Annotated in this window: 205 protein-coding genes and 1 tRNA gene (1 of these 206 cut by a window edge); 144 read left to right on the top strand and 62 right to left on the bottom strand. The window is 37.3% G+C overall.

All coding sequences use genetic code 11. The annotated features are described in order from the left end of the window. The 4 genes from V8G61_RS01030 to V8G61_RS01015 all read left to right on the top strand — a co-directional run. Positions 1 to 66, top strand: the 3' end of a protein-coding gene (locus V8G61_RS01030; RefSeq protein ID WP_394873566.1) for a hypothetical protein. 591 nt of this gene lie to the left of the window's left edge; the window shows 66 of its 657 coding nt (coding positions 592-657); the start codon falls outside the window, past its left edge; it ends in the stop codon at positions 64 to 66. 52 nt (positions 67 to 118) lie between these two features. Next, entirely contained in the window at positions 119 to 901 is a 783-nt protein-coding gene (locus V8G61_RS01025) for an alpha/beta fold hydrolase (RefSeq protein ID WP_394873565.1), read from the top strand. Positions 902 to 963: 62 nt separating this feature from the next. Then, positions 964 to 1,230, top strand: a complete 267-nt coding sequence (locus V8G61_RS01020) for a hypothetical protein (RefSeq protein WP_394873564.1) — start codon at positions 964 to 966, stop codon at positions 1,228 to 1,230. 82 nt (positions 1,231 to 1,312) lie between these two features. Further along, a complete protein-coding gene (locus tag V8G61_RS01015) occupies positions 1,313 to 1,567 on the top strand; it encodes a DUF1660 family phage protein (RefSeq protein ID WP_394873563.1) in 255 nt (84 codons plus the stop codon). On the opposite strand, the gene thiL is transcribed toward V8G61_RS01015, so the two are convergent. Further along, a complete protein-coding gene (thiL, locus tag V8G61_RS01010; protein WP_394873562.1) occupies positions 1,557 to 2,603 on the bottom strand; it encodes a thiamine-phosphate kinase in 1,047 nt (348 codons plus the stop codon). The two genes, V8G61_RS01015 and thiL, sit on opposite strands and share 11 nt — an antisense overlap. Before the next feature lie 195 nt (positions 2,604 to 2,798). Between thiL and V8G61_RS01005 the strand changes: the two genes are divergently transcribed. From V8G61_RS01005 to V8G61_RS00910, 20 genes are all read left to right on the top strand, one after another. After that, positions 2,799 to 4,052 (top strand): choice-of-anchor B family protein, encoded by a 1,254-nt coding sequence (locus V8G61_RS01005; RefSeq protein WP_394873561.1) that lies wholly within the window; start codon positions 2,799 to 2,801, stop codon positions 4,050 to 4,052. An 18-nt stretch (positions 4,053 to 4,070) separates the two neighbouring features. Beyond that, positions 4,071 to 5,411, top strand: coding sequence for a hypothetical protein (locus V8G61_RS01000; protein ID WP_394873560.1), 1,341 nt, complete (start codon positions 4,071 to 4,073; stop codon positions 5,409 to 5,411). A gap of 265 nt (positions 5,412 to 5,676) precedes the next feature. After that, positions 5,677 to 5,862 carry a hypothetical protein gene (locus tag V8G61_RS00995; protein ID WP_394873559.1) on the top strand — a complete coding sequence of 62 codons (186 nt, stop codon included), beginning with the start codon at positions 5,677 to 5,679 and terminating at the stop codon, positions 5,860 to 5,862. Positions 5,863 to 6,014: 152 nt separating this feature from the next. Further along, on the top strand, positions 6,015 to 6,344 hold the full coding sequence (locus tag V8G61_RS00990) for a HesB/IscA family protein (protein ID WP_394873558.1): 330 nt from the start codon (positions 6,015 to 6,017) through the stop codon (positions 6,342 to 6,344). A 16-nt stretch (positions 6,345 to 6,360) separates the two neighbouring features. Continuing rightward, positions 6,361 to 7,809 (top strand): Fe-S cluster assembly protein SufB, encoded by a 1,449-nt coding sequence (gene sufB, locus V8G61_RS00985; RefSeq protein WP_394873557.1) that lies wholly within the window; start codon positions 6,361 to 6,363, stop codon positions 7,807 to 7,809. Positions 7,810 to 7,866: 57 nt separating this feature from the next. Further along, positions 7,867 to 8,619 (top strand): Fe-S cluster assembly ATPase SufC, encoded by a 753-nt coding sequence (gene sufC, locus V8G61_RS00980; protein WP_394873556.1) that lies wholly within the window; start codon positions 7,867 to 7,869, stop codon positions 8,617 to 8,619. Between the two features lie 11 nt (positions 8,620 to 8,630). Further along, positions 8,631 to 9,944: a Fe-S cluster assembly protein SufD gene (sufD, locus tag V8G61_RS00975; protein ID WP_394873555.1), complete on the top strand. Its 1,314-nt coding sequence runs from the start codon at positions 8,631 to 8,633 to the stop codon at positions 9,942 to 9,944. Between the two features lie 95 nt (positions 9,945 to 10,039). Then, positions 10,040 to 11,254 carry an aminotransferase class V-fold PLP-dependent enzyme gene (locus V8G61_RS00970; RefSeq protein WP_394873554.1) on the top strand — a complete coding sequence of 405 codons (1,215 nt, stop codon included), beginning with the start codon at positions 10,040 to 10,042 and terminating at the stop codon, positions 11,252 to 11,254. A 169-nt stretch (positions 11,255 to 11,423) separates the two neighbouring features. Beyond that, a complete protein-coding gene (locus V8G61_RS00965; protein ID WP_394873553.1) occupies positions 11,424 to 12,479 on the top strand; it encodes a zinc metalloprotease in 1,056 nt (351 codons plus the stop codon). Between the two features lie 86 nt (positions 12,480 to 12,565). After that, positions 12,566 to 12,997 (top strand): hypothetical protein, encoded by a 432-nt coding sequence (locus V8G61_RS00960; protein ID WP_394873552.1) that lies wholly within the window; start codon positions 12,566 to 12,568, stop codon positions 12,995 to 12,997. A gap of 40 nt (positions 12,998 to 13,037) precedes the next feature. Then, the gene (locus V8G61_RS00955; protein ID WP_394873551.1) at positions 13,038 to 13,463 is read left to right on the top strand and encodes a SufE family protein; all 426 of its coding nucleotides are present in this window, start codon (positions 13,038 to 13,040) and stop codon (positions 13,461 to 13,463) included. A gap of 25 nt (positions 13,464 to 13,488) precedes the next feature. Further along, positions 13,489 to 13,812, top strand: a complete 324-nt coding sequence (locus V8G61_RS00950; RefSeq protein WP_394873550.1) for a DUF59 domain-containing protein — start codon at positions 13,489 to 13,491, stop codon at positions 13,810 to 13,812. A 45-nt stretch (positions 13,813 to 13,857) separates the two neighbouring features. Continuing rightward, complete coding sequence (locus V8G61_RS00945) at positions 13,858 to 14,364, top strand: DUF2480 family protein (RefSeq protein ID WP_394873549.1); 507 nt, start codon at positions 13,858 to 13,860, stop codon at positions 14,362 to 14,364. 14 nt (positions 14,365 to 14,378) lie between these two features. Beyond that, positions 14,379 to 15,317 carry a DUF3078 domain-containing protein gene (locus tag V8G61_RS00940; protein ID WP_394873548.1) on the top strand — a complete coding sequence of 313 codons (939 nt, stop codon included), beginning with the start codon at positions 14,379 to 14,381 and terminating at the stop codon, positions 15,315 to 15,317. Positions 15,318 to 15,495: 178 nt separating this feature from the next. Beyond that, complete coding sequence (locus tag V8G61_RS00935) at positions 15,496 to 15,861, top strand: response regulator transcription factor (protein ID WP_394873547.1); 366 nt, start codon at positions 15,496 to 15,498, stop codon at positions 15,859 to 15,861. 17 nt (positions 15,862 to 15,878) lie between these two features. Beyond that, positions 15,879 to 16,985, top strand: coding sequence for a HEAT repeat domain-containing protein (locus V8G61_RS00930; protein WP_394873546.1), 1,107 nt, complete (start codon positions 15,879 to 15,881; stop codon positions 16,983 to 16,985). Positions 16,986 to 16,987: 2 nt separating this feature from the next. After that, positions 16,988 to 18,418: a glycosyltransferase gene (locus V8G61_RS00925; protein WP_394873545.1), complete on the top strand. Its 1,431-nt coding sequence runs from the start codon at positions 16,988 to 16,990 to the stop codon at positions 18,416 to 18,418. Between the two features lie 11 nt (positions 18,419 to 18,429). Next, a complete protein-coding gene (locus tag V8G61_RS00920; RefSeq protein WP_394873544.1) occupies positions 18,430 to 20,856 on the top strand; it encodes a sulfatase-like hydrolase/transferase in 2,427 nt (808 codons plus the stop codon). Positions 20,857 to 20,861: 5 nt separating this feature from the next. After that, complete coding sequence (locus V8G61_RS00915) at positions 20,862 to 22,115, top strand: YaiO family outer membrane beta-barrel protein (protein WP_394873543.1); 1,254 nt, start codon at positions 20,862 to 20,864, stop codon at positions 22,113 to 22,115. 18 nt (positions 22,116 to 22,133) lie between these two features. Continuing rightward, the gene (locus tag V8G61_RS00910) at positions 22,134 to 22,685 is read left to right on the top strand and encodes a class I SAM-dependent methyltransferase (protein ID WP_394873542.1); all 552 of its coding nucleotides are present in this window, start codon (positions 22,134 to 22,136) and stop codon (positions 22,683 to 22,685) included. Between the two features lie 4 nt (positions 22,686 to 22,689). On the opposite strand, the gene hflX is transcribed toward V8G61_RS00910, so the two are convergent. Further along, the gene (hflX, locus tag V8G61_RS00905; RefSeq protein ID WP_394873541.1) at positions 22,690 to 23,907 is read right to left on the bottom strand and encodes a GTPase HflX; all 1,218 of its coding nucleotides are present in this window, start codon (positions 23,905 to 23,907) and stop codon (positions 22,690 to 22,692) included. 50 nt (positions 23,908 to 23,957) lie between these two features. Between hflX and V8G61_RS00900 the strand changes: the two genes are divergently transcribed. Beyond that, on the top strand, positions 23,958 to 24,926 hold the full coding sequence (locus V8G61_RS00900) for an endonuclease (protein WP_394873540.1): 969 nt from the start codon (positions 23,958 to 23,960) through the stop codon (positions 24,924 to 24,926). A 1-nt stretch (position 24,927) separates the two neighbouring features. Here the strand turns inward: V8G61_RS00900 and V8G61_RS00895 are convergent, their stop codons facing one another. After that, complete coding sequence (locus V8G61_RS00895; protein WP_394873539.1) at positions 24,928 to 26,361, bottom strand: DUF5689 domain-containing protein; 1,434 nt, start codon at positions 26,359 to 26,361, stop codon at positions 24,928 to 24,930. An 11-nt stretch (positions 26,362 to 26,372) separates the two neighbouring features. Then, positions 26,373 to 29,177, bottom strand: a complete 2,805-nt coding sequence (locus V8G61_RS00890; RefSeq protein ID WP_394873538.1) for a TonB-dependent receptor — start codon at positions 29,175 to 29,177, stop codon at positions 26,373 to 26,375. Positions 29,178 to 29,288: 111 nt separating this feature from the next. On the opposite strand from V8G61_RS00890, the gene V8G61_RS00885 reads away from it, so the two are divergent. Next, positions 29,289 to 30,350, top strand: coding sequence for an endonuclease/exonuclease/phosphatase family protein (locus V8G61_RS00885; protein WP_394873537.1), 1,062 nt, complete (start codon positions 29,289 to 29,291; stop codon positions 30,348 to 30,350). Here the strand turns inward: V8G61_RS00885 and V8G61_RS00880 are convergent. From V8G61_RS00880 to uvrC, 11 genes are all read right to left on the bottom strand, one after another. Then, positions 30,347 to 30,787, bottom strand: coding sequence for a hypothetical protein (locus V8G61_RS00880; RefSeq protein ID WP_394873536.1), 441 nt, complete (start codon positions 30,785 to 30,787; stop codon positions 30,347 to 30,349). The genes V8G61_RS00885 and V8G61_RS00880 overlap by 4 nt on opposite strands. Positions 30,788 to 30,884: 97 nt before the next feature. Next, on the bottom strand, positions 30,885 to 31,946 hold the full coding sequence (locus V8G61_RS00875) for an endonuclease (protein ID WP_394873535.1): 1,062 nt from the start codon (positions 31,944 to 31,946) through the stop codon (positions 30,885 to 30,887). A gap of 123 nt (positions 31,947 to 32,069) precedes the next feature. Beyond that, positions 32,070 to 35,312: a carboxypeptidase regulatory-like domain-containing protein gene (locus V8G61_RS00870; RefSeq protein WP_394873534.1), complete on the bottom strand. Its 3,243-nt coding sequence runs from the start codon at positions 35,310 to 35,312 to the stop codon at positions 32,070 to 32,072. Positions 35,313 to 35,472: 160 nt separating this feature from the next. Continuing rightward, positions 35,473 to 37,092, bottom strand: coding sequence for a glucose-6-phosphate isomerase (gene pgi, locus V8G61_RS00865; protein ID WP_394873533.1), 1,620 nt, complete (start codon positions 37,090 to 37,092; stop codon positions 35,473 to 35,475). Positions 37,093 to 37,095: 3 nt separating this feature from the next. Continuing rightward, entirely contained in the window at positions 37,096 to 38,442 is a 1,347-nt protein-coding gene (locus V8G61_RS00860; RefSeq protein ID WP_394873532.1) for a peptidoglycan DD-metalloendopeptidase family protein, read from the bottom strand. Beyond that, a complete protein-coding gene (locus tag V8G61_RS00855; protein ID WP_394873531.1) occupies positions 38,400 to 39,317 on the bottom strand; it encodes a tryptophan 2,3-dioxygenase family protein in 918 nt (305 codons plus the stop codon). The genes V8G61_RS00860 and V8G61_RS00855 overlap by 43 nt, the downstream gene beginning before the upstream one ends. Positions 39,318 to 39,324: 7 nt before the next feature. Beyond that, on the bottom strand, positions 39,325 to 40,104 hold the full coding sequence (locus V8G61_RS00850; RefSeq protein ID WP_394873530.1) for a DUF3108 domain-containing protein: 780 nt from the start codon (positions 40,102 to 40,104) through the stop codon (positions 39,325 to 39,327). Positions 40,105 to 40,419: 315 nt separating this feature from the next. Next, a complete protein-coding gene (gene hppD, locus V8G61_RS00845; protein WP_394873529.1) occupies positions 40,420 to 41,580 on the bottom strand; it encodes a 4-hydroxyphenylpyruvate dioxygenase in 1,161 nt (386 codons plus the stop codon). 124 nt (positions 41,581 to 41,704) lie between these two features. Next, the gene (locus V8G61_RS00840; protein WP_394873528.1) at positions 41,705 to 42,862 is read right to left on the bottom strand and encodes a homogentisate 1,2-dioxygenase; all 1,158 of its coding nucleotides are present in this window, start codon (positions 42,860 to 42,862) and stop codon (positions 41,705 to 41,707) included. Positions 42,863 to 43,157: 295 nt separating this feature from the next. Continuing rightward, positions 43,158 to 45,389, bottom strand: a complete 2,232-nt coding sequence (locus V8G61_RS00835; RefSeq protein WP_394873527.1) for a patatin-like phospholipase family protein — start codon at positions 45,387 to 45,389, stop codon at positions 43,158 to 43,160. A 76-nt stretch (positions 45,390 to 45,465) separates the two neighbouring features. Beyond that, positions 45,466 to 47,259 carry an excinuclease ABC subunit UvrC gene (uvrC, locus tag V8G61_RS00830; protein ID WP_394873526.1) on the bottom strand — a complete coding sequence of 598 codons (1,794 nt, stop codon included), beginning with the start codon at positions 47,257 to 47,259 and terminating at the stop codon, positions 45,466 to 45,468. A gap of 98 nt (positions 47,260 to 47,357) precedes the next feature. Here uvrC and V8G61_RS00825 point away from each other — a divergent pair, with 98 nt between their 5' ends. From V8G61_RS00825 to V8G61_RS00805, 5 genes are all read left to right on the top strand, one after another. Further along, positions 47,358 to 47,813 carry a VOC family protein gene (locus V8G61_RS00825; protein WP_394873525.1) on the top strand — a complete coding sequence of 152 codons (456 nt, stop codon included), beginning with the start codon at positions 47,358 to 47,360 and terminating at the stop codon, positions 47,811 to 47,813. Positions 47,814 to 47,876: 63 nt separating this feature from the next. Next, a complete protein-coding gene (locus V8G61_RS00820) occupies positions 47,877 to 48,302 on the top strand; it encodes an ATP-dependent zinc protease (protein ID WP_394873524.1) in 426 nt (141 codons plus the stop codon). Then, positions 48,299 to 49,177, top strand: a complete 879-nt coding sequence (gene rimK / locus V8G61_RS00815) for a 30S ribosomal protein S6--L-glutamate ligase (protein WP_394873523.1) — start codon at positions 48,299 to 48,301, stop codon at positions 49,175 to 49,177. Before V8G61_RS00820 ends, rimK begins: the two co-directional genes overlap by 4 nt. A 23-nt stretch (positions 49,178 to 49,200) precedes the next feature. Further along, a complete protein-coding gene (locus tag V8G61_RS00810; RefSeq protein ID WP_394873522.1) occupies positions 49,201 to 50,178 on the top strand; it encodes a succinylglutamate desuccinylase/aspartoacylase family protein in 978 nt (325 codons plus the stop codon). Continuing rightward, entirely contained in the window at positions 50,175 to 50,738 is a 564-nt protein-coding gene (locus tag V8G61_RS00805; RefSeq protein ID WP_394873521.1) for a 5-formyltetrahydrofolate cyclo-ligase, read from the top strand. The genes V8G61_RS00810 and V8G61_RS00805 overlap by 4 nt, the downstream gene beginning before the upstream one ends. Here the strand turns inward: V8G61_RS00805 and V8G61_RS00800 are convergent. The 9 genes from V8G61_RS00800 to panC form a co-directional block, all read right to left on the bottom strand. Then, entirely contained in the window at positions 50,726 to 52,621 is a 1,896-nt protein-coding gene (locus tag V8G61_RS00800) for a hypothetical protein (protein WP_394873520.1), read from the bottom strand. The two genes, V8G61_RS00805 and V8G61_RS00800, sit on opposite strands and share 13 nt — an antisense overlap. Positions 52,622 to 52,714: 93 nt before the next feature. Beyond that, positions 52,715 to 53,335 carry a lipoprotein signal peptidase gene (locus V8G61_RS00795; protein ID WP_394873519.1) on the bottom strand — a complete coding sequence of 207 codons (621 nt, stop codon included), beginning with the start codon at positions 53,333 to 53,335 and terminating at the stop codon, positions 52,715 to 52,717. A gap of 87 nt (positions 53,336 to 53,422) precedes the next feature. Continuing rightward, the gene (locus tag V8G61_RS00790) at positions 53,423 to 53,806 is read right to left on the bottom strand and encodes a TraR/DksA family transcriptional regulator (RefSeq protein ID WP_394873518.1); all 384 of its coding nucleotides are present in this window, start codon (positions 53,804 to 53,806) and stop codon (positions 53,423 to 53,425) included. A 4-nt stretch (positions 53,807 to 53,810) separates the two neighbouring features. Continuing rightward, the gene (ileS, locus tag V8G61_RS00785; RefSeq protein ID WP_394873516.1) at positions 53,811 to 57,215 is read right to left on the bottom strand and encodes an isoleucine--tRNA ligase; all 3,405 of its coding nucleotides are present in this window, start codon (positions 57,213 to 57,215) and stop codon (positions 53,811 to 53,813) included. Between the two features lie 128 nt (positions 57,216 to 57,343). Then, a complete protein-coding gene (gene radA, locus V8G61_RS00780) occupies positions 57,344 to 58,699 on the bottom strand; it encodes a DNA repair protein RadA (RefSeq protein ID WP_394873515.1) in 1,356 nt (451 codons plus the stop codon). Next, complete coding sequence (locus tag V8G61_RS00775; protein WP_394873514.1) at positions 58,699 to 59,850, bottom strand: alpha/beta hydrolase; 1,152 nt, start codon at positions 59,848 to 59,850, stop codon at positions 58,699 to 58,701. The genes radA and V8G61_RS00775 overlap by 1 nt, the downstream gene beginning before the upstream one ends. 73 nt (positions 59,851 to 59,923) lie before the next feature. Continuing rightward, positions 59,924 to 60,892 (bottom strand): YbhN family protein, encoded by a 969-nt coding sequence (locus V8G61_RS00770; RefSeq protein ID WP_394873513.1) that lies wholly within the window; start codon positions 60,890 to 60,892, stop codon positions 59,924 to 59,926. 4 nt (positions 60,893 to 60,896) lie between these two features. After that, on the bottom strand, positions 60,897 to 61,247 hold the full coding sequence (gene panD / locus V8G61_RS00765) for an aspartate 1-decarboxylase (RefSeq protein WP_394873512.1): 351 nt from the start codon (positions 61,245 to 61,247) through the stop codon (positions 60,897 to 60,899). A 13-nt stretch (positions 61,248 to 61,260) separates the two neighbouring features. After that, complete coding sequence (panC, locus tag V8G61_RS00760) at positions 61,261 to 62,112, bottom strand: pantoate--beta-alanine ligase (protein ID WP_394873511.1); 852 nt, start codon at positions 62,110 to 62,112, stop codon at positions 61,261 to 61,263. A gap of 197 nt (positions 62,113 to 62,309) precedes the next feature. Between panC and V8G61_RS00755 the strand changes: the two genes are divergently transcribed. From V8G61_RS00755 to V8G61_RS00725, 7 genes are all read left to right on the top strand, one after another. Then, positions 62,310 to 63,119, top strand: a complete 810-nt coding sequence (locus V8G61_RS00755; RefSeq protein WP_394873510.1) for a glycogen/starch synthase — start codon at positions 62,310 to 62,312, stop codon at positions 63,117 to 63,119. 25 nt (positions 63,120 to 63,144) lie between these two features. Further along, positions 63,145 to 64,860: a DUF4270 domain-containing protein gene (locus V8G61_RS00750; RefSeq protein ID WP_394873509.1), complete on the top strand. Its 1,716-nt coding sequence runs from the start codon at positions 63,145 to 63,147 to the stop codon at positions 64,858 to 64,860. 171 nt (positions 64,861 to 65,031) lie between these two features. Beyond that, positions 65,032 to 66,885 carry a glutamine--fructose-6-phosphate transaminase (isomerizing) gene (gene glmS / locus V8G61_RS00745; RefSeq protein WP_394873508.1) on the top strand — a complete coding sequence of 618 codons (1,854 nt, stop codon included), beginning with the start codon at positions 65,032 to 65,034 and terminating at the stop codon, positions 66,883 to 66,885. 201 nt (positions 66,886 to 67,086) lie between these two features. Continuing rightward, on the top strand, positions 67,087 to 69,846 hold the full coding sequence (locus V8G61_RS00740) for a TonB-dependent receptor (protein WP_394873507.1): 2,760 nt from the start codon (positions 67,087 to 67,089) through the stop codon (positions 69,844 to 69,846). Positions 69,847 to 69,851: 5 nt separating this feature from the next. Next, a complete protein-coding gene (locus V8G61_RS00735; protein ID WP_394873506.1) occupies positions 69,852 to 71,456 on the top strand; it encodes a G-D-S-L family lipolytic protein in 1,605 nt (534 codons plus the stop codon). Between the two features lie 167 nt (positions 71,457 to 71,623). Next, positions 71,624 to 73,132: a F0F1 ATP synthase subunit beta gene (atpD, locus tag V8G61_RS00730; RefSeq protein WP_394873505.1), complete on the top strand. Its 1,509-nt coding sequence runs from the start codon at positions 71,624 to 71,626 to the stop codon at positions 73,130 to 73,132. 20 nt (positions 73,133 to 73,152) lie between these two features. Continuing rightward, complete coding sequence (locus V8G61_RS00725; protein WP_394873504.1) at positions 73,153 to 73,431, top strand: FoF1 ATP synthase subunit delta/epsilon; 279 nt, start codon at positions 73,153 to 73,155, stop codon at positions 73,429 to 73,431. 46 nt (positions 73,432 to 73,477) lie between these two features. Here the strand turns inward: V8G61_RS00725 and V8G61_RS00720 are convergent, their stop codons facing one another. From V8G61_RS00720 to V8G61_RS00700, 5 genes are all read right to left on the bottom strand, one after another. Continuing rightward, positions 73,478 to 75,208: a sodium:solute symporter family protein gene (locus tag V8G61_RS00720; protein ID WP_394873503.1), complete on the bottom strand. Its 1,731-nt coding sequence runs from the start codon at positions 75,206 to 75,208 to the stop codon at positions 73,478 to 73,480. A gap of 3 nt (positions 75,209 to 75,211) precedes the next feature. After that, positions 75,212 to 75,769, bottom strand: coding sequence for a GNAT family N-acetyltransferase (locus tag V8G61_RS00715; protein ID WP_394873502.1), 558 nt, complete (start codon positions 75,767 to 75,769; stop codon positions 75,212 to 75,214). Positions 75,770 to 75,775: 6 nt separating this feature from the next. Next, positions 75,776 to 76,216, bottom strand: a complete 441-nt coding sequence (locus V8G61_RS00710) for a LexA family protein (protein WP_394873501.1) — start codon at positions 76,214 to 76,216, stop codon at positions 75,776 to 75,778. A gap of 158 nt (positions 76,217 to 76,374) precedes the next feature. Next, positions 76,375 to 76,827, bottom strand: a complete 453-nt coding sequence (locus V8G61_RS00705) for a DUF3157 family protein (RefSeq protein WP_394873500.1) — start codon at positions 76,825 to 76,827, stop codon at positions 76,375 to 76,377. Between the two features lie 15 nt (positions 76,828 to 76,842). After that, positions 76,843 to 78,636 carry a M61 family metallopeptidase gene (locus tag V8G61_RS00700; RefSeq protein WP_394873499.1) on the bottom strand — a complete coding sequence of 598 codons (1,794 nt, stop codon included), beginning with the start codon at positions 78,634 to 78,636 and terminating at the stop codon, positions 76,843 to 76,845. A gap of 39 nt (positions 78,637 to 78,675) precedes the next feature. On the opposite strand from V8G61_RS00700, the gene V8G61_RS00695 reads away from it, so the two are divergent. The 7 genes from V8G61_RS00695 to V8G61_RS00665 all read left to right on the top strand — a co-directional run bounded on the left by V8G61_RS00695 (position 78,676) and on the right by V8G61_RS00665 (position 85,471). Continuing rightward, positions 78,676 to 79,815: an aminotransferase class I/II-fold pyridoxal phosphate-dependent enzyme gene (locus V8G61_RS00695; RefSeq protein ID WP_394873498.1), complete on the top strand. Its 1,140-nt coding sequence runs from the start codon at positions 78,676 to 78,678 to the stop codon at positions 79,813 to 79,815. Then, entirely contained in the window at positions 79,812 to 80,225 is a 414-nt protein-coding gene (locus V8G61_RS00690) for a DUF2007 domain-containing protein (RefSeq protein ID WP_394873496.1), read from the top strand. Before V8G61_RS00695 ends, V8G61_RS00690 begins: the two co-directional genes overlap by 4 nt. Continuing rightward, positions 80,222 to 80,830, top strand: a complete 609-nt coding sequence (gene bioD / locus V8G61_RS00685; RefSeq protein ID WP_394873495.1) for a dethiobiotin synthase — start codon at positions 80,222 to 80,224, stop codon at positions 80,828 to 80,830. Before V8G61_RS00690 ends, bioD begins: the two co-directional genes overlap by 4 nt. Further along, positions 80,827 to 82,092, top strand: a complete 1,266-nt coding sequence (bioA, locus tag V8G61_RS00680; protein ID WP_394873494.1) for an adenosylmethionine--8-amino-7-oxononanoate transaminase — start codon at positions 80,827 to 80,829, stop codon at positions 82,090 to 82,092. Before bioD ends, bioA begins: the two co-directional genes overlap by 4 nt. Positions 82,093 to 82,114: 22 nt before the next feature. Continuing rightward, positions 82,115 to 83,269, top strand: a complete 1,155-nt coding sequence (locus V8G61_RS00675; RefSeq protein WP_394873493.1) for a beta-ketoacyl synthase N-terminal-like domain-containing protein — start codon at positions 82,115 to 82,117, stop codon at positions 83,267 to 83,269. Between the two features lie 49 nt (positions 83,270 to 83,318). After that, positions 83,319 to 84,416, top strand: a complete 1,098-nt coding sequence (bioB, locus tag V8G61_RS00670) for a biotin synthase BioB (protein WP_394873492.1) — start codon at positions 83,319 to 83,321, stop codon at positions 84,414 to 84,416. Between the two features lie 182 nt (positions 84,417 to 84,598). Next, complete coding sequence (locus V8G61_RS00665) at positions 84,599 to 85,471, top strand: cupin-like domain-containing protein (protein ID WP_394873491.1); 873 nt, start codon at positions 84,599 to 84,601, stop codon at positions 85,469 to 85,471. Here the strand turns inward: V8G61_RS00665 and V8G61_RS00660 are convergent. From V8G61_RS00660 to V8G61_RS00635, 6 genes are all read right to left on the bottom strand, one after another. After that, the gene (locus V8G61_RS00660) at positions 85,461 to 85,934 is read right to left on the bottom strand and encodes a regulatory protein RecX (RefSeq protein WP_394873490.1); all 474 of its coding nucleotides are present in this window, start codon (positions 85,932 to 85,934) and stop codon (positions 85,461 to 85,463) included. The genes V8G61_RS00665 and V8G61_RS00660 overlap by 11 nt on opposite strands. Positions 85,935 to 85,951: 17 nt before the next feature. Further along, on the bottom strand, positions 85,952 to 86,671 hold the full coding sequence (recO, locus tag V8G61_RS00655; protein ID WP_394873489.1) for a DNA repair protein RecO: 720 nt from the start codon (positions 86,669 to 86,671) through the stop codon (positions 85,952 to 85,954). Between the two features lie 3 nt (positions 86,672 to 86,674). Then, entirely contained in the window at positions 86,675 to 89,023 is a 2,349-nt protein-coding gene (locus tag V8G61_RS00650) for a two-component regulator propeller domain-containing protein (RefSeq protein WP_394873488.1), read from the bottom strand. Positions 89,024 to 89,143: 120 nt separating this feature from the next. Then, positions 89,144 to 90,487, bottom strand: a complete 1,344-nt coding sequence (gdhA, locus tag V8G61_RS00645; protein ID WP_394873487.1) for an NADP-specific glutamate dehydrogenase — start codon at positions 90,485 to 90,487, stop codon at positions 89,144 to 89,146. A 124-nt stretch (positions 90,488 to 90,611) separates the two neighbouring features. Continuing rightward, complete coding sequence (locus V8G61_RS00640; RefSeq protein ID WP_394873486.1) at positions 90,612 to 91,754, bottom strand: cystathionine gamma-synthase; 1,143 nt, start codon at positions 91,752 to 91,754, stop codon at positions 90,612 to 90,614. A gap of 9 nt (positions 91,755 to 91,763) precedes the next feature. Beyond that, positions 91,764 to 92,228 carry a DinB family protein gene (locus V8G61_RS00635; RefSeq protein WP_394873485.1) on the bottom strand — a complete coding sequence of 155 codons (465 nt, stop codon included), beginning with the start codon at positions 92,226 to 92,228 and terminating at the stop codon, positions 91,764 to 91,766. A gap of 74 nt (positions 92,229 to 92,302) precedes the next feature. Here V8G61_RS00635 and V8G61_RS00630 point away from each other — a divergent pair, with 74 nt between their 5' ends. From V8G61_RS00630 to V8G61_RS00585, 10 genes are all read left to right on the top strand, one after another. After that, positions 92,303 to 92,650 (top strand): arsenate reductase family protein, encoded by a 348-nt coding sequence (locus tag V8G61_RS00630; RefSeq protein ID WP_394873483.1) that lies wholly within the window; start codon positions 92,303 to 92,305, stop codon positions 92,648 to 92,650. Positions 92,651 to 92,741: 91 nt separating this feature from the next. After that, positions 92,742 to 94,268 (top strand): GNAT family N-acetyltransferase, encoded by a 1,527-nt coding sequence (locus tag V8G61_RS00625; protein ID WP_394873482.1) that lies wholly within the window; start codon positions 92,742 to 92,744, stop codon positions 94,266 to 94,268. 170 nt (positions 94,269 to 94,438) lie between these two features. Next, positions 94,439 to 95,038: a DinB family protein gene (locus V8G61_RS00620; protein WP_394873481.1), complete on the top strand. Its 600-nt coding sequence runs from the start codon at positions 94,439 to 94,441 to the stop codon at positions 95,036 to 95,038. Between the two features lie 42 nt (positions 95,039 to 95,080). After that, positions 95,081 to 95,566, top strand: coding sequence for a hypothetical protein (locus V8G61_RS00615; protein WP_394873480.1), 486 nt, complete (start codon positions 95,081 to 95,083; stop codon positions 95,564 to 95,566). A gap of 386 nt (positions 95,567 to 95,952) precedes the next feature. Next, entirely contained in the window at positions 95,953 to 97,485 is a 1,533-nt protein-coding gene (locus tag V8G61_RS00610; RefSeq protein WP_394873479.1) for an amidase, read from the top strand. Between the two features lie 10 nt (positions 97,486 to 97,495). Next, the gene (locus V8G61_RS00605; RefSeq protein WP_394873478.1) at positions 97,496 to 99,085 is read left to right on the top strand and encodes a M1 family metallopeptidase; all 1,590 of its coding nucleotides are present in this window, start codon (positions 97,496 to 97,498) and stop codon (positions 99,083 to 99,085) included. Positions 99,086 to 99,219: 134 nt separating this feature from the next. Further along, positions 99,220 to 99,942: an SIMPL domain-containing protein gene (locus tag V8G61_RS00600; protein WP_394873477.1), complete on the top strand. Its 723-nt coding sequence runs from the start codon at positions 99,220 to 99,222 to the stop codon at positions 99,940 to 99,942. 104 nt (positions 99,943 to 100,046) lie between these two features. Beyond that, the gene (locus V8G61_RS00595; RefSeq protein WP_394873475.1) at positions 100,047 to 101,039 is read left to right on the top strand and encodes a 2-hydroxyacid dehydrogenase; all 993 of its coding nucleotides are present in this window, start codon (positions 100,047 to 100,049) and stop codon (positions 101,037 to 101,039) included. Positions 101,040 to 101,242: 203 nt separating this feature from the next. After that, on the top strand, positions 101,243 to 102,895 hold the full coding sequence (locus V8G61_RS00590; RefSeq protein WP_394873473.1) for a tetratricopeptide repeat protein: 1,653 nt from the start codon (positions 101,243 to 101,245) through the stop codon (positions 102,893 to 102,895). 2 nt (positions 102,896 to 102,897) lie between these two features. After that, on the top strand, positions 102,898 to 103,563 hold the full coding sequence (locus tag V8G61_RS00585) for a response regulator transcription factor (RefSeq protein ID WP_394873472.1): 666 nt from the start codon (positions 102,898 to 102,900) through the stop codon (positions 103,561 to 103,563). A gap of 295 nt (positions 103,564 to 103,858) precedes the next feature. Here the strand turns inward: V8G61_RS00585 and V8G61_RS00580 are convergent, their stop codons facing one another. Then, on the bottom strand, positions 103,859 to 104,044 hold the full coding sequence (locus V8G61_RS00580) for a CsbD family protein (RefSeq protein ID WP_394874476.1): 186 nt from the start codon (positions 104,042 to 104,044) through the stop codon (positions 103,859 to 103,861). Between the two features lie 194 nt (positions 104,045 to 104,238). Between V8G61_RS00580 and V8G61_RS00575 the strand changes: the two genes are divergently transcribed. Continuing rightward, the gene (locus V8G61_RS00575; RefSeq protein WP_394873471.1) at positions 104,239 to 105,129 is read left to right on the top strand and encodes a mechanosensitive ion channel family protein; all 891 of its coding nucleotides are present in this window, start codon (positions 104,239 to 104,241) and stop codon (positions 105,127 to 105,129) included. A gap of 7 nt (positions 105,130 to 105,136) precedes the next feature. Here the strand turns inward: V8G61_RS00575 and V8G61_RS00570 are convergent, their stop codons facing one another. The 5 genes from V8G61_RS00570 to V8G61_RS00550 form a co-directional block, all read right to left on the bottom strand. Next, positions 105,137 to 105,631: an arsenate reductase family protein gene (locus V8G61_RS00570; RefSeq protein WP_394873469.1), complete on the bottom strand. Its 495-nt coding sequence runs from the start codon at positions 105,629 to 105,631 to the stop codon at positions 105,137 to 105,139. Then, positions 105,621 to 107,000 carry an NAD-dependent succinate-semialdehyde dehydrogenase gene (locus V8G61_RS00565; RefSeq protein ID WP_394873467.1) on the bottom strand — a complete coding sequence of 460 codons (1,380 nt, stop codon included), beginning with the start codon at positions 106,998 to 107,000 and terminating at the stop codon, positions 105,621 to 105,623. Before V8G61_RS00565 ends, V8G61_RS00570 begins: the two co-directional genes overlap by 11 nt. A 127-nt stretch (positions 107,001 to 107,127) precedes the next feature. Next, a complete protein-coding gene (locus V8G61_RS00560) occupies positions 107,128 to 108,168 on the bottom strand; it encodes a helix-turn-helix domain-containing protein (RefSeq protein WP_394873466.1) in 1,041 nt (346 codons plus the stop codon). A 4-nt stretch (positions 108,169 to 108,172) separates the two neighbouring features. Continuing rightward, positions 108,173 to 109,672 (bottom strand): right-handed parallel beta-helix repeat-containing protein, encoded by a 1,500-nt coding sequence (locus V8G61_RS00555; RefSeq protein ID WP_394873465.1) that lies wholly within the window; start codon positions 109,670 to 109,672, stop codon positions 108,173 to 108,175. 5 nt (positions 109,673 to 109,677) lie between these two features. Next, on the bottom strand, positions 109,678 to 110,802 hold the full coding sequence (locus V8G61_RS00550) for a formylglycine-generating enzyme family protein (RefSeq protein WP_394873464.1): 1,125 nt from the start codon (positions 110,800 to 110,802) through the stop codon (positions 109,678 to 109,680). Positions 110,803 to 110,942: 140 nt separating this feature from the next. Here V8G61_RS00550 and V8G61_RS00545 point away from each other — a divergent pair, with 140 nt between their 5' ends. From V8G61_RS00545 to nadD, 3 genes are read left to right on the top strand one after another with little or no spacing between them, the layout of a single operon-like run. Next, positions 110,943 to 111,800 (top strand): YicC/YloC family endoribonuclease, encoded by an 858-nt coding sequence (locus V8G61_RS00545; protein WP_394873463.1) that lies wholly within the window; start codon positions 110,943 to 110,945, stop codon positions 111,798 to 111,800. A 13-nt stretch (positions 111,801 to 111,813) separates the two neighbouring features. Continuing rightward, the gene (gmk, locus tag V8G61_RS00540) at positions 111,814 to 112,404 is read left to right on the top strand and encodes a guanylate kinase (RefSeq protein WP_394873462.1); all 591 of its coding nucleotides are present in this window, start codon (positions 111,814 to 111,816) and stop codon (positions 112,402 to 112,404) included. A 34-nt stretch (positions 112,405 to 112,438) separates the two neighbouring features. Beyond that, positions 112,439 to 113,017, top strand: coding sequence for a nicotinate (nicotinamide) nucleotide adenylyltransferase (gene nadD, locus V8G61_RS00535; RefSeq protein WP_394873461.1), 579 nt, complete (start codon positions 112,439 to 112,441; stop codon positions 113,015 to 113,017). A gap of 122 nt (positions 113,018 to 113,139) precedes the next feature. Here nadD and V8G61_RS00530 read toward each other — a convergent pair whose 3' ends face one another. Next, complete coding sequence (locus V8G61_RS00530) at positions 113,140 to 114,084, bottom strand: nicotinic acid mononucleotide adenyltransferase (RefSeq protein WP_394873460.1); 945 nt, start codon at positions 114,082 to 114,084, stop codon at positions 113,140 to 113,142. 173 nt (positions 114,085 to 114,257) lie between these two features. On the opposite strand from V8G61_RS00530, the gene V8G61_RS00525 reads away from it, so the two are divergent. Beyond that, positions 114,258 to 115,259, top strand: coding sequence for an NAD(P)H-dependent glycerol-3-phosphate dehydrogenase (locus V8G61_RS00525; RefSeq protein ID WP_394873459.1), 1,002 nt, complete (start codon positions 114,258 to 114,260; stop codon positions 115,257 to 115,259). 33 nt (positions 115,260 to 115,292) lie between these two features. Here V8G61_RS00525 and V8G61_RS00520 read toward each other — a convergent pair whose 3' ends face one another. After that, positions 115,293 to 116,627 (bottom strand): ATP-binding protein, encoded by a 1,335-nt coding sequence (locus V8G61_RS00520; protein WP_394873458.1) that lies wholly within the window; start codon positions 116,625 to 116,627, stop codon positions 115,293 to 115,295. A 448-nt stretch (positions 116,628 to 117,075) separates the two neighbouring features. Beyond that, positions 117,076 to 118,101: a hypothetical protein gene (locus V8G61_RS00515; RefSeq protein WP_394873456.1), complete on the bottom strand. Its 1,026-nt coding sequence runs from the start codon at positions 118,099 to 118,101 to the stop codon at positions 117,076 to 117,078. Positions 118,102 to 118,464: 363 nt separating this feature from the next. Here V8G61_RS00515 and V8G61_RS00510 point away from each other — a divergent pair. After that, a tRNA-Ala gene (locus V8G61_RS00510) sits at positions 118,465 to 118,541 on the top strand. Between the two features lie 44 nt (positions 118,542 to 118,585). Here the strand turns inward: V8G61_RS00510 and V8G61_RS00505 are convergent. The 6 genes from V8G61_RS00505 to V8G61_RS00480 all read right to left on the bottom strand — a co-directional run bounded on the left by V8G61_RS00505 (position 118,586) and on the right by V8G61_RS00480 (position 128,985). Next, on the bottom strand, positions 118,586 to 119,305 hold the full coding sequence (locus V8G61_RS00505) for an NUDIX domain-containing protein (RefSeq protein WP_394873455.1): 720 nt from the start codon (positions 119,303 to 119,305) through the stop codon (positions 118,586 to 118,588). A gap of 87 nt (positions 119,306 to 119,392) precedes the next feature. Then, positions 119,393 to 120,244, bottom strand: coding sequence for an alpha/beta hydrolase family protein (locus tag V8G61_RS00500; protein WP_394873454.1), 852 nt, complete (start codon positions 120,242 to 120,244; stop codon positions 119,393 to 119,395). Continuing rightward, on the bottom strand, positions 120,245 to 123,007 hold the full coding sequence (locus tag V8G61_RS00495; protein ID WP_394873453.1) for a PD-(D/E)XK nuclease family protein: 2,763 nt from the start codon (positions 123,005 to 123,007) through the stop codon (positions 120,245 to 120,247). It lies immediately after the preceding gene. Positions 123,008 to 123,145: 138 nt separating this feature from the next. After that, positions 123,146 to 124,507 carry an OmpA family protein gene (locus V8G61_RS00490; protein ID WP_394873452.1) on the bottom strand — a complete coding sequence of 454 codons (1,362 nt, stop codon included), beginning with the start codon at positions 124,505 to 124,507 and terminating at the stop codon, positions 123,146 to 123,148. Between the two features lie 123 nt (positions 124,508 to 124,630). Further along, positions 124,631 to 125,824, bottom strand: coding sequence for a glycine C-acetyltransferase (gene kbl, locus V8G61_RS00485; RefSeq protein ID WP_394873451.1), 1,194 nt, complete (start codon positions 125,822 to 125,824; stop codon positions 124,631 to 124,633). A 20-nt stretch (positions 125,825 to 125,844) separates the two neighbouring features. Next, the gene (locus tag V8G61_RS00480; protein ID WP_394873450.1) at positions 125,845 to 128,985 is read right to left on the bottom strand and encodes a UvrD-helicase domain-containing protein; all 3,141 of its coding nucleotides are present in this window, start codon (positions 128,983 to 128,985) and stop codon (positions 125,845 to 125,847) included. 132 nt (positions 128,986 to 129,117) lie between these two features. Here V8G61_RS00480 and V8G61_RS00475 point away from each other — a divergent pair, with 132 nt between their 5' ends. Beyond that, on the top strand, positions 129,118 to 129,726 hold the full coding sequence (locus V8G61_RS00475; RefSeq protein ID WP_394873448.1) for a superoxide dismutase: 609 nt from the start codon (positions 129,118 to 129,120) through the stop codon (positions 129,724 to 129,726). A 479-nt stretch (positions 129,727 to 130,205) separates the two neighbouring features. Here V8G61_RS00475 and V8G61_RS00470 read toward each other — a convergent pair whose 3' ends face one another. The 4 genes from V8G61_RS00470 to purN all read right to left on the bottom strand — a co-directional run bounded on the left by V8G61_RS00470 (position 130,206) and on the right by purN (position 134,669). Further along, entirely contained in the window at positions 130,206 to 132,104 is a 1,899-nt protein-coding gene (locus V8G61_RS00470) for an amidophosphoribosyltransferase (RefSeq protein WP_394873447.1), read from the bottom strand. A 124-nt stretch (positions 132,105 to 132,228) separates the two neighbouring features. Further along, the gene (locus V8G61_RS00465; RefSeq protein WP_394873446.1) at positions 132,229 to 133,155 is read right to left on the bottom strand and encodes a PfkB family carbohydrate kinase; all 927 of its coding nucleotides are present in this window, start codon (positions 133,153 to 133,155) and stop codon (positions 132,229 to 132,231) included. An 81-nt stretch (positions 133,156 to 133,236) separates the two neighbouring features. Beyond that, a complete protein-coding gene (locus V8G61_RS00460; RefSeq protein ID WP_394873445.1) occupies positions 133,237 to 133,878 on the bottom strand; it encodes a viroplasmin family protein in 642 nt (213 codons plus the stop codon). Positions 133,879 to 134,102: 224 nt separating this feature from the next. Further along, on the bottom strand, positions 134,103 to 134,669 hold the full coding sequence (gene purN, locus V8G61_RS00455; RefSeq protein WP_394873444.1) for a phosphoribosylglycinamide formyltransferase: 567 nt from the start codon (positions 134,667 to 134,669) through the stop codon (positions 134,103 to 134,105). A 257-nt stretch (positions 134,670 to 134,926) separates the two neighbouring features. Between purN and V8G61_RS00450 the strand changes: the two genes are divergently transcribed. The 5 genes from V8G61_RS00450 to pyk all read left to right on the top strand — a co-directional run bounded on the left by V8G61_RS00450 (position 134,927) and on the right by pyk (position 139,309). Further along, positions 134,927 to 135,160 carry an acyl carrier protein gene (locus V8G61_RS00450; protein ID WP_009778413.1) on the top strand — a complete coding sequence of 78 codons (234 nt, stop codon included), beginning with the start codon at positions 134,927 to 134,929 and terminating at the stop codon, positions 135,158 to 135,160. Positions 135,161 to 135,178: 18 nt separating this feature from the next. Continuing rightward, positions 135,179 to 136,429 carry a beta-ketoacyl-ACP synthase II gene (gene fabF, locus V8G61_RS00445; RefSeq protein ID WP_394873442.1) on the top strand — a complete coding sequence of 417 codons (1,251 nt, stop codon included), beginning with the start codon at positions 135,179 to 135,181 and terminating at the stop codon, positions 136,427 to 136,429. A 97-nt stretch (positions 136,430 to 136,526) separates the two neighbouring features. Then, entirely contained in the window at positions 136,527 to 137,267 is a 741-nt protein-coding gene (rnc, locus tag V8G61_RS00440; protein WP_394873441.1) for a ribonuclease III, read from the top strand. A gap of 114 nt (positions 137,268 to 137,381) precedes the next feature. Beyond that, the gene (locus V8G61_RS00435) at positions 137,382 to 137,864 is read left to right on the top strand and encodes an IPExxxVDY family protein (RefSeq protein ID WP_394873439.1); all 483 of its coding nucleotides are present in this window, start codon (positions 137,382 to 137,384) and stop codon (positions 137,862 to 137,864) included. Continuing rightward, on the top strand, positions 137,864 to 139,309 hold the full coding sequence (gene pyk / locus V8G61_RS00430; RefSeq protein WP_394873438.1) for a pyruvate kinase: 1,446 nt from the start codon (positions 137,864 to 137,866) through the stop codon (positions 139,307 to 139,309). Before V8G61_RS00435 ends, pyk begins: the two co-directional genes overlap by 1 nt. A gap of 89 nt (positions 139,310 to 139,398) precedes the next feature. Here the strand turns inward: pyk and dinB are convergent, their stop codons facing one another. After that, entirely contained in the window at positions 139,399 to 140,496 is a 1,098-nt protein-coding gene (gene dinB, locus V8G61_RS00425; RefSeq protein WP_394873437.1) for a DNA polymerase IV, read from the bottom strand. 63 nt (positions 140,497 to 140,559) lie between these two features. Between dinB and V8G61_RS00420 the strand changes: the two genes are divergently transcribed. From V8G61_RS00420 to V8G61_RS00405, 4 genes are all read left to right on the top strand, one after another. Next, positions 140,560 to 141,051, top strand: a complete 492-nt coding sequence (locus V8G61_RS00420) for a CYTH domain-containing protein (protein ID WP_394873436.1) — start codon at positions 140,560 to 140,562, stop codon at positions 141,049 to 141,051. Positions 141,052 to 141,055: 4 nt separating this feature from the next. Then, a complete protein-coding gene (locus V8G61_RS00415) occupies positions 141,056 to 141,610 on the top strand; it encodes a YciI family protein (protein ID WP_394873435.1) in 555 nt (184 codons plus the stop codon). Beyond that, positions 141,611 to 142,486 (top strand): endonuclease/exonuclease/phosphatase family protein, encoded by an 876-nt coding sequence (locus tag V8G61_RS00410; RefSeq protein ID WP_394873434.1) that lies wholly within the window; start codon positions 141,611 to 141,613, stop codon positions 142,484 to 142,486. 168 nt (positions 142,487 to 142,654) lie between these two features. Beyond that, positions 142,655 to 144,478 carry a T9SS type B sorting domain-containing protein gene (locus V8G61_RS00405; RefSeq protein ID WP_394873432.1) on the top strand — a complete coding sequence of 608 codons (1,824 nt, stop codon included), beginning with the start codon at positions 142,655 to 142,657 and terminating at the stop codon, positions 144,476 to 144,478. A 14-nt stretch (positions 144,479 to 144,492) separates the two neighbouring features. Here V8G61_RS00405 and V8G61_RS00400 read toward each other — a convergent pair whose 3' ends face one another. Both V8G61_RS00400 and V8G61_RS00395 read right to left on the bottom strand, forming a co-directional pair. Next, on the bottom strand, positions 144,493 to 144,951 hold the full coding sequence (locus V8G61_RS00400; protein ID WP_394873431.1) for a hypothetical protein: 459 nt from the start codon (positions 144,949 to 144,951) through the stop codon (positions 144,493 to 144,495). 62 nt (positions 144,952 to 145,013) lie between these two features. Continuing rightward, complete coding sequence (locus V8G61_RS00395) at positions 145,014 to 146,099, bottom strand: isoaspartyl peptidase/L-asparaginase family protein (RefSeq protein ID WP_394873430.1); 1,086 nt, start codon at positions 146,097 to 146,099, stop codon at positions 145,014 to 145,016. Positions 146,100 to 146,218: 119 nt separating this feature from the next. On the opposite strand from V8G61_RS00395, the gene V8G61_RS00390 reads away from it, so the two are divergent. From V8G61_RS00390 to V8G61_RS00380, 3 genes are all read left to right on the top strand, one after another. After that, complete coding sequence (locus tag V8G61_RS00390) at positions 146,219 to 147,772, top strand: aldehyde dehydrogenase family protein (protein WP_394873428.1); 1,554 nt, start codon at positions 146,219 to 146,221, stop codon at positions 147,770 to 147,772. Between the two features lie 122 nt (positions 147,773 to 147,894). Beyond that, positions 147,895 to 149,274, top strand: a complete 1,380-nt coding sequence (locus V8G61_RS00385) for a DUF1800 family protein (RefSeq protein WP_394873426.1) — start codon at positions 147,895 to 147,897, stop codon at positions 149,272 to 149,274. A gap of 2 nt (positions 149,275 to 149,276) precedes the next feature. Continuing rightward, on the top strand, positions 149,277 to 150,467 hold the full coding sequence (locus V8G61_RS00380) for a DUF1501 domain-containing protein (RefSeq protein ID WP_394873425.1): 1,191 nt from the start codon (positions 149,277 to 149,279) through the stop codon (positions 150,465 to 150,467). A gap of 148 nt (positions 150,468 to 150,615) precedes the next feature. Here V8G61_RS00380 and V8G61_RS00375 read toward each other — a convergent pair whose 3' ends face one another. Beyond that, a complete protein-coding gene (locus V8G61_RS00375) occupies positions 150,616 to 151,749 on the bottom strand; it encodes an ATP-binding protein (RefSeq protein ID WP_394873424.1) in 1,134 nt (377 codons plus the stop codon). Between the two features lie 27 nt (positions 151,750 to 151,776). Then, positions 151,777 to 152,529, bottom strand: a complete 753-nt coding sequence (locus tag V8G61_RS00370; RefSeq protein ID WP_394873422.1) for an SDR family NAD(P)-dependent oxidoreductase — start codon at positions 152,527 to 152,529, stop codon at positions 151,777 to 151,779. Positions 152,530 to 152,955: 426 nt separating this feature from the next. On the opposite strand from V8G61_RS00370, the gene V8G61_RS00365 reads away from it, so the two are divergent. The 17 genes from V8G61_RS00365 (at position 152,956) to V8G61_RS00285 (ending at position 171,810) form a co-directional block, all read left to right on the top strand. Next, positions 152,956 to 154,056 (top strand): DUF4382 domain-containing protein, encoded by a 1,101-nt coding sequence (locus tag V8G61_RS00365; RefSeq protein ID WP_394873420.1) that lies wholly within the window; start codon positions 152,956 to 152,958, stop codon positions 154,054 to 154,056. Between the two features lie 190 nt (positions 154,057 to 154,246). Next, on the top strand, positions 154,247 to 155,248 hold the full coding sequence (locus V8G61_RS00360) for an AAA family ATPase (RefSeq protein ID WP_394873418.1): 1,002 nt from the start codon (positions 154,247 to 154,249) through the stop codon (positions 155,246 to 155,248). An 87-nt stretch (positions 155,249 to 155,335) separates the two neighbouring features. Continuing rightward, a complete protein-coding gene (locus V8G61_RS00355; protein ID WP_394873417.1) occupies positions 155,336 to 156,202 on the top strand; it encodes a DUF58 domain-containing protein in 867 nt (288 codons plus the stop codon). A 4-nt stretch (positions 156,203 to 156,206) separates the two neighbouring features. After that, positions 156,207 to 157,883, top strand: a complete 1,677-nt coding sequence (locus V8G61_RS00350) for a hypothetical protein (protein ID WP_394873415.1) — start codon at positions 156,207 to 156,209, stop codon at positions 157,881 to 157,883. Further along, positions 157,880 to 158,887, top strand: a complete 1,008-nt coding sequence (locus V8G61_RS00345) for a vWA domain-containing protein (protein WP_394873414.1) — start codon at positions 157,880 to 157,882, stop codon at positions 158,885 to 158,887. Before V8G61_RS00350 ends, V8G61_RS00345 begins: the two co-directional genes overlap by 4 nt. Before the next feature lie 25 nt (positions 158,888 to 158,912). After that, positions 158,913 to 159,947: a VWA domain-containing protein gene (locus V8G61_RS00340; protein WP_394873413.1), complete on the top strand. Its 1,035-nt coding sequence runs from the start codon at positions 158,913 to 158,915 to the stop codon at positions 159,945 to 159,947. A gap of 30 nt (positions 159,948 to 159,977) precedes the next feature. Beyond that, a complete protein-coding gene (locus tag V8G61_RS00335; protein WP_394873412.1) occupies positions 159,978 to 160,916 on the top strand; it encodes a tetratricopeptide repeat protein in 939 nt (312 codons plus the stop codon). A gap of 34 nt (positions 160,917 to 160,950) precedes the next feature. After that, positions 160,951 to 162,723, top strand: a complete 1,773-nt coding sequence (locus tag V8G61_RS00330) for a BatD family protein (protein ID WP_394873411.1) — start codon at positions 160,951 to 160,953, stop codon at positions 162,721 to 162,723. Between the two features lies 1 nt (position 162,724). Beyond that, positions 162,725 to 163,483: a tetratricopeptide repeat protein gene (locus V8G61_RS00325; RefSeq protein WP_394873410.1), complete on the top strand. Its 759-nt coding sequence runs from the start codon at positions 162,725 to 162,727 to the stop codon at positions 163,481 to 163,483. Between the two features lie 161 nt (positions 163,484 to 163,644). Further along, positions 163,645 to 164,526: a carbon-nitrogen hydrolase gene (locus V8G61_RS00320; RefSeq protein ID WP_394873409.1), complete on the top strand. Its 882-nt coding sequence runs from the start codon at positions 163,645 to 163,647 to the stop codon at positions 164,524 to 164,526. Beyond that, the gene (locus V8G61_RS00315; protein WP_394873408.1) at positions 164,526 to 165,554 is read left to right on the top strand and encodes an agmatine/peptidylarginine deiminase; all 1,029 of its coding nucleotides are present in this window, start codon (positions 164,526 to 164,528) and stop codon (positions 165,552 to 165,554) included. The genes V8G61_RS00320 and V8G61_RS00315 overlap by 1 nt, the downstream gene beginning before the upstream one ends. A gap of 155 nt (positions 165,555 to 165,709) precedes the next feature. Next, on the top strand, positions 165,710 to 166,015 hold the full coding sequence (locus V8G61_RS00310) for a hypothetical protein (protein WP_394873407.1): 306 nt from the start codon (positions 165,710 to 165,712) through the stop codon (positions 166,013 to 166,015). Positions 166,016 to 166,105: 90 nt separating this feature from the next. Then, positions 166,106 to 167,698 carry a SulP family inorganic anion transporter gene (locus V8G61_RS00305; RefSeq protein WP_394873405.1) on the top strand — a complete coding sequence of 531 codons (1,593 nt, stop codon included), beginning with the start codon at positions 166,106 to 166,108 and terminating at the stop codon, positions 167,696 to 167,698. A gap of 6 nt (positions 167,699 to 167,704) precedes the next feature. Further along, entirely contained in the window at positions 167,705 to 168,514 is an 810-nt protein-coding gene (locus tag V8G61_RS00300) for a universal stress protein (protein ID WP_394873403.1), read from the top strand. 25 nt (positions 168,515 to 168,539) lie between these two features. Next, positions 168,540 to 169,169 carry a carbonic anhydrase family protein gene (locus V8G61_RS00295; protein WP_394873402.1) on the top strand — a complete coding sequence of 210 codons (630 nt, stop codon included), beginning with the start codon at positions 168,540 to 168,542 and terminating at the stop codon, positions 169,167 to 169,169. 5 nt (positions 169,170 to 169,174) lie between these two features. Continuing rightward, a complete protein-coding gene (locus V8G61_RS00290) occupies positions 169,175 to 169,858 on the top strand; it encodes a DUF2490 domain-containing protein (RefSeq protein WP_394873401.1) in 684 nt (227 codons plus the stop codon). Positions 169,859 to 169,953: 95 nt separating this feature from the next. Further along, complete coding sequence (locus V8G61_RS00285; protein ID WP_394873399.1) at positions 169,954 to 171,810, top strand: SulP family inorganic anion transporter; 1,857 nt, start codon at positions 169,954 to 169,956, stop codon at positions 171,808 to 171,810. A 56-nt stretch (positions 171,811 to 171,866) separates the two neighbouring features. On the opposite strand, the gene V8G61_RS00280 is transcribed toward V8G61_RS00285, so the two are convergent. Then, positions 171,867 to 172,409 carry a CvpA family protein gene (locus tag V8G61_RS00280; RefSeq protein ID WP_394873398.1) on the bottom strand — a complete coding sequence of 181 codons (543 nt, stop codon included), beginning with the start codon at positions 172,407 to 172,409 and terminating at the stop codon, positions 171,867 to 171,869. A gap of 73 nt (positions 172,410 to 172,482) precedes the next feature. Here V8G61_RS00280 and V8G61_RS00275 point away from each other — a divergent pair, with 73 nt between their 5' ends. The 36 genes from V8G61_RS00275 (at position 172,483) to V8G61_RS00100 (ending at position 211,817) form a co-directional block, all read left to right on the top strand. Continuing rightward, complete coding sequence (locus tag V8G61_RS00275; RefSeq protein WP_394873397.1) at positions 172,483 to 172,839, top strand: hypothetical protein; 357 nt, start codon at positions 172,483 to 172,485, stop codon at positions 172,837 to 172,839. Between the two features lie 214 nt (positions 172,840 to 173,053). Beyond that, the gene (gene pheS, locus V8G61_RS00270) at positions 173,054 to 174,073 is read left to right on the top strand and encodes a phenylalanine--tRNA ligase subunit alpha (RefSeq protein ID WP_394873395.1); all 1,020 of its coding nucleotides are present in this window, start codon (positions 173,054 to 173,056) and stop codon (positions 174,071 to 174,073) included. Positions 174,074 to 174,203: 130 nt separating this feature from the next. Further along, the gene (locus V8G61_RS00265; RefSeq protein ID WP_394873394.1) at positions 174,204 to 174,707 is read left to right on the top strand and encodes a GbsR/MarR family transcriptional regulator; all 504 of its coding nucleotides are present in this window, start codon (positions 174,204 to 174,206) and stop codon (positions 174,705 to 174,707) included. Positions 174,708 to 174,712: 5 nt separating this feature from the next. Continuing rightward, positions 174,713 to 175,846: an efflux RND transporter periplasmic adaptor subunit gene (locus V8G61_RS00260; RefSeq protein WP_394873392.1), complete on the top strand. Its 1,134-nt coding sequence runs from the start codon at positions 174,713 to 174,715 to the stop codon at positions 175,844 to 175,846. Between the two features lie 13 nt (positions 175,847 to 175,859). Beyond that, positions 175,860 to 178,997: an efflux RND transporter permease subunit gene (locus tag V8G61_RS00255; protein ID WP_394873391.1), complete on the top strand. Its 3,138-nt coding sequence runs from the start codon at positions 175,860 to 175,862 to the stop codon at positions 178,995 to 178,997. A 5-nt stretch (positions 178,998 to 179,002) separates the two neighbouring features. Then, on the top strand, positions 179,003 to 180,418 hold the full coding sequence (locus V8G61_RS00250; protein ID WP_394873389.1) for an efflux transporter outer membrane subunit: 1,416 nt from the start codon (positions 179,003 to 179,005) through the stop codon (positions 180,416 to 180,418). Between the two features lie 20 nt (positions 180,419 to 180,438). After that, positions 180,439 to 180,834, top strand: coding sequence for a hypothetical protein (locus V8G61_RS00245; protein ID WP_394873387.1), 396 nt, complete (start codon positions 180,439 to 180,441; stop codon positions 180,832 to 180,834). A gap of 136 nt (positions 180,835 to 180,970) precedes the next feature. Continuing rightward, the gene (gene xerA / locus V8G61_RS00240; protein ID WP_394873386.1) at positions 180,971 to 182,101 is read left to right on the top strand and encodes a site-specific tyrosine recombinase/integron integrase; all 1,131 of its coding nucleotides are present in this window, start codon (positions 180,971 to 180,973) and stop codon (positions 182,099 to 182,101) included. 164 nt (positions 182,102 to 182,265) lie between these two features. Next, complete coding sequence (locus V8G61_RS00235; RefSeq protein ID WP_394873385.1) at positions 182,266 to 182,733, top strand: hypothetical protein; 468 nt, start codon at positions 182,266 to 182,268, stop codon at positions 182,731 to 182,733. 166 nt (positions 182,734 to 182,899) lie between these two features. After that, positions 182,900 to 183,667: a DUF6090 family protein gene (locus V8G61_RS00230; protein WP_394873384.1), complete on the top strand. Its 768-nt coding sequence runs from the start codon at positions 182,900 to 182,902 to the stop codon at positions 183,665 to 183,667. Positions 183,668 to 183,847: 180 nt separating this feature from the next. After that, positions 183,848 to 184,615: a hypothetical protein gene (locus V8G61_RS00225; RefSeq protein WP_394873383.1), complete on the top strand. Its 768-nt coding sequence runs from the start codon at positions 183,848 to 183,850 to the stop codon at positions 184,613 to 184,615. Positions 184,616 to 184,823: 208 nt separating this feature from the next. Continuing rightward, entirely contained in the window at positions 184,824 to 185,573 is a 750-nt protein-coding gene (locus V8G61_RS00220; protein ID WP_394873382.1) for a DUF6090 family protein, read from the top strand. A gap of 153 nt (positions 185,574 to 185,726) precedes the next feature. Further along, positions 185,727 to 186,941, top strand: a complete 1,215-nt coding sequence (locus V8G61_RS00215) for a C45 family autoproteolytic acyltransferase/hydolase (protein WP_394873381.1) — start codon at positions 185,727 to 185,729, stop codon at positions 186,939 to 186,941. Between the two features lie 219 nt (positions 186,942 to 187,160). Further along, positions 187,161 to 187,886: a DUF6090 family protein gene (locus V8G61_RS00210; RefSeq protein WP_394873380.1), complete on the top strand. Its 726-nt coding sequence runs from the start codon at positions 187,161 to 187,163 to the stop codon at positions 187,884 to 187,886. A 760-nt stretch (positions 187,887 to 188,646) separates the two neighbouring features. Further along, positions 188,647 to 189,660: a peptidyl-alpha-hydroxyglycine alpha-amidating lyase family protein gene (locus V8G61_RS00205; protein ID WP_394873379.1), complete on the top strand. Its 1,014-nt coding sequence runs from the start codon at positions 188,647 to 188,649 to the stop codon at positions 189,658 to 189,660. A 176-nt stretch (positions 189,661 to 189,836) separates the two neighbouring features. Next, a complete protein-coding gene (locus V8G61_RS00200; protein ID WP_394873377.1) occupies positions 189,837 to 190,328 on the top strand; it encodes a nuclear transport factor 2 family protein in 492 nt (163 codons plus the stop codon). A 67-nt stretch (positions 190,329 to 190,395) separates the two neighbouring features. After that, the gene (locus tag V8G61_RS00195) at positions 190,396 to 191,505 is read left to right on the top strand and encodes a hypothetical protein (protein WP_394873376.1); all 1,110 of its coding nucleotides are present in this window, start codon (positions 190,396 to 190,398) and stop codon (positions 191,503 to 191,505) included. Positions 191,506 to 191,586: 81 nt separating this feature from the next. Next, the gene (locus V8G61_RS00190; protein ID WP_394873374.1) at positions 191,587 to 192,375 is read left to right on the top strand and encodes a DUF6090 family protein; all 789 of its coding nucleotides are present in this window, start codon (positions 191,587 to 191,589) and stop codon (positions 192,373 to 192,375) included. A 161-nt stretch (positions 192,376 to 192,536) separates the two neighbouring features. Further along, positions 192,537 to 193,301 carry a DUF6090 family protein gene (locus tag V8G61_RS00185; protein WP_394873373.1) on the top strand — a complete coding sequence of 255 codons (765 nt, stop codon included), beginning with the start codon at positions 192,537 to 192,539 and terminating at the stop codon, positions 193,299 to 193,301. Then, a complete protein-coding gene (locus tag V8G61_RS00180; protein ID WP_394873371.1) occupies positions 193,298 to 194,062 on the top strand; it encodes a DUF6090 family protein in 765 nt (254 codons plus the stop codon). The genes V8G61_RS00185 and V8G61_RS00180 overlap by 4 nt, the downstream gene beginning before the upstream one ends. Before the next feature lie 174 nt (positions 194,063 to 194,236). After that, positions 194,237 to 195,136: an MBL fold metallo-hydrolase gene (locus V8G61_RS00175; RefSeq protein WP_394873369.1), complete on the top strand. Its 900-nt coding sequence runs from the start codon at positions 194,237 to 194,239 to the stop codon at positions 195,134 to 195,136. A 228-nt stretch (positions 195,137 to 195,364) separates the two neighbouring features. Further along, entirely contained in the window at positions 195,365 to 196,309 is a 945-nt protein-coding gene (locus V8G61_RS00170) for an alpha/beta fold hydrolase (RefSeq protein ID WP_394873367.1), read from the top strand. A gap of 283 nt (positions 196,310 to 196,592) precedes the next feature. After that, positions 196,593 to 197,606, top strand: a complete 1,014-nt coding sequence (locus V8G61_RS00165; RefSeq protein ID WP_394873365.1) for an alpha/beta hydrolase — start codon at positions 196,593 to 196,595, stop codon at positions 197,604 to 197,606. 515 nt (positions 197,607 to 198,121) lie between these two features. Then, a complete protein-coding gene (locus V8G61_RS00160) occupies positions 198,122 to 198,856 on the top strand; it encodes a hypothetical protein (protein ID WP_394873363.1) in 735 nt (244 codons plus the stop codon). A 42-nt stretch (positions 198,857 to 198,898) separates the two neighbouring features. After that, entirely contained in the window at positions 198,899 to 199,654 is a 756-nt protein-coding gene (locus tag V8G61_RS00155) for a DUF6090 family protein (protein WP_394873361.1), read from the top strand. Positions 199,655 to 199,834: 180 nt separating this feature from the next. Beyond that, positions 199,835 to 200,596: a DUF6090 family protein gene (locus V8G61_RS00150; protein ID WP_394873359.1), complete on the top strand. Its 762-nt coding sequence runs from the start codon at positions 199,835 to 199,837 to the stop codon at positions 200,594 to 200,596. Positions 200,597 to 200,791: 195 nt separating this feature from the next. Then, positions 200,792 to 202,480, top strand: coding sequence for a T9SS type B sorting domain-containing protein (locus tag V8G61_RS00145; RefSeq protein WP_394873357.1), 1,689 nt, complete (start codon positions 200,792 to 200,794; stop codon positions 202,478 to 202,480). A gap of 133 nt (positions 202,481 to 202,613) precedes the next feature. Then, complete coding sequence (locus tag V8G61_RS00140; protein WP_394873356.1) at positions 202,614 to 203,663, top strand: alpha/beta fold hydrolase; 1,050 nt, start codon at positions 202,614 to 202,616, stop codon at positions 203,661 to 203,663. Between the two features lie 12 nt (positions 203,664 to 203,675). Continuing rightward, positions 203,676 to 204,122 (top strand): hypothetical protein, encoded by a 447-nt coding sequence (locus V8G61_RS00135; RefSeq protein ID WP_394873354.1) that lies wholly within the window; start codon positions 203,676 to 203,678, stop codon positions 204,120 to 204,122. Positions 204,123 to 204,256: 134 nt separating this feature from the next. Beyond that, positions 204,257 to 205,186 (top strand): hypothetical protein, encoded by a 930-nt coding sequence (locus V8G61_RS00130; protein ID WP_394873353.1) that lies wholly within the window; start codon positions 204,257 to 204,259, stop codon positions 205,184 to 205,186. A 162-nt stretch (positions 205,187 to 205,348) separates the two neighbouring features. Then, complete coding sequence (locus V8G61_RS00125; RefSeq protein ID WP_394873352.1) at positions 205,349 to 206,101, top strand: DUF6090 family protein; 753 nt, start codon at positions 205,349 to 205,351, stop codon at positions 206,099 to 206,101. A gap of 186 nt (positions 206,102 to 206,287) precedes the next feature. After that, the gene (locus V8G61_RS00120; RefSeq protein WP_394873351.1) at positions 206,288 to 207,061 is read left to right on the top strand and encodes a DUF6090 family protein; all 774 of its coding nucleotides are present in this window, start codon (positions 206,288 to 206,290) and stop codon (positions 207,059 to 207,061) included. Positions 207,062 to 207,202: 141 nt separating this feature from the next. After that, on the top strand, positions 207,203 to 208,342 hold the full coding sequence (locus tag V8G61_RS00115; RefSeq protein WP_394873349.1) for an FG-GAP repeat domain-containing protein: 1,140 nt from the start codon (positions 207,203 to 207,205) through the stop codon (positions 208,340 to 208,342). A 121-nt stretch (positions 208,343 to 208,463) separates the two neighbouring features. Beyond that, positions 208,464 to 208,979, top strand: a complete 516-nt coding sequence (locus tag V8G61_RS00110) for a hypothetical protein (protein ID WP_394873347.1) — start codon at positions 208,464 to 208,466, stop codon at positions 208,977 to 208,979. Between the two features lie 28 nt (positions 208,980 to 209,007). Continuing rightward, the gene (locus tag V8G61_RS00105) at positions 209,008 to 210,996 is read left to right on the top strand and encodes a CehA/McbA family metallohydrolase (protein WP_394873346.1); all 1,989 of its coding nucleotides are present in this window, start codon (positions 209,008 to 209,010) and stop codon (positions 210,994 to 210,996) included. Continuing rightward, positions 210,993 to 211,817, top strand: coding sequence for a M23 family metallopeptidase (locus V8G61_RS00100; protein WP_394873344.1), 825 nt, complete (start codon positions 210,993 to 210,995; stop codon positions 211,815 to 211,817). The genes V8G61_RS00105 and V8G61_RS00100 overlap by 4 nt, the downstream gene beginning before the upstream one ends. Before the next feature lie 205 nt (positions 211,818 to 212,022). Here the strand turns inward: V8G61_RS00100 and V8G61_RS00095 are convergent, their stop codons facing one another. Beyond that, positions 212,023 to 212,658, bottom strand: coding sequence for a CPBP family intramembrane glutamic endopeptidase (locus tag V8G61_RS00095; RefSeq protein WP_394873342.1), 636 nt, complete (start codon positions 212,656 to 212,658; stop codon positions 212,023 to 212,025). A 6-nt stretch (positions 212,659 to 212,664) separates the two neighbouring features. Next, on the bottom strand, positions 212,665 to 214,017 hold the full coding sequence (locus V8G61_RS00090; protein ID WP_394873340.1) for a hypothetical protein: 1,353 nt from the start codon (positions 214,015 to 214,017) through the stop codon (positions 212,665 to 212,667). A gap of 477 nt (positions 214,018 to 214,494) precedes the next feature. Here V8G61_RS00090 and V8G61_RS00085 point away from each other — a divergent pair, with 477 nt between their 5' ends. The 17 genes from V8G61_RS00085 to V8G61_RS00005 all read left to right on the top strand — a co-directional run bounded on the left by V8G61_RS00085 (position 214,495) and on the right by V8G61_RS00005 (position 230,585). Continuing rightward, a complete protein-coding gene (locus tag V8G61_RS00085) occupies positions 214,495 to 215,148 on the top strand; it encodes a DinB family protein (RefSeq protein WP_394873339.1) in 654 nt (217 codons plus the stop codon). A gap of 97 nt (positions 215,149 to 215,245) precedes the next feature. After that, on the top strand, positions 215,246 to 215,614 hold the full coding sequence (locus tag V8G61_RS00080) for a DUF6090 family protein (protein ID WP_394873337.1): 369 nt from the start codon (positions 215,246 to 215,248) through the stop codon (positions 215,612 to 215,614). Between the two features lie 211 nt (positions 215,615 to 215,825). Next, complete coding sequence (locus tag V8G61_RS00075) at positions 215,826 to 216,953, top strand: alpha/beta hydrolase-fold protein (RefSeq protein WP_394873335.1); 1,128 nt, start codon at positions 215,826 to 215,828, stop codon at positions 216,951 to 216,953. 6 nt (positions 216,954 to 216,959) lie between these two features. Then, positions 216,960 to 217,658, top strand: a complete 699-nt coding sequence (locus V8G61_RS00070; RefSeq protein WP_394873334.1) for a hypothetical protein — start codon at positions 216,960 to 216,962, stop codon at positions 217,656 to 217,658. 41 nt (positions 217,659 to 217,699) lie between these two features. Further along, positions 217,700 to 218,554, top strand: coding sequence for a hypothetical protein (locus tag V8G61_RS00065; RefSeq protein ID WP_394873332.1), 855 nt, complete (start codon positions 217,700 to 217,702; stop codon positions 218,552 to 218,554). A 179-nt stretch (positions 218,555 to 218,733) separates the two neighbouring features. Beyond that, positions 218,734 to 220,071 (top strand): fibronectin type III domain-containing protein, encoded by a 1,338-nt coding sequence (locus tag V8G61_RS00060; protein ID WP_394873331.1) that lies wholly within the window; start codon positions 218,734 to 218,736, stop codon positions 220,069 to 220,071. Positions 220,072 to 220,421: 350 nt separating this feature from the next. Next, on the top strand, positions 220,422 to 220,739 hold the full coding sequence (locus V8G61_RS00055) for a hypothetical protein (protein WP_394873329.1): 318 nt from the start codon (positions 220,422 to 220,424) through the stop codon (positions 220,737 to 220,739). Positions 220,740 to 220,897: 158 nt separating this feature from the next. Continuing rightward, on the top strand, positions 220,898 to 221,299 hold the full coding sequence (locus V8G61_RS00050) for a hypothetical protein (protein WP_344741648.1): 402 nt from the start codon (positions 220,898 to 220,900) through the stop codon (positions 221,297 to 221,299). 149 nt (positions 221,300 to 221,448) lie between these two features. Beyond that, positions 221,449 to 222,138 (top strand): hypothetical protein, encoded by a 690-nt coding sequence (locus tag V8G61_RS00045; protein ID WP_394873327.1) that lies wholly within the window; start codon positions 221,449 to 221,451, stop codon positions 222,136 to 222,138. Between the two features lie 158 nt (positions 222,139 to 222,296). Continuing rightward, the gene (locus V8G61_RS00040; RefSeq protein ID WP_394873325.1) at positions 222,297 to 222,740 is read left to right on the top strand and encodes a hypothetical protein; all 444 of its coding nucleotides are present in this window, start codon (positions 222,297 to 222,299) and stop codon (positions 222,738 to 222,740) included. 168 nt (positions 222,741 to 222,908) lie between these two features. Beyond that, complete coding sequence (locus V8G61_RS00035; RefSeq protein ID WP_394873323.1) at positions 222,909 to 223,811, top strand: abortive infection family protein; 903 nt, start codon at positions 222,909 to 222,911, stop codon at positions 223,809 to 223,811. A 187-nt stretch (positions 223,812 to 223,998) separates the two neighbouring features. Then, entirely contained in the window at positions 223,999 to 225,177 is a 1,179-nt protein-coding gene (locus tag V8G61_RS00030; RefSeq protein ID WP_394873322.1) for a DUF1624 domain-containing protein, read from the top strand. A gap of 235 nt (positions 225,178 to 225,412) precedes the next feature. Then, positions 225,413 to 226,978: a serine hydrolase domain-containing protein gene (locus V8G61_RS00025; protein ID WP_394873321.1), complete on the top strand. Its 1,566-nt coding sequence runs from the start codon at positions 225,413 to 225,415 to the stop codon at positions 226,976 to 226,978. A 151-nt stretch (positions 226,979 to 227,129) separates the two neighbouring features. After that, positions 227,130 to 228,056, top strand: coding sequence for a hypothetical protein (locus tag V8G61_RS00020; RefSeq protein WP_394873319.1), 927 nt, complete (start codon positions 227,130 to 227,132; stop codon positions 228,054 to 228,056). A 176-nt stretch (positions 228,057 to 228,232) separates the two neighbouring features. Then, positions 228,233 to 228,739, top strand: coding sequence for a hypothetical protein (locus tag V8G61_RS00015; protein ID WP_394873317.1), 507 nt, complete (start codon positions 228,233 to 228,235; stop codon positions 228,737 to 228,739). 149 nt (positions 228,740 to 228,888) lie between these two features. Further along, on the top strand, positions 228,889 to 229,944 hold the full coding sequence (locus tag V8G61_RS00010) for an alpha/beta hydrolase family protein (RefSeq protein ID WP_394873315.1): 1,056 nt from the start codon (positions 228,889 to 228,891) through the stop codon (positions 229,942 to 229,944). A gap of 86 nt (positions 229,945 to 230,030) precedes the next feature. After that, complete coding sequence (locus V8G61_RS00005) at positions 230,031 to 230,585, top strand: toxin-antitoxin system YwqK family antitoxin (protein WP_394873312.1); 555 nt, start codon at positions 230,031 to 230,033, stop codon at positions 230,583 to 230,585. Positions 230,586 to 230,686 lie beyond the last annotated feature (101 nt).

The raw sequence follows: 230,686 nt of genomic DNA, 5'->3' as shown, positions 1-230,686 counted from the left end.
ACAATTTTAGTCGAGGAGGAATATGTTGATAAAGCTTTCAGTGCTATCAAAAAAGTAAAATCTTAAATAGGTTATTATTTTAAAATTCTTATTCAAGAGCCCTATCTTTGTAGACGCTATGAATAATCAAAGCTTTGTATATAAGGGTATTAACATTTCCTACACAGACGATGGTACTGGTGAGGTTTTAGTATTACTTCATGGGTTTTTGGAAACCAAAAATATATGGGAACCTTTCATTTCTGATTTTACCAAATCCCACCGCCTGATCACCATCGATTTACTCGGTCATGGTGAAACAGGATGCTTAGGTTACATACATACTATGGAGCAGATGGCTGATCCCGTTATCGCACTTCTTGAAAACCTTGGTATTAAAAAATGTATCATTTTAGGACATTCTATGGGCGGATACGTTGCCTTGGCTTTCGCCGAAAAGCGTCCCGACTTTGTTGTTAAATTAGGCTTGATCAATTCTACTTCCCAAGAAGACTCCATGGAACGGAAACAGAACAGGGATCGTGCTATTTTGGCTGTTAAAGACAACCCGAAGCGTTTTATTCGTATGGGTATTCCTAATTTATTTTCACCGGACAATATTGAGGTATACTCAAAAGCTATTGCACACATTACAGAAGAGGCCCTTAAAACACCCGTACAAGGAATTATTGCGGCTTTGGAAGGAATGAAGATTCGTCCGGAGCGCTCATCCTTCCTCACAAATTTAAACCGACCAAAACTGATGATAGCCAGCAAAAAAGATCCGGTTTTAGATTTTAAAGCTTTGAAAAAAGAAGCTGAAGAAGCCAAGATGAATCTGGTTGTTTTTCCTGACGGGCACATGAGTTTCGTAGAAAATAAAATCAAATTCCTACATCAAATTGTGCATTTCATCGAATAAATTATACTTTTTATCGTTTTTTTGGATTTTTTTACTAGCTTTAGACACTAAAATCTGCCAAAATGAGAAAACATGCCCACCACACCCCGTTTTTTCCAAAAATGTATTGCTCCGTTTTTGGACATAATTATCAGGTTTCAAAAAAAGTAACCTACCATGTTAAAGAGTATACCTGCTGCAACTGCAAAAAACAGCTAACCACAAACAGTAATGGCAACCTCACTGAGTTAACACCTAAGTTCAAGGAGATTAATGCGATCCTGGAACGTATTCACCACAACCGTGCATTACGTTCAAAGGAAAAAACGATCGCTTCATCGATTTATTAATGTTGCCGTTCATCGATTATAAATGTTTTTTATACTTTTAAGTTCCTCTCCTTAAAGTTGAACTAATAAATTAAGAAAGTACATGGGAAACATTAATTGCAAGATGTTCGGGCATCAGTTTAAAGTAACTCGAGAAGTCACCTATCATGTTAAAGAATATACTTGTAAACGTTGTAAAAAACAATATACCACAAACAGCAACGGCAACCTTACAGAGCTTACTCCAAAATTTAGAGAAATTAACGACGTTCTAGAACGCATCCATCAGAATCGTGCTGCGAATCGCATTAGAGCTAAAGCTAAAGCACCCCAGGAGCTCCTTGTGTTTAGTCATTAAAGTTTTTCCAACCCTGAGCCTTAATAGGAATTTTTGTTTCGGCTCGTGTTATAAGGTTTATGCCTTCTCTTTCCTCTTCCATATAACCAATCACAGAAAGATTAGGGTTCCCTTTGATTTTATCGTAATCCTCCTGAGACATCGTAAATAACAATTCGTAATCCTCACCACCGTTCAAGGCCACTGTGGTACTATCAATATCAAATTCTTCACAGGTTGAAATAAGTGCCGGATCTATCGGAATTTTAGTCTCATAAAGCACACACCCCACCTTACTTTGGGTACATAAATGAATAATCTCTGAAGATAAGCCATCACTAATATCGATCATGGATGTAGGTTTTACTCCCAATTTTTCAAGTAGTTCTACGATGTCCTTTCGGGCTTCCGGTTTTAATTGTCGTTCTATTAAATAGGTGTACGGACTTAAATCAGGTTGGTTCTGTGGATTTACTTTAAACACTTCTTTTTCACGCTCGAGAACTTGCAGGCCCATATACGCAGCACCTAAATCGCCGCTAACGACAAGTAAATCTTTTGGTTTTGCCTGATTTCGGTAAACAACTTTTTTCGCATCGGCTTTACCTAAAGCCGTGATCGAAATGAGAAGGCCCTTGGTTGACGAGGTAGTATCACCACCAACAACATCAATGTTATAAACCTTAGCAGCTGTTTCAATACCTGCATAAAGTTCCTCCAAGGCTTCTAGAGGAAAACGGTTGGAGACTGCAATGGAGACCGTAACTTGAGTCGCCATAGCATTCATGGCATAAACATCTGACAAATTAACAACTACAGCTTTATATCCTAAGTGTTTTAAAGGCACGTAGCTCAGGTCAAAATGCACACCTTCAACCATAAGATCGGTTGTTACTACGACTTGTTCATTTTTAAAATCCAATACAGCTGCATCATCGCCAATACCTTTTACAGTTGTAGAATGCTTCACTTTAAGATTTTTGGTCAGGTGGTCTATAAGTCCAAATTCACCCAATTCACTCAGCGAGGTCCGTTGTTGATTTTTATCTTCTATCATGCTGCAAAAATAATAAGCTTATTTGGTTTAAAAGCCTACTTTTTAATAAAATAGCCGTTTCGTTTTTTATTAATCATCGTTAAACATCACAATATCATTAGAGATACTGAGGTTATTTATGTTTCATACTAATTGTTATTAAAATTCGTTTTAAATTACCACTTAATATGAAACCTCTTTATTGAATATTTTGACATGCTGACATATAGAAATTCCCAGTTTTTACCCAATAAAATTCAAACCATCCTTTTTGTTTTCGCCCTGATGTTAAGTCAGTCCTGTTCTAATGAATCTGTACCTCCAGTAGAACCTGCAGTCGATACTCCGGGTACGCCTTGTATAAATGGCTTTGCAGACATTTATCCTTGTGGTGGTTATGATCTTATGGGACGAGTGCCGCTAAGCGAACTTAATGCAACGTCGGGAAATGATTGCTGGGGCTGGACAGATCCTGCGACCGGCAAAGAATATGCCTTGATGGGAACAGATGCTAATACATCTTTTGTGGATATTTCAATACCAGACCAACCCCTTGTTTTGGGAATGCTGCCAACAGCAACAGCTTCCAGCTCATGGCGTGATATAAAAGTGTATAATAATTATGCCTTTATTGTAAGTGAAGCCAATGTGCATGGAATGCAGGTTTTCGATCTCACCCGCCTTCGGGATGTGAGCAACCCACCTGAAAATTTTATTGCCGATTTTCATTTTACAGGATTTGGAAGTGCTCATAATATAGTTATTAATGAAACATCCGGCTACGCTTACCCGGTAGGACAAAATCGCAGCACCACCTATGCAGGAGGACCTCTTTTCATCAATATTCAGGATCCTTTGAACCCTCTTTCGGAAGGTGGCTTCGGAGATGGAGGCTACTCACATGACGCAGAAGTAGTAACCTACAATGGACCGGATTCTGATTATACCGGCCAGGAAATTTTTGTTGGCAGCAATGAAAATGAGGTGGTGGTTATTAATGTTACAGATAAACAAAATCCAACAATCATATCCAGAATTACTTATAATAATGTACGCTATACCCATCAAGGTTCGTTCACGGAAGATATGCGCTATTTTATAGTAGGCGATGAATTGGATGAATTTAGACTAGGTAATCCAACTAAAACCATAGTCCTAGATTTCACCGATCTGGACAATCCGATTTTCCATTTTAATTATTTCGGAAACGCTCCAGCTATAGACCACAATGGCTATATAAAAGACAACTTGTTCTATCTGGCGAATTATCGAGCGGGTGTGCGGATCATTGACATCTCACAAATAGATAATAAATTGTTTACTGAAGTTGGATTTTTCGACACCTATCCCGCGAATGACAGTGCAGAATTTAATGGAGTCTGGAATGTATATCCATTTTTCTCCAGCGGAAATATTATTCTGAGTGATATTGAAAAAGGCTTGTTCATCATTCGAAAAAGTGGCTCATAAAACCCATTTGAAAAGGCGATGATTAAAAGAAAATATTACATTATTTTATTATTTGGCGCGTTTATATTTTTACTTCAATCGTGCAGTAAAGAAACTACAGGCACCCCGAACGAACTAGCAAAAAATACAGATGTTAAAACCTTCGGTGGATCCCTAAATGAAAGTGCTCAATCCATAACAGCCACTCAAGATGGTGGCTTTGCCGTTTTAGGTTTGACACAAAGTAACGACGGTGATGTTGTTGGAAAAAATGACACCTCATTTGATTATTGGTTATTAAAATTTGATGTTGAAAATCAGTTAGAATGGCAAAAAACATATGGAGGAACTTTGGATGACCGGGGGCAATCTATCATCCAAACTAATGATGGTGGTTTTGCCATAATAGGATATAGTAAAAGTTCGGATGGTAATTTATCCGTGAATCAAGGTTTCGATGATTTCTGGATGGTGAAAACTTCAGCAAGTGGTGATATACAATGGGAAAAATCATTTGGTTTTTCCGGCGAAGACAATGGATACTCCTTGATACAAACAAACGATGGCGGTTTTTTATTATGTGGCACTTTGGATGTTTCCGCTTCTGCAGGCCAAGGAAATAGTAAAATGATAACAGCTAAAAATCATTCTGGCGGCTATTATTGGCTTATTAAATTAAATGCTTTAGGAGAAAAACAATGGAGCCATTATTACGGCGGTACATTTACAGATATCGCTTATGGTGCAGCAGAAACCTTAGATGGTAGTTTAATTGTGGTAGGATCGTCGGACAGTGAAGATCTTGATATCACCAATAATAAAGGTAACTATGATTTTTGGATCATCAAGGTTTCGGCGACCGGGACGTTAATCTGGGAAAAGAATTTCGGCGGTAGTAATACCGATGAAGCCCGCGCTATAGTATCATCAGACGATGGCAATTTTATAGTTGTTGGTGAAACCAGAAGTAACGATATTGACGTTACCAATAATCACGGTGCTGCTGATATCTGGGCGATCAAGATTAACGCTTCCGGCGATCTCATCTGGGAGGAAACCTATGGAGGCAGCGGTTTTGATTCAGGGCGCTCCATAAAAAAGACACCAGATAATAACTATATTATTGCGGGAAATTCGCGTAGTTCAGATGGCGACCTTAGTATTAATTACGGGGAAAATGATACCTGGGTCATTAAAATTGATAACAAAGGAAATCTTATAGCACAAAACACATTCGGAGGCGTGGATTTAGATCTGGCTTTTGATGCCATTCAACTTTCTAATAATACAGTAATCACAGTTGGAGAATCATCAAGTAGTGATGATGACATTATTGAAAATAAGGGATTAAGTGATCTATTAATTTTGATTACTGAATAGTTCCAAAAAAAACTCTTATCCTCTCATTTCATTGATAGAACTCGTCTTTAAACAACTGAACTAAATAGCTTCAGTTGTTTAATCAATTCTCAAAAAACATGAATTTTTGTTTTCTCCAATCCTGTATTTCACAATTAAAAATCCTTGAAATACACAAAAACATCGACGAAATGCATTTTTTTGTGTTTTTCATCGAAAAGTTAATTTGAGAAAATCGCAAAACTAAAATTGTTTTCTACATTACACGCACCCTAAACCTACCGACATGAATAGACGAAACGCTAACAACCCGTTCTGCATGATTTTTGGCCATAATTACTTTGTTGAAGACCAGCAAAGTCATTCATCCAAACTGCGCTGTAAATGTTGCCGAAAAGAATTTACTCTTGACGACAAAGGCAATTTAATGGATGTAGCTCAAAATCAATTGGATTCGCTATTTTTCTCCTAACGACCTTTCTTAATTTTTCCTTAATTTTTTCTGCTGTTCAGTCTATAGTCAAAACCTATAAAACTATATGCTAATATAATGTTAGGTTTCGCTGTATTCCGTGACTTATGTTGTATATTTGTGCACTATTTAGATGAAATCTAATTAAGACTATGATAAAAGTTTCTGAAACAGCTAAAAAGAAAGTCATCGAACTAATGACCGATGGCGGCTATAACCCAAGCACTGACTACATTAGAGTGGGTGTTAAAAGCGGGGGTTGTTCCGGATTGTCTTACGATTTGAAGTTTGATAATAACGCTGCTGAAGACGATAAGGTTTTTGAGGATAACGATATCAAAATCATCGTAGACAAAAAGAGTTTCCTGTATCTCATTGGAACAACATTGGAATATTCAGGCGGGTTAAACGGCACCGGGTTCGTTTTCAATAACCCGAACGCCAACCGTACCTGTGGTTGTGGCGAATCATTTTCATTATAAAAATCAAGAAAGAATTATGTCGAAGTATACAGAAGATGATTTAAGGGAAGAACTTAAAACCAAAGAATACGAATACGGTTTTTATACCGATATTGAGTCCGATACATTTCCAAAAGGATTGAATGAGGACGTTGTTCGTGCCCTTTCAAAAAAGAAAGAAGAACCGGAATGGATGACCGAATGGCGTTTGGAAGCCTTTCGTTCTTGGGAAAAAATGACTGAACCTAACTGGGCGAATGTGCATTACAAAAAACCTAACTTTCAGGACATCTCCTATTATTCCGCGCCAAACAAAAAGCCGAAATATGAAAGTTTAGACGAAGTAGATCCTGAATTGCTGGAAACCTTCAGTAAGTTGGGAATTTCACTAGACGAACAAAAAAAGCTGGCCGGTGTTGCTATGGATGTTGTAGTAGACTCTGTTTCTGTAGCCACAACATTTAAAAAAACACTCGCCAAGAAAGGTATTATTTTTATGAGTATCTCGGAAGCTATTCAAAAATATCCGGATCTGGTAAAGAAATATCTTGGTACTGTTGTCCCGAAAAAAGACAACTATTATGCGGCATTAAATTCCGCAGTATTTAGTGATGGTTCTTTTTGCTACATCCCGAAAGGGGTAAGATGCCCGATGGAATTATCAACGTATTTCCGTATCAATCAAGCTGGTACAGGACAATTTGAGCGCACTCTGGTGATCGCAGATGAAGGGAGTTACGTAAGTTACCTGGAAGGCTGTACAGCACCAAGTCGTGACGAAAACCAATTACACGCAGCCGTTGTGGAATTGATCGCCATGGACAATGCTGAAATTAAATACTCTACAGTACAAAACTGGTTCCCTGGAGATGCTTCAGGTAAAGGTGGCGTTTATAATTTTGTAACTAAACGTGGTTTATGCGAAAAGAACGCCAAAATTTCCTGGACGCAAGTGGAAACAGGTTCTGCAGTAACCTGGAAATACCCAAGCTGTATATTAAAGGGTGATAACTCAGTAGGTGAGTTTTATTCGATCGCTGTAACAAATAATTATCAGCAGGCCGATACCGGTACCAAGATGATCCATTTAGGCAAAAACACAAGATCAACGATCATATCTAAAGGTATTTCCGCAGGGAAATCCCAAAATAGTTATCGTGGATTAGTACAGATAAGCCCCAGAGCTGAAAACGCCCGTAACTTTTCACAGTGCGATAGTTTATTAATGGGCAACGAATGTGGTGCACATACCTTCCCCTATATTGAAGCAAAAAATAAAACTGCAAAAATAGAGCACGAGGCTACAACCAGTAAAATTGGTGAAGACCAAATATTCTATTGTAACCAACGCGGTATTGATACCGAGAAGGCTATCGCCTTAATTGTCAACGGTTTTAGTAAAGAGGTTTTAAATAAACTACCGATGGAATTTGCTGTTGAAGCACAAAAATTACTGGAAATAAGTTTAGAAGGCAGTGTTGGATAAGCCACTAAACAAAAGAAAATTAAAAAAGAATACGATTAAAATAGAGAGCAAATAACGATGTTAAAGATTCAAAATTTACACGCAAGCGTAGAAGATAAAAGCATACTGAAAGGTATTAATCTGGAAATTAAACCTGGAGAAGTTCATGCGATCATGGGCCCTAATGGCTCAGGTAAAAGCACTCTAGCCTCTGTAATTGCAGGAAAAGAAGAATACGAAGTTACCAAAGGTGAAATTCTTTTTGAGAACGAAGATATCGAGGAGCTGGCTCCTGACGAGCGCGCTCACAAAGGCATCTTTTTATCATTTCAATATCCGGTAGAGATTCCAGGTGTAAGCGTTACTAATTTCATGAGAACTGCCATCAACGAAACACGAAAGGCTCAAGGCTTAGATGATATGCCAGCTAAGGATATGTTAAAACTCATCCGTGAGAAATCAGAGCTTTTAGAGATCGACCGTAAATTCTTATCGCGCTCAATAAATGAAGGCTTTTCCGGTGGTGAAAAAAAACGTAACGAGATTTTCCAAATGGCCATGCTAGATCCGAAATTAGCGATTTTGGATGAAACCGATTCCGGTTTGGATATTGATGCTTTGCGCATTGTAGCTAACGGAGTAAACAAATTAAAAAGTAAAGACAATGCTGTGCTTGTTATAACACACTATCAGCGATTGTTAGATTATATCGTTCCAGATTTTGTTCACGTATTAGTGAATGGGAAAATTGTGAAATCGGGTACTAAAGAACTGGCACACCAGTTAGAAGAAAAAGGATACGATTGGATTAAAGAAGAAGTGAACGCTTAAGAATGGAGCAAATGGATTTAAAGGAAAAATTAATAACATCATTTATGGTTTTTGAAGACCGCGTGGATGTCGATAATTACGTGCACGATCTGCGTTCTGAAGCTATAAAAATATTCGAGGAAAAAGGATTTCCTTCCAAAAAGGATGAAGAGTGGAAATACACCTCACTCAAGTCTATTTTGAAAGAAGATTATACTGTATTTCCAAAAGATGAAAATGCGTTGGATTATAATGCAGTAAGAAAATATTTCATTCACGATATCGATAGCTATAAGATCGTATTTATCGATGGAAAATATTCCTCACATCTATCGCAAACCACTCACGACGGGATGGATATTTGCCTGATGTCTGCGGCGATCGCCAAGCCAAAATACCGCCTGGTTATCGAAAATTATTTCAATAAAGCATCAGGCAAAGATAGCCTTTCGTCTTTAAATACGGCATTTTCTTGCGAAGGAGCATTCATTCATATTCCAAAAAATAAACTGGTTGAAAAACCCATTCAAATAGTACATTTCTCAACCGGAAATGAATCTGCAATTATGTTACAACCTCGTAATTTAATTGTGGTAGATGAAAACTCGCATGTACAAATCATAGAGCGTCATCAAAGTTTGAATAATAATCCGGTTTTAACTAATAGTGTTACCGAAATTTTTACCAATAAACGCGCCATAGTTGATTACTACAAAATCCAGAACGACACGCAAAACGCCTCGCTTATAGATAACACGTTTATCAAGCAAGAGCAAGAAAGTGTAGCCTCCGTGCACACCTTTTCTTTCGGTGGAAAACTCACCCGAAATAACCTGAACTTTTACCAAAACGGCGAGCGTATTGATTCAACGCTTAAGGGCGTTACCATTATAGGCGATAAACAACACGTGGACCACAACACCATGGTACATCACGCTCAACCAAATTGCGAAAGTCACCAAGATTATAAAGGCATTTTCGGCGATAGTTCTACAGGTGTATTCAACGGCAAAGTTTTGGTTGAAAAAGAAGCTCAAAAAACCAATGCCTTTCAGGCCAACAACAATATTTTACTAAGCGATAAAGCCACGATAAACACCAAACCACAGCTTGAAATTTTTGCAGACGATGTAAAATGTTCCCACGGCTGTACCATTGGCCAGCTTGATGAAAGTGCGATGTTCTACATGCAAAGTCGCGGTATTCCGCACAAAGAGGCCCGCGCCCTGCTTATGTATGCCTTTAGCAACAACGTGCTCAGCTCGGTAAAAATTCCCGAGATCAAACACCGCATCACTAAGCTTATCGCAAACAAATTAGGCGTTCGTATAGGCTTCGATCTTTAGTCTTTTACGAAGCTATTTCCCGCTATCCGCTGTATCTTTTTTGGGTTAAAACCACAAAAAAGGATGCCGCTGCTATCGGGGCTAAAACAAAATTTATGTTCGACGTTAATACCATACGAAACGATTTTCCAATACTTTCAAGAAAAGTACACGGTAAACCGCTCGTATATTTTGACAATGCCGCAACCTCACAAACACCGCAACAGGTTATCGATGTCATTGTTGACTATTACAGTAATTACAATGCCAATATCCATCGTGGAGTACACTCTCTGAGTCAGGAAGCCACCGATCTTTACGAACAAGCCCGAAAAAAAATCCAGGCCCATTTCAATGCGAAGAAGTCGCACGAAATTATTTTCACTTCAGGAACAACACACAGTATCAATTTAGTGGCTCACGGCTTTAGTAGTCTTCTAACAAAAACCGATGAGATCCTGGTTTCTGCTCTGGAGCATCATAGTAATATTGTGCCGTGGCAAATGCTGTGCGAGCGTACCGGTGCAAAATTAAAGGTGATTCCCATGAATGATAATGGAGAGCTTGTACTTTCAGACTTCGACGCCTTATTATCTAAGAATACCAAACTGGTTTTTGTGAACCATGTATCAAATGCATTAGGAACCGTAAATCCCATCGAATACATTATTGGAAAAGCGCATGAAGTAGGAGCAGCTGTTCTTATCGACGGCGCCCAATCTTGCCCACATATCAAACCTGATGTACAAGAACTGGATGTCGATTTTTACGTAGCCTCAGCACACAAACTTTGTGGTCCAACCGGGGTAGGAATGCTTTATGGTAAAGAAGAATGGTTAAAAAAACTACCGCCCTACCAAGGTGGAGGTGAAATGATTTCCGAAGTGACATTCGAAAAAACCACCTATGCCGACCTACCACATAAATTTGAAGCAGGTACACCAAACATTTGTGGTGGAATTGCCTTTGGTGCAGCCCTGGACTATATGAATGCTATTGGCTTTGAGGCTATTGCTGCCTACGAAAAGGAATTATTAGATTACGCTACAAAACAACTATTAGCCATCGAAGGTCTTAAGATCTATGGAACCTCTGAACATAAAACAGCTGTGATCTCTTTTAATTTGGAAGGCATTCATCCGTATGATGTCGGAACTATTTTAAACCAGCAAGGCATCGCTGTTCGCACGGGTCATCATTGTGCGCAACCCATCATGGACTACTACAATATTCCCGGAACAATACGGGCGTCCTTTTCCTTTTACAATACCAAAGAAGAAATTGATGCTTTAGTCGACGGGGTAAAGAAAGCCCAAAGAATGTTATCATAGAAGTAGTAATCCCCTCACATAATAATTCTTAAGCAATATTTCAATTTTATGGGAAAGTTTTTTCATTTTTGTTAAATTCTCTTACTTTTCGGCGAAAAAATAACGAAAACTTTGAAAATTCTGCATTAGTTTCTATCTTCATTGACGACTAATAAAAACTATCAAATAAATGAAAAAATTATTTTTAGGTATGGCAACCCTAGCCCTACTGTTATCGTCCTGCGACAACGACAAATCAACCATTAATCCTAGTCAGGATATTGACATGAGCGATTTTACTGTTTACACGCCCGAAGCCGAGCTCACGGCTAAGACAGCCGATGGTAAAAGCAACAAGAAAGCTTGCTACACCATGAACGTTTTAAACAGACAACTTCAGGAAAACCCTGGTCTGGAACAAAAAATGTATGCTATTGAGTATCAAACCAGAAAATTTATTGCCTCCAAAAAACCCGAAGGCGCGGGTAATGGCGGTGGAGGAAATGGTGAAACAGATGTGGATGTACTACCCATTGATGATAATTTAGGAACCATCAATATTCCTGTATATATACACATTGTGTATCCAGATGCTTCAACTATTACAGATGATCAAGTAACTACTCAGATGGCAACTTTAAATGACGATTTTGTAAATCCACATATCGATCAACTTCCCGAAGGAACCACTTTTGCGAATGATGCCACAAACGCCGGATTTAGTTTCAGCGTAGCCGGTGTATTCAGATACAACGATCCAACCTCCTCATGGGGAACTAACGACGCTGTAAAAGCAGCTTATCCGCCTATTACACCGGAAACCCATATGAATATTTGGGTTTGCAATATCGGTGGTGGAATCTTAGGATATGCGCAATTCCCGGGTGGTAATCCTTCTACTGATGGTATTGTTCTCGGCGGTGCTTATTTCGGAACTACAAGCGGTGCGTATGGTTTAGGAAGAACTGCTACGCATGAGGTAGGTCACTACCTGAATTTACGTCACATCTGGGGTGATGGTCCTTGCCGTTTCGATGACTTTGTAGAGGATACTCCTGCTGCAGGAAGTTCAAATGGTGGATGCCCAACATTCCCTTCCGTGAGCTGTAAAAGTGCTGACATGACCATGAACTATATGGATTACACCTTCGATGCATGTATGTATATTTTCACCGATGGTCAACGCAACAGAATGCGTGCACTCTTTCAATCAGGTGGTGCAAGAGCTACTTTTGTTAGTAATTAAAAATAGTAATACCATAATAAAATTTAAAAAGACGCCAAAAATGGCGTCTTTTTTGTATCATTAAACAGAATAAACCTGCATTCATTATGAAATTTGTTTTCATCTTTTTATCCCTTTTAGTAACAGAAAACCGTTGCTGTAATTCCTCAAAGATCAATCAGGAAGCATTAACATTTCAATATACTGCGGTTTCAAGGGGACTCTTTCAAAATATCACTATAGATAAAAAGCAAATCAAAATAATTTCCGCCAGAGGCGAAAAAGCCGTTGAAAAACCCTGTCCTGATAAAATCTGGCAAACACTATTAAACACTTTGGACTCCATAGATGTTAAATCTTTAGAAAACCTTAAAGCACCGTCAGAAAGCCGTTTTTATGATGCTGCAGCACATGCCAGCTTAAGCATTATTTATGAAGGAAAAACCTATAAAACACCATCCTTCGACCATGGTAACCCCCCTGAACCTATCGCTAATCTGGTAAAAGCCATTCAATCTGTTTCAGAAAATATTGAATAGCTAACTTTGTTATTGTATTTTTGCATAAAAATTTGTGATTGTGACTATTGAAGAGATACAAAATGAGATTATTGACGAATTTTCAATGTTTGAAGATTGGGAAGAACGTTATCAATATATGATAGATCTTGGGAAAGATTTACCTTTGATTGACGACCAATACAAAACGGATGATCATATTATAAAAGGATGCCAAAGTAAGGTTTGGGTTCATGCTGAATTAAAAGAGGATAAAGTTCATTTTACCGCCGATAGTGATGCTATTATTACTAAAGGCATCATCGCTATTTTAATTCGAACGTTTTCAGACCATCGTCCTGAAGATATCATTAGTGCTAATACCGATTTTATCGATAAGATCGGTTTAAAAGATCACTTGTCGCCAACCAGAGCGAATGGTTTGGTAAGTATGATCAAACAATTAAAGATGTACGCTGTAGCTTTTAATGCACAGTTAAATGCCTGATCGGATAAATTAAAAAAAGAAAATTATGAATGACACTATAGATACTGCTGAATTAGGAGAAAAAATAGTAAATGTTTTAAAGACCATTTACGATCCTGAAATCCCTGTGGATATTTACGAACTCGGACTTATTTACGACGTTCTGGTAAATGAAGATCATGAGGTGAAGATCTTAATGACCTTGACCACACCAAATTGTCCTGTCGCTGAAACCTTACCTTTAGAGGTTGAGGAAAAAGTGAAATCTCTAAACATGGTAAAAGATGCTGAAGTAGAAATCACCTTCGACCCACCTTGGACTCAGGATTTAATGAGCGAAGAGGCGAAACTGGAATTGGGTATTTTGTAATATCCTTTTTAGCCTTCTATTTCAATCTAAAACTATATATACCGTATGCAGGAAGAGATTATTAACCGCGTCGCGAACAGTAAACTGGTTACCTTAAACCTTGAGGACTATTACCCTGAGGGCAAACGCGTGCTGTTTGATATTAAAGATTGGTTGTATGAAGGTTTTGTCTTGCGTGAAAAAGAGTTCAGACAGCAGGTGGCTGAATACGACTGGTCTGAGTATACGGATTGCTACGTTGCTCTAACCTGCACCTCGGATGCTATTATTCCGGGTTGGGCTTATTTGTTTTTAAGTTTACAACTGGCAGACATCGCAAAAAAAGTGATCATCGGAGATTTAGAAGCCCTTGAAACATCGATCTATCAGGATGTTATTCAAAGCCTTGATGTTTCAGATTACAAAGATAAACCTGTTATTATTAAAGGTTGTTCAAAAAAACCAGTACCGGAAAACGCCTATATCATGTTGGCGACAAAATTAAAACCCATATCTAAATCTATTATGTATGGTGAAGCATGTTCTTCAGTTCCTTTATTCAAAAGAAAATAAACCCCTTTTTTGATATGAAAAAAATATTACTATTTACTTTTATCGCACTGCAGGTTGCATCTTTAGCAGCTCAAACCAAAGAAGAATTAAAAGCTCAAAAGGCAGAAAAACAAACTGAAGTGAAAGTGGCTCAAGGCGAGCTGAATGCAATTCAGGCAAAAATTGATGCCCTACCAGGCTGGCGTCTAAAAGCATTCGGTGTTATTGGAGGCAGTTTATCAGAGTTTAATAATTGGTACGCACAAGGCGCGCCGAATAACAGTTCGGGAAACATCGGTATAACGGTGAATGCATATGCTAATTTAATTCAGCCAAAATATTTTTGGCGTAATAATTTAAATACCAATTTAAAATGGGTAAAACTGGATAATAAGGATATTGCAACAGATGATTCAACCTTTAATCCAACTACTGATGTGTTTAATATTTCATCTCTGTATGGTAGAAATCTAACAAACAGTTTCGCCCTCTCAGGCATGATGGAATACCGAACCACACTTCTTAACAATTTTAATGATCCAGGCTATCTGGATGTTGGTGTTGGTGGCACATGGACCCCCATTGCCAATTTAGTTGTAACCATGAATCCTTTAAACTACAATTTTGTATTTAGTAAAAATTCGACTGTATTTGAATCATCGCTAGGTGCAAAAATTGTTGCAGATTATACCAGAGAAATTGGGGCTATTAATTTCAAAACAAATTTTTCAACCTTTCAAAGCTATAAGTCTAGTGATCTTTCCAATTGGACCTGGATCAATACCTTTAGTTATACCTTATGGGAAATGATTGGTGTAGGATTCGATTTTGGATTGCGTAGTAATAAACAAGAAGCTTTAAACTACCTACAAAATTTACCAATCACACTTGGAGGTGATCCTAATGCTACTTTTGATAGTGTTGATAATAAACTACAAACCTACTATACGATCGGTTTAAGTTATAATTTCTAATAAAATACCTCTCCTGTTGTAAAATATAAGAAGTCGCCAAGTGCGACTTTTTTTACGTCTTATCCTGAAATTTAATAATATTTGATAATGAAATACATTTAATCCTATTTTTTTGTATTTCGTCGGTTAATTTTACTATCTTGCTCACCTGTTTCATTGTAATAATAATTCATGCCCCATGAGTAAGAAAAAAATCGTTTTAGCTGAGGACAACTCTACGTTAACAATGCTTTTAAAGTTTAGATTAGAAAAAGAAGGCTACGAATTATTTCCTAGTGTTGATGGAAAAGAAGCTTTAGAGTCGATAGAAGCCAATCAACCGGATCTGATTATAACAGATATTATGATGCCTTTTATAAGTGGTTTAGAAGTGATAAGCCATGTACGGAATAAACTAAATTCTCAAGTTCCTATAATTGTATTCTCGTCAGCTGGCCAGGAAGAAATGGTATTAAAAGCCTTTGATCTTGGCGCAAATGATTTTATGGGAAAACCTTTCAGTCCCAACGAATTGGTCATCCGGGTCAAAAAACTGATAACGTAAAAAGATCGTAAGTAACTATGATGGAGCCCCAAAACATTCTTACTACTTATAATAATCTCCCCTACTTCATTCAAATAGCATGGGTAACAAGTGCTTTGATACTAATTGCCATCGTTTTTCTCACCATCTACTTGAAAATCTGGAGAGCTTCAAATCGAAAAAAAGAAACCCAAAATCAAAAGGGTAAAACCGAGTTGGAAAGTTTATTAGTAGAATATCTTTACACCCAGCACGACAACCCAAATTACTTATCTGAACGGCAATGGGAAATTATAGGTGAATTGATCGATCCGATCAAAGTAAGTTGGAAACGACGAATCATTATAAAAACCCTATATAACTTACTGGATGAGGTTTCTGGAGAAATGTCGGATATCATTAAAAAATTATATTTCCGAACCGGCCTTTATAAATATGCCGTTGCCAAACTTCAGGCTAAAAAATGGCATGTTATAGGGAAAGGTATCGAGGAATTGACACGATTTAAAGTCATCGAGGCGAGTGAACGTATTAAACCCTTTACAGCGCATCCTAGAGACGAGGTTCGAAAGGAAGCACATATTTATATGGTGAGCTTGTTTAGTTTCGAAGGACTTTCCTTTTTGGACAATATTAAAGAACCTATATCGGAATGGGCTCAAATAGAAATTTTAGAAACCTTGCATCACATTGAAGATCAAAATATTTGTGACATCAAACCCTGGTTAAAATCAGAGAATCGTTATGTGGTTTTATTCGCTTTGAAATTAGCGAAGGTCTATAATCAATATGAGGTCAATGAAACCCTAGTAGAACTTTTATCGCACGAAGATAAAGAAATCAGAATCCAGACTATAGAAGTTTTAACACAATTATATGGTATTGAGGCCAAAGAACTCTTGAAGGCCAACTTTAATGCGTTAAGCCTGGAAGAACAAATTAGTTTCTTCGAACTGCTGGAAAAATTAGTGATGCCAAATGATGAACCGTTCGTTGAAAAACACCTATTCCATAAAAATTTCGAAATTCAACTTTTAGCCCTTAAAATCCTAAAATCTATCAACCTAGACAAATTCTTGAATATCAAAGAAGAAACTACTACAAATAGTAATCCAGATATTCTTGCATTCGTGAACAACCTATAATTATGGATACCAGTACCGTAAAAATTATATTAAACATATTACACTTTTTGTTCTTTGGATTTGCTTTTTTGTCTATACTATCCTATATCGTTTTATCCTTTATATCAGCGCGAGAGACTATAGAATATGCCAAGAAAAATAGCTTCGTGAATTACAAGGATATTTTATCCTCTCCCATGGCACCGACCATAACCATAATAGCCCCTGCCTACAACGAAAGCCTGAATATCGTAGAAAATGTAAGGTCCTTATTATCTAATCATTATTCAAATTACGAGGTTATAATAGTAAACGATGGCAGTAAGGACGACAGTCTGCAAAAATTAATAGAAGCTTACAATCTTGAAAAAGTGGAGTTTATAATTAATCAAAAAATAGAGACCAAATCATTACGAGCAGGCGTTTTTAAATCTAAAAATCCCGCCTTCGAAAAATTATTAGTAGTAGATAAAGAGAATGGCGGCAAAGCAGATGCCTTGAATATGGGGTTGAATATTAGCAAAAGTAAATATGTAGCTTGTATCGATGTTGATTGTTTGCTTCTTGAAGACGCCCTACAAAAAATGATAAAACCATTTCTGGAAGAAACCAAAAAAAGGGTTATTGCCACCGGGGGTGTCATAAGAATTGCCAATTCGTGTAAGATTAAAGGCGGACGTCTATTGGATATTAATTTACCAAAAAACTTATTAGTACAATCCCAAATTTTAGAATATTTAAGAGCCTTTTTATTGGGTAGAATGGCCTGGAGCCGACTGAATGGTCTATTGGTTATTTCTGGCGCCTTTGGCATTTTCGACAAAGAGATCGCTATTAAAGTTGGAGGTTATGACACCAATACCGTTGGTGAGGATATGGAAATTATTGTTCGTATGAGACGCTATATGGAAGAGCAAAAACAACCCTACAAAGTCTCTTATATTCCGGACCCCTTGTGTTGGACAGAAGCTCCTGATAATGTAAAAACCTTTGTGTCGCAAAGAAACCGATGGACCAGAGGCACTATTGAAACCCTGAGAAAACACCGAAAAATTGCTTTTAACAAGAATTACGGTTCCTTTGGGTTACTTAGTTATCCTTACTGGCTGATTTTTGAGCGATTATCACCGATAATCGAAGTTGTTGGATTAGTGTATTTCATGGTTCTCGTAGCCCTAAACGAAGTGCGTTGGGAATATGCTATTTCATTCTTGGTGCTAGCCTATACGTTTTCTGTTCTATTTTCAATAATAGCGATCTATTCTGAAGAATTTACATTTCATCAATATAAGAAAAAAGGCAACGGAATTAAGCTCGTGTTATTAACGGCCTTGGAACCTATTATTTTACATCCCATAATATTATATGCCGCTATTAAAGGTAATTACGATTACTATTTTAATAAAACTAAAAAATGGGGAACCATGACCAGAAAAGGACTAGCCTCAAGTTAAAATAACCAACAATGACCCTTACATTACCTAAAGAAAATCTTATAAAATATGCCTTTGCTATATTAGCTCTAACCACGGTTTTTTGGCTTATTAGTATCACTGAAGTCATATTATCCGATACCTATCAGAGCAATTACTTAAGTAGTATCGCATATAAACTTTCCAATGATTTTTGGACCGGTTTAATCATTGGGTTCATTCTTTTTCCTGTATTCTATTTGTTAAATGTTCTGGCAAAAAGAAAAGCCGTTCCTATTATAATAGGCTTATTAGTTGTCATAGCCCTTCTTCAATTTTCTTTAGTTGAATATAGCTTAACAACTAAAGTGAATTTAGGTGCTGATATCCTAGGGTACTCCTTTGATGATGCTTTTATGACAGTCTCGAAATCCGAGTCCTTTTCCTTAAGTTACTTTATTCCATTTATCGTATTTCCATTAGCCTTAATCCTTTTTTACAGGCTTTATCAAAAACGTATATTGGATAAGACTTTGGGAGCGATTGGTCTTGTTATGATCATCATTTTCGGTTGTATTAAACTTGTTTTTTCTGACACTTCAAATGACCGTAATGAAAATAAGACGGCCTTTTTATTCAGTGATGTTATCGAATATCAAAATGAACAACGTCGCTTGAACGGATACGGCTTTGCAGACCGAACGGATTATCCGCTTTTAAGGGATTTCAGTTCAAATACTGATGTGTTATCATCATTTTTTGATCTAAAAACAAAAAAACCAAACTTTGTTTTTATTGTGGTAGAAGGTCTGGGCGGCGAGTTTGTCGATAACAATATTTACAGTGGCTTTACTCCATATATCGATTCGCTAATTCCACAGTCACTATACTGGAAGAATTTTGTGAGTAATACTGGACGTTCATTTGGAATTTTACCGGCACTATTTGGCTCGCTTCCTTATGGCGACAAAGGCTTTCTGGAGAAGAGTCCAATTCCGTCACATCTTTCTCTTATTAGTATCCTTAAGGCCAATAATTATCAAACCAATTATTTTTCGGGTGGGCCATCAGAATTCGATAGAAAAGTCAATTTCCTAGATTATAACGGTGTTGATAATATTGTTGATGTTCACAAGTACGAGCCTGAATACAAAAAAACAGATAGCGACGACCAGGGCTTTTCATGGGGGTACCCGGATAGTGCTATTTTCCAAAAAACACTGAATACCTTAGACCCTGAAAAGGAACCACGCCTGGATATTGTTATGACCATTTCGTCTCACGAACCTTTCATTTATCCAGATCAGGAAAAATACATGCACGAGGTAGATTTAAAATTAAATACCTTACAGAAATCTGATGAGATCAAAACCTTAATAGAAAATAATAAATCTATTTTCGGATGTCTCTTATACACTGATGCATCCTTAAAATCATTCATGGAGGCTTACAAAAAACGCCCTGAATACGAAAACACCATATTTGTAATAACCGGAGACCACAGGCTTATTCCTATTAATCAAAAAGATAAATTGTGTCGTTTTCATGTTCCTTTTTTAATTTACAGCCCTCTATTAAAGGCACCGCAGGCCTTTAATTCAATCTCGTCGCATTTAGATGTAACCCCAAGTTTTTTACAATTACTTTATGCGAATTATAACATGAATCCGCTTGAAAAAGTAGCCTGGCTTGGAAAAGGTTTAGATACCACCAAAGCCTTTGTGAATCATAAAAAAATTCCATTGATGCGTTATAAAGGCAGTATCAATGATTTTATTTATGATGATTATTTTTATTCAGATGGTGAATTGTATAAAATTAAGTCCGACTTTGGATCCTATAAAGTGAATGAGGAATTACTTCATGAATCAGTGAGAGATTCATTAGACGCATTCAAAAAAATGAATGCCTACATTACTAGTCACAACAAAATATACCCTGAAAACCTTAATGTTTATGCCACTCCTAATACGCAGTTTACAGAAGCTCAGATAGCCAAAATCAAGTCGCTTTCTGAAGGAAAGACCTTTGATGAACTTATGGTCATTTCACGGGATCTAGCCATTGATAAAAAATATAAAACAGCCCGTTTACTTTGCGATTATATTATTAATGAGCACCCCAATTATACGGATGCCCGTGTTTTAAAGGGCAGAACACTCGCCTGGGAAAAGCTTTATAATGAGTCTGAAGCAGTTTTATTACGAACCTTGAAACGTTCTCCAAATTACGAGGACACCTATGCTGCTTTATTAGACCTTTATTGGTGGTCAGACCAAGAGAAAAAATCAGATTCCATTTATAAAAAAGCATTAGAAAATAAGATTAAAAGCCCTCAATTGGATTTCAAAATAGCCAAAGCTTATAAGCGATTACAAGAAACTGAAAAAGCAAAAATCATCATGGATCGTTTAATAGCTCTTTATCCGGAAGTTTCAGATTATAAGGCTTTTGGAAACACTCTAAATCAACCGCAATAAAACCCATGAAAAATATAGTTTTCATTATATTAATATTAGCCGGCGGTTCTTTCGCCTACTGCCAAACGCAGGAATTCAAGGGCGATCCTGACCGTGCTTTTGAGGTTGCTCGAGAGTTGGCCTTCAATAAAAAACGAAAACAGGCACAGGACACCTTGCTATTGATCCTCACAAAATACCCCGATTACCATGACATTCGGTCCTTTTTGGGCACTACCTATTCATGGGATGGTGACTATAAAAAAGCGCGTAAAGCTTTTGATTATGTTTTAGAGCGAAGTCCTGAACGATTGGATACCTGGATGGCAACCATTAAAAATGAACTTTGGACCGGAGCTCCAGCAGAGGCCATTCAAAAGGTAAATACGGCTTTAGACTATTTTCCGGAAAATGTTGAATTGATATATTTGAAAGCATCAGCACAAGAAGCCGCCAACAACCCTGAAGATGCACTGCGTACTATAGAATCAAATTTGGAACGTTATCCAGATCACGAAAAATCTCAAATTTATCAAACCAACCTTAAAACCAGATTAAGTTTAAATACTATAGGACTACGATCGGCCGTCGATTTGTACTCAGAGCGGTTTGATCCTATGCAGTATTACACACTACGCTACGGAAAAGCGACCAAATATGGAAGTATTCAGGCGAGACTGAATTTCAATCGTAGGTTCGCCTCGAACGGTCTTCAATTTGAAGTAGATCTTTACCCCAGAATCACTACAGGACTATATGCATATGCCAATTTTGGATATTCTGAATCTTTCCTGTTTCCGGATATCCGGTATGGTGCGGAATTGTATAAATCACTTCCAAAAAGTTTTGAAATCTCGGCAGGTTTTAGAGCCTTGCAATTTCAAACAACTACAACTATTTATACCGGTTCCATAGGTTGGTACAACAAGAATGACTATTGGGCATTACGCGGTTATCTTACTCCCGGAGAGCCGAAAGCCAGTATGTCGGGAATCCTTACATTCAGACATTATCGCTCTGATGTGAATAATTATTTTAGTATTGATGTAGGCGCCGGATTTTCACCTGAAGAAAACCGATTTAATTTTAACAACAACCAAAATGCCATTGTAAAATTACAATCGCAAAAATTGAATTTGGGATACTATTTTTCTTCAAAAAACAAAAAAAATTTATGGGGCACCCAAGCCGGTATTACACGTCAGGAAAATAATTTAAATTACGGTTCATACTTTTGGATTTATTCATTTTCATTATCTTGGGATTTAATGTTCAAATAAAAACACCAAAGACCTACAATGAATCAAAAACTGAAGACGGCATTCGCCTTCGCGAAAAATATATTTGAAACCGGAGCTATAACCGAAACCAGCAGGGAAGTTGAAATTGATATTTGCAAACATCTTTCAAATGCAAAAGGGAAGGTTTTTGTTGAATTTGGAATTGGCCATGGAAATATTACTCAAGAAATTCTGAATAGTATTTCTCACACATCCAAATTGTACGCCTTTGAGGTGAATAAAGAGTTCTGCGAACATGTTAGGGAAACTATTACAGACGAACGCTTAATCGTTATAAATGATGGTGCTGAACAAGTAAAAAAGTATGTGAAGGGACCTGTAAGTGGTGTGGTCTCATCCATCCCATTTTCATTTTTTAGTAATGAAAAAGCCAAAATTATTTTAGAAAATGCTTACGAATTGCTGGAAAATGAATCCTATTTTAGTCAGGTACTTTATACCAAATTCAATTTCAAGAAATTTCAAATGGTATTTGATGAATGCAAATTAACCTCCAATAAAAAACTACTTACCGAGTACATTTATCACTGTAAAAAAATAACAGTCTAAAGGCCTAATTCATTTCCTCGTAGTTGTAATCCGGATATAAAAAATTATTATATGGGAAACGTGTTACATGAATAGCTCGCACCTCATCGTACACGCGTTTTTTAAATTCTTCCAGATTTTCTTTCTTGATAGCAGAAATAAATAAGGCATTTTCACCAATTTTATTCATCCAGGTACTTTGCCATTCTTCAAGGGTATAGTGCCTCGAGGTTTTTTCGGTCTCCAGATCGTCCTGATCTAATGGCTCAGCTTCATAGGCGTCAATTTTATTGAACACCATAATCGTAGGCTTATCACTGCTATCAATTTCACCAAGCACCTTGTTTACCGATTCGATATGTTCTTCAAAATTAGGATGTGAAATATCAACGACATGCAGCAACAGGTCGGCTTCACGAACCTCATCTAGCGTACTTTTAAAACTATCTACAAGTTGTGTAGGCAGCTTTCGAATAAATCCTACTGTATCACTCAATAAAAACGGTAAATTTTGAATTACCACTTTACGAACTGTGGTATCGAGCGTTGCGAATAGTTTGTTTTCGGCGAATACATCACTTTTACTAATCACATTCATCAAGGTCGATTTTCCTACATTCGTATATCCAACCAAAGCAACCCGGACCATTTTACCACGGTTCCCGCGCTGCACGGCCATTTGTTTATCAATTGTTTTAATGCGCTCTTTTAAAAGGGCAATCTTATCACGTACGATACGGCGGTCGGTCTCGATCTCGGTTTCACCGGGTCCACGCATTCCAATACCCCCTTTTTGGCGCTCAAGGTGCGTCCACATACCTCTCAACCGGGGCAATAAATATTCGCATTGGGCTAGTTCTACCTGTGTTCGGGCATAACTTGTTTTGGCACGTTGTGCGAAAATATCGAGAATCAGATTGGTTCGGTCTAAAACCTTTACATTCAGTATTTTACTAATATTCCGTTCCTGTGCAGCCGATAATTCATCATCAAAAATGGCAGTTGTAATATCGTTTTCTTCGATATACTCGCGAACCTCATCCATTTTACCCGACCCAATAAAGGTCTTCGGGTTGGGCATATCCATCTTCTGGGTAAAACGTTTTACCGCATAACCCCCTGCTGTAAAAGTTAAAAATTCCAGTTCATCCAAATACTCTTTCAATTTGGTCTCATCTTGATCGTTTGTAACGATCCCTATTAATACTGCTTTTTCTAAAGCGATATCTTTCTTTTCTATCATACGGCAAAGTTAATCAATTATAGCTATTTTAGTTTTTATATTTTTGAATTATGTCTGACCCAACCGACGAACCCTCCGTGCAACATAACATGCAGACCATTGGATTCTACAATCTAGAAAACCTTTTTGATCTAAAGAATAACCCGAATACGAACGACGATGATTTTCTTCCTATGTCATCAAGACGGTGGACCCCTAAACGATATAACAATAAACTTAGAAAATTGGGTTTTGCAATAGCTAATATTGGCCGCGCAGAAACAGGAAAACATCCTGCTCTGGTTGGTTTAGCCGAAGTTGAAAACGCCAAAGTGCTGAAAGATTTACTTGATTCAGAATATCTAGCGACCTATTCCTACGATTTTGTTCATTTTGACTCTTTAGATGAGCGCGGTATTGATGTCGCATTAATTTACGATACCAATATTTTTGATATTTTACATACGGAAACCTTTGGTGTTTTACTTACCGATGAGGACGGAACTCCCGATTTTACCCGAGATATATTATTAGTCTCCGGTTTATTAGATGGCGAAAAAATACATCTCATTATAAATCATTGGTCATCACGACGTGAAGGTCTAGAACAAACGGCTCCTAAGAGAATGGCCTCAGCAGAAAGGGTGGGGTATATCATTTCACAAATTCGTAATAGTGATGAAGATGCTAAAATTTTGGTTTTAGGCGATTTTAATGATGAACCCAAAAGCGAAAGTATTCGATACCTAGTTAATAATTACCAACTTTACAACCCGATGGAAAATTTACGCTCCTTTAAAAGAGGTACGGTACATTTTAAACGCCAATGGTTTTTATTTGATCAGATTTTAGTTAGCACCCCGTTCTTTAAGCCTTCCAGAACGCAATTCGAATTTAGTAAAGCCGACATTTTTGACGAAGATTTTCTGAAACTCTTCAAGGGGCCATTCAAAGGCTCGCCATTTAGAACCTATGTGGGTGCCAAATATAAAGGTGGTTATAGCGACCACTTTCCGGTATATACCATCTTAAAAAAATAGGTTATTCCCGATAATTTATACTGACTTCGTCCAATTCGTACACTCCGTCAAAACTCTCCAGACCGCCACCAGTATATTTAAAAGCGATATAAATGACTCCGGATAAACAGCTTAAATTAACCGCACCAGAATTGAACCAAGGGGCAAAAGCGTCAGTGTCTTTTACAATATAGGCATCCTGAAGATTCTTCCATGTTGCGTCACTTATGGTTTCTTGACGGCCATCCCAGTCTGAGGAACAAAGCACCTCCATAAAACTGCTATCTGCTCTACTATTTGAGGTTTTAAACCGAAGGGTAACACCATTGTAAAGATCAAGATCCACCGATGGTGTAATGAGCCATCCAATATTACTAACATCTCCCGAACTTGAAGCATCAAATCGCGCCGAACGCCCCAAAGAAGCATTTGACGAACTGGAAGAAAAGGCTTTCCAACCAACACTTCCCTCTTCTATATAATTAATCCACCCCTGTCCTTGAATTAAATCGTTGTTTTTTTGCGATTCAAAATCATCAAAAAATAAAATGCCCGAACCAATAGTTTCTGCTAAACCACAGGAAATCGTTTCCCGATCGCAGCGCTCTGAGGTTTCATTTGTGATAGCCGCTATACTATTTATAGAAAGAACATAAAAATCATCTCTGAAATCCCGACTGAAAACACCTTGAATATCAAAGGTTCCCTGAGGGACTAATCGAGCTTTAAAATCGGCAAAAGTGCTGGTCTGCAAAATACTCGTAACGCCTGATTCGCAGCTTTCCAATCGGCGTAAACCATCAAACTCATCAAACGATTCCGCCGCAAAACTCACGCCTAATTCTGTTTGGTTTAATTGCACCTCACTTAGAGCGATCAAGGTATTTTCATCGGCTTCGGTTAAGTTTTGCCAGGCGGAAGTTTTAGCTTTAATAGGAACAATTTCTGAACTTCGCAAAACAACAGACTTGAATGTAGCAGACTGAATTGGTTCTACAGTAGCGTCACCTCCTTTTCCCAAGGTCAAAACACCTTGAGTTTCGCCTATGGTAAGATCATTTAATTTCACATAAACTTTCTGGCCGAAGGAATAAATATCCGATAAGCTAGGGACATTAATAGCCAGTTTGATACCAAGTCTGGGGTCATTTTCGGGATCAGAAGCATCGGTTTTGTTTTGGATAATTAATTCCTTAAAAAAATTACCAGAACGATCTGATGAGATCACATAACCTTCAATATAGAGATCTACATCGCTTTCTATTATAACTGTTTCTTTTCCTGAAGTTTCCGCCTGTTCGTATAAAGACTTTACAACTTTAAAGGTTGTGAGTTGTTCCTTTGGAATATCTGGGTCATTAACAGATCCCTCAGGAATGATGAAGGGACCGTCCTGAACACAGGACATTAAACAAAAACTTAAAAAAATAATCAATAAGTAAAATATGACTTTCATCGAAATCGTTTTTAAAATCTAAGACTTACATTTAAAAAATAGCTGGTACCACGACCATACCAATATTTGGGTCCGAAAATGGGTTTGTCCAGAGCCTGATCGTCTCGCAACTGCCGGTAGTTGGCATTTCTTGCTTGTTCAAAACCTCCTGATTTAAAAATTTGATTCAAAACATTATTTATACTAGCAAAAAAACTCAAGTACTTATCGCCTATTTTATACGATTTTCCGGCAATCATATTTACAAGCATATAACCTTCAAACTGTTCTTGTTCTAAAAGTTGTTTCGCCAAATTTTCATCATAATCGTTAAACACCCGACCGTCAAAATCGGTGTTGAAATTTGAAGAGCGGGTTAGCGGACTCACATTGATATAAGCATGCGACAGCCAATTCGCAGTGGCACCTACAAACCAATATTCCGGATCACGGTACTCAAATCCTAAACTAAAGGCGCGTTGCGGACCAACAGCAAGCTTATAACCCTTCAAATATGAGTTTCCAAAATCTTTAAAACCATCCACAAAACCTGCCTCCTCGGCGTTTTGATTTGCTTCGGTAGTTAGGTATAAATGTGGGTTGTTGGCATAGGAGAAATCGCCCAAGGCCGCAACCCCCTTCAAACTTAAAGTACTTGTAATTTGGGTTTGAAGACCCAGTTCCAGACCAAACCGATTTGTATTAATGCCTTGTAAGATTTCTTGAACAAAGGCTGTGTTATCTCCTCCAATACCATCAGCAAAAAAAAATGATATATGGTTTTCATTTCTGGTTGAAATATAATACCCTGTTAATCGTGCTTTTAAAAGTGAGGAACGAAAAATATAGCTCAGATCGGTCGCTAAAATTTTTTCTGGGCTGATAACAGGTACCGTATTATTATTTTCCCTGGCATTTGTATAAGTGTTTTGAAGCGAGGGAGCGCGTGACATTAACCCCGCATTCATATTAAAAATGTGTTTTCCGGATAATTTGTAATTTCCACCGGCTTTAACACCAAAACCAAGAAACTTTAATTTGTTACCCGGACCTAAAGAGTTCTCCGGAAATCCACCATTCTGATAAAACCCGGTTCTTTGATACTGCGTGAAACTAATTTGACCGGAGGTATAAAAATCAACTTTAGAAAACTTGAATTCAGTTTTGACAAATGCATCCCAGGTTTCAGCGTTTAACTTATAATGATAATTAAACCGATCACCCTCTTGTACCAAACGATTTGGATTTAGGAGGTCATTTTGAGCTTCATTAATCGTACTTGCGAAACCATCAATATCCAAAAAGGATGAACCGCCCAAAAGATCTAGAATTTGAGCATAATTTTGGGAGTCCAACTGGCGGTAATTGATTGCCGCATTTAAGCTGATGTGTGTGTTTATTTCTGTTTTTAAAATACTGTTTATGGTAAGCTGTTTATCGTTAACTACGTCGGCGTATAAAGCATAAATCGAATTTCCACCTGACGCTGAGTTGGCTATATTGGCTTCATAAAGGCGATTCCAATCCAATTGACCATCATCTAAAAAGGCTTCCAAAACAAGGTAGGCATTCCCCAGGTTTTCAGGATCATTACGTTCAAAATAACTGGGTAGTTTTTGGTAATATGTCGGACTTGGATTCGTGCCACCACCCTCAGGAAATCCATTCACTAAATCAGTACCCTGATAATTCAATCGACTGTTAGAAAAAGTTCCAAACTGGTAGCCTACATTGGTGTTTAAGTGTGTTTTAGCATTTATATCCCAGTAATGATTTAACATAAGCACCGGCTCTTCGACACTCTTAATTCTGGCATTTCTTTTTTCACCATTTTGATACCCCAAATAGGCATTGTATTTAATCCCTTTTAAATCGTAAACTTCCTGTGTATTAGGAGCGGATTTTCCTCGATTATTAGGGGCATAAATCCCGGTAAAATTCAAACTATGTTTAGGATTTAGTTTTTTTTCTAGAGCTACAAAAAATGAATTAGCATCATAAAGGGTTCCTTCCTGAAAACCACTATTTCCCCAGCGTCTACCAAGTGCTAATGTATAGGCCCAGCCTTTTGGTAACATCCCTGAGGCATGGCTTGCCATAAGTCGATTACTATAACTTCTATTAGAACTGGAATAGGTAAAATTATTTCCAGAGCGAGCCTCTGATGCCCTAACATTAATATGAGTAGTGCCAATAATGCCTCCAAAATTGTAATCAGCAGGCACTAAGCCTGGATTTAATTCCTGATTTCTGAGGACCGGATTGAGTCCACCCCAATTACTCCATTGCGGCTTTCCGTTGAACTGTTTATTCATTTCAATACCGTTGATAAGCACTTTTGAATTTTCAGAAGACATGCCCCGCAAACTAAAAAAGGCCTGGCTAAAATCGAAGGCCGCGGTGCGTTGAAACACATCCTGAGAGGCTAGAAGTAATCCTGAAATATTATCAGCACCACCCACAGCCTCATCCAACTCATCGTCCGTAAGGGTAATTATGAAATCATCTTGACTATTTTCAAAATCCCGATCCAATGTCATATCGTTTATCATCAGAATTTTATCCTCTTGAATCACAATAGGAAATCGCTTGGGGTAATATCCTGATTTAAAAACTTTAACTATGTGCTCACCCAAGGGAAGATATCCTTCAAATTGGAAGGTTCCCAGAACAGTGGTAAACTGAGACAAGCCTGTTCCTTCAATAGAAACAGTAACACCGGGTAAAGGTTTAAAAGAAGCAGCATCTCTAACACTCCCAGAAACTTGTGTGGTTTGGGAAGCAAGTAATAGAGGGCATAGTCCAATGGTTAATATAAGCAGGATTTTGTACATCATCTGTTTGGGGCTAACAGCAATAATTCCTTTTTAACTGTCAAAATGTACAGCATTTATCAGAATAATGTAACTTTGGTTGTTGTTTTTCGCAATAATCCCAAATCTTTTGTCATGAACCTACGACGAACTACCATTTTATGGCTCTTTTTGAGCATATTGGCCACCGCTTCTGCGCAAAGCAACCCGTATAAAATCCGAACCATCGCATTTTATAATCTCGAAAATTTATTTGATACCATTAACAACCCCAACACTTTGGACGAGTACAGCCCCATGATGGAAATGAAGGCGAGTAGATCCGAAGCTTACTGGAAAAAAATAAACAACATGGCCCAGGTTTTATCCGATATTGGCCGTGATGAAAGTCATGATTCTCCAGCCATTATTGGCATTTCTGAGGTAGAAAATAAAACTGTTGTGCAGGATCTGGCAAACGATTCCTTACTCTTGGGCAAAAATTATGGAATCTTGCACTACGATTCACCTGATCTTAGAGGTATTGATGTAGCCCTACTTTATCAAAAACGTTTATTTGTTCCTATATCAAGCCAGAGTTATGAACTTAAAATTTCTGATAATAAAACAGGAAAACGCGAATTTACCCGAGACCAACTGGTGGTTAGTGGTCAGTTGGATGGCGAAGTCATCCATCTCATTGTGAATCACTGGCCATCTCGTCGTGGTGGCGAAAAACAGTCAGGATACAAACGATTGGCAGCGGCTAAACTCACCAAGAGAATTACAGATTCTCTATTGATAAAAGACCCCTATGCTAAAATCATTATCATGGGTGACCTTAACGATGATCCTACGAGTTATAGTTTAAAGAAAGGTTTACAATCGAAAGGAAAAACGAGTCGTTTGGGGCTAAGTAGTATCTATAATCCGTACGAGAAATTTTTTCGCCAGGGCCTGGGAACTACGGCCTATCGCGATGCCTGGAGTTTATTCGATCAAATTTTAATGTCCCGTTCTTTAGTGGATAAAAATTATAAAGGTTTCCAGTTTTATAAGGCTGGTATATATAACAAACGTTATATAGTAACCCCCGACGGGCGTTACAAAGGATATCCCCTACGTAGTTGGGGCAATAGGGGGTTTACCGATGGATTTAGCGATCATTTCCCGGTGTATATTTATTTGATAAAGAAACTAAAAACGGTTTCGCCTTAAGATAACCAGGCATCCCAGGGAATTCTGGACAATAAAAAAATCAATCCCAAACTATAAAAAATAGCTATTTTTTTGAGCTTAGCAGTTGAAGTTAATTTCTTTTTATGCTTCGAATACCCTATCGTTATAAGTACTATCGCGATTATATTTACCAGAGGGTGCTCTACAAGGTACAAACGATTTATAGAGTCTTTCATAACAGCTCCCATTCCTAACTCACTAAATAACTGTAGCCTTGGCGACACAAAATATAATAATAAACCAATGAGTAACTGGATATGTGAGACAATTAAAGTGAATAATGATAACCTAAAATCTTTGGCTTTATACTCCTTTCCGGTTGCCGATTTGTAAATAGCATTAATACTGGCAAAGATTAGCATAACAAGCACAAGATAGGCCCAATATGAGTGTAGTAGTTGAATGGTTTCGTACATGGGTAGAATCTATATATTAGTTTTAACAAATGTACTAATTAATCATTTAATAAATCATTTGCATAAAAGGTGCTTTTTCATTTTTGACCATTAGTATTTATTCCCAGGTATTTTCGGCTGGTGTGCCACCCCAGATCATAGTAGCCAGATATGGATTATCAATAAAAGGATTTCGATTGCCTTGTGCTCCATAAATTACGGCATTACGTTGAAGCTCAAAAGGAGAAACGGGGTCTTCAACATGCCATTTTAAAAGTAATTCGATTCCCCCTACTTTATCAAAGGTTTCACCATAGCGAATGTTGAGATACATTACCATGCGCGCCACATCGCCTTTCCAACTATCGCCGGGATACCATCCCTTATTAGCCAACCTTTCATAAGATCCACTGCCCTCAGCAAACGGATAATTACTACGACTGCTATTTACTCCGGCATCGCAGGTTCTTAAATGATGCAAATCGGTAACGGCATCATTGGCTTGCAATAAGGATTGTGGATAAATATGTTCGGTGTTAAAAGTTTGCGGTGAATAGGGATTGTTTCCCGAGGTATATTCTTTCCAATAACGGCTTTCGCCGGAATACATCAAGATCACATTATCCGGATTAGCCAGATCGGCATCAGCATTGTAAAGATAATTATGGCGCTGTCCGTAGGATAAAATGGTTGTGTGTTTTTCGATGGAAAGGTTCTTTAAAACTTTGAAGGTGTAATCAGTATTATCAGCAAATACCACAGAATCGTAATAGTCTGCAACCTGGGAAGGGATATTAAATTTAATAACCGGAGCAACCGCAATAGTTACCTTTGCCTGAGAACAATCGGAGGGCTGGCTATTATCACATAGCGTATAAGTGAAGGCATCATCACCAATAAAATTTACAGGCGGCGTGTAGGTATAGCTTCCATCATTATTATGAAGCACAGTTCCACCTTCTAATGTGGTTTTATCAAAATCAGAAATAACCGCTGAATCCACCAGAATATCGTTGGTTAATAAAGTTTCCATAACTAATGGCCGGCCGGCAGCTGTATTGTAAAAATCGTCATTTGCTTCCGGGGGACCTGTATCTATCGGGTTGGCATTTCCGCTACTACCAGAGTTGCAATTAAGAGATAATAAAAAACAAAAAAGACCTAAAAGATAATGGTTCATGATTTAAATTTGGGCAAATAAAAGTAACTGATTTATTCAGTATTTAAAAGAAAAATGAACTAATACATCATAAAAAAACCACTTCATTAAGAAGTGGTTTTAAATATTAATAAAAACAAACCTTTAGTTAAAAGTATATCTTAAACCAACTTGTGCTTGCCATCTTGAGCTTTGAATTCCACTATCATCAAATAATACAGGACCATTCTCAAGAACATTTTCTCTTAGACTAAATACAGGTGTTCCACCTGGACCTCCTGCATCCACTGTTTGTAATATTTGAGTATTACTAAACGCAAATGTTTGTCTTCCCCAATCTTTATTTAATAAGTTGGTAAAATTGAAAATATCTATTGATAATTGTAACGTATTCTTCTTTTTCATTGCTGGGAAAGAAATATCTTGTAACAATTTAAAATCTACAATATGACTCCAAGGTCCTCTAGAAGCATTTCTCTCTGCATATTTACCTCTTCTGGTTCTTAAATACTCATCATTACTAATGTAACTATCTAATAATGCCCATTCATCGTCTGTACCAACAGCAGAACCTGATCTATCCTGTAAAACAATTTCACTAGCTGTTGCTGGAACATACATTAATGCATTATCCCTTGAGTCATCATTTAGAATATCCCTGCCTTCTCTGTAAGTATAAGAAAAAGGTTGTCCTTGAGATCCATTATAGAATAATGCAACGGTTGTTTTAATATTATCATTCCAATTTATCTCATAAGACATATTACTAGAAATTCTATGACCTTGAGAGAAATCTGACCTACTAACGGGTAAATTTGAATTTTTACCATTCACAGTTTGAATACCTCTCCATTGCGAACTGTTTTGAGAAGATGTTCCATCAAAAATAGCATTTGCTTCCCCATAAGAATAAGATACTTGTCCTGCAAATCCATTTTCAAATGGTTTTCTTAACGTAAAGGCAGCATTCCAAGAATTTCCTGCTCCAGTATTTGAGGCTAAAATAACTAGACCATAGGTGTCATCTATTTCATCACTTCTATCATAAACTGGTCTGTTATCAGCTCCCGATAAATTTCCTATAGGACCTTTTAGATTTAAATTTTCATAATAAATATCTGTGATATTATCATTCCAAATAACATCTGCACTAGCTATTAATCCCCAAATAGGTAATTTTTGATCTACTGCAAGATTTACTTTAAATCGTTGTGGCAATTTGAAATCTGAAGCAAATAAATCTACTTGACCTCCTGTTCCTCCTGAACCTGGTGTTACATCTTCGAACTGATTATTTACATCTGGTTCAAATGGTGTACCTCCAAAACCTAGAGTGAATCCTCCTGTTACGCCATTATTATTATAAGTTGCGCCCGGCCAAACTAACGGCAATCTAGATGTGAAAACACCTAATCCACCACGAACTTGAGTTGTTTTATTACCATTAACATCCCAGTTGAATCCAATTCTAGGCGATACATGAACCGTAGTGCTAACACCACGACCAACTCTAGCACCTTGTAAATCTTTTCCTGCTGCTTCCAGCAATGGAATTGTTCTATTATTAAAGTCTTCGTTTACTGGACCATCAGACCAGAATGGAATATCAAATCGAATACCAGCAGTTAATTTGAAGTTGTCAGACATTTGTACCTCATCTTGAGCATAAAACCCAGCTTGAAACACATTAAACTCTGACTTACCCGCAGATTCATCACCAACTATTCCAGATCCAACAAGTGAATAACCATGTTGGTAAAAATCAGAGTCTTGACCTGTTATAAATTGGTTTACCCCAGTTGATATCCCATTATTATCAAACTCGTAGTATCCATAGTTATAAGGGAAAAATAAATTCTCCATGTTAGAATACTCATTGTGTGTACCGAGAGTTATTGTATGTCTTCCTTTAAAAATCTCAAAATTATTTGTAAATGTAAACACATCTTGATTTAATAAATTGGCTGTTGAAAATGGCTCAGATCCAAAAATGATTCTACCATCACCATCCTCTAATTGCACAGTTGGAAAAGGACTTCCTAGAGGATCTCTATCATCCCTAACTGTTTTGTAACTAATAGTCATACTATTCGCAAACTTATTACTATAAGAAGAATTCCATTGTAAAGTAGTTGCATTGGTCTTATTAACAAACAACTCCGATCCGTTAAGAAAATTTATTGTACCATTAGACGAGTTTCTGGCCTCTAAGTTATCAACATCCTGTAACCTATGTGTTAATGATATACTATGATTTTGATTAATATTCCAATCTAACTTTGCAGTTACCATGTTATTTACCAAAGTAGACGTATTATTATCATAAACACCTGGATCATAACCATAAGTAGAAATCATAAATTGTCTTAACGCTTCTAAATCCGCAGCTGATGAATCACCTCTATAATTACTGATATTAAAAGGCTGAGGCGTTTCATTATCCTGTTTTTCGTAATTAACGAAAAGGAATAATTTATCTTTAACAATAGGAGCTCCTACTCGAATACCATAAGTAAGTGCAGTAAAATCAGCTAACTTTTCTCTTGTATCACCTTCGTTAGTTAAAGCAGTTGGTGTTTTTCCTGCCAAATCTTGGTTTCTAAAATAAGTATAAATAGATCCCTCTACATTGTTTGAACCAGAACGTGTAATAGCATTAATAGCTCCACCTGTAAATCCAGATATTTTAACATCAAAAGGCGCTAATTGAATTTGAATTTGTTCCAAAGCATCAATTGAAAAAGGGTTAGCTCCCGTTTGTCCACCATCTGTACCAGAACCAGCAAGACCAAATACATCATTACTTACGGCTCCATCTACTGTGACACTATTAAACCTATTGTTTTGCCCTCCTAATGAGACTGAAAATCCATCACTTCCCTCAGTTAACTGAGCCTGTGGTGTAGCTCTTAAGAAATCAGCAATAGATCTTGAAGCAGAAGGAATCGTTAAAAGGTCTCTTTTACTTACTGTAGTTTCAGCTCCTGTTCTATTTGAATCAAAAACATTGTTACGTGATGTAGTAATAACAATTTCATCTAAAGCGCTAGCTGACTCAGATAATTGTTTGTTAATTGAAGTGGTTTGTCCAAGTGTTAATTGAAGTCCTTCTTCTGAAAACTCTGAATATCCAACGTAGCTAATTAATACAGAATATGGTCCTCCAGGTCGCATATTTGATATTCTGTAAAATCCTTCCATATCAGTTGCTGCTCCATAAACAGTTCCTGTAGGAATATGCTTGACAACAATATTAGCTCCTGGAAGGGGTTCACCACTAGTATCGGTAATACGCCCATTAAGAGCAGAAGTTGTAGTTTGGGCAAACGAAAATGTCACCGTAATCAAACTCACAACCAAAAATAAAAATTGAGTAGTTTTTTTCATAATTAATTATTTAAAATTTGTCAAGGCAAAAATAAGTATTACAGGGTATTAAATGTTAAGTATTTGTTAACAAATATTAATAATAATTATAACCAAAAAAGGGATAAATATTAAAATATTGATCCCTTTTTTGCGATATTAATAATAATATGTAATTTAATTAACTGCTGCTTTTGTAATAACTCAATAAACTAGCGGTAGAAGAGTCATGTTCGTTATTACTAGCACTGTTAAATTCTTGTAAAATTTTAGTAGCCAGTTGTTTTCCTAGTTCTACCCCAAATTGGTCGTAACTAAAAATATTCCAGATAATACCCTGAACAAATATTTTATGTTCATACATCGCTATCAGTTTACCAAGACTTTCCGGTGTTAACTTATCAATAAAAATGGTATTGGTAGGTTTGTTTCCTTCAAATATTTTGAAAGGTAGAATTTCTTTAGAGGTCCCTTCGGCCTCAACAGCAGCTTTTGTTTTTCCGTTCAGTAAGGCTTCTGTTTGTGCTAAAAAGTTAGAGATTAATTTATCCTGATGATCTTTATTACCATGCAGGGATTTTTTAAAGCCAATAAAATCCGCAGGAATCAATTTCGTCCCTTGATGGATCAGCTGAAAAAAAGCATGTTGGGCATTGGTTCCGGGTTCACCCCAAATAATGGTTCCCGTTTGATAATCTATCAAGTTACCATTTCTATCCACACTTTTTCCATTACTCTCCATTATACCTTGTTGCAGATAGGTAGCAAACTGATTTAAATACTGAGAATAGGGTATAATAGCTTCGCTTTCTGCCTCAAAAAAGTTGTTGTACCAAACACTGATCAAAGCCAAAACAACAGGAATATTTTCTTTAAAATCGGTGGATCTAAAATGATCATCCATTTTGTTGGCTCCCCGCAGCAGGGCGTCAAAATTTTCAAATCCTATACCTAAACTGATACTCAGTCCAACGGCACTCCAAAGAGAAAAACGGCCACCCACCCAGTTCCACATTGGAAAAATATTGTTCGGGTCTATTCCAAAGGCCTTCACGGAATCAATATTGGTAGACACTGCCACAAAATGCTTGGCAATAGCTTCGTGGTTACCGGTTTTTAAAAACCAGTCCTTAATCGTATTTGCATTTGAAATGGTTTCTTGTGTCGTAAATGTTTTAGAGACCACCACAAACAATGTGGTTTCCGGATCCAAATTTTTAATCACCTCATTCACATGATCGCCATCCACATTACTCACAAAATGAGTCGTAAGATGATTTTTATAATACTTAAGGGCATCCACAACCATCGCTGGTCCTAGATCAGAACCTCCAATACCAATATTTACAACATCGGTAAAAGGTTTTCCGGTAAATCCTTTACGCTCGCCTGACAATACCTCTTGGGTAAAAGTTCTCATTTTATCTTTCACAGCATATACCTCAGGCATAACATTCACACCATCCACAATAAACCGTGCGTCTTCCCGAGCCCGAAGCGCCGTATGCAATACCGCTCGCCCCTCTGTTTTATTAATGATCTCTCCTAAAAACTGACTTTCAATAGCCTCTTTTAACTTAACCTCATCGGCTAATTCCAAAAGGTATTTGAAGGTCTCTTCTGTTATCCGATTTTTAGAAAAATCTACATAAAAATCATCAAAGGCAATAGAAAATTTTTCAGCACGTTTATCGTCATCGGCAAACATGGATTTCATATGCACATCTTTAACTGCCTGGTAATGGTTATGTAATTTTCTCCATGCAGCAGTTGTCGTGGGATTTACACTTGGTAAGGTCATAAATTAAGGGTTGTAAGACATTAGGTTGGCATCTATACTATCATTTTCGGCTACACTAAAATTTCCGGAGGCTTCCGAAATCTCAAAAGGAATACCATCTATATTTTTTTTGATAGGTTCTATATAATCTAAGAATTTCTTCTTTAAAGAATCTGAAATAGGTTTTGCCTCAGGCAGCTTTTGCTGGAAAGGATCTACCTGTCGGCCATTCTTCCAAAACCGATAACACACATGAGGTCCGGCGGTATTTCCCGTCATTCCAACATATCCAATGATATCGCCCTGTTTTACGAATTGCCCAACTTTTACGTTGCGGCGACTCATATGTAAGTATTGGGTTTCGTAGGTTGCATTATGGCGGATCTTAACGTACTTGCCATTACCCCCGGTATAACTAGATTGTGTTACTGTACCGTTGGCTGTAGCCATAATAGGCGTCCCTACAGCCGCCGCAAAATCAGTTCCCTTATGCGGTCTTATCCTGTTGCCATAGTAGGCAATACGACGCCGTAAATTATATCGGGATGATACACGACTAAATTTTACAGGAGCTCTTAAAAATGCCCGACGTAAATTTTTGGCATCATCACTAAAATAATCTACAATACCTTTAACTGTATCTGTAGTGAATCGAAAGGCATAAAACGATTCTTTATTGTGTTCAAAAAAGGCAGCCTTTATCTTATCAACACCGGCATATATTGTATCATCAATATACTTATCTGTATACATCACCTTAAAACGATCACCAGGTTGTAAACGTCTAAAATCAATGGTCCAGGCATAAATATCGTCGGCCATCATATACGCTAAACGCGGACTCAAACCCTTTTCCTCCAGAGTCAAAGAAATATTGTCATTAATAACACCCGTAGCAATCTTCTCTACAAATTTAATAGGCTTCTTACTCTTGTAAGCAGAAATCATAGAGTCCTTAAAATTGATCACTACATAATCTTCCAGATTCGGCTGATAAATAAAACATTGTGCTGTTTCAAGAGAATCTTTGGCGCATAATAAGGTATATGGTTTTCCTGCTTGTAAAAAACGAGCTATGTCAAAGGTGTCTTTCGCTTTTTGAGCGATATTAAAAATCCGGGGGTACCCAACATGGTTGCGTTCCAGTATCTGTCCGAAACTCTCATTCTTTTCAACGGTATCGCGTTTCACGATAAAATCGTTCAGCTTAAACCCGAATTCAAAAATGTCTTTAGGCTTCTCAACTTTGGCCACCACCTCTTCTTCTTTCGGTGGTTTCTCCTCATTTTTACAGGCTGTAAATAACCCTAAAAATACTATTAATGCAATTAAACATCGTGTCCCCAATGTGCTAACTCTTCTTCTGTCCATAAATCCGGAAAAAATATTCTTTTTTGATATTTTGGATGCATATATTTTACCCATTCACTACCTCCTGTGGCCTCCGCGGTGTGTCCTCCAATGTTCAAATAATGATTGGCTGTGGTGTAATGCGCCATAACCCACTTAATATTAACCGTGTAATCGTAGTGTCTCATCGCTTTAATGAGGTCTGCATTTTTCTGATCCGCCTCTGGCAACCCTTTAAATTTGCACCACAAATTATTCTGATAATAAAATTTTGTAAATCTAATAAATTCTGCTTTATATCTTGCTTCAAACGTTTTTAATGTATACGTTTTTTTACCTGTTTTATAATCTTTTCCCGCAGCTTGCCAATACAAGTGTTCAAAAGCATTCTCGTATGACGAGTTCCTATCGATCGTATCACGAAACCTGTTATCAATTAAATTGGTCAATTCCGTAGAAGCAAACTCTATTTTACGGTATTGTGCGCTCTGAAAACCACTGCCAGGTGTCAAGGTTTTTCTGAACTTATTATACTGCGCCACATCCATCCCGTCTTTCATAATACTAAATGAAGATGTCAATACATCAAAGTACCTGCTTATTCGCATAATCTTATCTGTAAAGATCGCTGTAGTTAAAGCTTTGTGTTCTGCAATTTGTTCGATCTCACTCAGGATCATTTTAAATAGCAACTCTGAGATCTGATGATACATTATAAATACCTTCTCATCAGGAAACACCGTGCGTTGCACCTGCAGACTCAACAAAGCATCTGTTTGAATATAATCCCAATAATTTAATGGTTTACTATGTAACAGCCCTTCCAGATGCGCATCGACGTCTTGATCAATTGCGGCATATTTTTCTTCCAGTGCTTTCTCAAGTTCAGAGTCCAATTCAGCTTTAATTTATATGAATTTCAAACGGATATTTCAAGCCCTTAAAGGCTTCAAGATCAGCTCGAAGTGACCCTACGGCCAGATCAGCTTTAATGCGTAAAGGTACTTTATTTTTGTCATTAGAAACCCAAAGGGTTAAACTTTCTTCCTCTTTAAAAACACGTCCGGCCATCACGTAAGGTCTAAACTTCAAGGCATCAATTTGACCAAAATCAGTTTCAATGCGATCTTTACCTAAATACTTCAATTTAAAACCATAATTTTCTTCATCGAAAAAAATATCCACCATCACTTCATCTCCCGGTTTCAGGCTTTCCGTATCTAAATTATTCCTCAAATAATAAAAGGTTGACACCATATCCTGAATGTTTGGTTTGGTATCAAAAACCGATTGGACACCGTGCTTTTTATCATTAACATGCGCCTTATGATTCTCCTGATCGAAATCTATGGTTAAATTCTTCGTGTAACCACCTTCGTAAATATTTCGCACAAATTTATAAGGCAGGTATGTTTCTTTATCAAAATAACTTTCATACCGATCGTTCACCTTAAAAAACCACTTAATCATACCGGTAGTCCAGCCTTTACCAACCACATGGTAAACCGGTTTGTCACCCAGACTCGTTTCTTTAACGCTCAAAGTGGCATTCCCCGCCTTTAAAAATCCGCTGTAGCTCATCTTGAACTTGAACCATTCACCATCTTTAAACGACGAATTTTGAGCAAAACTCACTTGAAGCATTGCGCATAGAATTCCTAAAAAAAGTAGTTTTTTCGTCATAGGGTTTGGGTATTTGGGTATGTAACTTTTAAAATTTACATTTATTGTTCATCACACCAAAATACAATTACTGTTCCAAAAATATGAAAATTCTTCAAACACCACAGATTATAAGGTTTTCTTAACGTTTATTTGATGTTTTTTAAAATCTGATATTTGGGCGTTTCCACCGTCTGCGCCGGCGGTCGGGCTTTCCCTTACAAGGCCGCGCCAAAAGGCTGCGGGCTTTTCAGTACAATCCCTAACGCAAAAAGCCGCTTCAAATAAGGTCTTACACCCTAAATCAACCGGCCTTTTTTTTATTTCTATTAAAAATTAAAGCGTTCCCCTACTAGCTTGTTCGCGCTCAATAGATTCAAATAAGGCTTTAAAGTTCCCTGCCCCAAAACCGCGTGCACCCATCCGTTGAATGATCTCAAAGAACAAGGTAGGTCGGTCTTCCACAGGCTTTGTAAATATCTGTAACAAATAGCCTTCTTCATCGGCATCGATCATGATACCTAAATTTTTTAAGGTCTCGATGTCCTCTCGCAATTCATGACTGAATTGCTCCAATCGTCCGGGAACGGCTTTATAATATTCTTCAGGTGGGGTGCTTAAAAATTCCACGCCACGTTCTCGCAACTGGCTTACGGTACTAACAATATCGTCGGTAGCCACAGCTATGTGCTGTACGCCGGCCCCTTCGTAAAAATCAAGGTATTCTTCGATCTGTGATTTCTTTTTTCCTTCGGCGGGTTCGTTGATAGGAAATTTAATACGCCCATTGCCATTACTCATCACTTTACTCATCAAGGCCGAATATTCTGTATGGATCTGTTTGTCATCAAACGACAAAAAGTTTTCAAAACCCATCACGTCTTCATACCATTTCACCCAGGTATTCATTTGGCCCCAGCCTACATTCCCTACCATGTGATCGATATATTTCAGACCAACAGGTGTTGGGTTATAATCGCTTTCCCAGGGTCTGAAACCGGGCATAAAAGTACCTTTATAGTTTTTACGCTCCACGAACATGTGTACCGTTTCTCCATAGGTGTAGATCCCTGCTTTTACAATTTCACCATGCTCATCAGTTTCTACAACCGGAGCCATAAACGATTTCGCTCCTCGACTTGTAGTTTCTTCGTATGCCTTTCGGGCATCTTCAACCCAAAGTGCTATGACTTTTACGCCGTCGCCGTGTTTTACAATATGTTCGTTAATAGGATTTTTACTAGTTAAAGGCGTGGTAAGCACCAAGCGAATCTTGTCTTGCTTTAATACATAGCTTACCGTGTCTTTCGAGCCGGTTTCTAATCCTTTGTAGGCCAGTGACTGAAAACCAAAAGCGGTTTTATAAAAATGAGCCGCTTGTTTAGCATTACCTACATAGAATTCTACATAATCGGTGCCTAGGAGCGGCAGAAAGTCCTGTGCACCGGCAAATATTTTTTCCAGACCGTAGTCTACTGATTTTATGTCTTTACTCATGTCTTCTAATTTTAATTCTGTTGTCTAAACTTTACTCTGTTGCCCTAGCCCTGATTGCAGCGGCATCCTTTTGTTTTTTCAACAAAAGATATAGCGGAAAGCAGGAAAAAGCTCCCAATACTTGTTACTCCAACCATGATTTGAAATAACTCTCATCGGCTATTTTCATTGCATCTTCGGTAAGTTGCAAGGGTTTAAAGGTATCAACCATCACGGCCAACTCCTCTGTTTCGGTCTTACCAATACTCCGCTCTGTAGCGCCGGGGTGCGGTCCGTGCGGAATCCCCGCGGGATGCAAGGAAATATGCCCGGCTTCAATATCGTTACGGCTCATAAAATCCCCGTCTACATAATACAAAACCTCATCGCTATCAATGTTGCTGTGATTGTATGGCGCCGGGATGGATTGGGGATGATAATCGTACAATCGCGGTACAAAACTGCACACCACAAAGGCATCGGTCTCGAAAGTTTGATGCACCGGTGGCGGTTGATGTATGCGGCCGGTTATGGGTTCAAAATCGTGAATGGAAAAGGCATACGGGTAATTATAACCATCGTAGCCAACGACATCAAAGGGATGCGAGGCGTATACCATTTCGATAATATCATCTTGCTTTTTTACTTTTATTAAAAAATCGCCTGTCTCATTGTTGGTCTCCAACGTTTCCGGGCGACGAATATCGCGCTCGCAGAAGGGTGAATGCTCCAACAACTGACCGAACCAATTGCGATAGCGCTTTGGGGTATAAATGGGTCGGCGCGACTCGACGATAAACAGACGATTATCTTTGGTGTCGAAATCTATTTTATAGATCACACCTCGTGGAATTAGCAAATAATCCCCGTATTTAAACTCTAAGTTTCCCAGATGAGTGCGTAAGGTTCCACTACCCTTATGGATGAATAAAAGTTCATCGGCATCGGTATTCTTATAAAAATAATCATTGGTAGATTCCTGTGGCGCGGCTAAAATAATGGCGCAATCTGAATTTATTAATACCGTTTTTCGGCTGTCTAAATAATCGGCTTCCGGTTTTACTTGAAAACCTTTAAAACGGTAAGACTGAATATTGTTGGTGCGCGCAATCTTCGGCGCTACGCTGTATTGCTTTTTAATTTCCTTAACCTGCGTTGGGCGCTGTTCGTGATAGCTATTGGTAGACATGCCATCGAAGCCAATAGTGCCGAACAACTGCTCGTAATACAGACTGCCATCAGGTTTTCTGAACTGCGTATGGCGTTTATGAGGAATACTTCCTAATTTATGATAAAAAGGCATGGTTTAATGTTTTTAAAATTTAGGCCTCAACCCTAAGGTTTAGCTGGTATAAATTACAAAAAAGTTACTATAAAGATACGAAAAATGCGCCCTTATTCGGGGTTTCTCTTGATAAGGAAATGAAGAAGTAATAGTAAGTCTTGCCAGAAGTATATCATCTGCTAATCTATATTTTCTTTTTTTGGTCACATGCAATATCCATTTCTATGCTTGTCTAAAAAAAACAGACTTTCTTTTGTGGATATTTCATAACAACACAAATATCGTAATTTTTGATGTAATAATAAAATGAGGATTAAAACCAAAACCCTACGTTAATAAAGAAAATACCTTTCCTGCGCTCCGGCGAATAACTGTATTTGGCCTGAACCGGACCGAAAAAAGTATCAAGTGCATAACCTACGCCATAACCGCGATAATCGGGCAGTGTAAACCATTGGCCAGTTTGAAAAATATCGTCGGCTACATTGGCCCAATTGGCCTCTAGGGTGAGGTGTTGTTTTTTAAAAATTTGATAATCCAGAACCGCAGAGGCCTTTACATAGCTATTGCCGGTTAAAGAAATAAAATCGTAACCTATAAAAGAAACAAAATTATTGATAAAACTTGCACCGTAGCCTCCCAGGGCGAAGTCGAGGGTTTGGGTTGATTTATCCCCAATTTTAAAACCGCCACTGGCTTCCAGATTTATGCCTACTTTTTCTGAAAATTTAAATGCTGTTCCGATTTCTGCCTTACCAATGGCAAAATTATTAAAATCCTGATTGAAACTGGAACCGTAAACATACCAATGTAAATCACCATTAAAATAAACACCTTGTGTGGGAAAGTATTTATTGTCGTACGTATCTAATTTAAGATTACCGAACAAACTCACGTAATCGGTATTCTCAAACTCGTACTTATTATTGGAATTGGGTGCAAATAAGGTTTCAGATATAATTTTTAAGCGCTTGTGTTCAGCACCAAGACTTAAGGAAAAATCTTTACGAAACAGGGTTTGCAAATAAAACTGATTGGTTTGATCGGTTAATTTTACGTCAAGCTTATTAATTCCGGAATTTCCAATTTCGGTATCTGTAAGTAATAATCGGGCACTGACATTTTTTTTAAATTGATTATAACGGGAACGTAAACCAATGCTCCAGTAAAATCCTTTATCAATTAAATACTCAAAATTGTATCTCAGGTTATCGCCTAAAATAAAATCAAGAGAGGCAATATCATTCGAGAAAAATAAACGCTTTTTGGTAAGGTTTATAAGCGCAGCACTTTTGTACAACTGGTCGTAATGAACTCCTAATTTCAGAAATGAGGTGTACTTAGACTCCCGTAAAGACCCATAAAAATCATAGCCATCAACCGAATCTGAAGGTCTTAAATCGTACTCAAAAGCATCAAAATTATTAGTTGCCACCAGTGCGTTAATTCCCTTTTCAAAACGCTCGTAACTCACTTTCCTGTCTGGTTTCACTTTTAATTTACCTAATAAATAGGCCCGCGAATAATGACTGGAACCATAAAACGAAAAGCTGTTAATACTTATACTATCGATTTGTTTTATTGGTGGTCGCGGCTCCTCGCGTCTTGGTAAGGCATTCAGTTTAGAAAAATTTTCTAAAGCTGCCTCAACACCATTCTTTATGATCACAGCTCCTTCATCAAACGAAATTACCGTGTATTCCTTTACCTCCGGCTTTATGTAAATATCGGTTTCTTTGGTTTTGGATTCCATCGCCCTGATGGTTCTAAAATTATTGATCTGTAGTAAAATTTCTGGCGCCGAAGTTAATTCATCCCGGGTCCGTAAACCGGCCTGCACATCAACACCTATAATAATATCCATTCCCTTTTCCCGTAACTCATTAATAGGATAATTATTTAAAACACCACCATCAATAAGAACATCATTATTTATGGTAACCGGCTGAAACAAAGACGGAAGGGCACCACTAGCCACCATACATTGCGCCAGACTACCCTGATCTAAAACGACCTCCTCACCGGTTTCCACATTCGTGGCGATACAGAAAAAAGGTATCGGAAGATTTTTAAACTCCTTAATCGTATTTACCGGCAATGTTAATTTAGAGAACAAATTGTAGGTGTTTTGACCCCGTGAAAGTGCTGATGGTAAATTCACCTTAAATCCATTAATGGGTAAGGTAACGGTGTATTTCTCAGAATTATCGCGTTCGTAAAAGGCTTTAGCCTCCCGTGGAAGATCGTCGCTAATAATTTTATCGAAATCAACGACCTCAAAAATAGAATCCAGTTGTTTCCCAGTATATCCCGAAGCATACAGCCCGCCAACAATAGCACCCATACTAGTACCGGCTACATAATCTATTTTTATACCCAGACTATCAATCACCTTTAAAACCCCAACATGCGCCAGGCCTTTTGCCCCACCACCACTAAGGACCAGCCCTATTTTAGGCCGTTCAGCATCCTTGGTTTTATTTTGCGCCAGGGCGGAAGACAAAACACTTATACAAAGTAAAATAAGGAGTAATTTTTTATTCAAAACTGATAGAAGTTTAATTCTTTTTCTTTTCGAAAGGACTTTAACCAACTGCCCAATCTGAACATAAAGATAACGGTTATTTTTGATTAAAATACTGATAAACCTTAGCAGCTTTTGAGGCGCCAACCACTTCCTCTAATTCATCCAATTTGGCATGTGCTACGCGTTTTGCAGATTTAAAGTGTTTTAACAAACTTACGATCGTTTTTTCACCAATGCCTTCGATGGTTTCCAGTTCTGTATTCAAGGCCGATTTACTTCGTCGATTACGATGATGCTCGATGCCAAACCGATGGGCTTCATTCCGTAATTGCTGAATAACCTTTAAGGTTTCACTCTTTTTGTCCAGGTACAAAGGTATCGGGTCGTTGGGGTAAAACAGTTCCTCCAAGCGCTTGGCTATACCAATTATCGCGATTTTACCGCGTAATTCCAAAGCATCAAGACTTTTTAGTGCTGAAGACAACTGGCCCTTCCCACCATCTATAACAATAAGTTGGGGTAACGATTGTTCTTCATCCAACAGGCGTTTATAACGGCGATAAACCACCTCTTCCATTGAGGCAAAATCATCGGGTCCTTCTACGGTTTTAATATTGAAATGCCTGTAATCCTTTTTACTTGGCTTACCATTCTTGAAGACCACACAGGCGGCTACCGGATTGGTGCCTTGAATATTAGAATTATCAAAACATTCAATATGCCGGGGCTCCTCTTTTAAGCGAAGATCGGCTTTCATTTGCGACATAATACGGTTGGCGTGCCGGTCCGGATCTACAATTTTCATTTGCTTGAAACGCTCCATACGGAAGTATTTCGCATTTCGTAATGACAAATCCACGATGTGTTTTTTATCGCCCAATTTAGGTACGGTTACTTTAATTGCATCACCCAGATCGATCTTGAAAGGCACATAGATCTCTTTAGATTTTGAATGAAAACGCTGACGAATTTCTATAATGGCCAATTTCAACAAGGTCTCATCGGTTTCGTCCAATTTCTTTTTGATCTCTAGGGTATGTGATCGAATAATGGAACCATACGATAGTTGTAAAAAATTAACATAGCCATAGCTCTCATCGCTCACTATAGAAAACACATCTACGTTACTGATCTTCGGATTAACGATCGTCGATTTAGCTTGATAATTCTCTAATACATCAATTTTTTCCTTTATTTTTTGAGCTTCTTCAAATTGCATATTATCTGCAAAGGCATGCATTTGATTTTTAAATTCCGACAAGGAATCCTTAAAATTACCCTTCAATATTTCTTTAATGGCTTTAATATTTGCCATGTATTCGACCTCCGATTCCAAACCTTCGCAGGGACCCTTACAGTTCCCTAAATGATACTCCAAACACACTTTATATTTACCCGCTTGTATTTTTTCTTCAGCCAGATCGTAATTACAGGTTCGCAGGGAATACAAGCCCCGAATAAGACTCAGAAGGGTCGATACCGTTTTCATACTGGTATAGGGACCAAAATAGGTACCACCACCTTTGTAGACGCGACGTGTAGAAAACACTCTTGGGAAGCGTTCATTTTTAATGCATATCCATGGGTAGGATTTGTCATCCTTCAAAAGGACATTGTAACGTGGCCGATGTTTTTTTATTAGGTTATTCTCAAGTAATAAGGCATCGGTTTCCGTTTCAACAACAATATGTTTGATACGGGCAATTTTTTTTACCAAAACTCTGGTTTTACCGCTGTCGTGCGTTTTGGTAAAATAAGAACTAACGCGCTTTTTTAGATTTTTCGCCTTACCAACATAAATAAGGTTATTTTCCTTGTCAAAATACTGATACACCCCAGGTTGGCTCGGTAATGTCTTGAGTTGAATGTCTAAGGCAGGCGTATCCATACGCTCAAAGGTAGCCCAAAATATAGATAAACTAAAAATTAGCTTTTGTTTTTTTAGTACCTTGTTAGACGTTTTTTAATCTTCTAAACCTCATCCTGATGAAACAAATATTCGTCGTTATTTTAGCCCTTTTAGTCTCAGTTAATGTTTTAGCTCAGAAGAAGTCTAAAGATTTTAACATGCAATTCAATCATGTGGCCTTATCGGTTTCCGATCTGGAGGCTTCCGTAAATTTCTACACATCGGTATTAAAATTGAACGAAATCACTAATAGAACTGAAAAAGATGGAATCCGGTGGTTATCATTAAGTCAAGGTAAAGAACTTCATTTAATCTCCGTTCTTAGTGGCGATATCACACTAAATAAAGCGGTTCATTTTGCGCTAAGCACCCCACACTTCGATACTTTTATAGACAATCTGAATGAGCATGATATAAAATACTCCAGTTGGGCCGGGGAGGACCAAAAAATTACCATTCGTGCCGATGGTGTAAAACAGGTATATGTCCAAGATCCAGACGGATACTGGATCGAGGTCAATAGCGCCAACTAAAACCTATAAAAATTACATTTTCCTACCACTATTTTAGTACCTTTCGCCTCCTTAAAAAGATTTATGACTAAAAAAATTTTAGGCCGTAGAGACACGGTCGACTTTCCAAAACTTGGACTTTTCAATATTGAAGTAAAAATAGATACCGGGGCGTACACCTCGGCAATCCATTGTTCTGAGATTATTGAAGAAGGTGATCACCTGCGCTGTATTTTTAATAGCGAGGTTCACCGGAATTTTGGAAAGACTGAAATCGTTTTTGAGGAATACGGTCTTACCAACGTAAAAAGCAGCAATGGTTATAAAGAAAACCGGTACAAGGTAAAATCTGAAGTTGTATTTTTTGGTAAAACCTACAAGATTAACTTAACTTTAAGCACAAGAGACGATATGAAATTTCCAGTTCTTATTGGTCGGCAGTTTTTAAAACATAAATTTATCGTTGATGTCGATTTAGAACAAGTCTCATTTTTATCCAAAAAATCATGAACATAGTAATTCTATCAAGAAACTCTAACTTATATTCCACAGACCGATTACGAGAAGAAGGTGAAAAACGAGGTCATCGTATGGAAATTATCGATCCTTTGAAATGCGATATCATTATCGAAAAAGAGCGGCCGACCATTTACTATAAAGATCGTTACCTCGATTATGTAGATGCCATCATTCCCAGAATTGGAGCGTCAGTGACCTTTTACGGTTGCGCTGTAGTTCGCCAATTTGAAATGATGGGTGTTTTCACTATTTGTACTTCAGATGCCATACAACGTTCCCGAGATAAACTACGTAGTTTTCAGCGTTTAAGTAAAGCAGGTATTGGTATGCCTAAAACGGTTTTTACTAATTATTCCCGAGATGTCGAGGAGGTTATCGAACATGTTGGCGGAACGCCTGTGGTTATAAAATTGCTGGAAGGCACTCAAGGGTTAGGTGTGGTTTTAGCTGAAACCAAAAATGCAGCAGAATCGGTTTTAGAAGCCTTCAATGGTTTACAAGCACGGGTTATTGTTCAGGAATTCATAAAAGAAGCCGGCGGGGCGGATCTTCGCGCATTGGTTGTTGACGGGCAGGTAGTAGGCGCTATGAAACGTCAAGGAAAAGATGGTGAATTCCGGTCTAATTTACATCGTGGCGGATCTGCTAAGGTTTTGAAATTAAATCACGATGAATTAAAACTGGCGATGAATGCCTCGCGTGCTTTAAAACTTCCGGTTTGTGGTGTGGACATGTTACAATCGTCTCGAGGGCCATTGATATTGGAGGTAAATTCAACACCTGGCCTTGAAGGTATCGAAGCTGCAACAGGCAGGAATATTGCTAAAAGCATTATTCATTTCATAGAGCGAAATAAAAGAGAATAACAGATTTATAACTCATTTTTTTTATGCGTTCAGAACTTAAATCAATAACCATTTTCAAAGAAGTTATTGCTCCCGGAGAACGAAAGGAAGTGAACTTTGATGTAGCTAATTTACACACCTCATCACCGGTAAATATTCCCATCATTGTAGAACGATCGAAAAAGCCCGGGCCTACGGTTTTGTTTACTGCCGGTATTCATGGCGATGAAGTGAACGGTGTTGAGATCATTCGGCAACTTATCGCTAAAGGGATAAACAAACCCAAATGCGGTACAATTATCTGCATGCCGGTTATTAATGTTTTTGGTTTTATCAACCTAAAACGGGAATTCCCCGATGGACGCGATTTAAACCGGGTTTTCCCCGGAAGTCCGAAAGGATCATTGGCCGGACGTGTAGCTTACAAACTGGTAAATGAGGTACTGCCTCATGCTGATCTGGTAATCGATTTTCACACCGGGGGATCCGGCAGATTTAATGCCCCTCAGCTGCGGTATTCCAAAGAGGATAAAACCCTCGATGTGCTTGCCAAGGTTTTCGGTGCCCCGTTCGTATTATATTCTAAGAATTTATCTAAATCGTTTCGGGCTACCTGTAAAAAACTAGAGGTGCCTTTACTCCTTTTTGAAGGGGGTAAATCATTTCATATTGATGAGTTGGTTACCAACTCAGGTGTCAACGGCTCGAAGCGGATTTTAAAGCATTTGGGGATGCTTAAGACGGTTTTCAAGGTAACAAAACCTAAACAGGAATGTTTGTTTATTACCGAAAGTAAATGGATTCGTGCTAAATTCTCAGGGATGTTCAAAGCTTCAACCCCCGTTGGAACGCAAGTAAAAAAAGAGGATATCATTGGAAACATTACCGATCCATATGGTAAATTCAATTATTTTGTACGCGCTAAATTTTCTGGCTACATCATCAATGTCAATGAATCGCCAATCGTCTATCAGGGTGATGCCTTATTTCACATTAGTACCAAGCTTAAAAAACAAGAATGACAAAAGCTGAGTTGCGTAAAAAATATAAGGCCCTTCGTGCCGAATTATCGCCACAACAGCGTGACGACCTGAGCTTGAATATTGCTAATCAGCTTTTAAAATTACCTATATGGAACTTCGAATATTACCATGTTTTTTTAACCATAGAAACTTTAAATGAGGTTAATACCATCTATATTTTAAATATTCTAGCTGGGAAGGATAAGCACATTATAGTCTCTAAAAGCAATTTTGAGAGCGGTGCTATGACGCATTATTTATTAACCGACAATACCGTGCTTAAAAATAGTGCTTTTAATATCCCAGAACCTTTAGATGGCATTCAAATTCCTGTTTCTAGTATTCAGGTCGTTTTTGTGCCTTTGCTGGCCTTTGATACATCGGGAAATCGCATCGGATATGGCAAGGGGTTTTACGACAAATTTCTCGCTAATTGCTCCTCGGAAACGATTAAAATTGGTTTGTCATTTTTTGAGCCAGAAGCTGAGGATATTCCGGTTTTCGACAGCGATATTAAACTCGATTACGGGGTAACGCCACAATCTAATTATTCATTTTGATCGGTACAACTTTCACAATAGGTTTTCCTCAAGAACGGATTTTCTAATAATTGAAAGGTCACACCACCTTCATCTTCAGACTTAAACAATTTACAAAAGCGATCCTTATTGATGTTTATGGCATTAAGCATGATACTTCTAAAGCTTTCCTCACTGGTAAGATCCTTATCAAAAAGCGTTAAATTCAAATAATAAAACAATAGATTTTCATCAATATCAATCGATTTTGCTTTATCCTCCAATAGGTCAACAGCCATATCTCTGGTACCTAAATTACTAAAAAACTCGGCTAAACTTAAATAATCGTAATTGGATAAATTAAAGTCTTTATAATTCTTCCAAACGTAATCTACGGCTTTATCTTTGTTTGAAAAATCCCGGAAGTTCATTAATTTTTCGGCAATTACAATTTGCAGGTTTACAAGCATCCGGTCGATAAGTGATTTCTCTATATTGTAATCTTTTAGGTTGGTGATTTCATTTTGAAGATCGCGTTCATCCATTCTTATCGCATTATAATACAACAACTTTAAACGAACCGCTGCCAGATCGTATTTTATTTTCGGGTTTTCCGGATCTAATTTTTCAAGTTGCTCTAGTTGATCTAACACGATCATTGCTTCGCTGAAATCGGATAAATATCGAAAGCCTGTATTTTTAATGAGCAGATCGATATATTTTTTGTTATACGGAACCGTCATATTATCCAAAGTTACGGACGCATTGGACCTCCCACGAAGTTTTTCAAATATCGAATTTTGAAGGTCGTTGGCGTTTACCAGATCGTCTTTCTTTATAGCGGCATTAAAATCGGCTACAAGTTTATCTTCAGATTCGGTGGCGTATTTCGTTTTCTTTTCAATTGTCAATTCCAAAACTGCCTTTCGATGATTTTTTAAAATGGGCTCCATGTCTTTGGATGTCTGGCCCGCGATAGCATTTCTCACCTCGCTTTTACTCAGGTTGCCTAAATAGGCATATTTCGTGTCTTTAATATCGCTAAAGAATTCCACCCAGTTCTCAGAGGACGACACGGTATATTTAATTTCATCAATTTGGAACGACTGTAGTGCTTTTATGACACTATTAGCACGCAAATTTTGTAATTCTATGTTCCTTGAGGAGATCCCTTCAATGGAAGAATAAGCCTTAATATCTATATTCTTAATATTGTATTTTACTAATTTCAAGGAATCATAAACGGGTTTAATATCAGCTTGTGAATAAGTCGCTTTATTCTTTTTAAAAGGAATGATAAATTTTAAAGTTTCTTCAGTGGTGATATATTCCGTATCATCAACGGGGCGTACCTTTTTGGTATTATAGCTCACCTCATCCAGATACATACCCATATCCAGCAAATCCATGCCATAGTTTTCCAAATTGTAAATCACATAATAACGACACATGTTTTTATTACTCAGAAACAACACATTATACTCTAGTTCATCATAGAGCAAGTTTTCTGGCACATCTCCAACGTACAACTGTAAACGTCCGTTATTCGTCGCACGCAAACCATTTTTTAAAGCGTAAAAATATACCGGAGCCAATAAGGTTCCGCGTATTTGATCGTTAGAAACCTCATTAACAGCACAATCATAACGGTTTTTTGAGACCACATCTATGGCCAAGCCGTCGTATGGATTTTCAAACAATTCGTTAAACCAACGACTGTCGTTAATTTCAAAATAGAGCTTTTTACCCGCACGTTTTATTGAAAACTTGACCTCTTCAGGTTTTTGGGCAAAGAGTTTAGTGAATTTTCTACATTTTAGACTTTTCGCACTTGGAAAATCAATATCGTAGGTATTTTGGGCCGGAGAAATGTTAAATAAAAAGTAGGCGCAGAGGGTTAGAAATGGATACTTCAGGTTCATCAAAAATTACAGAATAGATTTAATAGCTTGATAAATATAGTGAATACAAGCGAGGAATGAAAAAACTAACCGCAAGTTTTTTCTTTTTATTGAAATCTACTTTTTTTGAAATGCTCTCTTATTGAAGACAATAAGAATTAAAAATCCGGTACTAATGGCCATGTCGGCCACATTAAAAACAGGCTCAAAGAAATTGAACCGTTTACCGCCGAAACCCGGAAGCCAATGTGGCAAATCGACACTAAACAAAGGGAAGTATAACATATCAACCACGCGACCCTGTAAGTAGGTTTCATAACCCCCTTCAGCAGGCAAAAACGTGGCTACCTGATTTAAACTACTATCGAAGAAAACTCCATAAAACACGGAGTCTATGATATTCCCCAAGGCCCCGGCGAAAATCAGTGCAATAGCTAAAATCAATATTCTGGATTGTTGCTTTTTTGTAGCCTCATAAAGCCAATAACCAATACCCACAATAGCAATAATCCTAAAAATAGTCAGGATAAACTTTGCCGATCGTTCCGTAATAAAACTTATAAAATCACTTATTTTGGTACCCCAGGCCATACCGTCGTTTTCAATGAAATAAATTTTAAACCAAGGAAAAACCGTTATGCTTTCGTAAAGTGAAAAATGGGTCTTAATATAAATTTTACTCACTTGATCAATGAGTAAAATAACGACTATTAGTATTATGGCTTTTTTTAAGGACATGAAAGTTTTGATTTCTTGAAACTGTCAAGATGAAAAACAAAAAACGTCTCAAGGGTTTGAGACGTTTTCATAAAAATTTAAAACGTATTATTGTTGCATATTTTTTGCTTCAATACTTAAGGTTGCGTGGGGCACAAGCTCCAAACGCTTTTTGTTTATTAGTTTTCCGGTAACACGGCAAACACCGTAGGTTTTATTTTCAATTCGAATCAAGGCATTCTTTAGGTCACGAATGAATTTTTCCTGACGGATCGCTAATTGTGAATTCGACTCTTTGCTCATCACTTCGCTTCCTTCGTCAAAGGCCTTGAATGTAGGCGAGGTATCATCAGTACCATTGTTATGATTGTTCATGTAAGCACTCTTAATCAATTCCAGATCATGTTGCGCCTTTTTTATTTTCTCCTGGATTAAAGCTTTGAACTCTGCTAATTCCTTATCTGAGTATCGTACGTTCGTATCTAAATTCATAATATTAGTGTTTTTGTATATGAAGCTTGGTATTTACATCATCAAACGAAATGTCAATGCCATCTTTTATCTCGTCTTTAATTTCTAGGGCTTCTGTTAATGTTTCTGTTTTTATATAATCAATGTTTGTTTCAATAGCATTTATAATATGTACATCTTTTTGAAGGGTAACATCAATACGGTCTGTTACTTCAAAACCGGAGTCTTTTCGTAAATTTTGTATACGATTTATAAGCTCCCGTGCGATGCCTTCTCTACGGAGATCATCGGTGATGGTAACATCCAGAGCAACAGTTAAGTTTCCCTCATTTGCAACAAGCCAACCTTCGATATCCTGAGAGGTTATTTCTACATCAGCACGATCTAAGGTAATATTTTTTCCATTAATATTTACTTCTAAAGAACCATTTTGTTCTATTTTGTTGATATCTTCCGGTGTAAAGTTCATAACCAGATTGGCTATCGCCTTCATATCCTTACCAAATCGGGGTCCTAATACTTTGAAATTAGGTTTGATCTGTTTTACCAAAATATCAGATGCGTCATCTAAAAGCTCAATTTCCTTCACATTTACCTCATACTTTATTAGTGATGATACAGCTAGGATTTCTTCCTTTTGCTGGGCATTATCAACAGGCACAATGACCTTCTGTAAAGGCTGACGCACTTTAATCTTCTCTTTAGCTCTTAACGATAAGACTAAAGAAGATATTGTTTGTGCATTTTCCATCTTACGTTCCAACGATTTATCAATAAACGCCTCATCGTAATCAGGAAACTGTGCTAAATGAACACTTTCAAAACCCTCTTTTTGGGTCACTGAATTAAGGTCGAGGTACAATTTATCTAAAAAGAATGGTGCAATAGGCGCACCAAGTTTCGCAATGGTCACCAAACAGGTGTAAAGCGTTTGATAGGCTGATAATTTATCTTGTTCATAATCGCCTTTCCAGAATCGCCTTCTGCTTAATCGCACATACCAGTTACTCAAATAATCTTGTGTGAAGTCTGAAATAGACCGAGCTGCCTTGGTAGGTTCGTAATCGTCATAAAACCCATCTACCTTTTTGATGAGCGTATGAAGCTCGGATAAGATCCAACGATCCAATTCCGGACGTTCCTGCAAGGATACTTCATCCTCACTGTATTTAAAACCATCTAAATTGGTATACAAACTAAAGAAGGAATACGTATTGTAAAGTGTTCCAAAGAATTTACGCTTTACCTCTTCAACCCCATCAATATCAAACTTCAGGTTATCCCAGGGGTTCGCATTACTAATCATGTACCAGCGCGTAGCATCGGCTCCATAGTCCTTCAGGGTTTCAAACGGATCAACCGCATTCCCTAAACGCTTAGACATTTTTTGTCCGTTCTTATCAAGCACGAGTCCATTAGATACGACATTCTTGTATGCGACAGAATCGAATACCATCGTACCAATCGCATGAAGAGTATAAAACCAACCACGGGTTTGATCAACGCCTTCCGCAATAAAATCAGCCGGATAGGCTATTCTATCATCAACAAGCTCATGATTCTCAAATGGATAATGCCACTGCGCGTAAGGCATGGACCCGGAATCAAACCATACATCGATCAGATCGCTTTCACGTTTCATTGGTTTTCCTGAATCAGAAACTAAAACAATAGCGTCCACAATATTTTTATGAAGGTCGATCTTCGCATAGTTGTCCTCACTAAAGTTACCCACCTCAAAGTCTTCAAATATGGCTTTGTCCATCACACCGGCATCAACGGCTTTTTGCATTTCCGCCTTTAATTCTTCAACTGAACCAATACAAATTTCTTCCTTACCGTCTTCCGTGCGCCATATTGGTAAAGGAATCCCCCAATAACGTGATCGGGATAAGTTCCAATCGTTAGCATTGGCCAACCAATTTCCAAAGCGCCCGGTTCCGGTCGCTTTCGGTTTCCAATTGATGGTTTCATTCAGTTCATACATGCGATCCTTCACATCGGTTACCTTGATAAACCAGGAATCCAAAGGATAATACAATATTGGTTTATCGGTGCGCCAGCAATTTGGATAGCTATGTTTGTATTTTTCAACCTTAAAGGCCTTATTTTCTATTTTAAGTTTGATGGCAAGCTCTACATCTACTGATTTTTCCGGTGCTTCTCCCTCGGCATAATATTCATTCTTCACATATTTTCCTGCAAACTCACCCATTTCCGGTCTGAATTTTCCTTGAAGATCAACCAACGGTACTAAATTACCATGCTCATCTTTCACCAATAAGGGTGGAACCTCAGGTGTGGCTTGTTTCGCTACTAAAGCATCGTCTGCGCCAAAGGTTGGCGCCGTATGTACAATTCCAGTACCATCTTCCGTGGTTACAAAATCTCCCGCAATCACTCTAAAAGCATTTTCTGGGTGCTCGTATGGTAAGGCGTAATCTAACAGTTGTTCATAGGTTATGCCTAGTAAATCTTTTCCAATAAATTCCTTACTAACAAAATATGGAATCTTCTTATCGCTTTCTTTAAACCCTTCTAAACCTGAAGGTTCTTCTACACGGTTGAATTTCCCCGCAAACTGGTAATCCACCAGCTTTTTAGCTAGGATTACTTTGATAGGTTCGAAAGTATATTGGTTATATGTTTCAACCAGAACGTAGTCGATTTTTGGACCAACGGTTAAAGCGGTGTTACTTGGTAAGGTCCACGGTGTCGTCGTCCAGGCCAGAAAATAAATATCACCTTCATTTTTCAAAAAGTCTGGAAGTGATTCTGCCTTAGCTTTAAACTGAGCTACCACCGTGGTATCCGTAACGTCCTGATAGGTTCCGGGCTGATTCAATTCGTGCGAGCTTAATCCGGTTCCCGCTTTTGGAGAATAGGGTTGAATGGTATAGCCTTTGTAAAGTAAATTCTTATTGTAGATCTGCTTTAGCAACCACCAAACCGACTCCATGTACTTGGGTTCATAGGTGATATACGGATCGTCCATGTCTACCCAATACCCCATTTTCTGGGTAAGGTCGTTCCAGACATCGGTGTAGCGCATGACGGCCTTTCTACAGGCAGCATTGTAATCTTCAACAGAAATGGTTTTGCCAATATCTTCTTTGGTAATTCCGAGCTCTTTTTCCACACCTAGTTCAATAGGTAATCCATGAGTATCCCAACCGGCTTTTCGCTTCACCTGGAACCCTTTCATAGTCTTATATCGTGGAAAAATATCTTTGATCGCCCGCGCTAATACATGATGTACCCCAGGTAAACCATTTGCCGAAGGTGGCCCTTCAAAAAACACAAAAGGTTTGTGCCCTTCTCTGGTAGAAACGCTTTTCTCGAAAATGGTGTTTTCTTCCCAATAATGCAGAATCTCTTCTGCTACTTTTGGTAAGTCAAGTCCTTTATATTCAGGAAATTTCGTGCTCATCAACTCGTCTTTCTTTTAAGTTCGCGAATTTAATGAATTTTGACAAAAAAGAACCCATGGTTTTCTATTATTTAACAGACCACTAAAACGCCCATAAACAAAGGCCTGAAGCCATTATTAGCCGGGATTCAGACGATTACCCCTATTAAATCTTCAATTTTCGAAATAAGCTCAATCTTGATTTTGGTATTTTTAAGCGCGATTTTATTGTATTTTGAAATAAAAATAGTAGAAAAACCGAGCTTTTCAGCCTCTAAAATGCGCTGTTCAACACGTTGTACCGGGCGTATTTCACCGGAGAGTCCTACCTCAGCAGCGAAACAAAAATCTTTAGGTACCGGCGCATCTTCGTTGGATGATAAAATAGCCGCTACAACACTTAGATCTATAGCCGGATCATCAACGGTTATGCCTCCTGTAATATTTAAAAACACATCCTTAGCACCTAATCGGAATCCTGCACGTTTTTCCAGAACAGCCAGAAGCATGTTCAATCGTTTCGCATTGAAACCGGTGGCGCTACGTTGTGGTGTCCCGTAAACGGCCGTACTCACCAAGGCCTGAACCTCTATCATGAGCGGACGCAAACCTTCAATAGTTGCTGCAATGGCATGACCCGATAGCTCGTCGTCCTTCTTTGAAATTAATAGTTCAGAGGGGTTAGTAACCTCACGTAAACCGGAGCCCTGCATCTCGTAAATGCCTAATTCGTTTGTAGATCCAAAGCGGTTTTTGTGTGCTCTTAAAATTCGAAATACATGATTGCGGTCGCCCTCAAACTGCAAGACCGTATCAACCATATGCTCTAAGATCTTGGGTCCTGCGATATTACCGTCTTTAGTAATATGACCGATCAATAATACTGGTGTTGCCGTTTCTTTGGCAAATTTTATGAGTTCGGCAGTGCACTCTTTGATTTGTGAAATGCTTCCCGAAGAGGATTCTATATAATCACTGTGCAGGGTTTGAATGGAATCTACGATCACTAAATCGGGTTCAAGCTCTGAAATTTGTTTAAAGATGTTTTGAGTTTTTGTCTCTGTTAAAATGTAGCAGTTATTGTTACCAGGGTTGATACGTTCAGCGCGTCGCTTGATCTGTTTCTGACTTTCCTCTCCGGAAACATATAACGTTTTATAAGGCAATTTCAGCGTCATTTGGAGCAAAAGCGTACTCTTTCCTATACCCGGCTCTCCCCCCAAAAGAATTAAAGATCCCGGAACTATACCACCCCCCAAAACCCTGTTAAATTCCTTGTCGAAAGTGTCCAGACGCGGTTCTTTCGACACATCGATATCTTGAATCCGAAGCGGTTTTGATATTTTTTTATCCGTTGAAGATAGTTTCCAATCGCTTTTTTCCGGTTTTTGAACCAGTTCTTCCACAATAGTGTTCCAGGCCTTGCACGCATTGCACTGGCCCTGCCATTTAGTATATTGGTTCCCACAATTCTGGCAAAAAAAAGTTGTTTTTACTTTAGCCATTAATATCCAAAATCTGCTTTAATGGCATCAGCGCGGTCCATGGCCATATCTTTAGTTATTCCTCCTATCTCATCCAGAGCATAAGCAGACTCGAACGTACGCATTGCCTTTTTAGGTTCTCCGGACTCTTCATAAAAACGACCCATATAATACAAGCCCAGCAAAGTATCCGGATACATTTTAATTGCCATTTTACCGAGTTCCTCATAATCCTGAAAAAGTTTATTCTTTTCGATCGCAGCGGCTATGGCTTTAAAATCATTCACTAAAATGGGTTTTTCGATACCATAAGACTCCAGGATAGCCTGATATTTTTCATTAAGATAAGCTACCGGTGAACCCTCAAGTTTTAGGATGGTATCCTGATATTCCTGTTTTGAAATGGGTTGAAACACTTTGAACATGAATTCAAGAGCCCTGGGAATAGCCTGAGCCGGCATGGCATAATGCGAAGGTGTTTCAAAAGAATTAAATTGATACTGAACATTATCATTTTCTTTCGATTTAATATCGGTGTTCAAAGCGGACACCATATTTTTTATGGAGCCTGTATCCAAGGCCGTATCGGACAAACAATAAAAGATCTTTTGTTCCATCGACCCTAGACGTTGCGGCAAATAATCGATCATTTGAGGAGCAAATTCCGGACTCATGGCAACGTAACCTCGGAATATCGGGTCAGGTTTCAACATAAAATAATTTATAAAATTAGCAGTGTCACCATGTCCAACAGCTATCTTAAAGTTTCCTATACGAAAATTACGCTCTAAATAGGGTATAAGTTCCCCACCAACAAACTCAAAAAAGTGTGCCCCGCTCTCAATGGGCAGGCCGTTTTGCGCAGAATACATACAATCGTCGTAGCGTTTATCATATTGGTTAATCCCGACCACAATGGCTTCAGGCATTTCTTCCCAATAAGACAAAAAATCGACATTTCCGGAAACAACTTCAAATAAATAATCACCATCCAGAACGATGAGCAAGGGATAGGTTTTATCAGTATTGGATTCGTAATTTCGAGGTAATAAAATTTTTATCTGACGCTCTTCACCTAACTTCTGAGATTGAAATGTTTCGTATTTCGCTTGCGCGGAAAACCATTGAAAAGTGGCAAAAAACAATATAAAGAACAGTGGTATTTTTTTCATTGCTAAACGATTTGAGAATGAATGCACAAGGTAATAAATAAAGCTTTAGGTTGAAAGTAAAAATTCTACAGTACTACGAAGGTGTTGACCATTTTTTCCTGTTAAATATTGGAAGTGAGATAAGAGACAGTCCGCCAAAAATTATGATTAGGATGGTTTGTGCCGACCACATGATCCAGCCAAAAGCTCTGCTGGGGTCAGCAGGAATACTGAAAAGGGAAAAAGCCAGAACGATGGCTTCAGGATAAGAACCAATGCCTCCATTCGTAGCCGCAATACTGAAACTCCCTGCGATAAACCCGATGAGAAGTGCAGAAAACGGAATTTCTGCGGTTCGAGGTAGCGCAAAGCTTGTAACGTAGAACATGAGAACATACATGGCCCATATGAAAAGGGTGTGAAAAATGAAGGGCCATTTCTTCTTCATTTTAAAAACACTCAGTGCTCCTTCAATTAAACCATTTACGAATCCTTTTAATTTTACGGCGAGTTTAGACTTACTTGTTTTGATATACCTGAAAATGATAAGTAATCCTAATACCCCAATTAAGGCAATGATAACTAATTTTAATGGGTTAAAACGATCCATCAAAAAGCCGTATATAAAATCGAATTGCATAAATAGGGTAACCAAAATAATGAAAAACATCATGATGAGATCGGCAATGCGTTCTGCCACGATAGTTCCAAATGCCTTTTCAAAAGGCACCCCTTCATAGTTTGTTATGATGGAAGCTCGGGCTACCTCGCCAGCCCTAGGAATCGTATAGTTAATAAGATAGTTAGCTAAAACCGCCATAATACTATTCCCTAGTTTTATTTTGTATCCAAGAGGTTCTAATTGGAACAGCCAGCGATAGGCTCTGGACAAATGGCTTAACAGCCCGAAAAACATCCCCAGAATAATATAGGTGTAATCGGCCTTTTTAAAATAGCCCACTAAAGTTTCTATTGAAATTTGCGATAGCGAATACCACACTAAAAAAACTCCCAGTAATAATGGGAGTACAAGTTTTAGAATGTATTTCGTTGTATATTTCAACGGGTTATTTTAAAAGATTTGTAGCTTCATCTGGAAATACTAAGGCAGGTTTGAAAACTTTGGCCTCTTCAATATTCATAAAAGCATAGGTAATCAGTATTAGGGTATCGCCTACAGAAACTTTTCTGGCAGCGGCACCATTTAAGGTAATTTCACCCGTGTTTCTTGGTCCGGGGATACAGTAGGTTTCAAGGCGCTCTCCGTTATCGTTGTTTACGATCTGCACCTTTTCTCCTTGAATAATGTTTGCAGCATCCATAAGATCTTCATCTATGGTAATACTACCAATATAATTGAGTTCTGCACCTGTGCATTTTACTCTATGGATCTTCGATTTTACAACTTGAATTTGCATGTGGCAAAGATAATTAATTTAATGCGATATTGTCTATCAGTCTTATTTCATCTGCATACACGGCTATAAAGGCTCGGTACGCTTTTTTAGGTTCTATTTGTTTTGTTGGTTTTAAGGTCTCAGCATCAGCTATCACAAAATATTCTAATTGTAACAAAGCTTCCTCTGCAAACTGCTGGACTACCCAGTCTTTTATATTTTCTACAGATATTGTGCCAAATTGCGCTTTGGCCTTTTTTAAAATATCATATATAAAAGGTGCCGCCTTTTTGTGTTCGGGTGAAAGTCTTAAATTTCTGGAACTCATAGCCAATCCGTTGGGTTCACGAAAAATAGGACAACCTATTACTGTTACCGGAATATTTTGTTTTTTTACTAATTTTTTAATTATCGCTAATTGCTGAAAATCCTTTTCTCCAAAATAGGCCTTATCTGGTTCTATAATATTAAATAAGCGCTTCACTACAGTTCCAACACCATCAAAATGCCCGGGACGAAACTTCCCTTCCATTTCATATTCCAAACCATCAAAATCAAATAATTCTGAAATCGTTTGTCCTTCATAGATATCGTCCACCTCAGGAGCATATACTAAAACAGCATCTGTTTTTAGATCACTCAAAACACTCAGGTCAGCTTCGATGGTTCTTGGGTATTTTTCCAGATCATCAACATTGTTGAATTGTGTCGGGTTAACGAAAATACTAACGGCTACCTTATCGTTTTCACGACACGCTTTTTTGATCAAATCCAAATGACCTTCATGCAAGGCACCCATAGTAGGAACCAATCCTAAACTGAGCCCATCCGATTTAAATTCGGCAATAGCTTTCCTTATGTCTTCTTTTTTGTTGTAAACTTTCAATTGTTCTTAAAAAATAACGCCCGCAAACTTAAGATTTTACAAGCAATCTGCATAAAATTTTGTACTTTTGCGTGTTTTTTATTGTGAATTTTAAAAAGCACAAGGTTTATGTAATGGAATCTTTCTGTTTCTTCCTTCTTAAGAAATACGTAAGAATCCATTTTATTTTGATAATGAATTCAACAAAAAAATAACTTATGAAAGATAAGAGGATATTGTACGTATCGTCGGAGGTGGTGCCTTATTTGCCAGAAACAGAAATTTCGTCCATGTCGTTTGAAGCCCCGCGATTAGTTAATCAGCAAGGTGGACAAATTCGAATTTTTATGCCACGATACGGAAATATTAATGAACGCAGACATCAGTTGCACGAAGTGATCAGGCTATCAGGAATCAATTTAGTAATCAATGATCTGGATATGCCACTTATTATCAAAGTCGCTTCGATCCCTAAAGAACGAATTCAAGTTTATTTTATCGACAATGATGAGTATTTCAAAAGAAAAGCAACCTTAACCGATGAGGATGGTAAATTATTCTCTGATAATGATGAACGTGCAATTTTCTTTGCCAAAGGTGTTATTGAAACCGTTAAGAAATTAAACTGGTCACCAGATGTTATTCATGTTCATGGCTGGCTAGCCTCTCTTTTACCTCTTTACTTAAAAGAGTTTTATAAGGACGAACCTTTATTTAATGAAAGTAAGATTGTAACCTCAGTTTATAATCAAAGTTTTAACAATACGTTAAATAAAGATATGATTAATAAAGTTAAATTTGACAACATAAATAACGATGCCATTGCAGTGCTTGAAGAACCTTCATATAATAACATTATGAAAGTGGCAATTGATCACTCTGACGCTTTAATCATGGGTTCTGAGGAAATTCCTGAAGCCCTTGAAGCCTACGCAAAAGCATCCGGTAAACCTGTTCTAGAATATAAAAGTAGAGATGAATTTGGTGAAGCTTACACGACTTTTTTGAATGACGAAATGTTAAGCTAATCTTTATATTCTTCAAATTTAACTTATGAAATACAAAACAAACGCCCTTAAATTTATTGTACCTGTCCTAATATTGGTTTTAACTTTCGTTGCTTGTGATAAAGAATTCAATGATTTACAAAGTGATGTATTAGGGCAAGAAAACTTGAATTTCGCAACTCAGCAAATGGAATTACCCATTGTAGCGTACAATAAAAAATTGGATTCCGTTCAAATAAATAATTTAGCATCAAATCTTTTAGGAGTTTATGACGACCCGGTTTACGGTCTGTCAACAGCCAGTATTGTGAGCCAGATAACCCCAACCAGTTTTAATCCCGATTTTGGTACCAATACGGTTATTGATTCTGTGGTTATGAAAATTCCATATTTCAGCAAACAAATTTCAAGTTCGGGAAACATTCCACAATACAGCATAAGAGACTCTTTATTTGGTGAAGCTCAAGATGGCAGTGTTAACCCCATCAAACTGAGTGTCTATAGCAATAATTATTACCTCAGAGATTATGTGCCGTTTGGATTGGGTTCAGAAAACTCTCAAATGTATTATTCATATGCTGATGCCGCTGTTAATGAAAATCTTAACAAAGCACTTAACGGTAGTAATATTATTGATTTCGAAAGTTTTAAAGGCCCTTTATTACATGAGGATCTTGAATTTAAACCGAGCGCCAATGCTGTTGCAGAAAACAGAACAACCGGCGGTGAGGTTACTACAGAATATTCGGTGCCTGCTTTACGTGTTCATTTGGATACAACTTTTTGGTCGAACACCATTTTCAAGGCCTATGAAGCAGACAATACCATTTTAAGAAACGCTAATAATTTTAGAAATTATTTCAGAGGTATTTACATTAAAGCAGAACCTATTGATCAAAAAGGGAATATGATCTTGCTGAATATAGCTTCCTCGGGTGCTAACATTGTGATCTACTACCATAGAGATTCAACCGAAACAGGAGGCGATCCCGTAGCTGGAGTTTATACGTTTACTTTTAATGGCAACAGACTTAACACCTTTATTAACCAATTTGATGGGCCAACCTTACAAAATGGAAACAGTACCGATGGTGATGAAAAACTCTATCTTAAAGGCATGGGAGGCTCCATGGCTGTGGTCGATTTGTTTAGAACTTCTGAAGATCTTCAAGCGTTTATTGACTTATTCAGACTGAAAGACGCCAATGGAGACTACGTAAAAGATCCCTCTACAGGTAATTACATATTAAAGCGTTTAATTAACGAAGCTCAATTAGTAATTTATGAAGATGAAACTATGGCTCAAGGCCCACTTCATGAGAACGGAGATGAGTTTCATAAATACGACCGACTTTATGCTTATGATCTCTCAAATAACCAGCCAACGGTGGATTATTCAGCCGACGCTACAACCAATGAACGAGATCCATTTAATTCAAAATTCATTTCTCTTGGCCAACGTATTGCCAATGATGGCACCAATTACAATTATAAAATCAGGCTTACGGAACAGTTGAAAAGTCTTCTAATTCAGGACAACCTGAATACTAAAATTGGAATTGCAATTTCCAATAATGTGAACTCTTATGGTCCAAATTCACCTTTCCGAGATTTTGCTGATATTCTAAATAGTACGGACGAGGTTAAAACAACCCCGTCAAACTCCTTATTAAGCCCAAGAGGAACGGTTGTTTACGGATCAAATACCACAAGTGATAAAAAATTAGTGTTAAAATTATTTTACACGGAAGAAAAACAATAATAAATTAAAGTAAGGAACATTTTAACATACTGAAACCAAACATATAAAAGTCATTTTTAACCAAAATGACTTTTATCGTTTAAAACACGGTGTTCGTATAATAATTACAGTAATTCTAGTAATTATTTTACATATTTGTTCTTTATTAACCCCAAAATCAAACAATAGATTATGTGTGGAATCGTAGGATACATAGGATACCGGGAGGCTTACCCCATTATAATAGAAGGTTTAAAACGACTTGAATATCGCGGATATGATAGTGCTGGATTGGCCCTTTATGATGGAAACGACTTGAAGGTTTGCAAAACCAAAGGTAAAGTAGCTGATCTGGTTGAAAAATGCAATAACGATATTTCTACAAGTGGTAACGTAGGTATTGGTCATACCCGTTGGGCAACCCACGGAGTACCGAATGATGTTAACTCGCATCCACATGTCTCAAATTCCGGGGATTTAGTGATCATTCATAATGGAATTATTGAAAACTACGATGCCCTGAAAAAAGAGTTAATCACAAGGGGATATTCTTTTAAATCAGATACCGATACCGAAGTTCTGATCAATTTAATTGAAGATGTAAAAATTCAAGAGAACGTAAAACTAGGTAAGGCAGTGCAAATTGCTTTAAACCAAGTTGTAGGCGCTTATGCCATTGCCGTTTTCGACAGAAATAAACCTGAAGAGATTGTAGTGGCCCGCTTAGGAAGTCCGCTTACTGTTGGAATAGGCGAAAACGAAGATGAATTTTTTATTGCCAGTGATGCTTCTCCGTTTTTAGAATACACCAAGAATGCCGTATATCTTGAAGACGAAGAAATGGCTATTATTCGATTTCATAAGGGCATTAAAGTTCGAAAGATCAAAGATGATTCCCTAGTAGATACCTATATTCAAACCTTGCAAATTAATCTTGAGCAAATTGAAAAAGGCGGGTATGAACATTTCATGCTTAAAGAGATACACGAACAACCTAAAGCAATTCAAGATACCTACCGTGGTCGTCTTCTAAGAGAACAGGGTATAATAAAAATGTCAGGAGTTGAGGACAACATGAAGAAATTCCTGAATGCAAAACGCTTTATCATTGTGGCCTGTGGTACATCCTGGCATGCTGGATTGGTAGCCGAATACATCTTTGAAGACCTAGCTCGTATCCCTGTGGAAGTTGAATACGCATCAGAGTTCCGATACCGAAATCCGGTGATCACTGAAGATGATGTGGTTATTGCTATTTCACAATCGGGAGAAACTGCCGATACCTTAGCTGCAATTAAATTAGCTAAGTCTAAAGGAGCCTTCGTATTCGGGGTTTGTAACGTTGTAGGATCTTCGATCTCAAGAGAAACTGATGCCGGAGCTTACACGCATGCCGGACCCGAAATTGGTGTGGCTTCTACCAAGGCATTCACTACTCAAATTACTGTATTAACCCTGATGGCATTAAGACTAGCGCGTGCCAAAGGGACGATTAGCAGCTCTGATTTCCGTCAGCATCTATTAGAATTAGAAATGATTCCAAGCAAAGTGGAAAAGGCCTTGTTGTCAGACCCGTTAATCGAGGAAATCGCATATAAGTATAAAGATACTCGAAACTGTCTGTATCTGGGACGTGGTTATAATTTCCCCGTAGCCCTGGAAGGCGCTTTGAAACTTAAAGAAATTTCATATATCCACGCCGAAGGTTATCCTGCAGCAGAAATGAAACACGGCCCTATTGCCCTTATTGATGAGAATATGCCAATTGTTGTTATTGCTACCAAAAAAGGGCATTATGAAAAAGTTGTAAGTAATATCCAAGAGATAAAATCCCGCAAAGGACGCATCATTGGTATCGTTACAGAAGGTGATGTCCAGGTAAAAGAACTTGCCGACCATGTGATCGAGGTTCCTGAAACATCTGAATCTCTCTCACCATTATTAACAACCATACCATTACAATTACTATCCTATCATATAGCTGTATTACTTGGTAAGAATGTTGATCAACCACGTAATCTAGCCAAATCGGTGACGGTTGAGTAACAAAAAAAAGCTTTAATTTTAAGAATTTAGGGAGGCTGAAATATGTTAAAATCACATAATTCGGCCTTTATTTTGTGAAATACTTAAAGAAATTAGGGTATTTTTACAGATAACTACTATGCGTGCATAATTTTTTTTTACTTTTATGCATAACTAATTGGATATATACATATATTGTAATACTAAAACTAAATTAAATAAATGAAAACACTTATCCCCTTTTTCTTGTTATTGTTTAGTTCCCTAACCTTTGCCCAAACAACAATAACAGGCATGGTTGTGGACGAAAACAATGTGCCGATTGCCGGAGCAAATATTGTAGTAATAGGAACCTCAAGTGGGGCTGTCACTGATTTTGACGGAAATTTTTCACTAACCTACAGTCAAAATCCGCCATTTACCATTGAAGCCCGCTATGTTGGTTACGAAACACAATCGATCCAAATTACGGATAGAAACCAAACCGTAAACATTGTTCTTAAAGAAGGAAATGCTCTAGATGAGGTTGTTATTTCTGCCTCACGAACACCGGAGCGTATATTTGAATCGCCTGTTACAGTAGAGCGAATAGGTGCACGAGAAATTAAAAATACGGCTTCTGCCGATTTTTATGGGAGTTTGGAAAATCTGAAAGGGGTAGACGTAAATACTAACAGTTTAACCTTCCAATCGCCAAACACCAGAGGGTTTGCAACATTTGCAAATAACCGATTTATGCAGTTGGTAGATGGTATGGACAACTCCACTCCCGCACTGAACTTCCCGATAGGAAACCTTGTTGGTATAACTGAAACTGATGTTCAAAGCGTAGAACTACTCCCTGGAGCCTCTTCAGCACTTTATGGTGCGAATGCCTTTAACGGTATCTTGTTCATGAGTAGTAAGAATCCGTTTGATTATCAAGGAATTAGTGCTTCACTAAAACGCGGTATCACATCTCAGGAAGCTGCAGGCGATAACCCTTATACCGATGTGAGTGTTCGTGCTGCCCATAAATTTAGCGATAAGTTTGCGGCTAAAGTTAATTTTGGCTTATTAAAAGGTACTGACTGGGCAGCTGTAAGTACAGAAGACAAAAACGATCCTTCCAAAACTCGATCTGCTACAGATTATAACGGACTTAATGTTTATGGTGATGATTTTACCGTTAACATGAGAGCGGCATCTGGTGGCTTAGGTATAATACCAGACGTTAATGTAACCCGAACTGGATACAACGAAAGACACCTAACCAATTATGACGCTGAAAGTATAAAAGCCGACTGGGGACTTTATTACCGCCCCTGGGCTAATGACTTTGAGATTTCCTATGTCGGAAAAGTGGGCACGGGTTCTACGATTTATCAGGGATCCAATCGTTACCAGATCAGGAATTTCTTCCAAGAACAACATAAAATTGAGTTTAAGAATGATAACTTCTTCTTAAGAGCCTATATGGTTGGAGATAACGCTGGAGACTCTTACGATATGCTGTTTACTGGACTAAATATAAACAATGCTTGGAAAAGTAATGAAGATTGGTTTGGCGACTATATTTCTACTTATGCCGGTATAGAGCTAAGTGGAAATCCCATGGGATTAACAGATCAACAGAAGCACGATGCAGCTCGGGCTGTAGCAGATACCGGGCGTTTCTTACCTGGATCACCAGAATTTAAAGCAGCTTTTAACAGAATCACCAAGGACCCTAATTTTCAAACAGGCTCTAGGTTTCAAGATGCATCTGTATACTACCATGTGAACGGTAATTACAACCTTAGTCATCTTATCGACTTTGCCGAAATTCAGGTTGGCGGATCTTACAGAAAATATTCCTTGAACTCCTTTGGAACAATATATACCGATGTTGACGGGCCCATTCCTTACTCAGAGTACGGTTTGTATACCCAAATTCAGAAAAATTTAGAATTGAATGAATCCTTAGACTTAAAATTAACAGGGTCTGTTCGATATGATAAAAATGAGTTTTTTGATGGCTTCTTTTCCCCTAGGATCTCTGCAGGTTTAACCGTAAATAAGAATCATAACTTCAGAGCATCGGTACAAACCGGATTCAGAAACCCAACAACTCAGGATCTTTTTATTGGTTTAGATACTGGTGGCCCTATTTTAATTGGTTCTGCACCTAGAAACCTAGACCGTTACTCAAGACCGTATAATGTGAGTGCCTCAGGTCAGATGCTTGGCCAACCGGCCACGATTACGCAAACTGGTCGTGCAGCCTATGAGAATTCGTATTCAGCAAGTTCTGTTCTGGCCTTTGCTGCAACAGGAAATCCTTCACAACTTGAGATAGGTAATCCTAATTTAATTAAGCCGGAGCAGGTAAAATCAGCAGAAGTCGGATATCGTGGAAAATACGAAAAATTTAATGTGGATTTTAGTGCTTATTACAACAGCTATAGAGATTTTATTTCTCAGTTTGGTGTGATTTCCCCGCTTTACGGAACTGTAGGTGACAACTCCCTTTCTTTGGCGGCTATTGCCAATGGCGATTATAAAACTTATGGTATTTATACAAATTCACCGGCTGATGTTAATTCATTTGGTGCATCTATAGGAATTACAACCAAAATTTTTGACAAATTCGATTTAAGTGGAAGTTACACTTATGCAAAACTGGATTTCGACCGCCAAAAATTTCCTGATTTCGTAACGAACTTCAACACTCCAGAGCACAAATTCAAGGCATCATTTGGCAGTACCGATTTATTTAAAAATTTCGGATTTAATATCAATTACAGGTTTAGTGATGATTACTATTGGGAAGCCACTTTTGGGAACGGTTTAGTTCCGGAATACCAAGTGGTTGACGCTCAGATCAACCTTACAGTTCCAAGTATAAAATCCGTTTTCAAAGTTGGTGGCACAAACCTCTTAGGTGAGGAGTACTACACAGCCTATGGAACCGGATACATCGGATCAATCTATTATTTATCATGGACAATTAATAATTTATAATCGTAATGAAAAAATATATCACAAACAAAAAATATATTTGGCTTCTACTAAGCCTTTTGAGTATTGTAGCTTGTAACGAACCGGAGGATGTGCTTGCAGATTATAATGTTTTTCCGGAAACACCTGAGGAGTTACCTGCGCTTACAGCTGGCTCTGCTAATTTTTCGAAATATGTAGCTTTAGGGAATTCCTTAACAGCAGGTTTTATGGATGGTGCTTTATTTAAAGCCGCACAAGAAAATTCGTTTCCAAACATTTTGGCGCAACAATTTGCACTAGCTGGAGGCGGTAGTTTTAATCAACCTTTAACCAACGATAATTTTGGAGGTTTAGCCGTGGCCGGAACTCGAATTCAAAATCCGCGCCTCGTGACTACGGGAGGTGCGCCTTTACCATTAGAATCTGTTATAGGTCCGGTAACCGTCTCTACAGATATCGCATTGAACAATCCAACAGGGCCATTTAATAACTTAGGGGTGCCTGGCGCCAAGAGTTTTCATCTTCTAGCCAACGGCTATGGAAATCTGGCCAATTTTCCTGCTGCTGCTAACCCATATTTCGTAAGAATGACTGGAAGCACTCCCAATGCCTCGGTACTAGAATTAGCTATGGCACAAAATCCATCATTCTTTTCACTTTGGATCGGTTCAAACGATGTTTTGGGCTATGCTCTAAGTGGTGGTGATGGTTCCAATCCTATTACTGATACAGCCACATTTGAAACCGTTTACAATGGTTTGATTGCAACACTAACCTCAAGTGGTGCCCAAGGTATTGTTGCAAATGTTCCTTACATCGAAAATGCATCTTTCTTTTCGACTGTGAAATTTGATGCGTTGGATCCTCAAGACCCTTCGCAAGCCGCCTATGCTGAACAAATCCCATTATTAAATGCGGCCTATTCTGATATTAACACTGCGTTTACTTTTCTAGGTTTCCCGGAACGTTCGATCGTATTTTCTGAAACAGAGAAAAGTCCGGTTGTTATTCACGATGAAGATTTACCAGATATCAGTGCGCAGTTAGCTGCCGTTTTACAAGGTGGAGGTTTGGACGCCGCAACTGCTAACCTATTGGGTAATCAATACGGCCAAGCCAGGCAGGCCACTGAAAATGAGATCATTTTACTTACAGCTGCCGGCATTCTGGGAGATGTTAATGTGGATTATTATACCCAATTAGTAACGGCAGGAGTTCCAGCACAATTCGCCGGACAACTTTCAGTTAATGGTTTAACTTATCCTTTACAAGATAAATGGGTTCTTTTAGTTAATGAGCGCATCGCTATTTTTGAAGCTACAGATGCCTATAATGTTATTATTGAAAACGCTGCTAATTCAGCGGGTTTAGCCCATATCGATACCAAGTCTTTGATCCAGCAGATTGCTGAGACCGGTTTTGAAACAGATCCTTACATTTTTACCAATGATTTAGTAACGGGTGGTGTTTTCTCCTTGGATGGATTACACCCAACTTCAAGAGGTAACGCGTTATTAGCAAATGAATTCCTCAAAGTAATAGACGCGAAGTATGGTTCAAATTTCGAAGCTTCTGGTAATTTAGTAGATGTTACTAATTACCGTACCAACTATTCGCCCTTATTACAGTAAATTAAAATTCTATAAAAAATTAAAAAACACCTTCCTCATGAAGGTGTTTTTTTATGGAAAAAACCTCGAAAAACGACTTTTGATTTAAATTAAAAAATATATCTTTGCACGCGAAAACAAAAAGTGTTTTCCGACAATTAAATTGCATAATATTAAACATATAAGTAATGTCTAAAGTTACAGGTAAAGTTGCTCAGATAGTAGGTCCGGTTATCGATGTTGAATTTGAAGCTGGTGCTGAACTTCCAAAAATTTATGATTCCTTAGAAATTAATAGACCTGATGGCTCTATATTAGTACTTGAGGTTCAGTCTCACATTGGTGAAGATACTGTACGTACTATTGCGATGGATTCTTCAGACGGATTAAGCCGTGGTACTGAAGTGATTTCAACAGGCGCACCGATACAAATGCCTATTGGTGAAGATATATACGGACGTTTATTTAACGTTATTGGAGACGCTATAGACGGGCTTGGTAATTTACCAAAGGCGGGTGCATCAGGATTACCAATTCACCGTGAGTCTCCTAAATTTGAAGACCTATCAACCTCTACTGAAGTATTATTTACCGGAATTAAAGTTATTGATTTAATTGAACCTTATGCCAAAGGTGGTAAGATTGGATTATTTGGTGGTGCCGGTGTTGGTAAAACTGTATTGATCCAGGAATTGATCAACAACATTGCGAAAGGACACGGTGGATTATCTGTATTTGCCGGTGTAGGTGAGCGTACACGTGAAGGAAATGACCTGTTGAGAGAAATGTTGGAATCTGGTATTATCCGTTATGGAGAAGATTTTATGCACAGTATGGAAGAAGGTGGCTGGGACCTTTCCAAAGTAGATAAAAATAAAATGAAGGAATCGAAAGCAACTTTCGTATTCGGACAAATGAACGAACCACCGGGAGCCCGTGCTCGAGTAGCCTTATCTGGATTAACTATTGCTGAATATTTCCGTGATGGTGCCGGCGAAGGACAAGGAAAGGACGTATTATTCTTCGTAGATAATATCTTCCGTTTTACTCAGGCAGGTTCTGAGGTATCCGCCCTTTTAGGACGTATGCCATCAGCGGTAGGATACCAACCTACATTAGCAACTGAAATGGGTGCGATGCAGGAACGTATTACTTCTACTAAAAAAGGATCTATTACATCTGTACAGGCGGTTTACGTACCTGCGGATGATTTAACGGATCCTGCACCAGCAACAACTTTTGCCCACTTAGATGCCACAACGGTATTATCACGTAAAATTGCTGAGCTAGGTATTTACCCTGCAGTAGATCCATTAGATTCTACCTCACGAATCTTAACAGCCGATATTTTAGGTACAGAGCATTACGCTTGTGCACAACGTGTAAAAGAGTTGTTACAACGCTATAAAGAATTACAAGATATTATTGCCATCCTTGGTATGGAAGAATTATCAGAAGAAGATAAATTAGCTGTAGGTCGTGCGAGACGTGTACAACGTTTCTTATCACAACCATTCCACGTTGCAGAGCAGTTTACAGGAATTCCAGGTGTTTTGGTTGATATTAAAGAAACGATCAAAGGATTCAATATGATCATGGATGGTGAATTAGATCACCTTCCTGAAGCAGCTTTCAACCTTAAAGGAACTATTGAAGAAGCTATTGAAGCCGGAGAAAAAATGTTAGCTGAAGTTTAAGCAGCAAAATAAACCATATTATGTATTTAGAAATTGTATCCCCGGAAGCAACCCTATTTAGTGGTGAAGTGCAACAAGTTGCTCTTCCAGGTTTGCATGGTGAATTTGAAATGTTGAATAATCACGCCCCTATTGTATCCCTCTTAAAAGCCGGAACTGTTAAAATTACCGGTAACATAGAATTGGATGAAGCCGTGCAAGATAAATTCAGCAAAGGTGATAAAAACACAACCTTATTACATATTGTTTCCGGAACTGTGGAGATGAAAGACAATAAGGTGATCGTTTTAGCCGATTAATAAATATCACGATATAAATTAAGATCCCGCGAGCCGCGGGATTTTTTTATGTTATTTTTTTCCAGAGTCTTATAAGTAATACACAACTCACCAAAGCCACAAGAGTGAGTGAAAACGCCAGAATTGTTTTCCCATAAATGAAGTACCCTGTAGCGAAAAGCACACTATACACGCCTATAATACCAGTAAAAAAGGCTAAAATTTTATAACCTATGTTATGAAATTTATCGTTTTGCGCAAACACCAGACTCTCGAAGGTATCTAAAACATTTTTGTTACTGGGTTGTGTGAGAAGCGTCACAATAATCCATCCAACGGTGGTTATTAAAACGCCCAAAATTAATTGCCAGTGGCTTTGTAATTCAAACCATGGAGTATCCAGTTTCCCGTTTATAAAAAAGGTGATGGCAATAATAAATGAGATCAGCATGGCGGCTATTTCACTATAGGGGTTGATGCGACGCCAAAACCAACGTAAGATAAACAGCAAACCAGTTCCCGCTCCTATTTGTAATAAAAGATCGAAAACATCTTTTGCAGATTTTATATAAAATGAAAACAAGGCCGCGCATATCATTAGCAATACTGTTGAAATTCGTCCTACCAAAACCCTTTGTTTCTCAGTAGCATTCTTATTTATAAAACGCCCATAAAAATCATTAACCACATACGAACTACCCCAATTTAGTTGGGTTGAAATGGTACTCATAAAAGCTGCGATCAACGAGGTAAGGACCAACCCAATGAGTCCGGCGGGCAAATAGGTCATCATTGCGGCGTAGGCCACATCCTGACCTTGCATTTCCACATTCAGCGAGGGAAAGGCTGTCGTAATACTTTCCATGGTAGGAAAAACAATGAGTGAGGCTAAGCCAACAATAATCCAAGGCCATGGCCTTAAGGCATAATGTGCAAAATTAAAGAATAAAGTTGCCCAGGTTGCGTGTTTTTCATCTTTGGCGGCCAACATACGTTGTGCGATATAGCCTCCTCCACCAGGCTCAGCACCCGGATACCAAGTACTCCACCACTGCACTGCAAACGGTATAATAAATAGGGTTATTAAGGCCTCAGAATTTGTAAAATCAGGTAGAATGTCTAATTTATCCACGACATTTTCATGTTGCAACAATTTTTTCAGACCACCTACTTCTGGTAAGTTAACCACGTAAATGGTAGCCCATACCGAGCCAACCATGGCGATAATAAATTGAACGAAGTCTGTGATCAACACGCCTTTTAATCCTCCTAAAGAGGAATAGATCACAACAATTACGGAAGAATAAATAAGAGCCTCTTCCTGAGAAATACCCAAAAGAATATTCCCAATTTTGGCTCCTGCCAAGCAAACACCGGCCATCGTGATCACATTAAATATAACACCCAGATAAATGGCGCGAAAGCCCCTTAGAAATCGTGCCGGTTTCCCGGAGTATCGTAATTCATAAAATTCCAGATCTGTCGTAATCCCAGAGCGCCGCCAGAGTTTCGCATAGAAAAACACCGTGAGCATTCCGGTTAACAAAAAAGCCCACCAGACCCAGTTTCCGGATACACCATTTTTTCGTACCAGTTCCGTTACCAGTCCGGGTGTATCTGCGGCAAAGGTTGTGGCCACCATGGATACCCCGAGCAACCACCAGGGCATATTCCTTCCGGAAAGAAAAAATTCAGTAGTGTTTTCCCCAGCTTTTTTAGATACATAAAGTCCTATAAATAAGCTTAATACAAAAAATGAAATGATAATTCCAAAATCTAATGCTGAAAGGTGTACCATATTCTAGGTCTTGTTTTGAGGGTTAAAATACCAAATAATGAGTTCCCAATCCTGATTATTGGAGATATAAGTTTTTAATTTTTCAAATCCGACAGCCTGATGGGCCACTAGCGATCTGGTATTTTTTTGATCTACCTCTGTAATTACTGCCGTATAGGTATCTCCCAAAACCTTTTTCATTTTGTTATATAAACCCCGAAAAACACCCTTTTTTCTGTACTCTTTAGAAACGCACACCTGACCCATTACAATATAATTCAAGGTCTTCGGAACCACGAGTTCAATTTGTGAAAACATGGGTTTTAATACCTCTATTTGGTCTTTAAAATCTGTTGTCATACTCAAGGCATATCCTACGACTTTAGAATTGGATACTGCTATGGTGTGCGGGCAACTATTATTCATGGCTTCCAAAAGGTTAAAGTCGTGCTCTACAGTAACAAAACCTTCTGCTTGTTGTACATTGATAGGGAGGTTATTTCGAAGATTGGCGCGTTGTAGTTCTAATATTTGATGGAGCTCCCCAGAGCTATCAGCACTTTTAAAATAAACAGCTTCCATGAGCTTTTAAACTTTCTTAATCACGTTGGTAACGATGCCCCAAATAATAAAATGATTATCTTCGGTTATCCTAATAATGGGATAATCAGGATTTTCAGGCTGCAACCATATGCCTTCCTGATCGACCCTAAGGCGTTTTACAGTAAACTCGCCATCCAGAAAACATACCGCAATTTTATTGTTGGTAGGCTCTATACCACGATCAATAATCAGGAGGTCATTATCATTCAAACCGGCTCCGATCATTGATTGTCCACTAACCCTGGCAAAAAAGGTTGTTTCTTTATTTTTTACAAGCTCATTATCAAGTGAGAGCCGTTCTTGGGTAAAATCTTCTGCTGGAGATGGAAATCCGGCCGAAACACCAATATCTAAAAAGGCAGCTCCTAAACTCAAAGAAGGTTCCGGTGCGAAAATGGTAAGTGGTTTGGCATTGTATGAAAGCATGTTCTATATTGGTTTTTGCGTTAGACCTGCCTACTATCAGACAGGGATTGGAGCAAACTACCTTGTAGTGCGGAAAGCCCGACAAGCTCGCATTTCAAGCGAGTGAAGTAACGCCCAAATTATTAATAGCTAAATATAGTATTTTATGAGGGTTATGATTAAAAAAGTTTTCCCTTTTTCATAATGGTATTCCCCAGCCGCTTGTAGGTTAGCCTTTTGCCGTTAACGCAAAATAAATACTCGCCTTTGGTTTGCTGCTCGGAGGCCGCTATAAGGATTACCTCTGAAACGCTCACATTATTGTCTTTGGCTACTTTTTCCTTGATATCTTCGATAGTCGCATGACCACGTTTTAATTTATTTTGAATTCTACTATTCAGGTGGGGTTCTCTGAAATTTTCGGGAAGCTGACAGCTCTCGGTATCGTCAGTTTTTGACTTATTGGTTTCAATCTTTGCCACAGCCTTAGAGGCTTTGATATCAAGATATTCCCAAGTAAAATCCGGTTTTAGAATGACCTTTCGACCATCTTCAGTGGTGACTACCTCGCCCTTTTGAGCGAATACGATTCCAGATATTCCAAGAAAAAGAATTAATAATATGGTTTTCATGTTGCTTTTTTTTTATTAAGGTATTTGTTTTGAAGACAGCCAAGCGTTTCGCAGGGCCTTTTGATTAGTAGTTAAAGGGGTGCGGCTACTTTCAAAAAGACTTAAGGTATAGTCATTACTTGACTGCAATATCACTGGGGTTTCCCTAGTTTTATCAAATCGTTGATATATGACTTTGATCGTATCACCCGGGTTAAAGGTTTGAATGAAAGCATCAAAGTCTGTGCTTGCGAGCACTGGAATGTTATTTACTTTAATGATCTGGTCTCCATTATCTAATCCTACCTTGTATGCTGAACCACCCATCGTGCTGTTTTCGGTTATTAATCCTGCCTCAACGACAGCACCAAAATCGACTTTTGAAGGGTCCTGGCTGAGTCTTACACCTACAGTATTCAAAAGAGTTTTCATGTCGGGCATATCACTCTTGTAAATATAATTATTGAAAAAATGGTCTGCAAAATCCTTACCGGCATAGTCTGCCAATGTGTTTTGAATATCCTGAATAGTATATGGGATTTCAGTTTTTCCAAAGGTCATCCACATACGTTTCATAAAATCATCAAGGTCCAAGCCTTTACCCCGTAGAGATAGATCTAAAGCCAGGCCGAGCATGTTTCCATATGAGTAATAAGAAATAAACGTATTTTCCCGGTTAACCGGATCAACTGATGCTGCAGCATCAACAAAAGGAGCCTGCTGACTCATACCTATCGGTGTAAAGAATTGCCTTGCGGGAGAATTCCAAACATAATTAAAGGTTCTTGTAAGTCCGGTTATGTACTCATCCGGAGTCATAATACCAGCACGTACTAGAATCAGATTGGTATAATAACTTGTAAACCCCTCAGCAAACCACAGCGCTCCGCTCATGTTGGCATGTTGAAAATTAAAGGGCTCTAATGTTTTAGGTCGAATGCGTTCTACATTCCAGCTATGAAAAAATTCGTGTGAAACTGTTCCGATATTACGGTTGGCTACATCGGAGGCCAAACTACGGGTAGAAGTACAGATCGTGGAATTCCGGTGTTCCATACCATCACCGTCGGCATTGGGAATATAACAAGCCAAAAAGGTGTATTCATCATAATCGAAAGGTGCTAACGTGCCATAGACAGCTTCCTGCTCCAGCACAACTTTTTTAACCAACTCAAAATAATCATCCAGCTCTTTTTCGGTGCCGTTGTGGTGCAATACAAAATTGACGGTTTGCCCGCGAACTTTAAAGGAGCGCTTGCTGTAATTACTGATTTCCGTTGGGCTATCCATAAAATATTGCAGGTTAGGCGCCGAATAGGAATGCCCACTTTCATGTTTCAATTGCGTGGCTACTTTCCAGCCCAGGTCTTTGCGCGGATGGAATGTTATTTTCATCTGTTGGTCTGCCAGCTCAGGAACATACAGAAAGGTTGCCGGTATATTCAAGTGAGCATGGGTCTCATCGATCTGGCTGTAAGTACCATCGCCTCGATTAGCAAATAAGGTATAGAATACTTGAATAGCTCCATCGTGACCCGTAACTTTCCAAGAATAGGGATCGGGGCGCATGGTTTTTAGAGTATCCCCTTTACCATTAGTAACTCGAAGTCCGTACACATTTTTAACAAACTCATGCAAGGCATAGCGCCCCGGAGAGGCACGACTCATTTGTAAAGTGACTGTATCAGAGGTAAGTCCGGTAAAATTAGCCTGAACCTGAGCTTCATGATGTACTGCATTCTCAAAATTAATATGGTACGAAGAGGCGACTTGAGCCGCTAGTGTATTATAAAAGACTATTGCTGTAAGGAAGAAAAAAATTCTATTCATAAAAACAATTTTGAACCTCTAAGATAGTATTTTTGTAATATGGAAGGGTTACCAAATAAGTTAAAATCCAAATTAGAAGAACGCCGGATTGCAAATGCTTTGAGAACATTGCAAAGCCCGGAAAACCTCATCGATTTTTCATCAAACGACTATTTAGGCTTTTCAAGATCGGAGGCTCTTTTTGAGGCTTCTCACAACTTTTTAACGGAACACGGTCTGAAGAAAAATGGTGCAACAGGATCGCGTTTGCTATCGGGGAATCACACCTTATTTGATATTGTTGAAAACCTTTTAGTTCATTTTCACAACAGCGAATCTGCCTTGATCTATAATTCAGGGTACGATGCCAATATGGGGTTTTTCTCCTGTGTTCCCCAACGGGGTGATACTATTTTTTATGACGCTTTTAGTCATGCTTCTATTCGAGATGGAATTTCTATGAGTAATGCCCAAGCCTTTAAATTCAAGCATAATGACCTGAACCATTTACATGAACTGATCGACCGTACGAAACCGGAAGGTACAGTTTATATTGTTACCGAATCTGTTTTTTCGATGGACGGTGATTCTCCAGATCTTGAAAAATTATCCTTGTTAGCAGCTGAACATCGAGCCTATTTAGTAGTTGACGAGGCCCATGCTGTGGGTGTTTTTGGCAATAGAGGTCAAGGCCTTCTGGATTCCTTATCACTGAAACACCCAGTTTTTGCCCGCATCATTACGTTTGGAAAAGCTATGGGATGCCACGGAGCGGCTATTCTGGGAAGTGAAGTTTTAAGAGAATATCTGATCAATTTTTCACGGAGTTTTATTTATACCACAGCTTTGTCACCACATAGCTTGGCGGCCATACAAGCAGCATACAACGCCTTATTAAATAGTAGGGAGCGCGATATCCTTCAAAGTAACATCGCTTTTTTTAGATCGGAAATCATTCAAAAAAAATTGGACGCCTATTTTATTGAAAGCCGTTCCGCCATTCATTCCTGTATTATTCCCGGAAATGAAAAAGTAAAGCGTATCTCAAAACAATTGAGGGATGAAGGATTTGATGTCAAGCCCATTTTATCTCCTACGGTGTCCAAGGGTGAGGAGCGCCTGCGGTTTTGTATTCACAGTTATAATTCCAAGGAAGACATGTCGAATGTTTTAAAGTTCCTTGCTACATTTGTGCCATGAGCGATACCTTTAAAACCATAGCGCGATTTCAGTATTCAACGGAAGCTCAAATAATAAAGGGACGGCTGGAAGCTGAAGGTATAAAGGTCTTTCTTTCTGATAATGTGACCATAGATAATGACCCTTTGGTAAGCCATGCTATAGGCGGAGTAAAACTTAAAGTATTGTCTCGGCAAGCCTTAAAAGCGCAATATATCTTAGAGACCATAAATAAATACGCTCGGGATGATGAGGGTGACATCCTTAGTTGCCCAAACTGTAGTAGTCAAAAAATAAATATGTACTCCAGCATTCAAGATGCCAAGTCCTTATTCTGGTTTGTATTCAGTGCTTTGTTAACCATCTTTCCATTATATACGCGTCATAAATACCGATGCGAAGATTGTAAAAAAGAATTTGATTTAAAATGAAAACCTATTTTGTAACAGGCATTTCAACCGAGGTTGGTAAAACCATTGCCTCAGCCATCATTACTGAAGCTCTTGAAGCGGATTACTGGAAACCCATTCAGTCTGGGGATCTTGACCAAAGTGATACCCATAAAATAAAAAAATATATCTCCAATTCGAAAACTCAGTACCACCCCAATAGTTATGCTTTGGAAACCCCTATGAGTCCGCATGCTGCTGCCATTATTGACGGTGTTCAAATTGATCTGAAAAAGATCAAACCCCCAAAAACCAAAAATCATCTGGTTATTGAAGGTGCTGGAGGATTGTATGTTCCCTTAAATGACAAAGACACCATTTTTGATCTTATTAAGCCAGAGTATCAGGTTATAGTTGTGTCCCGACATTATTTAGGTAGCATCAATCACACCTTGTTAACGGTGAATGCTTTAAAGGAAAAAGGCCTGGATGTGTCTCTTATTTTTAGTGGCAACGAGCATCCATCCACTGAAAATATTATAAAAAAAATGACTCGTGTTCCGGTTATCGGTCGGATAAATGAAGAGCCCTATTTTGATAAAAACGTGATTAAGGAATATGCTGAAATTTTCAAGAAAAACCTATGAGTTTACAAGAACGTGATAAAAAACATATTTGGCATCCCTTGACCCAGCATAAATTGCACCCTGATAGTTTGGCCATAACCAAAGCACAGGGTTGTATTTTAACGGATGAAAACGGGAAAGAATATATAGACGCCATCGCATCTTGGTATACCTGTATGTACGGCCATTGTAACCCATATATTACTGATCGGGTTACAGCGCAAATGAAGCAACTGGACCAGATCATTTTTAGTGGCTTTACCCATGAGCCAGCAGTAGCCTTAAGTGAGGAGCTCATGAAAATTCTACCTGATAATCAAAGCAAATTATTTTTTAATGATAATGGATCTACCAGTGTAGAGATCGGTATAAAAATGGCTCTGCAATTCCATTTTAATAAAGGTAAAAAACGTGCTATGCTGATCGCTTTTGAAAACGGCTTTCACGGGGATACATTTGGCGCTATGAGCGTTTCCAGCCTATCGGTATACAACGGTCCTTTTGAAGATCTTTTATTGGATGTGAAACGTATTCCGGTGCCAAACGGCGAAAATCATGAAGTCATTTTAGACCAATTAAAAACAATCCTTTTAGAGCATGAGGTAGCAGCCTTTGTTTACGAACCTCTGGTTCAGGGTGCCGCTGCCATGCAAATGCATGATCCGAAAGGTTTAAATATGATTTTAAAATTTTGCAAGGAAAATGGGATTTTAATGGTTGCCGATGAAGTCATGACCGGCTTTGGAAAAACAGGCAAGTATTTTGCCTCTCAGCATTTGGAAACCCAACCGGATATTATGTGTTTAAGTAAAGCGCTTACAGGTGGCCTTTTACCTATGGCCGTCACCAGTTGTAGTCAAGAAATCTACGATGCTTTTTACAGTGACGACATTGGAAAGGGTCTTTTTCATGCACATACCTACTCGGCAAATCCTATCGCGTGCACAGCAGCCCTGGCCAGTTTGGAATTATTACAATCAACGGAAATTCAAAATCAGATCGCAAAAATAACAGCGTCTCATCGAGCCTTTGGCGAAAGGATCAAAGCACATCCCAAGGTCCAGTCGATTCGGCAACAAGGTATTATCTTCGCGCTCGATGTTCAGGTTGAAACGACAACCTATGGTAGTTTAAGAGACGAATTGTATCGCTTTTTCATGACGCATGGTGTGTATCTAAGACCCTTAGGAAACACCATTTACATTCAAGCACCTTATGTTATTACTGAAAAACAATTACAGAAAGTGTATGATGTTATTGAAGAAGCTTTAGAAATACTATAACTTTGCTAGCAAATTGTGTGTTTTGCAAAAACCTATTTCCATAACGGCTATTTCATCCATTTCCCCCTTAGGGACAAGCCCGGATGCTATTTGGGACCGCTACCAGAATCAGGACCATTACTTCCATAAAAAATCCCTTCAAAATGAGACTGCTTTTGTAGCAGAAATTTCGGAGGATATTAAAATTGAAATCGAAGCCTTACGGCAATCAGACTCCAAATACAAAGCTTTAGACCCGACCGTACTTTATGCGATTTATACATCCAGGAAGGCTATAGAGCAAGCAGGATGGAACGGTACGGATCAGTTTGGAATTAATATAGGATCATCTCGAGGAGCAACCGCCCTTTTTGAAAAATACCATCAGGATTTTTTAGAACAAAATAAAGCAAAAACTCTAAGCTCTCCTACAACGACCCTGGGTAATATTTCTTCATGGGTTGCGCATGATCTGCAATCTCAGGGACCTACCATTAGTCATTCGATAACCTGCTCTACAGCTCTGCATGCAGTACTTAACGGTATAGCGTGGATAAATAGCAATATGAGCGAAAAATTTTTGGTTGGTGGCAGTGAAGCACCATTAACGCCGTTCACTATTGGGCAAATGAAAGCTTTAAAAATTTACGGGAACACGTCACGGAAATTTCCCTGTCTAGCCTTAGATCTCAGTAAAAGGCAGAACAGCATGATTCTGGGAGAAGGGGCTGCTATGATCTGTCTGGAAGCCGGCATCAAGGAAAATGCTCAAGCTATTATTTCAGGTTATGGTTATGCTACCGAAATTTTAGAACATAACATTTCCATATCAGAAGAGGCACAATGTTTTCAAAGATCGATGAAAATGGCTTTGGGCGATCGCGAACCTAGCGATGTAGACATTATTGTAATGCATGCTCCGGGAACCATAAAGGGTGATCGATCTGAGCTGAAAGCTATTGAAGCTATTTTTAAAACGCCTCCGGCTCTTACAACGAACAAGTGGAAAATCGGGCATACCTTTGGTGCCTCGGGTGCCTTAAGTATGGAGCTTGCCGTACTGATGTTACAGCATCAAAAATTTATTGATGTTCCTTACCTGAATGCTCAAAAGATTCCGAAAACCATTGAAACGGTACTGGTAAATGCCGTAGGGTTTGGTGGTAATGCGGTGTCTATTTTATTGAGTAAAAAATAGATGTTTAAATTATATTATTACTATTTTTGACTATCCTAAACGCAGATTTATGAGCGCAATGAAACACAATTGGACCAAAGAAGAGATCTTAGATATTTACAATAAACCATTGATGGAACTGCTTTACGAGGCGGCGACCATTCATCGTGAACATCACGATCCTAATACGGTTCAGGTGAGTACCTTATTATCTATAAAAACCGGTGGTTGCCCTGAGGATTGTGGATATTGCCCGCAAGCGGCACGGTATCACACGGATATTGAGGGTAATGATCTTATGAGTGTCCAGCAGGTGAAAGCTCAGGCCCTGCGTGCGAAAGCCAGCGGTAGTTCACGCGTTTGTATGGGGGCTGCCTGGCGAAATGTGAAGGACGGTTCCGAATTCGATCAGGTTCTTGAAATGGTGCGCACCATAAATAAACTGGATATGGAAGTTTGTTGCACTCTGGGTATGATAACTGAAAATCAGGCAAAACGTCTGGCTGAAGCCGGTTTGTATGCTTATAATCATAATTTGGATTCATCGGAGGAGCACTATAAGAAAGTGATCTCTACCCGAGGTTTTAAAGACCGTTTGGATACTATTGATAATGTACGTAAAACCAATGTTACGGTTTGTAGCGGCGGTATTATTGGTATGGGTGAAAAAATTGAGGACCGCGCTGGGATGCTCGTGGCACTTTCAACATTGAACCCACAACCGGAATCGGTGCCAATCAATGCTTTGGTAGCGGTTAAAGGTACACCGCTTGAAGATCAGGAGCCGATTTCCATTTGGGACATGGTTCGTATGGTTGCAACAACACGAATCGTAATGCCCGAAACTCAGGTGCGCCTTAGTGCCGGACGAACAGAAATGACCCGAGAAGGTCAGGCCTTGTGTTTCTTTGCCGGAGCCAATTCTATATTTGCAGGGGACAAATTGCTTACCACACCGAATCCGGATGTTAATGAAGACATGAAAATGTTCGAATTGCTTGGGTTGACACCACAGAAACCTTTTATTAAAAAAATGAAACCGGAAACGGTAGAAGCTCAGGATTCGCAATATCAACCTTTAGGTGAAAAGCCGAAATGGACCCGCCCCGGGCATACCATTGAACGGAATGAGCAGGCGAAAGAACGTGCGAAGTCGGTTAAACCCTAAAAAGTTTCATTAATTTACTACACCCGCGTTAGGGATTGCAGTGAAAAGCCCACAGCGAGGTACGAGCGAGGACTTGCAGCGGAAAGCCCGACTTGCTCGCGGTTAAGCGAGTGAAGTAACGCCCAGAAATGTATTTTATAAGTCAGATTTTTTCTTACATTTGAGCTACTAATAATTATATTTTGTCGCTAAACCTCCAAGACATCCCCCGTGTAAAGACTATAAGCAAAGAGGCTTTTATGGCCGAGTATTTTACGCCGCAAAAACCGGTGGTAATCGAGCGCTGTATTGAAGATTGGCCAGCTTACAAGAAGTGGAACCTGGATTATATGAAGGAAGTAGCCGGCGATAAAACCGTACCGCTTTACGACGACCGGCCAGTGGATTACAAAGAAGGTTTTAATCAGCCCCATGCTAAAATGAAAATGCGGGATTATGTGGATTTACTTAAAAACCAGCCAACCAGATACCGTATTTTTTTATGGAATATTTTAAAGGAAGTGCCGGAACTACAGAAGGATTTTACCTTTCCTGATTTTGGTTTGCGCCTTATGAAAGGTTTGCCTATGTTGTTCTTTGGTGGACGCGATTCATATACGTTTATGCATTATGATATTGATCTGGCCAATATTTTTCACTTTCATTTTGAAGGTAAAAAACGGTGTATTTTATTTGACCAAAAACAGAATGACGCCCTCTATAAAATACCTTACGCATTGATTACGCGAGAGGATATTGATTTTCACAACCCAGATCTTGAAAAGTGGCCTGCTTTAAAAAATGCAAAGGGTTACACGACCGAATTGAACCATGGGGAAGTATTGTATATGCCCGAAGGCTACTGGCATTACATGCGTTATATAACGCCGGGGTTTTCGATGAGTCTACGCGCGATTGCTCGCCATCCTAAAAATTTAGGAAAAGCCTTATACAATATTTTTGTAATGCGCCATTTAGATAATGCGATGCGACGTGTTAAAGGCCAGTCCTGGATTGATTGGAAAAATGAGCAGGCTATTGCACGCACCAATAAAAAGAATAATATTACGGAATAAGTTGGTATGCCTTCTCGAAAACCAAATGGTTTTCCCAACCACGATAAAGTAGATAATCAATTAGTTTTTTCTTTTTTTTATAAGGATTGGTTTCTTTGATACTGTTACAGCGTTTTTCGGCCAGTTCGTTGAAGGTATTTAAATATGTGGTTTCATCGATAGTGGCTAAAGCTTCTTTAATAGCTGTATTGCTTACATCCCTTTTTTTGAGCTCGGCCGTTAGTCGGCGTCGCCCCCATTTTTTTATCGAGAATTTGCCACTAACAAAGGTTTTAGCGAAGCGTTGTTCGTTTAAAAAATCGTGTTCAATAAGATGCCCAATGATCACATCGATAGCTTCCTGAATCATGTACATACGTTCCAGTTTTTGACGCACTTCCTGGTGACAGCGCTCCTGATAAGCACAGTAGCGCTCGAGCTTACGGGTAGCTTCTTCAAGTGTGTATGTTTTTTTATTGAACATGGACTGGTTATCTGAATTTAATTAAATACCTGATTAAGAATATCCAGTGATTTTGGGGTTTTAAAACTGCCCAAATGTAATTCAAAATATAACAATATGAGATTTAAAAAGGCCTGACGTTGTTTGGCGTTAATTTTTGCTTCAGGCAAATTCTCGAAGGAGGTTTGCAACAAGGTTTTTAAGACCTGAACTTGTTCTCCGGAAATGCTGTGTTTCCCGGTTACCTGAGCCTCAAAATGACCTTCCATCAAATTGAAATAAGGATCTTGTATGTTAGTCATTTCGGGATAGAACCCTAAATATTTGGAAAGTTTTAGCAAGAATAGTACATGGAAATTGGCAAACTTATCATGAGCATCGAGCCACATTAAAGTATGTTCCAAATAGGCGTACAAGGCTGGATTGGGCTCTTCTTCGCGTAGTGCGGCCCCTAAAACCTCAGCCAAGAACATGACAATACTGCTTTTATACACCTGCGTGTGCAAGGTGGTGTAAACCTGCGCTACACGAACTTCCTTTAAACTTTGAAGGCCTTTATTTTGTTTATAATCAAAGTTGAGTTGTAACTGCGACAGCAATTGAAAATAAGCGACTTTTGTTTTCCCTTTTTTGCTTTTTAATACACCGTACAATAAAAAACTAACGATGCCTAATTGTTTTGTATAGCAACGCACAATAAGATCATTGTCCCGATACTTTAATTTAGAAATAACTATGGCGTCGGTTGTTACTATCATGGGTTAACGTACGATCATCACTTTTAAAACTTGGGTTTCGAAGGTTTCCAAATCGGATAACATTATCAAATAGACCCCGGATGCCACCTCATTATTAGCCATGTTTTTGCCATTCCAATAGGCTGTTCCGCCATCGATCTCAAGGTTATAACCATTGAAGCGATCGTTGATCCTCGATTGTGCCTCAGCAACTAGATTTCCTTCAATATCCGTAATCTTGATGTTGATATCCTCTGAAAGACCAGTAATTTTTATGTTATCCTGAACCATGTTAAAACCCGGACGTACGGGATTGGGGTATACGTAGGCATTAGAAAGATTCCCTAAGGGACCTGAACTTCCAGATTCGAAGGATACCAAGCCTTTTGGAGTTGCGAAATATACTTCTCCATTAGCAGTATCCAATGAGATATCGTTAATTCGGTTAGAAGGTAAAGGTGAATTATCTGTAGTGAAATGATAAATTGTTCTTTGACCATCGGAAGAAAAATAGAAAACTCCTGAATTATCGGTACCTATCCATTTATTATTACCACCATCGACTTCAATATCGGTTATGAATTGCTGAAACAAAAGCTCTTTAGCGACCCCATCTTCTTCGATCACTATATTATCAACCTCCGGATTATTTTCTGAGAAAAAGTTGCTTGGGTTTAAAAGTACCCGAAGACCTTTAAGGGTTCCTATCCAAAGCTGGTTCCGTTTATCCATAGCCAGAGCGGTTACATAGACATCCGGCATATTTTGTTCTTCACTTACTATATTTTTCAATTGGGATGTTCCCTGACTGGTCTTTACACCTATCAAACCATACCTGTAACTGCCCACCCATTTGGTTTGCTCGCTATCGATCACCAGATCAGAAAACCCGAGGTTACTGCCATATTCCTCTGGGATTATATCCGTAAAGCTGAAAGATTGCCATTGATTCGATGATGGATTATATGATTTCAAAGGAGCGTTAACCAAGCTCGTAATGGTCCACAAGAGGCCATTCTCATCGAATTGAGATGCACCAACACGAATATCTTTATAGCTCGGATCGTTAGGTAATTGCAGTGATTGCAAACCACTATTACTTTCGTTATATAATACTACCGGGATACCATCTTCAATTTTCAATAAACCACTAAAAAAGGAACTGACAAATACTTGATTATTGTTTTCAGGATTTATGGCAATAGCATTCAACGATTTGGCCTCAAACAGGTCATTATACGGCATATTTTTCCAACCGGAGGTATTCAAATAACTAATCCCACGGCTGTTTAGCGGATAGGGATTAAAAAACACGTCATATTCCCCGAAGGTCACCCATAATGACCCCGGCTGAGCTTGGACTTTAAAAGATTCATTTTGTAAAGGTCCGTTCGGGCGGATTTCCATAAAAACAGTAGGATTCGGATAATCTGTGGCGAGGATTCCAAAATCCTTTGTCCCGATATAGATTCTATTTAAGCCAAAAGTAGCAGATTGAAAATTGGTATTAAAATCGGGGCTAACATTGACCTGTGCCAGTAGATTAAAATTAGGATCATACACAAACACCCGACTCTTTGTGGTAACTAGCAATTGATCGTTACCCACCTGAACTTCGCTTGGCAGATCGTTATAGGAAGCGACCTCACTTAAAACATCATTTATTAAACGATACAAGCTTCTCGTGTTCCGAAGGGTATATAACTGATTCTGAACCACATCAATTTCTAAATAATCACCTGTTGTAATCGTTTGCCAATTGTTATAGTCGATCAAATTCGGACTCGTAACAAGTGCTTTTTTTATGCCATTATTATTGGAACAGGCCGCATAAATATAATCGCCAAGTATGGTTGTTTCGTTCACAATGATCTGTTCTCCGGAACTCCCAATGAAATATGTATCGCCAAATTCGAGACGTTCCAGATTAAATACGGAGATCCCAAAATTAGTTGCTACATAAACCACATTATCATAAGGGTTGAAATGATTAATACGCTTGGCGTTTTGGGGAATGGTTATCTTATCCACAATATCAACCACACTCAACACCTGATCACTATCATCAAAAACCACTTCCATCAGGCCATTGATATAACCTACCAAAAGAAGGCCATAGTCAGCACTGTAATAAACACTTGAGATGGTTTCACCTGCAAGCCCATTTACGGTGGTAAGTTCGGTTGTAGTATTAGTTTGTGGATCGAAGGTAAAAATAGAATTATTAGCCACAGCATAAATTCGATTATTACCCTGGATGACTTGAGAGACATTGTTAAACGAGAAATGCCCCGTCCATGATGCCGAAAAATCCTGAGAAAAACTCAAACAGGAAACCCAAAAAAGTATGAATATGGGAAATTTTTTAATCATAGCATGATATTCGAATCAAATATATCTATTAGTAACGAGTTTTAGTTTAAAAAATTTTTAATTCATAAAAAAAGCCTTCTGAAATTCAGAAGGCCTATAGATATTGTGACTAAAAAATTGTTATACAATTCCCTGAGCAAGCATGGCATCAGCAACTTTTACGAAACCGGCAATGTTGGCACCGCGCACATAATCGATATAACCGTCTTCATCTTTTCCGTATTCAATACAGGATTTATGGATATCAGACATAATCTCTTTTAACTTATTATCTACTTCTTCACGGGTCCAACGATAACGTAAAGAGTTTTGAGTCATTTCCAGACCGGAAGTAGCCACCCCTCCCGCATTAGACGCTTTCCCAGGAGCAAATAAAATCTTCGCTTTTTGGAAGGTATGCATAGCGTCTTTGGTCGACGGCATGTTAGCTCCTTCGCTTACGCAGATACAACCATTATCCAATAAGGTTTTAGCATCATCAGCATTCAATTCATTTTGAGTAGCGCAAGGCAAGGCAACTTCACAAGGTACCTGCCAAGGTGTTTCACCCTCGTGATATTGCGCATTTGGATATTTATCTAAATATTCCTTGATACGACCACGTTTTTCATTTTTAAGGTACATAACATGCTTCAGTTTTTCAGCGTCGATTCCAGCCTCATCATAAATATATCCTGAGGAATCTGAAAGTGTTAAAACTTTTCCGCCTAACTGGATCACTTTTTCAGCAGCGTATTGTGCAACGTTACCAGACCCAGATATAACTACGTTTTTACCTTTAAAATTTTCGCCTCGGGTTTCCAGCATTTTTTCAGCGAAATAAACCGCACCGTAACCTGTAGCTTCCGGGCGAATTAAAGAGCCGCCCCAAGACATTCCTTTTCCGGTGAGCACACCAGTAAACTCGTTATTCAATTTTTTATACATCCCGAATAAAAACCCGATTTCACGCGCACCAACGCCAATATCCCCGGCAGGGATATCTGTATTAGGGCCGATATGACGGAATAATTCACTCATAAATGAATGACAAAAACGCATGATCTCGTTATCACTTTTTCCTTTAGGATCGAAATCACTACCACCTTTACCCCCACCCATTGGTAGGGTAGTTAAGCTATTTTTAAAAACCTGTTCGAAGGCCAGGAATTTTAGAATACTCATATTCACGGTAGGATGAAAGCGTAAACCGCCTTTGTACGGCCCGATTGCCGAGTTCATTTGAACACGGTACCCGCGATTCACTTGAATTTCGCCCTGGTCATCTACCCAGCACACACGAAATTGAACAACACGCTCTGGTTCCACCATACGGAGCAGAATATTTTTACCATAATAAATTTCGTGTTGAACGATATAAGGAATTACGGTTTCAGCAACTTCCTCAACGGCTTGTAGGAACTCCGGTTCATCGCCGTTACGTTCTCTAACCATGTCCAAAAAAGTCTCTATATTTTCTTGCATTAAATTAAAATTAGAAATTTTACAATTATATGGGTCAAATATACGATATCTTCAAATATTATGATCTTTTTTTTTGAATTTCATAATATTGAACCTCATTATTTTTAACCTGATCTTTCCTACGCTAGGCCTCCAATGCCTGCTTCAGGTCGGCAATAAGATCGTCGATATCCTCAATACCCACACTAAGTCGGATTAATGAATCAACCACTCCGGTTTTCTCACGTACCTCCTTCGGAATACTGGCATGAGTCATACTCGCGGGGTGGCCCGCCAAAGACTCAACCCCTCCAAGGGACTCTGCAAGCGTAAACACTTTGAGATTCTCAACTGTTTTTATCGCTTTCTCGTAATTATTCCCTTTGGTAGTGAAAGAAATCATACCACCAAAATCACGCATTTGCCTTTTAGCAATATCGTGGTTAGGGTGTGTTTCAAAACCAGGCCAATACACATTTTCAACCTGAGGATGCTGTGCCAAATATTCAGCAATCGCCTTTCCGTTCTCGCAATGGCGTTGCATGCGCACGTGCAGTGTTTTGATTCCGCGTAGTACCAAAAAACTGTCTTGAGGTCCACAAATAGCTCCGCTGGCATTTTGTATGAAGTACAGCTTGTCGGCTAAGGCTTTATCTTTTACAACCAAAGCACCCATAACCACATCGCTGTGACCACCCAGGTATTTGGTCGCCGAATGCATCACAATATCAGCTCCCAGATCCAAAGGGTTTTGTAAATAAGGTGTGGCAAAAGTGTTATCAACACCAAGCATGACCTTGTGTTTTTTAGCAATCTTAGCCACCCCTTCAATATCAATAATATTCATCATGGGATTGGTTGGTGTTTCTACCCAGATCAATTTGGTTTTAGCGGTAATAAAGTTTTCGATATTGGAAGCATCTTCCATGTCGATAAAATGAAATATAATCCCAAAGTCTTCAAAGATCTTGGTAAATAAACGGAAGGATCCACCATACAGGTCGTTAATAGAAACCACTTCATCACCGGGTTTTAAGAGCTTTATCACGGCATCTATAGCGGCCAATCCGGAGGCAAAGGCCAAGCCATGGCGACCATTCTCGATACTCGCTAGAGCATTTTCAAGAGCCGTTCTGGTGGGGTTTCCACTGCGGGAATATTCAAATCCCTGATGACCTCCGGGTGTACTTTGCGCATAGGTTGATGTTTGATAAATGGGTGGCATCACGGCGCCATAGGCCTTATCGTGTTCCTGACCACCATGTATAGTTTTGGTGTTAAATTTCATAGTTTTAGTTTAGTTTTTTACGGCACGTATTTGCGACAGAATATATCCCAAATGCAGACCTTCATGAAACAGTGAAAACTGCACGGCATCATCAATCGAGGTTAAAGTATTTCCGGTTGTTGATACCGTGTAAGGCTTAAAGTTCTTAAAAATACCCTTGTTATAATCGGTTTCTAGTGTATCAATCGTGGTTCCAAAAAGCGTTTTTATCTCATCAACCTCAGCCTGCGTAACATCGCCTTCCGGTTTTGTGCCTTTTCGGTATTTACTCACCAGATCTTCACTTATTTTTAAGGGCTGTCCTGAAAGTCCATAGCATAGCATTTGCGTTGTAACGAGCGCATGACCAATATTCCAAATCATGTTGTTATTATAGCCATCAGGGATCTTATTTAAGGTTTCCAAAGAGCAATTTTCGAGGTATTGTAAGTAATACGGGCGGATGTTCTTAAAAACATCAAAAGTGAAAGTCATAGGTCAATTTTTTTTAGTGAATTATCCTTTTAAAGCTGAAAATTAATGGTATTTTGGGTCAAATAAAAACGAAAATGAAAAAAGTATACTATTTAAAAACCTGCAACACCTGTACTCGGATCATAAATGAATTAAAACTGAATTCAGACTTTGTCTTTCAGGATATTAAAAGTGAAGCGATTACGGTTAAGCAATTGGAAGCGATGAAAGCTTTGGCCGGCAGCTATGAAGCACTATTTAGCAAGCGCGCTAAATTGTATAAAGAAATGGATTTAAAAAATCAGGATTTAAGTGAGCGTGATTACAAGCAGTATATTTTGGAACATTATACGTTTTTAAGTCGGCCGGTCATTATTATTGACGATGCCATTTTTATTGGCAGTGCTAAAAAAACGGTGGAGGCGGTTAAAGAAAAGGTTTAATAGTATGATGATAATTTTGAAATCTCATAGAAAAATCTAAATTACAACTAGGGGTTCTACCCTTTGTTATTAAAAATTTTAAAAGTAAAATATGAAATTAAGCGAAATAGATAAAGTTGAATTACTGTATCTACAGATTGAAGACTATTTAGAAATTAAAGATGTTATGCAATCGGCTTATTCGTCGATGCCTGATGCCTATTGGAAAGAGGAGCATATTACCAGTTTACTAAACAGATTTCCGGAAGGTCAGGTTGTAATAAAAGTCAATGGTGAGGTAGCAGGTTGTGCTTTATCTATCATTGTAGATTACAACAAGTTTGATGATAACCATAACTATCGTGATATAACAGCTAATTACACCTTCAACTCTCATAATAATGATGGTGATATTTTATACGGCATAGATGTGTTTATCAAGCCTGAATACAGAGGATTACGACTAGGAAGAAGACTTTACGATTACAGAAAAGAACTTTGTGAAAAGAAGAACCTGCGCGGGATTGCTTTTGGTGGACGAATTCCTAATTATCATAAATATTCGGAAACATTAAGCCCGAAGGAATATATAGAAAAGGTAAAGCGAAAGGAGATCGATGATCCTGTTCTGAACTTTCAAATGTCTAATGATTTTCATCCCACTAGAATTTTAAAAGCCTATTTAGAAGGTGACACATTCTCCAGAGAATTTGCTGTTTTAATGGAGTGGGATAATATTTACTACGAAAAACCTGCGAAGAAAGCCGCCATAAAAAAGAAGGTGGTACGCCTCGGATTGATCCAGTGGCAAATGCGGCCTTATCAGGATATTGATTCTTTAATTCAGCAGGCGGAATATTTCATTGATGCCGTTTCCGGTTACCGATCAGATTTTGCCCTTTTTCCTGAGTTTTTCAATGCACCTCTCATGGCGAAGAACAATCATTTGGGCGAAGCTGAAGCCATAAGAGAGCTGGCGAAACATACGAAGGAAATTGTTCAGAAATTTTCAAATTTTTCCATTTCATACAATATCAATATTGTGGCCGGAAGTATGCCTGAGATATTGAATGGTAAACTCTATAATGTCGGCTATCTGTGTAAGAGAGATGGAACCGTAGAACGTTACGAAAAACTACATGTAACCCCGGATGAGGCAAAAGTTTGGGGATTGCAAGGAGGTAACCAATTAAAGGTTTTTGACACCGATTGTGGAAAAATAGGCATCCTTATTTGCTATGATTCTGAGTTCCCGGAATTAAGTAGACTCCTTGCAGATCAGGGTATGGACATCCTCTTTGTGCCCTTTTTAACAGATACGCAAAATGGATATTCACGGGTAAGAAATTGTGCGCAGGCCAGAGCCATTGAAAACGAATGCTATGTTGCCATTGCCGGAAGTGTGGGCAATTTACCAAACGTACATAACATGGATATCCAATATGCGCAATCCATGGTTTTCACCCCTTGTGATTTTGGTTTTCCAACAAATGGGATAAAAGCGGAAGCGACACCGAACACAGAGATGATTTTGATAGCCGATTTGGATATTGATCTGCTTAGAGAATTACACCAATTTGGTAGTGTTCGAAATTTAAAGGATAGACGAAAAGACCTATTTGAATTAAAAAAGCGCTAGCCTACTTTTAATCAATAGAAATTAAATAACTCTAAAAACATTTCTCTCCATTTTAGGAAATACAGTTCATGGTGTTGCCTTAGGTCAATACTTTATGGTTCTTCTTATATTTCAAAATAAGGAAATCACTTTTTTTTCATATCTTCAAATCACTTAACAATCAATACATTATGAAAAGAAAGGATTTTTTATTAGGTGCGCTACCTGCCATTGTCGGCCTAGGTTCTCTTTCGTTTTTACCAAAATTACCAGATCGAATTGATGAGGACTTATTAGCAGAAGTAGAACTCCTTAGAGAAATGGATAATGATTCATTTGGATGGATCTGGAGTATATTAAAGGGCATAACAAAAGAAGAGCTCGATTGGAAAATTAATACAGAAGCTAATTCCATTCGGTGGATCATTGGTCACCTGATCTGGTTTGAAGAATGGGCTTGCGATGCCATAGAAGAGACAGGCTTATACCTTATAAAAGAACAACCTTCAACGTCGTTTCAGGCTAACAGTCTTGAAGCCATGAAAAAGCGATTTACTAAAGCGCGTGAGAAGTATGATGGCTTAGTTAAACAGCTAACAGCAGAACAAATAAAAAGGCCATCACAATACCTCTACAATGACCACGACAAAAAGAAAGCCGATGTAGACCTAAGGACGATTTTGACCATCCATTGTACACACTTTTATGGTCATTTATATCAGATCAGAATGATCAGAGGTACATATAGTAGGGTAAATCAAACAAACAAAGCCGCCTTCGATAAGTGGTAAAGCATATATAAAATGTTGTAAATTCTAATTTTGATCCACCACATGAATATTGAATTAATTATAAATGCTATTGCGAGTATCGGGGTTATCTTATCTGTTGTGTTTCTTGCCTATCAAATAAAGAAAAACACACAGGCTTCACGAGCAAACTATTATGATTCTCTGAATAAAACCAACATGGAGTTTCTTCGGCAATTAGTTGAAAACAGGGAATTAGGAGCATTGATTGAAAAAGCAACCTCCAATTGGGATCACTTAAATGAAGATGACAAGAGAACTTCTAATTATTTATTTATCCAGCTTTTCAGGCATTGGGAAAATATGTTCTACCAGCATAAATTGTCTGTCTTGGATAAACAACTTTGGGAAAACCACATGAATACCATGATCGGATATTTTCATCACGATGGAACTCAAGAATGGTGGCTTCATCGTAAAATGGCGTTTGCAAAAGATTTTAGAGAGTTCCTCGAAAAAACAGAAAAACCAAAACAAATCTATCCTACAATCAAAGATTTAACAAATTAAGATACAACTTGAAATGAATGGACAGCTACATTCAAGAAAGTTATAGATGATTGGCTGATAACAAGTATTACCTCAACTGATTTAGAAAATAGAATAGAAGAGAAATAAATTAACAGACATGAAAGGAAGCTTTTTAGCTCTGTTCTTATTCGTGTGTTGTGAAGAAAATAAATTGAAAACAAATGAATGAAAAAACATTATTAGAGTGAGTTCAAATACTCAATAATTAAAAAAAGGGGGAAGTTGAAAACCGCTATATGCAGGCTAATATTGAAATTAATACACGTGAATTTATTCTATTAAAAGATTACAGTTTTTATTTCATAAATTAGACTCCCAATCCAGAAAACAGGAATTAAACACCCTGCTTCAAAAATCAATTGTACATGAAAAAAATTCTTGGATTACTATGCCTCTTCAGCTTGTGTTTTACTTGCAAAAATACCTCAACACCTCCGGATTCTATTGCTATTAGCGAGCTCACTATATCAGGAATTCATAAAGCCTACAGCAATTATGAATATACTAGCGAGCTATTGGTTCAAGCTTATCTGGAGCGTATTAAAAAATATGATTCAACTATAAATGCGATTACCTACATCAATCCTGACGCTTTAGCTTTAGCCAAATCTTTGGATGAAGAATATGAAAAAACAGGAGAACTCAGGCCTTTACACGGCATCCCGGTAATCGTCAAAGATAATATCAATGTTGTGGGTATGCCCACTACAGCTGGTTCTCTGGCATTACAAAATTATTATCCGGATCATGACGCCTTCATTATTGAAAAACTTAAAAATGCAGGCGCCATAATCCTGGCCAAATCCAATATGGCTGAGTGGGCCTTCTCGCCTATGCATTCGGAAAGTTCAACGCATGGCACGACTAGAAACCCGTACAATACTAACTATGTTCCCGCAGGATCAAGTGGCGGTACAGGTGCTTCGGTATCCAGTAATTTTGGAACGGTAGGACTTGGAACTGATACGGGAAATTCGATAAGAGGACCTTCATCGCACTGCAGTCTTGTTGGTTTTAGAACAACTTTAGGCCTTATAAGTCGAAGTGGTATTGTGCCACTATTTTTAAGAAATGATGTGGTAGGTCCCATGTGTCGTACTGTTGAAGATGCTACCCGGTTGATGCAAGTAATGGCCGGATACGACGTTTCAGACCCTATCACGGAATATGCTCAAGGAAAAACAGTTCCTGATTACCAAAAGTATTTGCTTAAAAATGGGCTGGAAGGAGCACGAATTGGGGTTCTTCGGGAATTAATTGGCGATGAGGCTGATCCTGAAATAAAGACGCTTTTTGAAAAGGCCATAGTTGATCTGGATTCCCTTGGTGCCAATATTATAGACCCTGTGGTCGTTCCGGATTTTGAAGCCTTGAGTGAAGATCAATGGTGTGCCACATTCCGAAAGGACCTAGAAAGTTTTCTGAAAGATTTTGTGAAGTCAGATTCTCTTCAAACCATAAACGATATTATTCGTATCGAGACCAAATCTGAATTTTCGAAAGAGCGGTTGGAGGCCTATGCAAGTTTGAAAGGCCGGTGGGGTAAAGATTCCGCTGATTGCCTGGACGCTTATACCGACACACGACGAATAGCCTTCAGGGAGGCCATTAGAAATGTTATGGATTCTCTAAAACTGGATGCTATTGTTTATCCGTCGTGGCAAAACCGCCCGGCAACTATTATTAATTTTGAGGAAGAATACAAGGGGGATAATAACCAAATTATTAGTCCACATACAGGACAACCGGCATTCACAGTGCCTATGGGCCACATCAGTGGAAATTTACCAGGCGGTCTTCAATTTCTTGGGCGAATGTACGATGAAGCTACACTGGTGAAATTATGCTATGCCTATGAACAAGGCACCAAAAACCGAAAACCACCACTTTTGAAATAATCTTAAAAAAATGATGAAAAAACACATTTTTATAATTGCCTTTATTATCCTGAACCATTTTGTATTAAGGGCACAGGATGTTTATGAACGACAAGAGTCGGCCAACGTTCAAAGCTATATTTTTAGCCTTGGGCTGAATGATGAAACCAATGCTATAAAAGGTGAGGCAGTTATTACAGTTGAATTTACAGATCAGGCAAAACATTTTACTTTAGATCTCATTAAAAAATCCGGCCTATATGGCATGAGCATAAGCGGTATTTTTGAAGAAGGCAATGCCCTTGACTTCAGCTTTTCAGATAATAAAATTACTATCCCCTTAACAGCTAACAATAATAAAACAAGAACTTTTAAAATACAATATGAAGGTATTGCAGAAAAAGGGTTGGTGATAGGTAAAACGAAATTTGGCCAACGGTCCTTTTTTGGTGATAACTGGCCAAATCTGGCCAGACATTGGTTGCCTTGCGTGGATCATCCTTACGATAAAGCAGCTGTTACATTTAAAGTTACCGCACCGGAACATTACGATGTAGTAGCCACTGGTAAAAAGACCGAAGAAAGTCATTTAGGAAATGGTTTCAAACTTTGGGTTTACGAAGAACCGGCTCCCGTTGCCACAAAAGTGGTTACAATCGGGGTTACAAAATTTGCTACAAAATTACTTGGCATGGTTGATCATATTCCGGTGACGGCTTGGGTATATCCTGAAAACCGATCGGAAGGATTTTCAGACTATTCCGTTTCGGCAAATGCCCTGAATTATTTTGTAAAAAATATAGGCCCTTTCCCTTTTGCAAAATTGGCCAATGTACAAGCGAGTACCCAGTGGGGAGGCCTCGAAAATGCCGGAACCATTACATATCCTGAGAACTCTGTAACTGGGAATAACACTTATGAGCGTACTATAGCTCATGAAATTGCACATCAGTGGTTTGGCGATTCGGCCACTGAGAATAGCTGGAATGAGGTTTGGCTAAGCGAAGGTTTTGCTACCTATTTTGCCGTTCTGTATCAGGAAGCTGTTTATGGTAACGAAAAACGTAAAGTGGAACTCAAAATAGACCGCAAAGAGATCATCGAATATTACAAAGAAAATCCTTCACCAATAGTCGATAACACTATTAAAGACCCCATGAAAGTTTTAAGTGTCAACACCTATCAAAAAGGCAGTTGGGTACTTAATATGTTGCGGCATAAACTGGGTAATGCTGTTTTTTGGGAGGGAATTCGATATTACTACAAGAAAAATCGGGACCAGAATGTCACTACATCGGATTTCCGTGAAGCTATGGAGATCGTTTCAGGTCAAGATCTTAAGGAATTTTTTAAACAATGGATCTTCACCAAAGGGTACCCGGAACTCCAATGGAACTGGAATTACGGCCAGGGAAAATTGAAATTAAATGTGAAACAAGTTCAAAAACACCATATTTTTAGCTTTCCACTAGAAGTTGCCTTTGTTCATGGTAACCAAATAAAAATAGAGACTTTTAATTTAGATTCTGGATCAAAAACCTTTGAGGCGAAAATGGATTCGAAACCGGATGCCCTAATTCTAGACCCGGAGGTCTGGTTGTTGTATGAGGATAAAAATTAAATGAACTATTTCTTTCAAAAATAGATATTAAACGTCTATCTTATATCGGTTTCTTAGTGTCGGGCATAATAAATATACGCTTCATTTTATAAGTGGCATAAACCTTGCTACTCCTTTAAAAAAACAAATTCATTATGAAATATTTTATTACCATTTTAAGTCTTTTTTTTGTGTTGAATTGTCAAAGCCAGGCGGCGGCACACGATTCAAAGGTCACTTATAAAACCATTACCCTTCGATCTACAGGCGAGGTAGAAACACTTCCGGACATAGCAACCTTTAATATCAATTTAAGTTGTTTGGATAAATCCATTGAAAAAGCAAAGAATTGTTTAGTAGACAAGTCTAATGACCTTATGAAAACCCTGCGAAGTTTTGGCGTGGATAAGGATGATATTTTAACGACTTCGGTGAATTTGGATAAAAGCTATACTTGGGAGAAGAACACCCGTGTGTTCGAAGGTTATAAAAGTTCTACCTCTGTTTTTGTTACGGTAAAGAATCTGGATAAGCTCGATGTTATTTATACCGCTTTGCTGAGTAATGAAAATCTTGATTTAAGTGGCTTGAGTTACTCCCATTCGAAATTGGATGACTTAAAAAATGACGCTTATGTAGATGCTTTAAATAAGGCCAATATTCTGGTCGATCGTTTACTGGAAAACCTACCGGAATCCAACAAAGAAATTTTAAAAATTGGCAATGTTGAAATTTCGGCCAGTCTTCCTGAAAATCAAACAAAAATGGCTGTAGAAAGTGATCGTGCAGCCCTCATGAGCAATAACACTCCTATTGCGATAAGCAAAGGCACCGTTAAAGTACAGGCAACACTTTATATAGTGTATCAGATAAAATAAACGCATTAATATGGCAACTTTCGCAGGAACTTATCTGTGTAAAAATACTATCTTTAGGTTTTAACTTGGGCCCTTTGCCCAAAAGCTTAAAGCCAACCAGCAAAATGAAAGTTGCCGTATTTAACACCAAATCCTACGATCAGGAATATTTTGAAAATTATAACGAAGATTATCACTTCGATTTTACCTTTTTAGAAACTGCATTACACGAAAAAACAGCCAAGATCACCAGTGGATTTGATGCGGTTTGTGTTTTTGTAAATGACATTGTGGACAAAGAAACCATCAGAATTCTAGCTGAAAATGGTGTGAAATTAATTGCTTTACGCTGTGCAGGTTATAACAACGTTGATCTGGAAGCGGCACAGGAAAACAACATCAAAGTGGTACGTGTGCCGGCCTATTCCCCGGAAGCCGTTGCAGAACATGCTATGGCTCTTATTTTAACCCTAAACCGAAAAACTCATAAAGCGTATAACCGTGTTCGAGAAGGTAATTTTTCTTTAAAAAACCTGATCGGGTTCAACATTCACGGTAAAACTATTGGCGTTATTGGTACAGGACAGATTGGTGCTGCTTTTTGTCGCGTCGTCCAAGGCTTTGGCTGCCATATAATAGCCTTTGATATTAATGAGAACAAAGCATTAAATGATCTGGGTGTTAACTATGTGAGCTTGGACGAGCTGTTCGAAACATCGGATATTATTTCCTTACATTGCCCGTTGAATCAACACACCAAACACATTATAAACGAAGTGTCCATTGCCAAAATGAAGGATGGTGTTATGATAATCAATACGAGTCGCGGTGCTTTAATTGACGCGAATGGCGTTATTGATGGAATTATTAATAAAAAGATTGGATATTTAGGTATTGATGTTTATGAACAGGAAGAAAATCTATTTTTCGAGGATCATTCAGAACATATTATTAAGGATGAAACAATCCTAAGACTCCTGGCGTTTCCTAATGTTTTGATTACATCCCACCAGGCTTTTTTTACCAAAGAGGCCATGGATAAGATCACGACGACAACCTTAGAAAACATTAAAAGTTATGTTGATGGAACAACATTAACAAATGAGGTGAAGGCTTAATATAGCTTTAGTCTTTACTTAGGCTTTAATTTTGTTAGTTGTTTTTACTATATTGTAAGGAAATCACACATGTTTTAATGTTACCAAATCACCTTATGCAGCCATTGAAAATAGTTATTGATTATTTTCTTTTCCTTTTTATTTTATTGATAAGCCCAATACTAATTTCCCTTGAATAAGAAATTACTAATTAAAATGGAGAGATGAAAAATCTTATAGCGACATTAATCTTTTTATGCCTATCCCATGTGGCGACTGCAAAAAATTTACCAACAATCAAAATCAAGGATAGTCTACAATACTATAAAAATTTAGTAAACCATCCGAAATCTCCACTTGATCTCTCTAAAGCCTTTAAGTTCTATAATGAAAAGCAAAAGATTAGCAGAGCTAATAAGGATACCTTAACCACCATTAACGATCTTCGACAAATAGCCATAATCCAATTAAGATTTGGAGATTATTACGGCAGTGAAACCACAGCATTACAAGTACTACGCTATTTAGATGCCATGCCACCAGGAGATCTTACACAGCAAACTAAAATTGGTATTTACAAGGATTTGGGAGTAATCTGTAAAGATAGATTGGATTATGAGCTTGCGTTAAAATATTTTGAAAAAGGACTAGCCTTGGCAACATCTCCAGAGCTTAAGAATGATATTAAAAATAATATGGCGCAGGTTTACATTGAACAATCCAAATTTGAACAATCAGAAACCTTACTCGCCGAGGTATATAATACCAGTAAACAATTAGGTGACTCTATTCAAATTGCTCGGGCATTAGACAATCTGGGTTTTGTAGAAGGAAAACTTAACCGGGAGCATGCCTTGTACCATTTGAATGAGGCCTTAAATTTCAACCTTAAACAAAACGACAAGCTAGGAGTCTATACCAGCTACAAGCACCTCTCGCAATATTATAAAGACCGCAAAGATTTTGAACAAGCTGAGGCTTTTGCCCAAGAAGCTTATCATATCTCTAAAGAAATCCTAAGTGCATCCTATGAGGAAGATGCCCTAGCTAACCTCATCTCAATCCGTCCCAATACCATAGAATATCAATACAAAATATTGAAAGATAGCATAGAAATGGCGAAGCAGTTGGCTGAGAATAAATATGCTTCCATCAAATTTGACTATTTGAACCAGGAACAGATCGCTAATGAAATCCAAATTCAAATTGAAAAGGAACGTTTAACAGACATATTATTTCAAACTATGGGCCTCATTATTTTCATAATTGCCATCTTGATTATTACCATGTTACACTCTAAAAATCAGAGGGATAAACTACGCGAAATTTATCTTACCGAAACAAGAATTTCTAAAAAAATACACGATGAAGTAGCCAACGACGTATACAATGTTATGACCCAGTTAGAGCGCGACACAGAAAATAGAGATCAGGTACTCGATGCTTTAGAAGATATTTACAGCAGAACACGTGATATTTCCAAAGAGAACAGTTCCATCGACCTTAATGAAAAATTTGAGGAGGTTTTAAGAGATTTGTTGAGGCGTTACCATTCAAACAGCCTCACGGTAATTACACGAACCATATCTAAAATCGATTGGGAAGAATTGGAATCGATTAAAAAAATCACCTTATATCGCATACTTCAAGAATTAATGGTAAATATGAAAAAGCACAGTAATGCGACTATTGTAGCCATCACCTTTAAATTTTCAGGTAATAAACTAACATTAAATTATTCTGATAATGGTGTTGGTTGCCATTTAAAAAAATATTCAGGTCTCCAAAATGTGGAAAACCGTATTGTATCACTGAAAGGAACCGCTAATTTTGTTTCAAGACCTGGTCATGGTTTTAAAGCCGAAATATCGATTTAAATATGTTTAATAAAGTATTGGTGGTAGACGATCACGATGCAATAAATGCCGGTGTGATGAATGTTTTACAAACTCTCGGTATTCAAATCGTTGAAACTGCACAGTATTGCGATGAGGCTTTTTTAAAAATAAAACGAGCAGCTTTAGACAAGGTTCCTTATGATTTATTAATCTCAGATCTATCATTTAAAATAGAGTATCACAACCGGAAATTACTTTCCGGCGAAGATCTCGTAAAAGCCGTTCGACCTGATTACCCAAATCTGCCGATTATTATATATTCGATGGAAGACCGGCTTCAAAAGGTACGCGCCCTGATTAAAACTCAGGGTGTTAATGCCTATGTATGCAAGGGACGAAAAGGCTCGGCACATCTAACAAAGGCTCTGGAAGTTATTTCCAAAGGTAAAATCTTTCTGTCTCCACAAGTAGAGCAAGCCTTGAATTCTGAGATAGAACTTGAAATAAATGACTACGACTTGACGCTTATTAAACAATTATCCATTGGACTCTCACAAAGTGAAATTAGTAATTATTTGCAAGAGAACAATATGTCACCAAATAGCCTAAGTGCCATTGAAAAACGCTTGAATCGACTCAAAGATCAATTTCAAGCTAATAACGCGACTCATTTGGTGACTATTATCAAAGATTTGGGGCTTCTTTAAGCCTAAATATTAAATTACATTATTTTATTACGGAAATCCGTAACATTTTACAATCTTTTACTACTAATATTGTATTGCTATTAATAATTTCCTTAGGGAGAGTTGAAAAGGCGCGTCTTGTAATAAGGCGCGCTTTTCTTTTTAAATAAGCTTTCCTTAGAGAAAAATAACTTGCAAGTTATAAAAGGTCATGGCAAAAAGGCTGACAACCACTACTTTATATAACAATTTAATTAGATCCCAAATAAAAAACCCTCGATTTCTCAAGGGTTTCGATTTGGTATGGTTTCAGAGATTACCAGTTTTCAATTTCTTCCAAAATTTCTTTCTTTTTCTTTCCTGTCTTCTCTTCAATAGTACCTAACATTTCATCAAACTTTCCTTCCGCATAGGTTAAATCGTTATCAGTAATATTGGCATATTTCTGTTTAAATTTTCCTTTTACTTGTTTCCACTTTCCTTCTAATTGTTCTTTGTTCATATCTTTAATATCCATATCTTTTTTGTTTTTTAATTATTAATTCATTATTAATATACCTGTTATCTACGGACAACAATGCCGTAAACGATGAAAATATTGACGTTATTCCTATTTGGAAATAGGTAATGCCTTTATTTTTAGGGTAAATTTTGTTTTTTTAAGCCTTTCAGGCCAAATTTTTAAGATCAATTATTATGACTGACACATTTAATTTTGAAAGCACCATTGGGAAACTTTGGGATAAGTTAAACGGGTGGGTAGATGCCATTATCCTGAAACTCCCTAATTTAATATTGGCTATACTCATTATGGTTCTTTTCCTATTCATTGCTAAAGGAATAAAGAAATTTCTTTACAGATTTTTATTGAGCCGTGTTAGTCAAAAATCGATTCAGGATATGATCTCCAAGATCGTATATGTTAGTATAATTTTACTGGGCTTTTTTATTGCTTTGGGTGTACTAAACCTCAACAAAGTACTTACCAGTATTTTGGCTGGAGCGGGAGTTGTCGGTTTGGCCGTAGGTCTCGCGCTCCAGGGCACGTTAAGCAATACCTTCGGAGGTGTGGTATTATCATTTATGCCAAACATACGCATCAATGATTTTATTGAAACCAGTGATACCAGTGGTTTTGTTTCAGAAATTAGTCTTCGGAATATTGTATTGAAAAAACCCGATAATAATTTTGTAATTATTCCGAATTCGAAATTCATTGAGAATAGATTCACAAATTATTCCTTAAGCGACCGAAGTCGGATAACGGTTGCTTGCGGTGTAGGCTACGAAAGTGATCTTCAACAGGTAGAAAATATTGTCACCAACATTATTTCTGAGAACTTCAAACAAAATAATGGCGAAAAAGTTGAATTTTACTTTACCGAATTTGGTGACAGTTCGATAAATTTTATCACCAGATTTTCTGTAAATATGATTAGTAGTAAAGAGGAGTTAGAATCCAAGCATAAAGCTATCAAACTAATCAAATCCGAGTTCAACAAGGAAGGTATCAATATCCCATTCCCAATTCGAACCCTAGATTTTGGAAAAAACAACTTACGACTCGATTACGATAAAGAGGATTAGTAAAGCTTTAAATAAAGGATTCTCCTTTGGAGGTTGAAGACGTTGTGGGTTCTTCATGATTAAATCCTTTTTCAAGTCCTGCGGAGTCCACCTCAAAGAGCTTGAGAACCTCGGCACGGCTGGAAACAATCATGATATCTTCAGCATTAATAGCGATAGGATGGTGCAATATGGCCGGATTATTTTGAATCATTTTAATCCAGTCTTTTTCATCAAAGTCATGGTTTTGCTCATCAGTGACCGAATCTGCTTTAAAGATATTCTTAAAAGGCATATTTAGCTCATTAGAAATTTCTACCCAAGCGGTATCGCTAAGTTTCGTTTTTGAAATATCAATAGTTTCAATATGCTTGTTCATGGCTTGCACATAGCCTAACACTTTTTTCCCTAAAACGGATTCAGAGCTATATATGTAAGTGAGTTGCCTTTTATTTCGTGCTAATACTGACATTATTTTTTCTTTGTTTTTATTATTTTCTTTTTCTTGTTTTTTATTTGACATAAACTGTTTTTTTATTTACAAATTCCAAAATACCTTCCTTCGATAACTCTCTTCCAAAACCAGATGCTTTAGTCCCTCCGAAAGGTAATCTTGGGTCTGATTTTACTAATTCATTTATGAACAAGGCACCATCAGGAATTCGGGAAATCGTTTTTCTAACCTTATCAATATCCTCGGTAAAAACCATGGTTCCTAAGCCAAACTTAGTGTCGGTAGCTAGCGATATAGCTTCCTCAAAATCATTCACTTTAAATATCGGAGCCACTGGTCCAAAGGTTTCCTCTTTAAATACGGCCATATCGGTGGTGACCTTGGTTAAAATAGTTGGGGCATAGTATGCCTTATCCCGTTTTCCTCCCAGGATCACTTTGGCACCTTTTTGAACAGCATCCTGTACTTGTTTTTCAAGATCGTTTGCAAGATCTTCGCGAGCCAGTGTGGCTATTTCCGTAGCAGGATTCATTGGGTCTCCAAATTGTAGGTCCTTTACTCTCTTGGTGAATTTACCTAAGAATTCATCAAAAATTCCCTTGGTTACAATGAAGCGTTTGGCCGCAATGCAACTCTGCCCGGTGTTTTGCATTCGGGCGTTCACCATGGTGTCCAGATGAGTATCTAAATCGGCATCATCCAAAACAATACAGGCATTGTTCCCTCCAAGTTCCAGAACAGCCTTTTTGAGGCTCTCTCCGGCAACTTTAGCAATATGTCTTCCTGCCGTTTCACTTCCTGTTAAAGACACCGCTTTAACCTTATCATTCTTAATTAGATAATCTACCATTTCATGGTCGGTTAGCAAGGTTTGGAAACAAGCCGACGGATAACCGGCGTCTAGAAATAGCTTCTGAATGGCAAAAGCACAACCGCTGACATTAGAAGCGTGTTTTAGTAAGGCCGTATTCCCTGCAGTAAGCGTAGGTACCGCAAATCGGAACACTTGCCAAAACGGATAATTCCACGGCATTACCGCCAGAATAACTCCTAAAGGATCGTAACTGATAAAACTTTCCGAAGCATCGGTTTCGATAATGTCATCAGCTAAAAAATCTTCAGCATTAGTAGCATAAAAATCGCAGAGAAAAATGCATTTCTGGATCTCAGCTCGGCTTTGAGTAATTGGCTTTCCCATTTCCTGGGTCATCAGTTCACTCAAATATTCCATATGATGCTCAAGCGAGTGACTTAAATTTTGAAGTAAGCGCGTGCGTTCTTTTATCGGTTTTTCTTTCCACTGTTGAAAGGCCTCATGGGCTCCTTGAAGCTTCGATTCAACGCGTTCATGCGCATCCATTTCATATTTTTGTAATACTTTACTGTTATATGGATTAACGGATTGTATGGTATTCGGTAATAGGGTTGTATCAGACATAACTTTCAATTTTAACTAACTAAATTTACAGTTTTTAAGAATTTAATTTAACTGTATAGCTTTAATAATTGACGGTATCCATGATACAAACACCTTAAACAGTAATAATAAAACCAGTGCTTGGGTCCTAATTTGGGTTCAGGTAGTCATCAATTTGCATTGAGATTTGTTTTTTGAAAGTACTAGGTGAAATCCCATATTTTTTTTTGAAGATCTTTGAGAAATAACTTCTACTGGTAAACCCAATAGAATAAACAATTTGCGAAATGTTTAAATTAGAATTATGCATGAGATCTCGTGCCTCCTCAAGGCGGACGTGGCGAATATATTCACTTACGGTTTTAGCATAAAGAAACTTAAATCCCTCCTGCAATTTGGTTTGCGACAGACCAATTTTTAAGGCGATACCTTTGAGTGAATACTTTTTGGAAGGATCTTTGGCGATTTTCTTAGCAAATTTGCGAACCAACCTTAACTCGGCTTCCGACAACGAAATGTCTACAGGCCGAGACTCCTCGTAGCTATTATGTATTTTTATATGTGAGGAAAGTAACTGGTATACGGTTCCCTCGATTTGCAAATTCCTGATCATTCCCTTGGTCTTAACATCCTGTAAAGCTTGAACATGATCTGCCATTTTTAAGCTTATCGGGCCATAGTATGCAAATTCCTTTTCATGTTCTGTATCAATAAGTACCTCATGAAGTTTTTCATTAAGCATTTCTGAAATATTAAGACGCTTCTTTAAAAATTGTTTCCGAACAATGCTAATGACGTTTAAACGGATCACCTTGTTTTTTTCAAAATAAAGCTCGTGTCTGCTGTCGGAACTTCCTGCACTAATAACGGAGTGAAACTGGTCTACCCGATGCTTTTTAGTTTCATAGTCAAACTTATGATTAAAGCTACCCTTAGTGCAGTAGAAAAAATACAAGGGATTATATTTCTCCGATCCGCTAAAAAGTATAACGGGTTCAAAAAAATGCAAATTAAAATCAACTAAAGTTACGCCCCAGTCAAAATCCATATACTGAACGTATCCTTTCGCCCGATCGTTGTCAACCTGAAGATTATAGGCTCCCCATTCCCGACTTACCATTCCCCCCAAATAGCGCTGCATTTGCTGAATACGCTCTAATATCGAAGTATTAGTGAGGTAAATTTCCATCAGGTTAATCTATAGATTTAAATTTCTCGATATCACCCTTGGATAAACCCAAATTATCATCGATCAAAGGTGAGTTTTCGTTGATCAAAAAATTATGTAATACTTGAAAACCGGAACCAACAGCATGGGCATCCTTTAATTGAGGATCATTATAAATCCCTTTTTCATCTTTTGGAAGCTTAGCGATATCCCCAAAATAATTGTTATGTATAAATTGGGTATTTTCATCTTTATCGAAATGAAACTGACTTGATCCTTTAGAGTAAAAAATATTATTCTCGAAGATGGTGTTCATCGGCCAAGGACCACCCCAATTATCCATGTAAACAATAGATTGATCTAAAGAATTTTTTGGTAGAATGATAACATTATTATAGATGGCTGTATTTTCTACCGGTCCCGTAATATGGAAAACCGGAGAAAAAGGACCTTTTCGTTCAGTAGGATAAGGTCGGATACCGTCGTTAACACTCACGTTATAGCGAATTATAGTGTTTTTTGTGCCAACATTACTAGTGCTTCCAATGTTAGAACCGTTATTGCAAATCAAGAGAAATCCACCGTAATTATCATGACTATAATTGTACTGGATTATAGTCCCAATACAATTCCAATCAGCATCAAAACCTTGACCATCCCACTTGGCTCTGTGGCCACTAACTTCATTAAATTGAATAATCGTATTATCCGAACTCCAGGGCCAGATTCCTGCCGCCGCTTCTTTATGAGATAAAATATCGGGAAAATCTCTTAATATGTTATGCTCTACCAGAGCACCATCACAGCCAATTGGAACAATGCCATCCCCGGGTATTTGCTCCAGAATATTGTTTCGAATAATAACTCCTAAACTAGGATACCACTGATCACGTTTCGTATAACCTCTGGAGTTTATGCCATTCCTACCACAATGATGCAGATAACAATTTTGAATGATAAGATCTACAAATCGAGTTTTGATGCGATCTCCTGAATTTTTCCAGTAGATAGCGCTACCACCACCTTCTTTTTTTACCAAACTGCCATTCACGTGGTGTATGTCTAGACCATCCAATACAATGCCGTGACAATCTCCAAAATCTTCGGCCAGTATCATTACACCGCGCCTTTTGGCCTGCCGTTGATCACCTAAATTAGTAATCTCTAAATTTCGAATTTGCCAATATTCCACATTGCGCAGTAAAAGGGTATACAAGGCTTTACCTTCACCATGAATCACAGGTTTTGAGCCTTCGCCATAGGAATCTATAACTATAGGATGATTTTTTGAACCGCTGCCTTTAAGAATTAATTGCCCATTATACTTTGTGCCTGCCTTAAATAAAATACTATCTCCCGCTTTAAAGGTGGTCGCATTAAGATTTTTCAATGATTGCCATGATTGATCCATAGCCATTCCTGAAAAACTATCGTTTCCGGAAACAGCATCTATATAGTATGTTGTCGCACCGGTATATTCAATGATAAAACTGAATACCAGAATGAAAAACCTTTTAATTTTCATAATTTTTAATTCACCAACATATCGGGATCAGCTACTGTTCTGAAGCCTATATGCTCTGCTGAAGAATCCGGACTTGTAGCCATTCTGGCCGAAACCCTAAAACTGGAACAATATGAATCGCTGCATAAAAAGGAACCTCCTTTGATGACTCTTTCCTGCAAATAAGGGTTTTGTGGGTTGTATGCCGTTTCAGCACCCTGCGGATTCGTTGCCGTTGTATTTTTTGCAGCTAGTTGTTTATAATAGTTCACATTATACCAATCGTTTGTAAACTCCCAAACATTCCCTGCCATATCAAACAATCCAAAACCGTTGGGCGGATAAGATGCTACAGGTGCAGTACGCTCAAAACCATCAATTTTAGTGTTGTTTACCGGAAATTCTCCCTCCCAGGTATTGGCTTCCTGAGCTAATTTTGAACGGTCGTCACCCCAAAAATAAATGGTATTTTTTGCATTACCACGTGCCGCATATTCCCATTCCGCTTCGGTAGGCAAACGGCGATTGGCCCATTTGCAATAGGCTAAAGCATCTTCGAAACACACATGAACTACAGGGTGGTTTTCCTTTCCTTCTAAATTACTTTCTGGTCCTTCAGGATGGCGCCAGTTGGTTCCTATAGACCACTCCCACCACTGCGAAAAATCATATAAGTTAGGGACCGAGGATTTCGATTTTTTAAAACGTAAGGAACCCGGTTGTAAAATAGAATCGGCAGGTTTTTCAGTGCCCTCAGGTAATTGTTTTTTCATTTCCTCCCAATCAATAGGGCGCTCAGCCACAGTAACATAACCCGTTTCCTCAACAAATTTGGCAAACTCGGCATTAGTGACCTCTGTAATATCCATAAAAAAACCATCAAGCGTAACCGGATGTTGTGGTTTTTCGTGAGCCATAGCTTGTTTATCTTGAGCTACGGCACCCTGCATAAACGTGCCTCCAGAGATCCATATCATGCCTTCCGGCGGATTTTCTTTTAAACTATCCAAAACTTTTTCAGATAAATCGGTTACTTCTGCTACATCAATTTGAACCAGTTTATCCTGAGTATTTTTCTCTTTACACGCTACCGTTATCAACATTAAAAAACTCAACGACATGAGTCTTTTCTTTAATTTAAGGGTTTTCATAATTATAAAAATTGACTATAAAAATATCACTTATTTTCGCAATATTGGTTAATCTTTTTTTAAAGTTCTATTTTTAGAATCCTTAATACGGCTTACTATCGTTTTGGTTTAATACCTTTGTGAAACTTAAAAGTTGATTTATGATATACTCAATGACCGGATATGGGAAATCTGTACTGCAATTACCTACCAAAAAAATTACGATAGAACTGAAATCCCTTAACAGTAAAAATCTGGATCTTAATGCTCGGATGCCTTCGATTTATAGAGAAAAAGAACTAGCCATTAGAAAACTCCTAGCTGACACTCTGGTGCGTGGAAAAATTGATTTTTCTATTTATGTTGAAGCCACTGCCGATGATACCTCAACCCAGATCAATACGCCGGTTGTAAAGCAATACATGAATCAGTTAAAAGCTGTGGTTCCAGGTAATGATCTTGAATTACTCAAAATGGCCGTGCGCTTTCCAGATGCCTTAAACACGGTTCGTGAAGAAATTGACGAAAATGAGTGGGAGACCATAGAGAAGGAGATTCATGCAGCCGTAGCCGATCTGAATGCTCATCGATTAGATGAAGGCAAAGTGTTGGAAGCCGATTTTAAAGCGCGCGTAGAGAATATCCGTAACCTTTTAGAAGAGGTTGCAGCAATGGACTCTGATCGGGTTAAAGCCGTTCGAGAGCGTTTGCTTAAAGGTGTTGAAGAGTTAAAAGAAAAATATGACGAGAACCGCTTTGAACAGGAGTTGGTGTATTACATTGAAAAATTTGATATTACCGAAGAAAAAGTGCGCTTACTAAATCATCTGGATTATTTTAATGAGTCTATGAGTTCTCAGGAATCCAATGGTAAAAAGTTAGGTTTTATCTCTCAGGAAATGGGACGTGAAATTAATACCATTGGCTCGAAAAGTAATTTTGCTCCCATGCAACAACTGGTGGTTCAAATGAAAGATGAATTGGAAAAAATAAAAGAGCAAATGTTAAACGTGCTCTAAAAACAGCTTATTTGTGGCGCATACAGATCAAAATACTCCCGGTAAACTTATTGTGTTTTCAGCTCCCTCCGGCTCTGGAAAAACGACTATTGTCAGGCATTTACTTAAGCAACCTCAGTTAAATTTAGAATTCTCCATTTCAGCAACCTCGCGTGAAAAACGGGGTAAGGAGGTCGATGGAAAAGATTACTATTTTCTTTCCGCTAAAGCATTCAAAAATAAGATCAAAAACAATGAATTTCTGGAGTGGGAAGAAGTTTATCGCGATAATTTCTATGGCACCCTGAAAACAGAAGTGGAACGCATTTGGGCTATGGGAAAACACGTTATTTTTGATATTGATGTATCTGGTGGTCTGCGCATCAAACGAAAATATCCGGAACAAACTCTGGCTATTTTTGTAAAACCTCCAAGTATTGATGAACTAAAGATCCGTTTAAAAAAACGGAAAACGGAAAATGAGGACAAAATAAATATGCGTGTTGCCAAAGCCTCTGCTGAGCTGGCAACAGCACCGTTATTCGACAAGATCATTGTAAATGATGACTTGGACAATGCCTTAAAGCAGGCGGAAACACTGGTGGATAGTTTTGTGAATTCTTAACTTTAAAGCATCGCTGTTCGAAAATTTTAACCACATGAAAATAGGTTTATACTTTGGTTCTTTTAACCCCATTCATATAGGACATTTGGTTATTGCCAACCATTTTGCCGAATACAGTGATCTGGATCAGGTTTGGTTTGTTGTAACCCCGCATAATCCATTTAAAAAGAAACAAACACTATTAGACAATTATCAGCGGTTAGAACTGGTTTACCGGGCTACGAAAGACTATAGTAAATTGCAACCCTGCGATATTGAATTTGACCTTCCTCAGCCTAATTACACTATAAATACGCTTGTTCATTTAGAAGAAAAATATCCGCAGCATGAATTTGCCTTGATCATGGGTCAGGATAATTTAAAAGGATTCCAAAAGTGGAAGAATTATGAGCTTATTTTAAAAAATTATCACCTCTATGTGTATCCGCGGCGTCAAACCGCTGCGCCCAAAAGTCAGTTTGACGATCATGAACACGTTCATTTGGTCCATGCGCCTATTATGGAGCTCTCCTCTACCTTCATCCGGAAGGCCATAAAAGATGGAAAGAACGTAAGGCCCATGATCCCCGATCAGGCCTGGATTTATTTAGATGAAATGAACTTTTATAAATAAGATCAATTGTTTACCAAAGTCCACTTTAGTTTGAATATCAAAAAGAATTATAATTAAAAAAAGAAACCGCCCAGAGCGAGCGCTCTGCGACGGTTTCTAACTAAATAACCAACCAAAAATTATTATGTTCTTTTATTTTCTCTAGGATTATCAATACGCTCACCTTTAAATTTACGTAGCTTACCACTGTCTATAGTACTTGATTCTCCTTTGACGTTTCCTGTTTTTAAGAACTGAATATACCCACGACCAACAAAAGCATAAACGGTTCCAGAAGCCGGATGGTACAATTCAATTTCACTATCATTAATAACGCTCAATTCGAAGTGTTCATTATTAAAGAAATCATAATCTAATGTTAAAGTTTTCAAGTAGAAATTACCCGCAACATCTCCAACCCCATAAACCCCGGTGTAATCCCAAAATAAATTTCCAGCTGGTGTTCCCGGAGTATCCTGAGAACTTCGGAATGTAGAGTCGTTTCCTCCTGCCAAAAACTGTAAATAGTTTTCATTATCAAATTCATTTAACGCCCCATAATTACTGGTAAATACTTTTTCCCAAGCTTCATATTCCTGTAAGAAATAGTGAATATTATCATAGAATACGAAATCATAATCGAAATTACTACGCTGATATCCTTTTAAAAAGTATGAGGTATCATTATTCGGATTATACAATTCAATCGTGTTATTATTTAATAGGTACACATCAAAAGTGCTAAAACCATCAATATCATGATTAACATCTAAAATTAAATCATAAGCATTATATGTTCCAACATCAATTCCATACCCGTTGCCTGAATCACCCAGACCAACAATATTATTATTGGCATAGATCACCCCGTTTAAAAACGAAATAGTAAACGCTTTTTGCAAAAAGGGTGTTTCTCCAAAACCTTGAGTGGCATTAATATCAACATACCATAATTCATAAGAACTTAATACCTGATTCACATTAATCGTTGGCTGTGGAGCGTAATCATCTACGATCACCTCAGTATAACACGAAGTCATAAGTGTTGCTATTAGTGTAAAGCTTAAAAGTAGTTTTATAGTTTTCATACGCTTATGTTTTATCCTAAAATCAGGTAACTTGGTTTTAAGCACCTAAATTTTAAGTGGTTTTGTATAAACAATTCCAAAAGGCGTGCCAAAAATCATTTTGATATTATTCTGAAGGGGTTATAAAGAGTAATTTTTTGCGTATTTTTGAATTGATAAAAGATTGAAATTCTATGGATAAACCTTTAAAATACGCGGTTTTTGGAGGCGGAAGTTGGGCTACGGCCATTGTGAAAATGCTAAGCGAAAATTTAGATGAAATTGGGTGGTATATGCGAAGTGTTTATACAAAAGAACACCTTATTCGCGAACAACACAATCCAAATTATTTGAGCTCAGTAGAGTTTCATTTAGAGCAATTAAAGCTTAGTAACGACATTAACGACATAGCAGATTATGCTGATGTGTTGTTCTTTGTAATTCCTTCGGCTTTTATTCATAGTGAGTTGGAAAAACTTACGGTTGATATTTCAGATAAAATAATTGTTTCGGCAGTAAAGGGTATTATGCCGGAAACCGGTTTGCTTGTTGGTGAACATTTTCATGAGATCTATAAAGTTCCTTACGAAAACATTGCTGTTATTGCCGGACCATGCCATGCCGAAGAAGTGGCGTTAGAGCGTTTGTCTTACCTTACTATTTCGTGCGCCGACGAAACTAAGGCAAAAAAGATCGCTTCTGCTTTATCGAGCGAATATATTAAAACAAAAATAACCGATGATGTTATTGGTGTTGAATACGCTGTGATGTTAAAAAATATTTATGCAATAGCCGCAGGAATAGCACACGGTCTAGGCTATGGTGATAATTTTCAAAGTGTTTTGATGAGCAATTCTATTCGGGAAATGAAGCGCTTCATTAAAAAGATGCATAAAATGAAACGGAACATTAATAATTCGGCCTATTTAGGCGACTTGCTAGTTACGGGATATTCTGTCTTTTCCAGAAATAGAATGTTCGGGAATATGATCGGAAAAGGTTATACTGTGAAATCGGCACAAATGGAAATGAGTATGGTGGCAGAGGGTTATTACGCCACTAAAAGTGCTTACCTTTTAAATCATAAAAATAAAAATAAAACGCGCATACCCATAATAAATGCAGTTTACGAGATTCTGTACGAAAAAAAGGATCCTAAAAAGGTTTTTAAAAAGCTGACCGATAAATTAGATTAAGACGCCATTTTTTAATGGATCAAATCCCATATTTTACGCAAGGTCATTATTTAAAGGCATGGTGAATTTAAATTGGCTTCCCTTCCCTAGCTCACTTTCAACCCAAATGCGCCCGCCAAGTTTTTCTACAAACTCCTTACAAAGCTTTAATCCGAAGCCTGTTCCTGTTTCATTGTCGGTGCCATTTGAAGTATAGATATCCTTGATCTGCCATAATCTTGGAAGGATATCCTTATCGATCCCTACCCCGTTATCTGAAACGGTAATTATAGCTTCTTCACCAACTTTGGACCCATAAATATTAATTTGACCTTTGGTATGTGTAAATTTAATGGCGTTTGACACTAAGTTTCTGATTACAGCTTTGAACATATTAACATCACTTTTAAATTCCAATGGCTCTTCCTCTGAAACCTGAATATTGATATCTTTCTGATTAGCTCGTTGCGAAACCGTTTCCAAAACATTGGAGGTTACAGCTTTAAAATTGATTTGCTCAGGCGTGACTTTTAAATTATTGGATTGCAAGTTGGCCCACATCAAGATCTCTTCAAGCAATTCATAAGTTTTTCGGGTGGTCTTGTTCATATAAACTAATTGTTCCTGAATAATTTCCTTATCGTATTCCTGAATGTTTTCAATGAATAAATCAGAAACAGCAATGATCCCGGAAAGTGGACCACGAAGATCGTGAGCTAAAAGGCCAATTATCGTGTCCTTATCTGCATTTAATTTATGCAGCGTTGTATTTTGATTGGTTATAATATTCGTGTTCTCTCTGTTTTTGATTATCGCAGGACGCAATATTCTAATCACTACATAAATTAAAAGGAGCATCAAAATGATATTAGAGCCTAAAATTATATAGGAAAATAAACGGATCTCATTTTCTGTTCGGTTTTGGTACTGCAACACAAGGGCATTCATATTCGCTAAAAATTCAGATTCCACCCCAAGCATGTCCTCCAAACAATGATCACAATTTTTGCTACTTATAATGGTTTGAACACGATCAACAAGCATGTTAAATTGTGGTTGAAGCTTCATCAAAGCCTCGGAGATGACGGGTGTTTTTGTATCCTCAAGCAGTATTTCATTATTGGCTTTAAACAAAGCAAGGTCGTCTTCTAAATCGGCTCTGTATTTCGTTATTTCCACAGGATCCGTACTATAGAGGAACAAGATACTTGTTTTGGTTAATTTCTGACTTAAATAACGTTGCTTCCCAGAGGTATTTATTAAAAACCCTTCATTTTTACCGCTTTGAATTAAAGCTATCAGGAAAAAGGTAGCGCATATAATGGCTATGGTCATACTGATCAACAGTATATTGGAAAGCTTTAGTAATGATTTTTCTTTATTTTTCACAGTCTTTCTATTTTCCTTTTCAATTGTGATATAGTTTAAATATTACCTTATGAATAAGAAGCAAATACATAACCAATATGTTTAACAACAGTTTCTCTTGAGTATCACTTGAACTAACTTATGAATAATTTGAATTCACTTAAGTTAACTTTATTGCTCTTTGAAAAGTTAGGTGATGGTTTTAAGCGTAATTTTTTTATCAAATATAAACTATTGCCTCAAAATATTTAGGTGGTATCAAAAATTAAATTAACAAATCATTAACATAAATGATTTTTAGCTTTTGTAGTAACCTTATTTATAAGAAATAAAACATCAACCAATAAAAGGTTTTAAAATCTGTAATGAAGGAAAGGTTAAACACCTTGATTGTGCTGGTGAAGTAAATTTTTAAAAATTTAAGATGTTATTAAGTCCTTGGAAACTGATAATAATTACAAATAGGTTACTATGTTTTAGGAACTCCCAAAACCTCATTAAGTTCATTAGCGAAAACTGCTTTATTATCTACGAACAATGCTAAGTTTTTATACTTTTTTTTGAAACCATAAAGTCCGAATAATTCGTTTTCTTCTTTTAAATGAATAATAACATTATGACTTTCTAAAGACCCTAAAAAAGATAATTTTTTAGTTTCGGTATTTGGCTCGATATCTTTTGAACTAATTTCGATACTATCAATATTTTTGAGATCAATCACTGATTCGCCCATAATACCATAACGGAGTAATAGTTTATTGTCCTCAATTGATAGCGGTCTGTAAAACATTGACTTTAAAAACCCAAAAAGTTGAAGGCCACAATAAATACTTAAAATCGTGACGATCCAAGCCAAAAGATCGCTCCATTTTGCTAATAGCATGTGGAATACAAAGGTTTCGATGGTGGCTATAAAAATAATGGCCACAAGCAAGGTAATACTACCGCTCTCTTTGTGATAGGAAAATTCATGAGGTTTTAATACTCTTTTTTTCCAAGAGAAAAAACCATAATAAAATACCGCAATTTCTGTTGCAAATAAATTAGCGACATGTTTAGGAAGAATCTCCGAGCAGGTATTTTTTAGTACCGTAAAAAAATCAAATGATAGCTCTCGTTTTTGCCGATATAGTTTGATTGCTTTTCTGAGTTGGTAAAGAATATAAAACAAAATAGTCCCCTCAACTACAGGAAGTACCCATAATTTAAAAAGGTTCAAATAATTTTGGTTTTCAGTCGGTAAAATTAAAGTACACAAAAGTATCCCAAGACCGAGAACCGGAACAACCGACAATTTAGGTATCTCAGATTTTCGTACTAACAAAAAATAAATAAATGGGGTTGTAATTAACAGATCGGCAGTAATACCCAAGGCCAAATGATCGGGATTCATCGGAAACCACGAGGACTTGGCAATCAAGACCATCAGTGAAAAAATAAGGACAGGAATCCCAAATATGAATATATTTTTCTGGTAGCTTAATACCTTACTCATAATGTATTATATCATTTTATGATTCGAATATAGTAAAAATTTTTAGAGCTAACTTTAGGAGACTTCCCGAGTAAATAAAACGAAATTAATACCCCAAACTAACTTCCAAAACTTCCAGTTGTTTGACGCTCTATTATTAGATTTGTTACATCAAGAATAGGCACTTCATGGGTTTTAATCAAAAAGATTCGATTTCTTTAACTGTGGTATAATGGCTTAATTTCTTCCATTACATTACAGATTCTAATACCTCCATCTTGTTTTTTTAAAACCAAAATAAATTTTCCTGCCGATAGATTTTAGTGGTGTATTTTTGCAATTAAATGTATACATTTGCACTGCTTTGCTCAAAATAGCAACCATGGGGATGTAGCTCAGTTGGCTAGAGCGCTTGACTGGCAGTCAAGAGGTCGTCGGTTCGAGCCCGATCTTCTCCACCAAGTATAGAAAGACTTCCAAGAGATTGGAGGTCTTTTTTGGTTTTTTAGGTCTTGAAAAGGGAAAAATTAAAGCCTTTTGTTTCCAACTTTTTATACTTATTATAGTTGAATTTATAAAGAAAAGCACCCTTCTTTGAGCCGGACATATCTTTTTCGTCTAAAGGGATCAGGAGGTTTAAAGACAGGAGTTTTTTTCTGAAATTACGCGTATCCATTTTCTTTTGGTAAATAGCCTCGTAAAGTTTTTGAAGTTGTGGTATGGTAAATTTTTTAGAGAGTAATTCCACCCCAATTGGATAGAACTTCGCTTTTTCGCGTAGGCGATCCAAAGCATCTTTTACCATTTGACCATGATCCAGAACTAATTTTGGTAACGTATCTAATTCTAACCAAATGGCACCATGATTTGCTACTAAAGATTTATTCGATTCTTCAATGCGTATTAACGCATAAAACGCAATGGAGATACAACGGGCACCGGGGTCGCGTTCTACAGCCGAGTAGCTCTTTAACTCCTCCATAAAAATGTCCTCCAAACCCGTAATTTCTCTCAAAACACGTTTTGCCGCTTCTCCTGCACTTTCAACAGGATGAACAAAGCTACCGATAAGAGATATAGTGCCCTTTAAAGGTTCAACCCGACGTTTGAATACCAAAAGTTTTAAAACACCTTCATCAAACCCAAAAATAATACAATCGGTTGCGACATACAGCTTTTCTTCCGGTGCGTAATAATCTTTATGATGATGTATTGGTTTGGTCATTTAAAGTGTTTATACCCTTGTTATCAAATGTAAAAAATACATTTAATTATTTCTAATTTTTCTTTCAAATTAAAGAAAATAACCTGTTTAGTCTTCAATATCCCCTTTTAAAAAATTGATAATAAATACAACTACCTCGTTCAGTTCTGGTGAAAGCATTTTCTTTTCCCAAGGATGCTTAGTGTTAAAAACATGGTCTGCGCCATGAATAATTTTGAAGCTACTATCCGGATTCCAGTTATGAATATGTTCGGATTCTTCTATTGAAACACTCGTATCCTGATCACCATGGATAATTAAATGTGGTATTTTCAATTGCGACACCGCAAGCTTAATATTTAAGCGCTCTTCATGCGCCTTAAAATCTTCATAAAATTGATAATTATGTGGCATTTGTTGTTTCGTTCTACCATTCAAAACATATTTCACCCCTGATTTTTTCCATTGCACTAGATCACTGTTAGCCGCCATGCGTTTGGCGTAATCAGAAACACTAGCTAGACTGATAACCTGTTTAATGCGTGGATCTTCTTCAGCTTTAATCACCACGATACCACCACCCCTGCTGTGCCCCATCAAGGTTATATTATTTAGATCAACTCGAGATTCCAGGTTAGTTTCAAACAACCAGTCGATCACGGTTTCCAAATCATCCAGTTCTTTGCTATAGTTATTTTCAGCAAAGGCCTCCAGATCCGGAAAATCTATGGGCTGACGCACCGTACCACCATTATGTGAAAAATTAAATTTCAGGAAAAAGAATCCGGCATTCGCAAATGCTTCGGCCATCAGATTCCAGGCGCCCCAATCTTTAAACCCTTTATAGCCATGACAAAAAATAATAACCGGCAGATCTAACTCTAATGCTGGAGCAGTCGCATCTATAACAATGGGCTTGTTGTGCCTACCATTTATTATATAGTTGTTTTTTAAAATCATCTAAACTTCTTTTTCAAAGAATGGCATATCCGGATTATAAATCTCTAAAATAAGTTGTTTCAGCACTTCAGCAAAATCGGAAAGCGTTTCGGAAGTGATCAAACTATCCTTTTGTTGGCTACGGGTACTCCCCTTTTTTGAAAATTTCAATAATCCTGAACTCAGGTTCTTGAAAGAGATGATTCCTGCTTCTACCGGCAATTCAATAGCCTCCGCTTCAGCTAGCATGAGGGCATAACACAGCACCTGAAAACTTTTACTGTACTTTTTATAATCCGAAGTCACCTCATCCCAATTAACCACCTCAACCTGATTTTGAGACACCGCTCCGGTTTTATAATCAATAATGCGGGTCTGCCCATTATACTTATCGATGCGATCTACTTTGCCTTTCAGTTTTACTTGAAAGGGCATATCCAGATTTTTTAGCAGACAGCAGGCCTCGGCTTCAACATCTATTATTTGTATACTGTTACCTGCTTTTAAGTCCTGTATCTCAGCATTTAAAAAATTGGAAACATAGCGCTTAGCGATCTCAAAAATAATGAGGTTTTTCCCTCTGGAAATATCTCCCTCCTTATAGATGGTATTAAAATGAAATACCACGCGTTCTTCAATTTTCGATTTTAAATTTTTAAGAATTTCTACCGTTAAAAAAGATCCTTTCAATGGTTCATAAAAATCTTCTAGCGTATTGTGAACTACAGTCCCCAAAGTATTAGCCGCTATATGCTCTTCAACCGCATCAAACTCATTTATATGAAGCACTTTCTGGTAATAAAAATCAATAGGGTTTCGAATATAATTGGTTAGGGAAGATGGTGAAAACCCACGTTCTCCAACTTTTTGTAAAACATCCAAAACTGCTGCCGTTTTTAAAACTTCATTTAATTCCGGTTTAGTTACAGGCACTGGTGGAACGATAATTTGTTGGGTTATCTGATGGGTCTTATCAAGTTCCAATTGCGTAATAAACCGACTTTTTTCACCACCTGTAAGAACATCAGCTTCCGTATTATAAAGAATATGAATATTCTTGGCGCGTTGTAACAAATGATAAAAATGGTAAGTATAAACGGCATCCTTTTCTTTAAATGTAGGTAGTTTATTTTCCAATTTTACATCAAAGGGAATAAATGAGTTATTGCTCTTACCTGAGGGCAAAACACCCTCATTAACCGAGGCAATGATCACCGTATCAAAATCCAGAACTCGAGATTCCAACATACCCATTATTTGTAAACCTTCGAGAGGCTCCCCTTGAAAATCCAGCGTTTCGCTACTTAACAATTCCTTATAGACACTATGAAGCGTCTTGACATCCTTAATATAATTAAAGTTCTTGTTGAGTAAAGATAATTCATTGAATAAGGTGTTGAATCGGTATAAATACTCCAGTGATAACAAGGCCTGGTCTTTTTGCTGATCTAGGTGGTTTTTAATCAACTGAATCAGTTCAAAACATTTTTCTAAAGCCGTCAGCACCGAATTTTGCCACCCTGAAAATAAGATAGTAATCAGCGGACCAGCTTCCTGAGCTATGCCCTTTAATCGACCTGAGGAAAGATAGGTCATATTACTACTGTGAATAGTTTCGATGATTCTGGAAGCATAATCGACTTCGTTGATCACCATTAAAGGCCTTACAAATTGATGTGATAAAATGGCATGAACATCTTGATAATAAAATCTCTCAGATGGTTGTTTATGGATCTTGAATAACAGTTCAAATACCTGAGCTAGCGGAATGGTCTTCAAAGGAAAACCCATCGTTATATTTAAGGCGTGCAGATTTTCAGGTAATGAATTTAATACCGGAATCAGTAAATTTTCATCCCCAAGTACAACCGCCGTGTTTTCAAGTTTTGGGTTTTCAGATTGAAGCTTCTCTAACAATGCCCCAATCTGTTTGGCCTGTCCAATATTTTTTGGAATGCCGTATACATTAATATTCTTTTTGGAAGTATAGTGCTTATTGACCCACTGAAAAGGATGGTTTCGAAAATAAGGCCATTTTGTTTTATATCCTTTAATGAATAAGGCGGCATCATGATTAGGATGTTCCAAAAAAGTGGCATCGAGATCCCAATAGATCCGGGCCATATTCTCCTCCAATAAACCTTGTATGATGTCTTGTTCGGCAGTATTTAGAGCATTAAATCCTAAAAATACATGGTACTCATCAGAATGTGTTTTTTGATATGTTTTCAATTGATTTAAAGCCTCCCGGTATATGAGCCCTTGATATCCGATACTTTTCTCCTTTAAAGTTTTCGTATACATCTTATAATACGTGTGAAGCTTATTCCAAAAGGCTAAATAGTTCTTTACAAAATCGGTTTTATTAGGATCTACCGACCAGTGTTTGAGATCTTGAATAGCACTTAAATAACCAAATATTTGTTCCTGAGGTATAACATAGCGGTCAATTTCATTAAAGTCCTGCAACAAAATTTGTCCCCATTTTGAAAATGCCTCAAAACTATCTAAATGCGCTTTATCTGTAAGCGATTCATAGACGGAATAGAACTCGAAAAGTAGCGTGGTATTTGATTTGGTACGTAAGCCCGAAAGTTGTTCTACAAATTCTTCAATACTTAAAATATCCGGTGAAAAAAGGGTTTCTGACGTTGATGCCGCAATCTCGTGTTTTAAAAATAAACCGGCCCGTTTACTGGGTAAAATAAAAGTGGTTTTAGATAAGTTTACGCCCGAATCTCGTAAATCCTTTAAAACATCAAAAAGAAAGGTGTTAGTGCCCATAAAACGGTTAAAACAGTATGCGATTAAACTCTGAGGTCACAATATTTTAACATCGGATCCCTGTGGTATAAAAATAAAAAACGCTTCGGAGAACCGAAGCGTTTTTTGTAAAACTTATTATTTAAAATGCTGTGCTAATTACTTCACTAAGTTGATCTCAACTCGTCTGTTATTAGCTCTACCAGCTCTTGTATTGTTAGTATCAACTGGTTTAGTTTCACCATAACCAAGAGAAGATAATCTGAAGGCATCTACACCATTCTCTACTAAATACTCTTTAACAGCGTTTGCACGAGAATCAGATAATCTTTGATTCAATTCATCGCTACCTACACTATCCGTGTGCCCTTCAACAGTAAATTTAGCCGTTGGGTACTCGTTAAGTATTTTAACGATATCATTTAATACTGTGGCAGACTCTGCTTTGATAGAAGCTTTACCACTATCGAAGTTGATCGTTTTAGCGTATTGGTTAAGTGTTTTTTGTACTTCTTCAGTTACCTCTGGACAACCAGCGTTAGCTACAGTACCTTTAACATCTGGACACTTATCATCTTTATCTAATACACCATCACCATCAGTATCTGGCCATGGGCATCCTTTGTTTGCGGCTGGACCAGCAGTGTTAGGACAATCATCATCACCATCAGTAACACCGTCACCGTCAGCATCTGGACAACCTCCTAAAGATTTTAATCCGGCAACTGTTGGGCAGTTATCATCTTTATCAGCTACACCGTCACCATCAGTATCAGGACATCCGTTTAACTCAGCTAAACCAGCTTCGTTCGGACAGTCATCTTCGCTATCTTGGATACCATCACCGTCAGAATCAGGACATCCGTTGAAAGCTTCTAAACCAGCAACATCTGGACAAGCATCATCTTTGTCGAAGATACCGTCACCATCTGTATCAGTTCCACCAAATTTGATAGAAAGACCTGCAGTATGTTGGAAATGTGTAGTTAAATAATCTTCGAATGAATGTTTGTAAGATGATTGTATAGTAAGACCAATATTTTCAGAGAACCAGAAGTTAAACCCTAAAGTTCCATTTAAAGTACCAGCTCCAATTTCGTCAATCCAGGTGTAACCTCCACCTAGGCCTAAATAAGGCTCTATAACGCTTGAATTAAGTAAGCTGTTTAAACTGTACTTGATTGTACCGTCAAGACCGTAATAAGATAAATCGTCAACGCTAGCGTCTCCCCATTTATCAATTTTATTGATAGATCCACCTACTCCAAACGAGAATCCGTCTCCAATGTATTTAGAAACAGAAATAGTTGAAATTGATGGTAAGATATTCCAGTGGTCTCCTACATTAAAGTATTCATTAAAAATAGTTTCACTAAAAGGAGCACCGTCTCCGTTAGGATAAGCGTCAACAGCGTTTACACCAATGGTAATTTGCCAGGGATTGTTTTCGTCTTGTGCATTTGCGTTGCTGTAAACAAATACTAGCAACATAGCTAACAATAATCTGCTAAGATTTTTCATATTCAAAAGTTTAATTTTTAAGTGTTAATCGTAAACAAAAGTAAGTTGTTAAATTTTATTAACAAAGACAAATATATAAAAATATTGCAGATTCCGCTGCTATATCACCATTTCAGAGCGATTTTAAATAATTTTAAGTTCTTTACCAACCTTAATAAAAGCTTGTATAGCTTTGTCTAGATGGGCTTTTGTATGTGCTGCTGATAATTGTACGCGAATTCTTGCTTTTTCTCGAGGAACAACAGGAAAAAAGAATCCAATCACATAAATACCCTCTTCCAGGAGCTTATTTGCCATGTTCTGAGATAGTTTAGCATCGTATAACATCACCGGAACGATAGCCGAATCACCATCTATAATATCAAAACCGGCATCCTTCAGACCCTTTTTGAAATATTTGGTATTCCATTCCAATGTATCTCGTAGTGCTGTATCATTTGCTAGCATATCAAAAACCTTTATCGAAGCACCTACAATGGTGGGAGCCAGAGAGTTTGAAAATAAATACGGACGCGAACGCTGCCGGAGCATATCAATAATTTCTTTTTTACCGGTAGTATAGCCACCCATGGCACCGCCAAGGGCTTTACCTAAGGTTCCTGTAATGATATCAATACGGCCCATAACCCCTTTTTCTTCTAATGTTCCGCGGCCTGTTTTTCCAATAAATCCTGCTGCATGGCACTCATCGATCATTACCAAGGCGTCATACTTTTCAGCCAGATCACAAATTTTATCCAAAGGAGCTACCAAACCATCCATTGAAAACACCCCATCAGTTACAATAATCTTGAACCGGGCACCATTATCGTTAGCTGCAATAAGCTGCTGCTCCAGATCAGCCATATTGCTGTTTTCATAGCGGTACCGCGCCGCTTTACATAAGCGCACACCGTCAATAATAGAGGCATGGTTCAAGCTATCTGAAATGATGGCGTCCTCCTTACCTAACAAGGGTTCAAAAACACCTCCGTTAGCATCAAAAGCCGCGGCATAAAGTATAGTATCTTCCGTTTGGTAAAAATCTGCTATCTTCTGCTCTAGAGTTTTATGAATGTCCTGAGTCCCGCAAATAAATCGCACAGAACTCATTCCGAAGCCATGTGAATCCAACGCGTCTTTAGCAGCTTGAATAACTTCAGGATGCGAGGATAATCCCAGATAATTATTAGCACAAAAGTTTAGTACCGTTTGCCCGTTATCCAATGTTATTTCAGCTCCTTGCGGCGATGTAATGATACGTTCTTCCTTGTAAAGACCATTGTCTTTTATATCTTGAATTTCGTGTTGTAAATGGGCTTTTAGTTTTCCGTACATAATGTTCTTTTTTTACAAAGTTATACTTCTTTTACTATAATGGCATCATTAGTATACACCAGAATTTTTTTGGTTACCTTTAAGTTCATGGTTTCCAGAACATCCTGATATAATTGTAATTGTTGTGCATGCTTTCGGTTCTCTAATCCGGTCTTATAGTCAATAATAACAACCTCTTTAATCGCATTCAATACAACACGATCAGGCCTGTAAACTAAACCGTCCCTAGTAATGATATCACGTTCATTATAGATCATATAACCGTCCTTAAAATAGGGCTCTATTTGGGGGTGTTCTGTGATGTCTTTTATTTGCGATTTTATGATTGGAACCTGATCCTCTTGAAGCATCCCGCGTTCTAAAAAATCTTGTAATACCAGATCAATATCTTTTGGGGTGTATACAAAGGCCATGATGTCATGGATTAAATTTCCTTTTTCAATAGCTTGTTTTTGTTTCGTATCCCACAAATAGCCTGATTTGGTTACCACGCGAATATTGTGATCTTCCTTGGGTGTTGATATGAATTGCTCAGGGATCAGCGTATCGGTTTTCGCTGCCTCTGAAATATGTTGCGGCCCTTTTAAACTGCCAAATGAATACGCTTCTTTGTTAGCCTCCCATAAACCAAGATGCATAAGATAGCTGATAAGTATTCCTGAATATTTATTAGTATTTACCTCGCCTTTTGAATTCACATCCATTTTTGAGATCACATAGAGCTGATCTACAGGCCGGGTGAGGGCCACATACAATAGGTTAATATTGTCGAGTTCCAGTTCTCCGCGATGTTGGTTAAAAAGCTGCTCACCTTCCGTTCCAAAATACTCGAAATCTTTACTGAAATTGAGCAGGGTCTCTGAAAAACCTTGATACATTTCGGGATTAATATGAAACCACAGTTTCGGGTCGATTTCTCTGTAAATGTCAAGATCGGCATAAGGCAAGATCACTACCGGAAATTCAAGGCCTTTAGACTTATGGATGGTCATGATCTGAACAGCATTTTGCCCTACGGGCGAAACGATACTCAGCTTGTCTTTGTTGGTTTCGAAATAGTTTAAGAATTCAGCCATATCAGAACCTCTTTTCTGCGAGAATTCCAGAACCACATCCAGAAAAAATTGAAGGTAGGCATTAGGTTTTGCCGTTAAACCAAACCCTCGAATTAGGGTCTCTACAAGGTCGTAAAATGGTAATTGTACCAAGGCATCACTGTTAAGGCTGATATCAAATTTCTCTAGAGCCTTAAATAATTCTGCTAAAGGCAGATCCAAATGTGCGGTAAAAAAGGCATGTTTATCCTCAAGAGAAAACAGTTTTGTAAGTCCATTTAAAACCTCAATTTTTACCTCATTATTTTTAGGCTCCGTTAAAAGCTGTAATACATTAATAATCAACTGAACCTCAAAAGAGTTTTTCAAAAGCAAGGTTTCCGAAGACATGATAGGAATATCATTCTCACTTAAAAATTGTGCCACCGCCACCCCTTCTTTTTTCTTTCGAACCAAGACGCAAATATCCCCAAAAACATACCCTTGATCTACACAATTTTGGATAGTCTCCAATGTTTTGGCACAGTAAGCCATATCACGGTCTTCGTCCTGAGCTAGGTCTAAAAAGCTCAAGGACACAAACCCACCATGCTCGTTTTCGTTTTCTTGCTTCGATTTTTGATACAGCGCACTGTATTCCGAATGATTAAATACCTCGTCTGCTACGTACTTAAACAAACCGTTATTGAATGTTACAATGGCTTCAGAACTTCTGAAATTACTAGGTAAATGTTTTCGGTCTGGTACAGCAACAAATGGATTCTCATGGGCATTCAAACCAATAAACTGTTCGGCTTTTCCTCCCCGCCAGCGGTAAATAGCTTGTTTCGCATCGCCCACTAAAACAGCACTCCCTTTTTCTGAGGCCAAAGAGTTATCTAAAAGCGGTATTAAATTTTGCCACTGTTTTACTGAGGTGTCCTGAAACTCATCAATAAAATAATGCTTGAATTTTTCACCCAAACGTTCATAAATAAAAGGTGTAGGTTGATCTTTTATTTCTTTACTGATGATCGTGTTGAATTCCGAGATCAGCATTTTATTCTGTTCTAATTTTAATGCCTCAAGTTCTTTATTGATGGTGTTTAGCACCGAAAGTGGCGTAATGTTTTTATAAAAATTATTTAAGAATTTGAGATGCAATATGGCTTTTTTGGTGTCCTCAAATGCTGCTACCAATTCAGGTTGAATGGCATCTATAGTTTCGGCAATTGCTGCCTCTACGCGTTTTGGATATAACGTACCGTTTTCAATATCCTGTTGCCATGGTGCATCAAATTTAAGGGAATAAAAATCCCTTGAAGCTAATTTTTCAAAATGCCTTGGCAGGGACCCCCGATTAAAATCGGAAAAATCTAAACCAGCCTCATCAATTAAAGTTAATACCGCACGGGCTCGCGCTATGGCTTGCTCTTCGAGTACTTTAAGCTCTGATCTGATCTGTTTTTTAAGCGCCATAAAATCATCTACCGTCTTCGATCTCAGTTGCTCAACATGTGGAATGTCATTTTCATTGACCAATAATTTCGCAACCTTATTAAAATCGTAAGCTACATCCCAACTTTTATCATCATCGGCCTTTTCAATCGCAAAATCAACTAATACCTGCGTGAGTTGTTTATTTGTTCCAGCTTTATTGATCAAACTGTCTACCGCCTGTTGCAAAAAACTTTCCTGATCCAATTCCACTTCAAAATTCATGGGTAATTTTAAGTCGTGCGCAAAGGTTCGGATCAACTTATGTGTAAAGCCATCAATGGTAGAGATATCAAAAGAACCATAATTATGAATGATATTATTAAGGATTCTTTTCGATTTTTGATGAAGTACCTCTGGTTCCAGATCCAACTCCTTAGCGATCTGCGAGAACATAGCATCAGACCCTTCTAAAACCGCTTCTTCAGAAAATAATTTTAGGTATTTGATGATGCGCGTTTTCATTTCAGCAACCGCCTTGTTCGTAAAGGTGATAGCCAAAATCTGTTTAAATAAAAAATCGCTGTTGGAGGCTAGGACTATTTTTAAATACTCCTTAACCAGCGTAAAGGTTTTTCCGCTACCGGCAGAAGCATCAAAAATGGTAAATGTTGAAGGTTTAGGCATCATAATGTATTCGTCTGCAAGATAAGAAGTATCAATACATTCATAACAATATACTATTTTTTATTGAAGCCAATTATCCGTAAATTTGAATGAATTAAAATAAATATTTAATATTAAAAACTTAAAATAGAAATTATGGCTTTTGAATTACCAGAATTAGGCTATGCATATAATGCATTAGAACCTAACATAGATGCAAGAACAATGGAGATACACCATACAAAACACCATCAAGGATATACCAGTAAATTGAATGCGGCTATTGAAGGCACTAGTTTAGATGGTAAATCTATTGAAGATATATTAACAAATTTAGATATGAGTAACGGCGCCGTAAGAAATAATGGTGGTGGATTTTACAACCACTCTTTATTCTGGTCGGTTATGAATCCTAAAGATAGAGGTTATCTTTCCGGAGAACTTAAAGATGCTATTGTAGCACAATATGGTTCGAAAGAGGCTTTTATCGAGGCTTTTAGCAATGCAGCTGCCACACAATTTGGCTCAGGCTGGGCTTGGCTTTGCGTGCACAAAGGCGGAAAAGTAGATATCTGTGCCACACCTAATCAGGACAATCCATTAATGCCGGGTGTAGGCTGCGGCGGAACACCGATTTTAGGTATTGATGTTTGGGAACACGCTTATTATTTGAACTACCAAAACCGTCGTCCGGATTATATCAAGGCTTTTTCTGAAATTATAAACTGGAATGAAGTAGAGCGTCGTTACGCTGCTGCGAAATAAGTTTTAATTCCAGAAAAAATAAAAAGCAAACCGTTTGGTTTGCTTTTTTTATGCTCTAAATCGTATTTTTTTAAAATGAAAAAGGTGAACAAGATATGTTCACCTTTTTGCCCCAAATCTACCATAAACTTAACCTACTTATGTTATGGTGCTGTAAATATATGGCCCTTGTAAGGACTGGTAAAATATTTTCGCTGAACGGCGTAAATCTTGGCTTAGGAGAGTTCGTTGTAAGTATTTGCAGTTAAAAGGAAAATTAAGGCCAGCAAACCAGAACTTAAGTTTATTGCATAAAAAATGGCGAACGAGAGTTCACCATTTTTTGCCCCAAATCTACCATGAACTTAACCTACTTATGTTATGGTGAATCTAATGTATGCTGATTTTGCGGAATGGAATTATTTTTTAGACGAAATACATTTTTTTTAGATAAAATGCTATATATTCAGTTTAAACACGTTTTTTTGTTAAAATCTAAATTAATAAGCCCGTTCTTTATTGCCTTCGTAAAAATTGATAAACGCTCTATTAACCACACGGTTACCACCTACCGTTGGGTAGTTTCCGGTGAAGTACCAATCCCCTAAATTCTTTGGACAAGCAATATGTAAATTTTTAACAGATTGGAAAATAATTTTCACATCAGCCTTTATATTATCCTGACTTAAAAGCTCGGCCATTTTATCCGATATCTCTTCATCGGTAAACGGATCGTAAACCTCTTTTACAAAGTTCTTAACGTACTTATCTTCTAAATCGGTTTGCTCCTTACATTTTTTGTAAACGTCATCAACGATATGATATTGACCTCTATCATTTAATAAGGCAAGCGCTGATTGAAAAGCGATCAAACTTTCCAGGTTGGCCATATCGATGCCGTAACAATCCGGATACCGGATCTGTGGAGCAGATGACACAACCACTATTTTCTTAGGATTCAAACGATCCAACATTTTTAAAATACTTTTCTTCAAGGTGGTCCCTCGAACTATACTATCGTCAATGATAACCAAATTGTCTTCTGGCTTGATAACGCCATAGGTGATGTCGTAAACATGTGCTACCAGATCATCACGACTACTGTCTTCTGTAATAAACGTTCGCAGTTTCACATCTTTATTGGCGATCTTTTCAACGCGAATACGCTCCGATAGAATTTCAGTAACCTTTTCCGCCGAAAGGCTGCGTTTACCTTTTAAAATGGTTTCCGTTTTCGCTTTATTCAATTCCTTTTCGGCTGTTTCAACCATCCCGTAAAAGGAGGTTTCTGCCGTATTAGGAATATAAGAAAACACGGTGTTTTTAGTTTCGTGCCCAATGGCTTCCATCACCTGAGGCATCAATAGTTTACCAAGATTTTTACGTTCCTGATAGATCTCAGCATCACTGCCTCTGGAAAAATATATACGCTCGAATGAACAGGCCTTTCGCTCTAAAGGGTTTAAAATCTTCTTGATACTGACCTTACCTGATTTCTTGGTAATGATGGCATGGCCCGGTGTTAATTCGTGAACATCTTCAAACTTTACATTAAAAGCGGTTTGGATCACAGGCCGCTCAGAAGCGATCACCACAACCTCATCATCCTGATAATAATATGCCGGACGAATACCTGCTGGATCTCGTAATACAAAGGAGTCACCATGACCAATAAGGCCGGCCATAGCATAACCTCCATCCCAGTTTTTTGCCGCACGCTTTAGAATTTTTGATACTTTCAAACGTTCCGCAATAAGTGGCGAAGCTTGTTGCTTGTTATAACCTTCCTTTTTTAAATCTTTATATATTTTACTTACAGCATCGTCTAAAAAATGACCAATCTTTTCCATTACGGTAATGGTGTCGGTATACTCTTTTGGGTGCTGACCAAGTTCTATTAAATTGTTGAAAAGCTCTTTAACATTGGTCATATTAAAGTTTCCCGCCATAATCAGGTTTCGATGCATCCAGTTATTTTGTCTTAAAAACGGATGTACACTCTCAACGCTATTTTTACCAAAGGTGCCATAACGCACATGCCCCAATAATACTTCACCAATGTATGGAATGTTTTGTTTTTGCGCTTCCACATCATCTGCATATTCCGGGTGCGCTTCAAGCTCGGAATTGATCCGTTGATTGATCTGCGCAAAGATATCCTGAATAGGTTGCTGCGCTACTGAACGAACACGACTGATGTAACGTTGACCCGGTTTTGTATTTAATTTGATACTTGCAAATCCTGCACCGTCCTGCCCGCGATTATGTTGCTTTTCCATCATGAGGTACATTTTATTAACCCCGTAAAAAGCTGTTCCGTATTTTTCTTTGTAGTATTCCAGTGGTTTAAGAAGCCGGATCATGGCTATGCCACATTCGTGTTTTATAGCGTCACTCATATAAAAGCAATTCCTTTTTTTAATTTCAACAGATCAATGCGATCTTTAAATATTGAATTTTGTATTAGTGTCATTAAAATTGATTTCCTAACAAAAAACGCACTCTTTTTTTGAGCGCGTTCGTTTATGATAATTCTATTTCAAATTGCGTTAAGTTTTTAAACTGCATCAAACGCTTTTGAACTTCATCGCTCGAGAGTTCTTGCATGCGCTCCGAACCAAATTTTTCAACACAGAATGATGCCAGGGTTGAACCATAAATCACAGCATTCTTCATATTTTCAAAGGAGATATCTCCTGTTTTCGCCAAATAGCCTGTAAAGCCTCCAGCAAAGGTATCGCCAGCTCCGGTAGGGTCAAATACTTCCTCTAACGGCAACGCCGGTGCATAGAACACATCGTTATTATGAAACAACAATGCACCATGTTCTCCTTTTTTTATCACCACATATTTTGGCCCCATAGCATGAATCTTTCGTGCCGCTACAACTAGGGAATATTCTCCGGTAAGTTGACGCGCCTCTTCATCATTAATAGTGATCACATCCACACGTTTAATAACGTTCATAAGATCATCCCACGCACAATCCATCCAATAATTCATGGTATCCAAAACTGCCAATTTAGGTTTGGTCGTCATTTGATCCAATACACTAGCCTGCACTAATGGGTGTAAATTTCCAAGCATCACAAATTCAGCGTCCTTATAATTTTCTGGAACTTTCGGATTGAAATCAGCTAAGGTATTCAATTCGGTCACCAGCGTATCGCGCGAATTCATATCATTGTGATAGCGTCCGCTCCAAAAAAACGTCTTACCGTTCTTTACGATCTCAATACCTGAAATATCAATGTTTTTATTTTCTAAAAGATCGAGATAATCTTGCGGGAAGTCGCCCCCAACGATCGATACTGCAGCAGCATCAATCCCAAAATGAGAGGCAGCAAGACCAATAAAAGTTGCGGCGCCACCGAGTATTTTATCGGTTTTACCGAATGGCGTTTCAATAGCATCAAACGCTACTGTGCCAACAATAACTAATTTACCCATGAAAAAAGTTTCCTAATTCGTGGCAAATATACGCCTTTTTACCTGCTAATTAAAACTATATTTTTCGGATTTAGGATTTCTTTACTTACGTCCAAAATCAGCAGGAATTTCACCCCAGGCTTTGGTTTCCCATTTTACAATAGTGGTTGTGTAGGTATTATTTTTTAACCAATCCACGGCGCGGTCTACGAGTTCGAAAAGTGTTTTATTCTTATTGTTACGCGGTAGTTTGGTATTGCAATTTTTTTTCTTCACCCAGCTGATGGCCGTTTTCGAATCGGTATAAATAATCCGGTTGCTTTGTTTCTTTTTTAATAAGGCCAAACCATGAACAATGGCCAGAAATTCCCCAATATTATTAGTGCCTTCTTCAAACGGCCCTTGAATGAACAATTGTTTTTTGGTTTTCGTATCTACCCCGCGATACTCCATTTTTCCGGGATTTCCGCTAGATGCGGCATCTACACAAATAGAATTCAAATTGGGCTGTCCTATTTTTTTCAGTTGCGCTTCAGTAAGAGCACTTGCGAAGGTCTTATTTTTACCTACATAATCCTTGTAATTCCCTTTCAAAGCTTTTTTAGCAGCTTCAAAACTCGGGAATGCCTTGTATTGAGCTCCTTGAAAGTCCTTAATTTGCGCTTTACAATCGTCCCAACTTTCAAAAACACCGGTGTGATGCCCTTTCCAAACCGTATAATATTTTTGTTTTTTTTTACTCAACCGTCTTACTATTTGTCAATTAAAATTTCGCTTATCTTTTGGGCGTTCCCCTGCGGGTCGGGCTATTCGCTCCAAGTCCGCGCTCGTACCTCGCTGTGGGCTTTCCACTACTATCCCTAACGCGGGCGTACTTGCCACATGCCGTCATTGCATGCAAAGCGAAGCAATCTCTCACTCGCAGTTTACAAAGTCATTCAGAGCGCCAGCGAAGAATCTCATAAAAATTATTCCTTTAACAAACCTTCTACCACTTTCGGAAAATGTTCCATCTCCAACTCATGGATTTTTGCAGCAACATCATCCGCCGAATCAGAAGGCAGAACGTCACATTTCGCCTGAAATATCACGGCGCCTTCATCATAATGCTCATTAACATAATGAATAGTGATCCCTGTCTCCTTCTCTTTATTCGCAACCACGGCCTCATGAACATGCATCCCGTACATCCCTTTACCGCCATACTTTGGTAATAAAGCCGGATGAATATTCACCAGTTTATTCGGGAAAGTTTTTATAATATTTTCTGGAATCTTCCATAAGAAGCCTGCCAGAACAATCAGGTCCGGTTTTATCGCTTTCAGTATATTAAGGACATCGTCCGTATTACTGAAAGCTACCCTATTAAATGATACAGCGCTCACCTCCAATGCCTTGGCCCGATCCAGCACTTTGGCCTGAGGATTATTGCTAAGTACTTGAACCACCCGGGCGTTTGGTTTCCCGTTAAAATAGCGGATCAAATTCTCAGCGTTGGTGCCACCTCCCGAAGCAAAAACAACAATGCGTTTCATTTGTAGTTTAGGTATTTTTTAGTTCTTTTGTGCTGTTTTTAAAACTTGAAATTGAAAGGCTTTCATTTTGATGAAAGCGTCTTACTTTTTCATAATAATCAAACAAAAAAAAGAATAATTATTAACAATTACAGGCAAAATTAGAAATACTTAAAAGTAATTTTAGTAAATTACAAACACATTTCTTAACTATTCCGTTGTTTTAAAATAAAGTTTTTTATTTTTGCCAACTAATTAAAACCTTAAATTAAAAGATTATGTCAGACATTGCATCAAGAGTAAAAGCGATTATCGTAGACAAATTAGGTGTTGACGAAAACGAAGTTGTAGCTGAAGCAAGCTTCACTAACGATCTAGGAGCAGACTCTTTAGACACTGTAGAATTAATTATGGAATTCGAAAAAGAATTCGATATTCAAATTCCAGACGATCAAGCTGAAAACATCGCAACAGTTGGTCAAGCTATATCTTATATAGAAGAAGCAAAATAAGAAAAGCACAAGCACTTTATGGAATTAAAGCGAGTTGTAGTCACAGGATTAGGGGCTTTAACACCAATTGGCAATACCAAAGAAGAATATTGGGAAGGCCTGATTAGTGGTAAAAGTGGTGCTGCGCCTATAACATATTATGATACCGAAAAGTTTAAAACCAAGTTCGCTTGCGAACTGAAAAACTTTAACGCAACTGATTTCCTCGATCGTAAGGAAGCCCGTAAAATGGATAAGTTTGCGCAGTATGCTATGGTTGCTTCTGATGAAGCAATTGCAGATGCCAAACTAAACCTTGACGGAGTAAATAAGATGCGTGTTGGTGTTATATGGGGTGCCGGAATCGGAGGTCTTGAAACCTTTCAGGATGAAGTTCTAAACTTCGCCGCAGGCGATGGAACACCACGATTCAACCCGTTCTTTATTCCTAAAATGATTGCTGATATTGCACCAGCAAACATTTCCATAAAACACGGTTTTATGGGACCAAATTACACGACAGTCTCTGCCTGTGCATCTTCTGCCAATGCTATGTTCGACGCGCTAAACACTATTCGTTTAGGACATTGCGACGTGGTAGTTACCGGTGGAAGTGAGGCCGCAGTAACCATTGCCGGTATGGGTGGATTTAATGCCATGCATGCCCTCTCTACCCGAAACGAAAGTCCGGAAACGGCTTCGCGTCCTTTTGATGCGACACGCGACGGATTTGTTTTAGGTGAAGGAGCCGGAGCACTGATTCTGGAAGAGTATGAACATGCCAAAGCACGCGGTGCAAAAATCTATGCTGAGTTTTTAGGAGGTGGTCTATCTTCTGATGCTTACCATATGACAGCACCACACCCGGATGGCATCGGCGTTATTGCCGTGATGAAAAACTGTTTGGAAAATGCCGGCTTAAAGCCCGAAGATGTCGACCACATTAATACACATGGAACATCTACACCTCTTGGTGACGTTGCTGAGCTTAAGGCTATTTCAGAGGTTTTTGGAAGTCATGCTAAGAACATAAATATTAATTCAACAAAATCAATGACCGGTCACCTCCTTGGTGCTGCCGGAGCTATTGAGGCCATCTCGGTGATTTTGGCTATGGAAAATGGCATTGTTCCACCAACCATAAACCACACGACCCAAGATGAAAACATTGATCCAGAATTAAATTTAACCTTAAACAAAGCACAAAAGCGCAACGTGAATGTAGCCATGAGTAATACCTTTGGTTTTGGTGGTCACAATGCTTGTGTGTTATTTAAAAAAATGGATTAACTCGTAATGCTTAAAACCAAATTATAACATTTTGTTTTTCATGAAAGTTACCCCTGGTCACAACCATCTGACATTAAATTAATACATTTACCCTCAGATGAAAAGCATTCGAAACATATTAAATTCCCGTTCCAAACGTAACGGGAATTTTTTTATGACCTTGCGTAATATTCTCGGCTTTAAACCAAGATCCCTAAAGTTCTACGATAAGGCTTTTACACACAGGTCGATGAACCTTAAGGACGCAACCGGAAATGCTATTAATTATGAACGCTTGGAGTTTTTAGGAGATGCTATGCTTAGTGCTGTGATCGCATCACACCTTTATTTAGAAGCTCCGGATGGCGACGAAGGTTACCTTACCAAGATGCGCTCGAAAGTTGTTAGCCGCGAACATTTGAACGAATTAGGTAGAGATCTGGATCTTATCTCAATGGTAAAAAGCAAAATTCCGGCCGGACAGTTTGGCGACAATATTCATGGAAATCTTTTTGAAGCTTTGGTGGGTGCTATCTTTTTAGACAGAGGCTATAAGTATTGTGAGAAGTTCATTTACAAGCGGGTCATCATTCCGTATGTCGACATAGAAACCCTGGAGGGCAGGGTAATAAGTTATAAAAGTTTACTAATCGAATGGTGCCAGAAAGAAAAGAAAACCTTCGACTATAATGTTTATGAAGATACCGGTAACGATGAAGTTCGTCATTTTTCAGTAAAACTCTCTATCGACGGCAAAGTAATTGCCAAAGCCCGGGCCACTTCAAAGAAAAAAGCAGAAGAAAAAGCCTCAAAACGTGCTTTTTTCGCCTTCCAGAATAAAATCTCGAAGATGCTTTGATGTTTTTTTTACAATATTAACTACAACGTTTTAGTACATCAAAGTGTCAAGATTACACAAAAGTTATCTTGAGTAAGCCGCAGAAATATTATATTTACAGCGTTAAAATAAGTTATGGCGATACATAAGCTTGATTTGGATGATGTTTTTGATGAAGTGTCATACACTTTACTAGCCATCCATTGCTCTTTAGAAGATTTCCGTGTAGCCTATTTATTGAACAAAAAATTAAATATACATTTAAAACGAAAACCAACTGATATCGATTTTAATGGACGATCGCACTATCCAATTTTTGCATGGGACGATACCAAACAACGCGTAAACTGGAATTTGGTTTCCAATATATGCAAGGTAGAAAGCCTTCAAAACAAGGATCAGAATTCCCTGTTTAACACCCAGGACACCATTACAAAAACAGCGTTTTTACTGCCGGAATACAAGAAGGTGAATTACCTTTTAAAAATTGAGAACGAATTTCATTTTAGTAAAGAAAAATATATTTTGAATCAAATTTTAAGTATCCCTCAAATTGTAACAGCTTACAGTGTAAACAGCAGTACCATCAAATCGAAAGACAATCTAATTTTCAACTGATGCCAAAAAGAAAAAAGACCAAAATAGTAGCCACTCTCGGACCCGCCACCAGCACTAAAGAAGTGCTTAAGGGTATGCTTGACGCTGGCGTTAATGTATTTCGAATTAATTTTTCTCACGCCGATTACAACGATGTGTCAGAGCGTATTAAAATGATTCGGGAACTGAATGAAGAGTTCGGATTTACCGCTGCCATTCTCGCCGACCTGCAGGGCCCAAAGTTACGTGTAGGTGTCATGAAAGAAGAAGTTGTTGTAAATCCCGGCGATGAAATTATTTTCGCTACCGGCGAACGCTTCGAAGGCACCAAGGAGCGTGTTTATATGACCTACGATCGGTTTCCACAAGACTGTAAACCCGGAGAACGCATCCTTTTAGACGACGGAAAATTAATTTTTGAAGTGATATCTTCAGATAAAAAATCTGAGGTAAAAACTAAAGTTATTCAAGGGGGACCTTTAAAATCTAAAAAAGGGGTAAACCTGCCAAATACTAATATCTCACAACCGGCACTTACAGAAAAAGATATCGAAGATGCTGAATTTGCGATCAAACAGGATGTTGATTGGATTGCTTTGTCCTTCGTACGTCATGCTGAAGATCTCATGCAGTTACGCGACCTCATAAATAAACACTGTGATCATAAAATTCCGATCATTGCTAAAATTGAAAAACCCGAAGGTGTTGAGAATATCGATAAGATCGTAACACATTGCGACGGGATCATGGTAGCTCGTGGTGATCTTGGGGTTGAAGTTCCGGCAGAAGAAGTGCCACTTATCCAAAAGCAATTGGTGTTACGTGCTAAAAAAGCCCGTATCCCTGTGATCATTGCCACCCAAATGATGGAAACCATGATCTCCAGTCTAACACCAACGCGCGCCGAGGTAAACGACGTTGCTAATTCCGTAATGGATGGTGCCGATGCCGTAATGCTTTCCGGCGAGACCTCCGTTGGAAAATATCCGGTGGAAGTGATCAAACAAATGGCCGATATCCTCAAAAAAGTTGAAGATTCTAGCCTTATAAAAGTGCCACAATTACCGCCACACATCCGCACAAATCGCTACATAACAAAGTCCATTTGTTACCACGCGGCAAATATGGCAAACGAGATCGATGCTAAGGCCATCGCAACCCTTACCAACAGTGGCTATACTGCATTTCAGATTTCAGCCTGGCGCCCATCGTGTCACATATTGGTATTCACTTCAAACAAACGTATACTCACCAGATTAAGTCTGCTTTGGGGCGTACGTGCTTTCTATTACGACCGCTTCGTTAGTACCGACGAAACCATAGAAGATGTTAATGCCATTGCCTGTAAACAAGGGTACCTCGAGGAGGGCGATATGGTTATCAGTCTCGCTGCTATGCCAATTCAAGAAAAAGGTATGGTAAACACGCTTCGTGTTACCGAAATCACAACAGGAAAACTCCATTAAATAAAAATATTTTGGGCGTTACTCCCGCCTCAGGCGGGAGTCGCGCTTTCCGTGCTACACGGTAGTTTGCTCCAATCGCTAACGCGGCTTCAGAATTCAATTTTCAGCTGAACACTTACTGCTTTAGCCTCCGGTTTTTTCTCGGCTTCCGTATTCAAGTTCGATAAGGAGATCCCTAATAAGCGTACCGAGTTTTGTAAAGTCTCCTGATATAAAAGGTTTTTCGCCGTCTCCATGATCAAGGCTTTTTCACTTATAAAATATGGAAGGGTTTTGCTACGCGTCTGCAAGGTAAAATCGCTATACTTAATTTTTAAAGTAACCGTTTTACCGCTTACCTTACTTTTGGCCAAACGTCGCGCTACTTCTTCAGCAATGTGCTCGAGTTTTTCCAACATAAACACCTCACTCGATAAGTTTTCACTAAACGTACGCTCGGCAGCCAAACTTTTTCTAATCCTGTTAGGCTTTACCTCGCTGGTGTGAATCCCACGAACCACATCGTAGTAATAAGCTCCAGATTTTCCAAAGTGATCCTCCAGAAATTCCAATGTTCGTTGTTTCAGATCCTTTCCGGTAAAAATTCCAAGCTGATACATCTTTTCAGCTGTTACCTTTCCAACACCATAAAATTTCCGAATATCCAGGGCTTCCAAAAACTCTAAAACCTCTTCAGGGTTTACCGTCTTCTGTCCGTTAGGTTTATTATAATCGCTGGCTACCTTAGCAATAAATTTATTGATCGAAATTCCAGCCGAAGCCGTTAATCCCACCTCTTTCAAAATACGCTCCCGGATCTCTTGAGCAATCAATGAAGCACTGGGATTCCCTTTTTTATTTTCGGTAACATCCAAGTAAGCCTCGTCCAGAGAAAGCGGCTCTACCAGATCAGTATATTCAAAAAAAATTCGCCGGATCTGTTTTGAAATCTCGCCATAACGTTCAAACCGGGGTTTTACGAAAATAAGTTCGGGACATAGGCGCGCTGCCAGATTTCCGGCCATCGCACTTTTTACTCCGAATTTCCGGGCTTCATAGCTCGCAGCACTTACCACACCACGCTTTCCACCGCCACCAACTGCAATAGGCTTCCCTTTTAGTTCCGGGTTATCCATTTGCTCTACAGAGGCATAAAACGCATCCATATCCACATGAATAATTTTTCTTATTGGTAAATCGGCAGACATACTGTAAATTTAGACAATAATTGGCTTTGTTATGACGCATAACCAGCCAAAAGAAAATCAATTATGATCGAAATTGAGCGGAAATTTTTAGTGACCTCGGAAGCCTTCAAAACAGAGGCCTTTCAATATACAAAAATTCAGCAGGGCTATTTAAACAGCTACAAAGACCGAACGGTGCGCATTCGAATCAAAGGTAAAAGTGCCTTTATAACCGTAAAAGGACCAACATCTGAAGATGGTTTGCAACGTTTTGAATGGGAAAAAGAAATTCCGCTTAGTGATGGCGAAGCTTTAATTACCTTTTGTGAAGCCAATCCCATCGAAAAAATGCGCTATGAGGTAAAGTTCGGAAATCATATTTTTGAGATCGACGAATTTTTTAATGCCAACGCAGGCCTTGTTTTAGCTGAAATAGAATTGAACCACGTGGATGAATCTTTTGAAAAACCATCTTGGTTGGGGGAGGAAGTGACTGGCAATCCAAAATATTACAACTCAGAATTAAGTAAAAATCCGTATACTATATGGAATTCAACAACACAGACTAAGACCTAGATTCATGAAAAAACTAATCATCATTTGCAGTTTATCAGCTGTATTGCTGTCGTGTAAAAGCGATTCAAAATCTACTGACAACATACAGGAAACCCCGCCTTCAGACGCCTTGTCAACAGAAGTTAATTTAAAAGACACGTTATCTTCCGAAGTCGAAGTTCCGAAGGAAAAAAGTATAAAAGCCCTTAAGGCCGAACTAGACGCAAGGGGCTACAAGACCTTCGATTATGAAGATCCGGAGACCAAAGACACCATCCTGATGCAACAGTATTTTATCGCTTTTTTAAAAGTTGGTCCTATTCGCGGCCAGAACGAAGAAGAGGCAGAAGACCTTCAAAAGGCACATCTGGCACATCTGAAAAAGATGTACGATCTTGGTTATGCCGACATCTCCGGCCCTTTTGGCGATGATGGCGCTATTCGGGGTGTTACCATTTACAATGTCCCCACAAAAAAAATGGCTGATAGTTTAGCCAATGCCGACCCGATGGTAAAAGCCGGCCGATTAGAAATAGAAATTCACCCCTGGTGGGCGGCCAAAGGCTATTCGCTGCGCTAGATGTTCAAAATCCTTAAAATCCTCTACAGATTAATAAATGTGCTGGTGATCCTCGCATTGTTAAGCATTCATTTTTTAATTAAAGACAGTTCGTTTAAGACCTCCTTATGGTTTTATATTTTGCCTTTACCACTGATTATTGTAATCGTTGTAGTACTTTCCATCCTACTGGGGAAGTACCGGAAATACAACCTTATCTTAGCCGGAATCTTAACTTTAATTTGGTTGGGAAGAAGTTTAAATATCAACCTAACAGAAGTCCCAAAGACAAATAATTTAGAAATTGTTTTTTGGAATGCTTCTCGCGACAATGGTTTCCAATCGGCATTCCAACTTAACGGCGATCTGCCGGATCTGATGATACTCTGTGAAACCAAAGGAAATAACTTTGATAGTTTAGCTGCAAAATATCCAAAATATAATTTCTACCAGACAGCAGGTGGCTTGGAAATATTTTCAAAAAAACCCATTAGAATTCTAAAAGAAGAAGTCTCCAAATTCCATTCTGAAGTAGTACAATTTCAAATGGATGATATCAATTTTTACGCTATAGACCTCCAGGGGAGCACTGATGTGCCTCGAGCTTGGGAACTTGCCTTTTTAAATTCTCAAATTGAAGAAGTTCATCGAACCATACTCATGGGCGATTTTAATTTACCTTATGAATCTATATTATTTAAAGATATTAAATCGAATTTCTATGATGCGCTGACTAAAAAAGGAAATGGCTTTCGTGAAACCTGGTTTTGGAACCTTCCGTTATTATCTCTGGATCACATTTGGGCCTCAAAAGATATCAGCATCTACAGAGCTCAAAAAATTAAAACAAATAAAAGCGATCATACCATGATAAGGGCCTATGTTAAAACCAATTAACTTTATATTTTTACATTTCATCCCAATTTTTTAGAAGATTGTACATGTTTAAAAAACTTTTCCTTAATATCGCTAAGAAATTAGTCTGTTTTGCTGACATCTAAAACCCAGAAAATCATTACAAAGTACCTCCGAATTATATTGCTTTTTCTCAGCTGTTTCTACGCTATGGCCGCACAGGCACAATTAGGATTTTGTACAGGAAATTCCGGTGACCCGATTTTTGAAGAGAATTTCGGTACGGGAACCACGCCCAATGCTTTACCGGCCGGAACGACCAGCTATACCTACAACCCTACAAGTCCAAATGACGGTTTCTACACCGTGGCCAGTAATACTGATTTCTTCGGGTGGCACGACATCCTGGATCATACACCCAATGATACTAATGGAAAAAGTTTAATTGTCAATGCCGATTTTACAGCCGGTGAATTTTATAAAACTACAATTAGCGGTTTATGCGAAAACACAAGCTACGAATTTTCTTCATGGATGATCAATCTGTTACCAACCAGTGGTTGTGGCGGTCAAGGAATTCCTATAAATGTAAAATTTGAGATATGGGATAAAACTGATACTACACTATTGGCCTCTGGCAGTACCGGTGATATTCTAGGCAGTTCAACACCAAACTGGCAGCAATACGCTCTGGTATTTCAAACCTTACCGGGTCAAACTGAGGTTATTTTAAGAATGCGAAATAATGGTCCCGGTGGCTGTGGTAATGATCTGGCACTGGATGATATTGTTTTTAAATCCTGCGGCGACAGTATCATCGTTGAAGATGACATGGTAGGAACCGAGATTGCCATCTGTGAGGATCAGGCACCTTATTCAAAACAACTTACAGCCATCCCCGATTATAGCATATTTACCAACCATTATTACCAATGGCAACAAAGTAATGATGGCATGACCTGGACCGATATTCTAGGAGAAACCAACGACACCTTTAATGCATCTCTAGTAACCACTACAACCTATTATCGCGTAAAGGTGGCCGAGGATCCTGTAAATTTAAATAACAGTCTGTGTAATTCTTTTTCCGATGCTTATGTTTTACGTATTATAAACTTTCCCAGTCCACCTGTAAGTGATGGAGACCTAAATATTTGCGAGGACGACCCCACACCGCTTTCCGTAACTACACCTAGTGATGTTACTGTAAACTGGTTCGACCAAGCTAGTGGTGGAAATTTACTCCAAGCCAATAGCCGTACCTATAAACCGCCTCAAAGCGGAACCTATTATGCAGAAGCTCAAACTATAAATCCAGGTTGTGTTTCGCAATCCCGAACGGCTATAAGAATGGGCTATTATCCAAAACCAATAATGAGTGACGAATCCCTGATATTTTGTGAAAACACGGCTTTAACTATTGAGGCTAATGTTCAAAACGCCAGTATAGTCACGTCTTATTTATGGAGCACCGGAGAGCACACCAAGCAAATTCAGGTTTTTACTCCCGGTGTATATACTGTTGAAGCCTTTAGCCAAAATTGCTCTAGTGTGAAGACCGTTACGGTTAACCAAATTGATAATCCAATCATCGAAAACATTTACTCTGATGGGAATGACATTGTCGTGGAAACTGCTAATTCCGGCCCTTTTTTATATTCCCTTAACGGAAATATTTTTCAATCGGATAATGTCTTTGAAAATAAAGATGGCGGGAGGTACACAATTTATTTAAAGCACCCGGATTGTGACCAATTGATTGCTAAAACTTATTTACACTTTTATATTCCAAGATATTTTACCCCGAATGGCGATGGCGTTCATGATACCTTCAGTCTTTCAGGAATTGAATTTTACAATTCTTCACAAGTAAACATCTATGACCGTTATGGTAAACTCCTAAAGTTTTCCAATAATCAACCGTTTCAATGGAATGGTACGTATAATGGTAGACGCTTGCCAGCAGATGATTATTGGTATGTGATCACGATCGAAGGACAGACCTTTCAGGGGCATTTCACTTTAAAACGATAAAATCATTGTAAATACTACTTAGCCACGGTTATCCTATAATTACCACTATCATTTTGTGATACCATTTGAATTTCTCCGTTGTAAGTGGCCTGATTTAAAGTATAAAGAGGGATATTACAAACTGACATATCCACGCTCAAATTTAAAACCAAGGTATCTGAAACGGTATCCGATAAATGGATCATGAATGTATTGTCTCCTGACGTACCAAAAAGGTTTATGGTAATTACATTCTCTAAGCCCGGAACATTATTAAAAACCACATTTGTAGAGATATATCCGTTAAAACTTACAGTAATTTCATCAGCTAAATAAGTATTATTCGCAATCAGATTCTCGCCCTGATCATTCACTAATTCTATGATTAAATTACTCAGGAAAGGATCGTATAAAGAACAATCAATTTCCTCGTCTTTGGGATCATCACAGGAAATACTAAAAATAAAAATCAGAGCGAATAGCCAATGTTTCATAAGTACATTTTCTTTACAGACGCTCAAATCCTAAAATGGTTGCTCCTGAAAAGTTCAAAAAATTAATCCTTGTACAAACCTATATACAAATCGCCATTTGCATTCATGGAGGCACGGTACATGCCTGGCGTATTGAATTCCATCGATACGTTTCCTTGGTGGTCTAAAGCAACAATACCGCCGTCGCCACCCAATTGGGTTAATTTATTTTGAATGACCTCGTGAGTCGCCTCTTTTAAAGTCAAGCCTTTGTATTCCATAAGTGCTGAAATATCGTAAGCCACCACACCGCGAATAAAATACTCGCCCCAGCCTGTGCTTGAAATACCACAAGTTTTATTGTTGGCATAAGTCCCTGCACCAATAATAGGGGAATCGCCAATGCGCCCCCAACGTTTGTTAGTCATTCCTCCCGTAGAGGTTCCAGCAGCTATATTTCCGTTTTTATCGAGGGCGACACATCCCACGGTTCCATATTTGGAATCTCTAATATTTTCATCGTAAAAAGCTGAAACCTTATTTTTCTGATTTTCAGATTCAATAACACGTTTTAGCGTTTCCATGCGACTATCCGTGAAAAAATAACTTGGGTCTACAATAGTAAGACCTTTTTCTTTGGCAAATTCCTCAGCACCACGACCTGAAAGCAACACATGTGGTGAATCTTCCATAACAGCCCGCGCCAGGTTTATCGGGTTTCTTACAATGCGTGTTCCTGCAGACGCCCCGGCATTCAGCGTTTTCCCATCCATAATGGAAGCATCGTGCTCGTTATAACCTTCATGGGTGAATACAGCTCCTTTTCCGGAATTAAATAATGGCGAATCTTCCATCACATTGATGGTTTTTTGCACTGCATCCAAGCTACTGCCCCCATTTTCTAGGATGTTATATCCAACACGAATAGCTTCTTCTAGTTTTTCACGGTAGGCGGCTTCTTTTTCGGGGGTCATATTTTTCTTAAGTATCGTACCGGCACCACCATGGATCACAATGGAAAACTGAGGTGTTTCCGAAGTGTTTGTCATGGCTTCGGAAGACGCTTCAGTGGTGCTAGAATCATCAGGAGTTTCTGCTGCTTTTTCTTTAGGGTTGTTACAGCTGAGGAGCCATAAAAATGAGATCGAAAGGAGAATTGAATATTTCATAAATAAAGGTTGTTAGGAGGTTAAAGATAACTATTTTATCATTAGTAAAAATTCATAAAAACGACTTATAATTGGTATATTCGCAAATAAATTCTTTTTAATCAATAAATCAATAAAATATGCATACTGTAGCAACAGATTTTGGTATAAATAAAGCACTCGAAACGCTGGGGATAAACCCCGTGAACGATGGTACCTCAACGGGTTTGAATAACTTCTCCAGCGGTGAGCAGATTTCAAGTTATTCTCCGGTAGACGGGGAGCTTATTGCCAAAATAAAAAGCACAACAAAAGCGGATTATGAAAAGGTTGTTGAAACCGCACAGGAAGCATTTAAAACTTGGCGTACCATGCCTGCGCCGCAACGTGGCGAAATTGTACGTCAGTTTAATGAAAAACTTCGCGAAAAGAAAGAAGCTCTTGGAACTTTAGTGTCCTATGAAATGGGTAAAAGTTATCAGGAAGGTCTGGGGGAAGTTCAGGAAATGATCGATATCTGCGATTTTGCCGTTGGATTATCACGTCAGCTTCATGGTTTAACCATGCATAGTGAGCGTCCGGGGCATCGCATGTACGAGCAATATCATCCCCTAGGCATCGTGGGTATTATTTCGGCATTCAACTTTCCGGTAGCTGTTTGGGCATGGAACACAGCACTGGCATGGGTTTGTGGCGATGTTTGTATCTGGAAGCCCAGTGAAAAAACACCTTTATGCGGTATTGCCTGTCAACATATTGCAGCCGAAGTTTTTGCAGAAAATAATTTACCCGAAGGCATCTCATGCTTAATAAATGGTGATTATAAAGTTGGCGAACTGATGACGCACGATAGCCTTGTGCCATTAGTTTCTGCAACCGGTTCTATCCGTATGGGTAAAATCGTAGCGCAAGCCGTGGCTGCTCGTTTAGGTAAAAGTTTACTGGAACTGGGTGGAAATAATGCCATCATTGTAACACCGGATGCTGATATTAAAATGACTGTTATCGGTGCTGTATTTGGCGCTGTTGGTACCGCCGGACAACGCTGTACCAGTACACGACGTTTGATCATTCACGAATCCATCTATGATAAAGTGAAAGACGCCATTGTAGCTGCATACAAGCAATTACGCATTGGAAATCCACTGGACGAAAACAACCATGTTGGGCCACTTATTGACAAAGATGCTGTGAAATTATATCAGGATGCCCTGAAACGTGTGGTCGCTGAAGGCGGTCAACTTGTTGTCGAAGGCGGTGTTCTTGAAGGTGAAGGTTTTGAAAGCGGGTGTTACGTAAAACCGGCTATCGCTGAAGGCCAACCTGATTTCGAGATCATTCAACACGAAACTTTTGCTCCCGTTTTATACTTGTTGAAATATTCCGGTGATGTTGAAAATGCCATTGCCATTCAGAATGGGGTGAAACAAGGTTTGTCTTCTGCAATTATGACGAATAACCTACGTGAAGCTGAGCGCTTTTTATCAGTTACCGGATCGGATTGCGGTATTGCCAATGTTAATATTGGAACCTCCGGTGCTGAAATTGGTGGTGCCTTTGGTGGCGAAAAAGAAACCGGAGGCGGACGAGAATCTGGGTCTGATGCCTGGAAAGTATATATGCGCCGTCAAACCAACACGATCAATTATACCTCCGAATTACCTTTAGCACAAGGGATCAAATTCGATTTGTAAATCGATTAAAATAATTCGAACTTTAGAACCGTTTCAATATATGAAGCGGTTTTTTTATGCTTTTGTTTTAAACCATTTCTGATAAACAAAGTCTAAGATACCATACAATTTAATCACCGCCTATGGAGCCAGAACATATTCAACACTTATATTGGCGCGCCGGATTTGGTATTTTACCCAAACCTTTAAAAGCTCTAAAAAAGAAGTCTAGAAAGGCTGTTGTAAATGCGCTTTTCCAAAACTCAGAAGCCTACGGGGCCTTACAAATTGACACTTCGGCCATTGACAGCATATTAGAAAGTCAAGGAATGCTTTCTGATGAAGAGCGTAAAAAGATCCAAGCCTATAGCCGGAAGAAATTGATGGAGCTCAATGGTGCCTGGATTAACAGACTAGGAACCTCTGAAGCCATATTAAGAGAAAAAATGACTCTTTTTTGGGCTAATATTTTCGTGTGCAAGGACAATAATGTAGTGTATATGCAGAACTACAATAACACCTTGCGAGAACATGCCTTAGGAGATTTTAGAGCCTTTGTGAATGCCATTTCTAAAGAAGCGGCCATGACAAAATACCTAAATACCAAGCAAAACAAAAAACAAAAACCCAACGAGAACTTCGCCCGCGAACTCATGGAGTTATTTACGCTTGGAGAGGGACATTATACCGAAGAGGATATAAAAGAAAGTGCCCGAGCATTTACTGGGTATGCCCATAATTTGAAAGGTGATTTTGTGTTGCGGAAATTTCAACATGATCATGGTTTAAAAACCTTTTTCGGTAAAACCGGAAATTTTTCAGGAGAAGACATTGTAGATATCATTCTGGAGAAAAAACAATGCGCCTTATTCATTTCTAAAAAAATTTATAAATACTTTGTAAACGATAGCATTAATGACAGTCATGTGAATGCCATGGCTGATGTATTTTATAAAGATTATAATATTGCCAAACTGATGCATTTTGTATTCTCTTCAGATTGGTTTTATCACAAAGGTAATATAGGAACTAAAATAAAATCTCCCATCGAATTTCTGGTTGGTATGAAACAGTTAGTGCCGATTAAATTCGATAATCCACGACAACTCATTAACCTTCAAAGACAATTAGGTCAGATTTTATTGGATCCTCCTAATGTAGCCGGTTGGAAAGGTGGCAGGAACTGGATTGACAGCAATACCATCGCGCTTCGTTTGAAATTACCTTCCATGCTGCTAAATGATGCCTATATTTCAAAAGCTGAAACGGGCGAAGAAGACACTATGATGAGCGTAAAAAAAGAGATATATAGAAAAAACTTTGGCAAACGCCTAAAAACTTCTAGTGATTGGTCGACTTTTACCAAAAATTTTGACAGTGTGGCTACGAATGACCTGCATGACTATATCTTAGCTGGTAATCTGAGCCCGGACACCAAAAAATATTTAGACCGCTTAGAAAAAATATCAAAGAAAGCTTACAGTATTCAACTGATGTCATTACCTGAATATCAAATGTGTTAATTATGGATCGAAGAAAATTTTTAAAACAATCGTCGCTCGCAAGTAGCCTGTTTTTTGTGCCCAGCTTTGTAAGAGCTTTTGAAGATGTGGCCCGTAACACCCTAGGTTATAAACGGCTGGTTATCGTACAACTTTCCGGGGGAAATGACGGACTTAATACGGTTATTCCTTATCGAAACGATGCCTATTATAAAAATCGACCGACAATAGGAATCCCCAAACAAGACGTTTTAAGGCTCACAGACGAAATCGGATTACATCCTGGCCTAACCCCTATAAAAAACTTATACGATCAAGGTCATCTATGTATCATAAACAATGTGGGGTACCCCAATCCGGTACGATCGCATTTCAGATCTATGGATATTTGGCAAACGGCTTCCGATGCCAACACCTATTCCCAAACGGGCTGGATAGGTCGATTTTTAGATGCTTACGGGAATAATCCCTACGATGCCATAGAGATCGATGATAATCTGTCTTTAGCCATGAAAGGGGAGACACTAAATGGCATTGCAACCCAAAATTCGAAAACATTATTTAATTTAACTCGAGACCCTTATTTAAAACAATTGAATGCCTTTCAGCATGACCAGCATTTAAACGAACACAACTTGGGATATCTATACAAAACCATGATCGCGGCACAGTCATCCGCTAAATATATCCATGAAACCAGTAAAACAGTTTCGGCCAGCACGGCATATCCTAAAAATGCTTTTGCCAAACAATTGAGTACTACGGCACAGTTCATCAATTCTCATTTAGAAACTCGGGTATATTATACAGCCTTAAATGGTTTTGATACCCATGCAAATCAGAAAAACACCCAACAGCGTTTGCTTAAAAATTATGGTGAAAGTATGGCGGTTTTTGTAGAAGATTTAAAAGCAAATAATACTTTTAAAGACACCTTGATTCTTACATTTTCTGAGTTCGGGCGCCGCGTAAAACAAAATAGCAGTAATGGCACAGACCACGGAACCGCGAACAACGTGTTTATTATTGGAGACCAACTGAAAAAACAAGGCGCGTTTAACCTTGGTCCTGATCTAATGGATTTGGATGATAATGGTGACCTAAAGTTTGAAATTGATTTCAGACGTATTTACGCTACGGTACTTAATAAATGGTTGGCTGTAAATGATTCGAAGGTATTGGCTAAATCGTTCGAGCCCCTAGATTTCATTTAGTAATATAAATTGAAAAAAACCTTGTCTTCACATCAAGAGTAACGAAAAACAAGGTTTATATCTAGAAAAGATTAATAGCATGTCAAAAATACTAATTTTTTGAATTTGAAAAAAAAATTAAGGTTAATTTTAGGTTAACAAATAATTATCAACTGTATTTTACTTTCCTAAGAACTCTGGCGGCCTCCTGGTACAGGTGATACATCTCCTCGCTATAATTTTTAAGGTAATGTTTGGCTTCATTTAGCTTATCAATAGCCTCATGAAATAAATTGAAATAACAAATGAGATAAGTCACAGGTAAATTTCTGAGATCACCCTTTTCCTGATCCGTTAAAATCAGCCCTTTTTTTAGTTTATGCAATAAGGCATTGTTAGCATTATACACATGATGAAGCACTTTTTTATCATATTGTGGAGGTTCAAACAGTAGTTTTGTTTCAATATGATATTGGGCATTATCTTCAAATTGAATGATGGTTTCTTCCAATTTGTAATATTTATCTCTATTCTGAAAACCCAGATTCACATATTCTACGATCTTAAAACTATCGTTATCGTGGGTAATGGACACTTCATCCAAAGAGGAAAAAAATAATCGGACTTGCTCGTTGATCAATTCAATATCCACGCGTGAATAAAAAACTTCTCCTTTAACCTCTTTTTTCAATCCGGCCCAGCACACCACAAAATATTCTTTGAAGACCTTGTACCTGGCATTGAAATCCTGACGCTTTTTCATAAAATCAAAAACACCATTAAGGGTGTGCTCAATGTTATTTTGGGCATTATTTTCAATCGCAGCTACAATTCCGGAGTTGATATCTTTAATTTCAATATCGAATACTTTAGGCATACTCATACTTCCATCCCGAAAAAACACGGAGCCCCCGTAATACTTCCAGATATTCTTTCGTAAGGCCGTTAATTTATCTATAGGCCGAATAGTAACAAGACCCACGACCTTCGCTTCCGGCAAATGCGGAAATGGAATGTTCTCGTACTGAACGATAGGCGGATTGGTGAGATAGGCATTAATGAGGTTTTGGATCTTACTATCATCAAAAAAATCAACACCAACAATACTATTATCTTCATCCTCGACACCAATTACGATGTACGAATTGTTTTTTGGATTACTATTGGAAAGCGCACAAATATGCTTTAAAAACTTCGCCTTCCCTTCCTTATGACTAATATCGATCTTTCGTTTTTTGTCATAAAAACTATTCTCGTCATTATGAGCTAACAAATGTTTTATAAGTAAGCGTTTATTAATCATAATTTATGGGGTTACTTCCTAAAAGTATTAAGACTCTTTTTTAACGGTAACACTATTCGCCTGAGCGGTACAGAACATTAAAACATCGGCAATATTCACATGCGGTGGTCTGGACACGGCAAAATAGATGACATCTGCAACATCTTCAGCCTGTAAGGCTTTAAAACCGGTATAAACCGTATCGGCGATTTCATCGCCTTTAAATCGTACCTTTGAAAATTCTGTTTCCACCAATCCGGGATTTATGGCACCAACACGAATTCCAAACGGATTCAGATCGATGCGCATACCTTCAGTTATTGCTAAAACGGCATGTTTACTGGCACAGTATACATTCCCTTTCGGGTAGACCTCTGTCCCTGCTGATGATCCAATATTTATTATGTGTCCTGATTTACGTTCTGTCATTTTTGGAATTACCGCTTTGCTCACGTACAAAAGGCCTTTCACATTAATATCCATCATGGCATCCCAGTCATCCACATTACCTTCATGAATAGGATCCAGGCCATGGGCATTCCCCGCATTATTTATTAAAATGTCAATCGTTTTAAAAGCTTCGGGTAAACTAGCAATAGCATCAAAAGTGGCTTGCTTGTCGCGTACATCAAAATTTGAAATATGAACCTCGGTTTGTTTTTCCAGATCAGTTTTCAAAGTCTTTAAACGCTCCAAGCGGCGTCCGCAAAGAATTAAACGTATGTTGTGTTTAGCAAATTCATAAGCGGTTGCTTCTCCTATGCCGCTTGTGGCTCCTGTTATGAGCGCTGTTTTTTTCATATTAAAAAATTATTTAAATTGATTTTCTTTTGAATTGAAGGAAACCAAAACAAAGGAGCTGTTGGAAAAGATCTTCCTGAATCAAAACCTTCTCATCATTACACGATGTCCAGTTCGATCTTGTTAAAGATAACGCCATTTAAATTAATCTGTAACTCCCTTATTTCAAACATACTTCAGCTGATTTTCGTCGCTATTATAATCCTTTAATCGATAGGGTTTGCAGTTGATGTCCTTTTTTTTGCACTTGGTGTATAAAAATACTTAAAAGCAGATAAAAATCGTATTATTGAGCATAAATTGTTTTCGGATACCTACCTAACCTTATCCGAAAAACCAATAAATTAATTTCTTTTTCACCGAAACATCTAAAACCGGTCTGAGTACCGTATATAATATTAAGTAACATTATAAAATTCTACCCTTATGAGATTTTTTAAACATTTTAAACTAATTATCCCAATACTATTTTTATCCTTTTTGGTGTCTTGTAACAAAGACAATTCAGCCGATATGGCCAAAGGCGATCCAACGATTACCATTCGTTTGGTTGATGCTCCCGGCGATTACGATGCTGTAAACATTGACATTCAGGATGTCATGATAAAAATGGACGACGACAGTGATGACGAATCCGGATGGATGTCGCTGGATGTTAATCCTGAAACTGTAAATCTATTGGATTTTACAGGAGGATTTAATAAAGTTCTTGTAGAAAGATTTCCTATTCCTGTAGGAACCTTAAGTCAAATGCGTCTTGTACTAGGTGATGGAAACACCATCGAAATGAGAAACGACAATGATGAACCTATGACTTATGACCTGAAAACACCAAGCGCCCAACAATCAGGTCTTAAGTTAAAGGTTGATGCAGAAATTGAACAGGGCTTTACTTACGATTTTGTCATCGACTTTGATGTTGAAAAATCAATTGTACATGCCGGTAATTCAGAAAATATTATTTTAAAACCCGTACTTTATGTAAGTGCTGAGGCAAGTTCCGGTATCATTGAAGGTACTGTATTGCCAGCTGATGAGCCTGCAATGGCTTCTGTACTTGTTGATGATATGGGTAATGATGACCCTTCTGATGATTTCGTAATCTCAGCGTACACAGACGAAAATGGTGCATTTGCCCTATGGGGTGTGCCCGCTGGAACGTATGAAGTTATGGTAACTCCAACGAACGAGGAAACAGATTATGTTGGCGGAAGTGCTTTAGATGTTATGGTGACTAATGGTGAAATTACCGTTATTGCCGAGCCTATTGAAATGATGTTGAAACCTGCTACCGTAAGTGGAACCGTTTCTGGATTAGGTGATGGTGAGAAAGCTACCGTAAGCATCAATGATGCCGATAACACATCTGTAGAAACAGGTGATGCCGGTGCCTATGAAATAACTGGTATCGCTCCTGGTGACTATGTAGTGACTATCAGTGCCACGGGTTATGTGACTCAGGAATTCAACGTAACACTTGATCCTGACGAAACAGAAACTGTAGATGCTACTCTGGTTGCTGAATAATTAGTAACAAACAATTTCAAATAAAAAAGAGCAATGCCTGTAAGGTGTTGCTCTTTTTTATTTTCTTAATAATAATGCGGTAAGCCCTTATATTTTAACCAATTATTAACAGGTATTAATGAAAAATTTTAACAATTTGCACTGGCTTAAAAAGCACAATATCCACTGCTATTATTAAAAACAAAATATAATGGAAGATACAAGTACAATTGATATCAAAACAATCAACGAAAAAATCGAAAAAGAAAGTGCTTTTGTTGATCTACTGATGCTGGAGATGAATAAAGTTATCGTTGGACAAAAAGACATGGTCGAACGCCTGCTTATAGGCTTATTTGGGCAAGGCCACATTTTGCTGGAAGGTGTTCCTGGGTTAGCAAAAACACTCGCTATTAACACCCTGTCCAAAGCGGTTCACGGCTCCTTCAGCAGAATCCAATTTACACCAGATTTATTACCTGCCGACGTTACAGGTACGCTGATATATAACATGAAGGTAAATGATTTTTCCATTAAAAAAGGGCCTATTTTCGCCAACTTTGTTTTGGCAGATGAGATCAATAGAGCGCCGGCCAAAGTGCAATCGGCTTTGCTTGAAGCTATGCAGGAAAAGCAAGTAACTATCGGTGATGAAACCTTCACTTTGGACCGTCCATTTTTAGTAATGGCCACTCAAAACCCGGTAGAACAAGAAGGAACTTATCCATTGCCTGAAGCTCAGGTAGACCGTTTTATGTTGAAAACTGTTATTGATTATCCTAAGATCAATGAGGAACAACTCATCATGCGAGCGAATATGAAAGGGGCTTGGGAAAAAGTAAATCCCGTGGTTTCATTAGAGCAGATCTTAAAGGCCCAACAAGTAGTTCGAGAAGTTTACATGGATGAAAAGATTGAAAAATATATTTTGGATATCATCTTCGCGACGCGATATCCTGAAAAATACAAACTTGCCGACATAAAACCATTGATTTCTTTCGGTGCATCACCTCGTGGTAGTATCAATTTAGCAACAGCTGCCAAATGTTATGCCTTTATAAAGCGTCGTGGTTATGTGATCCCTGAAGACGTTCGTGCCGTTGTCCATGATGTTTTAAGACACAGAATTGGAATTACCTATGAGGCTGAAGCCGAAAATGTAACCTCTGTAGACCTCATCAACAAAATTGTGAACGAAATTGAAGTACCTTAAACATTGTCATTTCCAATTAGGAAAACCTTATTAAAACAAGTTAATTTGATAGAAGGCGCTAAAACAGCGGTATGACAAAGGACTAAAATGGATACTAAAGAATTACTTAAAAAAGTACGCAAAATAGAGATCAAGACACGGCGCTTGTCTGATCATATTTTTGGAGGTGAATACCATTCCACCTTCAAAGGCCGCGGTATGACCTTTAGTGAAGTCCGGCAATATAATTTTGGTGATGACGTCCGCAATATCGATTGGAATGTTACCGCACGCTACCATGAACCTTTTGTTAAGGTTTTTGAAGAAGAGCGTGAACTTACTATGATGCTCATGGTGGATGTTTCCGGCTCAGAACTATTTGGTACCGAACAGCAGTTTAAAAATGATGTGATCACAGAAATTGCTGCTACTTTGGCTTTTTCAGCCACACAAAATAATGATAAGATTGGCTTGATCTTGTTCTCCGATAAGATCGAATTATATATTCCTCCCAAAAAAGGACGCTCCCACGTGCTTCGGATCATTCGAGAACTTCTGGAATTTAAGCCTGAAAGCAAGGAGACCAATTTGGCCGAAGCTTTAAAGTTCATGCAAAATGTGATGAAGAAGAAAGCCATTGTTTTCATACTTTCCGATTTTATATCCGATGATTATCAACACACCATGAAAATTGTTTCAGGGAAACACGATGTTACCGGAATTCGGGTGTTTGATAAACGTGAGGAAAGTATTCCGAATATTGGTGTCGTACAAATGCAAGATGAAGAAACCGGAGAGTCTATGCTGGTTAATACAAGCTCTAAGAGTGTGCGTCGTGATTATCAAAAATTTTATTTCGATAAAGTAGACTATTTCAAGGATAGTTTTGCCAAATCAGGTGCCGGAACCATTGATTGTCGGGTGGATGAAAGCTATGTAAAAAAACTATTAGGTTATTTTAAAAGACGGGCATAAGAATATGAGAACAGATGGTTTTAACGCATTTAACAGCAACATACTTTTAGGGCATACATGCAAGGTATGGTCACATAAGGCGTTCCTGATATTGTTTTTATTTTCCTGTTTCATAGGCACATCTCAAGAGCAAGTTGCTGCTACTATCGATTCTACCACAATTAAAATCGGACAGCAAATAAATTATAATATTTCTGTAAAAACCGATAGTACCAAATTGGTGGTTTTCCCGGAAGGAAAATCTTTTTCTCCTTTGGAGATTATCAGTTCCTACCCAATCGATACACTACAAAATAATGACACCTATCGTCTCGTAAAGAAATATGGTCTAACGCAGTTCGATTCCGGACAATATACCATCCCCAGACAAAAGGTACTAGTAGGTGATAAAACCTTTTACACCGACTCACTTCAGGTCATGGTAAATACGATAGCTGTAGACACTACAAAGCAGGGTCTATACGATATTAAACCTATTATAGAAGTTGAAAAGGCCGCGAGTAATTGGTGGAAATATGCGCTTATCATTTTGTTGATTTTAGCAATCGCTGCATTCTTGGTTTATTGGTTCATATGGCGAAAAAAACCCATGACAGAAAAAGAAATTGCCCTGTTACCGCCTTACGACCGCGCAAAATTAGCTTTGAAAAAACTAGATGAAAGTCCTTATCTCGAACAACAAAACCTAAAGGATTATTATTCTGAGCTCACTTTTATCATAAGAAAATATCTGGATGAAAAAGTATACGATCGGGCCCTGGAAAGTACCACAGGAGAGTTAATCGATCGCTTGAATCTTTTAAAGGATGGTAATAGATTTGGTATCAGTAACGAGGACATTGAGAACTTGGAAAGGATCTTGAGACGTGCCGACTTAGTGAAATTTGCAAAATCTGCGCCTGACATCGAATTGGCCAAGCTAGACCGTGAAACCATCGATGCTGAGATCGATCATGTTAAAGAAGCCTTACCGGAACCCACTGAGGAAGAAAAACTTTTGGACGAACAATACCGGAAAGCATTAGCCCGTAAAAAGAAACGTAGAAAAATTATTCTAACCGTTATTTCGGGTATAGCCTTACTATCAGCTATTTATGTTGGATTTTCTTTAAAGTATGGTTTCGTTTATGTAAAAGACACCATTATTGGCCATGAAAGTAAAGAACTTCTGGAAGGAACATGGGTAACCAGTGAATACGGTGCACCACCAATTACCATCAGTACTCCAAAAGTCTTAGGTCGAGAACAAATACCAATGCCAAAGGCGTTTCAGGGAAAAATGAAAGTGAACACTTTCGGTTATGAAAATCTTGGCCGCTTAAGTATTGTTTTATCAAATGTTGTTCTTGAGCAACCACAAGATAGTTTAGACTTAAATAATGTCATTAACGGCACATTAAAAACCCTGGAAGCGAAAGGTGCTCAAAATATTATTACTAAAACAGAAAAGTTTACCACACCAAATGGCGCTGAAGGTATAAAGACTTTTGGCTCCTTAGAATTCCCTATTGGTGAAAGCGATGACCTCAGATCTGGTAAATACGCCTTGCTCACCTTTACCAGTGAGAACCGTGTGATCCAGCAGATCTTGATGACCTGGAGGAATGATGATGTCTATCTGGATGATATTGCCCAGCGTGTTATTAATGCCGTCGAACTCGTAAAAGCCAAAGAAGAATGATTGGGAATTTAGAATTTAATAATACCGAGTTTTTCTGGTTGCTATTACTGCTTCCATTGGTCATTTTGTGGTACGTTTTAAAAAACAAAAAACAAACCGCAGAACTCAGAATATCCAGTATAAAAGGTTTTAAAACCGGAAAATCAGTCGTGCCTAAATTAAAACACGGTCTTTTTATTTTGCGTTTACTGGCACTTGCCTTGCTTATTGTGGCTTTGGCCAGACCACAATCGGTTGATGTTTCAACAAAAACAAAAACTACACGAGGTATCGACATCGTAATGGCCATTGATGTTTCGGCCAGTATGCTTGCTAAAGATCTATTGCCAAACAGGCTTGAAGCCTTAAAGAACGTGGCCTCTGAATTCATAAAAGAGCGTCCTAACGACCGTATTGGGCTAGTGGAATATGCCGGTGAGGCTTATACGAAAACACCGATCACTAGTGACAAGGCCATTGTACTTCGATCGTTGGATGACATCAAATATAATACGATAATTGAGGGCGGTACCGCCATCGGAATGGGGTTGGCGACGTCCGTAAATCGTTTAAAAGACAGCAAAGCTAAAAGTAAGGTGATCATTCTCCTTACAGATGGTGTAAATAATTCTGGATTTATCGATCCTAAAATTGCCAGCGAACTTGCACAGGAATACGGTGTTAAAGTGTATACTATAGGTATTGGAACCAATGGAATGGCACTCTCACCTGTAGCTATTGACAGCCGGACAGGGCGTTTTCAGTATGGTCGTGTGAAAGTTGAAATTGATGAAGCCTTATTGAAAGATATTGCTAATACGACTGGCGGGCGTTATTTTAGAGCTACCAATAATCAAAAATTAGAAGAAATATACGGCGAGATAAATAAGCTGGAAAAAACAGAAGTTGAAGAATTTAAGTATTCTAATTACGACGAATTATTCCGGCCTTTGGTAATCATTGCCGGGTTATTATTATTATTAGAATTACTATTACGAAACACCATTTTTAAAAGTTTCGTTTAAAAAGACCCGCAAAAGAAAATAAGTCATGCAGTTAGATGAAAAAATATGGTTTTGGACTTTTGGGATTATTCCGGTGATCCTGCTTATTTTCTTTGTGGCTCAATTATGGAAATTAAGAGCGCAAAAGAAATTTGCAGATAAAGAATTGCTGAACCGTTTAAGTCCGAATAAATCTTTCTTCAAATCGATTATAAAAATCCTTTTGTTATGTCTCGCTTTTGCAAGCCTGACCATGGCCCTGGTAAATCCTAAAATAGGCACCAAACTGGAAACGGTAAAACGCGAAGGTGTTGATATTGTATTTGCAGTTGATGTTTCTAAAAGTATGTTAGCTGAAGATGTTGCCCCAAACCGTTTAGAAAAGTCAAAACAACTGGTAACACAAATTATAAATAATCTGGCGAGCGACCGGGTGGGAATTATCGCTTATGCAGGAACGGCGTTCCCACAATTGCCTATTACCACGGATTATGCTGCGGCAAAAATGTTTTTGAACAACATGAACACCGATATGCTATCCTCGCAGGGAACGGCCATCGACGAAGCTATTAAACTGGCTGCAACCTATTTTGATGATGAGAGCCAGACCAATAAAGTCTTAATCATCATTTCCGATGGTGAAGATCACAGTCAGGAAGCGGTAGAAATGGCCAGACAGGTAAATCAGGATGCCGATATCCGTATTTTTACAATTGGTGTAGGAACCCTAAAAGGTGGGCCGATCCCTATCAAACAGAACGGGGTTGTTTTGAACTATAAGAAGGACCAAAAAGGCGAAACGGTCATTACACGCCTTAATGAAGAAACGCTAAAAGGCATTACAGATAAAGCTGAGGGAATTTATATCGACGGAAAGCTTACCAGTAATGTGGTAGATAAAATAAAGGAGGTTTTGAATCAAATGGATAAAACAGAGTTCGAATCGACGCAATTTGCCGATTTTAAAGACCAGTTTCAGTGGTTTATCGGATTTGCCATTTTCTTTTTACTCTTAGATATTTTATTCCTGGAACGCAAAACAGCTTGGGTTAAAAAATTGAATTTATTTAATGAAAATTAAATCTTGTATTTGGCTTAAAGCCTAGTTTTTATGGGATATTTTATAAAATTTTTAACGGATAATACTGGTGATGTTTTCTATATTAGAAAAACACAATTGAATATGATGCGCTATAGTTTAGTTTTATTATTAATGAGTTTTGCTCTTGTGTCCTATTCACAGGAGGATGCAAAAGCTTTGTCTGAAGCCGAGATCAAAGCCCTAAAAAATGCCAGGCAATTGGTGTATGAGGGAAATTCTCTTTTAAATAATGACGAGTTCACCAAAGCTGAAATGGAATACAGAAAAGCCATTTCGGAACAATCCAGTAATGTAGCCGGCTTATATAATCTGGGAAATTCCTATTACAAAAACGGCTTGTATGATGAAGCTCTTTTAAGACAACAAGAGGCTCTTAAACATGCCGAGACCAAGGCTGAAAAACACATGGCCTATCATAATATCGGCAATATTTTGATGAAGAATAAAAAATGTAAAGAAGCGGTTGGTGCCTACAAGGATGCCCTTAGAAACGACCCTACCGATGATGAAACGCGTTACAACTTGGTTTTAGCTCAAGACTGTGCAAAAAAGCAGGAAAATCAAAATAAAGACGATAAGAACAAGGATAAGAAAGACCAGGATAAGGACAACAAGGACCAAGATAAGGATAAGGACCAACAGGATCAGAAAGACCAGAACAAGGATCAAAACGATCAAAATAAAGATCAGAAAGATCAAGACAAGAAAGATCAGGATAAAGAAAATAAAGAGGACGAAGGCAAGCCTAAGGATGATAAAAAAGATGAGGGTAAAGGCGATCAGGACGAAAAAAACCAACAACCACCAAAGCCAAGACAAGGGCAATTATCTCCTCAGCAAATTAAAAACTTGTTAGAGGCAATGAATAATCAAGAACAAAAGGTTCAGAAAAAAATGAATGCTGAAAAACAAAAAGGCATTAAAGTAAAAACGGATAAAGACTGGTAAAATAACATGCTACCATAAGAGTTTTAACAAAAAAATGACCCCACTTAAACACATACTTATCATTCTACTAGTTCTTACAACCGGATTGGCATCCGGGCAGGTAGAATTTAAGGCTAATGTAAGTAAAACGACGCTTGGTATAAACGAACGTTTGCGCATTGACTTTGAAATGAACAAAGATGGTGATAATTTTAATCCGCCGGATTTTTCAAATTTTGAAGCTGTTGGCCCACAACAATCGGTAAGCAATTCCTGGATCAATGGTGTGCGTACTTTCAAGAAAACCTATACCTATTTTTTAACACCAATTGAACGCGGGACATTTACCATTGGTCAGGCTACCATAACCATTGATGGTCAAGTGTATAAAACGATTCCACAACAAATTACCGTAACTGCAGCCGTTGATAAACCTAAAGATCCCAATGACCCTAATTACGTAGCTTCTGAAAATATTCATTTGATCGCTGAAGTTTCCAAAACCAATCCGTATCTGAATGAGGCTATAACCGTCATCTATAAATTATACGTTTCACCACGTGTTCAAGTGGATACATGGAACGAAAAAGATTCTCCGCGCTATAATGATTTCTGGAGTCAGAACATCGATACTCAAAATCAACAGGTTCAAACCGAAATGTTCAAAGGCGAAAATTACCGCTCTTTGATACTTAAGAAAACGGTTCTCTATCCACAGAAAACAGGAAAATTAAACATTGAACCCTTAGTGCTCGATATGGCTTTACGCGTGCCAACAAATCGCCGGGATATTTTTGGAAACTACTTGCTTACCCGTGTTAATCGCACCATTACTGCAGGAAATAAAACCATAGATGTAAAACCTCTGCCCCAGAATGGAAAACCGGCTGATTTTACGGGTGCCGTTGGAGACTTCAATTTTAATATCAGCACTTCTAAAAAACGTTTAAATGCCTCGGAATCTCTTCAAATAAAAGTTGAGGTGCAAGGGAACGGAAATCTAAAATTATTCAAGCTTCCTAAAGTGTCTTTACCGAGTTCATTAGAAGTTTACGAGCCTGAACATCAGGAAAATATTACTACTAATTTAAATGGGATGCGCGGCAATGTAACAGATACCTACACGGTAGTACCACAATACAAAGGCAAGTACCCCATACCAAGTATTTCTTTTTCATACTTCGATCTAACAACACAAACCTACAAGCGTTTGTCTTCGGATGAAATCATTATTGATGTTGAAGAAGGTCCGTTGAACACTGCTGATGCCAATGCCCAAAACGCTCTAAGAAGCGGTACCAAACAGCCCATTACCCTAAATAAAGATCAGTTCGTCTTCATTAAAACGAAAACGGATCTGGTTAGTAAAACAGAAAGCTCCTTTTTCAAAACTCGTTTGTTTTGGCTTTTATTACTATTGCCATTTTTAGCGATCCCTATTGCTATTTTGATCATGCGTAATAAAGCGATACGCGATGCCGATGTGCGCGGAAACCGTATCAGAAAAGCCGATAAATTGTCGAAAAAATATTTAAGCGCTGCCAAAAAATCTTTGGGTAAAAAAGAGGCATTTTACATTGCTCTGGAAAAGGCTGTACACAACTATTTAAAAGCACGGATCCATATTGAAACTAGTGATTTAAGTAAAGATAAGATTAGTGAACTATTGCGCGAGCGTCAGGTCGAGCCTGATGTAATAAAAGATTTTCTGAGCATTGTAGAAAGTTGTGATCTGGCAAGATATACACCGATGACAAATGTCACCATGCAGGAAGATTATGAAAAAGCTTCGAAAACCATTTCTTTAATAGATAAACAAGCCCGTTAAAATGAAACAGTTTTTTTTCTTTATAACGATTCTCTGCAGCTTACAACTTCTGGGGCAAAGTAATACGGCGCTTTTTAATGAAGCCAACGAGCTTTACAATAAAGGTAAATATGCTGAAGCTATTGATAAGTACAGGGCTATTTTAGATCATGATGTGCATTCTTCAGAGTTGTACTTTAATCTGGCTAACGCCAATTACAAGCTCAATAATATTGCCCCGAGTATTTATTATTATGAGAAGGCCTTGCAATTAGACCCAAATGACGAAGACATTAAGAACAATCTGGCTTTTGCTCAAAATATGACCATTGATGCTATCGACAACATCCCCGAGGTAGGTCTGAATAAATTTATAAATAATACGGTGCGTTTGTATCATACAGACATCTGGGCCTATATTAGTGTGGTAGGAGTAATTTGTTTTGTAATGCTGTTTTTAATGTATCACTTCTCTTATGAAACCCGCAAAAAACGGACAGCATTCGTGTTTAGTTTGGTAGCAATCAGCATCGCCGTGCTGTCATTATCCTCGGCTTTTTACCGTAATGCACTGAACAAAAAAGACCGTCCGGCTATTGTATTTGCAAAGGAAAGCAAAGTAAAAAGCGAACCTAATGTGCGCAGCGAAGAGTCTTTCAGACTACATGAAGGCACTAAATTACAAGTGATTGACACGATTGGAAACTGGTCTGAAATAAAGTTAGCCGACGGTAAAACAGGTTGGATCTCAAATCAGGACATCAAAATGTTGAAACCCTAAACCTGAAAATGTTCTTTTTTTCTTTAGGGTATTCGCTTAATGCGGAACACTTATTTTTTTTGTCATTAATTTCTTCCTATTTTTAAAAGATTCTAATCGAAAAAAACAAATCTGTCGTTGTATTATTTACTAATTTTACAACCTAAATTTTTATACCAAGCATGGGAAACTACAAAATTGCCGTTATACAATTAAACCTTAATGATACCCCAAAAAACAATTTGGAGAAATGTACCAATTGGGTGAAAAAGGCGGCTAAAGAAGGCGCTGAGGTTATTTGCCTTCCCGAATTGTATAGCAGCCACTATTTCTGCCAGAGTGAAGATGTAGACAATTTTGACTTTGCTGAACCTTTATACAGTACCTCATTTAAAGCCTTCAGTGCTTTGGCCAAAGAACTGGGTGTGGTTATCATTGTGCCCTTTTTTGAAAAGCGCATGGCAGGTATTTATCATAACAGTGCCTATATCATAGATACTGATGGTACGGAAGCCGGACTGTATCGTAAAATGCATATTCCGGACGATCCCCATTTTTATGAAAAATTCTATTTTACACCAGGTGATCTCGGATTCCAATCTATAAAAACTAAAAAAGGTAATGTGGGTACGCTTATTTGTTGGGATCAGTGGTATCCTGAAGCCGCACGCCTTACTGCCTTGAAAGGGGCAGAAGTTTTATTTTATCCAACCGCAATCGGTTGGCATCCTGGTGAAAAAGAACAATACGGTGCCAATCAATATGGCGCCTGGATGAATGTCATGAAGGGTCATGCCGTAGCTAACGGGATATTTGTAGCTGCTGCGAATCGTATCGGACTGGAAAAATATTTACCCAATACTGATGGCATCGAATTTTGGGGTGCCTCCTTTATTGTGGGCCCTCAAGGTGAAATTCTAGCCCAGGCATCTCATGATAAAGAAGAGATTCTTATCGCTGAGGTCGATCTGGACCTTCAGGAAAATGTTCGCCAAAACTGGCCGTTTTTCAGAGACCGCCGAATTGATGCTTTTGGAGATCTTACTAAAAGAGCTTTAGACTGATGAGACGATTTCCAGCAGAGTGGGAACCCCAACAAGGTATCCTTTTGTGTTTTCCGCACAACGGAAAAGATTGGCCGGGTAAGTATCAGGCCGTCCAATGGGCCTTTGTGGAATTCATTAAAAAAGTAACTACTTATGAAGCCCTATTTTTAGTCGTTGCAGACCATGCTCAAGAAACAAAGGTGCGACATATGCTGGAACGTGCACATGTTAACCTCAAGCAAATTACCTTTATAATTCAAAAAACCAACCGCAGCTGGATGCGAGATTCCGGTCCCATTATCGTAAAAAATGGCACAAAAAAGGAAGCACTGAATTTCAATTTTAATGGCTGGGCAAAATATAATAACTACACATTAGACAAGCATGTCCCGGGAAAGTTGGCCGAGGTTCTTGGGGTTCCATTGACTCAGGCAAAATATAAAGGGAAGCCGGTAGTACTCGAGGGTGGCGCAATTGATGTTAATGGTAAAGGCACCTTATTAACGTCTGAAGAATGCCTGCTTCACCCTTCTATTCAAGTGCGAAATCCAGGGTTCTCTAAAGCGGATTACGAAGCTGTTTTCCATGACTATTTGGGAATTACCAATACCATTTGGCTGGGTGACGGCATTCGGGGAGACGATACACATGGCCATATTGATGATCTGTGTCGTTTTGTGAATGAAGACACTATTGTTACTGTAATCGAATCGGATAAAAATCATCCGAACTACGCCGCATTGCAGGATAATTTAAAACGCTTACAGAACGCTACGTTACAGGATGGTAAAAAACCTAACATTGTAAGCTTACCAATGCCGGGCGATATTTTATTCGAATCGGTTAATCTTCCCGCCAGTTATGCCAATTTTCTGATCTTAAATAATTGTGTCCTTGTACCTACCTTTAATGATCGGAATGACAGGGTCGCCCTGCAAATTTTAGCCGACTGTTTCCCAAACCGTGAGATTATTGGCATAAGTGCCATTGATATTATATGGGGATTTGGGACCTTACATTGTTTAAGTCAGCAGATCCCGAAATAAAAAAATCACTTTTTGTACTGCCATGAAAAGGATGATCTTGGGGAGGCGGACCTTATATATATATCGAAATAAAGCACTGATTTAGACGGATTTTCAGTGAAGAAGGCTCAAGGCTTAAAAAATAGTCTTATATTTGAGGTTCAAATTTTTTTGTAGTGACCAAATCAGTTATTTCCATTTTTTTAGGTTCTTTATTCGTGTTGTTTTTAACAGCACCAACTGTGGTATTGGTCGTAGACAAGAATGCAGATGTTTCTATTTTCTATAATAATGCTGCTCCTGAAGAAGAGGAAAAGCAAGGGGTAAGTAATGATACGGAAGTTCTCTACTATAAAACCACACATCCCAATACCTTTAATGAATCTTGGAGCGCTGAAAATGATTTAGAATACTTTTTTAAGAATTATAAGAAACCTCATCTGAATCTTATTTCTCCCCCTCCAGAATCTTATATTTCATAAACCAATCTTAAAAAGACTTGTAAAAGTCTACCTTTTATATCAACAACCAGCACCTGATTCCAACTTTTCGGGTGTAAAAACTATTTGAATATGTTCAAAACAATTAAAAATGATTTACCGGCTAGTATAGTCGTATTTTTCGTGGCATTACCTTTATGTTTAGGTATTGCATTGGCCAGTGGGGCACCCCTATTTTCCGGATTAATTGCGGGTATTATTGGGGGTATCGTAGTGGGTAGCCTAAGTGGCTCCAAGGTTGGTGTAAGTGGCCCTGCTGCTGGTTTGGCCGCCATTGTACTAACGGCAATAGGGAGCTTAGGCGGATATCAAAACTTTTTAGTAGCCGTTGTTTTAGGTGGTGTAATCCAGTTGATCTTTGGTATTTTAAAAGCGGGGATTATAGGATATTATTTCCCTTCATCAGTGATCAAAGGAATGCTTACCGGTATTGGTATCATCATCATCCTAAAGCAAATTCCGCATTTCTTTGGCTACGACGCCACACCCGAGGGCAGTTTTTCCTTTTTTGAAGTGGATGGTCAAAATACCTTTTCCGATCTTATTAATACCTTAAAATATATTACACCGGGATCAGCTATTGTTGGTATTGTTTCTCTAGGCGTTTTAATTCTTTGGGAAAAAGTACTCACTAAAAAAGCCAAAATATTCCAACTTATTCAGGGCCCATTAGTCGTTGTTGTTATTGGCGTTGTATTTTTTAATTTAACGAAAGACAGTGAGATTTGGGGTATTGCACAAACACACCTGGTAAGTGTACCTGTTCCTGACGACGCTGGTTCTTTCCTCGCACAGTTCAGCTTTCCTAACTTTAGTGTCATTACCAACCCTGATGTTTGGATAGTCGCCTTTACAGTAGCTTTAGTAGCGAGTTTGGAAACCCTGTTATGTGTTGAGGCGACAGATCGTTTGGATCCTCATAAAAACGTAACACCGACCAACCGAGAGCTTTTAGCACAAGGTACCGGGAATATCATTTCCGGACTCATAGGAGGTTTACCAATTACACAGGTAATTGTTCGTAGTTCTGCCAACATCCAATCTGGTGGTGTCTCTAAAATGTCGGCTATAATTCATGGTTTCTTTTTGTTGATTTCCGTCATTTTAATCCCGAGATTGTTGAACATGATCCCGCTATCTGTTTTAGCAGCGATCTTACTTGTTGTAGGTTATAAACTAGCCAAACCAGGGCTCTTCAAAAAAATGTACAATTTGGGCTGGAAACAATGGATCCCATTCATCGTAACTATTTTAGGTATTGTATTTATTGATCTACTTTGGGGTATAGGCCTTGGTCTTGCCGTAGGTATCGTAGTTATTTTATTGAAAAGTTATCAGAACTCACACTTCTTGCATATTGAAGATAAGAGTAACGGTAAGCACAAAATAAAAATGACTCTGGCCGAAGAAGTAACTTTCTTTAACAAAGGAGCTATCATTAAAGAATTGGAAGGTTTACCTAGAGACACTTATTTGGAAATCAATGTGCTCAATACACGATATTTAGATAATGATATTGTTGAAATTCTTGAAGATTTCGCATTTAAAGCCAAGGAACGCCATATTGATATTAAATTAGTGTCGAAGCGTGGTATTGTAGAAAACCCGGATAGTTTTATCGAATTTTTCGAGCAAAGGCCTAAATCTGATCTAAGTTTAAGTTGATCCACTATGAAAAAAGACGTATATAACATTTTACTCCTCTCCGATTTAAGTGAATCAGGGGAGGCTGCTTTGAAAAGCACTGTGGCAATGGCCAAAATAATTAAGGCTGATATTCACTTGTTCTTTGTTCAGAAACCTATTGATATTATTGAAAAAGAAAATCAATTATCTGCACAAAGAACAATAAATGAAACTCATTTTACTACCAAAAAGGAAATCGAAAATTTTATCGCGCCTTATATTAAGAATTATGGTGTGGTGATTGATTATTCCTTTTCGTATGGTAATGTGAAAAATGAAATTAAGGAGACGATACAAAACCAAAATCCGGATATCATTATATTAGGAAAAAGAAAATCGAAGCTTTTTAGTTTTGTTGGTGATAATCTGGCAAGTTTTGTTCTAAAAACCTATAATGGTCCTGTGGTTATTGCTTCAGGTACTTATGGTCTGGAACCGGATGTTGCTATTTCTTTAGGCGCTCTAAATAGTAGTTTGGAAACCACGAGAAATTCTGAATTTATAGAGGCTTTGGTCAAAAACAGTAAAAGGCCTTTAAAATTATTTCGGGTATCTCAGCCGTCAACAACATCTGGAGCAGTAAACTCGCTTGATGAAAAAGAAACCGTAGAATTTGTTTTTGAAAAAGGTTCCAATACCTTAGATTCCTTGAATAAATATTTGTCGATAAACAAAATTAATCTTTTGTACATTGACAGAGGTCAGGGTAATAAAAACTTAAGAACTATTAATAAAGGAATTAAAAGTGTTATAAACAAAATGGATATTTCGCTTTTAGTTTCAAGTTATCAATAACATTAAACCAAACTTATAAGACATTATGAAAGCACATACAAGAGAAACCCAGGCAACGATGACGCCAGAAAAATCCTTGCGATTTTTAAAAGAAGGAAATGAAAGGTTTCAACAAAATTTAAAGGCTAATAGAAATTTATTAGAGCAGGTTAACGATACGAGTGAAGGTCAGTTTCCGTTTGCCACGATCCTTAGTTGTATTGATTCACGTGTTTCAGCGGAACTCGTTTTCGATCAGGGATTAGGGGATATATTTAGTATTCGGATTGCCGGAAACTTTGTAAACGAAGATATTCTGGGCAGTATGGAGTTCGCCTCTAAACTAGCGGGAACAAAGCTAATTGTTGTATTGGGTCATACTAGTTGTGGTGCCATAAAAGGCGCCTGCGACCATGCAAAACTTGGCAACCTTACAAAACTTATTGAAAAAATAACGCCTGCTGTTGATGCCACGAAAGAGCCCGAAGATACGAGTTTAAGAACCTCTAAAAATTTAGATTTTGTAGATAGCGTATCGAAAAAGAATGTAGAATTAACCATTGAAAGAATCCACAAGGAAAGTCCTATTCTCACAGAAATGGAAAAGCAAGGTGAAATCAAAATTGTAGGTGCGATGTACGATATTAGCACAGGGGAGGTAAAATTTTACGAATAATCCGAATGAAACTACAAAAAAAGCGAAACATTCTGTTAAGCTTCATTGTACTTCTTTTTTTCTTGACCCCTAATTTTGGACAAGCACAAGAGAGTGATTTTGGAAATTGGCTCATTTATATTGGGAATAAAAAACTGAATTCAAAATGGAACATCCATAATGAAGTACAATACCGAAATTACAATGCCATCAGTGATCTGGAGCAACTACTCCTAAGGACGGGTTTAGGCTATACTTTTAACAACAATCAAAGTAATCTCCTTTTAGGCTATGGATATATCCTATCGGAAAATTATATTGGCAACACGGACGATAAGGAGAGTGTCAATGAACATCGCATCTTTCAGCAGTTCATAAGCAATCAATCTATTGGAAACGTACGTTTAAGTCACCGCTATCGGTTTGAACAACGTTTTGTAGAATCAGATTTTAAAATGCGCTTTCGGTATTTTCTAAGTTTAAATATCCCCTTGGTAGGCAATGAAAACACACAAAACAAATGGTATTTATCAGCATACAATGAAATATTTTTAAATACCAAAACTGCTATTTTTGATAGAAATCGTGTTTATGGCGGACTAGGTTTTAATATCAATTCGAATGTTCGGGTAGAAGCCGGTTACATGAATCAGTTTTTTGAGACCAGCAGTAGAGACCAGTTCAATATCATGACTTTTGTAACCTTTTAGGTCTTAAATAATAATCATTAATAGTTACTATTTTTAAGTGTTATCTTTTTTTATTGAGGTAAGATGAATTATCTTGGTAATAACAAATCAAACCTATGAAAGGTCTTTTCAACAATATAAAAGGTGATGCTTTTGGCGGCATCACGGCGGGTATCGTTGCCCTACCCTTAGCGCTAGCTTTTGGGGTATCTTCAGGTTTGGGACCTACCGCGGGACTTTACGGTGCTATATTTATTAGTTTTTTTGCTTCGCTATTCGGTGGAACGCCTACACAGATATCTGGACCAACAGCGCCTATGACAGCCGTGAGCATGGTCGTTGTGGCCGGTATTATTGCCGGAAATGATGGCGATATTAATAAGGCACTCCCGATAATATTAACTGTGTTTTTACTTGCAGGATTCATGCAAATTGGATTGGGCGTTCTGGGCATGGGGAAATACATCCGCTATATTCCCTACCCTGTGGTTTCCGGATTCATGACGGCTATTGGACTTATCATCCTACTTACCCAAATTTTACCTTCTATAGGCTATTATCCTAAGGAAGATATGGCCTTTGTAAACTCATTTAAACCGCAAGCGGAAGAAGTTATTTTAGAGAATATTTTAAAGGAAGAGGCCGGTGAAGATATTTTAGTTCTAGAAAACTTTAAGGAAACCATAAGTCGGGCCAGCCTTATTACAGAAGCTGATATTTTAAAAGAATCTCAAACCCTGGCAGCCAAAGAGGCTTCAGGAGCTTTGGGCGCCATAAAAATATTACCTAGAGCACTACAAAACATTAATTGGTTAGAGCTGATCCTGGCTTTAGGGACCATCATTATTATTTACGGTTTCAAGCGTATCACAAAAGCCGTTCCAAGTACGTTGGTAGCCCTGATCGTTATGTCTGGTATTGCTGTTGGATTTAATCTGCAATACCGCCCTATTGAAGAGATCCCAAGTGGTTTACCTATACCAAACCTTGAGATCTTTACCAGTTTTAGTTTAGGTAGTGTCACGCCATATATCTTTACCGCTTTAACTTTAGCCCTTTTAGGGGCCATCGATTCCTTACTTACCAGTGTCGTTGCCGATAACATGACCAAAACCAAGCACAAACCAAACAAAGAATTGGTAGGTCAGGGTATTGGGAATAGTATTGCAGCTGTATTTGGTGGTATTCCGGGTGCCGGTGCCACCATTAGAACGGTTGTTAATATTACTTCCGGTGGGAAAACGAAACTTTCAGGAATGATCGCCGGTATTATGCTACTTATTATTCTGTTAGGTTTAGGGCCTGTGGCTTCAAAAATTCCAGCCGGTGTATTGGCTGGTATTTTGATAACGGTTGGCATAGGCGTTATGGATTATAAAGGCTTAAAAGCGATTCCTTCACTTCCTAAAGATATCAAGATCGGGCCATTTAAAATGAGTTCAGAGGTTTTAATTATGCTGGTTGTTTTAGGCTTATCTACCTTCTGGAATCTGGTGTATGCTGTAGGCATTGGTTTGGTTATCGCCTCTTTGATGTTCATGAAAAAAATTGGTGATCTAACCGCTGAACGTAGTGATGTAAAACCCCTGAAGGAAAAAGCCTGGGCTGACGAAAAACTCCCTGCCAACTTGAAAGAAAACGTTTTTATCAAGCATGTAAAAGGGCCTCTGTTCTTTGGATCGACCAGTGAATTCCAACAACTGGCGGAACAAATTCCCGATACAGCCAAAACCGTAGTGATCCGTTTAGGACGCATGCAGTATATGGATCAATCGGGGCTTTATGCTATGGAAGATGTGCTTCAGGATCTGAACAAAAAAAATATTCTGGTGCTCTTCGTGGGTTTATTAAGGCAGCCTAAATACATGATGGAGCGCATTGATATTATTCCGGACCTTATCCCTAACGATCATGTATTTAAAGATTTTAACAGCTGTCTAGAATGGTTAAAAGAAAATAACCCAAAGGCTTAACTTTCTGCTACTCGCTAACTAATCCTAATTGTAGAATCAAGGATATGCACTATTTTTTATGGCGTGTCGGTCTCTTCTTCGTTGGCCTTCTCGGTTTCCATATTTACCAATTCCCCATTGATAGTAAGGATATTTGGTAGGATTTTAGGAACCAAACCTTTTACCGGTTTGTATAGCACCGAGCTTTCCAGATCACTGTTATCGATAAAGGGAATTTGCTTGTTCAACCGATCGAAAATAACCAGGATCACACTCAGAATAAGAGCGATCTTCAAGGTGCCAAAAACGGCCCCTAATATTTTATTTATCAGGCCTAAAAAAGCAAGGTCTGCCAGTTTTGTAAGTGCTTTTGCAGCTAAGGCAATCGCTGCAACAATAACAATAAAGGTGATAATAAAGGCGGTAATCTGGATGGTTTTTTCTTCCCAGTTGGTTTGTTCTTTTAAAAAGTCGCCCGCATAATGACTAAAATAAATGGCTCCAAAAACGCCGGCCACCAAGGCTACAATGGATGCTACCTCAACAAATAGTCCGTTTTTAAAACCGCGCCACAGTCCGAGTCCCAACAGGATCAGTAACACAATATCGATAGCACTCATAGGCAAAGAATTTAAACAAATATAAAATAATAGAAACAACTAGGTTTAGTAACTTTGTAACTTTAATAAAATTATGTCTCGAGATCAAGAATTAAAACAACGCTGGGCGCTTTTGGTAGAAAAACTATCGGCACAATTTGCCGATGGCGATCCTTTGGACCTGGATGCGATCATTTACCTGATCGGGGTGCAGGAACTAGGGCAATTGCACCGTCAATTTAAAAAGGACCAGAAATTGGACCTGATGCATATTGCTATTTGCAAAGTGTTGGTGCCTTACGGCTATTACGAACTGGATTTTGTAGATGATGAGGGTTGGCCACACTACAAGGCCTTGGAAGAACTGCCCCATTTGAAGGCCGGTGAACAAAGCTTATTGATGAAAGAGGCCATAGTGAACTACTTTTTGGAAGCCGAATTTATTTCGTAAGGTTTCTAAGGATCTGCGTTAGGGATTGAAACGGCATCCTTTTTTTGACGTGAGGAGAAAAAAGATATAGTGGAAAGCCCGACGGCAGCGCCATGAAGGCGGGGCCGGAACGCCCAAAAACAGATAATCAATACTTTAGATTTAGGGATAAGTTACTGCGGAACACTTCGTTTTGCGGATATTTTGATTAAATTTGCCATCATTTTTGGAGCTTATGATAGACAAGATAAAAGAACACATTGCCGAGGTGAAGGCGTTTAAAGCGCAAACCAAGGAAGACGTTGAGGCTTTTCGTATAAAATATTTAGGAAAAAAGGGGCTGTTGAACCAGTTTTTTGCCGACTTTAAAACGGTTGCTAACGACCAGAAAAAAGAGTACGGTCAGGCTTTGAACACCTTGAAGAAAACGGCGGAAGAGACAGTAAACACCTTGAAAGAAGCTCTGGATAAAAAGGAAGATACCAAGGGGATTTACGGCGATCTGTCGCGCCCCGGTGCGGCCATTGAAATTGGGGCACGACACCCAATATCGATTGTGAAAAATCAGATCATTGATATTTTTTCGCGTATTGGTTTTAATGTGAGTGAAGGTCCGGAAATTGAAGATGACTGGCATAACTTTACGGCTTTGAACCTTCCGGAATACCATCCGGCGCGTGATATGCAGGACACCTTCTTTATACAAACCGATCCGGATATTTTGTTACGTACGCATACCAGCTCGGTACAGGTGCGCTATATGGAAAATAATAAACCCCCGATACGGACGATATCACCGGGGCGGGTATACCGAAATGAAGCTATCTCGGCGCGTTCGCACTGTTTTTTCCATCAGGTGGAAGGGTTGTACATTGATAAGGATGTAAGCTTTGCTGACCTGAAACAAACCTTACAACATTTTACTACAGAGATGTTTGGAAAAAGTAAGATCCGCTTACGCCCGTCGTACTTTCCGTTTACGGAACCAAGTGCTGAAGTGGATGTATATTGGGGTCTGGAATCTGAGATTGACTACCGTATTACCAAAGGTACCGGCTGGCTGGAAATTATGGGCTGCGGTATGGTAGACCCGAATGTTTTGGAAAATTGTGGTATTGACTCGAAAACCTATTCCGGATTTGCATTTGGTATGGGTATCGACCGCATTGCCATGTTGTTGCATCAAATTGGGGATATTCGTTTGCTAAGTGAGAACGATGTGCGCTTTTTAGAGCAATTTAAAAGTGCATTGTAAATAAACAAGACTGGTATAAACGATACGAGCCGAAGTTTTTACTTCGGCTTTTTTATTTTAACAGATTTTTAACTTCGTTTAGTTCGGGACAAAACGAACCAACTTTTATCTTTGTCGATTCAAGGCTACAATGAAAACAAAAATCTGCATACAAAAACAGGAGCTGGTTGAAAAACTGGGTGTGCTCATGGAAAGTACCGAATCTTTGGCCCCGCTGGCTTCCCGGATTCTGGCCTTTATTATCCTGACAGGAAAAGTAGGCACCACCTTTGAGGACCTGATGGCACAGTTATCGGCAAGTAAAAGCAGCATTTCCACCCATTTAAATTTGTTACAGAGCTTAAATAAGATCACTTATTTTACGAAACCGGGCGACCGAAAAAAATACTTTATCATTAATAAGGACATGGTCATTCAGGGTATCGATAATATGATCGCCTCGTGGTCTAATCAACGTGAATTGCATCAGGACATCAAGGCCTATAAAGAACAAGAGAACAAAAATATCATGGATGAGGCTATAAAATTCGATACCGATCTTCATGATAATTATATACAATTTTTGGATGAAGCCATCACCTCCGTTTCGGAGTTGCGACATAAAATAACCCTAAGACATCAAACTAATACATAGCATTTATGAAAAAGAAATACCTTACTCCTATTTTGGCCCTAAGCTTTATAGGTCTGTTGTTCTTTAATTGTAAAGAAACTCCCAACGCTGCGGACCAAGGCAATCGACCTCCCGCATCTTTTCCGGTAGCGGTATTACAAGCCAAAACCATTACGGGTTTTGAATCCTACCCCACCAATATTGAAGGCATCGTAAACAGTGCGGTACGCGCGAAAGTATCCGGTTATGTAAAGCAAGTTTTGGTGGACGAGGGCCAGTATGTACGTCAAGGTCAGCTGCTTTTTAAATTGGAAACCCAGACTTTAAGTCAGGATGCCGATGCTGCCAGAGCACGCATTAATGCTGCTAAAGTGGAAGTCGACAAACTGATCCCGCTGGTAGAACAAAATATTATTAGTTCGGTGCAACTGGAAACCGCCAAAGCCAATCTGGCCCAGGCCAAAGCAAATTATAATAGTATTGTAGCGAACATTGATTACGCCAATGTGAAGAGTCCGGTCAACGGTTTTGTGGGATCTATTAATTTTCGGCAAGGCGCCTTGATAGGCCCAAACGATGCCAGACCTTTAACCACAGTAAGTGATATTAAGCAGGTTTATGCTTTTTTTAGCATGAACGAGGTGTCTTATCTTAACTTTTTACAAAAAACGCCGGGTAAAACCCTGCAAGATAAAATTGATAATTTCCCAAAAGTTCAGTTGATCCTGGCGAATGGAGAAATCTACCCCGAGGAAGGCACTATTGAAACAGCATCAGGGCAGCTGGACGAAGAAACGGGAACAGTAAACTTCAGGGCTATTTTTAACAATCCCAATCAGTTGCTCACCAATGGTAACAGTGGAACTATTAAGGTTCCAACCATCTATGAAAACGCCGTGGTCATCCCACAGTCAGCAACCTATGAAGAGCAGAATAAAATTTTGGTCTACAAAGTTAAACCTGATAATACCGTGGCCGCTTCGGTCATTAAGGTGAAAGCTGCCATAGACAATCTTTATGTTGTAGCATCAGGTGTGGAAAACTCCGAAACCATCGTGGTTAGTGGCGTTGGAAAATTGCGAAGTGATATGGCGATCACGCCACAGGAAACGGCTTACGATAGTATTGTAAAGCCGATAAAACCCTTATTCAGAAACTAGAAACTTATATCCTATGTTAAAGACATTTATTGAAAGACCTGTACTCTCTACAGTCATTTCTATAATTATATTGATGCTTGGGTTTATAAGTATCAGTAATTTACCCATTGAGCAGTATCCCGATATTGCGCCACCAACCATTCAGGTACGTGCGAACTATCCGGGTGCTAATGCCGAAACGGTACTCAAAAGTGTGGTGATCCCTATTGAAGAGCAGATCAACGGGGTACAAGGGATGACCTATATTACCTCATCAGCTTCAAACGATGGCGGCGCCAATATAACCGTATATTTTGATCAAAATGTAGACCCTGATATCGCAGCGGTGAATGTTCAAAACAGGGTGTCTCGCGCCAATCCGTTATTACCTCAGGAAGTTATACAAGCGGGGATCCTGACCCAGAAAGAAGAAACCAGTGCTTTGATGTTCTTGTCGTTGTATTCCACAACCGATACTTATGATGCGACCTTCATTCAAAACTATTTAAAAATAAACGTCGTTCCCGAATTGCAGCGTATCAATGGTATTGGTAATGTGGGTGTGTTTTCACAACAAGATTACGCGATGCGCATTTGGTTGAAGCCGGAAAAATTAGCGGCTTATAACCTGATCCCTTCCGATATTACAGCAGCATTACGGGAACAGAATCTCGAAGCTGCAGCGGGATCCTTAGGAGAAAATAGTGGTGAAGCCTTTTCCTATGTGATCCGTTACGAGGGACGTTTTCAGACTGAAAAGCAATATTCTGACATCATCATTAAGGCCCTTGATAACGGTCGGTTTTTACGTTTGAATGATGTAGCCGATATCGAGCTTGATGCCCAGTCCTACAGTTCAAATGCGGTTAGTTTGGGGCATCCAGCCGTATTTATGGGAATCTTTCAAACCAAAGGTTCCAACGCTCAGGAGATCATTGAGAACGTTAAAAATTCATTAAGTCGTATTGAAAAGGACCTGCCCAAAGGCTTGCATATTTTCATCCCTTATGACACCAGTTTGTTCCTAACCTCCTCCATCGAAAAGGTGGTTTATACACTCATGGAAGCCTTCTTACTGGTGTTCCTGGTGGTGTTCATCTTTTTACAAGATTTCAGGTCGACACTCATTCCGGCGATCGCCGTTCCAGTTTCGATCATTGGTACATTCTTTTTCCTGAATCTACTCGGCTATTCCATCAACCTGTTAACGCTTTTTGCCTTGGTACTGGCTATCGGTATTGTGGTGGATGATGCGATCGTGGTGGTGGAAGCCGTTCACGCCAAGATCGATCAAGGTGCCAAGGATGCCGGAAATGCTACTCTGGAGGCTATGCATGAAATTTCAGGAGCCATCGTTTCGATCACCTTGGTTATGGCTGCAGTATTCATTCCCGTAACGTTTATTGAAGGCCCTACCGGTGTTTTCTACAAACAGTTCGGAGTTACCTTGATCATCGCTATTTTGATCTCGGCGGTAAACGCCTTAACCCTGAGTCCGGCACTTTGTGCCTTGTTTTTAAAACCACATGACGAGACCTCCATGGCTAAAAAAGGGTTTTTTAAGCGGTTTGCCATAAGTTTCAATCGTGGATTCAATGCTACGGTAAACAAATACGTTCAATCCTTAAAATTCCTGAACCGTAAAAAATGGATTCCCATTGGATTGTTGATCCTGGCCTTTATTGGCATTTTCTGGACCTCGAACAGCATCCCAAAAGGTTTTGTGCCTAACGAAGATCGCGGCATTATTTTTACCAATATTGAACTTCCCGCAGGGGCTTCATTAGACCGCACCAGTATTGTTACGGAAGAACTGTATAAAAAAATTCTTCAGGTTGCCGGTGTAGAAGACATGTCGTTTATTCGTGGGCGAAGTTTGATCAGCGGTTCTGGAAGTAATTACGCCATGGGTTTTGTAAAATTGAAAGATTGGAGTGAGCGTGAAGCGGATTCCTTATCTACCGATGCCATTACCCAGCGCCTGTTTGGTGTTGCCGCGGGAATCCCCAAAGCCAATATTATTTTCTTTGCGCCGCCAAGTATTCGAGGGTTTGGAAACTCTGCCGGATTTGAAGTAAATTTATTAGATCGCTTTGGTGGTGATTTCAAGGACCTGGACAAGGCCAACCAAGAGTTTATGGGGGCTTTGATGGCGCATCCTGAAATCCAATACGCCCAATCCTCATTCAATACGAAATATCCACAATACGAAATGGAGGTTAACGTACCGCTGGCCAAGCAGAAAGGCGTACCTATTAACAGCATCTTTTCTACCCTGCAAGGGTATATTGGCGGTGTTTACGCCTCCGATTTTGAACGCTTTGGAAAACAATTTCGAGTGTATATCCAATCGTTGCCCGAGGACCGTACCAATCCGGAAGCCTTGAACAGTATGTATGTACGAACCGATTTCGGTGCCATGGCACCCATTACCCAGTTTGTTAGTTTAAAACGGGTGTATGGCCCCCAATCGGTGGCGCGATTTAATTTGTTCAATGCTACGAAAATTACAGGCGCTACGAATCCGGGATACAGTACCGGAGATGCGATTCGTGTGATCAATGAGGAAGCAAGTAAATTACCCAACAACTATACCGTGGCGTATTCCGGCTTAAGCCGTGAAGAAGTGAAAGCGGGAGACCAAACCACCTTTATTCTGATATTAAGTATTCTGTTCGTATACTTCCTGCTCTGCGCCCAGTACGAAAGTTATGTATTGCCATTTGCCGTTGTACTGTCGTTGCCCCTCGGTGTTTTTGGTGCCTATTTTAGTATGACATTGATGGGTCTGGAGAATAACATCTATTTTCAAATCGCTCTGGTGATGCTGATCGGTCTGTTGGCTAAAAATGCCATTCTGATCGTGGAGTTCGCGCGTCAGCGTAGACAAATACATCATGAAAGCATCTTGCGGGCTAGTATCGATGGTGCCAAGGCCAGACTACGCCCGATATTAATGACCTCATTTGCTTTTATCATCGGATTGATGCCACTGGTTTTCGCCAAAGGTGTAGGATCATTAGGAAATCGCTCTATCGGTACCGGTGCCGTTGGCGGCTTGCTGATAGGAACACTAACCGGCATATTCGTTATTCCGATGTTGTTCGTTCTTTTCCAATGGCTTCATGAGAAATTATCTACCAAACCTCCCATTAAAACTATTGAAGACTAAGAACTATGAGAGCCATTTCAAAATATAACCTAGTAAAACGCACGATACTGATACTGGTATTGGCCTTAACGCTGCACAGCTGTTTTGTGGCCAAAAACTATGAGCGTCCTGAGTTTGAAAGTACGCAAAACCTATTCCGTACCGATATGTTGCCCACCGATAGTATATCGATGGCAGCGGTGCCCTGGGAATCCCTGTTCACCGATGCCTATTTAAAGCAGTACATCGTCGAAGGCTTGAAGAATAATCTGGATATCCGGATGGCCGTACAACAAATGATTTCGGCGGAAGCCTATTTAAAACAAGGTAAAGCGGGCTATTTCCCTAGCTTGAATGCGAGAGCCTCGATGACGCACCAGGAATTATCCAGAAACAGTCAGTTTGGCTCGTTCTTCAATGGTGCGATTCAGCAATTCGAAACCTCAGCAAACCTCTCTTGGGAAGCTGATATTTGGGGAAAGATCCGTAGTAATAAACGCGCTTTTGGTGCTAACTATTTGAGTACCGTAGCCGCGCATCAAGCTGTTAAAACGAGACTTATCGCATCCATTGCGAGTACCTATTATCGCTTATTGGCCTTAGATGCCCAATTGAAAGTGACCAAAACGTCGGTAAGCACTCAGGAAAATAGCCTGGAAACCATCAAGGCCTTAAAAAAGGCCGGGCAGGTAACCCAAGTGGCGGTAGACCGTAATATCGCGCAATATAATAATGCTAAGGCCCTGCAAGTAGATCTGGAAGCGGCTATTTTTAAAACCGAGAATACCTTAAGCATTTTAATGGGGCAGCCGGCCCAATCCATTCAAAGGGACTCCCTGAGCGATCAGCATATGGATACGAATATTACTTTGGGCGTTCCGGCGCAATTATTAGCCAACCGGCCCGATGTAAAAGCTGCGGAATTGAATCTCATTCAAAGCTTTGAAATGACCAACGTGGCGCGTGCGAACTTTTATCCTTCATTAACCTTAACGGCTTCAGGAGGTTTTCAAAGTCTGGAACTGGATGAACTTTTTAGTGCGAATTCAATTTTCGCCAATTTTGTGGCCGGATTAGCACAGCCTGTTTTTAACCGGCGCCAAGTAAAAACCCAATACGAAGTAGCCAAGGCGCAGCAAGAACAAGCTTTGCTTAACTTTAAAAAAGCCTTACTTACGGCGGGTAACGAGGTTTCGAATGCCCTGTATAGCTACAAGGCCGAGACGGAGAAATACACCTACCGCAACAATGAAGTGGTCGCTTTGCGCCAAGCAGAACAAAACTCGGAAGCCCTTTTAGAAAACGGTTACGCCAATTATTTAGATGTTTTAACGGCCCGACAAAGTGCCTTGAATGCGGAACTGAACGTGATCGATAGTAAGTTACAACAACTGTTAAGTGCTGTAACGCTTTATGAAGCTTTAGGTGGTGGCGTTCAATAGGTTTTATTAGTTTTGCAGCTATGAAAGAAGACATTCATATTCCAAAGGTCGACCAGGTTTATATTGCTGTGGTGAATGAATATAATGAAACCTACCAAACAGACGACTGGAATGCCTATATTATAAACGATCGTGATGAGGACCTGGAACTTGTTCTTATTGTGAGCAACGGGTATTCTGAAGCTAAAAAGACGGCGACCTTTAGAAAGAAACTAGATCTGCTTCCTAAAAAAAGTTATGCCAAGATCGAGCTCATGACCGAAGAACTGTTTGCTTTGAACAACCAGTTTAAAGTCTCTTTTTTTATCGGGAATACGATGTTCGATAAAACCTATCTTTTCAGAAAGAACAGTATTAATACAAAGGCTTTACAGCCTATTCCGCTGATGGAGGTAAAAGGTGTGTTGGTGAAGTAAGTGTTAAAACTTCCTTTGGATTAAATTTTGATTCCTCGATATAATATTCGTTCACAAACATTTACAAACGTATATTAAACGTATAATTTACGGTTAAGTCCTTCTTTTTGGAAAATAATGTCGTATTGTGGTCCTTATGGATTTAAAAAAACACATTACATTAATACACCTATCTATTGACAATAAGAAATATATAGGTTTACAGTTTCGCTCGGATAAAGTTCTTGAACGCATGGTAAAAGCCCTTCCCGAGATTTCATGGAATGCTTCCAAAGAAATTTATTGCCTTTTGAATACTAAAGAGCATGTTACCCTAATTTTCAATCATTTTCGAGGTATTGCCTGGATCAATTCTACCTATTTTTTTAAAAAATCACACGCTAAAAATTTAGATGAGGTTTTTGATGTTAGTTGGTTTAGAAATCGCAATTTACCTCAAGGGTATAAATGTTGTCCCTCTTCATATTTAGATAAACTCGAACTTAAGGGTTATGCCAATAATACCGTTAAAACTTATGTTTCATGTTTTGAAAAGTTTTTAAATTACTTTCCGGACACAGCTATTTCTCATTTGAACGAATTTCAAGTAAGAGAATATCTTAAATATATGGTTCGGAATAAAGCTTCCAACTCCTATATTAACCAAAGTATCAATAGCATTAAGTTTTACTTTGAAATTGTTTTGGATTTACCGAATCAATTTTACGATATAGAAAGACCAAGAAGACAACGCAAGTTGCTAGTGGTCCTATCCCCAAGAGAAATAAAAATGATGATTACGGCAACCAATAATTTAAAACACAAATGTATTCTGGGGTTGCTTTACTCTGCGGGTTTAAGGCGAAGCGAACTTATCAATCTAAAAATAAGTGATATTGACAGTGAACGGATGGTGGTTAAAGTAAATGATGCTAAAGGCAATAAAGACCGATATACGCTTTTAGCAAAGACTGTTTTAGAGGATCTTCGTTTATACTACAAGCAATACAAGCCAAACAACTATTTATTTGAAGGGCAGACTAAAGAGCGATATAGCGCCAGTAGTATTCAAAATATTATTAATTACAGTACTCAAATAGCGGGTATAAAAAAGCATGTTACGGCACACACTTTACGACATAGTTTTGCCACACATTTATTGGAAAATGGTACCGACCTAAGATACATTCAAATTTTACTAGGCCATAATTCGACCAAAACCACGGAGATTTACACTCATGTTGCTACTACAAGCTTTGCTGCCATAAAAAACCCCATGGATTTATAGGAATTTTTCTATATTTATAACAAATAAACATAGTATAGCTAAACACAATTGTGTTTAGCCATACGTTGTACGCAATACCAAAAACCCAAAACTTGAAAATAGTTCTAGTCTTCATATTGGCAATTTCGATAAACTCTTTCGGACAAGAGATTAAATACAACCTAATGATAAAAAATCCGTGTTCGCAAAAAGTGGAATACAGCCTTTTATATCATTTAGAGAAATCTGACAAAAAATTTTATATAACTGACTCAATTGGAACAATAACTCTGAAAGAGTCTGGAGAATATAAGCTTATTGCGGAATTCGATGGTATCAATCAAAGCGTGAACTTAAAAAAAGGTGTGAATATTGACACGCTCTACACTAAAAAAATTCAGGAATGCTATGAACCAACCTCCAAGCCACGATTTTCAGGTTACTGTTGTTGTGACAAAGTTTGCGATGGACAACAAAAAGACTATTACAATGACGGAACTTTAAGGATAGAAGGAAATTTTAAAAACGGAAAACCGATAGGAAAAGTCAAAGTCTATCATTCGAATGGGATCATCAGCGAAATTAGAATTTATAATAAAAAAGGTGTTTTGAGACGTACTAAAGAATATGACAAAAAGGGGGAAAGAATATAAAAGTACAGCGTACAACACCGTGTATAATTAATTGCTTGGTCACTGCCGACTTACGAACATTCCTGCGGAATATTCTATCTGTGATTTATTTGCTAAATTAGTTGCTTAGCCACGCAACTAACCATACACAAGACCGTTGTGCTTCATTACCAAAAACCGATAACCAATGATAAAATTCTTTAGAAAAATTCGCCAAAACTTGCTTATGGAAAATAAAACTGGAAAGTATTTTAAATATGCTATTGGCGAAATTGTACTTGTTGTTATTGGGATTCTAATCGCACTTTCAATTAATAATTGGAACGAAAAAGGAAAGATAAGAGATAACGAAATAATTTATCTCAATAATATCAAAAGAGATTTACAACTTTCAATTACAGAAATGAATCAATTTGTTGATAGACGAAATTCACTAATTAATTCATCTAACATAGTATTAGAACATTTTAATGGTAAACCTGTGGGTGATTGGAATTCTTTTAATAAACACCTTGTAGATATCTACACTTGGCAAAGTTTTTATTTAATTGACAATACTTATCAAGAGTTGAAAAATTCAGGGAATTTTGCCATAATATCAAATGATTCAATCAAAAATGATTTACTGAATTTAGACTTGCTCTACAAAAAATTAAAGAATTCGGAAAATCATTGGAGAAATGATGCCGAACAAACATTACATCCAGGTAGTTATGAAAAACACGATATAAGTTCTATGTCAAGAAACTACGTATTTCAGCAGTCAAACGGAAAAATGGGAGTATATGGAAACTTAACAGAAGAAACCTTTGGTGATATATTTAATGACCAAAAGCAAAAGAATGGTTTCGCTTTTGCTGCTCTCAATTTTGGAGTTATGAATGGAATATTTTTGGAAATGACTAAAAAATGTAAGAAGCTTATTTCGCTAATTGACAACGAATTAAGTAGATAACACCTAAATTAAAATAACGAAAGCACCACACCGTGTATAATTAATTGCTTGGTTCTAGCCTACTTGGAAATTCCTTCGGAATTTCCTCTGGTTCGTTCCATTTTTGCTAAATTAGTTGCTTAACCACGCAACTAACCATACACAAACACGTTGTGCTTCATTATGACCAGCCAGTAACCAATGATAAAATTCTTTAGAAAAATTAGACAAAAAACACTGTCTAAAAACAAGTTCGCAAAATATCTGACTTATGCAATCGGGGAAATTATACTTGTGGTAATCGGAATTTTAATAGCATTGCAACTTAACAATTTGAATGATTCCCATAAAGTAAACAAAGAGGAAAATATATCATTACTTAAACTTCATCATGAAGCTGAATCTATTGTAAAAAGTCTCAAAAATGATATAGCTATTAAAGATTCTATAATATTCAGTATGAATGAGGTGGCAAGTGGCCTTCATAATAAAAATATTGAGGGAGTTTCTGAACCTACTCTCCAGCTAGGCATAGAAGGCATTGGATACTACAAAGCTCTTAATTTACCAAATAGTGTTTACAATGAACTGTTTAACTCGGGTAAACTTCAAAATATAAAATCAGAAATTATACAAACATCGATTAGCAATTATTATTCAAATCTTGAATATATAAAAGGTCAATTAAGTTATTTTCGAAGTACTGCACAATCTCTTGAGATTGACTTCCATAATGACACAGGATTTTATGTTTATGATTCCACCTTACCTACAAAGAATAAATTCAAATCTGACATTAAAACACTTATAAATAATAAGGGCTTTAAAAGCAGACAAATACATGGCTTACGAAATCAAATTGTTTATAAGCGCTATATGACAGATTTGTTGACAAGTGCTCAAAATATGTGTAACGCTATAGCAACTGAATTAAAAATCGAGTGCACATCTATTGAATCGTATGAATGATGAAATTGTTAAGCTAATTAATCTGTTGTATTCTAAATTAAAATAACGAAAGCACAACACCTTGTATAAGTTATGGCTGGGTCAGTGCTTCTCCGGAAAATCTGCGAGGATTTTCCTGCGGAGTTTTGTGCTTTTAATGGTTCGTGACGAGACACGCCACAACTCATACACAACAACGTTGTGCTTCATTATCAGAAACCGCTAACCAATGATAAAATTCTTTAGAAAAATACGATACGACCTTATGGAGAAAAACAAAACAGGAAAGTATTTAAAGTATGCCATTGGAGAAATAGTGCTGGTTGTTATTGGGATTTTGATTGCGTTATCTATAAATAACTGGAATGAGAACAAAAAAAACATCAATCAAGCGAAAAAGCATTTAGAAACAATAAGTCTTAATTTGAATGATGATATTAAACAGGCAGAAAAATTATTAACTGAAACTGGGACCACACTGGAATATTCCAATACGTTTTTGAGTCAATTTAAGACTTTAAAACCAGTCGATGACAACATACAGTTGTATTTGATTTATTTAATGTATGAGCGCAATATAGAGGTCAATGAAAGCGGTTTTAATGCACTCATAAATTCCAATGGAATGTCATTTATCGATGATAAACTACAAGTCAAAATATTAGACTATTATCGACATCTAGAACAATTGAAAAGTCGAGAAAATAATGCTAATTCAGAGATAAAAGCCCAGTTTGAGCCATATGTAAAAGCGAATTATTACTGGATCTATAACAAATCAAATCCTTGGCATCGTCAATCTGAATTATATAAAGACGATCCAAGACCAATTGAAAACATCAATCTGAAAAGTGTAATCGCTGATAAACGATTGGAGATTATGGTAAATGGAAGAAGATACCAATCTATGTTACTTTCTGATTTATATTCAAAGACGATAAACCTTGCAAAAGAAATAGTAACAGAAATTGAAAAATAACGAAAGCACAACAACGTGTATAATTCATTGCTAATACTCGCCTACTTACGAAAATCCTCGCGGATTTTCTATTCGGTTTGTATTTGCTAACTTTCGTGCTTATCCGCGCAACCAACCATACACAAAACCGTTGTGTGCAATAAAAAAACAATTATGAACACCAACAAAACATTTCGATTGGTCCTAATTTTATTATTAGTCATTATCAGTTTTCAATGCCGCAACCATCCAAAACAACTATCCAAAAAAACCGCTCTCGCAAATGGGAAACTAACTTTCGTTGAATTAAGCGGTACCCCGTATGGACAAGGCTTCAAGCATGGAGAACTTTTAAGCAATCGAATTCAAGAATTAATTGAGGCTATAAAGACTGACACTGAAGATAATTATAAAGTGGATGCGGATTCAATTATTCAGGCCTTTATGGCATACCAGAATTTTGAATCTTCAATAAAAAAGTTTACACCGAATTTATGGGATGAAATAAGGGGTGTTGCAGATGGCTCTAATATCGCATTCAATGACATTTACTGGTTGAATTTATATGAAGAATATTCCAAATATTTAGATAATAATATTATTCCTGCCACCGATGCGGGACAACATTGCACCTCATTTGGTGTCGATAAAACCGATGCTAATCCGTCTATGGCTGGACAAAATATGGATATTTCGGAATATTGGCATCCGTTTCTTACTCTTTTTAAAACCACCGATCAAGACAGATCTCAACTATATCATATTTCTTACCCAGGAATTGTTGGTGGAGGTCCTGGCATTAATAAGGATGGGATTTCGATTAATGTTAACTGTTTAGATATGTTAAAATGCGACTCCATTGGTTTACCGTATGCCTGTGTCGTAAGGGGTGCTCTCCAAAAAAAGACCTATAAAGAAGCTTTAAATTTTATTGAGACCATCCCTCATGCCACTGGGCATAATTACTTGTTAGGCGGCAAGGAAAAAGTGGCAAACCTAGAATGCTCATCGAGTCAAGTTAAGGAATTTAGACCCTTTAATGGTGCTACTTTCACATACAACGCCAATGTTCCGCATGTAAATAACGATTTTACAAATAGAGCTATTGACTATGCTAATAGATATAATGTAACGCCAGATAGCCTTCGACGCTGGTTGATTTCCAGAAAGAGAACACCTGTCATCAAAACAACTTTTAATGAGTCCACGGAAGACTTTGACAAGGAACGTATTATAAATTTATTTCGATATAAGGAAGAAGGAGGAAGTGGCGATATCTGCAAACCAAACACTAACGTTAGCGTTTTATTTATACTTTCAGACGAACCCAAAATGTTAATTGCTCCTGACGAACCCGATACAGAGCCCTATATTGAGTTCGGATTTTAAATAATCCTGTTGCAAACATTGAACTTTTATATCTACGTTTCACAATTAGAGGAATAACAGCACACAACAGTGTGTATAAATTAATTGCTTTGGCTAGTGCTTATCTGGAAAATTCCTTCGAAATTTTCTCTGGCAAGTATTTGTTTACTAAATTAGTTGCGAACCACAAAACTAACCATACACCAAACGTTGTGCTTCATTATCAGAAACTGCTAACCAATGATAAAATTCTTTAGGAAAATTAGACAAAACCTACTTTTGGAAGGAAAAACTGGAAAGTATTTGAAATATGCCATTGGTGAAATTGTATTGGTTATGATTGGTATTCTTTTGGCGCTTCAAGTAAATAATTGGAACGAACAAAGGAAACTTAACAGAGAAATTGCGGATGTGCTCATTGAAGTACGTAGCAATCTGATTAGCGATAGTCTAAATATTCATCAAACTTATGTCCAAAGAGCAGAGGATATAAAAATCCAGTCAACGGTAATCAATGCATTAGAAAACGGCAATATTCCATACGACTCTTTAGAATATCATCTTGGAAGAGTGCTGATTTATAGACGAATAGTTCTTATAGACAATGGTTATCAACTAATAAAAAAAATTGGATTGGAACGATTAAATAATATAGAACTCAAGAATAAATTGATGAACTACTACACTACTTCCATTAAAGAAATTTATGATGATACTGCAGACGATGAACATGAATTCTTTACTGTATACCTTCCATATATTCGTAACCATTTTCTAGATTGGGAATGGAGTGAACGAGGTATACCTGCAGATTTTGAACAACTCAAGTCCGACCAATATTTTCTTACCTCTCTGAAACTTAACATTACTAACATAAAAGACACATTAAAAGCATTGGAGAGAGGTGCAAACAATATCAAGCAGATTCTTCAAATTCTTGACGAAACAATCTTGTATTACGAATAAGATATATTAGAACTGAAGGGCTATGCCAACTTCTTAGATAAAGAAAATTAATAACGAAAGCACAACACCGTGTATAATTAATTGCTATTACATGTGCTTATTTGGAAAATTCCTGCGGAATTTTCTTCTGTCAGTGTTTGTTTACTAAATTAGGTGTTAGCCTCGAACCTAATCATACACCAAACGTTTGCAGTAATTTCGAAAAACTTAAGGTTGCATTTAAATGGAAAATTGAATTATGAAACTTAAAAGAATTTTAATTATAGTTCTTTCAATTTTTGCATTAATAATTGCAGGAGGTTATATTCTTTTAACCAAATTTCTAAAAGCTGCGGGAGAAGAATGTAACGTAAAAATAATGCTAAAATTGCTGAATATGAGGTAAAAGATAAAAGTTGTATTGGTTTTGCTGGACCAAGATATTCAACCTATTATCTCTATAAAAATGGACAGAATATTGGAACCGGAAAAAGACTTGACTCTTGCTCAATCCGATTTCGACCTAATCATTTAATTCTGGACTTTAATATTTGTACAAACGAATTAACGGAATCGAAAATGGGAATTAAAAATCAAGACCTTGAAAAATAAAAAACTACTGCCAACACAGTATATAAAAAATTGTTAGTTTTATCCTTAACCAATGTTAGTTGCTTTGTTTGCTAGCTTCTGATTTTCCTTCGGAAAATCCTCGCACACAAACACGCAACTTTCCATATACAAACACGTTGTACGTCATTTAAACTAACCCGACCAAATAATGAAATTAAAAAGAAATGGAAGCTTAATACTTCTAATAGCATTCCTGATATTAGGCTGTAAAAATGCTGAAAAGAAAACCGTCAAAGAATCTGATAATTATGATTCTTATGTTTTAGTAAATGATTGGCCAAATTTGCCCAACAATTTCACTTTAGGAAGTCCAACTGGACTAGGACTTGATAGCAAAGGAAATATAATTGCATTTCATCGTTCTGGTAGAGTTTGGGAAACTATGCCAATTTCACACATACCTTTAATTAAAGAAAATACTATATCAGTAATAGATTCTAAAACAGGCAAAATTCTAAATTCCTGGGGTAGCAATTTGTTCATAATGCCACACGGACTTGAAGTTGATAATGATGATAATATTTGGGTTACTGACTGTGGGCTTCACCAAGTTTTCAAATTTGATTCGAGTGGAAACTTATTAATGACATTAGGTGAAGCTAAAGTTTCAGGAAACGATTCTCAACATTTTAATCTTCCAACCGATATCGCTGTTACAGAGGACGGTTCATTCTACGTAAGTGATGGGTATGGTAACAGTCGAGTTATTAAATTTTCCAAAGATGGAACATATTTATTTGAATGGGGGAAATTCGGAAATAAAAAAGGAGAATTCAATATCCCACACGGAATTGATTTAGATAAAAATGGAAATGTTTATGTCGCTGACCGCGAAAACAATAGAATTCAGAAATTTGACGCTAAAGGGAATTTTATTGCCCTCTGGCAAAATGGAACAACTGACCAATTATATTCTGTAACCATTGACAATCATAAAAACCATCTTTTTGGAATAGACTATTGGATTGATAATGATTCTATTATAAAAGGTTCTGATATTTTTCGCTTTGATTTGGATGCTAACCTACAATTACAATTTGGTAGAACTGGATTTTACAATGGACCTATAGCAAGATATCACGATATTCAAATCGATAATGAGGGAAATATTTTTGTCGGAGATATTTTAGGAAATAGAATTCAGAAATTTGAATTAAAATAAAAACGCCGTACAACAATGGCTATAAGTAATTGCTTGTTCTCGCCTACTTTGGAAATTCCTGCGGAATTTCCAATTTGGTGTGTACTTGCAATAGTAAATGCTAAACCACGCAACTACTCATAGCCGGGACCGTTAGCTGCAAGAATAAGAAACCATGAACCTAAATTAAAGATGATATGATTTTTCAAAAAGTAAGAATGCTTTTGATCTCAATTATTATATTACAAGCCTCATTAGGCTATTCACAAGAAACATATGAAGATATTTTAGGAAGAACCTATGTGCCTGCCAATCAAGAATTGTATGAAACGATTGTATCATTGGATAAAAAATTATTTGACGCTTACAATTCCTGTGATATGGATACGCAAACCGCTCTTTATTCAGAAGATTTAGAGTTTTTTCATGACAGAGGAGGAATATCTACCTCAAAAGAAAAACTATTAATAGCCCTTAAAAATAATATTTGCGAAAAGGTTACAAGAACCTTAATTGAGGGTAGTATAGAGGTTTACCCCATAAAAGATTACGGAGCTGTTGAAATAGGTTATCATGCATTTAATGACAAAAAAACACCAGAAAACAAATCTAAAGGAAGTAGATTTATTATGATTTGGAAAAAAACGGATGAAAATTGGACTGTGACTAGAGTCATTAGTCTTCATTAAAATCCGAAATTCCAGCAGCTAACACCGAGTATAATTAATTGCTTGGTCACTGCCGACTTACGAACATATGAAAATATTAAAGAAAATAGGAAAGTGGTTTTTGGTTTTACTGGGAGCAATTGTTGCATTTATTTTAGTTGTATTGCTAATAATCCGAATTAATAGTTCTGGAAACGAAGAACCATTTTTAGACGAAAAGGGTAATGTTCTTCCGAATAGTATCGCTATGCACGAGGATATGACAATAAATGGAGTACCACAAAGGATTACTATTAGAGGAAAAGACAAAAATAATCCCGTGCTACTAATAGTTCACGGAGGACCAGGCGCACCAATTTTACCTGTAATTTACAAACTCACAGGAGTTGATTTGGAAGATATATTTACGGTTTGTTATTGGGAACAAAGAGGCTCTGGACTAGCCTATAATAACAGCATACCTGAATCGTCCATTACCTTAACCCATATAGTAGATGATGGTTTGGAACTATCAAATCACTTAAAAAAGACGTTCAAAAAAGATAAAATTTACATCGAAGGTTTATCGTGGGGAACAGCGGTAGCAGCTTATATGGTTCAAAAAAAACCTGAATTATATCACGCCTATATTGGTAGTGGTCTGATGGCGAATCTATCACTTTCAGAAGAATTATCTTATGAATTTGCAATGTCAGAATCCCAAAAATATAATGATACCATTTCAATCAATCAATTAAAACAAATTGGAAAACCACCTTATGTTAAAAATTCAAAAAATTCAGTAACTGAAGCCTTTGAAATCGAACGAAAGATTGTAATGAAGTATGCACCGATAAAATTAGATGCCGATTTTAATTTTATTAAAAGTATGTTTTTAGATAATGGGTTGACTTTTAAGGAAAAATTTACAGATATGATAAATAGTCCTGAATCTTACTATCCTGCATCTAAGATTTTAGAATCTACTGCTATCGATATGAATTTAATGAGGGACATTCCAGAATTTAAAGTACCAGTTTACATATTACAAGGAGACAATGACCATTTTACCGAAACGTCTGTAGCAAAGATGTATTTTGATTCAATTATTGCGCCATCTAAAAAATGGTTTTTATTTGAAAATGGAACGCACGGAGTACAGGTTGAATATCCAGAAAAATACCGTTCCATTTATATCAATGAAATACTTAAAAAATAAAACTACCGCTACAATGTATATAAGCCATTAAAACGACTCATATACTCACCGTTGTGCTTCATTATCACAAAACGCTAACCAATGATAAAATTCTTTAGAAAAATTCGCCAAAACTTACTGATGGAAAACAAAACTGGAAAGTATTTTAAATATGCTATCGGCGAAATTGTACTTGTGGTAATTGGAATTTTGATTGCGTTAAGCATTAACAATTGGAATGAAGAAAGAAAAGAAAGAATAAAGGAACAAATAATCCTTAAACAACTTCAAGAAGACTATCAAGCTAATCTCGCACAATTGGAACAGAAAATTGAGACTAGGAAAAAGATCCTTACTTCGGGATTTAGATTGTTAAGGGCTTTTGATAATCCTATTGGAATTGTTCGTGATAGTGTAATTCAAGACTTGGCTATGGTACGTAATGATCCAACATTCGATCCTATACAAAATGACTTAACAAGTACGGAAAATTTAAGATTGATTCGTAATGGAAGATTAAAACGGTTACTATCCAACTGGTCTTCTGATGTGGTTGGAGTGATAGAAATCGAAGTGGTTTGGACTAAAATAGTGAATGAGCAATTTGATCCAATTATATCAGATTTAGGATTGGGTAGAGATATCTATAATAGTTTTATTAACGACATTGACCATTATTGGCTATTGGATAAAAATATAAATGAATACAAGGAAGAAATAGGAACTTCCAGACTAGGTGCAACTCTAAATGAAATATTGACAAGTAAAAAATTGGAGTCAATGATTTCAATATCTATTGCGAATAATAAAGGTGCAAATCTACAATCTCAAGCTTTGCGTCTTAGAATCTTGGAGATTTTGGATTTAATACAAGATGAAATAAAAAAATAAAGAAAGCACAACACCGTATATAATTTATTGCTAGTTCTAGCCTGCTTACGAAAATCCTCTCGGATTTTCTATTTGGTTTGTATTTGCTAAATTAGGTGCTTAAAACACGCAACAAACCATATACAACAACGTTGTGCTTTATTATCAGAAACCACTAACTAATGATTAAATTCTTTAGAACCATTCGTAAGAACCTCATTGCTGATAGCAAAGTTGGGAAGTATGCCCTGTATGCTGTGGGTGAAATACTCCTCGTTGTGATCGGTATCATCATCGCTGTACAAATCGGTAACTGGAACCAGAGTGTTCAAAACAAAGAGCTGCTCCGAATTTCTTTGGAAAACCTTCGTGAAGACCTTGAGATACAAAAGGAGATCATAGATGGGCAATTAGCCCATGAATCCGAAATGATTGCCAAGGCAGATAGTGTTTTAATGTTTATGCAAGAACCAATTCCATCTACTTCGGATATAGCACCTTTATTATCTGAACTTACAACTCGTCGTACCTTTATTGCAAATAAAGCTACCTTCAACAATCTGGAATCAACCGGTAATATTGTACTCATTAAAGACAAAGAGCTTAAAAATGAACTCATTAGATACTATCAACAGCTGGATTATCTTACGGCAGTAATCACAAACAACAATCTATTTCTAATCGACAGCATTTATGGTGTTTTCGTATCAAACAATGGAATGAAATTTGGACGAAACTCAGACGGTAGTATTCAGCAAGATTATTCAATTAATCCTGAACTTCGATTTACGATCAATAGCCAAATATCAGGTCGTAAGGAGTTTTCAGAAGCTATTAAGGATTTTACCGAATTACAGTTAGAATCAACCGTTGAAATGATCAATCTGATCAATGAAAAACTCGGTGATAGACCTCAGATAGCTACAACCTTATCAACAAAAAGATGATTAAATTCTTTGGAAAAATAAGGCAAAACTTGCTATTGGAAAACAAGACTGGAAAGTATCTCAAGTACGCTGTTGGAGAAATTATACTTGTGGTTATTGGGATTTTAATTGCATTGTCTATTAATAATTGGAACGAGGAAAAAAAGGGAAAAGAAGAATTAAATCAATATTTATCCAGTCTTAAAGAAAACATAAAAGAAGATATTCAGGTATTAGATTCACTTATTAAAAGAAGAGAAATTATAATAAATCACACTAAAAAAGAACAGCTTAATTTTTTAAATAAGACATTTTATTTTGATGATACACGTTACGCGCTATATTCTTATGTGGACTTTTATCTTCAACCTAATACCAGTGCATATGATGCCTTAAAAAGTTCACCGTATCTAGGAAAAATAAATGGTACCAACCTAAACAATTTAATTATTGACTATTATGCTAAAACTTATCAAATAAAAGAAGCAGAAAAAAGTTTTAATGAATTTTTAGAAAATTTAGAAGCTAAACAGGCATATGATATTGATAGAACATTGGTGATGGCATATATTTATATGGACCCTGAAAAATTAAAAAGCACAAAAACGACTCAAGAAGAAATTGAAAGCGTATTTAAAAAAATGCATCATTCTGTGGCATTTAGAAATATTGTAAGTCAAGCAGTAAATCAGGAAAAGAGTATTTTAATACCCTATAAAGAAGCAAAATTAATTGGATTAAATATAATTTCCGAAATAAATAAAATTGTAGAAGTCAAATAAAAGTCTTTGTTAAAACTGTTTAAAAAAATAACGAAAGTACAACAATGTATAACCGCAATTACGGCGGATTCGACTACGTCCTAATCTACTCGGAAATGCTAAAGTCTGTGCCAAACCGAAAATTAACGCATATTAACCCGTAACTCACGGTTATACGAGACCGTTAGAGCCAATATGAAAACAAAAATTATAATATTAATTTCAACACTCGTTTTTATTTGGTCTTGTAAGCCATTAATTGAGGAAACTGTTGATTTAAATGTTCAAAATTGGATTCATGGTTCTGAAAACTGTGAAGATAATGATGAACCACCAATTCAGATAGTTAAGTACAATAGTAATACTTGGATTTTACGTCAAAACAAATGCACAAATTACGAAGCCCCTTTTATGTTTTTGTTTTTTGGTGAGGACAAAGCTTTATTAATGGATACTGGAGCAACCAAAGATGATGAAAGCTTCCCTCTTTATAAAACAGTAAAACAAATAATTAACGATTGGTCTAAAAAAAACGGAGAAGTAGAATTAATTGTGGCTCATACTCATAAACATGGTGACCACTATGCAGCAGATGGTCAGTTTAAAGGAAAACCAAATACAACTGTTATTGGTCTGGAAGTTGAGGACTTAAAGAGCTTTTATAATATCTCAAATTGGCCTGAAGAAATTGTGGATTTTGAGTTAGGTAATCGATTAATGAAAATAATACCGATTCCTGGACATCAAGCTTCTTCAATTGCTGTTTATGACAAATCAACAAAAATTCTTTTGACAGGAGATACTTTTTATCCAGGCAGATTGTATGTAAAAGATTGGAATGCATTTAAAAAGAGTATTGAACGTCTTGAGAAATTCACCGACAATTATGAGATTTCAACTATACTTGGAAATCACATTGAGATGACACAAACACCTGGAGTTGATTACCCGATAGAAACTATTTACCAGCCGAAAGAACATCAACTTCCATTAAGCGTACAAACATTAAAAGAACTTTCAAGTGCTCTAACAAAATTGGGAGAGACACCAACAAAAGAAGTTCATGATAGCTTCATAATATATCCAGTAGATTAAAAAATACTGGCTCTAACAATGGCTATAATTAATGTGGGATTTAGGTTTTTGAGCTAATGTCTGTGTATATTTATGAGGTCGCAAAATCTTTGGGATTTCGCTTTAGACAACAAAAAATGAAACAAAACAAAAAGATTTGGCTACGAGCTTTGGTGCTATGGGAATTGTTAATCACCAACCCACACTAATCATAGCCGAGACGTTGTATCACATTAAAAACTGAATTGAATGAAAAATATTCTTCTATTTACAATTTCATTATTCTATGCTTCAGCAATTTCATATAGTCAGGAATCTCTTCCTTATGAATCTAAAATCGCAGATTTAGGAGAAATTCAAATTGAATATATGGATTTTGGCGGAGATGGTATTCCATTAATTCGATTGCAAGATATGCATAACAATTTTGAAGAAGGCCCATATAAATCGCCAGAAAGAATTTCATTATATAGCAGACTTTCAGATTCATATCGCGTTCTCACACCGCTTAGAAGAGGATATGGCAGAAGCACTAAAACAGATTTAGGTTTTGACGTTGCCACTCAAGCCGAGGATCTACTAAAGTTTATGGATTTTATGGGTATCGAAAAAGCTGTACTATGGGCAAGACAACCTGCAACCCAAGATCTTATATGGATTGCTGAACATCATCCTGAAAGGGTATTAGGTTTAATTTTCGCTGGTAATCCTTTATTATTTTGCTTGACTTCAGATGAGGAGACTAAAAAGTTTATAAACAATAATTGGCTTACATCAAGCGATTTAAGGGAAATGGCTGTTAAAATCGTTAATCCCAGAGCAGGATATAGACCTCATTGTTTGGAAGACAGTTCCTATAGAATCAAAATTCCTACTTTAAGGTTCTGGGCCCCAGGAGATCTGATTGGTATCGAATTGGGTTCCCTTAATAGAATCGAAAGAGTCGCGAAGAGAGGCATTGAAGGCAATAAGGACTTAACTAATTATTTCATTGAACTTGCGGAGGATAAAGAGAGAATTGAGCATTTGAGAAATATGCTAACAGCATGTGATAGATCAGACGAAATGGATAGTGCAATGGTACAAGCCTTTGGTTCATATATGAAAACTATAGATGACTCGAACGTTGAAGACTATTTACAATTTAGAGAAAAACATATTAGGGAGTTTCTTTTAGAACATTTTAAAGATTAAAAATAACCACAAAAGCCTATAAACGTCCTACAACACCGGCTATAATCCATTGCTCGCTAAATGCTAAACCAAAAAACTGTATATTTAACTTGGCTCGATTCCTACTCCGAAATTCTTACGAATTTCCTCGCAACGGAATCATAGCCAAACCGTTGTGATACATTCATTGAATCAGCAATGTTTATGAAGAGATGATTTAAGTTATCTTATCGTGGAGGACCGAAGCAGAGATAACGAGCCAAACAAAGTAAGCAGTAAGGATAAAAAAATAAATACAGCAAACATGTTTCTGAAAATAATAAAAACCAGTATTCTGCTTTTACTGACCATTATACTTCCTGCTCAAAATAATGATACGTTTAACATGAATAAATCTATGAATAAACCAATGTTTAAATCGATTGAATTCCGATCTGATGATGTGATACTCCGGGGAAGGTTATACACACCTGGAATTAGCTCAAAAAAATTACCTGTTATTATCATGGCACACGGATATTCCGCAACTATTAACGGAATGGTTGCCGATCGGTATGCAGAAGTTTTCAGTAAAGCTGGTTTTGCCGTGTTATTGTACGATCATCGAAACCTCGGTATTAGCGATGGCGAACCGAGACAACAGCTTAATAGATGGACCCAGGCACGTGGATATCGGGATGCCATAGATTTTGTAATAACCTTACCAGAAATTGATAGGACAAAAATCGGGTTGTGGGGAGATAGTATGAGTGGTGACGAAGTTATTGTTGTAGCCGCAATGGATCATCGGGTTAAAACGGTTGTTGTCCAGGTCCCAGCATGTGGAAGAGAATTACCACAGCCTGATCCGGACGGAAAACTGTTTCAATCAATTAAGGAGACTTTCCTTCATGGAAATGTTGAAGGAACTCCTGAAACGACTTTAGGACCAATGCCCATTGTCTCCTTTGATCAGCAAAGTATTCCGTCATTGTTGAAACCTTTAACTGCCTATAGGTGGTTTATAGAATATGGAACCAGATATAATACTGGTTGGATCAATAATGCTACTTACGTTACACCAAATGTCCCCACTAAATTTAATTCTGTACTATGCATTCCATATATTAAAGCCGCCCTTTTAATGATGATTGCTCATAATGATGAAATGGAAGGAGCTAATTCTAATGTAGCAAGGCACGCATTTGAAATCGCACCTCAACCAAAAAAAATGATTGAAATTGATGGCGGGCATTTCGGATTACTTTACTATCCAAGTCCGTTGTTTGACCAAACCAGTAAAGCTCAAGCTGATTTTTTCAAAGAATATCTTCAATAATAATTGATTTTACCAAAGTGTCACAACATTTTGTATAAGTAATGGCAGAAAAAGTGATACATATCAGGGGTAGTAGCCCGCCCAAACGTCATCGCGGTTTGACATGAAAGTGCCACAAAGTCTGCCACTACTCATACAATTTACCATTGTGAGTGATCTAAAATAAAGCTATGTGAAGATCGAGCTCATGACCGAAGAACTCTTTGCTTTGAATAACCATTTAAAGTCTCTTTTTTTATCAAGAATACGATGTTCGATAAAACCTATCTCTTCAGAATAAATAGTATTAACACAAAGGCTTTACCACCTATTCCTCTGATGGAGGTTAAGGGTGTATTGGTAAAGTAGGCGCCAAGGTTTTCAAAACAACAAATATTTACGAGCATTTGTTATAATTTTAACCGAGAGTTGCATCAACTTACAGGTATAGTCTTTTGCTTCTCTCATTTTCTATACGGAAAATCCTCGCAAATTTGCTATCTTCGGTTTACTTCTTAATGACCAACCACTAACCAATGATAAAATTCTTTAGAAAAATTAGACAAAAACTGCTCGCGAAAAATAAATTTAGTAACTATCTACTTTACGCTATTGGAGAAATTATACTTGTGGTAGTTGGGATTTTAATTGCACTGTGGTTAAATAACCTTAATCAAGAAAAGGTTAATGCACAGGAAAGAAAAAACCTAAAAACAGAACTCAAAGCAGAACTATATGACAATAAAGAATTCTTCAAATACTATAAAGCTTATACCGAAGAATGTGGTAGGAAAGTTATAGAGATATTAAATATATCAGCAGGTGAAAACACCCAATTACCTATAGACACAATCAGAAAATATGCAGTTGAAATGATGCCAATTAAATCTTTTTCGATTGATGAATCGAGAATGAACTCAGCCAAATCTGCGGGCTTATTAAAACTATTGAATTCAGAAGAGAGTAATTTGTTAGCTAAATACGAGACTTTATTAGAAGAGTACAAAGAGGCCAGAAAAATCAATACTATATGGAAGCAAGAAAACAGAACTCTTTTCTTATATCTTAATAGTTTCAGTATTTTGGATGAGGAAAATGGTTTATTAAAGCACCCAGATTATGATTTGTCGGACGAAGAATATATTTCCTTTTTAAAAAAGAAAGAAACGTATGTGAAGCTTAAAGATATATTTGTAAGCACAGAAGTAGATGTCCGTTGGTTAGGTTGGATCATAAAGGATATTGATAAAACAATTGAACTTTTAAATTGAGAAATCAAGTTGTAAAATAATGAAGGCACAAACCGCTAACCAATGATAAAATTCTTTAGAAAAATACGTTATGACCTTATGGAAAAAAATAAAACTGGAAAGTATTTAAAATATGCCATTGGTGAAATTATATTAGTGGTAATCGGAATTTTGATTGCATTAAGCATAAACAATTGGAACCAAAAAAGGATTGTAAAAAATCAAGTCAGTGAATATTTGTTAAGTATTGTATCTGACTTGAAATCTGATATTACCGAATATGAGCATAATATTGAGGTATTTGAAAAAGGGATTGAGAACCATCGTCGGCTTTTAATAAATGATGACTATAAAGAATTAGAAATAGATTCAATTGCTGAACTTATGTTAAGGTTTTGGAATTTAAACAGAACCTCTAGTCAAACTTTTGAAAAGATTAAAAATACAGGGCTTCAAGAAATATTGGGAAACGCTGAAATTAATCAGGCTGTTAATTATTATTATAATGTTTCATTATCACACTACGATTATCTTATTAATTGGGACAAAGAATTGTCCCAAAGAGATGCAGTATTTTGGCTTTATAATGACCAATACGAATCTGGATTTAGTAACGAATTTAAAATAACATCATCTATCCCTTACAAAGATGATTCCAATAAAAGAAAGGAAGCACTAATAAAACTTGTAGAATCTACTTTGGGAAGAAACTATTTGAGAAATGCAATTACTAGAAGTGAATTTGGTCTTAATTTAGTAAGAGGAATTAAGTCAAAAGCAGAAAATCTAGTAAGATTAATAGAAATCAGTAAAAAATAACGTGTTACAACATCGCGTATAATTCAGTGCTTAGGTTCTCGCTTATCAGAAAATCCTGCGTCTACCTATTGGCAGACAGGGATTTTCCTAGGGTTCGTTTTTATTTGCTAAATTGGTTACTTAAACCCGCAACAAACCTTATACGAGAACGTTGTGCTTCATTATGCCAAACCGCTAACAATGATAAAATTCTTTAGAAAAATTAGACAAGATTTACTTTTAAAAGGCAAAACTGGAAAGTATTTAAAATATGCTATCGGAGAAATAGTTCTCGTAGTTCTTGGAATTCTAATCGCACTTCAAATAAATAATTGGAATGAAAAAAGAAAGGAAAATGCAACAATCAGTACCTACTTAAAAGGTATAATGGTGGATTTGAATAATGACACAAAACGATTTGATGTAATCATTAAAAACTTAAATGAGCAAATAGAAAACAATTCAAAGGTTTTTGAGAATAAAAATTATCAAACTCTTCCAATCGATTCCATTGTTTTAACAATAACAAGTTATTTCAACGATTATAAAATTTCTGACCAAACATACCAAAAGTTAAAAAATTCGGGACTGGCGAATCAATTAGGTTCTAAAGAATTAAATGATGCTATCAACAACTATTATTCAGAAGAACTTTACAGGTTCAATTTGTATATAGACTATGATGAAAAACGTTCAACAAATGATGATGATTTTTGGTTTGTTACAGATGACTATGAGATCAATCCTATTTTGGGTCAAAGTAAAAATCGTACACTTCCTTTTTTAGAAAACGAGGAGGCAAGAAAAATAGCATTAATAAAAAAGATAGAATCTAATTTAGGCAGAAACAATTTAAGAAATAATATCTCAAGAAAATCATTAGGAATAAATATTACTCAAGAATTAAAAAATAAAGCCAAATCATTGACTGAAATGATTAATCAAGAACTGAATATAAAATAAGGAAAGCACACACCGTATATAAAAAATTGCTAGTTTTAGCTAAACCAATGTTAGTTGCTCGTTTGCTAGCTTCTGATTTTCCTTCGGAAAATCCTCGCACACAAACACGCAACTTTCCATATACATAAACCTTGGCAACAAGCTAAAAATGACTTGGAAAACTTTCAATCTTTTTGGAAAAAATATCAAGGAGTCATGAAACAGTTCAAAATAAATTTAAAAGAAAATTGGATGATCAAATCACAAATTTATCATTCTAATCTTGTGCGAACATGTTTCCTTATTAGCTTACCCCTTTTTGGTAATTATAGTTTTTCGCAAACCTCCGCATTATACTTTGACGGAGTTAACGATTATGCTATGGCTGATATTAACTTGCCTAGTGATTACACTTTTGAGTTTTACATGAAGTTTCACGATTTGACTGTCGAGTGGGAAACAATATTCAATTTTAATGAAGGGGGTTGGACTCCTTGGTTTGGTACTGATTATGGAATTGGAAAAAAATTGGAATTCTGGGATGGAAATTATCTGTTCCAGACTAACTCAGTTTTGAGTGAAGAAGTATGGTATCACATTGCATTAGTGAAGCATGAAGCAAAAATATATGTCTATTTAGAAGGGGAACGAATTTTCATTTACAATGGACAAACAACTGTTCTAAATGGTCCCTTTTCAATTGGCGGTCAAGAAACTTTATTTAATGGTAACATAACCATTGATGAATTACGGATATCGTCAAACGCCAGATATATTGGCGATTTTTACGATGCTTCTGGCTGCGAATTTTCTATTGATTCAGATACCTATGCGTTGTACCATTTCAACGATGGAAGTCCAAGCCAGTTTGCAAAAGACGATTCTGGAAATGGGCATGATTTAAGACTAGGAACTTCAGTAGGCATTGACGCTAGTGACCCTAAATGGATAAGTGACGGTATTGGTGTAGACGAAATTAAAATAATCGGGGACACTACTCTTTGTCAATCAATTTCAGAAATTTCATATACAGTAAACTTAAAAGGAATCGTATTCGAATATTTTTGGCAAATTAATGGTGATTTAGAAATATCTTCTGGTCAAGGTACTTCCACAATTACCGTAAAGCCTATTCCTAATGGAAATACCGGAACAGCAGAAATATGTTTAATTGTTGATGCAGGATGCGGTTTAACCCTTCAAGATTGCCAGCTTATTCAGATCAAACCCATCGAAGAAATTACCCTAACATACCTGCCTGAACAAACAATTTGTGGATTAGATAATCCAATTTATTTAGCGGTAAGTCAGGACAACCAAACTGGCGAATGGAGCGGGCCAGGGATTCAGAATAATCGATTTTATCCTGAAATTGCTGGTTTAGGTATTCATGAATTAATTTTTTCGCTTGAAAATGATGAATGTAAGATTGGTGTTTTTTCAATTGAAGTTTTGGATTGTGATTGTGCAGGAACACCAAATGGAAATGCTCTGATGGATGATTGTGGTAAATGTTTAGAACCATCTGATCCAAATTTTAATAGCTGCTTTGATTGCGCTGAAGTTCCAAATGGTTTTTCAGTTTTTGATAGTTGCGGTGAATGTTTAGAGCCATCTCATCCAAATTTTAATAGTTGTTTAGACATAATTGGTTATCCAAAGTTTTTTACGCCAAATAATGATGGTTATAATGATTTTTGGCAAATTAATGGAATAGTTAATTTCCCTAATTCAATGACATTAATTTTTGATAGGTTTGGAAAATTATTAGTGGCACTATCAGCATATGACATAGGATGGAATGGGTTGTATAATGGTAAGCAAATGATGTCAAATGATTATTGGTTTATAACTGACCTTGGTGACGGGCGGTCTTTTTCTGGCCATTTCTCATTGATAAGATAGAAACCCAGTTGCCAAAACCGTATAACGCCCATTTCTTCTTGTATTCACTTCTGAATCCACTCGCTAGCCAAAGTTCCCTCTTTTTACTATCTTAGTTTCAACCAACGCAACACTGCTTTACACAAAAATATTGTTGAAAACCATTGGAATGAAATTTAAATTATTCATATCGCTTATCATTTTTGTTTTGCCCTTTTTGAATTTGTTTGGACAAACACCCACCTTTGAAAAGTGCGATTGCCCATTTGATATATCAAAGATTAAGGCTGAAAGTATTTGGTGCGGAAAACTTAAAGTGCCTGAGAACAGGGAGGTGGTAGGTGGCAGAATGCTTGAAATCATGTTTAGCGTGATAGAGCCTGAAAACCCAAAGCCTAATCCCATAGTGTTAATGCCGGGAGGGCCGGGCGTGCCGCCTGTAGCAAACCGTGTTCTTCCTATTGTTCATTCTATAATGCCAAGCGATCATACTTTTATCGTGTTTGACCCCAGGGGAACAGGTTTGTCAGATCCCGAAATGTGCAAAGAGCAAAGGACAGCAAGGGCTATTATCAGTTCTATGGACCTCAGTCTGGAGGAAGAAAGACTCATGTATAAAGGCGCTATGCTGGCTTGTCGCAGCTCTCTAAAGCTAGACGGTATCGATATCAATCAATATAACTCCGTAACCATAGCTCAGGATGTTCATGATTTAATGAATGTATTAGGATATGATAAATGGAATATTTTTGGTGGATCTTACGGTGTACCCCATGCAAGAATGGCCATGCGCCTATATCCCGAAGAAATCAATTCGGTAGTTATTTCTAATGGAGCCGATTTAAACATGATGGATTTCCTGAAATACGATAGGCGTGCTATGCATAATGCTTTGCAAGATGTTGCCAACAGATGTAAACAAAATAAAGATTGTAATGCTCGTTTTCCAAACATTGAGCAAGCATTCTATGATACTTATAATTGGTTAAAAGAAGAGCCATTAACCATTGAAGTTTCACAGGATGAATTTGAATTTCCCAACTTCACATTTAACTCACACGAATTTGTCACATTTATTTATCATCAACTATTTTATGAGAACGAAATCATACATTTGCCTGCTGTTTTGCATGCATTTGCAAATCGGGATTTGGGCTTTATAAAAAAACTTATAGAGTATGAATACGGAAGCCCCTCCACGTGATTCAACTCGGGCATGAGCACTTGTGTTGAATGTTATGACCACTACTATCCCGGTGACCAAGCCAGACAAGAAAAATTTGGAGAAGGTCTACCTCCTGCATTTTCTGAAGTACCATGGTTTACTACAGAATGTGATTACTGGTTGACTAAAGTTACCGACTCAACATTGATGAAACCCTTTAAAAGTGACATACCTACTTTAATCTTATACGGTGAACATGATCCAACCTCTAACCGTGCCCAAGCCGAATCTCATATTCCTTGGTTTACAAGAGTTCAAATATCAAAAACGCCTGGAATGGCACATGGTCCACCATCACATAGAGAACGAAATTGTTGGAAAGAAATAATAAATGGTTTTTATCATGAACCGGATAAAAAGATTGAAGAGTCTTGTTATGAAAGTCTACCACAGATTGAAATGTCAATTGACTTACCCCAATGGGCTAAAGAAAAATAGCAAACGGTTTACAACAACATATAAAATCCATTAAAACAGTTTTTATACAAAACCGTTGTGCGCAATTTGCGAAAAATTGCACACATACAATGTGTTTTGTAACTTTAAAGAATACTAACTAATTGAAAAACAAAATGAAAACACTCAACAAAATCAATCATCAGTATTTTGGTATAGTTTTATTAATGCTTTGTACAATTGCCTGTAAAACTGAAAAAAAAGAAAACAACATTATTGAAGTTATTACCAGAGGTATGGATTTCCAGACAGCAGACACTTTAAAATCTGGATGGAATACATTTGCCTATAAAAACCTGTCTGGCGAAGTTCATTTTTTCATAATGGATAAATTACCTTCTGACTCTATTGTAGAGAGCGATATCAAAGACCATTTATTACCTCCATTTGAAGATGGTTTGAAGTTTCTAATTGAAGAAAAAACTGATAGCGCGATGGCCGCATTTGGCAAAATACCTGCTTGGTTTAATGATGTAAAACGATATGGTGGCACAGGATTAATATCACCCGGTAAAACAGCAGTATCAAGTATCCATTTGGAACCTGGAAAGTATATGATGGAATGTTATGTTAAGGCTGTTAATGGCGAATGGCATACATCACATGGTATGTGGAAGTTTATAACCGTAGTTGATGAAACTACAAATTTTTCTCCGGATGAGGCTAATCATACTATCAGTGTATCAAGCACGGATGGATATGTTTTTGACGCCCAACCTAAATTAGGTAAAAATAAGTTTAAAGTTGAATTTATTGACCAAGTGCCTCATGAGCATTTTTCTGGTCATGATGTTAATTTAGTTAAATATGACGCTTCAGCAAACATTGATTCTTTGGTCTACTGGATGAATTGGATGAATCCTACTGGATTAAGAACCCCTACACCAATAGGCTTTACTTTTTTGGGCGGAATGAACAATTGTGAGGGTGGCAAAACAGGATATTTTGAAGTAGATTTAGAGTCTGGCAACTATCTTTTAATTTCTGAGACACCAAAAGCAGATGAAAAGGGCATGCTAAAAACTTTTGTAATAAATGATAATTAAAAATACTGCACACAGCAACGGCTAAAAGTAATTACTAGTTCTCGCTTAGTTCTGAAAATCCTTGTGGATTTTCAGTTTGGTGTGTACTCGCAAAGTTTTGTGCTAACCCACTCAACCACTTATATAACAGACTTTTAGCCTTCATTAAAGCAAAAAAAGCCAATGATAAATTTTTTTAGAAGAATTAGACAAAAAATGCTCTCTGATAGTAAGATCACTAAATATCTTCTATATGCAATTGGTGAAATTATTCTTGTCGTAATTGGAATTTTAATTGCGCTTCAGATTAACAACTGGAATGAAAATAGAAAAGATAATTTTGTAGAGTTAAAAATTCTTCAAAGCCTAAATAATGACCTCATAACAGATATTATTAATATACAAGGAATGCTTAAAAATGATTCCTTATCAATTGAATACAACAGACAACTAATTAGTATTTTAAAAAACGAGTCCGTCAATTATGATTCTTCTATGGCAAAAATCTTTGGCGATATAAATCGTTATGATGCTTTTTGGCCTCAAAAAATGGGTTTTGAATCGCTAAAATCTAAAGGATTAGAAATTATTAAAAATGATAAATTAAAATCAGAAATAGTCAATTTATATGATTTTCAATACGCACAAGTTGCTGAATCCATGGACTTAAAGAAACAATTATATTTAAGCACAAATTCAGTTTTTTTAGATTATTTAGAAACTATTAGTAGCGATTCGAGTAGAAAATTCGATGATTCACATTTTAAAGTACCCAATGATTTTAATGGTTTAAAAAGGGATAATAGATTTATGAATTATTTGACACATATTTATACTGAACGCATCATATTTCAGAATTATGTTAAAGCTGCATTGGAAAAAATGAAAATTATTCAGAAACAAATTGAAAAAGAAATAACGAAAGCAGAACAATGACTATAAGTAATTGCTTGTTCTTGCCTACTTCTGATAATCCTTGAAGATTTTTAGTTTGGTGTTCACTTGCAAAGTTTAGAACTAACCCACGCAACTACTCAAAGCCGAAACTTTTATGATATTTAGAATTCAAGTGGCACGCGCAATATCTGGATGTTATAATTCATTACAATAAACCAATAACCAATGATAAAATTCTTTAGAAAAATTAAACAAAACTCACTATTGGAACACAAAACTGGAAAGTATTTGAAATATGCTATCGGAGAAATTATTCTTGTTGTCATAGGAATTTTAATTGCATTATCAATCAATAATTGGAATGATAATCAAAAGAACGCAGAATCAGAACTTAATTATTATCAAAGAATTTTAGACGATTTTGAAATGGACAAACAGCTTATTTCCGAATCTTTAGAAAAAGCCAATAAAAGGATTATTATAAGTAAAGAGCTTTTATTGGAATTAGATTCAGGTACAAAAACCAAGAATTTTCTTTTAAACAAATTTTTAGTAGCTATCAGAGGTGATATTTTCGTGGTTCGAAACGTTACATTCAAGGATTTAATATCATCTGGAAATCTTAAGTTGCTTAATGATATCACAATAAAAAATAGTCTGATTCAATATTATAGCGAACTTGAAAACAAACAGGCTCAAATGCAACAAAATAGAGATGAAAACCTAAAAAAGATATTTGAGTTGTTTAACAGTTCAATTGAATTTGGAGGGATACAAGAATTGGAATACGTAAATCAAATTCTTGGGCCTGAGGTTCTTCATACTTTAAAGCAAGTTGATTGGACAAAGAATAAAGATAGCGAATATTATAAAAAATTTCAGATGGAATTAGTATTCAATATCTCAATGGCAGATAGACGAAAGCAACATTTAATCGAAATAAGTGGTTTAATGGAATCACCCTATGGCCTATTAGTAAAAAAGTGTCGAAAAAATTAATAGAAAGGAAACTTAAGCCGTATAAAATTCATTACTAGTTTCCTGCCTTTAGCAAAATCCTCGTGGATTTTCCTTTGGTTGGGTTTTATTTTCTAAATTGGTTACATAAACACCTTCCTACGGCAGGTAGAGCAACAAAACATGTACGAAACGTTGGTAGCACCTTTGAAAAAAATGCGAATACCTTTAATATTTTTAATTCTTTTAACTTTCACAAAAAGTGGATTAGCCCAAGAAACAACATTTTTCAACGCAGACGGATTCTTTTCAATAGGAACACAATCAAATAGAACCGCATCAATAACCTTGTTCGACATCGACAAGGATGGAGATTTGGATGCACTCGTGGCAAATGGCAGACATTGGGCAGAACATAATTACATTTATTACAATGACGGAAAGGGAGGTTTTAAAGTGGCACAACCATTAGGAAAATTCCTTGATGCTTCCTATGCTATAAAAAGTGCTGACTTCAACAATGATGGATTTATGGACATTGCAGTTGCCAATGACAACATTCCCAATAAAATATACTTTGGTTCATCCAACCAAAACTTTGACAATGAAACTAGTTTTGGATCAAAATCGCCTTCAAGAAATCTCGAAATAGCGGATATTGATAATGATGGAGATTTGGACTTAATACTTTCCAATAGAAAAGCTGAAAACGAAATTTGCCTTAATGATGGAAAGGGATCTTTTGAAAAAACCATCACTTTTGGTAACAAATCTGACCAAACCATACAAACTAAAGTAGTAGACATTAACAAAGACGGATTTTTGGACTTAGTAACTGCCGAGAGACAAAATAAAAATAAAGTTTATATCAACGACGGAAAACAGCGTTATATAAATATCATTGAGTTTGGTAATGAAGAAGATGAAACGCGTTCAATCGATATTGGCGATTTTGATAAAGATGGATTCTTGGATATTGTAACAGGAAATTTGGGTTCTAAAAACAGTATTTACTTTGGCGATAAAAATTTGAGTTTTTATCGCATTTTTAATTTTAAAACACCGCGGAATACATCATCCATTAAGATAACAGATTTAAATCAAGATGGTTATTTAGACATCGTTGAGGGAAATTCAGAAGAACGAAATTTTGTTCATTTGGGACAAAAAAATGGCGGGTTTAAAGAAATTGGTTTGAGAGAAGATTTAAAGGACGATACCTATAACATAGAAATAGGAGATGTGGATGGCGATGGTTTTCCAGACATTATTGAATCGAATTCTGGAACTTGGAACTTGTATTATAGAACACGAATAAAATAAATTGGAGCAAAACTAATAAAACGAAACAATAAAATAAAGGTTGACGCTAAACTGAAAGGTAAAAGTATAAAATCCCCCAACTGTTCAAAGCCAAACCGATAGGTAAAAGCCGCAAATAAACATGAGCAAACAAAAACTGATTAAAAGATTAAAGAGTTACTATCCCATGGAAAGATTTCATGCTTTTGTGACTTTTCCAGCGATATTAGTTTATCTCATCCTTAATAACTTATTTGTAGACATATTTTTTCTATTGTATGGAATTTTAGTTTGTATAATAATACTCATTCAAGGTCAGCACTATTGGAAATTAAAATTATATAGGTTGATGGGGAAGCCCATTAATCAGGAAAAAAACCTAACAATTTTCAGGAGTTCTAAAAAAATAAATTTGATATTAATTACTTTGATTCCAATAATATTTGCAATTCAATTGTATCAAAATAACTGGGTAATAATTCCTGAAAACTTGATTTTGTATGGGATCTTGACCAATATTTTCGCAATTTTTGAACATATTAATTACTACAACCGCCAACTAATGGTTGACAATCCAGCCGATTTAGATTATATAAAGCGAAATAAAAAATTAAAAATCGCAAGTTTAGCTAAAGATTTAAAAGAGAACGAACTATAAAGCCGGTACTTTATACCGGCTTTAATTTATGGCTTCAGCAAAAAACGGTTCTTTTGATCTTTGGAAAATTAATATCAAAACACAGGAAAGCCATATTCTAACCAAAGAAAATAGCCTTGAGCGCCTCCCTGTTCCAACTGATGACGGTAATCAAGTGGTTTATATCCATAAAACAGGGTTTTCATATGATTCCGTGAAGTTGTTAGATTTAGAAACTAATACCAGTACGGCATTGGTTGAAGAAAATTTTATGTCTCAAGTGGCTTTTTCATTATCAAAGGATAACACTACTCTTGCTTATACTTGGCCAAATGGAGATAATTATGAGCTTCGCTTGTTAAATATCTCAATGCCTGAGAGTAAAATGCTGCTTACCAAAAGTAGAGGACTTCCCCTATCGCCAAAATTTAGCTATGATGGTCGCTGGGTTTATTTCTCAGAAAACAACAAAAATGAATCTTCTGAAATAAAAAGAATAGCTGTAAACGGGGGTTCAACTGAATTACTGCCCATTAGTAAATGGAATTGGGGAACCGCGACAGGTAAACTTAAAATTACCACTCGAGTGGATGAAAACATAGATGCCGTTAGAATGAGCATTACAGACGAAAACGGACATCCGATTATTCCTGAATCTGGCATCATTCATTCTGAAGGACAAAATGGGATTGTTTTTTTCTATTCACCTGGAGAAATAATGGTCGAAGCTCCTGTTGGAAATCTTAAGATTCGCGTTATACATGGCTTTTCTACAATTGAACAGGTACGAGAAATTAAATTAGAAGAAGGTAGTCAGGACATTGAAATTAATTTAAATAAGATTTGGGATGCTAAGAAAGATGGCTGGTATGCCGCAGACACCCATTTTCATCTTAATTATGGAGGAACTAACCGATTAGATCCGGAAGATATCCTTTTAGACCTTAAAGCTGAAGGTATTGATATGGCTTTTCCACTGGTGGCTAATCTGGGAAATAGGTTTCTTGAAGAAGACCTTTTTGGGTGGCAACACAAAGAACTACCCATGATCTATTTTGGGCAAGAAGTACGTTCCCACTTTTTTGGCCACTTAAATCTTATTGGAACTAAAGCGCTATACTGGCCATGGGTTTGGGGTCCGGGTTATGATATTTATGGAACAGACGACATACCGAATGCAGAGGCATTGCGTTTTGGCCGTAAACAAGATGGATTAGGAGGCTATGTGCATCCTGTGTCGGTAAAAGAGCCCTTTAAAGAAGGAGCCGGACGCACAATACCCACAGGATTTGTAGCGGATGCTGTTATGGGAGAAGTGGATATTTTAGAACTTGGATGCTTATGGACTGATGAAATAGGAACGGCTGCTTTATGGCACGAAATTCTTAACCTGGGTATCCCGTTGGCTCTATCTGCCGGTAGCGATGTTATGAATGATCTTTATAGAACCATGGCTATAGGCGCAACAAGACTCTATGTTAAACCAGAAGGGGAATTAACCCTCGGCAGTTACCTAAAAGCCATCAAGAACGGAAGAAGCTTTATTAGTAACGGTCCGCAACTCTTGTTTACGGTAGCCGATTATGAGGTAGGTGATGTTATTAATACCAAAAAAAATAAGGCGAAATGGAAGGTATTAGTTCATTCTACCGTTCCATACAACAACGTTGAGATTTATGTTAATGGCGTTGTTGTCGACACCAGAAAAAGTAAGAATGGTCATTCGGAAACCTATTCAGGTACCATTAATATTCCGAAAGGTGGTTGGGTTACTGCACGAGTTATAGGCAACAACTCTGAATGGCCTATGATGGACAGTTATGCATTTGCAGAGAGCTCGCCTATATGGTTCAATGAAGTGGGCAGTACGATGCCTGAAGCTAAAGCTGATGCTGCCAAAAAGCTTCTGAAAATATTAGACTTTTCAGAGCAAAGAATGAAACAAGCTTATGGAAATCATAAGATACCCAATCTACTTGATCACTTTTCTAAGGCAAGGGAAAAATTGGAAAACATGGTGTTAGAAAACAATAAATGAACAGAGTATTTGTAATCATATTATTATTCATAACTATAAGTTGTAACACAACAAGATTACCAAGTGAAAAATTTTCGCAATATGAATATTTTAAATCGTACAGTATTGAAAATGGCAAGTTAAAAATTGAAATTCAAAATCCATTAAATTGTCCGTTAAGGGTATGGATGTTTAATAATGATGTTGAATTGCAAAATAGATTTAATCGAGTAAATCCAATAGAATTAAAAAGTAAATCAGATACTATAATTATCTTTTCAGAAGTAAAGAAAATCAAAAACGAAATTACTTTTAGTTCACGTTTAGGAAGTCTTTCTAAAAAGATAGAACAAATAAAACTTGAACTACCTTTTCCAATTAATAAAGAATATAAAATTATACAAGGAAATAACACCAATTATACTCATAGTTCAGATTGGTCGAGATATGCACTAGATTTTGATTTAAAGATAAAAGACACTATTTGTTCTGCAACAAATGGTTTTATTGTAGGTGTTGTAGATAAATATAAATTTGGTGGCAAAGGAGATAAATGGAAACTATATGGCAATTATGTAACGATTTATGAACCGAAATCAGGTTTATTTACTCAATACGTCCACTTAGTAAAAAATGGAAGTCTTGTTAAAGTTGGGGATGAAGTTGTTAGTGGGCAGCCAATTGCCTTGTCGGGTCGAACAGGTCAAACAGATATTGAACATTTACATTTTAGTTGTTTAATACCTGTAAATCGTAATGAAGGATTAAAATCTATTCCATTCGAATTTAAAGAAGGTTATAAAAGTACAGAGCTAAAAAAGAATGATATAGTGAGAAAATAACTGCTCACAACAATATTTAAATAATAGCTCAAGAAATTTCTAACACAAAGGTTTAGGTGTTTTTGGAAAGTCAACAAATTATTGAGAGATTTCCTTAAAAAATAAAAAGAGACAAGTTCTAATATGATAATGAAATGGTTGTAGCCTATAAAATTAAAATCCGATAGTTCTGGAAGGAATTACAACATAACATAATGTATTTAATTCACCATACCCACCAAGGGGCAGAAGATTGTTCCATATATAACCAAAAGTCAAAAAAACAATGTGCCAAAATCGCTGGCCACAAAGATCCTGTAACATGACGGGAATAGCCTAAAATCAGACCCGCCAAAAATGTATATCCAAATAATTCTAATGCGCTGTTGTTAAGATGCTGTAATGGGAATACAAATAACATTGCTTTGTAACCAGCGTGGGAAACGGATGCCAATGCTATAGCTCCCATTTGGTTCCATGGCTGCGCGCCTCCCTGTACAAATCCCCTGAATACTACCTCCTCAATAAAACCGATTAGAACAGCTACTATTACAAATGAACCTATTTTTGATGGTATAGCCGGCAAGCCATCTTCTATTCGTGAATAAATAGCAAACATTAAGGACAAAATAATGGCTATCAAAATCCAGTTAAATGACTTCTTAAAACGCCATAAACATGGAGAAAAAACGGCTCCTGGGATGTCTCTATAAATAGAATATATCCAGAATCCTGCCATTATCAAACCAAATAAAGCAATTGCCTTAATGGGAAAATCAAAATTGATAAACAAAGAAAAAACCCATAAAGAACCGGTAAGAGCGAGGGATTTAAAAGGAATTCTTTTAGATTTTTCAATCATTTAGACCTATGTTTTTTTTGGCTTTAAAAAATAAAACCATAGACCAGCCAAAGGAATGATAAGTAGCAACCAACCCGACCCCATACAAGCTCCAGAATTTGGAGCAATGATAGTATTTGGCAATGCCTTTTTTACATTCGCCACATTAACTGAATCCTTTAAAAAATCATCAGAAAGAGAGAGGTAACGAAGATGATCCAAATTATGGAGCGTTGAATCTAACCCTACTTTACCTGAAACAACAAGGTATTTTAAGTTTTTTAGGTTTTTGAAATTACTGTAATCCAATAGGCTATCCGTATTTTCAAATTCCAGATATTCCAATTCAGGAAACGAATCCTGAAAAACTTTAGAATTTTGTTCCATAAAAGGATCATCAGCTAGATAAAGTGAAAGCCATTTAAGTTTGTTTTTCTTAAAGGTGCCTGAATTAAAAAGCCTTTGCTTATTGAGTCTCAAATCCAGGAACTTAAGGCCGGGATGATACTCATGTACTACATTAATATTTATACTATCCGATTCAATGTGAAGGCTTTTTAGCTTTTTCAACATATTTAATGAAGACCAATCAATATCCCCTTCTTCGTAATCAATAATTTTTAAACGCTCTAAATCAGGGTTTTCTCTAAAAAATTGGGAATCAATGAAAGTACTGTCTCCGATATTAACAAGAATTATCTCTTTCAAATGAGGAAGGTGCGGAAAGTAACCATTACCCCTTATTGGAATCGCAATCATCAGGGTTTTTAAAGACGGAAATTTAGAAAGTATGGAAAAGGAAATAGAATCTATTTCACTTTCAATTAATAAAGCCCGAGGGTTAAAATTTTTAGAAACCCACAGCAAATCTTTATTTAGATCGGCTATTGAGTCCATCTCAGAAAAATAAACCAAGTCAACATCAGGATTTATAAGCGCCATTCTTTTTAAGTGTGGCCTTATGGAATCGGCAATAGGGTTCGCAAATTGAATCGTTTTTAAATTTAAAATTTCGTCTTCTGAAAGTTGATTAAAAAAAGATCGTGGCGGCCTATTCGTACCAATGGAAATCCCGGTTAATTGATTATTGATAAACAACAATGAATCTAACTGCTGAATATTCAGAGTGTCTGGCAATTCCATACTGACAGGAATAACAAACTTGTCGGTGGCAAGGAAATCTCCTTTCCGCGTCAAAAAGCTACCATATCCAAGGCTATCCAATGGGGAAAAACTAGTGCTATAATCTAGAAAACGTACTACGTTTGATCCTTTAAAGGTGATTAATCGGATATCTTCTTCCTCATTGCCTTTACATTGCCACAGCAACAGTATGATAATGAAAAAAATAACCGAACTGATGTTTTTCCTACTTAACATAATGTATGCTCAGGAATTTTTCCCTTAAGTCTAATTAAAGATACAAAATAAAGCGTTTACTTAATTGGAGGAATAATAAATTTATAGCCTAAAAATCAAGGGGTTTGTTGCGATTGAAAGGATCTGTTAGCAGAACTTGTTAGTTGATTGTATTACTGATATAAGTGAATTGAAATTTAATTATTAAAGTTAAGAAAACTATGAGCCAACCCTCTTTTAAGTTTTTAAAATTGGTCGTAATAGTTGAGAATTAAATTGGTTTTTAACTTTTTTAAGTCGCTGGCAAGTAGAGTTTTATCCATTAATTAAAAAAAGAAAATCTCCGTACAACACCATATATAAATAATTACTAAATTAGGCCTTAATCAAAGGATGTTACAATTTTTTTAGGTCTGATTTTCCTAAGGAAAATCCTCGTACACAAACACGCAACTTTCCATTGACATAAACATTAGCTTGAATCAAAAACAAACAAACATGAGTGACATAGAAAAATCATCAAGACGGTCCTTTTTAGGAAAAACTGTGGCAATAACATCGGCTTTAGCTTTAACTAGTTTAGCGTTTAAACCATGGGACCAAGACAATACAATTGAAGAAGGCGTAAATATAATTGGACCAAGAAAAGAATATACCCCTTTAATTGGAACATTAGTTTCCATGTTGGAGAACATGACCAGCCAAGTAAAACGAACTATTCAAAATTTAACTATCGAAGAACTTGACTACCAGTTTGACGATAATGCAAATACAATTGGTGCTCTAATCTTACACATTACTTCCAGTGAAAAATTTCATCAAATCGGAACACTGGAAAATCGACCTTTGAATGAAGAAGAACTTAAATTTTGGTTTCCAGCAAGAAATCTAGGCGACCCATCCAGTAAAACTATAAAAGGAAATGAGATTGATTATTATTTACAAATAATGGATGAAGTAAGGAAAGATTCTTTAGCTGCTCTAAAAGAAAAAGATGATAATTGGTTGCTTTCGCTAGACGAAACCATCTCGACACCAGAAACACCTATAAACAAATTTTGGCGGTGGTTTCATGCTTGCGAACACATGTCTAATCATAACGGTCAAATTAAGTTCTTAAAATCCAGACTCCCCTCAAACAAAAAAAACTGACACCTTTCTAACATTGGATATCAAATCATAGCCGCCCATCAGTAGGTTACGCTTGGTAAACTAACCGTTGCACATCATTATTACAAACCGCTAACCGATGTTAAAATTCTTTAGAAAAATTCGTCAAAGATTGCTGACTGAAAATAAATTCAGTAAATATCTTATCTACTCACTTGGTGAAATTGTACTCGTCGTCATTGGAATTTCAATCGCACTTCAGATTAATAATTGGAATGAAAATCGAAAAAGAGAAAACCTGAAAAAACAATTATTTATTGAATTGAGAGCCCGTATCATGCAGGATACCGTTGATTTTAATACTTACATAAAACGTTTTGAATCGGCGCATAAGAATGCTTTATTATTAAAGGAGAGAATAAGGACGGACTCACCTTATTCAAACGAATTAGATTCATCATTTTCTAAAATTCAACGCATAGGTAACGATAAAAGGAATTTAAAATAACAAGGAAAATTTAAGAACGGCTATAATTCGTGGTCAGGGCCTTGCCAATTCGAAAAATCCTGCGGATTATCCGAGGGTTCGGTTTTATTTGCTAAATTAGGTTCTTAATCACCTGCCTAACGGCAAGCAGGCACAGCAAATCAAAGATTCGATAAAGTCAAACCATACTCGAACCGATGTATGGCATTTTAACGCACCGAAGCTCTTGAATATGAAGATCCGATACCTTATCATATTGTTTGTTTTTTTCATTTCAGCATGTCGTGAAGGAAAGGAGGAACGTCCTGCTAAGAGAAAATTCGAAACTAAAGAATTTACTTTCTACTCAAAAATAATGGGTGAGGAAAGAAACTATACGGTATTTTCTCCCTCAGAAAGTAATTTACGTAAACAAAATTCACCCTTACCTGTTTTATTGATACTTGATGGGCCTAATTATTTTTCTTTTTTTAACGCTTTAGTAGAGCAATGGAGTAGTAAAAAAGAAATAGTACTACCTGAAATGATTGTAGTTTCCATTAAGCAAAACAATCGCAGTTCGGAGCTACTTCCTTCATTTATCAACAAAAAAGGAAATAGTGAGACGTTTTTAAAACACTTAGAAAAAGAATTACTTCCTGCCGTAGAGGCTAACTATAATACCTTACCATTCAGAACCTTGTTTGGCCATTCCAGAGGAGGACTTTTTGCAATAAACACACTTTTAGAAGCGCCAGAGTTATTTGATAATTATATAGTTTCCGACCCCAACTTAACTGTTGGGAATAAAGCTTTTTTTGATAAGTGGAACATTTCAAAAATAAACCTTAACAATCATAATAATTGTCTTTTTATTGGCTTGGCAGACACCAAAGAAGGTTATACACTTGACGAAGTTCTGGAAACCGACTCAAACACCCACCCACATATGCGAACCATTTGGTTATTATGTAAAAGCATAGAAGAAGATACTATTAGTAATAACAATTTTAAATGGAAGTATTACGAAGGATTTGGACACAATACCGTACCAACAATGGTCGCTATGGAAGGGTTATTATCTGTCTTTGACTTTTATAGATTGGATAAATACGGACTAATATATAGTTATTTAAATGGTAAAATAAGTTATGAGCAACTTAAACAAAGTATAAAGAACCACTTTGCGAAGGTTTCGACAAAAATGGGGATAAAGGTTTACCCTTACGAAGAACTATTATTTGAATATGGGGAGATTTTTCTTGAGGAAAATATGAAGAATAAAGCGGTAGACATGTTTCAATGGAATTTAGATAACTTTCCAAAAAGCAAAAAAAGTATCGAAGCTTTAAAAAATATTTATAAACAAGGCTTAAAATAATCGTAAATGACAAATAAGAATAATTGGTCTGTTTTTTTAATTGTGTTAGCCTCTTTTATTTTGGGAGTAGTTTTTAATTTAATATTTAATGTAGAACGGTTTGATGAAGACCTTGACACAGCAGAAATCAATACACTCACTGAAGTCATGCGAGGATTAAAAAATCTTGAAGACGAAATTAATGTAAATCTTGAGGACGAAATCAATGCCAAAGCTGCATGCAAATATGTTCTAAAGAATTTTAAAAATAATGAAGGCGTATCAGATTCATTAAAACTATCCCTGACACTTGCCTGGGTTTATACTCATCTTCAGCCTGACTATGGCCCAATAGAATATCTTACTCATAATCCTTTCGCTAAAATCTCCAATGAAAATCTTCGATTTAAGATTCTCAATTTCTATAGATTAAGTCTTCCGGCTACGGTAAGTGAATCAAAAATCAGACAACAGTATATTGAAAAAGTAAAAATGCTAATGCCTAAGTGGTTTGGATCAATCAACACCAATACATACAACTATGAAGCTATTGAACCTATAAATTATGAAAAATTAAGAGTTGACAATGAATTATTGTTTCATCTCAAAACTCAGCAAATCGAAACAACTCGCTACTCATATGAGCTGTCTAATATGTTAAAACATATCAGGACAATTAAAGAAGAATCTGAGGCTGAACTCAATAAATTAGATAGAACAAAATAAAGGATATACCCTTTTGTGTATCATTAGAAAAAAGGAATTAATTGACAAAAACATTTGGAATATTACTATTGTTGGTATTTGCTCTAAAAATTAGTGCGCAAAATAATTTTGGTAAAACCATTGTCGTTCCTATGCCTTCAGGTAATGAAACCATAGATAGAGAATTAATAGTTTCAAAGTTAATAGAACTAAAACCTGGAGATACACTTCAATTCTCTTCAGGTACTTATCTAATCTCGAATAAAATTCAAATTGATATTAACGGCATAACGCTTAAAGGAAATCCTAATAAAACCATAATTAGAGGATGTCATCCGGATGATTTCACAGAACATTTGTATGGAATATTTAATTGTGGGGGATTTGAGCTTGTTGGACAAGGAATAACTGTTGAAAATTTTATTTTTGAATACGCCTGGCACGGATTAATGATAGGGTGTTGTTTACCCGACGATTTGGAACAACTTGAGAGCGGTGCCAATATACAAATAGAACAATATGGAGGGCACTTAATTAAAAATAATCTTTTTCGATATAATTCCACTGGAATAAGAGTCGTTGGAATTAATCCAAACACCGTAGTGATTCGGGATAACATTTTTCAAGATAATTATCATGGCCTGACAATTAATGGATCTAATGTTTTAGTAAAAGGAAATAGATTTTACAGTATAGAACCTGAAAAAATACCCATTGATAGCGCTATAGATAATGCCATTGGTGTTCTTCCTTTTTCTTCTATGTTTCCACCGGAAAACCAACCCGAATTAAATGGTGATTGTCAAGATATTGAGATAATTGAAAATACTATAGAGAAGATAGCAAACGATATTAGAATAAATGATTTTAATTTATGTAAAAATGTTATTGTTAAAGATAATATTATAAAACAATAACCACACACAACACTGTATCTAAGCCATTAAAATAGCTTACATACTTACTGGTATCGGTAAGACTTTTAATTACAAGGTTGAATTCATAATATTTTTGTTATTAATAATTAGAAATTTTAACTTAAATTATATAATTAGTTTTGATTTCTAAAGCTCAATTTTATAAACGAATTAGAAGAATGATGATAAAGAATTGTTTTACCCTCTGCATTTTAGCCTTAGCTTGTCTACATACGTTACCCATATTGGCTCAACATCATCATGAGGGCTTGCGTCAATGGGAAATCCCTAGTATGGATCCGGATCGGATTATGTTAACATTTCACGGTGATCCGGCAACAAATAGAGCCGTAACCTGGCGCACTAATACAAGTATTGTGAAGGCCGTTGCCCAAATAGCCGAGGCCACGGTGAATTCAACTTTTGAAGATAATGCCACGACCATAGATGCCGTTACGGAGCCATTTGATTTGGGTTTATATAAAGGAAACACTTCTCTTATTGTCCATTATCACAGTGTCATTTTCGAAGGACTGAAACCTAATAAACTTTATGCTTATCGCGTTGGAGATGGGGATAATTACTGGTCTGAGTGGATCCAATTCCGCACAGCAAAAACTGATTATTCCCCAACTAAATTTGTGTATTTTGGCGATGCTCAGAACGATGTTTTATCGCATTGGTCGCGCGTGATTCGAATGGCCTATCAAACAGCTCCTGACGCCTCCTTCGTCATTCATGCTGGAGACCTTATAAACAGGGCGCACCGCGATTTAGAATGGGCAGAATGGTACAAAGCAGGTGGCTTTATCCATAGTCAATGGACGGCCATACCTGTTGTGGGTAATCATGAATTTAGTCCCCTTGAAAAAGGAGAGCCCAGAAAACTTTCCATACAATGGAGGCCACAGTTTACACTACCTGTTGAACAAAGTTTACCGTCAGAAATACATGAAACCGTTTATACTGTCGATTATCAGGATATAAGAATCATTGTGCTTAACTCGAATGAGGAGCTTGAAATGCAGACTGAATACATCGAAAAACAGTTAAAAAGCTCTTCGAAAAAATGGAATATCATCACTTGCCACCACTCGGTATTTTCGCCTGCTAAAGGCCGGGACTTTCAATTTGCCCGAGAATATTGGAAACCCTTATTTGATAAATATAATGTAGATCTTGTACTAAACGGACACGATCATACCTACGCCAGAGGACATGTCCCTGTTCGAAGCTCCGATTCTAATAAAAGTAAAAATTTGAGTACCGTTTATGTGACATCGGTGAGTGGCCCCAAGCAATATAAATTAGATCCTAAACAATTGGAATCTTATAGCTCAGAGGGCTATAAGCTAGACCAATCTGCTGAGGAAACACAATTCTTTCAGGTCATCAGTGTCACGGGTAAAAAACTAACCTATGTTGCCTACACCGCTTTAGGGGAAGAATATGATCGGGCAACTATCATCAAAAACTTTAAGACGGGTAAAAAACAACTATTGGAAGTGAAAGATTAGTTCTGTTTTAGTCATAGGGCTTAATACGCTTTGCAAGTTATTATTAACATGAAGTCTTCTGATGAGTAGGCTAGAATTTGTTTTAAATAACTTTTTGAAAGTATTAAGCTAACTATATTATAAGAATTTTTCTATATTTAAACGATATAAATATAGTGGAGCTAAACACAATTGTGTTTAGCCATACGTTGTAGCCAATTAAGGAAATCCTACGAATAATGAGGAATTTAATGTCATTATTATTTCTAACTTTTACTTTATCTGTTACTGCTCAAAGCAGGGATGAAATAATTTCCGTTATGAAAGATTATACCAAAAATTATGGTAAAGAGAATTACAGTTTCGATTTTGTGGATACCAAACTAAATCCAGCAATTCTTAAAGTCGAAAAATTAACCTGTGAAAACGATGATGTGGAATTATTTGACAATTTTATTGAAATGATTTTGAAAACAAAAGGTTCCGCAAATGAAACACCAGCCGATGTTTTAGGCGGAGTTTTTATTTGCAAACCTAAATTGGTTGAAAATCGGCTGACAGAAAAATATAAGGACCAGTTTTTGCTTAATATTTTAGAATTTGGATTTGGAAATAGAACTTATGACAAAAAAGGAGAAATCGAAAATTATGCGGAATTGGAAAAAAGGCTAAATCGAATTATAAAATAACTGGCTACAACAACGTATAAAATTCATTGCTTGGTTCTCGCCCATCGGAAAATCCTGCGGATTTTCCTACGGTCCGGTTTAATTTGCTAAATTAGTTACTTAATCACGCAACAAACCTTATACTAAACGTTGTACAACATAAACCTGACCGAAAAAAAATGAAAGTTTACGGAAAATGTAAAAAATGTAACGCTGAGATTAGTTATTCAACCAATTCAGGTACAAGGGTTGAATTTGCAATGCAAGAAGGAGAAAATATGACTTTGACTTGCCAAAAATGCGGAATAAAAACTGACTTTTTCGTGGATGAACTTTATGCTAAAGAATCAAAAATCGCACAAATTAGCGCGGGACTGATTTTTTTTATCGGAACGCCAATAATGTTCCTTTTTGTAAGTCCCGTATTTATGCAAAGTAGAAGCAATTATGTGATCTATATTATTGGCGGATTTTTATTAATTCCTGTTATTATTTATGGAACTATAAAAAAACAAGATCAAATGCGGGTAAACTCATTTAACAGAAGTAGGATGAAAGGTCGGATTCATAAAATTAAATAAAAATACGTTGTACAACAATGGCTAAAAGTAATTGCTTATTCCCGCTTACCATGAAAATTCCTGCGGAATTTTCAGCTTTGTGTGTACTTGTAAATTTAATAACTAATCTACGCAACTACTCTTAGCCGAAACGTTGTAAAAAATTTAAAATGAAAAAAACATATACCATTATTACCCTTTGCTTTCTTTTAAGTTCCTGTGGTCTAAACAAAAAAATCGCCATACTTGAAAATAGAATTAACTCGTTAAATGACAGCATTGAATCATTAAAAAAACCAAACTATAAAATTATAGAAAAGGGGAAAGGATATTTTGGAGAACATATAACTTACGTGGGCATAGATGCTGGGAAATATAACAAAGCGAGCGAGAACGTTTTTATAGGCAATTCAGCAGGAGCTACTTCTCATATGACAAGAAATTCTCTATTGGTTGGTTATCATTCGGGCGTAAATTCAAGAGGATATGGTAACGTGGTAATTGGCAATTATGCTGGTCAGAACATTAATGGTAATAATAATACATTAATAGGTAAAGCAGCAGCTAATCAGAAAATAGGAGACAATAACATTGTAATTGGAACTCATGCTGGTCAAAAATTTGGAAACTTTTCTAATAAACTTATTGTTGAGAGCTCTGATTCAGAACATCCTTTATTATTCGGTGATTTTAAAACCAATAAATTAGATGTAAATGCTGATTTAAAAGTTAAAGGCTCATTTGTTATCATACCTACCACCTCAATACCTGACGAAATAGAAGAGGGAACTATTTATTATGATTTGAATACTAAAAAGTTAAAAATCTGGAATGGTCATAAATGGGATATATTGAATTAAAAAACTTTTTACAACAATGGCTATAAGTAATTGCTTGTTCTCGCCTACTTCTGAAAATCCTCGCGGATTTTCAGTTTGGTGTGTACTTGCAAAGTTAAGTGCTAAACCACGCAACTACTCATAGCCGAGACCGTTACAAGCAATTTAAAAACAGCACTTTGATTGATATAGAAAAATACGAAAAACAACTGAAAACTAAAATTGAAATGTTTTCTGGGAGTTTTATGAATAATTCAAAATGGACAAAGTTGTTTATTGGATTATCAAATAATCTTACTGAAATAAAAAAGTGTTATATCAAGAGTGTTTTTGATGATATTCTTCGAGAAATAAAAATACCAAAAACGGATAATTTTAATGACTCATTTTCTAAAACTGGAATAAAAGACAATATTCTGACTGGAGGACCTTGTGAATTTAAGGAAATTGAGCAAATCATTTTCCCTTATGAATGGAAGTCTGACAGACAAATGAGAGACCAAAAACTAGAACCGAAAAAGTTCAATCAAAATATTGATAAAATAAAAATAATGACCGATTCAATTGGGGAATTTGAAATGGAAATTGATAATGAAAATTTAATAATTTATGGTTACCGATAATAAAAAACTGCTTGTAACATTGTATATAAAAAATTGCTGTTTTTTACTTAACCAATGTTCGTTGCTTTGTTTGCTAGCTTCTGATTTTCCTTCGGAAAATCCTCGCACACAAACACGCAACATTTCATATACGTAACCGTTGTAGCCAATTAAAACCAAGAAAATTCATTGAACAAAATATCACAAATAACAAGACAGAATATATTTGACTTTATCCAAGTAGAAGGTTTTTGGTGGGCTGGAAGACTTGAAGAAGCTAATTTCTTATCAAGAATGTTTGATTTGGAAAATATGCCTTCCTACGACAACCGTTTTCCGAATGCAGCAGGAGATATTTGGCAACATAGAGTTAATAACTATGACTGGGAAGATAATTGGATTTTTAATGACGACCGATTCAATCTTTTAAACTGTGACGACTCAAAATTTTTGAATTTCATTTGCGAAATGATTCATCCATTAGTCAGAGCAGATAAGGAAGAAGTTAACAAATTACTTCAGATTTTTAATGACAATTTAGCTGATGATAATTTTGAGGTTGTAGAAAAAACTCGAATATCGAATAAACCAATTTTTGTTGGTAGAATTAAAATAAACGGAAAAGAATCTATTGAGAAGAAAGGAAAAGAAATAAAACAGATTTTAAATGCTGATTACGTTTCTCAACAAATAAATTTAATGGAATCCTCAATTGAGAATTCACCACATATTTCAATTGGTTTAGCAAAAGAATTAATTGAAACTTCGTGTAAATCAATTTTTGACGAAAGAAAAGAAGAATATGACAAAAATTGGGACTTACCGAAATTAATGAAAGAAACGACTAAATTATTAAAACTAACACCAGATGATATTCCTAACGAAGCAAAAGCAGCGAGTTCAATAAAACAAATCTTAGGAAGTTTATCATCTGTTGTACAGGGAATTGGAGAAGTAAGAAATGAATATGGAAGCGGACACGGAAAAGACGGGAAATTTAAAGGATTACAACCAAGACACGCTAAATTAGCAGTGGGAGCAGCTTCTACATTGGCGATTTATTTATTAGAAACACACGAACTAAAAAAATAACTGGCTACAACAATGGCTATAAATAATTGCTTGTCCTCGCCTACTTCTGAAAATCCTTGCGGATTTTCAGCTTGGTGTGTACTTGCAAAGTTAAGTGCTAACCCACGCAACTACTCATAGCCGAGACCGTTACCCAACATTACAACAGAGCTAAATATTAACATGTTTACAATAAAACAAAGCCATAATGTCAATTAAAACTAAAAGAATTGAATCCATTGATATTTTAAGAGGACTCGTTATGATTATTATGGCATTAGACCATACAAGAGATTATTTTCATTACAGCGCTTTTTTGGGAGATCCTACAAATATGGAAACTACCACTCCTTTTTTGTTTTTTACTCGCTTTATAACTAATTTTTGTGCTCCGGTATTTGTATTCTTAGCCGGTACTTCGGCTTTTTTATACGGCACTAATAAATCCAAACCAGAACTTTCCAAGTTCTTACTAACTAGAGGACTTTGGCTCATTATTTTAGAAATCACTTTAAATAACCTCATTTGGACTTTTGATTTGACCCATGAGATAATAATTTTTCAAGTTATTTGGGCTATTGGTTTTAGCATGGTTTGCTTATCATTTCTAATATACTTGCCAAAAAAAGCAATTCTTAGTATTGGTATTATATTAGTTGCGGGTCATAATTTATTAGATGGAATTGTATTTGAAGGCACCAGTTTTAAATCTGTGATTTGGTATTTATTGCATCAACAACAACGTTTGCCCCTATACCCTTTTAAATTAGCAGTATTTCATTACCCTGTTATTCCATGGATTGGATTGATGGTTCTAGGCTATTGCTTTGGCACCTTTTACACAAAGAAATTTGAAGTTTCAATAAGAAAAAAATGGTTATTAATTTTAGGAGTAAGTTCCATTGCATTATTCTTCATTTTAAGAGGAATAAATGTTTATGGAAATCTATTACCATGGTCTGTTCAAAAAAATACAACTTTTACAATTTTGTCATTTTTTAACGTTACCAAATATCCACCCTCATTAGCCTATTTATTAATTACAATGGGACCTTCTTTATTGTTTTTATACGCTATAGAAAATTATAAAAACAGGGCTACTAATTTCCTCTTGGTGTTTGGAAGAGTGCCACTATACTTTTATTTTGTTCACGTGTTTGTTATTCATGCTTTTGCTATAATTGGCATTCTTGTTTTTGGTGGAAATTGGCATGACTTAATTGGCAAAGGATCTGGATGGTCATCAAACTTAGTCAACTATGGTTATTCCTTATTTATCGTTTATATTGTATGGATGAGTATAGTTATTTTACTATACCCTAGTTGCAAAAAATACATGATTTATAAAGCAAATAATAAAGATAAATGGTGGTTGAGTTATTTATAAATCTCAGCTATTCACACATGCGGGATAGTTAGTTCATGGCAAAACTAATTTCACAATCGTTAAAAAAACGTTGGGTAACACCGTGTATAATTAATTGCTATGGCTAGTGCTTATCACGAAAATTCCTTCGGAATTTCCTCTGGCAAGTATTTGTTTACTAAATTAGTTGCTGCACACGCAACTAACCATACACCAAACGTTGGCATTCATTCTGACTCATTTAGAACAATAATAAATGAATTTAAGCAAGACTTTAAAAAAAAATGAATTAAAATATTTAGTAGTCATTCTACTATTACTGTTAAGCGGGTGCAAGGAAAATTCGGAAAAATCAAATTCTGATTCTTTTTATTTTCTATCTGAAAAGCCAAGCGGAACAAATGATTTTGAATTCTTATTTGAACAAATTTCTAATTTACAAAAGCAAGATCGGCTTGTCGGAGCCGAGGTCTTAATTATTAGAAACGACACTATTCAGCTACACGAAGTAGTCGGTTGGAGTGATAAAGAGAAAGGACAAAAGCTACAAAAGAATAGTATTTATAGGATTCGATCAATGACAAAGCCCATTATCGCTTCGGCGATATTGATATTAATGGAAGATGGCAAAATTTCATTAGATGATAAAGTCGCGAAATACATTCCAGCATTTAACAATGCTAAATCTGATAACATCAAGATCAAACAATTGCTGAGTCATACTAGTGGACTAAAGAGTCACGATTTCGAGGAAATTGGTTTATCAAAACGACCTTATGAATTTGAAACTTTGAGAGAGGTGGTCGATGAAATCGGTGAGATTGGGGTCCTCAAGGATCCAGGTTTATTTTACTATAGTGGTTCAGGCATAGCTGTCTTAACTGAATTGATTACAATTACTTCGGGTATGCCAGCAGAAGAATTTATTCAACGGCGCATTTTCAGACCACTGAAGATGTTGGATTCCTATACGACTTTTCACCCTGATTTAAATTGGGCTACAAATCTGAATCCTGCGTATGAATGGAATGATAGTATTAACGATTTCACGCAATATTGGAACGCTTCACTTGAGCCGGAATATAAATATTTCAGAGGTCATGGGGGCGTCTATACGACTGCGATGGACTATGCCAAGTTCCTTTCTATGTGGCTAAACAACGGGAGTTTTAATGACAATCAAATTTTATCAAAAGAGGTTGTCTCAATGGCCCAATCGACAGTAACCCCATTGTCAGTGACAGCTCCCTTTTCCCATCAATCCTTAGCATGGAGAGTGTTAATGCAAGATTCAACTTCATCTAAGATAGGATTTTATATGCATGGAGGCTCTGATGGGACTGTTGGTATGGTTTATCCAAATGAGCATACAATTGCATTGTACTTTAATCAGTCGCGAAATCACATAAGAAACATTTTTGAAAATTTAATGGCTATAACAGATCCATATATAAAATACAGAAAATGGAATTATAATAATCAGTTTCTTGATCAGTGGAAAGAAATATTAGATTCAGAAATTCACGAATTACCAAGTATAAACCAGATTGACTCCCTTTTGGGAAAGTATGAATGTATATCAAATAATAGATTCAATTCAAAACTGTTAAAAATCAATAATAACCTGATATTGAAAAATATTAATACAGGATTCGAAAGTAAACTACTTCACCTTAAGGAAAGCGAATTTATTTGTTGGTTTAGACCTCCAGAATATGGATTTTTATCAAAAATAACCTTTCTAAATGACGATGAACAAAATCGAAGTTTTACTTTGGAATGGATTAATAAGAAGAAATTTAAGTTTAATAAAATAGAATAAACGAAATGCCAACACGCGTTATAAAACATTGGGGTCTAAGTGGTTATTCAAACATTCTGCCACGTATTAAGTTCAGTGTAACTGGATAGGAAATTAACCCGTAGTCCCCAACGATTTCATACCGCCACCGTTACCACACATTTAAAAAAAGATGATGACAAGAAAAGTATACTTCACAATATTTGTTTTGATTGTGTCCTGTAATTTGACTTTTGGACAATGGCCAATGTCAAACGACCCTGAATTTAACTCTGAAGTAAAAGAGCCAACTTATAAAAAGGGGAAAGGACCAAAAATACTCTTAGATGGTGCTCACCATAATTTTTTTATTCAATGGGATTTTATAAAACCATTTTCTGATTTAGCCAATAGTGATGGATATCAGACCATAGTCGATAGTTTAAAATTCACGCCTGAATATTTAAAACGTTTTGACATTGTAATGATTATAACTGCACTTCCATTCGACTTCACAACAAAAACCGAGGTGACAGACGAAATAACATTTAGCCAAGATGAGATAAATAGCTTGTATGATTGGGTTAATAATGGTGGTTCACTTTTAGTTTTTAGTGAACATGCACCATTTGACCAGGCAATTAACCCACTACTTAATCGGTTTGGAATTGAATCAAGTATTGGGAGAGCAATTGATAGTTTGAACTATAATAAAAAAATTGGGAATACAGGATGGATTGAATTCACACATCAAAATGGAGGATTAAAAAGGGACCACCCAATTATAAAAGGGAGAACAAAAGAAGAAAGAATAACCAAACTAATGACATTTGGAGGAAGCGCATTAACAGCCAAGAAATACACAAACTTGTTAGAATTATCAGAAACTTCGGAAAATGTAATTCACTCTACAGGAGTTGGACCAATCGGAAAAGGCAACTCTCAAGCTTTGGCTGGAATTATTGGAAAAGGAAAAGTTGTCGCTCTTGGAGATTCAAACGGTTTTACAGCAATGATTTTTGATAGAGAAGAAGGTTCTAAACAACCTGCTGGAATGAATCTCAAAGAATACGACTGGAAACAATTTGTATTGAATACATTACATTGGCTTTCAGAATAAAAAAACGTGTAGTAACAATGGCTATAATTCATTGTGGTTTTGTACCACACCAAAATAAAAGTATAAATCAAACGGCTGGATTTCGGCAGAATAATCCTGCGGATGATTCCACAACGAAATCATAGCCTAGACCGTTACCCAACATTAACCACTCAAATCTAAACTGAAAGAAAAAATTGAAAGCTGAATTTATTTATCAACCGACCTCTGGTCAATATGAAGAAAAAACTTTTGACCTAAATACAGTTTGGAAAAGTCAAATTTGGAGTTGGATAAAATTCACAACAAATAGCGGAATTGATTGGGTTGGAATGTTTCGAGGAGAACCTAAAAAAGTTGCAATTGCGGAAAAAATAAATCAGGTTGCTATTTTGACAAGTGACGGATTTTATATATTAGATATTGAGAAAAGAGAAACTCTATTTTTTGACCAACAAATGGAATTTAGAGATTTAGCGGAAATTCCAACTCAAGATAAATTTATTATTGCGGATTATGACCAAATTGGAACATTTGACAAAAACCATAAAACGGAATTTATAAATCTCGAATTTGGAATTGACAATATTGTATTTGGAAAATATAGCGGAATAAAACTAAAGTTAAACTTTGAGAAATTGCCTGATTATGAAATTATAAACGGTTTTCTAAATACGGAAAATTGGAAAATTGAATCCGAATAAAAACGTTGGGTAACACCGTATATAATTTATTGCTAGTTCTAGCATACTTACGAAAATCCTCGCGGATTTTCTATTCGGTTTTTATTTGCTAAATTAAGTGTTTAACCACGCAACAAACCATATACAATCACGTTGGCAATAATTACTGAATGAGAAAATATTGTATCATACTATCTTTTTCGCTTTATCTGTATTCATGTGGTCGATCCAATACCACCCAGGAAGTCGAAATAGTTAATCCAATTGATAATGTCACACTTTCTGGCAGTCTAACTTTACCAAAAGGTTCTGGTCCCTATCCAGGAGTTGTGTTAGTGGCAGGAACCGGTAAAATGGATCGTGATCAAACCTTTGAAGGGCACAAGTTTTTTAAAGTGCTTGCCGACTATCTCGCTGAGAATGGAATAGCTTCCTATCGGTATGACAAGCGGGGAGTAGGTAAATCTTCGGGGAATTTTGACAGTGCCACGCTCAAAGCATTTTCCTCTGACGCATTAGAAGCACTGAAATATCTTAAATCGCACTCAAAAATTAGCTATGCGGGATTCATAGGCCACAGTGAGGGTGGCAAAGTAGCACCTATGGCAACCTTAAACAATGAGGTCTGCGACTTTTTGGTATTAATGGCTCCTCCTGGCCTGCCTTCAGACCGGACACTGTTAAATATGACAGAAGCTGAATTGCGAGCTAAAGGTGTAGAACATGGTGTGATTCAAAAGCAAATTGATATTGAAACACAAATCTGGGAACTAGTTAAAACAGGTGATAACATTGCTCAAACAAGGGAGATGGTTAAAGACTTAATCAGCCTAAATATTAATCATTACTATTATTTAAAAGACACAAAAAAAGAGGAGTTGGATGCAAAAATTGAACAGGATGCGAATTGGTTTGTGAACTCTGTAAATTTTGAGGAAATGCAGAATTATATCGATTCCAAAATGCTATCTGAACTTAATTGTTCTGTTTTTGCTATTACCGGAGATAAAGATTTATTCGTAGTATACCCAGGTGAATTTGATATGGTAAGAACGTTAATTGAATCAAACAGTGAAATAGAAAGCACATTTAAGGTTTATCCCGGACTTAATCATCTATTTCAAAATTGCGAAACAGGTTTAATTGAAGAAGTCAGCAAGATCTCTGAAACCATGGATTCCGAAGTAATGGCTGATATTTCGGAATGGATAAAAAATTTAAAATAACTATTGCCAACAACATATATAAGCCATTAAAACGGCTCATATATTAACCGTTGGCAAACATTAAGACCAAGTTTATTGAAAAATTGATGTATAGAATATTAATTTCAATTATCGTACTACTGACTTTATCATCTTGTAACGTTCAAAAGGAATTTTATGAAAACGGAAACTTGAAAGCTAAGGGAAAAATCAAAAACGATAAAAAAAATGGAAACTGGAAACTCTTATACGAGAATGGAAACATCTATCAAATTGGAGCATATTTAAACGGAAGTGAAACTGGCGAATGGAAAATATTTCACGAAAACGGAAAAATAAGACAAATCGGAAAATTTAATAATGGAAAACAAACTGGAGAGTGGAATTTTTTTCACTCAAATGGCAATCGACAAGGAATAGGAACTTTAATAGATGCCAAAAGAACTGGAATTTGGAAATGGTATTTTGATAATGGTCAGATTCAAACAGAAAGAAAATGGAACTACGGAAAGTTAATTGAAATCATTAGTTGTTATGATGGCAAAGGAAATGAAATGGATAAAGGAACTTTGGTAGACGGAAATGGAACAATGAAAATGTATGATATTGACGGAAAGTTGCTTGAAACCTTAAAATATGAAAATGGTGAATACATAAAATAACGTTTGCCAACATCGGCTATAAGCAATTGCTAGTTATCGCTTATCCTGAAAATTCCTGCGGAATTTTCAGCTTTTTGTATACTTGTAAAGTTAAATACTAA

It is taken from the genome of Gaetbulibacter sp. M240 (assembly GCF_043876815.1).
Classification (GTDB): domain Bacteria; phylum Bacteroidota; class Bacteroidia; order Flavobacteriales; family Flavobacteriaceae; genus Gaetbulibacter_A.
Note: the sequence above shows the minus strand (reverse complement) of the source record. Positions and strands in the feature narration are given on the sequence as shown.

Bases quoted from the DNA above. Each gene is read 5' to 3' on its own strand.
- pheS (WP_394873395.1), top strand. From the start codon at position 173,054: ATGATAGACAAGATAAAAGAACACATTGCCGAGGTGAAGGCGTTTAAA.
- V8G61_RS00190 (WP_394873374.1), top strand. From the start codon at position 191,587: ATGATAAAATTCTTTAGAAAAATTCGCCAAAACTTACTGATGGAAAAC.
- glmS (WP_394873508.1), top strand. From the start codon at position 65,032: ATGTGTGGAATCGTAGGATACATAGGATACCGGGAGGCTTACCCCATT.
- V8G61_RS00620 (WP_394873481.1), top strand. From the start codon at position 94,439: ATGAAAAGAAAGGATTTTTTATTAGGTGCGCTACCTGCCATTGTCGGC.
- V8G61_RS01000 (WP_394873560.1), top strand. From the start codon at position 4,071: ATGATTAAAAGAAAATATTACATTATTTTATTATTTGGCGCGTTTATA.
- V8G61_RS00755 (WP_394873510.1), top strand. From the start codon at position 62,310: ATGAAAGATAAGAGGATATTGTACGTATCGTCGGAGGTGGTGCCTTAT.
- V8G61_RS00700 (WP_394873499.1), bottom strand. From the start codon at position 78,636: ATGAATAGAATTTTTTTCTTCCTTACAGCAATAGTCTTTTATAATACA.
- V8G61_RS00265 (WP_394873394.1), top strand. From the start codon at position 174,204: ATGAAAACAAAAATCTGCATACAAAAACAGGAGCTGGTTGAAAAACTG.
- xerA (WP_394873386.1), top strand. From the start codon at position 180,971: ATGGATTTAAAAAAACACATTACATTAATACACCTATCTATTGACAAT.
- ileS (WP_394873516.1), bottom strand. From the start codon at position 57,215: ATGAGCACGAAATTTCCTGAATATAAAGGACTTGACTTACCAAAAGTA.
- V8G61_RS00970 (WP_394873554.1), top strand. From the start codon at position 10,040: ATGTTCGACGTTAATACCATACGAAACGATTTTCCAATACTTTCAAGA.
- V8G61_RS00660 (WP_394873490.1), bottom strand. From the start codon at position 85,934: ATGTTCAATAAAAAAACATACACACTTGAAGAAGCTACCCGTAAGCTC.
- V8G61_RS00355 (WP_394873417.1), top strand. From the start codon at position 155,336: ATGGATACTAAAGAATTACTTAAAAAAGTACGCAAAATAGAGATCAAG.
- V8G61_RS00010 (WP_394873315.1), top strand. From the start codon at position 228,889: ATGAGAAAATATTGTATCATACTATCTTTTTCGCTTTATCTGTATTCA.
- V8G61_RS00260 (WP_394873392.1), top strand. From the start codon at position 174,713: ATGAAAAAGAAATACCTTACTCCTATTTTGGCCCTAAGCTTTATAGGT.
- V8G61_RS00205 (WP_394873379.1), top strand. From the start codon at position 188,647: ATGAAATTAAAAAGAAATGGAAGCTTAATACTTCTAATAGCATTCCTG.
- V8G61_RS00155 (WP_394873361.1), top strand. From the start codon at position 198,899: ATGATAAAATTCTTTAGAAAAATACGTTATGACCTTATGGAAAAAAAT.
- V8G61_RS00115 (WP_394873349.1), top strand. From the start codon at position 207,203: ATGTACGAAACGTTGGTAGCACCTTTGAAAAAAATGCGAATACCTTTA.
- V8G61_RS00935 (WP_394873547.1), top strand. From the start codon at position 15,496: ATGAGTAAGAAAAAAATCGTTTTAGCTGAGGACAACTCTACGTTAACA.
- fabF (WP_394873442.1), top strand. From the start codon at position 135,179: ATGGAATTAAAGCGAGTTGTAGTCACAGGATTAGGGGCTTTAACACCA.
- rimK (WP_394873523.1), top strand. From the start codon at position 48,299: ATGAACATAGTAATTCTATCAAGAAACTCTAACTTATATTCCACAGAC.
- V8G61_RS00870 (WP_394873534.1), bottom strand. From the start codon at position 35,312: ATGAAAAAAACTACTCAATTTTTATTTTTGGTTGTGAGTTTGATTACG.
- V8G61_RS00810 (WP_394873522.1), top strand. From the start codon at position 49,201: ATGCGTTCAGAACTTAAATCAATAACCATTTTCAAAGAAGTTATTGCT.
- V8G61_RS00080 (WP_394873337.1), top strand. From the start codon at position 215,246: ATGTTAAAATTCTTTAGAAAAATTCGTCAAAGATTGCTGACTGAAAAT.
- V8G61_RS00195 (WP_394873376.1), top strand. From the start codon at position 190,396: ATGAAAATATTAAAGAAAATAGGAAAGTGGTTTTTGGTTTTACTGGGA.
- V8G61_RS00555 (WP_394873465.1), bottom strand. From the start codon at position 109,672: ATGAAAATTAAAAGGTTTTTCATTCTGGTATTCAGTTTTATCATTGAA.
- sufC (WP_394873556.1), top strand. From the start codon at position 7,867: ATGTTAAAGATTCAAAATTTACACGCAAGCGTAGAAGATAAAAGCATA.
- V8G61_RS00490 (WP_394873452.1), bottom strand. From the start codon at position 124,507: ATGAAAAATCTTAGCAGATTATTGTTAGCTATGTTGCTAGTATTTGTT.
- V8G61_RS00330 (WP_394873411.1), top strand. From the start codon at position 160,951: ATGACCCCACTTAAACACATACTTATCATTCTACTAGTTCTTACAACC.
- V8G61_RS00420 (WP_394873436.1), top strand. From the start codon at position 140,560: ATGATCGAAATTGAGCGGAAATTTTTAGTGACCTCGGAAGCCTTCAAA.
- V8G61_RS00320 (WP_394873409.1), top strand. From the start codon at position 163,645: ATGGGAAACTACAAAATTGCCGTTATACAATTAAACCTTAATGATACC.
- pgi (WP_394873533.1), bottom strand. From the start codon at position 37,092: ATGACCTTACCAAGTGTAAATCCCACGACAACTGCTGCATGGAGAAAA.
- V8G61_RS00145 (WP_394873357.1), top strand. From the start codon at position 200,792: ATGAAACAGTTCAAAATAAATTTAAAAGAAAATTGGATGATCAAATCA.
- V8G61_RS00915 (WP_394873543.1), top strand. From the start codon at position 20,862: ATGAAAAATATAGTTTTCATTATATTAATATTAGCCGGCGGTTCTTTC.
- V8G61_RS00925 (WP_394873545.1), top strand. From the start codon at position 16,988: ATGGATACCAGTACCGTAAAAATTATATTAAACATATTACACTTTTTG.
- V8G61_RS00175 (WP_394873369.1), top strand. From the start codon at position 194,237: ATGAAAACAAAAATTATAATATTAATTTCAACACTCGTTTTTATTTGG.
- V8G61_RS00325 (WP_394873410.1), top strand. From the start codon at position 162,725: ATGAAACAGTTTTTTTTCTTTATAACGATTCTCTGCAGCTTACAACTT.
- V8G61_RS00245 (WP_394873387.1), top strand. From the start codon at position 180,439: ATGAAAGAAGACATTCATATTCCAAAGGTCGACCAGGTTTATATTGCT.
- V8G61_RS00825 (WP_394873525.1), top strand. From the start codon at position 47,358: ATGAAACAAATATTCGTCGTTATTTTAGCCCTTTTAGTCTCAGTTAAT.
- V8G61_RS00345 (WP_394873414.1), top strand. From the start codon at position 157,880: ATGATTGGGAATTTAGAATTTAATAATACCGAGTTTTTCTGGTTGCTA.
- V8G61_RS00790 (WP_394873518.1), bottom strand. From the start codon at position 53,806: ATGAATTTAGATACGAACGTACGATACTCAGATAAGGAATTAGCAGAG.
- V8G61_RS00945 (WP_394873549.1), top strand. From the start codon at position 13,858: ATGCAGGAAGAGATTATTAACCGCGTCGCGAACAGTAAACTGGTTACC.
- bioB (WP_394873492.1), top strand. From the start codon at position 83,319: ATGAGCGCAATGAAACACAATTGGACCAAAGAAGAGATCTTAGATATT.
- V8G61_RS00885 (WP_394873537.1), top strand. From the start codon at position 29,289: ATGAACCTACGACGAACTACCATTTTATGGCTCTTTTTGAGCATATTG.
- V8G61_RS00315 (WP_394873408.1), top strand. From the start codon at position 164,526: ATGAGACGATTTCCAGCAGAGTGGGAACCCCAACAAGGTATCCTTTTG.
- bioD (WP_394873495.1), top strand. From the start codon at position 80,222: ATGAAAACCTATTTTGTAACAGGCATTTCAACCGAGGTTGGTAAAACC.
- V8G61_RS00050 (WP_344741648.1), top strand. From the start codon at position 220,898: ATGAAAGTTTACGGAAAATGTAAAAAATGTAACGCTGAGATTAGTTAT.
- V8G61_RS00710 (WP_394873501.1), bottom strand. From the start codon at position 76,216: ATGCTTTCATACAATGCCAAACCACTTACCATTTTCGCACCGGAACCT.
- V8G61_RS00130 (WP_394873353.1), top strand. From the start codon at position 204,257: ATGAAAACACTCAACAAAATCAATCATCAGTATTTTGGTATAGTTTTA.
- V8G61_RS00200 (WP_394873377.1), top strand. From the start codon at position 189,837: ATGATTTTTCAAAAAGTAAGAATGCTTTTGATCTCAATTATTATATTA.
- V8G61_RS00930 (WP_394873546.1), top strand. From the start codon at position 15,879: ATGATGGAGCCCCAAAACATTCTTACTACTTATAATAATCTCCCCTAC.
- V8G61_RS00390 (WP_394873428.1), top strand. From the start codon at position 146,219: ATGCATACTGTAGCAACAGATTTTGGTATAAATAAAGCACTCGAAACG.
- panD (WP_394873512.1), bottom strand. From the start codon at position 61,247: ATGCAAATTCAAGTTGTAAAATCGAAGATCCATAGAGTAAAATGCACA.
- V8G61_RS00635 (WP_394873485.1), bottom strand. From the start codon at position 92,228: ATGACTTTCACTTTTGATGTTTTTAAGAACATCCGCCCGTATTACTTA.
- V8G61_RS00860 (WP_394873532.1), bottom strand. From the start codon at position 38,442: ATGGACAGAAGAAGAGTTAGCACATTGGGGACACGATGTTTAATTGCA.
- nadD (WP_394873461.1), top strand. From the start codon at position 112,439: ATGAAAATAGGTTTATACTTTGGTTCTTTTAACCCCATTCATATAGGA.
- V8G61_RS00150 (WP_394873359.1), top strand. From the start codon at position 199,835: ATGATAAAATTCTTTAGAAAAATTAGACAAGATTTACTTTTAAAAGGC.
- V8G61_RS00895 (WP_394873539.1), bottom strand. From the start codon at position 26,361: ATGAAAGTCATATTTTACTTATTGATTATTTTTTTAAGTTTTTGTTTA.
- V8G61_RS00960 (WP_394873552.1), top strand. From the start codon at position 12,566: ATGAAATTTGTTTTCATCTTTTTATCCCTTTTAGTAACAGAAAACCGT.
- V8G61_RS00500 (WP_394873454.1), bottom strand. From the start codon at position 120,244: ATGATTTTAAAAAACAACTATATAATAAATGGTAGGCACAACAAGCCC.
- V8G61_RS00170 (WP_394873367.1), top strand. From the start codon at position 195,365: ATGAAAAATATTCTTCTATTTACAATTTCATTATTCTATGCTTCAGCA.
- V8G61_RS01015 (WP_394873563.1), top strand. From the start codon at position 1,313: ATGGGAAACATTAATTGCAAGATGTTCGGGCATCAGTTTAAAGTAACT.
- V8G61_RS00185 (WP_394873373.1), top strand. From the start codon at position 192,537: ATGATTAAATTCTTTAGAACCATTCGTAAGAACCTCATTGCTGATAGC.
- V8G61_RS00075 (WP_394873335.1), top strand. From the start codon at position 215,826: ATGAAGATCCGATACCTTATCATATTGTTTGTTTTTTTCATTTCAGCA.
- V8G61_RS00405 (WP_394873432.1), top strand. From the start codon at position 142,655: ATGGCCGCACAGGCACAATTAGGATTTTGTACAGGAAATTCCGGTGAC.
- V8G61_RS00630 (WP_394873483.1), top strand. From the start codon at position 92,303: ATGAAAAAAGTATACTATTTAAAAACCTGCAACACCTGTACTCGGATC.
- V8G61_RS00740 (WP_394873507.1), top strand. From the start codon at position 67,087: ATGAAAACACTTATCCCCTTTTTCTTGTTATTGTTTAGTTCCCTAACC.
- V8G61_RS00640 (WP_394873486.1), bottom strand. From the start codon at position 91,754: ATGAAATTTAACACCAAAACTATACATGGTGGTCAGGAACACGATAAG.
- gdhA (WP_394873487.1), bottom strand. From the start codon at position 90,487: ATGCAAGAAAATATAGAGACTTTTTTGGACATGGTTAGAGAACGTAAC.
- V8G61_RS00505 (WP_394873455.1), bottom strand. From the start codon at position 119,305: ATGACCAAACCAATACATCATCATAAAGATTATTACGCACCGGAAGAA.
- bioA (WP_394873494.1), top strand. From the start codon at position 80,827: ATGAGTTTACAAGAACGTGATAAAAAACATATTTGGCATCCCTTGACC.
- V8G61_RS00840 (WP_394873528.1), bottom strand. From the start codon at position 42,862: ATGCCTTTTTATCATAAATTAGGAAGTATTCCTCATAAACGCCATACG.
- V8G61_RS00365 (WP_394873420.1), top strand. From the start codon at position 152,956: ATGAGATTTTTTAAACATTTTAAACTAATTATCCCAATACTATTTTTA.
- uvrC (WP_394873526.1), bottom strand. From the start codon at position 47,259: ATGGATACGCCTGCCTTAGACATTCAACTCAAGACATTACCGAGCCAA.
- V8G61_RS00775 (WP_394873514.1), bottom strand. From the start codon at position 59,850: ATGAAAAAAATACCACTGTTCTTTATATTGTTTTTTGCCACTTTTCAA.
- sufD (WP_394873555.1), top strand. From the start codon at position 8,631: ATGGATTTAAAGGAAAAATTAATAACATCATTTATGGTTTTTGAAGAC.
- V8G61_RS00705 (WP_394873500.1), bottom strand. From the start codon at position 76,827: ATGAAAACCATATTATTAATTCTTTTTCTTGGAATATCTGGAATCGTA.
- V8G61_RS00495 (WP_394873453.1), bottom strand. From the start codon at position 123,007: ATGGGCACTAACACCTTTCTTTTTGATGTTTTAAAGGATTTACGAGAT.
- V8G61_RS00805 (WP_394873521.1), top strand. From the start codon at position 50,175: ATGACAAAAGCTGAGTTGCGTAAAAAATATAAGGCCCTTCGTGCCGAA.
- V8G61_RS00735 (WP_394873506.1), top strand. From the start codon at position 69,852: ATGAAAAAATATATCACAAACAAAAAATATATTTGGCTTCTACTAAGC.
- V8G61_RS00415 (WP_394873435.1), top strand. From the start codon at position 141,056: ATGAAAAAACTAATCATCATTTGCAGTTTATCAGCTGTATTGCTGTCG.
- thiL (WP_394873562.1), bottom strand. From the start codon at position 2,603: ATGATAGAAGATAAAAATCAACAACGGACCTCGCTGAGTGAATTGGGT.
- V8G61_RS00340 (WP_394873413.1), top strand. From the start codon at position 158,913: ATGCAGTTAGATGAAAAAATATGGTTTTGGACTTTTGGGATTATTCCG.
- V8G61_RS00180 (WP_394873371.1), top strand. From the start codon at position 193,298: ATGATTAAATTCTTTGGAAAAATAAGGCAAAACTTGCTATTGGAAAAC.
- V8G61_RS00025 (WP_394873321.1), top strand. From the start codon at position 225,413: ATGAATTTAAGCAAGACTTTAAAAAAAAATGAATTAAAATATTTAGTA.
- V8G61_RS00135 (WP_394873354.1), top strand. From the start codon at position 203,676: ATGAGCACTTGTGTTGAATGTTATGACCACTACTATCCCGGTGACCAA.
- V8G61_RS00305 (WP_394873405.1), top strand. From the start codon at position 166,106: ATGTTCAAAACAATTAAAAATGATTTACCGGCTAGTATAGTCGTATTT.
- V8G61_RS00470 (WP_394873447.1), bottom strand. From the start codon at position 132,104: ATGAGTGACGCTATAAAACACGAATGTGGCATAGCCATGATCCGGCTT.
- V8G61_RS00220 (WP_394873382.1), top strand. From the start codon at position 184,824: ATGATAAAATTCTTTAGAAAAATACGATACGACCTTATGGAGAAAAAC.
- V8G61_RS00215 (WP_394873381.1), top strand. From the start codon at position 185,727: ATGAACACCAACAAAACATTTCGATTGGTCCTAATTTTATTATTAGTC.
- V8G61_RS00165 (WP_394873365.1), top strand. From the start codon at position 196,593: ATGTTTCTGAAAATAATAAAAACCAGTATTCTGCTTTTACTGACCATT.
- V8G61_RS00255 (WP_394873391.1), top strand. From the start codon at position 175,860: ATGTTAAAGACATTTATTGAAAGACCTGTACTCTCTACAGTCATTTCT.
- V8G61_RS00995 (WP_394873559.1), top strand. From the start codon at position 5,677: ATGAATAGACGAAACGCTAACAACCCGTTCTGCATGATTTTTGGCCAT.
- V8G61_RS00545 (WP_394873463.1), top strand. From the start codon at position 110,943: ATGATATACTCAATGACCGGATATGGGAAATCTGTACTGCAATTACCT.
- V8G61_RS00380 (WP_394873425.1), top strand. From the start codon at position 149,277: ATGGATCGAAGAAAATTTTTAAAACAATCGTCGCTCGCAAGTAGCCTG.
- V8G61_RS00210 (WP_394873380.1), top strand. From the start codon at position 187,161: ATGATAAAATTCTTTAGGAAAATTAGACAAAACCTACTTTTGGAAGGA.
- V8G61_RS00720 (WP_394873503.1), bottom strand. From the start codon at position 75,208: ATGGTACACCTTTCAGCATTAGATTTTGGAATTATCATTTCATTTTTT.
- atpD (WP_394873505.1), top strand. From the start codon at position 71,624: ATGTCTAAAGTTACAGGTAAAGTTGCTCAGATAGTAGGTCCGGTTATC.
- V8G61_RS00400 (WP_394873431.1), bottom strand. From the start codon at position 144,951: ATGAAACATTGGCTATTCGCTCTGATTTTTATTTTTAGTATTTCCTGT.
- V8G61_RS00295 (WP_394873402.1), top strand. From the start codon at position 168,540: ATGAAAGCACATACAAGAGAAACCCAGGCAACGATGACGCCAGAAAAA.
- V8G61_RS00280 (WP_394873398.1), bottom strand. From the start codon at position 172,409: ATGAGTGCTATCGATATTGTGTTACTGATCCTGTTGGGACTCGGACTG.
- V8G61_RS00600 (WP_394873477.1), top strand. From the start codon at position 99,220: ATGAAATATTTTATTACCATTTTAAGTCTTTTTTTTGTGTTGAATTGT.
- V8G61_RS00590 (WP_394873473.1), top strand. From the start codon at position 101,243: ATGAAAAATCTTATAGCGACATTAATCTTTTTATGCCTATCCCATGTG.
- V8G61_RS00610 (WP_394873479.1), top strand. From the start codon at position 95,953: ATGAAAAAAATTCTTGGATTACTATGCCTCTTCAGCTTGTGTTTTACT.
- V8G61_RS00820 (WP_394873524.1), top strand. From the start codon at position 47,877: ATGACTAAAAAAATTTTAGGCCGTAGAGACACGGTCGACTTTCCAAAA.
- V8G61_RS00585 (WP_394873472.1), top strand. From the start codon at position 102,898: ATGTTTAATAAAGTATTGGTGGTAGACGATCACGATGCAATAAATGCC.
- V8G61_RS00650 (WP_394873488.1), bottom strand. From the start codon at position 89,023: ATGATTAAAAAATTTCCCATATTCATACTTTTTTGGGTTTCCTGTTTG.
- V8G61_RS00045 (WP_394873327.1), top strand. From the start codon at position 221,449: ATGAAAAAAACATATACCATTATTACCCTTTGCTTTCTTTTAAGTTCC.
- V8G61_RS00890 (WP_394873538.1), bottom strand. From the start codon at position 29,177: ATGATGTACAAAATCCTGCTTATATTAACCATTGGACTATGCCCTCTA.
- V8G61_RS00940 (WP_394873548.1), top strand. From the start codon at position 14,379: ATGAAAAAAATATTACTATTTACTTTTATCGCACTGCAGGTTGCATCT.
- V8G61_RS00595 (WP_394873475.1), top strand. From the start codon at position 100,047: ATGAAAGTTGCCGTATTTAACACCAAATCCTACGATCAGGAATATTTT.
- V8G61_RS00105 (WP_394873346.1), top strand. From the start codon at position 209,008: ATGGCTTCAGCAAAAAACGGTTCTTTTGATCTTTGGAAAATTAATATC.
- V8G61_RS00990 (WP_394873558.1), top strand. From the start codon at position 6,015: ATGATAAAAGTTTCTGAAACAGCTAAAAAGAAAGTCATCGAACTAATG.
- V8G61_RS00300 (WP_394873403.1), top strand. From the start codon at position 167,705: ATGAAAAAAGACGTATATAACATTTTACTCCTCTCCGATTTAAGTGAA.
- V8G61_RS00625 (WP_394873482.1), top strand. From the start codon at position 92,742: ATGAAATTAAGCGAAATAGATAAAGTTGAATTACTGTATCTACAGATT.
- V8G61_RS00515 (WP_394873456.1), bottom strand. From the start codon at position 118,101: ATGAGTAAGGTATTAAGCTACCAGAAAAATATATTCATATTTGGGATT.
- V8G61_RS00060 (WP_394873331.1), top strand. From the start codon at position 218,734: ATGATGATAAAGAATTGTTTTACCCTCTGCATTTTAGCCTTAGCTTGT.
- V8G61_RS00480 (WP_394873450.1), bottom strand. From the start codon at position 128,985: ATGATGCCTAAACCTTCAACATTTACCATTTTTGATGCTTCTGCCGGT.
- V8G61_RS00900 (WP_394873540.1), top strand. From the start codon at position 23,958: ATGTCTGACCCAACCGACGAACCCTCCGTGCAACATAACATGCAGACC.
- V8G61_RS01005 (WP_394873561.1), top strand. From the start codon at position 2,799: ATGCTGACATATAGAAATTCCCAGTTTTTACCCAATAAAATTCAAACC.
- V8G61_RS00005 (WP_394873312.1), top strand. From the start codon at position 230,031: ATGTATAGAATATTAATTTCAATTATCGTACTACTGACTTTATCATCT.
- V8G61_RS00690 (WP_394873496.1), top strand. From the start codon at position 79,812: ATGAGCGATACCTTTAAAACCATAGCGCGATTTCAGTATTCAACGGAA.
- V8G61_RS00965 (WP_394873553.1), top strand. From the start codon at position 11,424: ATGAAAAAATTATTTTTAGGTATGGCAACCCTAGCCCTACTGTTATCG.
- recO (WP_394873489.1), bottom strand. From the start codon at position 86,671: ATGATAGTAACAACCGACGCCATAGTTATTTCTAAATTAAAGTATCGG.
- V8G61_RS00605 (WP_394873478.1), top strand. From the start codon at position 97,496: ATGATGAAAAAACACATTTTTATAATTGCCTTTATTATCCTGAACCAT.
- V8G61_RS00285 (WP_394873399.1), top strand. From the start codon at position 169,954: ATGAAAGGTCTTTTCAACAATATAAAAGGTGATGCTTTTGGCGGCATC.
- V8G61_RS00880 (WP_394873536.1), bottom strand. From the start codon at position 30,787: ATGTACGAAACCATTCAACTACTACACTCATATTGGGCCTATCTTGTG.
- V8G61_RS00910 (WP_394873542.1), top strand. From the start codon at position 22,134: ATGAATCAAAAACTGAAGACGGCATTCGCCTTCGCGAAAAATATATTT.
- V8G61_RS00560 (WP_394873466.1), bottom strand. From the start codon at position 108,168: ATGGAAATTTACCTCACTAATACTTCGATATTAGAGCGTATTCAGCAA.
- radA (WP_394873515.1), bottom strand. From the start codon at position 58,699: ATGGCTAAAGTAAAAACAACTTTTTTTTGCCAGAATTGTGGGAACCAA.
- V8G61_RS00160 (WP_394873363.1), top strand. From the start codon at position 198,122: ATGATAAAATTCTTTAGAAAAATTAGACAAAAACTGCTCGCGAAAAAT.
- V8G61_RS00715 (WP_394873502.1), bottom strand. From the start codon at position 75,769: ATGGAAGCTGTTTATTTTAAAAGTGCTGATAGCTCTGGGGAGCTCCAT.
- rnc (WP_394873441.1), top strand. From the start codon at position 136,527: ATGAAAAGCATTCGAAACATATTAAATTCCCGTTCCAAACGTAACGGG.
- V8G61_RS00750 (WP_394873509.1), top strand. From the start codon at position 63,145: ATGAAATACAAAACAAACGCCCTTAAATTTATTGTACCTGTCCTAATA.
- pyk (WP_394873438.1), top strand. From the start codon at position 137,864: ATGCCAAAAAGAAAAAAGACCAAAATAGTAGCCACTCTCGGACCCGCC.
- V8G61_RS00695 (WP_394873498.1), top strand. From the start codon at position 78,676: ATGGAAGGGTTACCAAATAAGTTAAAATCCAAATTAGAAGAACGCCGG.
- V8G61_RS00095 (WP_394873342.1), bottom strand. From the start codon at position 212,658: ATGATTGAAAAATCTAAAAGAATTCCTTTTAAATCCCTCGCTCTTACC.
- V8G61_RS00920 (WP_394873544.1), top strand. From the start codon at position 18,430: ATGACCCTTACATTACCTAAAGAAAATCTTATAAAATATGCCTTTGCT.
- V8G61_RS00565 (WP_394873467.1), bottom strand. From the start codon at position 107,000: ATGTCTGATACAACCCTATTACCGAATACCATACAATCCGTTAATCCA.
- V8G61_RS00335 (WP_394873412.1), top strand. From the start codon at position 159,978: ATGGGATATTTTATAAAATTTTTAACGGATAATACTGGTGATGTTTTC.
- V8G61_RS00070 (WP_394873334.1), top strand. From the start codon at position 216,960: ATGACAAATAAGAATAATTGGTCTGTTTTTTTAATTGTGTTAGCCTCT.
- sufB (WP_394873557.1), top strand. From the start codon at position 6,361: ATGTCGAAGTATACAGAAGATGATTTAAGGGAAGAACTTAAAACCAAA.
- hppD (WP_394873529.1), bottom strand. From the start codon at position 41,580: ATGAGTAAAGACATAAAATCAGTAGACTACGGTCTGGAAAAAATATTT.
- V8G61_RS00950 (WP_394873550.1), top strand. From the start codon at position 13,489: ATGAATGACACTATAGATACTGCTGAATTAGGAGAAAAAATAGTAAAT.
- V8G61_RS00090 (WP_394873340.1), bottom strand. From the start codon at position 214,017: ATGTTAAGTAGGAAAAACATCAGTTCGGTTATTTTTTTCATTATCATA.
- V8G61_RS00435 (WP_394873439.1), top strand. From the start codon at position 137,382: ATGGCGATACATAAGCTTGATTTGGATGATGTTTTTGATGAAGTGTCA.
- V8G61_RS00120 (WP_394873351.1), top strand. From the start codon at position 206,288: ATGATAAAATTCTTTAGAAAAATTAAACAAAACTCACTATTGGAACAC.
- V8G61_RS00100 (WP_394873344.1), top strand. From the start codon at position 210,993: ATGAACAGAGTATTTGTAATCATATTATTATTCATAACTATAAGTTGT.
- V8G61_RS00375 (WP_394873424.1), bottom strand. From the start codon at position 151,749: ATGATTAATAAACGCTTACTTATAAAACATTTGTTAGCTCATAATGAC.
- V8G61_RS00725 (WP_394873504.1), top strand. From the start codon at position 73,153: ATGTATTTAGAAATTGTATCCCCGGAAGCAACCCTATTTAGTGGTGAA.
- V8G61_RS00475 (WP_394873448.1), top strand. From the start codon at position 129,118: ATGGCTTTTGAATTACCAGAATTAGGCTATGCATATAATGCATTAGAA.
- V8G61_RS00235 (WP_394873385.1), top strand. From the start codon at position 182,266: ATGATAAAAAATCCGTGTTCGCAAAAAGTGGAATACAGCCTTTTATAT.
- V8G61_RS00030 (WP_394873322.1), top strand. From the start codon at position 223,999: ATGTCAATTAAAACTAAAAGAATTGAATCCATTGATATTTTAAGAGGA.
- V8G61_RS00290 (WP_394873401.1), top strand. From the start codon at position 169,175: ATGAAACTACAAAAAAAGCGAAACATTCTGTTAAGCTTCATTGTACTT.
- V8G61_RS00580 (WP_394874476.1), bottom strand. From the start codon at position 104,044: ATGAACAAAGAACAATTAGAAGGAAAGTGGAAACAAGTAAAAGGAAAA.
- V8G61_RS00550 (WP_394873464.1), bottom strand. From the start codon at position 110,802: ATGAAAACCCTTAAATTAAAGAAAAGACTCATGTCGTTGAGTTTTTTA.
- V8G61_RS00370 (WP_394873422.1), bottom strand. From the start codon at position 152,529: ATGAAAAAAACAGCGCTCATAACAGGAGCCACAAGCGGCATAGGAGAA.
- dinB (WP_394873437.1), bottom strand. From the start codon at position 140,496: ATGTCTGCCGATTTACCAATAAGAAAAATTATTCATGTGGATATGGAT.
- V8G61_RS00410 (WP_394873434.1), top strand. From the start codon at position 141,611: ATGTTCAAAATCCTTAAAATCCTCTACAGATTAATAAATGTGCTGGTG.
- kbl (WP_394873451.1), bottom strand. From the start codon at position 125,824: ATGTACGGAAAACTAAAAGCCCATTTACAACACGAAATTCAAGATATA.
- V8G61_RS00570 (WP_394873469.1), bottom strand. From the start codon at position 105,631: ATGTCAAATAAAAAACAAGAAAAAGAAAATAATAAAAACAAAGAAAAA.
- V8G61_RS00795 (WP_394873519.1), bottom strand. From the start codon at position 53,335: ATGTCCTTAAAAAAAGCCATAATACTAATAGTCGTTATTTTACTCATT.
- V8G61_RS00875 (WP_394873535.1), bottom strand. From the start codon at position 31,946: ATGAACCATTATCTTTTAGGTCTTTTTTGTTTTTTATTATCTCTTAAT.
- purN (WP_394873444.1), bottom strand. From the start codon at position 134,669: ATGAAACGCATTGTTGTTTTTGCTTCGGGAGGTGGCACCAACGCTGAG.
- V8G61_RS01025 (WP_394873565.1), top strand. From the start codon at position 119: ATGAATAATCAAAGCTTTGTATATAAGGGTATTAACATTTCCTACACA.
- V8G61_RS00230 (WP_394873384.1), top strand. From the start codon at position 182,900: ATGATAAAATTCTTTAGAAAAATTCGCCAAAACTTGCTTATGGAAAAT.
- V8G61_RS00110 (WP_394873347.1), top strand. From the start codon at position 208,464: ATGAGCAAACAAAAACTGATTAAAAGATTAAAGAGTTACTATCCCATG.
- V8G61_RS00250 (WP_394873389.1), top strand. From the start codon at position 179,003: ATGAGAGCCATTTCAAAATATAACCTAGTAAAACGCACGATACTGATA.
- V8G61_RS00275 (WP_394873397.1), top strand. From the start codon at position 172,483: ATGTCTCGAGATCAAGAATTAAAACAACGCTGGGCGCTTTTGGTAGAA.
- V8G61_RS00530 (WP_394873460.1), bottom strand. From the start codon at position 114,084: ATGAAAACTATAAAACTACTTTTAAGCTTTACACTAATAGCAACACTT.
- V8G61_RS01020 (WP_394873564.1), top strand. From the start codon at position 964: ATGAGAAAACATGCCCACCACACCCCGTTTTTTCCAAAAATGTATTGC.
- V8G61_RS00450 (WP_009778413.1), top strand. From the start codon at position 134,927: ATGTCAGACATTGCATCAAGAGTAAAAGCGATTATCGTAGACAAATTA.
- V8G61_RS00465 (WP_394873446.1), bottom strand. From the start codon at position 133,155: ATGGGTAAATTAGTTATTGTTGGCACAGTAGCGTTTGATGCTATTGAA.
- V8G61_RS00395 (WP_394873430.1), bottom strand. From the start codon at position 146,099: ATGAAATATTCAATTCTCCTTTCGATCTCATTTTTATGGCTCCTCAGC.
- V8G61_RS00085 (WP_394873339.1), top strand. From the start codon at position 214,495: ATGAGTGACATAGAAAAATCATCAAGACGGTCCTTTTTAGGAAAAACT.
- V8G61_RS00350 (WP_394873415.1), top strand. From the start codon at position 156,207: ATGAGAACAGATGGTTTTAACGCATTTAACAGCAACATACTTTTAGGG.
- V8G61_RS00225 (WP_394873383.1), top strand. From the start codon at position 183,848: ATGATAAAATTCTTTAGAAAAATTAGACAAAAAACACTGTCTAAAAAC.
- V8G61_RS00525 (WP_394873459.1), top strand. From the start codon at position 114,258: ATGGATAAACCTTTAAAATACGCGGTTTTTGGAGGCGGAAGTTGGGCT.
- hflX (WP_394873541.1), bottom strand. From the start codon at position 23,907: ATGATAGAAAAGAAAGATATCGCTTTAGAAAAAGCAGTATTAATAGGG.
- V8G61_RS00385 (WP_394873426.1), top strand. From the start codon at position 147,895: ATGGAGCCAGAACATATTCAACACTTATATTGGCGCGCCGGATTTGGT.
- V8G61_RS00850 (WP_394873530.1), bottom strand. From the start codon at position 40,104: ATGACGAAAAAACTACTTTTTTTAGGAATTCTATGCGCAATGCTTCAA.
- V8G61_RS00125 (WP_394873352.1), top strand. From the start codon at position 205,349: ATGATAAATTTTTTTAGAAGAATTAGACAAAAAATGCTCTCTGATAGT.
- V8G61_RS00615 (WP_394873480.1), top strand. From the start codon at position 95,081: ATGAATATTGAATTAATTATAAATGCTATTGCGAGTATCGGGGTTATC.
- V8G61_RS00360 (WP_394873418.1), top strand. From the start codon at position 154,247: ATGGAAGATACAAGTACAATTGATATCAAAACAATCAACGAAAAAATC.
- V8G61_RS00575 (WP_394873471.1), top strand. From the start codon at position 104,239: ATGACTGACACATTTAATTTTGAAAGCACCATTGGGAAACTTTGGGAT.
- V8G61_RS00020 (WP_394873319.1), top strand. From the start codon at position 227,130: ATGATGACAAGAAAAGTATACTTCACAATATTTGTTTTGATTGTGTCC.